This window comes from Bradyrhizobium sp. NBAIM18 (assembly GCF_020193825.1).
Classification (GTDB): domain Bacteria; phylum Pseudomonadota; class Alphaproteobacteria; order Rhizobiales; family Xanthobacteraceae; genus Bradyrhizobium; species Bradyrhizobium yuanmingense.
In genome coordinates this window covers 1-197,562 of the sequence record NZ_JADYVO010000013.1, presented here as the reverse complement: position 1 = coordinate 197,562, position 197,562 = coordinate 1, and the positions used below count along the sequence as shown (strand labels likewise).

Here is a 197,562-nt window from a genome sequence, read left to right as displayed (position 1 = left end):
GGCGGCAACACCCCCGTGATCCCGCCCCCCGGCAGCCCCGGCGGCGACCCCAATGTGAGGCCGAAATAAGGGCTTGTTCCGACCCAACCTCCGTCATGCCCGGGTTCGTCCCGGGCATCCACGTTCTTGGGCGAACGAAGAAGGGCGTGGATGGCCGGGACAAGCCCGGCCATGACGAACTCATTGAAAAGAGGCCGCATTCACAAGGCGCCTTGTCCCGCCGCAGCCTTGGCGAACGCGGAAAAAGGCGGACCACTTTGCTTGACTTACCCCCGCCCCCTTCCTTATATGCCGCGCGTTCGCGAGATCGGCCCAAAGTCGCCGCCGCGATCCCTGTGGCGGGGTAGCTCAGCTGGTTAGAGCACGGGAATCATAATCCTGGGGTCGGGGGTTCGAGTCCCTCCCCCGCTACCACCTTTCCCCACACTCCTTTGACTTGATTTGGATAGGCCTTTTCGCCGAGCAGGGCGTTTAGCCGGCCTGCTATCTCGACGGCTAAACCACCTGGGCGTTCCGGTTCGCGGAACACGGTGACCGTCTCGACCAAGTCTCTAATGGCTTCTGCGGCCTCTCCGTCGCCCGCACTGACACCTTTACCCAGTGCTTCTTCAAGCCGACCGAGTTGCTCCTCATATCGTTTGAGGATGGCCGGATGCAGCGCAATTTCGATCGGAGCGGGTGGTTCGCTTTGCAACTCCTCAGATATCCGCTTTCGTTCGGCATCTAAGGCAGTCGATCGCGGCCCGAGCACGGACGGATCGCCATGTCCCTTCGCGATCGCATCCACCAGTCGTTCGATTTCTCGACTCAACTGCTCTAGCTGCTGCTCAAGGCGGTGCCGCTTTGCCTGTGATGTAGCTAGGAGGCGCTTCCGCTCCTCCAGATACGTTCGTACGTATTCCGAAAAAACCTTCGGTGCACGCAGCTCGGCCCTGAGCCCGCTGAGGACTGCACTTTCGACCGCATCTAAATAAAAGGTCTTGGCATCAGAACATGTGCCGCTCTCTTTCGCCGCAGAGCAGCGAATACGAATGCGGCCTGACTTGTCGCGTCCATTAGTTGCCATACCCGAACCGCATGAGCCGCACCGGAGCAGTCCGGATAGCATCCGACGAGGCCGACGTTGGTGGCTGGGGTGGATGTGACCGCGCTCTTCCTTGCGTTGCTGAGCAGCCGTGAATAGCTCTGGATTGACAATTGCAAGATGCGGCACTTCAGCCACCTGCCAGTCACTCTTCGGATTTGGTCGTGACAGGCGTTTTCCCGAGTCGGGGTCCTTCACCATCCTGACTTTGTTCCAGACAAGGCGCCCCACATAAAGTTCGTTTAGCAGAATGCCGGCGCCCCTCTCATGATTGCCATTGATTGTTGACGCATTCCAGCCTCGCCCCCGCGGAGGTGATACCCCCTCGTTATTGAGATCATGCGCGATTTCCCGAGGCGTACGACCACCCACGTATTCCTGAAAGATGCGCCGGATCACTTGTGCCTCGGCCTCGACAACCACTCGTTCACCACTTCTTCCAGGTACCGGTGCGTATCCGTACGTCAGGCCCCCGCCAGCCAAACCTTGCTTAACCCGCCCCGCTTGGCCGCGACGCACTTTGTGCGCATTGTCCTCGCGATAAAGTTGTCCGACCAAGCCGCGAAGGCCCACCAGCACGGTGTTAGCGACGCCCTCGTGGACCGCCCGGATCTCGATCCCGAGAAATGACAGCCGCTTATGAATGCCAGCCAGATCTTCCATGTCGCGAGAGAGGCGATCGAGCGCTTCGACGATCACCACGTCAAAGGATCTCTCCCGCGCTTGGTCCAACATCTGTAGAAGGCCTTCGCGGCCCATGACAGACCCGCCCGAACGAGCCCGATCTTCATGGGTACTGACAACAATTAATCCTTCGCGCTCGGCATAGCTCTGACAAAGTGAAAGCTGATCCTCAATCGATCGCTCGTTCTGAAGATCGGTTGAAAATCGAGCATAGATCGTCGCTCTTTTCCCCGCTTCGCTCGATGAGCTGTCTTTCATGATCTTCCCTCGCGGCCACACGGGCAAGTACTCGCGCGAGGCGTAAGATCGCCTTGTCTGGTTTCGCCTGCAAGGAAAATTTGAGATCGGCTTCCCGCACGATCGAACCTCTAGGCAATCGCGCAGCTCAACGAGGTGCACGCACCTACGCTGGCGTCAGTCGACAAGACGACGTCGGGGGAACTGATCATCTCGAGCATCCTGCTCGGATGATGACTAAGTGCAACGGCCGCTATGAACTCGTCGTGCAATCGGATGCCTAGGCGAAGAAAAAGACAGGAGCGAACGGCTTTGCGTGAATGGAATTGATACTGCTGGGAAGCGCACAACCTCTCCATCTAGCGAATACCGAAGTGGAAACTCCGGGCCTCGCCAAAGGACTCTATTCCAGCTGTCGAATTCGCCACCAGTTCGGCCTGATTGGAGCCCTTAGCTAGACCGTGAGCGAGAAGGCGGTGGATGGTTCAATCGTCCTTAGGCAGGTCTACCCAGCGAGCGGAAATGGCCTTCGCCGTTCTCGCAACCATCAGACAGACTGCTATGGCTCGACTATGGCCTGGATATTGCGTCTTTGACGAAATCGATGCCCTTCGCTGGCGCACGACCCTCGTGCGCATGTTGCTGCGACTCCTGATGGCTAACGTCGTGTGACGGGGAGCCTACCCATCAAATCTGGCAGGTGCCATGTGGAACCGGTTTCGAAGATCCATTTAGAAAGACTCTTATATGGCATTGGCGCAACCGCAATAAGCATATGGCCAGGTACGATCGTCTGCCGAATTTTGTCTCAGATGAAGGACGCGCATACGTAGCGAATTCTGCGAAATGCCTTCAGGTTCTGACATTTCAATATTCCCGTGAGATGGCCGGTGTTTTCACGCGCGCTCCAATGATGCGGGAGTCGGGAATCAGATGCGTGGCTACGGTGCACTAGCCAGAAGCTCATAATTGCCCCCCTCGCGATAAGCGGCTTCAGGATCGGGCGCGGGGCAGGAGTGCTCGGCATAACGCTTCAGTTTCTCCCTTGTAAGACAGCTCAACCTACCAAATCTGGCAGGTGCCTTGCGGGACGTCTCGACGATAAAAGGCAGGGCGGCCCCGGGGCAGCCGCCCCAAGGGTGCGAGGCGGCAGCGTTGCAGTACCGCGACGCTGGCGAGCGAAGTTAGTGGCGCACGTGATAGGGACAGCGCTTTCCAAGGGCCTCTCCGACGAGCGCCGAGTCACACGTCATTTAACTCCGCTGGCAGCGCGGCGTTGGTAGTTTCAGAGCTTTGAACCGCGCGGAGGCCCGGCCCGCGCTGCCTCCCCTCTAATTCTAGACCTTCTGGGCCTCGGAATACTTCGACACACTAACGGGTGAGCCATGCCCGATCCTGCTCGTCGATTGCTGTCAGCCAGAACCTTGAGATGCTTTCGCGATCTGCTGCATAAGCGGACGGACACGTTCCTTGGCAAGCGTCAGCATGAGTCGAGGCGGCTGCCCATGCCGAGCGCCGCTGAGATCGCTTTTGTCAACATGGACGGTTCTCTGATCTCGATCAGCGACGTCTTTTGCGCCCTCTTACATCCGATAGGTCATAGCTTCCTTGACCTCGCTTAAGCTGCAGAGGAGGCCGAATGCTGGTGCCGCCAAACGCCGCCATTGCGGTTCGGCAGGCGACGGATCTTTGCCGCGCGTACGAGATATCGCAGATGAGTCGAGATTTTTGGCGAGAGCGAAGAGGCAAACGCGCAAATCAGATAGTCTACCTGAGCATTGCGCAGTACAAGGTCCTTTCCGATCGTCCTCGCCGAACAGATCATGGCAGGCCGCTCGACGAGGGCGGCAGCACTTCTCTTCCGCGCGTATTTTCGCAGCCGATCCCGCACATTCGCACTTTCCAATGTTGCGAGTTGTTCCGCCGTGTCTCGGCGAAGAAAAATGGTGGCATGCCGTTGACGAACCGGCAGACGCGAATTTCAAAGCTATGCTGAGCACAGACAACATCAACGCTGATCGCCTCGCAGCCTCACAGGTTGAGGCCGCGCGAATTCTCGGGATCCATCGAAGGATCCTGCGGGAATTCGGAGCCACGCGCTGTACGCAAAGAGGCGCGACTGCATTGCGGCACGCATAGCCGTCATGGCGTTGCTCGTGTGGCTTCATTTTTGGGAACGGGAACCCGTTTGGTCGCTCGCGAGAGAAGGAATTGACCGATGCTTAGTGAAAGAAAAGCATGCAGACGCTTGCGCCTCTCTATAAAAATCAAAGGCTCTGCCTGACATCGAGCTGTTCGCCGCGAACTTCATCGCGCAACTGCGCTCCATAAATAGCAGGAAGCCTGCCGAAGACGCTAGCCCGAGGGACAAACGCCTCGAAACCAACGCTCGCCGCCGCGAGCCGTGGTGGCCACACCTTGGTCTCTCGCAAAGCAAGGGGCGCGTAGGGGCGCTGGGCAACGAGAAGCTCGCCAGAATGGCGAACAGCGCCGGGAGCTATATCGGCCCGACAAAGGCCACGATGTAGTGAGGGAGCTCCAGTGCTTGTACGCAGAGACGCTCTGGATAACGCGTTACGGAGCGGCCGATACCGCCGAACCCGGCGCGAAGCGTGCTGCTTTCATGCAAGGTGGTTCAACGTGGTGTGCTTGCCCATTTGCGCCGCCGTGCTGTGCATGACTACCAATGCTGGTAGGTCACCCGAGGCCGCTCTCTCGCTAAAGTCATTGTACCCTGAGGCGGCGGGCCTCACGGGAAAGCCGGGTGGGTTAGCCTTGTGATCCCCGAGGCTGACTAGCGTTCCGGCGAAGCGGATGCGGCAGATAGCGCATTTATCCACCTCCCCGGTGGACATCGGCGCCGAGTCGCATCCGCGCTGCATTCTCTCGAACTCGCTAATTGCGTCTAGTTTTCGCGCCTCACTGGGAGATAGGCTGATCGAGCTCATTAAGCATTTTGACGAATCGGAACCCAATCGTCCTCCCTACGCGAACCCAGCGTGGAGCACGAGCCGGTAAGCGGCGCGACGTATTCAAATTCGAGAGCAACTGATGCGCAATCCGAATGGCCAATCCTGCATGGTCGAAGAGCCCACGAGCCAGGGGGCGTGAGGTCATACGGCCGATCAGTCATCAAACGTGCAGTGGATTGGCTGAGTGTCAATCCGGCGCGTAGTCCCAATGCGGGTGCCGCTGATCGCAAGCGCGCCGAATGACTGTTATCTGAGGCGTAAACGGCGATATCGCTGCCAACGGCAAGCGGCCCGCCCACATGGGTCGCCTTTCGTTCTGTAAATTGTGCAGGTCTGTCAGCTTTCGGTAAGCCAGCCCCGATAAAGAATCGTTGGGTTTAACGGGGGTGTGGCAGGGACAGCGCATGAGCTGAAGGACCACCATGTGCCGAGTCACGCTTCCGTTAAGCTCATTGCATTGCGGATGCGGCAGGATAGTGCCTCATGATGCCCCCAGGCGCCGAGCCGCGCCCGCAATGCTTCCAACTCGCGGGTTAGTTCTCCTTCTGCCGATTTTGCTCGTTCTGCAAGCAATCAGCTTCTTGCGCCGCTTGAAGCTCAGTTTGGAGCAGTTAGCTGGGTGGCAGCGAAAGCGCTGCCCCTATGTGTGCGTGGGGGAAAAGCGCTGATTCAAGTTCTGCTAAGTTCAACTGGCAGTGCGGGCGGGGTAGGGACAGCGTCTGCTCCAGCGCAACCAAGCGGCGCCGAGTCGCGCCCGCACTGCTTCCGATCAATCTTCGCCAACACTCAGGAAGGGAAAGGAGATTGCCTGGCTGAATCCGGTCCGCTGTTGTCTTGATGCAATTGTGTCCGCCATGTGTGGCGACGACGATGCCGACAGCGTCGTCGATTCTTCAACGCGGTGCTCCCTGTCGCGGCTTTCAAGGTCTAGGATAATCTTCTCAATGGACTGATTCTATCGCGCTTCGTCTGGACTTGCTCTGCCAACATTCCTTGCGCCTCTCATGTGCGTTGGCCTGTCATTGTGTTTTATGCACTGTTTTCTAGGAACGCCCACGTGTCTGGTCATGCTGGTGTCTCCAATTGCTTCAAGCAAAGACCCAGCTTAGAGAGTCGCCGATGAGATGGGACCGACCTATTTTGATAGGTGCCCTTCGTTACTTCTCGAAGATATGACTAGGTCGCCCTTGGGAATTTGAGCCTCATGGGAGCAAAGGTGGCCAGCCCCAGTCTTTGTGACCGGGTTGGCCACCAGCGCTTGCGACACCATGCCCATAGGGCAGCTACAGGGCAAAAATGCACATGTTCGAGCGGCATATCACGTCCCTGCGGTCGCAAGCGCTTGCGGTGCTTGTAGCCAATCAGGTCCGTGCCGCCGATCAGTCTCTGGGACTATCCGATCGCAAGCTCGCCACATTGAACATGGATGAAGTTCAGGCAATGCTAGCCATACTCGATTGCATAAAACCCGACCTGCGGCCGAAGGAAGCACGGCAGATCGCTGCGCGCATACGCGCGCTTTTAGAGGGGACGCATGGGTGTCAGCCGGTTCGGGTAGCATGTCTGTGAGACCACTAGTGTGAGCTTTCGGTAAGCTGTCCAGCCTCTCGTGAACGAGGAAGCTGAAGTTGGCGAAGCTTTAGCCCGCTCGTGGAGGATCGATAGGCACCCATAAGGACGCGGCTCTGACGCCGAAGGATCGGGAAGCCATGGTGACGAGCGTGATCATAGTGGCCTCACAAAGGCCAACCCGCGCTGCAATTCAATATTTCGGCCAAAACCGTCGCCAAGTGGGTCAAGCGTTCCGCAAGGACAGGCGTCGATGGAGCGTGATCGCTCTACAAGGCTCTTTCAACGCCAAGCCAAACTCTGCCTGCCACATGCGCCGAACTCGGAGTGCCACGGCCGCGCCACGCCGATTGCGCAGCTTGACCCGGCCGAGCCGGTGCGGCGCTATGAACGTGAACGTCCCGGTGAGCTGACACATCGCTATCGACAAAGCTGGGCAAGTCCAACCGTGTAGACGATCGATCGATGGTGGCCGGACTCGAAAGAGCAGCCTGCGGGTACGCGGCGAAGAACCTGGCCGGGATTATGTCGACGTCTGAATCGAGGATGCCTCCCGAAATACCTTCAGCAAAGAGATGAAGAGCGAGCGGCAGGGCTGCGCCGCGGCCCTCCTCAAGGCGGGGACGCCACAAGCGTCGGCATCAAGGTCAGCAGGTCATGACCGACAACGGACCCTGCTACGAACCTCTGCTTCCCGCAAAGCATGCGAACGCCTCGGCCTCGAGCAAATCGGCACCGAGCTCTATATTTTTCGGAAGAAATGCAAGCGGGGCGCAGGGGCTATTTCGCGATCGAGATCTGGTGCTGCGCTGGCTTGGAAACACGATCTTTGTCACGCCGCAGTATTGCGTCACCTCGGCGGACCTCAAGGAATTCTACACTGTACATCGTCGATCCAGCCGATGAGCTGCTCTAGAGCAGACCGAATCGGTCGCCGACGGCGGCAGCCGGTCGGCGAATCGGCGGAAGCCGATCCTCGCCCGCGTAACCAACAGACAACCCAAGAAAGTCTCCCGGCGATGATGGCGCAACCAAAAGGATTTTCATCCATCCGAGGGCCATTTTTGAGCCGTCGATTTCTTTTTCTCTTCCGCAAGTTGACAATTTTCTTCCGCGCTCCGTAGGAAGTACCGTGTCTGCGGAAGGCTGAACGTTCTTCAAATGAGAACAGTATACGCTGCGAAGCGTGTGACGGAGGCAATCTTCATTACCTCGGTTCCATCACCCCTCGATCCACCCCTATCTCGCAGCGGCCCTTCCGCCAATGTAGTTCGTGAACATCCCCGGAACAAGAACTCCGGGATGCGGATGTCGACCTATGTCATTCTCAGCGCAGGCGCTCGCGTTGCTGTGCTCTCAACGCCGCTGTTGCGCGGATCTGCCAATCCCGTGACCAACTCATTGTTTGCTGTTTGTCCTTCTTGGATGAGCACAAAGAAGAGGTTCACCTGCGTTTCGCAGCAACCAGTGATCGCCCGACATATTCGATCATTTCGAACGCTGTGGATAGCTATGACTTCGAAATCGTCGGCGAGTTAAGCGAAGTTCAAGCTTTGCCACATTCGCACCGCAAAATCGAACTGAGGTCCAAATGAGCCACGTTTCGGAGCAGCCGATCGATCGCATCACAATTCCCATGCTGCAGCGGTGGAAGCAGGATGGTCGGCGTCTCGTCATGACGACTGCCTACGACGCGGTTGCGGCGCGTATCGCGGATCCGTCCGTCGACATCATTCTCGTCGGCGACAGTGTGGGTAACGTTTGCCTTGGATTCGAAAATACGCTTCCAGTGAGCGTTGCGATGATGAACCATCATCTGGAAGCCGTGGTACGCAGCAAGCCTCGTGCTTTACTCGTCGCCGATATGCCATTTCTTAGCTTCCACGTCAGCGTCGAGGAAACCATACGCAATGCCGGCGGATTCCTGCAGCGAGGCGCAGCTGCGGTGAAACTCGAAGGCGGTGGCAAGAGAATCGAGATGGTACAGGCCCTCGTCGATTGCGAGATTCCTGTGATGGGTCATCTCGGTCTTATGCCCCAGAGCGTCAACGTCATGGGGGGCTTCAAAGTGCAGGGTCGGAAAGCGGATGAAGCGTTGCGTTTGCTCGATGACGCTCACCGTCTGCAGGAGGCCGGCTGTTTCGCTTTGGTATTGGAGGGCATTCCGGCCGAGCTTGCTGCTCGAGCAACCAAGTCCTTGACAATACCGACGATCGGGATCGGCGCCGGCCCGGACTGTTCAGGCCAGGTGCTCGTGTTTCACGACGTGCTGGGCCTCACTGGAGGTCATCGCCCCAAATTCGTTCGCGCCTATGCAGAAGGCTTTCAGCAGTTGCATGATGCGCTTTCGCGCTGGGCCGCGGATGTCCGCGGTGGTGCATTCCCGGGACCGCAAGAGTCCTATAGGCTTCCCGAAGGCGTCGAAGAAGCAATTACCAACTGGGCGCCGTCCAACCCAACTTGATATAGAGCTCTACATGCAAACAATCACGAGGGTCGCTGAACTTCGCCGTACTCTCGCAAAATCCCGCGGTGCCGATCAACGGGTCGGATTGGTGCCGACAATGGGCTATCTCCACGATGGCCACATGGCGCTGATCGCGGCGAGCCAGGCGCAATGCGACGTCACCGTCGTCAGCATCTTCGTCAACCCCACTCAGTTCGGACCAAACGAGGATCTCAGTAGCTATCCGCGCGACTTTTTACGTGATGAGGGACTGTGCCGTGATGGCGGTGTTGCGATCCTCTTCGCGCCGGAGACACAGGAGGTCTATACGAGCCATTTCGAAACCTTCGTTGAACCGGGCGACCTCGCCAAACCTCTGTGCGGAGTCTTCAGGCCTGGGCATTTTCGCGGTGTCGCGACCGTCGTATGCAAGTTGTTCAACATGGTGCAGCCCGATGTCGCGTTTTTTGGGCAGAAGGATTTTCAGCAATGCGCAGTCGTGCGTCGCATGGTAATTGATCTCAATCTCCCGATCGAGATGGTCACTGTACCAACCGTTCGCGAACAGGATGGGCTCGCAATGAGCAGTCGCAACCGCTACCTGAGCAAAGAAGAGCGTCAGCGGGCCCTTGCGATCAATCGTGGACTATCCGCAGCGCTCGACGAATTTCGCTCGGGAGAGCGCAACGTAGAAAAGCTGATTGCGGTCGCCAGGCGGCATTTAAAGGCAGTTGACAGACTGCAGTATCTTGAACTTGTCGACAGTGACACGCTCAAAACCGCCGATAGTCCACTGCGGCGCCCCGCGGCGCTTTGTGCGGCAGCCTACGTTGGCTCAACGCGGCTGATCGACAACGTCCTACTGGGGTTGCGAACTCGGTAGCGCAATGCGTCGCTAAGCCGTGCGCAGCATATTGAGCAGCAAGAAATGCTCAAAGCACCTCCGAAGGGCGCGCCAAGCTGGTGGCGAAGGGCCGACTCCAAGGCGACCTTGTTCAGCGACTTAGCGAAGCGATAAGTCGCGGGTGCGTACGGAATATTGTGGGACCTAAAAGTTTGTGTCCGGCAACATCACGAGATTTGCTCTACGGCGATCATCGATCAATTCGACAAACCTTGGTATAGTGCTTTACAGCCCAGGCTATATCACCCATTTACCTTTGTAGAGTTGAGCACCCGTCACGTCGTCTGTACTTTCGACGTCGAACCTCGATCATTTGGTTTGCGGGTCAGTGCGAAGCCTGAGCTGCTGCCTTGCTATAATTCGTTGAGTTCCAATCAGGTGTTGCGACGAACATCTAGAGTTCGGACCTTCGGCCGATTGCACTTAAGAAGACAGAGGCTTTATAGCAGGTGCCCATCATCGAGACGGGGATCAGCCATCAGAGCAGCGGAACAACATTCACTCGAGTGACGAACATGGAAGAGAAGGATAGGGCGTCCGCATCCGCGAGCACGTGAGCTCTTAGAGTAGCCGATGGCGCGTCCCTCATACCGGAGGCTCTAGCACAGCCGCAGCATCGGTGATCATTGCCGCTTTATAAGTTGCGGCGAATTTGCATCCCACTCTTGAAAACATAGGTCGATATGGCATTTACCGAGCTTTTCATCAAACGTCCGGTATTGTCTATCGTCGTCAGTTCTTTGATTTTGCTGATCGGCTTGCGCGCGGCCACCGTACTGCCGATCCGGCAATATCCCAAGCTGTCTAATACGGTTGTCAATATCACGACTTCCTATCCTGGCGCTTCCGCCGACATGATCCAGGGGTTCATCACCTCTCCCCTGGAGCAGGCAGTCGCGTCCGCCGAGGGCGTTGACTACATTAGTTCCTCGTCTGTGCTTGGTACTTCGACCATCAAAGTCTACATCAAGCTCAATTTCGATCCCAACGAAGCGCTCACGGAGGTGCTCTCCAAGGTCAACTCAGTCAAATACCTGATCCCGAAGGAATCAAACGATCCAGTCGTCACGAAGTCGACGGGTCAGAAGACTGCTGTCATGTACATCGCCTTCTCCAGCGAGGAACTGGCGGCAAGTGCGATCTCCGACTATCTCTCACGCGTCGTGCAACCGGTTATCTCGACGGTCGACGGCGTTGCAGCGGCAGACATTCTGGGCGGCCAGAGTTTTGCGATGCGGCTATGGCTCGATACTGCGAAAATGGCTGGGCACGGCGTGTCGCCGGCTGAGGTTTCGGCTGCAATCGCCGCCAACAACTTCCAGGCCGCGGCGGGCCAGACCAAGGGCTATTTCACTATCTCCGATGTCACGGCAAATACGGATCTGCGGAGTGTCGAAGATTTCAAGCGCATGATCGTGAAGGCCAATGACGGTGGCTTTGTGCGCATGGAGGACATTGCGGTAGTGGAGCTTGCCGCGCAGACTACTGACATTAGTGTCGCGATGAACGGCGAGCACGCGGTCTTTGTCGGCGTGCAGGCGAGCCCGCAAGGCAATCCTCTAAACATAGCGCGAGGCGTTCGAGGGCTGTTTCCAGAAATCGAGCGTAACCTGCCGCCTTCACTGAGGATGAAAGTAGCCTACGACTCCACCAAATTTATTCAATCATCGATCGATGAAGTTGAGAAGACGCTCATTGAGGCCGTCGTGGTCGTTGTGGTCGTGATCTTCCTATTCCTGGCCTCGCTGCGCTCGGTCATCATTCCTGTCGTCACTATTCCGTTGTCGCTCGTTGGTGTCTGCAGCATGATGCTGGTGCTGGGGTTTTCATTCAATCTCTTGACCCTCCTTGCAATGGTTCTGGCTATCGGTCTCGTGGTCGACGACGCGATAGTGGTGGTGGAGAACATTCACCGCCATTTAGAAGAAGGTGCGACGCCCCTAAAGGCTGCCACAGCGGGCGCGCGCGAGATCGTCGGCCCCGTTGTCTCCATGACGATTACTTTGGCTGCGGTATATGCCCCAATCGGATTTCTGGGCGGGCTCACCGGTGCGCTGTTCCGCGAGTTCGCGTTTACGCTAGCGGGAGCGGTGATCGTTTCGGGCGTGATCGCTTTGACGCTATCGCCGATGATGTGCTCGCTCCTCCTGAAGAGCGCCGAGGGGGGACGGTTTGCAAGATTTGTGAACCGTGGGTTCGGCGCCATGACACAGTGGTACGGCCGCAAGCTCGATCGCTCGCTTGACTATCGACCGGTTACGGGGCTGTTTGCGGTAACCATGCTGGGCCTCGTCGGCTTTCTCTATATGCACACTTCCAAAGAACTCGCCCCCGAGGAGGATCAAGGGATCGTATTCGCTTTAATGAAGGCGCCGAAATACGCAAATATCGACTACCTCGACTATTACGGCAACAAGCTCGAAAACGCGTTACAGAAATTTCCAGAGACTGACTTGAGCTTCGTGCTCAACGGCGTTAGCGGCCAGCAGAGTGGCCTGGCGGGCATGTTGCTCAAGCCGTGGGACGACCGCACGCGATCATCGATTGTACTAAAGTCCCTTGTCCAGGCCGAGCTGTCAAAAATCGAAGGCATCAACGCGTTTGCCTTTAGCTTGCCTCCGCTTCCGGGCGGTTCGGACGGGCTACCAGTGCAGATGGTGATCAATTCGACCCTTGGCTTCCAATCCATCTACGAGCAGATGTCAAAGCTGAAGGATGCCGCGCGAAAGAGCGGGCTGTTCATGGTGAGCGACTCCGACCTCGAGTTCAACCAGCCGGTGGTACGAATCAAGGTTGATCGATCCAAGGCTAACGAGCTTGGCATCACCATGCAGACTATCGGCAATGCGCTTGCCACCTTACTTGGGGGAAACTACGTCAACCGCTTCAATTTGCAGGGCCGCTCTTACCAGGTGATCCCGCAGGTTCCCCGAGGGGAACGCCTGGTGCCGCAAGCAATCGGGAGTTATTACGTAAAGACCGCGACAGGCTCAATGCTTCCGTTGTCTACCGTAGTCTCCATCGAGACCGCCACCGATCCGAACGCGCTCACCCACTACAACCAGCTCAACTGCGCGACTTTTCAGGCAGTGCCGATGCCCGGCGTCACGATCGAACAGGCTGTGGATTTCCTGGAAGCCGAGGCGAAGAAACTGCCCGCAGGCTTCAGCCACGACTTCCTGGCCGACGCGCGCCAGTATGTGCAAGAGGGTAATCAACTGGCCAGTACATTTGCATTTGCACTCATCATCATATTCTTGGTGCTTTCGGCGCAGTTCGAAAGTCTGCGCGATCCGCTCATCATCATGATCAGCGTGCCGATGGCAATGGTCGGCGCGTTGATTCCGCCATTCTTTGGCTGGGTGACCATGAACATCTACACCCAGGTTGGACTGTTGACACTTGTCGGGTTGATTTCTAAGCACGGCATCCTAATGGTTGAGTTCGCCAATGAGCTGCAGCTCAAGGAGAGAGTTGACCGTCGCTCGGCTATAGAGATGGCGGCGCGGGTCCGATTGCGCCCAATATTGATGACCACGGCGGCGATGGTCACGGGCTTCATACCCTTGTTGACTGCAACGGGAGCTGGCGCGGCGAGCCGCTTCTCGATCGGGCTCGTCCTCGCCGCCGGCATGTCTGTTGGCACTCTGATCACGCTATTCGTGCTTCCTGCGCTCTATGTCGCGATCGCGTCCGATCACCGTGACGACGCGAGCGCCGACTGCGCGAACCTCGCCAAGCTCGACCTCACCGGCGCTGCTCACGCCGAGATGGCCAGGCAATGACCCATCAAATCAATCTGGGTTTGCTCCGTGTGGCGCGCGAAGGAGCCTAGGACCGTTTTACGTTTCCTGGGACATCGAGATCTTCGGGAGCAGGGCGCCTCATCTGCTCGGCGAAGAACACTTCGGTGGTCCGCTGCTGGCTGCTCAGGCGTAACGGCGCCGGTTATTCACGGCTTCGGAACCAAGCTCGACCTCGCGGAGGGGGCAAAAGACAATGGGTGCTCTCTTGATAAAAAGGTGGACCTACCAATCATCGCGAATGGCTCGGCCTGCCATTCGGATCGTTGGTGGGGTTGCTCTGATCCGTGATGCAGGCTTCCTTTTCGTGAACAAGCCGATCACACTTGTGCCGTTGATCGCTCTCAGCGCGAAACGCGCGGTATGCCAGCTGAATGCCCTCCTTGAGCGAGGTGGTGGCGCGCCAGCCGAGCCCGGACAGCCGACTGACATCGAGCAGCTTGCGCGGCGTTCCGTCTGGGCGCGACGTGTCGAAGCTGATCTCACCGCGAAAGCCGACGGCGGCCGCAACCATGAGTGATAACTCGGCGATGCTGATGTCCTCGCCGGTGCCGATATTGACCGGTTCTGGCGAGGAATAGGTCTTCATCAAATGGATGCAGGCGTCAGCGAGATCGTCGACGTAGAGAAATTCGCGGCGCGGCTTGCCGGTACCCCACACCACGACGTTGCTGCCGCCCGCAATCTTGGCCTCGTGGAAGCGGCGGATCAGCGCGGCCATGACGTGGCTGTATTCCGGGTGATAATTGTCGCCGGGGCCGTATAGATTGGTCGGCATCACGCTGATGAAATCGGCGCCGTACTGGCTGCGATAGGCCTCGGCCAACTTGATGCCCGCGATCTTGGCGATGGCATAGGGCTCGTTGGTCGGCTCCAGCGGGCCGGTCAGCATCGAATCCTCTCGCAGCGGCTGCGGCGCCAGGCGTGGATAGATGCAGGAGGAGCCGAAGAACATCAGCTTCTCGCATCTGTTGGCATGGGCCGCCTGGATCACGTTGCTCGATATTGCGAGGTTGTCGTGGAGAAACTCGGCGCGCAGCGTGTTGTTTGCGACGATGCCGCCGACCTTGGCAGCGGCGAGGAACACGGCCTGCGGCCTCTTCGCTGCAAACCAGGCAGTCACCGCGGCCTGGTCACGCAGGTCAACCTCGCTTCGCGACACCGTCAAGAGATCGACCTGCTCGCGTGCGAGCCGGCGCATCAGCGCCGAGCCGACCATGCCGCGATGGCCGCCGACGAAAACCGTCTTGCCTTTCAGCTCAAAAGCCGCGCTTGCCATTTGCTGCGTCCTGTCTGGCTTGGACGAGATCGCTGGCGACCATTTCCTTCACCATTTGCGAGAACGACGTTTTCGGCGTCCAGCCGAGTTTCGCGCGCGCCTTGCTGGCGTCCCCGATCAGGAGATCGACCTCGGTCGGACGGAAATAGGTCGGATCGACCTGTACCAGGGTCTTGCCAGAAGCCTTATCGACGCCGATCTCCTCGGCGCCCTTGCCCCGCCATTCGATTCTGCGCCCGACCTCGGCAAACGCTAGCTCGACGAACTCGCGGACGGACCGCGTCTGGCCGGTCGCAAGCACGAAGTCTCCGGGTTCGTCGACCTGCAGGACCCTGTGCATGCCTTCGACGTAGTCGCCGGCATGGCCCCAGTCGCGCTTGGCGTCGAGATTTCCCAGATAGAGCTTGTTCTCGAGGCCGACCTCGATGCCGGCGACGGCGCGGGTGATCTTGCGGGTCACGAAAGTCTCGCCGCGGATCGGACTCTCGTGGTTGAACAGGATGCCGTTGCTCGCGAACATACCGTACGCCTCACGGTAGTTCACCGTGATCCAGTAGCCATAGAGCTTGGCGACGCCATAGGGCGAACGCGGGTAAAATGGCGTGGTTTCCTTCTGCGGCACCTCTTGCACGAGGCCGTAAAGCTCGGAGGTCGAGGCTTGGTAGAAGCGCGTCTCCTTTTCCATGCCGAGGATGCGGATAGCTTCCAACAGGCGCAGCACACCGATCGCGTCGGCATTGGCGGTGTATTCCGGGCTCTCGAAACTGACCTGGACGTGGCTCTGTGCGGCCAGGTTATAGATCTCGGTCGGCCGAATTTGCTGCACGAGCCGGATCAGGTTGGACGAATCCGTCATGTCCCCATAGTGCATTAGGAATGGCACATCTCCGGCGTGCCGGTCCTTGTAGAGATGATCGACGCGCGCTGTGTTGAAGGAGGACGACCGGCGCTTGATCCCATGCACGGTGTAGCCAAGACCGAGCAAATGCTGGGCGAGATATGCGCCATCCTGCCCGGTGACGCCGGTGATCAGCGCAACGCGCCGTTTAGAATTGTGAGCCACCATGATCTCGCTTAGTTGCGACGGAAAGAGTTCGCTCTGAGAACATTGCGAAGCCGCTTCCCGAAAGTTCGAGATGCGCACGCGCGCTCCACCGTCAACTCAAGGAGCGCGATCGTTAGCCCCTGTCATACACATCGCGTAGGAATACACACCATATACATTGATTTATAAGTGGACTGTTTTATGCCAACACATCGATCTTCAGAGATGAAAGTCAGGCGACGTCGCAACGGCGATGATCCGAGGCAGGTGAGATGAATTGTAAGCGCCGGTACGCCCGCCCGGGCGCGCTTGCCGCCTGCCTATGTCGCCAAGGAGACAGATGCCGTCCATCTGTGAGCCTCATCGATCCTGACGAGCATGTATGGATCCGCGCGCTCTCATCGGGGCGCAGAGGAGCGGGGGGGGTGCGGCTTCCGAATAGAAGAACCCGTCTTATCGTCGGTATAAAATTATAATCCACGCCGTTCCCTAATAGCTGGTTTGCAGTAGGCGATGCACAGCCGATGCAAGACAAAGGGACTGGCAAACGTTGGTATAGACCGTCGAACGTTTCGATATCGAAAGTTTACGTTAGTACAATGGAGCTTCGACGCCGATCTTTTAATCTTGACCGAACGTAAGTTGCCTCAGTCCGAGTATGACAAGTCTCTTAAAGCCCGCGCCGGAAATTTGTTCCCGGGAGAACTGGACAATTCAAGCTAGAGCTGCTGCGCAGGTATATCACCAGCAGACCATGTAGAGGATGTGGGCAGCGTTCTTTTTTCTGCCTGAAATGGAGAGAAGCCGAGACGAAACGTGACCCCTATCTAGGAGTCGATCCTGAGCATCGACGCAGTTGTTGCCGCATCAACTTCATCCGGTAGGCCAGTATCGCTGCTCATTTCTTTTTGGAGACTTAGAAGTGAGAGTCGTGAGGTGGCTCATCAGTAAGGGTGAGGCTGTTTGTGCCAAGCTGGACGTCGCCGTGCAGGCGCTACTGCACGTTTGGCTCTCGTCCAGGCGGTCACGGCGTTGGCGATCCCGTCGCAGCGTCATTCGACTAGCTAGCTAAAGGGTGGAATGAAGCCGACGAACAATGATGGCTGAAAGAGATCTAAATCACGCGGGCGAATGGGGATGCGATAAAGACGGCCGCGGAAGATTCCGAACTTGAAGCCCGTTGTTATCGGGCAAGCGAGTTCTATCACGGGGCTCCTATAGCGCGGACGCCGGACTCCTCGAACTTGGGCTGCATGGATAATATGTGTGGAATTATTGGCATTTTGGGACGTGGTCCGGTCGTTGGGCAGTTGGTCGCGTCGCTCAGGCGACTGGAATATCGAGGCTACGACTCAGCGGGTCTCGCGACTCTCGAAGGTCTCCGTATCGAGCGCCGCCGCGCTCAAGGTAAGCTGAGAAACCTTGAGGAGCAGTTGAGCTACAGTCCCCCTGCAGGTCAAAGCGGCATCGGTCACACCCGCTGGGCGACTCATGGAAAGCCGACCGAGAGCAATGCTCATCCGCATGCGACGGATAATGTCGCGGTCGTGCATAACGGGATCATTGAGAATTTCCGCGAGCTGCGAGCGGAGCTGGAACGAAATGGAGCCGAGTTTTACTCAGAGACGGACACCGAGGTTGTGGTGCATCTCGTCGAATTCTACCTCAAAAATGGCTACTCACCGCAGGATGCGGTGCAGGCGTCGTTGCCGCGCTTGCGCGGTGCCTTCGCGTTGGCATTCCTTTTCAAGGGGCACGACGACCTTTTGATCGGTGCGTGCAAAGGGTCGCCCCTTGCGATCGGACATGGTAACGGTGAAGTGTACTTAGGATCTGATGCGCTCGCGCTCGCGCCTTTGACCGATACCATTACTTATCTTGAGGACGGTGACTGGGCCGTGCTTACACGCGCGACGTGCGTGATCTATGGTACAGACGGCTCTGTCGTCCCACGAGAAACATCAAAGTCTGATGTATCGTCTCTCCTTGCGGACAAGGCGAATTATCGCCACTTCATGGCTAAGGAAATCCACGAGCAGCCGACAGTTGTCGGCAAGACATTGGCGCATTATCTCGATGTGGCGGCCAAACGGGTAGCGCTGCCGGTCGCGTTGCCGTTCGACTTCAATTCCATTGAGCGCATTTCAATTACTGCGTGCGGCACGGCAAGCTACGCTGGCCACATCGCGAAATACTGGTTCGAGCGGCTGGCGCGTTTGTCTGTCGAGATAGATGTAGCCTCTGAGTTCCGCTACCGGGAGGCGCCTCTGCGCCGGGGCGATCTCGCGATCGTCATCTCGCAATCGGGCGAGACGGCCGACACACTAGCTGCGTTGCGATACGCCAAGGGCCAGGGCCTGCACACGATATCTGTCGTTAATGTCCCGACGTCGACGATTGCGCGCGAGAGCGAATCCGTTCTGCCGACGCTGGCGGGGGCAGAAATCGGCGTCGCTTCCACCAAGGCATTCCTCTGCCAGCTGATGGTACTGGCGGTGCTTGCCATCGCAGCAGGGAGAGAGCGAGGCAAGCTGTCTGAAATCGATGAATCGAAGCTCGTGCAAGAGCTCATCGAGATGCCCCGGTTGATTGCTGCGGCCTTGTTGGTCGAGCCGCAGATTGAGAAGCTCGCGCGCTATATCGCCGCCGCTAGGGCCGCACTCTACCTCGGTCGTGGCACATCGGCGCCTCTGGCGTTGGAGGGCGCGCTCAAGCTGAAGGAAATTTCCTATATCCACTCAGAAGGTTATGCCGCCGGCGAGCTCAAGCACGGGCCGATCGCACTCGTCGATGAGGCTATGCCTGTGGTGGTGATCGCACCTTACGACGGCGTTTTCGAGAAGACCATTTCGAACATGCAAGAAGTGGCGGCTCGGGGCGGCAAGATCATCCTGATCACCGATGCGAAGGGCGCTTCGGAAGCGACGGTGGACACGCTCGTGACCATCGTTCTGCCGACAATGGTCGCAAGCTTTACGCCGATGGTCTATGCCATTCCGGTCCAGCTCTTGGCTTACCATACCGGCGTCGTAAGCGGCGCGGACGTCGATCAGCCGCGTAATCTCGCAAAATCGGTCACTGTGGAATGAGGCTGCAGTGTTGGTATCGAGATGGATCTCGACGAGTTCCCAATCCGAAGTCGCTGGTAGCCGCCGTGCGGTCGTGCAACCTCAACCGATACTACCGTCAGCCCGCCTTGGTGTACTAGGATTGGTCACCCTAGCGGCGGCGCGGGATGCCTCTGGGCTTGCAATGTGCTGGCGAAGCCGTTCAGGAGGCGTTGCAATCCGCCACAGGATGCCAAGAGTTCCAGGCTTGTTGGCCTAATGACGCTCCAAGCCGTATGCTGGGATTGAACGGTCGCGATGCAGTCGTCATGAAGCACGCGCTCTACAATGCCGTTCTGCATAGTATCGCGATCTATGGGAAGGATCTGATTGGCGTCCGCAGGTGAATGGTCAATCGACCGTTCCCAACGGAGGCGGATCCTCGCACTGCTCGCTTCTCATCCGACCTAGTGAATGGCAATGGGCGAGCGCGCCGCCGTTCCATTAGAAGCAGGTCCTGTGTCCGCTAACGTGAGGGCGGCCAGCAGCATCACGTCAGGTTTTGGTAAGCCCGAGTCCCTATCTGCGCCGCATGGCCTAGCAAGCCTGAACTAGACGTGGAAACTGCATGTCTGACCGGAGTACCAATTGCCATGTATAATCGGATCAATGGCTCGTCCTATTTCACATCCTCTCCCCTTGACGAGGCTGATGAGCAAAACGACGCAGACACTTTCGCGGATGCGTTTCGGCAACTGCGCTTAGCCCCGCCAAACTCCAGCGGCACTTCGTCTTCGGCAGCACGGCCCTATTGGCTTGATTCAAGCCCGCCTGTCGTAGAGATCGATAAGAGGTCGTTCAGAAAAGCAGCAGAGGGCTATCACAGCGACGAAATCAGGAAAATCGCCGATAACCCACAAGAATATTCGGACTTCGTCTCTCAGAAAGCGGCGCGAACTGCAGAGGTTGCTGAGGAGTATGGAACAACTCAAGATTCTGTAAATGCGCGATACTTCAGCTATCAATTAGGAAACAAGAGTGTCGGTCTTCTTCGAATGGAAGGGGGCGACAGCATGACGAATTTCGACGTGGAAAAGTGGCAGGAGCTGTTTCCCGGGCGACCTGGGACGACCGGAACTGTAGATCTCCAGGTCGTTCATCCGCTTGTCGAGAACGCCGGCGATATTCTGCTCGAGCATCAACTTGGAATGGCCGGTGAACGGCCACTGCTGAATTTGCGTCCGGCTAATCCGGAGGCAAGAGCCCGTGCTGCAAAGATGGGGTTCGTTGAGGTTGACGCCGATAACATGGTTCTCGACCCAGTGAAGTCAGACAAGTGGGTGAGGAATGGCGACGGCAAGTGGCAGCGAGAAGGCACCGCTTCGCGGTATCTTCGCAAAGCTGACGACAGCCAAGACCGTAAAGTCGAGATGCCAGCGAGTGCTTCAACATACGATTATGAGGATGATTTCATGTGACCATGGAATTACCGGCATTTGGCCTCGTGGAAGAAATCGATCTAGCCTGCTCCGCACTTCTCTGCGGCGGCGTCGGCGTTTAGCTCAGAGTTCCTCGTTTGACTCAGAATGCTCTCTCCTCAGTTCTCCTTTGGCTTAGCAGTTGCTGATTGTCGCGCCTGGGAAGTAGGGCTTCTTGTACAAGCCTATTGCTGAGAATGCTCGCCTGCGGCGACGACCTGTTGTGACCCCGGGGCCGGCCGAGGGGCCGGCACGTGTGGCGCCAGCACGTTGGACGGCTGGGACCACAACTCTTCCGCAGATGAAGCTTGCGAAGAAATAATGGCGTGGGCGCCTGACGATAGTCAGTCGCAACAATGTACAGCGAATGGCCGCCCAACGGACAAGCCGGGCCCCGCAAGCGTCAACGGACGTAACGATGCGGTGAGCACGAGCATAGTGCAGAACGCTCTCACCAGAAGAGGGATACCCAATACATGGGCCGCTGCTGAGCGAAGCTCCATTGTCATCGTCACCGCCGTGGGGCTGCACAGCCAATCTCGTGCTTGCCGGGCCATCTCGGCACTCTGCAATGGAATATATAGCCTCGCTCCAGATGGAGCTAAGAAGTGCTTTAGCGCAACGACGGCTCTGGGTCAGCGTTACGATGAGCGTTGGCGTGGAATCAGTCGAGTTGGCGTGCCAGCGTCTCTCGCAGGATAGTCTGTTCTGCAGCCTCCCATATCCGTAAAGCGTGGACGGGCAAGAAATTGCTGGCCGCTAGCATATTTACAGTAAGCCCGGGTTCGGACTGCGAAGACGTTGCAAGGTGGCGTGATTGTCGCCCACGAGCGTTTAGATCGGACATGAACTCAAGCTGCAGGTTGGAATCAGATATCGCCCCGGGCGCCAGGTGCCTTCAGTGCGCTGTCGAGGCACTTAAGTAACTCTTGTCCGCCAAATGGTTTGGCGAGGAAGCCAATTGCTCCCGCGTCCAGGGCTGACGTGCGCACACGCTCGCTGGGAAAAGCGGTAATGAAAATGAAAGGTGCTTCGTAACCACGCGTCCGCATCTGTTCCAGCAGCTCCAGCCCGCTCATCGTCGACATCTGCACATCGGTAATGACACAGGATATCTCGTTCAATTGCGGCGACTGCAGGAGCGCCTCGGCCGAAGCAAATATCTGCACGAGGTAGCCACGCGATTTTAAGAGGTTCCCTGTCGCCGCACGGACTGAGGCGTCGTCGTCAACGACGGAAATCAAAGGCGTGGACAAGATGAGCCCTCCTGACGCGGGAATAGCGGCTGCCAAAGCACTAGCCACCTTCGGCCAAAGATGGGCTGGAGAGATGAAGCTGTAAAATCATACTTGCGTTTGTTCAGGACGATTTGCACGAAGCCCCAGCGTCTCGCTCATTCTGATCAGCTCGGCGAGCGACCGGGCACGCATCTTTTTCATTACGTGACCCCGGTAGATCTTGACGGTAATCTCGGCGAGCCCAAGTTCGGCGGCTACCTGCTTGTTCATCAGGCCGGCCGTGACCAGTTTCATCACCCCCTGCTCTCGCGGGCTTAAGGTCTCAAATAAAGACTGCAGGTTCGCGACGGTTCGCTGAGCTTCCCGTCTTTTGCGATCGCGTTCGGTCGCCGCAACCACAGCATCAAGCAGTTCCTGATCGCGGAAGGGCTTGCTGAGAAAATCGACCGCACCTCCCTTCATGGCCCTGACGGTCATGGGAATGTCGCCATGACCGGTGATGAAAATGATCGGGATGTGTATGTTCAACCTGGCCAGCTCGGTCTGGTATTCGAGGCCGCTCAGGCCTGGCAGCCGGACATCAAGAACTAGACAGCTTGTGACGTCCGGAATTGTGCTCTGCAGCATTTCCCGGGCCGATCCGAACGCAACGACCTCCAATCCTACCTGTTTAAAAAGGTTAGTAAGCGAGCGGCGCACGGAGATGTCATCCTCAACGACAAAGACGATCGCCTTCGTCGAGGCCTCCGCACTGCTACCCTCACCTGGCGAGTCAAATGGTCCTGTCACTGGATGGCCTCCTTATGCACGGGCAGTACAAACTGGAAGGTCGCGCCCGGTTCATCTTTCTGAAGAAACGATAGCCGCCCTCCGTGAGCTTCCACGATAGAACGGCAGATCGAAAGTCCCATTCCAAGGCCACTCGACTTGGTGGTGAAGAAGGGATCCAAGACGTGGTCAGCGTCCTTCTCAGCGATCCCGACGCCGCAATCGGCCACGGCAAGCTGCACGCGCCCCAGATCGTCCTTGGATGATTGAATCAGAAGTTCGCGCGGCCGGTCTGTAATTGCGTCCATCGCCTCGATTCCGTTCATTACCAGATTGATGATCACCTGTTGTAGCTGAATTCGATCACCGAGGATCCTAGGCAGCACGGCCGTCAACTCGGTTCGCAACGTCACCCGGTGGCTCACCAGCTCTCGTGTTACCAGCGCAATGACGTCCCTGACGACATCATTAATGTCTAGCGGCACCATCTCAATCTCGCCTTTCTTCGCGAGTGCGCGAACACTACGGATCACCTCGCTTGCCCGGATCGCGTCTTCGATGATCCATTCCACTGAAGAGCGCGCTTCGGCAAGATCAGGAGCTTCGCGAGCCATCCATCCGAGGCACGCATCGGCGTTCGTGAGAATAGCGGCGAGTGGCTGGTTTATCTCGTGGGCGATGGAGGTTGTCAGTTCTCCTAACGTCGTTACACGCGTCACATGGGCAAGCTCCGCCTGTGCCTTTCGCAGGTCTTGTTCGGCCTGATCGGCGCGAATAATGGCTGTAATGTCAGTGCTGACGCCACGGTAGCCCAGAAAATTGCCGTTTCCGTCGAAGAAAGGTTTGCCACTCGTGCGGACGTAGATCGGAGATCCCATCCTATTCACTGTGCGGTAGACGAGATCCCGAAACGGCTGATGCGCCTGCAACGTCGCCCGATGCTGCCGCCACTTTTCGGGCTCGTCTTCGACGTCGCACGCGATCTCCCAGCGAAGCAGGTCTATCAATCCTGTGGCCAAAATTCCTGCAGTGCTGGTGTGCTCGGATAAGCGAGTGACCCGATGATCTGGACCGGTCTCCCAGAGCCAGTCGGAAGCTGTCTCGGCGTAGTCGCGAAAGCGCTGTTCGCTTTCGCGCAGCGCGACAAGTGTGTTTTCCAGGCGTTCCCTAGCTGCGTGTTGATCGGTGACATCCATATGTGTTCCAATCAGCTCGCTGATCTTACCATCGCTAGCGACGACAACATGCGCAACGGAGTGTATGCGCCTTATCCCGCCATCTGGCAGAAGAACACGGAAGTCATATTCGAACCGCTCCTGCTCCTTTTCTCTCGCCTGGCGCTGCACCTCCTGTAACCGCGGCAAGTCTTCCGGATGGATGCGCGAGCGAATGGTCTCTATCGATACCGGCTCTTGTGGGTTAAAGCCAAACAGTCGATCAACTTCCGCGGAGCGATACACGAAATCTAGACCATGGACGTCCCAGGACCAGCTGCCTGTGTGGGTGAGATGCTGGGCCTCGGCCAGATAGGCCTCGCTGCGACGCAACTGCTGTTCTGCTCTCCTCGCTGCCGTAATATCGGTAGCTGCCCCGACAAACTCGATTTCACCAGAAGCGGTTCTCGTGAGTCGTGCCTTCGCATGGATGTGCTTCACAGAGCCGTCTGGTAGCAGCAATCGATACTCGTGCTCGAAATCGCTCAAATCCCGCATCGCTCCATCGATAACCTGTTTAACCGAAGCCCGATCATCTGGGTGAGTGCGATCAACGACAAGCTGCGGCGAGGGAGTCGTTTGAGGATCTAATTGGAAAATCCGAAATGTCTCCTTTGACCAGAACGCCTCGCCGGTGGTGGCGTTCCAGCTGAAGCTGCCTGTATGACTCAACTCCTGCGCTTGAGCCAAATGCGCTTCGCTCCGCTGCAGGGCAAGTTCCGTCTGCTTTCGCTCCGTGACATCTTCGCAGGCGATAAGGACAATGGGCCGGTCGTCGGCCCAAAGCATGGCCTTGGCGTTTTCACGTACCCACAATACGGAGCCGTCCTTCCTGACTTTCTGGACGTCCCACGTGCGCGATTGTCCAATATCCTCAAGGCACGCCCGAATGCATTTGTGAACGAATGCGCGATCCTCCTCAAGAAATATGCAGAGCACGGAGTGGCCGATCAGTTCTGCAGGAGCATAGCCGAGTTGGGTCGCGCCGAATGTATTGACGTTAAGGACAGTGCCGGCTTCATCGACCATGAAGTACATGGCCGGATTGTGCTCGAAGATTGCTCGCCACCGTTTTTCACGATCCTCCAAATCCGCCGCACTCCGCTGAAGCTTGACCGCAGCCACACGCGCAGCCTCTCTTTCCTGGCGGAGCTTTCCGATCAAGTACGTTCCTACGATCGAGACAATAAAGAATGCGACAACCACTGGAGGATCGCGGGGGTCATCGATTTGTAGGCTGAACGCGGGCGGCGCAAAGTAGTATGCGAGAGCAGCGATTGCCATGATGCAAAGCGCGGATGACGCGATGAAGCTGCCCATCAACGAGAATAGCAAGACTACTAACAAATAGGCGAACGCCGTCGCGGCGAAATGGGCATTAAGGTATACGCAACTCAATGTAACAGCGGCTAGCGTTATACCGCCGAAGGTCAACTGAGGGGCTGAACGTTTAAGACTGCTGATCTGGATAGACATTTTGAGACCGTCCGGCCTGTTCTCCGGCGGGAGAGCTATAGCATTCTAGGCAAAAATGGGGCAATCCTCGACGCTTGGATCGAGCGTGTCCGAGATTGATCACCTGCGGCCGAACTCAGCACGTGCGGGGAAAAAACGCATCATAAACGTACGTATAGTTGTCCTAAACTTTTCGATGAGGGGTCGCTGACCGTGCGGCAGTCGAAGCTGAAACGTCTGCTTTGCTCCCCTTGACGATGGCCTTACGGCAGTCGCTCGAGCCTGACGAGCAGAAATAAGCGGGCGAACCACTCATCTCGCCGGCACAGTCGGTCCTGCGGAGGAAAGCGCAACCGTCATGTGTTGAGACAGGAAGGCCAAGTTGCGCGAGTGCTACTTGGCGATTAGGCCATCAGCCTAGCTGCGGAGGTCGTCTCCAATTGGCTTCGGTGGGATCGAGCGCCGACATGATACCGAGCCGACGGTGCCGTGGGCGACTCGCCGCATTCAGGTGGACGGTAGCCTTGACCGGCAAAGAGGCGCCCTGAAGAAGCCCGCACTTCTTTGATCGCGTGCTTTTCAGGGGGAGCTGCCTGGCCGCGACGCGGGAGCAAGAGCTGTGCACTGGAGAGCGCACGAGAAAGTGCCGGCTTGCCTTAACTTGGCCTGGCCGATTCGAAGTACAAGAAGTGTGAATCTTGCATTCAATTCGGGTTCGGCTGGTGGCGGTTAAGATCCGGGGACCTACTTCATTGTGCTTGTAGGGTCGATAGTGGTCGAAACTGCGGGCTGGTTGAGCCGAGCCTGCAGCGTTCCGTGCTCTAGCTCGTCTTCCCACCAGGATACGAACACGGCCGCGATGCCATTGCCGATGATGTTGGTCAGGGCACGCACCTCGCTCATGAACTTGTCGATCGAAAACACGATTGCCATGCCCGGCACAAGCGCTGGGTTTACCACCGACAATGTCGCAGCGAGGGTGATGAAGCCAGCGCCGGTGACGCCGCTTGCTCCCTTCGACGTTAGCATTGCCACAAGCAAGATCGTCAGCTGCTGGTTAAAGGAGAGATCGACGCCGAGTGCCTGGGCAATGAACAATGTTGCAAGTGTCATATAGATGTTGGTGCCGTCGAGGTTGAAGGAATAGCCAGTTGGCACCACCAGTCCGACGACCGTCTTGGAGCAGCCCAGCCGCTCGAGCTTCTCCATCAATTGCGGCAGTGCGCTTTCGGAGGACGAAGTACCGAGCACGATCAGAATCTCGCCTTTGATATAGAGGAGGAACTTGAAAATTGAAAAGCCGACGAGGCGCGCGATCAGGCCGAGCACCACCACAACAAACAGCGCGGCAGTTGCGTAAAACAGCGCGATCAGGCCGATCAAATTACCGAGTGCTGCCGGCCCAAACTTGCCGACCGTGAACGCCATGGCGCCGAAGGCGCCGACCGGGGCGGCTTTCATTACAATAGCGATTACGCCGAACACTGCGTGCGCGACGTCGTCAATCATGCCGCGCAGCCGCTCCCCACGCTTTCCCAGAGCCATCAAAGAAAAGCCGAAAAGGATCGCGAACAGGAGAACCTGCAGAACATCCCCGCGAGCGAAGGCGCCGACCACGCTATCGGGAATGATGTTGAGAAAAAAGTCGACGGTCTTCGAAGCTTCCGCCTGCTTGACGTAATTGGCGACCGCCGCAGCATCCGGCTTGACCGCAAGGCCATGGCCGATTTGGACGAGATTGCCCATAACAAGGCCCAACAGCAAGGCAAAGCTGGAGACGATCTCGAAATAGAACAGCGCCTTGAGGCCGACGGATCCAACTTTCTTCGCATCCTGAATATGCGCAATACCAGATGTGACGGTGCAGAAAATAATCGGCGCGATCACCATCTTGATGAGCTTGATGAACCCGTCACCGAGAGCCTTAATCCAGTCGTTGGTGGCTAGAGATGGCCAGAGGCAGCCGACCACGGCGCCCATAAAGATCGCGATCAGCACCTGAACGTAGAGTATCTTATACCAAGCTTGCGACGCGCGTACAGGCGCCGCAGTTGCCATGGTGGTCATGACGCTTCCTTCCCGAATATACTCGAATGTGAGCCGCCGCGCTTCAGAGGCGGCAGCGTCATACGAGACTCATCATTTTAGCCGTGTCCGATTGAAGACGGTTCCGGGAGCCGGCGCGTCCTTCCAAAGGCAGGCGTGTAGTTACGTTGTCCATTCTCGTTAAGCAAGATATGCACCAGATGCCTAAACTGCGGCCGATTGATTAGTCGTGGACAAGTCGTCTGCCTGGGCGCATTGGCTGAGTCGAGCGCGGACCGCATTCGCAAGGTCGAACAAAATAATTGCAGCGTAGCGCACATTGGCGGAGTTACGTCTCGACTGGGAGCCTTAGCGTGATCGATATGCACACAGTGCTGAGATCGATGCAACAACACGTGGCATCGGTAAAATCGATAGTTTGGATTGCACGCATTTGCCGGATGGAAGCGCGGCTTGGAAAACAAGATTGTTCGTAAAAGCCATTTGTCTCCAGGCCTGTGCTGACGATCCGCATTGGCCAGGGCGGTCACGAGGCCGGCTTCGCTCGCGGCCCCTCGCGCCTTTTGCGCCGTCGCAGAAGCAGCTTACAACGAGTTCTCGGCTATCCGTTCGTGTTGCTGCCAAACGGCCGGCTTCCTGCGGTCCGCTCCACTACTGGCGCGGCGAGCCGTCGACCAACCACACAGGCATCTCTTCGGCTGACAATTTCTAACGCTTCGTTGCAGGGCCGTCTCGCTGTCTGCTCGGAAACAAAGGTGCCGGAAACCTAACAGAGTGTTAGGTCCACTCCAAAGTGACGTCGCCGTCCACGCGAATTTCTCTCGCTGAGCATAGAGCTGCCACTGTTCGCACCCGGCACAGGAATTGCTGATGACAAATGAGAAGTTGCCGCCGTCGCATGAACCGAAGCGGAGCTGCCACAGGAGTTGTCGATGAGGCTTGCGATGCCGCTCTTGCTCGCACAAACGAAGCGCGTGAATTTGGCGGCCGCCACGAGCTGCCGCGCGACCAACTGGCGATTCGCGCCACCGCGCTGCGTGAGCCGCACGTGCAGGCCATCACTGTCAGGATACGTCGGCCCGCGCTCCCTGGCGGGCTGACGCAGATGGATGTGGTTTGGGCAGAGATTTCGCAATCCCTTGCGCTCACGATTGAGCTCGCCAGCTTGACGACCGTGATCCTTCTCTTGATTGGTGTGCCCCTGGCTTGATGGCTAGCGCGCTCAAAGACCTTTGCGGGCGAGGCGGTGGCCACGTTGATCGCCCTGCCGCTGGTGCTGCCGCCAACGGCTCTCGGCTTTTGCGTCCTCGTTTTGCTCGGCCCCCACGGACCGGGTGGCGTTCTCGCCTCTTTCTGGGGGGAGCGCACGCTGGCCTTTACTTTCGCCGGAATCGTGGTCGGATCGGTCCTCTCGGCGCTGCCGTTGGTCGTGCAGCCGATCCGTAACGCCTTTGTTGCGATAGGCGATTTCCCCTTGGAGACGACCGGGCGCGTTTCGCCGTTGTATGCCTTCATCGCCATCACCGCGCCACTGGCGCGATTGGAATTTGTTAAAGCCGCCGTGGTTGGCTTTTCTCATACGATCGGCACATTCGGCGTCGTGATGATGATCGGCGGCAATATTCCTGGGCGCACCAAGGTGTTGTCGGCCTACGTCGTAGACTACGTCCAAGCGTCGCGCTGGCGTGAGGCAAGTGTGGTTGCTGGTGGTATGGTGATGTTCGCCTTTGCGACAATCTTCACTTTGGCGCTCATCGACAGACACTGTGCCAGGAGGGGCACCTAATCGTCTTAGGACTGCCGCCCGACATCCGATAATGCGGGCGGCAGTCTTGCAAACTGGGCCCATCCATCCTTCCGAGGGTACAATGAACAAGCTTGCTATCGCCACGGCAGCCGCTGGATTCGCTCTCAATTCGGTGCACTCCGCGCCTCTGCCCGAAGCGGCGGCCGATGAGGTCGGCGTTTCTCAGCAGCGCCTTGGGGGAGCGCGCATTGCGGTGCCCGTCAACTGCACCAATTCTATTCGACAATCGGGCTGACGAGTGTCGCGATTGTAGGTTAGTCTCCGTGCAGTGGTGAACCTTCATGCTGAGTTGTTCAAGTGCTCACATCTCCGCAACTGAACCATTAGCATGACAGATCCATGGCAAAGCTACTGGCAGGTGGCCAGGTTCACAATTTCGCAAATCTCAGCGGTCGCTTGATGTCTTAAGGGTTTCGCTTCGCTGGCCTGGTTCTTGCTAAACCGCCAGCAATTCGTAACGGCCACGACTACTCACTTGGAAGGTTTCATGGCTGATGCAACGGAAACGTTCTACAGCGTGATCAGACGTCAGGGTATCACGCGCCGTAGTTTCCACAAATTCTGTAGTGTGACGGCCGCGAGCTTGGGACTTGGTTCGCTCACCGCAAGCAGTATTGCCCAGGCCCTGGAAACCAAGCCGCGTGTGCCCGTCATCTGGTTGCACGGGCTCGAGTGTACCTGTTGCTCGGAAAGCTTTATCCGCTCGGGCCATCCCTTGATCAAAGACGCGCTGCTGTCGATGATTTCGCTCGACTACGACGATACGATCATGGCGGCGGCTGGACACCAGGCTGAGGCCATCCTGGAAGAAACTCGTGCCAAGTACAAAGGCAGGTATGTGCTCGCAGTCGAAGGCAATCCACCGTTGAAGGAGGGTGGCATGTTCTGCATTGACGGCGGCAAACCGTTCGTTGAAAAGCTCAGGTCGATGGCGGAAGAGGCCATGGCGGTTATCGCTTGGGGCACGTGTGCGTCCTGGGGATGCGTGCAAGCGGCCAAGCCCAATCCGACTGGCGCGGCGCCAATCGATAAGGTGCTCACCAACAAGCCCATCATCAAGGTGCCCGGGTGCCCTCCTATCGCAGAGATCATGAGTGGTCTCGTGACTTTCATCATCACATTCGGAAAGCTTCCGGAGCTCGATCGCCAAGGACGTCCGAGTATGTTTTATTCCGAGCGCATTCACGACAAGTGCTATCGGCGTTCCCATTTCGACGCTGGCCAATTCGTCGAAGCGTGGGACGATACGTACGCCCGCAAGGGCTATTGCCTGTACAAGATGGGCTGCAAGGGGCCAACCACCTACAATGCCTGTTCGGCCGTTCGGTGGAACGGCGGCGTTTCATTTCCCATTCAATCCGGCCACGGCTGCCTCGGCTGTTCCGAGGACGGCTTCTGGGACAAAGGGTCATTTTACGACCGACTTACAACCATCAAGCAGTTCGGCATTGAGGAGAACGCCGACAAGATCGGCATGGCCGCTGCCGGCGTGGTCGGGCTAACCGTCGCTGCCCATGCGGCGGTCACCGCCGTGAATCGGTGGACTCACAACCCGGATCGCGCGGCCGATAAAGGCAAACCGAGTTGAGGAGACACGACGGTGGCCGTCCAGACGCCGAATGGGTTCAGTCTCGATCCTTCCGGCAGGCGAATCGTCATCGATCCGCTGACGCGGATCGAAGGCCACCTGCGCGTCGAAGCCAATCTCGATTCCGACAATGTAATCCGCAATGCGGTCTCAAGCGGGACGATGTGGCGTGGCATCGAAGTCATCCTGCGCGGGCGCGATCCGCGCGACGCCTGGGCGTTCACCGAGCGGATCTGCGGGGTCTGCACCGGCACCCATGCGCTCGCCTCCGTGCGCGCGGTTGAAAATGCACTAGGAATTACGATTCCGGAGAATGCCAATTCGATCCGTAACATCATGCAGTTGTGCTTGCTCGTGCATGATCACCTCGTACATTTCTATCACTTGCATGCGTTGGATTGGGTCGACGTGGTTTCCGCGCTCAACGCCGATCCCAAGTCGACCTCCGCACTGGCGCAGTCTATCTCGCCCTGGCCGCTGTCATCCCCCGGCTATTTCAGAGATTTTCAGATCCGGCTCAACAAATTCTTCGGGTCAGGGCAACTCGGTCCGTTCAAGAATGGCTATTGGGGGCATCCAGCCTACAAGCTACCACCGGAAGCAAACCTGATGGCGGTAGCTCATTATATGGAAGCGCTCGACTTCCAGAAGGAGATCGTCAAGATCCAAGCTATCTATGGTGGCAAGAACCCGCATCCGAACTGGCTGGTCGGCGGCGTACCCTGCGCGATCAACATCGACGGAATCGGTGCGGTGGGCGCGATCAATATGGAACGACTGAATATCGTGTCCTCGATCGTCGCCCGCTCGATCGAGTTTGTCGAGCAGGTCTATCTACCCGACATTGCTGCAATCTGCTCGTTCTATAAGGACTGGCTCCACGGCGGTGGTCTTTCGAGCAAAAGCGTGATGTCCTATGGCGACATCCCCGAAAACGCCAATGACTGTTCTGCGAAAAGTCTCAAGCTGCCGCGCGGGGTCATTCTTAATGGCAATCTCAAGGAGATACTGCCGATCGACCATGGCGATCCCGAGCAGATCCAGGAATTCGTCGCGCATTCATGGTATAAATACCCCAGCGATTGCGGTGGGCTGCATCCCTGGGACGGCATCACCGAGCCGAGCTTTGAACTTGGGCCAGAATTCAAGGGCAGCAAGACAGATATCAAGGAACTCGACGAAGGCAGCAAGTATTCCTGGATCAAAGCGCCGCGCTGGCGCGGCCACGCCGTCGAGGTCGGGCCGTTGGCGCGATACATCATTGGTTATGCACAAGGCAAAGCCGAGTTCAAGGATCCCGCCGAGAGACTGCTCAAGGGGCTCAATCTCCCTCTGACTGCGCTGTTCTCGACGCTTGGCCGTACAGCGGCGCGGGCGCTCGAATGCCAGTGGGCGGCGCATCAGATGCGTTATTTTCAGGATAAGCTCGTAGTCCAGCTCAGGGCAGGCAATACGGCAACTGCCGACGTTAGCAGGTGGGACCCGGAAAGCTGGCGTAAGGAGGCCAAGGGTTACGGGTTCACTGAGGCGCCTCGCGGTGCACTCGGCCACTGGATCAAGATCAAGGACGCTAAGATCGACAATTATCAATGTGTCGTTCCGACGACGTGGAACGGATCTCCTCGGGATTCCAAAGGCAATATTGGCGCTTTTGAAGCTTCGCTGATCGGTACCCCGATGGCCGATCCGCAGCGACCCCTGGAGATCTTGCGCACCATCCATTCCTTTGACCCGTGCTTGGCTTGCTCGACCCACGTGATGAGTCCTGAGGGCCAAGAAATGGCTTCAGTCAAAGTGCGTTAGGTCCATGCTGAATAGGGCTCGGAAGCTCCTCGCCGCCGACGATGCTGCACCGACTGATCGTAGCATTGGCGGTGGCGTCGCCTACGTTTATGCGCCGGTGCGACTGTGGCATTGGGCTAACGCGGCGGCCATTCTGGTACTAAGTTTAACCGGCTACCTTATTGGGACCGGCACACCAGCGATGAAGGGAGAGGCAAGCGGCAATTTCCTGTTCGGCTATATCCGCTTTGCCCATTTCTCGGCGGGATATGTGGCCAGCGTTGGCTTTCTTCTGCGCATCTACTGGGCCTTGATGGGAAATGCGCATGCCGTCCAGATCTTTTGCGTGCCGCTCTGGCGCGGGTGCTTCTGGCGGGAGGTGTATCAGGAGATACTCTGGTATGCGTTCCTTACAGGGGATCCTGACAGGCGCCCCGGGCACGATCGCCTTGCTCAGCTCGCAATGTTCTTCATGTTTACACAGACGATCACGTTCATGGTCGTCACTGGGTTTGCACTTTATGGGCAAGGTGCCGGTACTGACAGCTGGCAGTACAAGGTGTTCGGCTGGGTGTTTTCAATCTGGCCGAACAGTCAGGACGTCCACACCTTGCATCATCTCGGCCTGTGGGTCATCGTGATGTTCGCGCTGGTCCACATCTACGCGGTGATCCGGGAATACATCATATCGCGGCGCAGCTTCTTTTCCAAAAGATCGGCTGAGCGCGGGTTTGGCGATTGACCGGGAAGCGAATGCTCAACCCGAAAGACAAAAAACGGATCCTCGTGCTCGGCATCGGCAATATCCTGTGGGCCGATGAGGGCTTCGGCGTGCGAGTGGTCGAAGAGTTTCATAGCCGCTACGCCGTCGATAATAATGTCACCGTCCTCGATGGCGGTACCCAGGGACTCTACCTCGTCAGTTTTCTTGAACAGGCCGATTGCCTGGTCGTGTTCGATGCCATCGACTATGGATTGCCGCCCGGGCAGTTGGAGCTGGTACGAGATGGCGAAGTGCCAAAGTTTACTGGTGCCAAGAAAGTGAGCCTGCATCAGACCGGTTTTCAGGAGGTCTTGAGCGCGGCCGATTTTCTTGGCCGCCGCCCGCGAGAGCTCGCTCTCATCGGCTGTCAGCCATTGGACCTGGAGACTTGGGGCGGTCCTCTGACCGCGCCGGTGCGCTTTCAGATTGCGCCTGCGATTGAACTGGCTTGTAAGCTCCTAGCGCAGTGGGGCTCGCCGGCAAAACCGCGGGGAGCGCCGCTGCCTGCATCAGAACGGCTGTTGGCGAACAGCATCGACGATGCGAATTATGAGATGAGGGCGCAGCCCGTCTAGCGGCCTGCGACTGACAATGTGCCTTGGCCTGCCAATGACGATTGCCGAGACCGACGGTATCACGGCGCTGTGCGAGTATGGCAATGAACAGCGGCGCGTCTCGGTCATGCTGCTCGCCGATGTACCGGTCGGCGCCAAGGTGCTCGTTCATATCGACAGCGCGGTGCGGGTTTTGGACGACAATGAAGCAAGACTGATCTCGGAAGCACTTGTCGGGCTTGAGGCCAGCCTCAACGGCCAGGACATCGATCGATTCTTTGCGGACTTGATCGGTCACGAGCCACAATTGCCGGAGCACTTACGCTAGCCCTTCCGCTCGCTTGCGCCGACTGAAGGGATCTCACAGTTCGAATTCCAATCGCACGTAACGTTTGCCTGGAAAATATCAGGCGCTTCGCCGTTGGTCCGAGTGCGAGGCGCGGCCAGAGCATGATTGGCATGCGCCTTGCTAACCGCCTGCTAGCAGAAACGAACAACATGAGAAAGGCGTCTGATGAAATTGCAGCCGGCGCAGCATGGTTCGGCGCGACCCCCTCCGTCCGACGTGGAGGGCGTCAGCGTCGATGCGCGCCTAGCCGCGCACGCTCAAGTGGGGGTGACTGTGATGCCGCTGTCGGCGGCCGAGCTCCGGATCATCCAGCTCGCATTCTTCCTTCTTGAAGTTGTCAAGAGGTTTCGGCAAGGCACGCAAGGCGCAGTGGTTTTCCGCATCGTTAATGGCACACGAGTCGGCAGGCTCGGTCGACGTAGACCGTCGACGCCGAACCCATGCTCTAGGCACGATGAACTCTGCCTGATCGGCAAGAGATCGGGCCGTTTGCTTGCGATCAACCGCATCTCCGTACCGATCATTAGGGCACACGCCGCCAGCACTTGCGTCGGCAAGTGCATTGCCCCTCGATGCGGACAACGGAACCTCGTATCATGAAACCAGCGATCTCCGTTGTATCCGGCGGCGCCGACCGGGCCACGAGCGACCTTGCCACTGGCTCTGCAAGTCTCGATGTATTCCATACCGGCCCCATGAGTGCGCTCGCCGGCGGCGCCTGGCGCGATGCGGACGAGCGTGGAAGTAACTATCCGAACGCCACCTTGCTGTTAGCAAACGCCGCTGCTGCCGTTCGCGGTCAGAGAAGCGGTGCTCGGACACAACTGTACGGACTCGCAAATCTTAGCGATGGCGAACGCAAGTTGATCGACGAATTGCTCGGAGAAGGTGAGGTGGCCGGCGTCGTTGCGCTGCCAGATGGCTCTTTGGCGCAAATCCGGGAGTCTGTGCTTGCGGGAATCTGGCGCTTGCGCATCGGCACCGAGCCCGCGCATGAATATGTTGAGGTCGGGTCGATTCCGCAGATTGTTCGGCGTGCCGCAACTGACCTGACGTCCGCCGATCTTGTGATCGGCATGCCGCCGAATGGCGCGATGAACGTTCAACCGGTGCTGGCCGAAATACGCGAGCGGGCGAGGGTCTGGCGATTAGGCATGCACGCCCATGTCATCAATCTGACGTCACTGCCAATGAGCATTATGGATTTGGCATTCCTACAGCAAAGCTTGGGCAATGGACCGGTCCAACTCATGTTGCACGGCTACGGCACCTGCCGAGTGCAGGCGACCGGGACCAGGAATGTCTGGTCCGTGCAGTTCTTCAATTCTACGGACGACATCATCCTTGATACGCTGGAGATCGGCGGCGTGCCGATTGTTGCGTTGGCTGCCGATGAGGATTTCCAGGACTCAGCCGAGCGCATGCAGGAAATTATCGAGGCGTACTTCACATGAAGACGTCGGGCATTCGGCATCGGGTGGGATCCCGCAGACGGCGCATGCGCATGGACTATAGCTTGCGCGGGATGATGGCGGAGTGTTGCGCATGAGCCTTGTTGCCCGCAACAAAATCGATGTCCACATATTGCTAGCTGCCGACGTAGTCGCCTCGGTCGAGATCCTGCCGCGAGTCCGGCCACCGCTGGCGCGGGTGTTCGCCGGAAAGGAGCCCTCGACAGTGCTGACCGTGCTGCCGCGGCTTTTCGCGTTGTGTGTCGCTGCGCAGAAAACTGCATTATTGTCCGCCCTCGAGACGGCGCGCGACGAAGTGATCACCCGCGCAACAAGGCAGCAGCGGATTGCACTTATCGTTACTGAGCGCATCGCGGATTTGGCACGGAGCCTTTTTGTCGGACATCTTACGTTAGATGTCGCCAGTGCGGCAGCAATCCGCTCCCTGATGTCGGAACTGTCAGCGTTTGTCCGCTCCGCACAGCCAGCCTGGAGCTCCGCTCAACGCGAAGCAACCGCGCGGATTGTCGCTGCGCTGGCCGCGCTCGGTCTACATGAGGGGGAGGCGCTGAGGTCTGGTAGCCCGCTGGCGCTTCGCGTTGCGGCGCTTAATGACGTCGACGTGAAGTCAATCCCGGCGGGGCACCCATTCCTGTCTGTTGCTGACGACCTCAACATCACGAAACGGTTGCTCGGGGATGACTCGACGTTCTGCTATTGTCCCGATGTTGACGGACATGTGCCCGAGACGGGTCCATGGGCGCGCCAGGTCAGCCGGGATCGGCTCCCGCTGGGACCCTTCGGTGCGGCCGAGCGGCTGATGGCCAGAATTAATGAAATCCTCCGGCTATGTGCCTGGCTCAAGGCCGGCGCTCAGATTGGTGCCGCGGAGCATGGGATCATCGAAAGATATAAGCTAGGGCCGCGCCGTGCAGCGGCCGCGGTCGAATGCGCTAGGGGCCGTCTCTACCACGCGGTTGAACTCGATGCTCAGGGCCGAATATCCCGCTTCGAATTCCTTGCGCCGACGGAGTGGAATTTCCACCGGCGCGGACCGCTTGTACGGAACCTGCAAGGCGCGGTGCTGACGGCTCGAAGACGCGAAGATGCAGTTCATGCGGTGATTGCATCGCTCGATCCGTGCGTCGCGTTCACCCTCAACCTTAGCGAAGTTCGCGATGCATGAAATGGCGATTTGTCTTGGCATCATTCAGATCGTCGAGGAGAAGGTACACGAGCGATCCTCTTCGCGGGTGCGGAGCATCTGTCTGGAGATGGGAGCGCTGAGTCATGCGGCGCCTGAAGCGATCAGGTTCTGCTTTGCTGCCGCTGCAAGGCGGACCATTGCCGAGGGCGCGGCTCTTAACATCGTCGAACTGCCAGGCGTTGCCTGGTGCATGAGCTGTTCGAAGAGCGTCGAAATTACTCGGCGCGGTGAGTGCTGCCCTTGCTGCGGCAGCTATCACCTGCAGGTGACCGCGGGCGAACAGATGCGCGTGAAAGAGCTGGAGATCGATTGATGTGTACTCTTTGCGGCTGCCACCAAGGGACGCCGTCCACAAAACGCGCCGAGCCGAATGATGCGGAGATGCATGAGCGATCCCTTCAGGACGATCGAGATTGCCATTCTACCCTTCCACCGGGCGAGCGACGGCCGCCGCCGTCAAACCACCCTGGTGATAGCTATAATCGCTCTCCTCGCTCAGCCAATCACCAGCCGCATAACGCGCAGGCGCGTCCGAGCGGCGTCGATCCGCCTGATTTGAGGGGCTGTGGCAAGAGCACAAAGCGGCTCGTTGAGATTGAGCGCGATATTCTGGACAAGAATAATGGAATTGCGGCGAACAATCGCGCGCTCTTCGTAGCCGATGACCTGCTTGTATTTAATCTATTGTCCAGCCCCGGTGCTGGCAAAACGACACTGCTCGTCCGCGCGGTGTCCGAGCTCAAGCGCAGCCGGTGGGTCGGGGTCATCGAAGGGGACCAGCAGACCTCGAACGATGCCAAACGTATTCAGGCCGCCGGCGTCCCAGCCGTTCAAATCAATACCGGCAAGAATTGTCATCTCGACGCTGCAATGATCGGCGAGGCTTATCGCTGCCTGCCGCTGCTCTCGGGCGGTATTCTCTTCATCGAGAACGTGGGTAATCTGATCTGTCCCGCTGCCTTCGATCTTGGCGAAACCTGCAAAATCGTAGTGTTCTCGATTACTGAAGGTGAAGACAAGCCGCTCAAATATCCTGATGTGTTTGCCGCTTCGTCGCTCATGGTGATTAACAAGATTGATCTAGCGTCGCTGCTCGAATTCGATGTGGACAAGGCCATCGAATACGCCAGACGGGTCAACCCAAAGATCGACGTGATTGTAGTTTCGGCTCGGACTGGCGAAGGCTTTGCCGCGCTCTACGCCTGGATCGATAGACAGGCGGGCCGTCAGAGGCACGCGTTCGAGGACAAAGGGCAATGAGCGCCGCAGCCACCTGCGACGGAACACGGCTGCGCGTGGTCGTGAGTGGGGCAGTGCAGGGGGTCGGCTTTCGTCCTTACGTCTATGGACTTGCCGTTCGGTACGGATTGGCGGGGTTTGTCATCAATGGCCCTGAGGGGGTTATCATCGAGGTTGAGGGCCACCGCGCCTCGGAGTTTGTCGCCACGTTGCCGCTCGAGGCGCCTCCATTGGCACGCATAGTCGACATCTGCGTTCGCGAGACTACGGCGCTCGCAGCGAAGGGCTTTTCGATCGGTACGAGCGAAGCCGGCAAATTGTCAACGCAGATCGTCGCTGACGCCGCGGTCTGCCAGCAATGCCTCAAAGAGCTATTCGATCCAGAAAATCGGCATTACCTCTACCCCTTCATCAGTTGCTGCCATTGCGGCCCACGCTACACCATCGCCGAACGGCTTCCGTACGATCGCCGCAACACTGTGATGAGGGCTTTTAGTTTGTGCGCCGCGTGCGCGGCTGACTATGCCGATCCGGCAAGCCGCAGGTTTCACGCGGAGGCGATCGCGTGCCCAGCATGCGGTCCTCGGCTCAGCCATGGGATCAGCGATATTGTCGCGGCAATCGCGCGGGGGCAGATCGTGGCGATAAAGGGGCTGGGCGGATACCAGCTTCTTTGCGATGCGCGTAATCAGGATGCCGTGCAGCGTTTGCGCAGGAGAAAGCACCGCCTTCAGAAGCCGTTCGCGGTTTTGGTCGACTCCGTCGAGCGCGTCAGCGAGATCGCGGAGGCGAACGCGCCCGAGCTAGCGCTGCTAAAATCCGTAGCACGTCCCATCGTCCTCCTGCCATCGCGCAACAATCTGGCGCCCGCCATAGCACCTGGTTTATCGCGAGTTGGTATCATGCTGCCCGTAGTGCCGCTGCATCACCTCATCTTCCATGCGCTTCGCTCGCCAGGTGCACGTGCGGGGTCTAGCCCGGTCATGGTGGCCACCAGTGCCAATCTTTGCGGCGAACCGCTCCTGATTGACAACGCGCAGGCGCTGCGGCGGCTCAAGGGAATCGCCGATCTTGTCGTGACCCATGATCGCGATATCTTGACGCGTGCTGATGATTCCGTGGTTTCGGTGGTGGCTGGCCGGCCGCAATTCGTTCGTCGTGCCCGTGGCTATGTTCCCGAGCCGATCCGGCTTGCGAGATCCGTCCCGCCCGTGCTCGCCGTCGGCGGCGAACTGAAATCGACCGTCACCATCACCCGGGACAACCAAGCGTTCGTCTCTCAGCATATTGGCGATCTAAATTCGGCCGAAGGCATCCGTGCGTTCGAGAAGACGATCCGACACCTCACATCGAGCCTTGACGTGGAACCTGTCGCTTTCGCCCATGATCTGCATCCCCATATGGCTTCTACCCGCTTTGCGCAAGCAAATGCTCGCGCGCTGATCGCGGTCCAGCATCACCACGCACACGCTGCCGCAGTGATCGCCGAGCATGGGCATGTGGGACCAGCGCTTGCCCTGGTGCTCGATGGCCATGGCTTCGGCTCCGACGGCGGTAACTGGGGTGGCGAACTATTGTTGTGCGAAGGGACGTGGTCCCGTCGCATCGGGCACTTAGCGCCTCTGCAGATGCCTGGTGGAGATCGTGCAGCCCGCGAGCCGTGGCGTATGGCGAGCTCAGTCTTACACGGGCTCGGCAGGGGCAACGAAATCGGGCAGCGTTTTGCGGCACAACGGCAAGCCGCGTATGTGTCGGACTTGCTCGATCAGCCGGGCGGGATCACCACGACCAGTGCGGGACGGTTGTTCGACGCGGCAGCGGCGCTGCTCGGGATTGGGCATTTGCAGAGCTATGAGGGCGAAGCAGCGATGAAGCTCGAAGCGCTGGTGCGGCGGGCAGCGATTCTCGAAGCCGGCTGGACGATCGATGGCGGCGTGCTGTCGCTTCATCCGCTATTTTCGCGGTTGATTGCTGATGACATTGACGCCGCAGGCGGAGCCGGGCTGTTTCATGGCACTTTCGTCGCCGCCTGCGTCGACTGGGTCACGTGCGCCGCGCGGACAACCGGCGTCAACACCGTCGTTCTGAGCGGGGGCTGCTTCCTGAACGCGGTGCTCGCGGACGAGATCCCGCGCGGTTGCAGCGCTGCCGGTCTTACACCGTTGGTGCCGCGGCGGCTGCCGCCCAGTGATGGCGGTTTGAGCCTTGGCCAAGCCTGGATTGCCGCTCTACAGATTGCTCAACAGTCGTCCGCCGGGAGAGGATCTGCCTGACATGTGTCTTTCGGTTCCGGCGAGGATCGCGAAAATTCTACCCAACGACGTGGCTCTCGTGTCGATCGACGGCATCAGCCTGGAGATATCGATTGCCCTCGTCGACGAGCTCGATGTCGGCGATTACGTCCTCGTCCATGTCGGCTACGCGCTCGCCAAGATCGATCCGACAGAAGCCAAACGCACGCTGGAGCTCCTGCAGGAGCTAGGCAGCGCCGCGCAGGAACGCCGGTCATGAAATATTCTGATGAATTTCGCGACAGGATCATCGCGCAGGGACTTGCGCGTGCGATTGACGCTGAGGTGAGTTCGCAAAGAGCCTATCGGTTCATGGAATTTTGCGGCGGACACACTCATGCGATCTCCCGCTATGGCCTCGAGGATCTGCTGCCCGCGAACGTCCGGATGATCCACGGGCCCGGTTGTCCCGTCTGCGTTCTGCCCGCAAGCCGAATCGACATGGCGATCCGGCTCGTCGACCGACCAGAGGTCACTCTCTGCGTCTACGGCGACTTGATGCGCGCGCCCGGGTCGCAAGGACAGTCCCTGTTGCGAGCCAAAGCGCTGGGCGCTGACATTCGGATGGTTTACTCGACGCTCGACGCTATCCGGCTCGCCGAACAGATGCCGGGCCGCGAGGTGGTCTTCTTTGCCATCGGATTTGAGACCACGACACCCCCAACGGCGAACATGATCCGGATTGCCGAGAGCAAGCGGATGGAGGGCCTGAGCGTGTTCTGCAATCACGTGCTTACACCCTCTGCGATGCACAGCATTCTCGAGAACCCGAAGATCCGCAACACCGGTGGCGTCCCAATTGACGGCTTCATCGGGCCTGCACATGTCAGCACCATTATCGGTACGCAGCCTTACGAGCCGCTGGCAGAACAGTTCGAGAAGCCGATCGTGGTTGCGGGATTTGAGCCCCTCGACGTGCTGCAAGCTATATTGATGCTGGTGCGGCAAGTGAATCAACACCGCTATGAGGTAGAAAACCAATACAGCCGTGCAGTGACACGCGAAGGCAATCGGCGCGCCAAGGGCGAGGTGTCGCAGGTATTCGAACTGCGTGATCAGTTTGAATGGCGGGGGCTTGGACTCGTACCCAACAGCGGACTGAAGCTGAAGCGGTCTTATGCAAAATTCGACGCCGAGACACGTTTTGCGACCCGCGACATGCCTGTCGCAGACAATCCGGCGTGCGAGTGCTGTGCGATCCTGCGTGGCGCCAAACGGCCGGTCGATTGCAAGTTGTTTGGAAACATCTGCACGCCGGAAACGCCGATAGGAGCCTGCATGGTGTCATCAGAAGGGGCTTGTGCGGCGTATTGGACCTATGGCCGAGTTCGCGATGAACAGGTGAGGCAGAGGTCATGAGCGTGAAATCCTATCCACGCAAGCTCGACGTAAAGAACGGGCGCGTTGAACTTTCCCACGGATCCGGGGGCCGTGCCATGGCACAGCTGATCTCCGACCTTTTTCACCAAGCCTTCGGTAATGAATGGCTCGCCCGCTGCAATGATCAGTCGGCGTTTGACGTTTCGGCAGGCAGGATGGTGATGACGACCGACGGCTATGTGGTTTCACCACTGTTCTTTCCCGGCGGCAATATCGGGTCATTGGCTGTGCACGGCACGATTAATGATGTCGCGATGTCTGGTGCGCGTCCCCTCTATCTGTCAGCCAGCTTTATCATCGAGGAGGGTTTCCGGTTTTCGGATCTGAAGACGATCGCGGATTCGATGGGCGCGGCAGCACGCGGGGCCGGCGTTTACATCATTGCCGGGGACACCAAGGTCGTCGAGCGCGGCAAGGCAGACGGTCTGTTCATCTCTGTGGCCGGGATCGGGCTTGTGGCCGATGGGCTGGATCTGTCCGCCGACAAGGTAAGGGTCGGGGATCGTGTGCTGGTGTCCGGAAGCCTCGGCGACCATGGGGTGGCGATCATGTCAAAACGTCAGAACGTCGCTTTTCAAACCGAAATCGTCTCGGACTCAGCAGCGTTGCATCATCTCGTAGCGGTCATGATTGCCGCCGGCGGTGGCGGCATCCGGGTGATGCGCGACCCCACGCGCGGCGGGCTCGCTGCGACTCTCAACGAGATTGCGCATCAATCCGACCTCGGGTTCCATTTGCAGGAATCAACCATTCCGGTGAAGCCTGCGGTTGCGGCTGCCTGCGAACTTCTTGGACTAGAGCCGATCCATGTCGCCAACGAGGGCAAGCTCGTTGCGATCGTCGCGCCTGATGCGGCCGATGCCGTACTTGCTGCCATGAAGGCGCACCCGCTCGGGTCCGATGCAGCTGATATTGGCGAGGCGGTGGCTGACGATCACAAATTTGTGCAGATAACCACCTGTTTCGGCGGCCGACGCCTCGTCGACTGGCTGTGGGGCGAACAATTGCCTAGGATCTGTTGAACAGGGTGCGCACTCTGCGGCTGACGGCGTTTCAGAAACGTCCACTGATACAGCTCCTTCACGCCTTCGACGTCCACGACCTCGGCGGTGGCCCGCAAGACGTGGCAGCGAAGGTGCTCGCCTCCGACCACGCCCACCGTCCTTCGGTCGAGTGGAAGGACTCGCATGCCCGTCGCAAGGCTAACCGGCTCATTCATGATTCCACCGCCCTGGTCGAGCGCGGTTATCTGAAACTTCTACGCGGCGTGTGAACGGCCCCAATCCCCAAAGCCATCGTCCCGGTAAATTAACCCGCGCCCGCTGGTAGCGACTGGCTTCCCATGGTTGCGACCCTGTTCCTCGAGAAGGCGCTCGATCGGCGCAACGCTGATCGTGCACGGCCGCAACTCGCACGAGCAGCAACCGAATCCGCCTAACTGCCGCCGACTCCCATACAGCCAGCCTCAGCAGCGGAAGAGGCCGACCGGAAGGTCGTCGCCCACAGAACGAGCGTAACTCTCGAGAGCGAGCCTGTGGCTGCCAACTGGCTGCCACAGGGATGAACCACGACTTCACGGGAGGTCCGGCGAGAAGTTCGCAAGTTGGATTCAGGCTACAGCTCTTCTAGTATTGCCGTATACAGTAGTCTCGAACTGAAGATAGCTTCCGACCGAAGGTTGGGTCGGCAAAGGGCAAGATCTGTGTTGCCCGGTAGCCGCCAATCCCATTTCAGCGGTCGATCCAATAGCAAAGGTTGGCGCGACCGGCCTAGGTGAGCGCACCAGCGAGGCGCCCCGTAACGGCATCCTGCTCATTGACCATAAACGTGAGAGCCCAACCCTTCGGCATTCCCGGGAAGAACTCGGCATAATTCGACAGATTTGGGATGACGCTTGGCAGGCCTTGATCTTCATGCTGGCAGGCAAGCCGTTTCTGGCCGCCATCTCGACTGTCTCCTTCTTGAGGACGCGCCGCACGAGCCCTGTCCGTCGTTCAACCACATACGGATGAACTTGGCACAATCCAGGGCCGTCTGCGTGTGTCAATCGGCAAAGGATGTCTATGATCGGTGATTTTCCATATCGCAGCGGCTTTGAGGACTGTTCAGGCTAGGGTGGTGGGTTTACCTAAGGCTGCGTGGCAGGCGACTTTCAGGGAGGGGGAACGTCGACGTTGAGGCAGGCTCTGCTGTTTGACCCCAAAGGAGATCCGATCCGGCAAGACCACAAAGTCTTGTCAACGACTGGGACGAGATCCGCGACTGGTCGAACCAGGTCTATATGCCACACCGCGTATCCCCCACGGGCAAGCTGGCCCGCCCCGGATTCCACTATGCACTCGGCGCAGATCGGGCGGATTACTGTCACCCGCTTTACCTACGGCATTCCCGTCAATATCAAGGAGTCGCAGGACGCGGGCCATGCGGTTGTCCTGACAACGATCGGTGACAACGCAACGCACTTCGTCGATGCGACCCGAGCTGAGGCAATCGCCATCGGCGAGAGCTCCGCCGTCGATTGCAGCCGAACAGACTACAATGTCGACTTCGATCCTGATCATCTCCAGCTCAATCTGACCATCCCGCACAGCGTGCTCGAGCGGGTTTGTCGCGACTGGTTCGGCTTCGTGCCGGACAATGTGCTCTGCCAATACAAGACCCGGATCGGAGGCAACAATTCGAGCTGGTTGGCTTTGATGGAATACATCGTGCGCTGCATCACCGATGCGCCCAGCTGTCTTTGCACGTGACCGCGTCGGGCGACACCTCGAGCAGACGATCTGTATCCACTTGTTGAACGAATGGGCCAGCCGCGCCGATCTGGACCGAGAGAACCCCCGCAAGCGGCTTGCCCCTCGCGCGGTCAGGCTTGCTGAACAATATATGGCCATCATGCGCCGAGTGCATTTCTTCGGGAGTAGCGACATGCAAGGCGTCAGGCGCGATCTGTGCGGTTCGGCTCCGGGACAGAGCGTGTCGAGTGTGGCCTATGCCTGGGCTACATAAACCTAGGCGAGTTCGCGCGCGCTTACCGCGCACGATTTGGCGAGCGACCACCGGAAACGCTCTGGCGCCGTTGACTCCCCAGACCATCGTCGGCTCCGCACCCGCTTGCTGTTTGAGTTTAGCGCCACGTCTCGGCGTTTGCTGGGCCACGGACAGCGGGTCGGCTGGCTCAGCCCGGCAAATTGCGCCGCCTGCCCAATTATGATGATGCATCGATCCCGGGCGCTCCCGAACTTGAGGCCAGATCACGTCGAAGAACGCGAGGAAGAACTAGGATCTGTACCTAATTAGCGAACCCTGATTGGTTCGCACCGAGTTGATTCGGCGCAGTGGACTTCGATGCGCAAAGGGCTGTTCTGGCTCAACGACAAGCAGTGGCCTCAGATAAAGCCGCATCTGCCCACGAACCAGCCTGGCCCGGCGCGCGATGACGATTGACGCATCATCAGCGGCATCATTCACATGCTTCAGTGCGGCGCACGCTGGCGCGATTGCCCGCCAGACTATGTTCCGTACACGACGATCTGCAATCGTTTTAATCGCTGGGCCAAGCGCGGACATTGGCAGGCGATCTTTAAAGCACTCGTCCGCTGCGGCAACAGCGCCCTTCCGTATCCGGGCGGGGCTTCGTTCATTTCGTTTGATCCTTGTGAGGCTGGCGTGACGTTTTGCGGAATAGCCGCGGCATGAGGTCTTCGATCCTGCTATGGGGATGCCGTTCAAGTACTTTGAAGGTCTGCTGCGAGATAGACAGTAGCTTTCTGCGTCCGAAAGCCGATATGAGAAGTAGGAGAGTATATCTTTGGAGGAAGGCGCGGAGCTCGCGCCGGGACTGCCGTTTTTGAGACGATACCGACAAAGTTGGTGGGATTGTCGTGCTTGAAACCAAGTTCAGGTGCTTCTCGGCCTCGGGCGGCTGGAGATTCCATCTGCTTTGATTGGCCTGCCTCTTGCAAAGTTCAGGCAAGTCGCAGACGCGATCTCTCATGTGACTCTTTGAGACCAAATCCAGCGCTTCGTAGCTTCCGTCCAGTTCGCAAGAGCTTGGCCGGCCGACCCAGTCCAGGACATGCCCCTAAATAAGTCGCTCCTCCTCGCGCATCACTCTCCATGACATGTTATCCTCGGCGTTTCCCCATACCTTAGTGGCCAGCGTGTCGGCAGGTGATCCTTTTCTTTGGCTTGAGAGGAGGAAGGCGCCGCGCGCATTGAGGTGGGCTCGCAAAGAGACCCGTAAGACACTAGTGACCCTACAATCGGATTGGCGCTATAGGCGCTTCCACCAGGGCGCGCTCACCATCAGGAAGGGCCGAGACGACATCCCGAAGGTTTCCTTGGGATGGCGCGGCCTAGACAATTTCACCCGAGACGAGAAGCACGTGCGCGGCATCTGGCGTCGTACCACGCTTGATAGCTATCGCACCAAAGAGCCGCAATGGGAAACTATTTTGGACGTGGACGCGTTAGCTGCGAAGGAGAAGAAGAATTGGGTTTTTAACGGAGACACCAGATGCCTACAGCCGGAAGAGCGGCTGTGCTTGGTCAAACTTTTCGATGGCGGAAGGGAAGCTGCATTTGTACGCGAGTTTGACCAAGATATGAAGGCCTTCGTCAAAACCGGCTTCAATCTCCCTGAGGGAAAGCAGGATGTCGACTGGGTAGACCGCGACACTATTCTGGTTGCGCGAGATTGGGGCAAAGGGACCATGACACGTGCCGGTCATCCCTTCGTCTTGAAGGAGGTCAAGCGCTCTCAGCCGCTCGCGCAAGCACGCGAGGTCTTTCGCGGCGAACGGACCGATTATAGGGTTGAGCCATTCGTGCTGCGAGACAATGAGGGCGCGGTCCATGCGACCGGCGCCATACGAGTCACGAGCCGCGATGAGCGGGAGTATATACTCCTGGGACCCAAGGGACCAATCAAGCTCCGTCTGCCCAAGCGCGCGGAGATCGGCGGCATCACCGGTGGCCGCCTGCTCATTAAACTTGATAAAGGCCTTGATGAAGATTGGGCGCCGTTCGGTGGCGCCGGCTTCAGGGGCGGCTCGATGATCTCGTATGATTTGGCGGAATGGAAGCGGGATCCGCTGCATGCCAGGCCCTCGCTTGTCTTTCAGCCCGGGCCTCGACAGGAACTCAGCGGCTTCCTCATCAGCAAGAGCTTGTTGATACTCACAGTCCTTGACAATCTTCAGGGCAAGGCATTCACCTACAGGTACGACCGCGGCACTTGGCGGGTCACGTCCATTCCACTTCCAGAAAATGCGAATGTCAGCCTGTTAACCGCTTCCGATGCTTCCGATCGAGTAGTGTTCACCGTCTCCAACTACCTCAAGCCGACGTCACTCTGGTACTTTGACGCCGAGACCGAACACCTTGAGTCCTTGAAGGTCGCGCGTGAAAGCTTCAACGCGTCTCAACATGTCGTTCAGCAACTCGAGGCGACCTCGCGCGACGGAACGCGTATTCCTTACTTTTTGGTGCGGCCCCGTAACGCCCGTCTCGACGGTTCAATTCCTACTCTTCTCTATGGCTATGGCGGCTTTGGGCATCCCCTCCTGCCGTCCTATGATGGGGTCATGGGACGACTCTGGCTCGAACAGGGCAACGCATATGTCGTCGCGAACCTGCGCGGCGGCGGCGGGCTAGGGCCGCACTGGCACGAGGCTGCCCAGGGAGCGTCGAAGCAGCGCACATGGGAGGACTTCATCGCAGTTGCGGAGGACCTGATCAGGCGGAAGGTCACAAGTCCGCGGCGGCTGGGAGTGGTCGGCGCCAGCCAAGGAGGCCTGCTGGTGGGAACCGCGCTGACCCGGCGCCCCGATCTCTTCAATGCAGCGATCGCGCGGGTACCGTTGTTCGACATGCTTCGGTTCACCAAGCTGACATTGGGCGCGCTCTGGAGGGGTGAATATGGCGATCCCGCCATTCCCGACCAACGCGAATGGATCCAGCGTTACTCGCCTTATCAGAAGCTGGTGCCAGGCAGAACCTATCCGGCTCCGTTCATTCTCAGCGCGACTAACGACGACATCGTACATCCAGCACACGGCCGCAAGGCAGCCGCCAGGCTGCGTGCGCTTGGCCAGCCGTATTTCTACTATGAGGATTTCAACGGCGGACATGGGCCCGCCACTCCTATCGAAAGTGCTCGCCAGGATGCGCTCATCTACATCTATGCACATCGGCGGCTTGTCGATGGTGGGTGAAGTGGAGCACGATCTGCTCGTCAGTTGTTACTTTCACCAACGCTGACTAACGTCAGCTCGTGCAGCCCTCGGCAGCTTTGAGAACTTCTCAGTGGAGGCAAAGTGGCAGTCGGCTGGAGACCCTTTCGATATTCAGGCAGCGCGCAAGGGAAGTCGCTAATTAGGCTCAGACCCCGCATGCCGACCAGCGCCTTGAAAAGCGGTGCCGGGTAATGAGCCATCGTTCGGCCGGCGCCTCCTAGGGTCTGTACCTAATTAGCGAACTCTGATTCCTTCGCACCGAGTTGATTCGGCGGGCGGCTTCGATGCGCAAAGGGCTGTTCTGGCTCAACCACAAGCAGTGGGCTCAGATAAAGCCGCATCTGCCCACGAACCAGACTGGCCCGGCGCGCGATGACGATCGGCGCATCATCAGCGTACCATTCACATGCTTCAGTGCGGCGCACGCTGGCGCGATTGCCCGCGCGACTATGGTCCGTACACGACGATCTACAATCGTTTCAATCGCCGGCCCAACCGCGGACATTGACAGGCGATCTTTGAAGCACTCGCCCGCTGCGGCAAGGACGGCGTGACTTTGTCCATCGACTCCATCACGATCAAAGCGCATCGCTCGGCGAGCGGCGGAAAAGGGCGAGCATGAACAGGCGATCGGCCGCTCGCGCGGTGGGCGGACCACCAAAATCCACGCGCTGAGCGACCCTGATTGCAGGCCTTGCGCATTTGATCTCACTCCATGGCAAGCCGCAGATCTTACTGCAGGTCGGCCCTCTTGGAACTCGCGCCGCCGATGTCTACCCTCTTTGGCGACAAAGGCTACGACGGCGTCGGCTTTCGTGCCGAAATCGTCAATCGCGGCGCAAAGCCCGTCACTCCAAACAAATCCGACGGGTAACCCTCCACACCTTCAGTAAGCGTGCCTACAAAAGGCGCAACGTTCTCGAGCGCTGTTTCAGCCGTCTAAGGATTTCAGGCGTGTCGCAACCCGATGACAAACTCGCCAGGAATTTCTTGGCTACCATCCACCTCGCCGCCATCACTGCCTATTGGATTACTTCAGCCTGAACCCTAACAGTCGAGTTATAGCCAGTGTTTTGACAAGCCTGGCCCATGGCATGAGTTGACGCATGAAAACTCGTGCGATTGTGGCCTCGAATGTGCGTCGGATCCGCTGAGATCAAGGTGTTTCACAAAGCTAAATTACCCACGAGGCCGGGATTGACCGCTCCTACATGAGTGGCCTTGAGCCGCCATGGGAAGACCCAGACAATTGATTTTCTCGACCGTATCGCCGAAAAAGCTGGACGTCGATTTTTTTGATGTTTGTGCAGCCGCCCAAACGCTGCGAGCTCTCCCGGTGGACTGGGGCATTCTGTTGGCACTGGAAAGTGCGACCGGCGCGGCCTAACGCGGTAACTTAACGTCCCCATGTTTGACGGAAGCTATCCGCTCATTCAGGTCTGCTAGCCCGCCGGCCTTGGGTTTATTGCAGTCGACCGGCGAGCCGCGGTTCGGAAGGATGACGATCTTTCATGTAGATTCTGGTCTACACGACCGGGCGGCTCTCCACTTAGCCGAAGATAACATCATGGGACGGACCCGCATCGGCTTGCTGTTCCAAGTTCGTCTTGCTGCGCGGGCTGCGATGTACTGCCGTACGCGAACTTCGTCGTCGCGCGCGTGTTATGAAGGTGCAGCATCTCACAAATCCGTCACCGATGTTTGCGTTGGATGCAGCCGCAATCAGTCCCGCAATTTCTCGACTGCCATGTTCGCAGGTCTAGCTTTGGGAAAGCTGACCGGGCGCCGAGCCAAGCCGCATTGCTCTCCTATCCAGGACAGCCTGCCGGTCCTCGCTTCAGGCGTTGAGGCCTTGCGTATTGTGGTTTGACGTCCAGCTCGGCACTTGACCGGGATGTAGTCATGGCACTGCGGAACGGCCGACGAGAACGGTGAGCAGACCGTCGCCCCACAGCCGCTGCGCAGCTCTCTTAGCATCCTCCAACGTCACCCCGTCGACGATGGCGTCGTGCTTTTCGAGATAGTCGATCGGCAGCTTGTCAAGCTGGTGCTGCAACAGCGTTCGCGCAAGCTTCGATGATGTGTTGAGAGCCAGTATCTGCGAGCCCTTCAGATAAGACTTTGCATCGTCGAGTTCCTGCTGGGTTGGCCCTTCCTCGGCAATGTGGCGGGCCTGCGTCTCGATCTTTTCGACCGTTCCGTCGGCACGGTCGGCGCGCGTGCCGCTACCGCCGACGAAAACGGCCGAATGATTCATCCAAACCAGGTGCTGACCGACGTAATAGGCCAACCCGCGCTTATCCCGGACTTCGCGGAACAGCCGCGAGGTCGGACCGGCACCGCCAAGGATGTGGTTGACGACACGGGCCGCCATGAAATCGGGTTCGCTGCGGCGGACGCCCGGACCGCCGAAAGCCACGACCGTCTGCGGTACGTCGAGCGGAATGAAGACCCGCTGCGGCGGCTTTGCTGCGACCACGTCAGGAACCGGCGTTGAATCCGAGCTGGCCGGCAGGCCGCCAAAACTGATGTCGAGCAGTTTGGAAAGGGCATCTGGATCGACGTCGCCAACCACCGCTATGTTGAGCGTGTCTTTGGCGATCACGCCTCGGAGGTAGCCCTTGAGATCCGCTACCTCTATCTTCGGCACGCTCTCGAGGGTACCTCTGGCCTGCCGAGCATAAGGATGATCCCTGAAGGCGACTTCGAAGAATTTGCGATTTGCGAGCGACGCCGGATTGGTCGAGTGATGTCGAAGGTTCGCAAGCACTCCGGCACGAATCCGTTCGACATCGGCTGGGTCGAAACGTGGTGAGGTTAGCGCCATCCGTAAGAGGTCAAAGGCTTCCTCCTTGGTGTCCTTGAGCATGTGCAAGCTACCGCGGAAGTAGTCGCGATGCGATGCAAAGCTCAACTTAATGGCGCGGCCATCGAGCCGCTCGTGAAAGGTCTTGGAGTCAAGATCGCCGGAGCCTTCGTCGAGCAGGCTAGCCACCATGTGCCCAACACCGGCCTTTTCGGCGGGATCCTGCGTCGCGCCGCCGCCGAAGGCATATTCCACCGTGATCAGCGGGACAGTTGCATCCTGCACCAACCATGCCTTTATACCGCAAGGCGAGACCAGCCGTTTGATCTTGGCCGCGGAAAGCGTGCTGCTGGCGGCAAACAAGCTTGGCCAGGCGAGCGTCGCGATTGACAGCGATGCTCCGGCGAGGAGAACCCCCCGTCGTGTGTAACAATAGGTCATGATCGCTTCTCCGCGTCTTTTTGGGATCGCTCTTTAGTGAGATAGCCTGTTACTGAGCGCTTCTTGTCGAGCCATTTGCGCGCGGCCTCGAGCACCTGTGCGTCACTAACAGCGCGGATGCCGTCCGGCCAGCCTCGGATCTCGTCGATGCTCTGTCCCGTCGTGAGCCGGCTGCCGTACCAGAGCGCAAGCTGTTCCTGGTCGTCGTGAGCATAGATTGCTTGCGCGATCAGCCGCGTCTTGACCCGCTCGATATCTTCGGCGCTCGCCGGATTATGCGCAATGCCGGCAATCACCTCGTCAATAGCGAATTCGAGCTGCCCGAAGTCGATGCCGGGTTTTGGTATGGCTGAAATCTCGAGTAGCCAATGATCGAGCTGGGCGGCCTCGTAGCCCGCCGAGGCGCTACTTGCGAGCTGCTTGTCAATTACCAGCGCGCGATAGAGATACGAATTGATGCCACCGCCCATCAATTCCGCGAGCACGTCAAGCACTGCGCTTTCGCCCGCACCCGCGGTGCGCGCCGACGGCACGAGATAGTAGCGGTACAGCGCTGGCTGCTCAACGCGGGCATCGGCCAGCGTCACGTTGCGCGGCGCGGCCGGCGTCGGCTCCTGAGGTCGCAAGCGTTCTGCGGGGATCGATGGTTGCGGGGGGATGCGGCCAAAACTCGTCTCCACCAGCGGGCGGATCTCGCCCGCCTCTACGTCACCGGCGATGATCAGGATAGCGTTGTTTGGTGCATAGAACCGCTTATAGAAGCCGAGCGCGTCCTCACGACCAAGCTTTTCGATCTCCTGCCGCCAGCCGATAATGGGGCGACCGTATGGGTGGTTAAGGTAAAGCGCCGCCATCATCTGCTCGACGAGCCGCGCACCCGGATCGTTGGCGGCCCCATTTAGTTCCTCGAGCACGACGTCGCGCTCGGACGACACCTGTTCATCTTCGAGGATGAGACCGGTCATGCGGTCGGCCTCAAATTCCAGCATCTTTCCGAGCTGCCCGCGCGGAACATGCTGGAAATAGCTGGTATAGTCGGTCCAGGTGAAGGCATTTTGGTAGCCGCCGACGCGCAGCACGGCCTGGTCAAATTCACCGGGCGGATGTTTGGATGTGCCCTTGAACATCAGATGTTCGAGGAAATGCGCCAGCCCCGATTTTCCAGGTGGCTCGTCGGCCGAGCCGACTTTATACCAGATCATCTGAGTTACGACGGGCGTCCGATGATCCGGAATCACCACAACCTCGAGCCCATTCTGAAGCGCAAAGCTGGCTGGTCGATCCCACCTCGCCTGAGCAAGAACGCCGCCCTCGTGTGAACCGTATCGGTTAGGAGTAGTGCTATCCCTCGTTCCGTCTTCGACCAGCGTAGTCCGCGTCATCGGGAAGGCACCTGCGGCGGTCTCTTTTGTGTTGGCGGTGACCGAACTCCGATCGCTCATGGTAACGCCTTTCGTTCCATATATATGCACCGACTGTGGCGGAGCAGAACAAGACTTGGCGGCCGCACACCGTCCGAAATGCAATGAAGCAAAGGCGGGGCCATTTGCCATGGGATGCGCCAGGGCGCGCGCCACCTGGATATAAAGCAGAACCAACGCTTATCCTGTCCAAAGGGCCGCTGTCGCCGTGTCGTGAACACGACATGGCGCAAGCAGCCCTACAATTTGCCGAGATTGTAGAGCGACAACTTGCTCACATAGATTGGGCTGAGAGTTGATACGACAGCTAAACTTGTTGCAGCTTGCTATTAGACGTTTCGCTGCTGTGTCTTTTCCATATTCTGTAGTTACTACTCTGACGGTTGGTTCGCACGGAAACGGTAGAGCCAACGAGCGTCAGCTCCTTCAGGAACGTCCGCTTCTCCCGCTTGGTCGGCTCGGATCAATCACCCATTCCAGTGCGCTTATGTGGATCTGCTGCCGTGAGTTAGTGCTGCCGAGCATCGAACGCCACGGAGAGATCGAGCTCCAACTGATCCTACTCCTTGCGCCCGAGCATCTCGTCTGCTCCGCCGATCGCGACTCGCCGACAAGAACGGAGGCCTCCTTGCGTGCAAGGTCTGGTGTCCAAGGGCATCGTGAGGACCGATGGTGACGAAGCGGTGCCGACCGAACGCTGGGTACTTGAGAACGTATGTCGCTTTGTCGCGTTGACGTTTACGACGGGAAACGGCACGCCTTGATCATCCGTATGTAGCGATACCGGATACCGTTGATGACGAAGACCAAAGAGATGTCTAATGCCTGGACGTATACGCGTCGTACGATGCTGTTGGGCAGTAGCTTCTTGGGTAGCGCGTTGTTCGGGGGCGTTACGGTGCCTACACCCAATCGGCCGCAGCGCAAGGTTGCTATGGTGTTGAAGGCGGCCGACTCTCCCTTCGTCGTTGGGTGCACACAAGACGGCATTACCTCGTTGCGTTATCGTAACGATGCGTATGACACGGATTATGTTCTGCCTGGAGCCGTGCTGGGGACGGCTCACGCTAGAGTTCGGCGTGCCGGATCCGAGTGGCATACGCTTCGAACCGGCGTTGATGCAACGAAGCCGATGCATAGCGCGGCCCTCGAACTAGCAGCCCGCGATGCTGGTGTCCTTCTCACGACCCGCCTCGCAGTCGACGAGGCTGGATTGACGTGGGAGATCATGCTGCGGAACGACGGCATGGCGAGCGTGGAGGTTGGCGACCTCTATTTACCCATGCCGATGAACACCGAATTTCCGGCAGGCAACCGGTATCGATGGCTGTTTTGAAGCACAGCTTCGTCTCCGGGCATGGATCGCACATCCTCTGGATTCGCGGCAACAGCACCGGTCCGTTCCTCATGCTCTTACCGGAAGCGGACACGTCACTGGAATATTGGGATGTCCACAAGGATTCGGCCGAAGCCAGTGGGACGTGGTGCGCCTACATCTTGGGCGGGGCGGCCGCCGGCGAGGCAGTGGCGGGCGGGACTCGCTGGCGACAGCCGACCCATTCCCTGTCCCTGTCGCCGGCCGAGCAACGGCGTTACCGTCTCCGCTTCCAGTGGGTTGCCGATTACGAGGCGGCGCGCAGGGCTATCGCGCACGCCGGTCTGGTGGACGTGGAAGTAATGCCGGGCATGACGGTTCCCAACGACCTGCATGTCGACATTGCGCTCGCGTCCTCCATTCCGGTGGAGCGAATTGAGGCGGAATTTACCGGCGACACGGTGGTGCAACGGTTGCCGGATCGGGCTGGCAGGCGACTGTGGCGGGTTCGCTTTTCGCGATTGGGCGAGAACCGGCTGACTCTGCACCAGCCGGGTGCGCGCCAGACCTTTCTTGAATTCTTCGCTACCGAGCCCGTCGAGACGATGATGAAGAAGCGCGCAACCTTCATCGTGAAGCGGCAGCATCGTGACCCGTCCAAATGGTACGACGGTTTGTTTGGCGAGTGGAATATGGAGACGCAGGTCCTGCTTGGCCCGGACAATTACGACCGGATCAAGGGCTGGCGCATCTACGAGGTGACGTGCGACGATCCCGGGCTGAGCAAGCCCGCTTACCTCGCGACCAAGAATGCCGAGCATCCTGATGTGGCGGAAGTGGCGGCGCTGGATCGGTATATAGATACGTTCGTCTGGGGCGGGCTGCAACGTACCACACAGGAGGCATACGCCTACGGCCTCTACGGTATACCCGATTGGAAGCAGAACAGGGAAAGCAGCGATCCCGGCCCAAAGGGCCGCCTGCATATCTGGCGGCCTTATGACTATCCGCACATCTTCGCGATGTATTTGGCCATGCACCGTATCGCGCGTGACCATCCCGCGATACCCACCCACCAGAGCGCACGAGATTATTTGGTACGCGCCTACGGTACGGCGCTGGCCATGTTCACGGTGCCGATGCGCGTGGTGATGTGGTCTGCCTACCGCACCGGCATCTGCAACGAATGTGTGATCCCCGAACTGGTTTCGGCGCTCACGACGGCGGGCTTGACGCGCGAGGCGGCGACGTTGGAGGCGCACTGGGCGCGTAAGGTGCGCGCCTTTGTCGATCCGAAGGCGGACCTGTTCAAGTCTGAATATCCGTTCGATTCCACAGCCTTCGAATCAACTCAGGCACTGGCGCGCTCGGCCCTTGACGACCCTGTCGCCATGGGGGTTTCGAAGGCGGCAGCGCGTGCCTTCGCGGAGCGTCAGATCGCTGCAAATCTGTTCTGCCGTGGCTGGCTGGAACCTGCTTATTACTACCTGGGCAGCGATTATCGCCGCACTGCGGGTGACGCCTATACGCTGACTTACATGGCGCAGATGGGTGGCTGGGCGCTGCTTGATCATGCGCTGAACGATGCGGACGACCCGCATCCGCTCCTTCGTCTCGGCTATGCGTCACAACTCAGCGCGTGGGCTTTGCTGAACAGCGGCCCTGCGTCGGCCGGTCATGGCTATTGGTATCCGGGCGAGGAGAATGACGGCGCGGCCGGTGGCGGCTTCGAGCCCGCGCCGAGCGGGACCACATGGCTCGGTCAGCCGCATCACCGTGGAACGTGGTATTACTCGTGCGAGATCGACCTGGGATTTTGTGGGGCGGTCCGCGCTGCTGCGACAATCGTTGCCGACGATCCCATCTTTGGGCAGGTTTGTCATGGTGGCATCATGGAGACGTTCGCTCACACCCTGCGTATCTGGCCACGTGATGGCGTGCGTCGACGGCTCAACGTGCGGCTCCAGTCTCTCCGATTGGACTTGGTGCTGCTCGACGCCCGATTCCGGGCGGATCGACCGATCATTCTGAATTTGGGGGAGGGGTGGATCAGCCTTACGCCTGAGCCCTTTGCCCCATCTGCATCGGGAGTGACGTTCGAATTGCGGTACGATGACGGGAGAAAGCGCAAGGAAGTCGTCGACATCACGGACAGCCAGATCGTCATCCGCTTGCCTGCGGCGCGCTTACCGCGGGTTCAACGCTAGGTTACCGATTATCGGGTGCGATCGGCACTTATGGCCTGCTGTTCCACGAGGCTTCCGAGGCGATGACGATCATCCCCGCAAATCCCGAGCATCTGGCGCACGTATCCGCATCGCCGCGGTGCTGCATACCTCGGAGCGCCACCGATACGACGTTGACCGGCCGTCTTTGCAGCAAAGTCTCAACCAGAGCGGGACTTTCAAGCCTCGTTTAGCAAGCTTGATGATTGAGGTCGCACAAACGATCGAGAGCGTTTGTAGTTGCCGATTTCCACGCTTTGATATCGCCCGAGCCTTTCTTTCCCGCCGCTTGACTGCGACTTCGGCGTCAGCCCCCGTCCAGGCCGGAGGATGACGATGGTCCCGATCCATCGGCGCCGCCCCCCGCGGCGCCAGTTGCGGCGGCCGCGGTTTCTGTGTCATCCGCTCGCCGCACGCGCGGCGCGAACTTCCATGTCGCCGGCGACGGCGCCCTGGCAAAGGGCTGGAAGGATCGCGCGCGCGACAATATCTCCGCGATCCGGCTTGTCGCCGTGATGGTCCATTTCCTGGTAGCCAAATTTACCATCAATGGTCATTGGCCATCAACTCCAGAACCGCTTCGCTTGATAGGCAATCCTGCGTAACTGGCAAATTGCCATCTTTGCTGCTTGAGAACTTCGCTGGGTGGTCAGCTTTTCTGCGACGCCGAGACCGCAATTCGGAACGATTTGTCGCTATCGCGCAGTGTCGACGGGTTAAGCTCAGGGAGCAAGGTCACACGGTCCGCTCGGCATCTGTGGGTTTGAAATCCTGCGAAGCCTGTCAAATATCGCTGAATTCCTGCACCATTTTATCGGCTGCGTCGCGATATCACTGCTCGCTTCCGATAAGAAGGGCGCGTCAGGCAGGGAGTTTTCAATGAAGGTCGGAGTCCCAAAGGAAATCAAGGCGCACGAATATCGCGTGGGCCTTACTCCTGGAGCTGCCCGCGAATACGTGGCAGCAGGCCACAGCGTGATGATCGAGACCAATGCGGGCGCTGGCATTGGTGCAACCGATGACGATTATCGCAATGCTGGCGCAACGATTTTACCTTCTGCCGTTGAGGTATTCGCCTTGAGCGAGATGATCGTAAAGGTCAAGGAGCCTCAGCCGTCCGAATGGTCTCAGCTGCGTGAGAATCACATCCTCTTCACTTATCTGCATCTGGCTCCCGACCTGGACCAGGCTACCGGCCTCCTGGAATCAGGATGCACCGCGATCGCCTATGAGACGGTAACTGATGCGCATGGTGGTCTACCACTGCTGGCGCCGATGAGCGAGGTCGCGGGTAGGCTTGCGATCGAAGCGGCGGGTAGCGCCCTAAAGCGGAGTACAGGCGGACGAGGACTGCTGATCGGTGGGGTGCCCGGTGTTCAGCCTGCCCGAATCGTGGTGATCGGAGGTGGCGTCGTCGGTACGCACGCGGCACGCATGGCGGTCGGTCTGGGCGCAGAAGTGACCATCATCGATCGTTCGATAATCCGGCTCCGCGAGCTGGATGAGCTATTCGAAGGACGCGTTCGCACCAGATTTTCAACCATCGAGTCCGTAGAGGAAGAGGTTTTTGCGGCGGATGTGGTGATTGGTGCCGTGCTCGTTCCAGGTGCGAGCGCGCCGAAGCTGGTCCGCCGGAGCATGCTGAGCTCGATGCGCAAGAGAGCGGTACTCGTGGACGTCGCTATCGATCAGGGCGGCTGCTTTGAGACATCACACCCAACCACTCACGCTGATCCAACTTACGAAGCAGATGGCATCATTCATTATTGTGTGGCCAATATGCCCGGCGCCGTTCCGCTGACCTCGAGTCAAGCACTGAATAACGCAACTCTGCCGTTTGGTTTGGCTCTGGCCAACAAGGGGTTTTCCGCCGTACTGGAAAATCCACATTTGCGCGCAGGCCTCAACGTCCATCGAGGCCGGCTAACTTACAAAGCGGTGGCCGAAAGCCTCGGGCTGCCCTTCTCACCGATCGAACAGGCGGCGGCGTGATCCCAAAGGCCCTCATGGCCGTTTCCTCCGTGACTAAGCCACCCTTTGGGGTGGCTTTTTTTCGGCTACATCAATCGGCTGACCGCTGCCGGCATCTACTTTGACCGCGAAGCGTAGCGGAGGATCACCAGACGAACACCTGGCTTCAGTCGCCTGCACGAGGGGGAGCAGGTGTACTTTTGCCCCATACAGCGCATGTGCCGGTTTCGCCGGCAATACGGGGCAACTGAAAATGCGTCCCGCGGGCCCCGAGAGGGACGCGCATCACGGGTGTGACTGTATCTGGAGCGGCCGCCGCGACCTTCTGACTGGCTGCGGCGAGGCGGACCGGTGAGGACCTGCCGGTTGCTGCCCGTGATGCTGTCGCGTAAGCCGCGGCTGTCCCGGTGAGTGGAATCAACAAGATGCGCTCTGGGTTAGACCCGCGGGGAACTCTGTGATGCCGCGCGACGCATCGATCTTAGCCGTGGCACGGCGGCGTTGGGGAGGATCTCAGATCGTCCCCTTAAGTCTGGCAACGGTCGTTCACCTGATCGCTAACTGCTGTGAATCGACCATGCGCAAATCAAAGCATCGAGATCAAGCCGCCACGGCCCTTGTAGGATTTGCGACAGCGTGTCGACGCGGCGATTTGCGTTATTGAAAATACTCTAGACGAATCAAGCTCAAACTGTCTGGCACAAGACTTGATAGCAAGACACTGTCCCGCACCTTTTGCTTATGGAATCGCAGTGATGGCTTACAAGATAATCGCGTCCCAGTGCACCGTCTGCGGTGCGTGTGAGTTCGAGTGTCCCAATGCCGCGATCAGCCTGAAGAACGACATATATGTGATCAATCCGTCCCAGTGTACCCAATGTGAAGGGCATTTTGACGCGCCACAATGCGCCGTCGTTTGCCCGGTGCCCGATACATGCGTGCCGGCAAAGGTCGCGTAGCCGACGAGAGGAGCTCCCGTACGAAACATAATGAAAACGCTATCGACACCGCCGCCTTTCCTATCCGTCTCCTGTTTTCTCACATGCTAGCCGCGAGTCCGTGGTGACTTGCGCGAGTCGCTCGCAGAGCTTGCGGCGTAATGAGCGTGCCGTCCCGAGACCCCGGCAAAGGGACAGGAGTGGGCTTTAGTGCTTCTAAATTTTTCTAGCAAAAGTTCTTCACGACTAAATACAGCCGTCACCGCATTGCTAGAATGCGCCAGCTTTTCACTCCGACTGAAGCCGGGGGCGCGATGCCCGAGGCTGAGATGATGCACGGGAGAGCGACATGGATGGTCGCGGCGATACCAACGTCACCAAGGCCGCTTCGGCGATCGAAGCTGACGATGCGGTCGACCAGCGCCTGGGTGAAACCGTGCGGCTGCTGCGGCAGCGCGCCGGCCTTTCGATCCAGGACGTCGCCAACAAGACCGGCCTGTCCACCGGCATGATCAGCCAGCTCGAACGCGCACGCGCGATGCCCTCGATCCGCACGCTGCGCCTGCTCGGCATCGCGCTCGACGTCCCCATCTCCTATTTTTTCGAGAGCAGCGATCCCGCCGACGGGCAGCGCTACATCGTGCGCAAGTCCAACCGGCGGCTGCTGCGACTCACCGCCAGCGGCGTCGTCAAGGAAGCGCTGACCCCGGAAGGCAAAGGCCAGCTCGAGCTCTACGAGCTCACGCTCAATCCCGGCGCCTCCTCCGGCACCGACTTCCTGCAGCACACCGGCGAGAAGGCGGGCTACATCCTCTCGGGCAGCCTGCGGCTTTGGCTCGACAACGAGGCCCATGTGCTGGAAGCCGGCGACAGCTTTCGTTTTCCGAGCATCGTGCCGCACATGTTCGACAACCCGACCCAGCAGGTGGCGCGCGTGATCTGGGTGACGACCCTGCGCCAGACCGATTCTCCGGCGTTTGAGGCGTCCTAGCATTCCAGTATCCGGTCGAGTTTCCGGCGTGACTACAATGAACTTCCTGCGGGCCGCACTGAACGCCCAGCGCAAGGCGCGCGGCGAGCAGGAATTCTCCACCCGCGAATTTTTGAAAAGAGACGGTTGGCTTAACATTGCCCAGGACATGCTCAAGCGCGGCTTCAATGTCGGCTTCTTCGGTGGCGAGAGGAAGCGCAACCAAGTTTTGGAGATGGCGCTGTTCCAGCCGAGCCTCTGCGTCCTCGACGAGATCGATGCTAGCCTCGACATCGACGCGCTGCGTATCGTCGCCAACGCAATCAACCGCTTGCGTTCGCCGGGTCGACGGCTCGCAAGGAATGCGTCCATCTGAACGCCGACTTCTGCGACATCGATTGCGAATTCTAAGTCATGACGAGTCACAAACTGTATGGCCCGACTGGGGTCGGGGTACTTTACGGCAAGTCTGAGCACTGGCCTCGATGTCGCCCTCCAATGGCGACGGGGAGATGATTCGCGAGTTCGCGTTCCAGTGTCATTTACGGCGATCCGCCACACCGGTTCAAAGCGGGTACGCCGCCGATCGTCGAAGCCCATCGGTTTCGGCGCCGCTGTCGATTACATCAATTCAATAGGCAAGTTGCAGATCCACACGCCCGAGAAGATACTGCTCGCTTACCCGGAGGAGGGGCTCAGGCCATCAACTTCGTGCGCATGATCGGGACGCCGGCCGAGAAGGGCCGATCATTTCGTTGGAAGTGAAGGGAACACATGCGCATGATATTGCCACCATCCTTGACCGCGCCGGTGTAGCCGTGCGGGCGAGGGCGCACTGTGCGATGCCGCTGCTCAAGTGTTTCGGCCTGCTGGCGACGTGCCGTGTGTCCCTTGGACTACAATACATGCGAAGAGCTCGATGTGCTGTGCGTGCCCTTATCAGGCCGTGGCAGCTGCTCGCGTGACCTGGCGAGCGTTCACGTGGCGAGGCAGCTCGCGTTGAGCTCTGCAGCATGGATCGTGCACGTCATCATCATCGCAGCAGGTGAGCATCTGTAGGTTTCAGTAAGTATAGAAGCATTGGCAAGCCTGTGTCGGCCAGCCGGCCTTGCGGCCGACTTCCGCCTTCAATCGCAGAGCGCTGCAGTCGCGGATAAGATCCAGAACTGGGTAGGGAATTTCAGGCAGAGCCCGCCTTGTTCCATTTCGAACGGGGCCACACCAAGAGTTCTCTGCGAAAGCGTGATGTCGGATTCGCAACAACGCCCGTGTCACCGCACGAGGCTCGCTAAGTAGTTTTGATTGTTGCAGTTTTGGTGCTCGCGAGACACTGGCATGCTGGTTGCAAAAGTCTTGGATCAAGAAGCCGCCCTCGCAACAGCTAACCTTTGAAGGACATCAGATGAGTCTCGCCACGACCCAGAGCACCGCAGAAATCAGGGCTCGCAACAAAGAGCTGATCGAGGAGGTGCTGAAGGTCTATCCGGAGAAAACCGCGAAACGGCGTGCCAAGCACCTCAATGTTCACCAGGCCGGAAAGTCAGACTGCGGCGTGAAGTCCAACATCAAATCCATACCTGGCGTGATGACGATCAGAGGCTGCGCCTATGCAGGGTCAAAGGGGGTGGTCTGGGGACCAATCAAGGACATGGTTCATATCAGCCATGGCCCGGTCGGCTGCGGTCAGTATTCGTGGGGCTCGCGCCGCAACTATTACGTTGGCACCACGGGTATCGATAGCTTTGTGACCCTGCAGTTCACCTCCGACTTCCAGGAGAAGGACATCGTATTCGGCGGCGACAAAAAACTGGTCAAAATTCTTGATGAAATCCAAGAGCTGTTTCCACTTAACAACGGCATCACGATCCAATCGGAATGCCCGATCGGATTGATCGGTGACGATATCGAAGCCGTGTCACGAGCGAAATCCAAGGAATATGGCGGCAAGACCATCGTGCCGGTCCGTTGTGAGGGCTTCCGGGGCGTGTCGCAGTCACTGGGCCATCACATTGCGAACGATGCGGTGCGCGATTGGATTTTCGGCCATCTCGAGGGCGATGGCAAACCCAAGTTCGAGCCGACGCCGTACGATGTTGCGATTATCGGAGACTACAATATCGGCGGCGACGCCTGGTCATCACGAATTCTGCTGGAGGAGATGGGCCTGCGGGTAATCGCGCAGTGGTCCGGCGACGGCTCACTGGCTGAGCTCGAAGCAACGCCGAAGGCAAAGCTTAACATTCTGCATTGCTACCGTTCGATGAACTACATCTCACGCCACATGGAAGAGAAGTTCGGTATCCCGTGGTGCGAGTACAATTTCTTCGGACCATCAAAGATCGCAGAGTCATTGCGCAAGATTGCGGGTTATTTCGACGACAAGATCAAGGAAGGCGCCGAGCGGGTAATCCAGAAGTATCAGCCGCTCGTGAATGCGGTGATCGCTAAATATCGGCCTCGCTTGGAGGGCAAGACGGTGATGCTGTACGTCGGCGGGCTCCGTCCGCGTCATGTTATTGGCGCATATGAGGACCTGGGGATGGAAGTCATTGGCACCGGATACGAGTTCGGTCACAACGATGACTATCAGCGCACAGCTCAGCACTACGTGAAGGACAGCACGCTTATCTACGATGACGTCAATGGCTATGAGTTCGAGCACTTCGTTGAAAAGCTCCAGCCTGACCTTGTAGGGTCGGGTATCAAGGAAAAGTACGTTTTTCAAAAGATGGGTGTGCCGTTCCGGCAGATGCACTCTTGGGACTATTCGGGTCCATATCACGGCTATGACGGATTCGCGATCTTTGCGCGCGACATGGACATGGCTGTCAACTCGCCGATTTGGAAGAAAACGAAGGCCCCCTGGAAGGAAGCTTCGAGGGCCAAGCTCCAGGCTGCGGAATAAAGCAACTCATCTCGCTTGGGAAAGCCGGGCGATACCAATCTCGACGATAGTGAAGGATTTCACCAATGGCGCAGAGTGCCGAGCACGTGATCGATCATGTCGAACTGTTCCGCGGTCCAGAATACCAGCAGATGCTGGCCAAGAAGAAGATATTCGAGAACCCTCGCCATCCCGCCGAGGTCGAACGTATCAAGGAATGGACGAAAACCGCCGAATATCGCGAGAAAAACTTCGCGCGAGAGGCGCTAGCGGTAAATCCGGCCAAGGCGTGCCAGCCGCTTGGCGCCGTATTCGCATCTGTTGGCTTTGAGCGCACGTTGCCCTTCGTCCACGGCTCGCAAGGCTGTGTGGCCTATTACCGCAGTCATTTGTCGCGGCACTTCAAGGAGCCTAGCTCCTGTGTCTCTTCGTCAATGACGGAAGACGCTGCCGTATTCGGCGGTCTGAACAACATGATCGACGGGCTCGCGAACAGCTACAACATGTATAAGCCCAAGATGATTGCGGTTTCCACAACCTGCATGGCCGAGGTGATCGGCGATGACCTCAACGCCTTCATCAAGACTTCGAAAGAAAAAGGCTCGGTTCCGGCGAACTTCGACGTGCCGTTCGCCCACACGCCGGCGTTCGTCGGCAGCCACGTCACCGGCTATGACAATGCGCTCAAGGGCATTCTGGAGCATTTTTGGGACGGCAAGGCCGGAACAGCGCCGAAGCTTGAGCGCAAACCGAATGGGGCGATCAACATCATTGGCGGGTTCGATGGCTATACCGTTGGGAACCTTCGCGAGATCAAGCGCATCTTGGAATTGATGGGCATCCGGCATACGGTTCTCGCCGACAATTCGGAAGTCTTTGATACTCCGACCGACGGCGAATTCCGGATGTATGACGGTGGTACGACGCTGGAGGATGCGGCGAACGCGATTCATGCCAAGGCGACTATCTCCATGCAACAGTGGTGCACGGAAAAGACGCTGCCATTCGTGGCGGAGCATGGCCAGGACGTCGTATCCTTCAACTACCCGGTGGGCTTATCTGCAACGGATGACTTCATCGTCGCGCTGTCACGCCTCAGCGGCAAGGAGATTCCCGAGCAACTTGCGCGAGAACGTGGCCGCCTGGTGGACGCCATCGCCGACTCCAGCGCGCATGTTCATGGCAAGAAGTTCGCGATCTATGGCGATCCGGATCTTTGCTATGGGTTGGCTGCGTTTCTGCTCGAACTCGGCGCCGAACCGACCCATGTGCTGTCTACCAACGGCAACAAGGCATGGCAGGAAAAAATGCAGGCGCTGCTTGCAAGCTCGCCATTTGGACAGGGCTGCCAAGCCTATCCCGGCCGAGACCTCTGGCACATGCGCTCACTTCTGTTTACCGAGCCCGTCGATTTTCTGATTGGCAACACCTACGGGAAGTACCTGGAGCGTGATACCGGAACGCCACTGATCCGCATCGGCTTTCCGATTTTTGATCGGCATCATCATCACCGCTCCCCCCTATGGGGCTATCAGGGCGGCGTGAATGTGCTGGTGAAGATCCTGGACAAGATCTTCGACGAGATCGACAAAAACACCAACGTTCTTGGCAAAACGGACTACAGCTTCGACATCATTCGCTGATGAGCGACTGCGCGTGCCATCGCCCAAGCAATGGACGATGGCACGAGCACATGGTCGTTGACTTTGCAATTTGTTCGCCCTGAGAGGAAACAGGATGAGTTCACTAGCGGCCACGGTCCAGAATATCTTCGACGAGCCGGGCTGCGCCAAGAATGGCAGTAAGTCGGAGGCTGAACGCAGGAACGGCTGCACCAAACAGCTGCAGCCGGGTAGTGCTGCCGGGGGCTGTGCTTTCGATGGCGCCAAGGTTGCGCTGCAGCCGTTCACCGACGTGGCTCACTTGGTACATGGTCCGATCGCGTGCGAGGGCAATTCCTGGGACAATCGGGGTGCGGTGTCGTCCGGCTCGGATCTGTGGCGCACCGCATTCACAACCGATTTGAGCGAAACCGATATTGTATTCGGAGGCGAGAAGCGGCTTTGCAAGGCGATCAAGGAGATCATCGACAAGTACGATCCGTGCGCCATCTTCGTTTATCAAACCTGCATCCCGGCGATGATCGGCGACGACATCAACGCAGTCTGCAAGGCGGCATCTCGAAGATTTCTAAAGCCGGTGATCCCGATCAATTCTCCGGGCTTCGTCGGTTCGAAGAACCTCGGCAACAAGCTGGCCGGCGAGGCCTTGCTTGACTATGTGATCGGTACACGAGAACCGGACTACACCACCCCGTACGACATCAATCTGATCGGAGAATACAATCTTTCGGGCGAGCTCTGGCAAGTGAAGCCATTACTAGATGAGCTTGGAGTGCGAATTCTCTGCTGCATCTCAGGCGACGGCAAATATCGCGAAGTCGCTTCATCTCATCGCGCACGGGCGTCGATGTTGGTGTGCTCAAAGTCCATGATCAACGTCGCACGCAAGATGGAGCAACGCTACGGGATTCCATTCTTCGAGGGTTCTTTCTACGGTATTCAAGATTCGAGCGAATCGCTACGGCAGATTGCCCGCTTATTGGTTGAACGCGGCGCCCCGACAGATCTGCTCGGGCGCACCGACGCGTTGATCGCGCGCGAGGAAGCGTGGGCCTGGGGTGCGATCGAGCCGTATAAGCCACGGTTCGAAGGCAAAAAGGCCTTGTTAATGACCGGCGGCGTCAAGTCATGGTCGGTCGTTGCGGCACTCCAGGAAGCCGGGCTTGAGGTAGTCGGCACCAGCGTAAAAAAATCGACCAAGGAAGATAAGGAGCGCATTAAGGAGCTCATGGGGCATGATGCCCACATGATCGAGAATATGACGCCGCGCGAAATGTACGAGATGCTGAAGGGCGCAAAGGCGGACATCATGCTATCAGGCGGAAAGTCGCAGTTCGTCGCGCTGAAAGCGGCGGTGCCTTGGCTCGATATCAACCAGGAGCGTTGCCACGCCTATATGGGCTATGTCGGAATGGTCAAGCTGGTGGAGGAGATCGATAAGTCGCTCTCCAGTCCGATGTGGAAGCAGCTACGTCGACCTGCGCCATGGGAGGCGTTGGCCAAGGCGATGGAGCAGATGCAATCGCCCGCGACCGCGCTCGCCGACCCGGCGCTCGCCGAAAAGTCGCGCCGCGCCAGGAAGATCTGCATGTGCAACAGGGTCGATCTGGGCACGATCGAGGACGCAATCTACGCGCATCGCCTGAGGAGCGTCGAAGCGGTCAGGGAGCATACCAATGCGGTCGGTGGCTGCTGTCAAAGACGTATCGAGGAGATCTTGGTGTCCGAGCCATCTGCCATGCGGCAGGCCGCAGAGTAGGGAGGCGTCATGGCCATCGTCACGACGCCAACAAAAGCCTGCGCTGTCAACCCGCTGAAGATGAGCCAGCCGATCGGCGGCGCATTCGCCTTCATGGGGCTGGGCGGGGCAGTGCCGCTTCTGCACGGCTCCCAGGGGTGCACATCCTTCGGGCTCACGCTCTTTGTCCGGCATTTCAAAGAGGCTGTACCGCTGCAGACCACCGCGATGAGTGAGGTCACGACTGTACTGGGTGGTTATGAGAATCTCGAGCAGGCGATACTGAACATCTACAAGCGAGCTAAGCCAAAGGTCATCGGAATCTGCTCGACTGGTGTCACCGAGACCAACGGCGACGATGTGGATGCCTACCTCAAGCTGATCCGGAGCAAGCATCCGCAACTCGCAAAGTTGCCGCTCGTTTACGTCTCGACACCTGATTTCAAGGGTGCGTTCCAGGACGGCTGGGAGAAGGCTGTCGCGCGCATTGTGGAGGTGCTGGTGGATGGGCCAAATGCCAGTCGCCTGAGGGATCCATCGAGGGTGAATGTTCTGCCGGGATGTCACCTCACGCCCGGCGATCTTGATGAACTCCGTGTCATACTGGAGGATTTCGGGTTGTCTCCGTCCTTCCTCCCTGACCTGGCGGGATCGCTCGATGGGCATATCCCGGATGAGTTTACGCCAACGACCATCGGCGGCATCGGCGTCGGCCAAATTGCGGATATGGGTCGCGCCGGGTGGACGATTGCAATCGGTGCGCAGATGCGGCGAGCTGCAGAGGTCATGCAGGCAAAGACCGGCGTGCCTTTTCGTGTCTTCGAGCGGCTGTGTGGCCTTTGTCCGAATGATGAGTTCATGACGTTTTTGAGTGAGATCAGCGGCCGCCCGATACCCTTGAAATATCGACGCCAGCGCGGTCAGCTCACAGATGCCATGCTGGATGCGCACTTCCATATTGGCGGTCGCAAGCTCGCAATCGGTGCTGAGCCAGACCTTCTGTTTGATTTGTCCGGCATGCTGAACGATATGGGCACGCAGGTGGCCGTTGCCGTGACGACTACTCAGTCGGAGGTGATCGAACGGATCAAGACCAAGGAGGTAATCATTGGCGATCTCGAAGATCTGGAAGGCCTTGCCAAAAAGAACAACTGCGATCTGCTGATCACGCATTCGCATGGAAGGCAAGCGGCGGCGCGGCTGAAGGTGCCGTTCTATCGCGCAGGTTTTCCGATATTCGATCGACTTGGCGCGGGACACCAGCTATCGGTAGGCTACCGTGGTACGCGGAATGTGATCTTCGAAATCGCGAATCTCGTGATCGCGCATCGCGACGAGAACGATCAGCCTACGCCCGATAAGTGGCGGACTGGGCGCGTACTGCCACGATGCGCGGGCCATCGCAGCTCCACCGTCGCGGCTGAGAGGTCGGTTGCATGAAAGTTGCGTTTGCCACTCAGGACCTGAGACGCGTCGATGCTCATTTTGGTTGGGCAAAGAATATCGCAATCTACGATGTCGCTCCTGGCGGGCACGTGTTTGTTAAAGCGATCGAGTTTGATGGCGATCTTAAGGAAGACGGCAGCGATGATAAGTTGGCGCCAAAGATCGAGGCTATCAAGGATTGCGCAATCCTTTACGTCGCTGCCATTGGTGGTGCAGCGGCTGCGCGAGTGGTGGCCAACAAAATCCATCCTATCAAGGTGAGCAAACCAGAAAACATTCTAGTGCTCCTAGAAAAACTCGAGCGGGTGCTGAAGGGCACACCACCTCCCTGGCTGCGCAAGGTCATGGCAAAGGACCAGGGGAGAACGTTCGAGTTTGATGAATGAGGTGATATGACCGCAAAAATAGAGCAGCAGGCCAGCCCGGTCGACGCGCCATTCCTCATCGATTTGGTCAAGATTTGGCGTGCTCAGGATACCAACGGAGCCTGGGAAGGGAAGAGCGATCGTGATCTGCTCGAACCCTATATCCTGAACATGGAGAAGCGGCGCGCATTGCCGATTATCGGTGATCCCGATGCCAAGACACTGTGGCGGCTTGAGCTGTTCTTCAATGCAGTTGCGCTGTCAGTAGAGAGGGAGACCGGCGTTATGATTCAGCCGATTCTGAAGCTGCATCATGAAGGCTTCGGGCGCATAGTGCTCATCGCAGGGCGGTTGGTCGCCGTAAACAAGCAGCTGCGCGACGTGCATCGCTTCGGATTCGACAGTTTCGTCAAGCTGGCTCAGGAGGGGGATAAGTATGTCAGGGATGGAGTTGACCTGATTCGGAAATTCCCTGACGTGGCGAACTATTGAGGATGCACACTCATGAGCGATCGTGAAACACTGAAGGCCGAACTAAGGAAGGTGTCCGCCAAGGCGATTCAGGCCAAGATGGATCTGCACGACCTTTCGGAAGAACTGCCCATCAACTGGACCTCGATCATGGTGGTCGCGCAGAAGGCGTACGATGCTTATGCCGAACTTGAGCGCAAGAGCCTCGCCTTAAAGGCGCTGGAGAATACCTAGAGGGAGCAATGCATGTCGTTTCAAACACGAGACGGACGCGACTGGACGCCACAATACTTGATCACGATCGATGCAAAGAAATGCATCGGCTGTGGCCGCTGTTTCAAGGTGTGCGGTCGAGATGTCATGACCTTGAAAGGAATCAACGAGGAAGGCGAACTTATCGACCTCGACAATGACGAGGACGATGAGATCGAGAAGAAGATCATGGTCCTGAACGATCAGGGTGCCTGCATCGGCTGCGGTGCGTGCGCCAGGGTTTGCCCGGCCGACTGCCAGACCCACGTTTCAGCTGCAGCCGAAGCTGCATGAGCGAAGGCAGCTCTCCGGGGCCTTTAGGAGCAGCAGCTTTAAGAGCAGCAGGCCCGGCTCGGATTGAAGGAGAGCATTTTCAGGAACAGCTGGGCCGCAACGATATCACGTCGTGGTAGGTCTTCAGGTTACTCATCCGCGCGAGAACGCGGGCGATATCTTCCTGGAACATCAAATGCGAGAGGAGGGCGATCATCCGTTGGTCTTGTCACGTCCTGCAAGGAGAGGCATGGAGCCCGTCTAGCGGAACTGGGTGTTGTTCACGTGGGCCGCAACCACTGAGTGCTTGATCCTAACCAGCACCCCGAAGTGTGGACGAGGAACGAGAACGACGTGTGGAAGCGGGTCGACAGGCCTACGAGTTCTTTTAATCGCAGGCACGGTGTCAACCCCGATAGTAAACGTGATCCACTGCCGGGTTCATAGTTCTTTCCGCGGTCGTCTCCACAAGTAGCAGGGACGACTTCAAGATTGCCAACACCTTCGTCCCGGCGGGGACGCTTGTTCAGCCGAAGGCGCATCTGGTGTGGTTTAAGACTGCCTCATCCGGCGCGCATCTCTGGCCGGAACTCAGTGCCATCGGCGGTCAGGAAGAGACGCCAAAGGGTCTTTGGCTAGGCGCGCAGGATGCCCAACTGCCGCTGACCGAGCGTCGCGAGCAGTTTGCGGCGTTGCATTCGCAGGTTGTGTGGCTCGATCCGCCTGCTCGAAACAAGCTCGTGGACCTGCGGCGCGCCGGCCGTTCTCGCTGTACAGCGGCGGATGTCGATCCAGTCCCAATCGACCTTGCCGGCGAGCTGAACCGCGCGTGCTTCATATTGACGATCTGGTCCAGCCTGGCCCGGAACAGATTGCCCGATCCCCGTCGTCCTGTGCTTCTTCGGCCGTATCGCCACATCCGATGCGACGGAATTATGGCTGTCGATTCGACGGATTCCTGAAGATGAAATTCCAAGACTCCGATGCCCGGTGCACCAAGACCGAGCCTTCGCAGATCAGTCCACAACGATGAGATGCGGTTCTAGCTCATTTGCTTAGCCGCTCTTCACTGACGAGGAGTTAGCTTCCTCTCACAAGAGCCGGCGACAGATGCTCAACCTCGGCGCGTCAGCTCGTGGTCAGCTAGACATCTTACCATCCTCGGTAGAGCTCGAGCAACGCGAGCTCTGGACCCCCAAACCGTACCGACAGGAGAGCGATCCGATGTATGGCCGAATTGTTGGCTCATCTAGCCAATCCACAAGCGCTACCCAGGCTGATGAAGCAAGGCATTCAGATGACGAGGGCTTTGCGGAAAGGCTTGCAGGCATGGCGCCCGATGCTGGCCCAAGTTCGTCTCAGGCAGCGACACGGCCGTACTCTGTAACTTCCCAACCTCCGATCAAAGAGATCGACAGTGATGAGTTCGGGGAAGAAGTGAAGGCCTTCTATGGCGACGACATCAAGTACATTGCCGAGCGTCCACTGGAGTACTCGGATTTCATATCCACAAAAGCTGAGCGCGCGGCAAACATTGCTAGAACCTATGGTCACACCGACGAAGACACCGACCAGGCGCGATATTACGCCTATCGCTTGGGTGACAAAACTGTCGGGCTTCTGAGGACAGAAGGCGGACTTCGGGTAGGAGGAAGGCGATTCAGCGCCCAGTTTCCCGGTCGCAACGCGGTCACATCCCAAGTAGATCTTCGGGTTACTCATCCGCTCGTCGAGAACGCTGGCGATATTCTACTTGAACATCAGCTTCGGCAAGACGGCGAACAAGCATTGATAATGTCAAAACCTGCGTTCCCAGGCATCGAGTCCCGTCTGGCTCAGATGGGCTTTGTTCCTGTGAGTGATAAGAATCACTGGGTACTTGATCCTCACCAGCATCCCGACAAGTGGACGCATAACGACGAAGGTAAATGGCAACGTGTAGGCAAACCTGAAGGATATCTTGCCGCCGAGAGTAGTGGTGCTCAGGCGAATATCGAGCGAGCTTCGAGTGAAGGAAGTGATGAGACAGAGTCGTCAGGCGATGACACGTCTTGGTACTTCGAGCGCCTCAATCTAGGCCCGGGGTCGGCTGCCGAATAGTCGCTGTGGACGAGGTCGGGCCTGAAAGCGGTGGCTACTCGAGCTCATTGAGTATGTTGCTGCAGGAATGGCTCGCCACTTCAACACGCGCTTGCGTCAGGCGGCGGGATCGCGCCCAGAGTGCTGCCCGATCAGCGCTGGGCCGCTCGCCGCCAACGCGGCTTAGCCCTCAGCTGCCGCTGGCGCTGCGCAGCCCGGTGCTCCCCCACCGCGGTTGGCTAGGGCGGCGGTCTACCGACCAATCCTGCTTGAGTGGGGCATCTTGATACAGTCGGCGACATCGTCAATGCACCAAAGCAGAGCCCGTAAGAGCGGCGGCGGGCGCTCAAAGAGAACCATGAAGTGATCATGAATCCGATCGAGGATAAGCAACCTGGAAATGATATGGTCTCTCTGCGGGACGGTCAAACTTGGCCACGAGCCTGGTCAAGGACCGCGAAACCCTGCTGGCCTTCTACGACTTCCCTGCCGAGCATTGCGACCAACTGCGAACGACGGATGAGATAGACTAGCGTTTTTCTTCATGGTGAGACGACGATTGCGGCGATCATTCGTCTGCCCGTCCGCATCTGGCGCGGTGTTGTTCGCAAAGACGTCGATTGCCGCTGCGGGCGGACGTCCGATTCGGCGCCAAATAGACTTGGCGCGAATCCCTCTGTTGGCGGCTTGCACCGAGAGCGGTACCTTGTCCACGATATTGACGGTGTTGTGCACCTAGCATCGCGGGTGTCGGGTGCCGGGAAGCCTTCCAGAAGCCGAGCGCGCCGTCGCCGACGGCAATCTCCGGGCCGATCTGCAACCCGCGCTTTGCTTGATGTCAATCAGGAGCTCGCGCCTGATGGAACAGTATTGGTAGTGTCATTCATGGCGTATCGCTCTCCTGGAGAGGTTTTGGCGGCCTTCGACACCCGCCTCGATACGCCGCCTATCTCAGGCCGTCATCACTCACATTTCCGCATAGTCTAGCGAAGCTCGAAGGTTCGGTCATCTCGGGCCAGGCCAATAAGTAAGCCACCTTCTTCGATCGGGAGTCGATAGCCGGGTTCGGCGAGGTAGTTTCTTCGCGATGATATAGGCTGGTGCCGGCGCCTGGGACACGCCGTCCTCGTTCTTGAACGCATACGTGGTCTTCGTTAGGAAGCCGTTTTCAGCGATGATGGTCGCTGAGGGCAACAATGATGGTGGTGCGCCAAAGAGTGCTCAGCCAGGTGAGGATGCGGCGGAAGTTGTGGCCGACGGCGGAGAGGGTGATTGTCGGCGCCGACGGCGCGGCCTTTGAGGTAACAGCGGCCGAGGTGACCATCGGCCTTCAGTTGTCCTATGACGGGTTCGATGGCGGAGGGGCGGCGCAGCTCGCGCTTGATGATGCCGAAGACCCCGTGCTTTTGGCCGGAGATGAAGGCGCGGCGCGGGTGCACCGAAATATCAGGTGCACTGGCGCCCCTCCATCGCCGAGGCACTTCGCGTCCGAGGCGTGGAAAGAATGCAGCTGCAGCCGCGCTGGCGCTGCCGCTGCGCGCGAATTTGCGTGGCCCTTCCAAGCAGAAGGGTGAACGCGTTCTCGAGCGCAGACTGACCTTCGATCTTGCGGCGGATCTCGCGGATGATCCGGCCCAGCCGGCTGCGCAGGATGCGCAACTGGCGGTGATGCCGCTTGAATTGCTTGCAAGGGCGTAGCCGGAAGCCATCATTGCCGCGGTGTTGGTAATACCAAGATAGGACTGCCGGAGCTTGACCCCGGGCTTGCTCGCCAGGCGGCTGATCCCCTTGATCCCCGGGGGCAGCAGCTTGGTCGGTGGGGAAGGTGATGGCCTTCGCTGCACAGTAGTGTCGACCGTGACCCGCCTGAGGTCCTGATTCGATAACGTGCCGTCCTCGTGCGCCACCCGCAGGCTGTTGGCCTGCAACACCTCCAGCTTGTCGGCCGCTTGCGCCAGTGGCTCAGGTCCCCAGCGCTCGTGCGGGGAGGCGTGCTGAAAGAACTCTTCGCCGGTGAAGTACTGGAAACACGTTCTTCGGCCGCATCGCCACCTTCGTGCGACGACGAAATTATGGCTGGCGGCGATTCGACGGAACTGAAAATGAAATTCCAAGGCTCCGATGCCCGGTGCACTAAAACCCCGCAGTTGCAAACCAGTCCACAACGACAAAGTGCGATTCTAACTCGTTCGCTCAGCCGTTCTTCACCGGCGACGAAGTATCTTTCGAAAGCTGAAGGCGGTGGTATCGATACTGAGGGAAGGTTCGAGTCGGATTCCTCAGACGATGAGCCTTCACTTTACTTGGAGCACGCTCTTAGTAGGGAGCTCTTCGTGGAGTAAAGTGGCTGCAACAGCAGCTGCGGGCCGGAAATGACGGACATTTCGCCGTTCCACGCGCGGGCGCAAGGGCTAGCCTAAAAGGGGGCGCACGTTCGCCTCGGGCGCCCCTCGCGGGCGGGGAGCGAGCGTTCACTTTCTGGGAAGGCACTTGCGATGCCGCGATGGATACGGTCGCAGGGCATCGGAACCGGGCCTTCCGCAGCGTGACGATTAGCGAGCAGCAACCAGCCATCGAGTTTAGCAGTCCGGCAAATGGTCCAGAAAGGTTGGAGCGCGAAAGCTGTAGCTGCGCAGCCCGGCATGGAAAGGGCAGCAAGGCTCAATGCTCCTGCGAATTGTTCTGAATTGTGCGTCAACGCCAATGAGGCGGCGAAGCTTGCGGTTGGATTGCCGGAAACACGTTCCGACACTTGTACAGTTCTTGCAGGCTCGATTGCACGCGACTAATGAAGAACGTTTTGCAATAAACGAGCGATGAATGCAGCCAGACGCGATCTATGCGATTTGCGGCTTTAACGACATTCCGAGCCGCCAGGCCATGGGCTTCCATCTTATGGTCGTCGATGATGATGGCAATCACCGACCGTGGTCCATCATTGTGGTGCGCTGGGGCAAAAAGGTACTCGGCTATGTCAATAAATGCCCTCACAACAGCGTCAATTTGGACTGGGAGCGGAACCAATTCCTGGACCCATACGGTGTCCGACTGATGTGCGGCAAGCACGGTTCGACCTTCGAACTCGGCACCGGCCGGTGTGTCGAAGGTCCATGTCAGGGTAGAACGCTCACGCCGATCGCGTTGGCAGTTCTGGATGGTGATATCTGTGTCCTCGGCGTGCGTCTTGTCGAAGACGATGCATCGCCCAACAACTGAAGACCGCCTCAGACCGGGCGGTTCTCGTTGCGGTTTTTCACCGGCTCCATCCTCTTTAGCCCGTCGTCGTAAGAGATCTCCTCATAGGACAGATCGAGATCCTTTGCGGCATCGAGGAGGTAATCAAGCTTACCGCGCGGATCGAGCTTCTTGATGTCGTCCTTGTTCAGCCCGACCAGGTCCATCATCTCCTTCCAAACGGTGGATTCATCGCAGGGTAAGACGTGGAAGTTAGTATCGCCGAACTTCACTCTGTACTTCGCCAGCAAATCGATGTTGTTGCAAAACATGAAGTAGCTTCCGGTTGGGCTCAAGGCGCCGTCAAGGACGGTCGCGACGTCAGCAAGATACGCGAAGGAGTGTAGGTATCCGGCCAGCACCGGAATAGTGCGTTCTCCGTCCTGCGCGATGGTCAGAACCTGCTCGATCGAATAGTCCGGCGGTCGCTTCTCGTCCGCGACCTGAGCCTGGAACTTCAGTGCGACGTCGCCACGAAAGCCGAACCGGCCCGGCTTGGTAGTCGCACCTTTGAGTACGGCGTTGAGCAGGCGGCCCTCCTTCTCAAATCTGCCGAGTGCGGTGTTCTCGATTGCAGTCATTAAATTAGTCCTCGATCTAAGCTCTTCACCGACCCGTTGGTCGGTGCCAGATGCGATGCAAATTGCCTGCCGCCGCAGCGTAGCGGCCCGGCCTAAGAAGAGAGCGCGTGATTGGCTGGCACCGCCTCAAGTAGCTTGTAAGAAACCCGACACCTGTTCCAAAGCCAACGTACGAGGCGCGCATCATTAAGCGTCTGCGCGCTGGCACGTGACTTGCTCTTGGCTATGTTCAAGCTGATGAGGGAAAGACGTGATCAACCTGACCGATAGCGCAGTGAATGCAATCAAGAGTGCGATGTCATCGTCCACGCGCCCGTCCGGCGGTCTGCGCGTCATCATTGAAGCAGGCGGCTGCAATGGATTCAAATACAAGATGGGTCTGGCCGAGGAACCGAAGCCTGACGACACCGTGATCGAATGCGATGGGCTGAAGGTGTTCGTCGATAGCAAGAGCTGCGAGCATCTATTCGGTACGACCATCGATTTCGTCGTGGCGCTGGAGGGCTCTGGATTTACTTTTCACAACCCGAACGCCACCGCGAACTGCTCCTGCGGGAAATCGTTCTGCTGATGAAAAACATTGTCCAGGTGATGAGGAGAAAACATCGAATGCGCCGGTCGAGCCAAAAGAACTGAGGCAATCGTCGTCCATTCCGACAGCGTCGCATTCGCGGCGCGCTCGAAGATATCATGCCTCATTCTGCAACTCCACAGTGGCGACTGGCAGCTGATCGGCATCGATGGCAGCATGTTCATGGCTCGGCTGGCCGGTCCCTGTACGTCGTGTAAGCTTTCGGGGGCGAGCGTGGGAGGTGCGCAGGCGCGGCTGGTGGATAAAATCCGCGGATTTAGTCGGCTAATCCTCGTTGCTGGTACAGGTGGGGCGGTGAATTGAGCAAAGATCGAGTGCCGATTTACCTCGATAACAATGCAACGACGCGGACCGATCCGTCCGTCGTGCAAGCGATGTTGCCGTTCTTCACTGAGAACTTCGGCAATGCCTCTTCGACGCATGCCTTCGGCAACGACGTCGCAGTTGCTGTGAGGCAGGCCCGGCGAAGCCTGAGGGACCTGTTAGGTAACGCGCACGATCATGAAATCGTCTTCACCTCAGGAGGGACCGAAGCCAATAATGCCGCGATCCTCTCTGCGCTGGCGACGCAGGAAGAGCGAGACGAGATTGTCACCACTTCGGTTGAGCACTCCGCTGTACTTGCGCAAACTCAGCAATTGGTGACATGGGGAATCAAGACGCACATAGTACCCGTAGATGATTGCGGGCGGCTCGATATCGAGGCGTTTCGCTGCGCGCTTGGGCCACGCACAGCGATTGCCTCGGTTATGTGGGCCAATAACGAGACCGGAACGATGTTTCCTGTGGAGTTTCTGGCCGGATTGACCCGTGAGGCGGGCGCGCTGTTTCACACAGATGCGGTCCAGGCCATTGGTAAGGTGCGCTTGAACCTAAAGGACAGCGCGATCGACATGCTGTCGCTATCCGCGCACAAACTGCACGGCCCCAAGGGGGTCGGCGCACTATATTTGCGCAAAGGAACTAAATTCCGGCCGCTAATCTGCGGCGGATCACAGGAACGAGGGCGCCGCGGCGGGACCGAGAATGTTCCCGGGATCGTTGGCCTGGGAAAAGCTGCCGACCTTGCGGCGGAGCGGCTTGAACCTGATCGAGTTCGCATTGGCGCTTTGCGCGACCGCCTTGAACACGGAATCTTGCGCAATGGGGAGTGCGTTGTGCTCGGCGATATCAGCAACCGGTTGATGAACACCGCCAATATAGCCTTCGACCATCTCGAAGGCGAAGCCATCGCCCACCATCTCGATCGGGCAGGCATAGCCGTGTCGCTCGGATCAGCATGCGCCGCCGGCTCAATGCAGTCATCGCATGTTCTGACCGCCATGCGGGTGCCGAGATGGCGGATGCGCGGCGCCGTGCGCTTTTCTCTGTCGCGTGAGACCTCCTTCGCGGAGGTCGATGAGGTCGTGTGCGCTGTGTCCGACATTGTGGCTCGCATGCGCGCCATCGCCCGCGTCACAGTTAAGGAGTAGACCTCGTGAAAATCATGATCCGCCGGTCTCCGGAGGGCCTGTCCATCTACGTGCCAAAAAAGGATCTCGAAGAGCCAATCGTGGAATCCGAGTACGAGACGCTATGGGGCGGCTGGATCAAAGTGGCTAATGGTTGGGTGCTCGATTTGCCCGAGATGGCAAGCGACACCCGGTTGCCGATCACAATCAATGCGAAAAAACGGGACGAGACCGGGCACGATCCGTGAAGACACTCCCGCAGATCGACTTTGTCGTTGCTGCGGCTGCGTGGGGCGCTCTCGTTGGTTTGAGGGCCCCGAGCATCGTTCCATATCGTCCTGGCCACGCTGAATGGCGCAGATCCGTTCTGCCGACCACGCCAGACGCATTGGCCGGCTTCTTCGCCAGTAAGTTTGCGCCGCCGCAGCGAGTTACGGGCAATGCGGTCAGCGGCGACCCAGCATATCGAAATTAGCAAACATAGGGCTGTCGCAACGGAATTGATGACGCGGACAATCGCTCGCTCAGTTGAGCCGAGGCGGTTACACTCCATCTTGCGCCCCGTCGCTGGGCGTCCAGCAGGATCCGTGGTAGCCACTACTGGCCTTGTCGAGCCCGGATCCCCCAGCGTGTATCGGGCTTGCGAGAACCGCAACGCGGCAAACGCATTGGATGGAGCCGGGTTCGGGTGAGCTTAGCGCGAGAATGAATGCGCAAGGCATGGAGCTCTGGGTGAGGATGGCGACGTATCTGTCGCTTTGCCAACAAGCTCATCATTGCTGTTGTTGCATGCGCCAGTGCTAACGTTGCGCTGACTCGATGGCCTGCGGCTGCGATTGCATCATTCTGGCCATGGCATGCAAGTTGCTACCCGGCTTCTTGAGGCTCGCTCAAGGATGGTCCTGGGAGGGCGACGATGTCTCCAGGGGAAAAAGCGAATGAACGCGGTCGTCGGACGCGGAACATATGTCAAAGCTGCAGTAAATCACGGCAAGATGATGCAGCCCACCACCGATCAGAAGGGCTGCTGCGCTTCGGCGAAGACCGGGCAGCCGAACTGCGGCTCGAAGGCCGGCCAAGGCGATCTGCCGACCGAAATCTGGGAAAAGGTCAAAAACCATCCCTGCTATAGCGAAGACGCGCACCATCATTACGCTCGCATGCATGTCGCGGTCGCGCCTGCCTGCAACATCCAGTGCAATTACTGCAACCGAAAATACGACTGCGCCAATGAATCGCGTCCGGGCGTGGTGAGCGAGAAGCTGACCCCTGAGCAGGCGGTGAGAAAAGTGCTCGCGGTCGCGACCGCCATTCCGCAGATGACAGTGCTTGGCATCGCTGGACCGGGCGATGCTCTGGCCAATCCAGCAAAGACGTTCGAAACATTCGAGCTGGTCACCAAGGCGGCTCCCGACATCAAGCTGTGTCTGTCCACCAACGGACTCGCACTGCCGGACTATGTTGATACCATCGTCAGGTCCAAGGTTGACCACGTCACCATCACCATCAACATGGTTGATCCCGAAATCGGAGCCAAGATTTATCCGTGGATCTTCTTCAACCACAAGCGATACACGGGAATCGAGGCGGCAAAGATACTCACTGATCGCCAGCTGAAAGGCCTCGAGATGCTTAGCGAACGGGGTATCCTGTGCAAGATAAACTCGGTGATGATCCCCAACATCAATGATGACCACCTGGTCGAGGTCAACAAGGCGGTCACATCGCGCGGTGCCTTCCTTCACAATATCATGCCGCTGATCTCCGCACCCGAGCATGGCACAGCATTTGGCCTCAGCGGTCAGCGCGGCCCGACGGCGCAAGAACTGAAAGCGCTGCAAGATGCTTGCGAAGGACAGATAAACATGATGCGGCATTGTCGCCAGTGCCGCGCCGATGCGGTTGGTCTACTCGGGGACGACCGCAGCCCAGAGTTCACCACTGATCAGGTGATGAAAATGGACGTCCAATATGACTTAGAGATGCGCAAGGCATATCAGCAAAGGGCAGAGAATGAGCGCGTCTCCAAAGCCGAGGCCTGCCAAGAGGAGCTTGAGAAGCTTTCCGGAGAGATGAGCGCGATCACTCTTCTGGTGGCGGTGGCAACCAAGGGCTCGGGGTTGATCGACGAGCACTTTGGGCATGCAAAAGAATTCCAAGTGTACGAGCTTTCTACATCCGGCGCCAAACTCGTTGGCCTACGCCGTGTGGAGGTTTACTGCCAGGGCGGTTATGGCGAGGAAGATAGACTTTCCACCATCGTGCGCGGAATCCGTGACTGCCATGCGGTGTTCGTGGCCAAGATTGGCGGCTGCCCGAAAAGCAATTTGATCAAGGCGGGCATCGAGCCGGTCGATCAATTCGCCCATGAATTCATTGAGAAGTCGGCAATCGCTTGGTTCAGATCTTATCTTGACAAGGTGAAGCGCGGGGAGATCCAGCATGTGGAGCGCGGCGACGCTGCGATTCCGCTGGGAGCTCGGATCTCTGCGGCGTAAGGGGGAATATGTGCCGTTCAAAATCATCGCCTCGCAGTGTACGGGCTGCTCAGCCTGCGAACCCTTATGTCCGAACGTTGCTATATCGGAGAAGGAGGGGCACTTTGTCATTGAAGCGACGAAATGTACCGAATGCGTTGGCCATTATGACGAGCCGCAATGTGTAGCCGCCTGTCCGGTCGACAATACCTGCGTGGTTGACAGGTCCTTGCCTCGCTATCAAGCGCCGGGCTAATGCGTGAGGTCTCATGAGCGGCATGCCAAGACCTGGTGCTGAATCCGTCCCAAGCGTCGCCCTTGGGGCTGGCGACGTCGCAGGCGCCGGCCTTCGCGCCCTTGCGGACGGCGACTGCTCTGTATTGTCCTGCGGTCGTGCTGTTGCGTCGGCAGCACGGCCTGGCGGCATCTCGGCTGTCCGGGCGCGCTTCGTGGTACGAGAGCGGCTTCCGAGGCAACCCTCCCATCGTCGATGTGATTGACGATACGGCGCGTGAGCACGAAATGATGCAGAGTGTTGCCCGCGTGAGCTAGGCGGCTTCTCTGCCTCTGCAGAGGAGCGGCGCATAGGAGGGGTATATGAACAGCATTCTTCGTGACAGCGACATCGTCGAGCTCAGCGACCCACCCGTCTTCAGCTTTGGCCAAAAGCTCCGTGCCAATCGCACCATCCGAAACGATGGCACCTATCCCGGCAAGGAAATTGGTGACGTCTTAGTCAAGAAGGGGGAGGTGGGTTACGTCGTCTCGATCGGCACTTTCTTGCAGCAATTCTACATCTACGGTGTGGAATTTCTGGACAGCGGCCACCGCGTTGGCATGAAACGCAAGGAGCTAGAGCCGGTGGAGACCTGTCAGGAGATTGATGATCTGCCATTACCGGAGGAGACATGACTCAGCAAGGCGTTCCGAAATATCGACGCGGCCAGCGAGTCAAAGCCGCAGTCGACCTCACCAACGACAGCTCATTTCCGAACGCGGAGCCCGAGGGAGTTTTGCTCGCCGCCGGAGCGACCGGAGAAATCATCAAAGTCGCTATCCACACCGAAGCGAACGTGCCGGTCTATATTGTCGATTTTGGTGAGGCGCTGCTCATCGGCTGTCTTGAAGAGGAAATAACAGTGCTTTGAAGGAGGCTTTCGCCATGAATGCTGCGCTGATGAGGAAAGCAAAGACGGAGCTGCTGCCTCACCCAAACGAGCTCGACCGCAAACGAATTGAGCGCGGCTTGAGCGCGCGCAAGCGCTATCTTTACGTCTCGCCGAAAGTGGGGCCGGTGAGGGGCGGCTACCTCGTCGAGAGCCCTTGTTGCTCGCGCAACATCGACACGGATGGCGCTCTCATCGATGTCGCCCTAATTCTTTATGATACCGTGAGCGGGATCTGGAAGCTTTTTCGGAAGAATCATGCCCAAGGAATCTGGGAATTTTACAGCCTTTACCTCCGCTTGCCTTCTGCAATCGACGAATTGAACGCGGATCCTGAGCGTCTGTTCTGGCCATAAGGGACCAGCCTTTTAGTCGAAGAGAAGCCACGATGGCGCTCACAGCGAAAGAATTGATCGAAATCGAACGAACGCTTGCTGCAGATCGCGCCGACATGGGCCCGTTTGTTGGGCCGCGGCGCCGTTTTCCGCAGCTTTCTTGGGGCGGCTGTGATGCGTCAGAGTTATCGGATCAGCCGTTCCGACAATTTTCTCGTCTCGACCTTCTCGATCGACCCGACATCGCTGCGTGCAGATTACGGCCGACCCAATGCGACCGACTAGCGTCCTGTTGGCCAAAAGGAGCGGTGTGCGGCGAGCACTGAATTAGCAGAGTTTCAGCTGGATGGCGCGCACAACTATCATCGCGAGAGATGAGCAAGCGGACCAAGGATACGTGCTTTGTGCATCGTGATCCACAAAAATGCAGGAGCGCGCTGGATGCCACCGGCGACATGTATTCGTCCAGGAAAGGGGGAAGAGAAATGTTCCAGGCGACCGCGGAGAAGGCCTGCTCAATCATAAAAAGTCTCGGCGTCCAAGGCTCGGCTTGAGGCCGGCGCCGAGTGCCCGAAGCCAAGCACGTTATAATCGAGATCGTCGGTCACTTTGGGCCGTGATCGCCAAAATGGGGATCGTATGAACTCGCAAGAAATCGTCATCCACGTCCGCTTCGCCCCGAACGGGAGGGTGATACAAATCAGCGAGCGTCCGGCCAAGCTCACGCCAGACCAATGGTTTGATGTCCTCAATACCCGTGCCAGCTCGGCTTATCGGCCGCTCACTCGGGGCCGCGGGATTTTTCGGCTGAGCCGGACTGCGGTCGATGTCTTCAAGCAGGAAACCGCGAGGCCGAGATGAGCGAACAGAAACCGGCGAGATTTGATGAGCGAATAGGTCCGAGGGTTTTGCGGTCGGTCCGGCCGATGCCATTGAGCTGAACGAGGCCATGGCTCTTAGCCTGTCGGGGACCGCTGATAGAAGCGAGAAGCGAACGACATTGCCCCTACTTGGGCAATCGTTGCGAGGCGCGCCGTCCAAAGCAAAGAATCGTTGCAGCAGCGAACGTTGCGCATCTGGTGTGCAACTTACCTTAAAGAATTTGGATCGTGAATACGCGATGAGTGGATAAACAGATCGAGATGACAGGAGAAGAGGTTGGAATTGATCAGGAGGCGGCTTCGGACGCGTAGGTATTTATCGCTCATCTTTAGCGACGACAACCACTATGGCGCCCGCTCATTGCGCCTTGTTCCGCAAGCGCGGGTGGGAATCATGGGACGTTCAATAGTCGGAGACTGTTGGGCATGATGTGCTCGCACCTCATCCCTTCAGCATTTATCAGAGGATAGGCGCATGAACTCAGAAAAAGAAATGGAGTTCCCTCAGGTTTATCGGCATCATGTCTTTGCCTGCAACACGCAGCGTCCGCCAGGCCATGCCCACGGCAGTTGCGGCGCCTCAGGCGCGCAAGCCCTGTGGGATCGAATGGGCAAGGCGATCGAAGCGCAAGGCCTCAACGATATTGGTTTCACGATGGCGGGCTGCCTTGGATTTTGTAACTCTGGTCCCTTGCTGGTCGTCTATCCCGGTGGAATCTGGTACCGCGTGACCACGCTTGAGGACGTTGACGAGATCGTCAAATCCCACCTCAAGCAGGGCAAACGTGTCGACCGCCTTGTGATGGTGCTCAAGCGAAGTTAGAGGCGTCGTCGCGACCACTTGACCGGACCAGCAAGCATGGACGGCGTGCTCGTCCATGAGCTGCCCGGCCGCTCGGAGCTCGGATCGTCTGAGGTTGACCGTCCAACTCGAGCGCCGGGTCGCTAACAGTAGGTCATTGGCATGGGGCGTGGCGCACCGCCTGTTGTGAGGCCAAATAGGCAAAGTGGCTCCTCTGCAACGCGCGGCGAAGCAGTAATAGGATTATAACGCGCCGATCTGTTCGTGTATCGTCACTTACGTGCCGCGCGATCCGTGGCTCACAGCGATAGCAATGCTACGAATGAATTTCTGCCTCTGGCCAGCTGACGCGTCGATGACGCGTCAGCCGGCTCCCCACTTCAGACGGCGAGGGCAGGAGATGCGCTTGATGCGCTCGCAGCGTCCGAGTTGATCAAACGGAGTCTCCTTTATGACCCTGTTCTGGCCTCAGAACCTGTAAGCGACGCCCCCGCTGACGAGCCATGGATCGATATTGGCGCGCCCGGTGACAGCAATCGCATTGTTTACGGTCGCGGAGTACTCCGGCCGCAGCCACAGCTTCTTCACGTCAAAATTGAGGCCCCAGTGACGGTCAAGCATGTAATCGAAGCCGAATTGGACCGCCGCGCCGAATTGGTTTCTGATGTGTAGATCCGTGACGGCAAGGCCGCCAAGCGACGCATTGGCTGCCGATTGGTTGAAGAATGCAGTGTAGTTGATGCCAGCGCCGATATAGGGCTTGAACTGGCCGAAATCGGTGAAGTGATATTGCAGGGTTAATGTTGGCGGCAACAGCCAGGCGGTGCCGATATCGAGCCCAGTGAGGACGCCATTGCCGCTGATGTGATGGCGAGTCGCTCCGAGAATGAGTTCAGCGGCTACGTTCCTTGTGAAGAAGTAGGTGATATCGAGCTCTGGTATGGCTCGATCGCTGAGCGAAAGCCCTGAACTTGGTGAAGACAGCGATGGCGTCCCGGCAACGTTGACCGAGCTACCTGCGGTATCCGGCAAAACGCCGAGCACGCGCAGGCGGATCATCCAGGGGCTGTCGGGCTCTATTGGAGGCGCTTTATAGTAGACATAGTAGACCGGCGCCGGGCCCAGATCCGCACCTCGTACCGAATTGCTGGCCAACGAGCTCGCAAGCGCGAGGACCGATGCCCTCGCCAGAACTGTTAGTACTCTCATCGAAGTCTCCATTCCAAAACTCGCGCGAGCAGCCGCGCGAGATCTCTGTCACACATGAGGAACGGAGTAGTATTTGATACCAATCAAAATCGAAGCGACCGTTAGCACAATTGTCCCGCTAAGTTGCATTAGGATCACGGCTGCGAAACGTGTTCTGCTTTGATCGTTATTCAATCCAGTAGTCAGTCTAAACGAATCCTTTGAAGAATCTGCCTCTCGGGGTGGCGCTCCGATTTAACGCGGGCCGCCGAGGTCGCGCGTGATAAAGGTAGCAAATGCGGCTACGTCTCTCACATGTTGCAAAGCGGCAAGCGCGGCATTCCAGTGGAATATCGGCGATGCCAACCTACGAGCAACCGCTCGCGCGGGCCCTTTCAGGGAAGCGCTCCGCGGTTACTTGGCGTAAAGCAAGCCGGAAGTGGAAACGTCATTCTTTGCCTCGCCTGATGGCTGGCACTCGGCGTCTTCACGTCTTCGGGCAACGCGTGCGGTGTGCTTCGTGCAAGCAGACCTCGAGATCATCTTGCGTCTTGCCGCCAAGCAGCGACAGCACTGGCGCACGATCGAGTCCGGCACTTCGTGCCCCGTCTACGTCGATCAGCGGTCGTCGTATTAGGAGCGGATCCCCTACCATCAATGCGAGTGCGCTTGCCGCGTCGATAAAATCGGGATTGACTTCGCCTGACTTGATACGAGGCGCGGCTCGGTTGAACTAGGAGTTAACGGGCATATTGCGGAAGAAGCTGCCCAATTCGTCCGCGTGCCATGGCTGCTTCAAGATGTCTTGCACGACCACGTCATGGCCGGCGGACTTGAGCGCTTTAATCTGACGCGCGTTACTGGCGCAGCCGGGCTTCTGATAAACGATGATTGTCGCCACGGCATACCTATGTAGGGATGCTGAGCTGAATCTGTGGCAAGCCGCTGCCGCTGTCGCGAGCCCATTCGAAGTTCTTGCCCGTCAACTCCGATATCTGCGCATCGAGCGCCGTACCGCATTTGCAACACTCGCCGCTGGTCCGCCATGTTCCGAGCCCGTCCGGCATATTCACTCTCCCGAAATCGCTCGGGTTGTGAGAGGAACAGCAAGTTCCGTTCGACAACTGGAGAGATCGGAATAGATCCCGTGATTCCGGCTTTTGGCGTTGATGTTTGTGCTTGTTTGTTTGTTCTCCGACAGCCGCGCAGATCGCGTCACATCCAAGACAACCAATGATCACGCGCCGGCTGGTTGGCTTTTGTAAGCGTAATCAGAAGCTTAATGTGTGGATTCAAGCGCTGGCACGGCTGTTGCTAATGAGCTGCAGCAACACTGAGTGAGGGCTGAGTGCAGGCCGACGCCCACGGCGAGCGATGCGCTCCTTCCCTTGAACCCGTGTGCCCCGCTTCTGTGAGAGAACCAAGCTCGCACAAGAAGTGCGCAACGTTTTTGGCAAATCGGTTGATGGAGAGCAACATGTCTTCACTAAGACAAATCGCGTTCTACGGCAAAGGCGGCATCGGCAAATCCACCACTTCGCAGAACACGCTGGCGGCGCTAGCCGAGATGGGTCAGAAAATCCTGATTGTAGGGTGCGATCCGAAGGCGGACTCGACTCGCCTGATTCTGCACGCCAAGGCGCAAGACACGATTTTGAGCCTTGCCGCGAGCGCCGGCAGCGTGGAGGACCTAGAACTCGAGGACGTAATGAAGGTCGGCTACAGGGAGATTCGTTGCGTGGAGTCCGGTGGTCCTGAGCCAGGTGTCGGCTGTGCCGGCCGCGGTGTCATCACCTCGATCAATTTTCTGGAAGAGAACGGCGCCTACGAGAACATCGACTATGTTTCGTACGACGTGCTTGGCGACGTTGTTTGCGGCGGCTTTGCGATGCCAATCCGCGAGAACAAGGCGCAGGAAATCTATATCGTGATGTCCGGTGAGATGATGGCGATGTATGCCGCGAACAACATTTCCAAGGGCATCCTGAAATACGCGAACTCTGGCGGCGTGCGGCTGGGCGGTCTGATCTGCAACGAGCGGCAGACCGACAAGGAGCTGGAACTGGCGGAAGCGTTGGCAAAGAAGCTGGGTACTCAGCTGATCTACTTCGTGCCCCGCGACAACGTGGTGCAGCATGCAGAACTGCGCAGGATGACGGTTCTCGAATATGCACCCGATTCCAAGCAGGCTGATCACTATCGCAATCTTGCAACCAAGGTTCACAATAATGGCGGCAAAGGCATCATCCCCACCCCGATCTCCATGGACGAGCTCGAGGACATGCTGATGGAGCATGGCATTATGAAGCCCGTGGACGAATCCATCATCGGCAAGACCGCCGCCGAACTCGCGGCCTCGTAAAGGCGCGCGACGGATGCCGGTCTCCCTCACCGCCCATCCCGGGAGGCCGGCATTCTGACGAGCGACCCTGATCAAAACCAGGATGCGGCACGCAAACCTGACCATTGTGGAGACCCGCAAAATTTGTCCGAAGCGCACTTCCTTCCGTTGCTGGCTGCTTGTGCCGTTGATGTCAACACCCAGATGCACAGGGGAATTGCAACCTACCGCATGCTCACCGGTGTGCCGCCTGCAGATGCCGACATTACCATTGACAGCAATCTCGATCGCCATGTCCTGGCGTCTATCCTGGCGGCTGCCACAATGGATGGTGGCTCCCTTCCCGAGAAGGCTGGCCTGTCCGGCCTTGAACTGGTGGCCTTGCTGGAGCAGTACTTTCCCACGCTTGAGATCAAGCTCGCGAAGCAGCTTTCGGCTTGCAAGTGCGAAGAGGACGACGAGATCGCAATGCTGCGCGATCTCTTGCTCAAGCAACGATCGACGGAAGGGGATATCGGCCGCTGGCTGGCTGCGATGATCGCGCGCCGCGCGATAGAGCCGGACCATCTGTGGGAAGCTCTCGGCTTGCGCAATCGTGGCGAACTCTCTCGGTTGCTGAGCCGTCATTTCGCGCCGCTCGCCGCGCGCAATTTCAACAATATGCGCTGGAAGCGCTTCTTCTACCGCATGCTTTGTGAGAATGAAGGCCTCGTGATGTGCACAACACCCGTGTGCAATCAATGTCATGACTTCAACATCTGCTTCGGTGAAGAAAGCGGTGAGAGCCGGATGGCCGAGCGCCGGCGCGATCTTCTGTTGCAGGCGGCTCGGCCGGTGGTTGCCGGCGACTGGCCGCCTGAACTGCAACAAAGGTCCGCTATCGCCCAGTCATCCGAGAAAGCCTCGCCGGGTTTGGTAAGCCGCGCGGGACGTTGAGGGCGCGGCTGACGCCGTTTCCATGCGAGCGAGTGACCATGTGTTCAAGGCCGCGGCGGCCCCCAAGTGCTCCGCGACAATTCTCACATCCTGGCGAGCCGCAATTGCTAACGTTCGAACTCGGCGTAGCAACAGGCAAGGCGTCCGCTTGATGACCTGTCGCATTTGCGACAATTCATTTGCTCAAGAAGGTCGAGGACGGAAGCGGTAGAGTCGTCAATGGATTGGCCCGGGACGGCAGGCTGGCATGCTGGTTGCTGAAGCGTAGGTAGGTCAAACAATGAGGAGCTCTCGCGTGATCGCCGCCAGCACCGCCGCCAAATCGTCTCGGTATGACCAGGTGCGCGCCAAGCCCACCGTGCTCAACGACACGACATTGCGCGACGGCGAGCAGGCACCTGGCGTTGCGTTTACCACAGACGAAAAGCTGGCGATCGCGCAGGCGCTAGCGCGGGTCGGAGTCACGGAGATCGAGGCGGGAACGCCGGCGATGGGCAACGAGGAGATCGCCGCCATCCGCGCCATTGTCGAAGCAGATCTTCCGCTGACCACCATAGGCTGGTGCCGGATGCGGGAATCTGATGTCGACGCGGCGATCGAAGCAAAGGTGTCCATGATCAATATGTCCGTCCCGACCTCCGATGTCCAGATCGCGGCCAAGCTAGGTGGTCATCGCGACCTGGCGCTAGAACGGGTGAAGCGAGTGGTAGGCTATGCCCGTGAGCGCGGACTTGAGGTCGCCGTCGGTGGTGAGGACTCCTCCCGCGCCGACATTGATTTTCTCATTAGACTGATGGCGACTGCAAAAGCCGCGGGCGCGCGTCGCTTTCGTATTGCAGATACGCTCAGTGTGCTCGATCCCGACGCAACCTACGCGCTGGTCGGAAATTTGCGTGCGACTACCGATCTCGAACTCGAATTTCACGGTCACGATGATCTAGGACTCGCAACCGCGAACACGCTCTCCGCCATCAGGGCTGGCGCGAGCCACGCCTCAGTGACCGTCATCGGGCTGGGCGAGCGGGCCGGAAATGCACCGCTCGAGGAAATCGCGGTCGCACTCAAGCAGCTCTACGGGCGCGAGACTGGCATCATACTCCCGGAGCTCGAGAACGTCGCCACGGTGGTAGCAGCCGCGGCCGCACGTGCGATTCCTATGAACAAGGCGATCGTCGGACAGCATGTATTTACGCACGAATCCGGCATTCATGTCGCTGGCCGTTTGAAGGATCAACGCACCTATCAATCGCTCGATCCCGTTTTGCTTGGCCGCTGCAACCGCTTTGTGTTCGGCAAGCATTCCGGACTTGCGGCGATCACCGCGATACTCGATGAACTGCAGCTCGTCGCCAGCGACGATCAAGCCAGGCAGATCCTGTCGCAAGTCCGCAAATATGCCATCGAGCACAAGCTGCCGGTCGAGCGCGAAACCGTGGCGGCGATCTGGCGCGACGTGTGCGGATGCTTGGCACCCCACCCCGCGTGAAAAGCCGTGTCCAGCAACGTTTGCGTCGACCCTTGGCAAACCGACGCGCCGCAAGGACAGTGTGCGATGTCGCTGATGGCACGAGCGGCGTCCAGCTCTCGCACGTCAGATCCCCTGGCGCGATCTCACGTCCAGATCTTACTTCCCGTTCCGCCATACATGCTGTGATCTCCTACCCAATGACGAGCTGTCCCCGGACTGCCAATCGGCATCTTCTCGCCCGGCTGATTTCCGGCCCGACGACCGTCCTGACGAGCGCCAAGCTAGATCGTGATTTGGCCATTGATCCCGGATCTTCATCGCAACTGGCTTCGTCACCGGCGGACCTGCCGATCTGGGCAGCGAAGTTGGGAGCACCGCTTTCCGGAGTCAGGCTGTGGCGATGCGCACCAGCTGTGCGAGGCAGGACGGCAGCAGTCAACACGCGCCCCCCATCTCATTGACCGTCCAGAGCTAATCCGAAGGAGAATTTTCGATGATCAGCTCATCCACGCCAGCCGGTATCCTGGATCGGCTCAGCAAGGCCTCGTCGGCAGAGGATTTTTTCTCGCTGCTTGGCGTCGATTACGACCCCAAAATCGTAAATGTCGCGCGCCTTCACATCTTAAAGCGCATGGGACAATATTTTGCCGAAGAGCAATTTACTGGCGCCGAAGAGCCGGAAATCAGAGCGAGGTGCAAGGCGATGCTGGAGCAAGCCTATGCAGATTTCGTGGCATCGTCACCGATCGATCAGCGAGTGTTCAAGGTTTTGAAGGATGCCGTCGCGGACCGTAAGAAGGCCGCGGCCTTTGTCCCGTTGAGCGAGTTGAAGTGATCTAGCGTTTCACTGTAAGCGAATTACGACCGGCCGGCGCCGAGGCAATCCGATATTGGGGCCTTCTCTTTGTGCTCAAGTATCTGCAGCCATCACCGGAGCGGCGGCTGTCGTATTCCCGACCCATGTCTGGACTGGTCGTGTCGACGGTATCAGCGGTTGTTTGAATTGTGTCGCAGGCCATTACTTCCGACTGGCTTTAAATGGTCTTTGCAACTGGTACGACACTTGCTGTTGTCCTGTCAGCGGTGCCGACAGATAGCAGTCGACCGCGATGAGTTTGAAGGAGGACCTATGATGCTGTTTTTACTACCTGCTGAGACCTGCGCTAGCATTTCGAGGCCCATAATCGCGTTAGCTCCCCTCGAAACCGGTTTTGACGCGATCAAAGCTCCGTAACGTCCGTGAGATGCTGGTCAATGGATAAGTCTTCGATTCGCGTTACTCCTGCACCCCGTATGCACAACATCATCTGCATCAAATCGGTCCCCGATCCCGCTCAGATTTGTGCCCATCTCATGGCGGATGGGAACGGTGCCACGAAGAGCGCCAGGTTCGGCCCATACGGAGTGCTTTCGTTTGACGGTCGGGATGGATTGCGTAGAAGTGTTGCCAGGATCGCCCTCGTTTGCACCGCCAATGTGGAGTCGTTGGGCCGAGCTCGGTCGCAGGTACTGCGCAGCGTACGAACTCGCCCACTCAGGCACCGAAGCGATCGGTTAGAATCACCACAGCGCCCTGGCGAGCCGCGGTGGCGCTCGTCGAACCCGACGGGTAACGGTCGAGTTTGGAAGACCTCTGCAAATCCGGTCGGACGGGTGCGTCTATTGCGACGACCTGTGTTGTTGTGTGGCCGGTCCGAACACGCAGGCGGGGCAGAGCAGCCAGCCACTTGCTAACCGAAAGTGATCTTCAGTTGACGAAGCGAAAAAGCAACCCGTGGCGCCGGCGCCCCTATCGTTGAGGAGGAATTTGAAACTATGAGCAACGTCAGCAGAACGGCCATGCCAGCGGCTGCCGGCCGCGCAGCAGCCAAAAAAGAGCTGCCGGAGCGCTTTAAGTCGTACAAGCACGTCTGGGTCTTCGTCGAGCTTGAGCGTGGTCAGGTGCATCCCGTTTCCTGGGAGCTTATGGGTGCAGGGCGCGGCCTTGCCGACAGGCTAAAAGTGAATCTTGCCGCTGTGGTTATCGGTCCGGAGGGGCAGCACACACGTAACGCCGCGCTTGAAGCCTTTTGCTATGGCGCCGATCTGGCATATCTCGTGAGCGACAATGTTTTGTCGGATTACCGTAACGAATCCTATACCAAGGCCCTAACCGAACTCGTCAACACCTACAAGCCCGAGATCCTGCTGTTGGGTGCGACGACGCTCGGTCGCGATCTCGCAGGTTCTGTGGCGACGACCCTATCGACGGGGCTCACTGCCGACTGCACCGCGCTGGACGTGGACGCCGATGGTTCGCTTGCGGCGACGCGTCCGACCTTTGGCGGCTCGCTGCTCTGCACGATCTACACGCTAAATTATCGTCCGCAGATGGCCACCGTCCGCCCGCGGGTCATGCCGATGCCTGAGCGTGTCGACCGCGATGCCGCTCGTATCGTCGTTCATCCGCTCGGCCTTTTCGAAGACGATATCGTCACAAAAGTATTGTCATTTCTGCCCGACCGCGATGCACAAACGTCCAATCTGGCCTATGCCGATGTCGTGGTTGCGGGCGGCCTAGGACTAGGATCGCCTGAGAACTTTCGGTTGGTGCGCGAGCTCGCATCCCTGCTTGGGGCTGAATATGGCTGCTCGCGTCCTCTCGTGCAAAAAGGGTGGGTTACGTCTGACCGGCAGATCGGCCAGACAGGCAAAACCATCCGGCCGAAGCTCTATATTGCCGCGGGGATTTCCGGAGCGATCCAGCACCGGGTTGGCGTCGAGGGCGCGGATCTGATCGTCGCCGTCAATACTGACAAGAACGCTCCGATCTTCGACTTCGCCCATCTCGCGATCGTCAGTGATGCCACTCAATTGCTACCGACGCTGACGGCTGCATTCCGCGCGCGGCTTTTGCCAGAATCGCGCGCCCGGATCGCGGTCTAGAGGAGATGAGGATGATTGAAGAGAAATTCGATGCGATCGTGGTCGGAGCCGGTATGGCCGGAAACGCGGCGGCATTGACGATGGCCAAACGCGGCATGAAGGTGCTGCAGCTCGAGCGGGGCGAATATCCCGGATCGAAGAATGTGCAGGGCGCCATCCTATATGCCGATATGATGGAAAAGCTGATCCCCGAGTTTCGAGAGGAGGCGCCGCTCGAACGCCACCTGATCGAACAGCGGTTCTGGATGATGGACGATCGCTCCCATGTCGGCATGCACTACCGTTCGGAGGACTTCAACGAGGAGCGGCCGAACCGCTATACGATCATACGCGCTCAGTTTGACAAATGGTTTTCTTCCAAGGTGCGTGAAGCTGGTGCGATCGTGCTGTGCGAGACCACCGTCACCGAGCTCGTACGGGACGATCGTGAAAGGATCGTCGGTGTTCGTACAGATCGCAGAGACGGCGAAATACATGCCGACGTCGTCGTCCTGGCCGAAGGGGTCAATGGCCTGCTCGGCACACGTGCAGGCCTACGCGCGCGCCCGACAGCCGACAACGTTGCGCTCGCGGTTAAGGAGATGCATTTCCTGCCTCGCGAGACTATCGAGGCGCGCTTCAATCTCAGGGGCGATGAAGGCGTCGTGATCGAGGCGGCCGGCACCATTTCTCGTGGCATGACCGGGATGGGTTTCATCTACGCCAATAAAGAGTGCATTTCGCTTGGCATCGGTTGTCTTGTCGCCGACTTCCAGCGCACGGGCCGAACGCCGTACGGACTGCTCGATCAATTCAAGAGGCATCCCTCTGTGGCGCCCCTGTTAGCAGGGTCCGAAGTCAAGGAATATTCGGCGCATCTCATTCCCGAAGGCGGTTACAAGTCGATCCCGCAGCTTTTTGGGGAAGGCTGGGTCGTAGTGGGCGATGCGGCCCAACTCAACAATGCCATTCATCGTGAGGGCTCCAATCTCGCGATGACCTCCGGCCGTATCGCCGCGGAAGCGATAGGTCTGGTTAAATCACGCGGCGAACCGATGAGTGCAACAAATCTGTCAATTTACAAGAAGATGCTGGACGATTCGTTCGTCATCAAAGATCTGAAGAAGTACAAGGATTTGCCGCCCCTAATGCATACTCACTCCCAGAACTTCTTTCTCACCTATCCGCAGCTCATCTCCAAGGCGATGCAGAACTTTGTGCGCGTCGATGGTACGCCCAAGGCTGAAAAGGAGAAAGCTAGCCTGAAATCCTTTGTCAAGGCGCGGTCATGGTCAGGTCTGTTCGGCGATGCTTGTCGTCTTGCGCGGGCCTGGCGCTGACCGCAACAGTGTGAAGTCCAACAATGGAAGGCCAAAGCATGAGTTCCGAACCCGCGGTGCGCGTCGAAGACAAGCTGTATTACAACCGCTATCTTGTCGACGTCGGAAACCCTCACGTCAAGGTCCGTGCGCACACAACGCCATCGCCGCAGCTACTTTCACTTTTGAAAGTCTGCCCCGCGCGGTGCTATGAGCTCAACGACGGCGGCCAGGTCGAGGTAGCGGTTGACGGCTGCATCGAGTGCGGTACCTGTCGCGTTATCGCTGAGCCGACCGGCGACATCCAATGGAGCCATCCGCGCGGCGGGTATGGTGTGCTGTTCAAGTTTGGGTGATGGTGAACGAAAGGCCGTCGGGGCGACCGAGGCGAGGCGTGGGAACTCATCCTATCCGTGGCGCATTGCGTGTCATCTGCGGGACGGCGGGAATTCGACCACGACGCTCTTCATGAGGACGCCGCGCAACATGACTTGCCGACGTGACCCGCCGTGCAGCTCGTGCGGGAGCCGCAAAGGCCTCGTTGCGGTGCCACTGCGTGGCGCCCCAACTGCGTCGATCGAATGGCAGAGTAGAGATCAGCCTCTCGCCTGAGCGGGGGCGGACCCAGCGGCCTCGATAGCGACCGCCACTGACTGCGTGATCGCAGCAAAACGCACGGCGGTGTGTATCGCTCTGGAATCAACGCCCGCGGCCCTCAGTGTCTTCTCATGGGCATCAATGCAGACACCGCAACCATTTATGACGGAGACAGCAAGCGACCACAGCTCGAAATCTGTCTTGTCCACCCCGTGATTGCCGATCACGTCCATACGTAGCCGTGGCGGCATCGTCTTGTATTCCGGGTCGGAAACGAGGTGAGCGAAGCGGTAGTAGACGTTGTTCATTGCCTCCACAGTGGCGGCGGCTTTCGCTGCGGCGATCTCTACAGAGGTCATCACGGCGGACGCCGCGCATTCCAGCGCGGCCACCAGGGCTGCATTGCGGGTGGCAGCCGCACTCGCCAGCAGCAGCCCGTATTTTCTCTGCAGCGAAAACGTCTCATCGGTCACCACGGAGATCAAGTTAAGCCGGACATCCTTCGCGAAATCGGGAATCCTTATTTGTTCGATCCACGACATGCTGCCTCAAGCAACTTTCAAGGTTTCGCCGCCGATTTCGCGGTTGCAGGGACAGAGCTCGCCGGTTTGCAGCGCGTCCAGAACGCGGAGCGTGTCCTTAGGACTGCGCCCCACACTGAGATTGGTCGCGTAAACGTGCTGGATCGTGTTTTGGGGGTCAACAATGAAGGTGCAACGATAGGCGACCCCTTCGGGTGAACGCACGCCAAGACCATCGACGAGCGTTCCCTTTGTATCGGCAAACTGCCAGATTGGGAGATTGTGCAGGTCGACATGCGAACGCCGCCATGCAAGCTTGCAGAACTCGTTGTCAGTCGAACCACCCAGTACAACCGCATCCCGTTCAGCGAATTCTTTGGAAAGCCGGGCAAATTCCGCGATCTCTGTCGGGCAGACGAATGTAAAGTCCTTGGGGTAAAAGAAGATAATCTTCCATTTTTCCGGAAAGCTCGTTTCGGTCAGCGTCTCAAATGCACTCTGCCCTTCTTCTTCCTGCGCATGAAAACCGGGCTTCACGCCTGTGATGTCGAATGGCGGCAACTGACTTCCAATTCCGAGCATGCTGTCCTCACAAACTTGCTTTTGTAGATCGTGACCTCACTGGTGGAGCAAACTATATGCCACCCGTTCTTAGGTCTGGAATGGGCGCAACAAGACCAGCCCAGCGGCTTGGGTCCGGGCATGTTCGCGCGCTTGGTGCCTCAATCAGCACTAAGCTGACGGTCATCTGGAGCACCAATGCTCTTACAAGGCGTTGGGGCCAACCTGCAAAACACCGCCATACCCCAGCAGAGGAATGGCTACGATTGCGGTGCCTTTGAGCTCGACGGAACGCGCGCATTGGTCAGGCGGGTGGCGGGAAGACGACAGACCTGAACCGTAGCAGTCTCGTCATCGACCGGCACGGCACCGCAAAGCCGGCTACGGGCTTGATGTCGGCTTGCGCTGTTTAGCGGGCGCAGCTGGTCGAACTGCGACGTCTCGCCATTGAAGGTCCACAATCGGCACGTTCGTAAGACATCAAGGTGGCGCAGGAGCGGACGCTAGAGCTAAGGCGGCTTCCGGAGATGGCGAAGATTCTGGTGGACGATTGCGGAGCCGACGTGCTCGGCAGCCCCACTGTCGCGTTCAGGTCGTCCGGTATCGTTGTAACCAAACACCGCAGCTCGGGTTGGGCCCGGCTGCGCGCCACGATCAAGGCAGCAGCCTGCCAAGTCCGCGGTGAGGCTCGCCCGTCGGCATTTCCCGCACGCTTCGCAATAAGGTCGATCTCCTCGCGATCAGCAAATTCGCCAAAAGAACGAGAAACAGCTGGCCGGGCCGACGGCTGCGGCCTCGGCAAGCCCATTTATACCAAGACTAAAGGGCACCTGCTGCCGAGTGGTTGCGAAATCGAGATCTTTTCTTCCCTCGCAACATCGATTGCTAGTATAATGTGCGTGCCCATTTGCTGGCCTCGAGTGTCGCTGCACCTGTCGCCGATGCGTACGCATTGGTGCCCGACATCCTGAGCCACATCGGCCAGTAGCCTATTCGTCTTTTGGAAGGTAGAGAACTGCCCGGAACACTATTCGGATCGATCTCATGTAGATTATCGATCACGGCTGGGATCTTGTTGGTGTTTTTCTCGCATCGGGCATAGCTGTCGAAGGTGCTCCTGCGAATGTGGTAGGCGTTGCAAGCAACCGCTCGGCAGCCCGAGCGGAACGGCGCGCGCGACCTCCGCGAATACTTGCCCTCCATTGCTAAGCCGTAGCGCATCAAAGGAGCGGCGTGTGACGCGCGCCAAAAGCGGCACGCCAGATCGGCCGGCTTCAAGGGTCAGAACCAAGGTGACCTCAGCCTCGCCGTGCGGCAGAGAGGCTTTTATGCGTGCTGGAAAAACATTGAGGATAGAGCTTGCGCGCCGAGGTTCGCGCGCAATGCTGACGTCGTCGGCAGCGATGCGCAGCCGCAGCGGCGCGCCCGGTGTAAGCGGCACTCCAGGTATCAGAAAGCGCACAGCTTTGAGGCGGAGCATGATCAGCCCATAGCGCCCATCATACCCGCCGACCGTAGTATCAAGACAGACTGCCGCTTCGCCCCGCCTGGCAAGCGCCGCATCGCTCTGAATGACATTGAGCGGACCGGCCGTAGTCACGGCGCCATCCTTCATCATGACGAGATAATCGGCAAAACGCTCGATATCAGCGATGTCATGGCCGAAGTAAATCATCGGCAATCGAAGCGTTTGCCGCATGCGCTCGAGAAAGGGCAGGATCTCGCATTTGGCGGAGCGGTCGAGCCCAATGAGTGGATCGTCCAGCAAGAGTAGCCGAGGCTGGCCCAACAGCGCACGGCCAAGGGCGAGTCGCTGTCGCTCCGCTCCGGAAAGATCTGATGGCAAACGCTCGAGCAGTGGCGCCAAGGCGAGCAATTCGACCACACCATCAAAATCGATCAGTGTCTGTTCCGATTTGGACGCGTTGTATAAAAGGGTGTGTCGTACCGACAAATGAGAAGAGAGAATCGGTAGGCGAAATACATATGCGACGTGACGAAGATGAGTCGGTCGAAACGTAGTCTCATCCTGCCAAATCTCCCCATCAATCGCACAGAATCCATTCGGCAGGCGCTGGACGCCAGCGATGCAGCGCGCGAGTGTAGTTTTGCCGCACCCAGGCGGACCAAGAATCGCTGTGACGCCTTTGGCTGGTACGCTGAATTGCGTATCTAGCAAAATGCTTCCGAGAGAACCGTTGAAGGCAACTTCGATATAGCCCTTTTTGGCTTCTCTGATGAACCTTAGCATGTGCTGTATCTTCTCAGCTAAGTCAGGAGGCCAATGGCTGCAGTGGAGCTGATCCCCATGCTTCCGACGATCCACTCGACCCCGCGGCAGCACGGGCTTTTCTGCTCGCGTGAGGGCCTAGGGCAGGGGGCGGACTGCAGATTGGTATCAAGACCGGAGTCTTGTTGAGCAGCTTCGCGCCGCTAGGATTGTGGCAATCGGGCGTTGCTCGCTGCACTTGGCATTGAGAGATAAGCGCCCTTCCAGCAGCGCAAGGTTGTCAGTCTGCTTGGCGGGCCGAGCGCATGTTCGAATAGCGCCGCTTGAGAGGCTTGGCGGTAAAGCTGTCCGATCACTGGCTCGGGGCCAGAACTCGGCATTACGGATCCCACAGCTTCGCGAGCCGATTCGAAGTTTGCGTCCGTCGCCACAATGGTGGCCTTTGCACTCTCAGGTGCGAGTAGCATCAGCGCTAGATCGATCATGATGAATCGAATTAACTTCATTGGAATCCTGGCTCCGCCGCGACCGCTTCCTTCGCGGCAGCTTGATCCTTACCCAGCAATCGGCGTGCCGTTTTAAGGAATACCTGGCCGGCTAGTGGCAAGGGAGGCTTTGCATCGGTCTCCACCCTGCGTCCTGAATCGCCGCATCGTAGGACCTTGGACGTTCGCGTCGCCAACCGCACATGCAGGAGCTATGACATGGCACCTGAGGGTGAAACCATGCCTCTCGCATTGGAGATGGTGCTTCGGCGAATGTGCGGCCGTAAAACGCGTCAGTGATACACAAGTCGCTGCCTCCGGCTGGCGCACCTTCCGATCTGCGCGAAGGAGAAGGTTGGCAGCCTCTCTTCGAAAAACGCGCTGATATGAGATGATATGCGCTGTCCGCGCGCTCAAAGTGCTTGAACCGCCCGTAACGTCAGGATGTAGGCATTGCGAAGCAAAACGCCATATTGGGAGCCAACATCGGCACACAAGAGCTAAACGGCCGATCTCTGTTTGATCCCGGTCCTCGCAATGCGTGTTGCGCCTAGCGGTACGATGATTCCGAGCGCCGGTATCATTGCGGCGCCCGGAACAACAAGCAGTGGCTACCGAGGCGCTGGAATCCGGTAAACAGATCCGCCTCGCGGGGCAAAGAAAAACAGTGAAGTATATGCGGCTTAAGAGAGGTTTGGTGAATCAAGAGCGACGAATGGGCTGGACTTGCAATGCGCATCGCTATGCAGCCGTCCTCGCTGCGATCGCGATCGCAGCGACGTGGTGCACAGGATACGCTCGCGCGCGAGATCGTCGGGCCGAGGAAGTCTTGGTGTCGTGCAAACCAGACGTGATCCGCTTCTGTGACCGCTTTACAGGCCGTAACGATGCCGATGTGGCCATGTTTTGTCTTACGGAAAACTTCAAGAACTTACGCCGCGAATGCCGACGCATGATGCCTACCGCCACTGCCGACAGAAACGACCGGTCGAGACAATCTCTCAACAGGCGTCCGGTAGGCCTTCATCGAGAGTGAGGCACGGCAGTTGCGAACTCGAACGGTAGTGAGGTGTTCAGACTAGCGGGGCCTCGGGGTTTGGCCAGCTTGGTGGCTGCAAGTTGATCGGACTGAAGCATCAGCCTGCCGCGCGCAGCTCAACTATCTGAGGACTGATCCGTGGATCGACTGGCAGCAGTTGCGCTTTAATCAGAGCTGCAGCCATTCGGCGACTTCGAGGCTTACATGACGTTGCTATGGGTTCGCTGTAACGGTCCCGAAGGAAAAGTGCGTCAGGTGAGGAGGGAATGGCCAGACATGCGCAGAAAATCCGTACTCCTCACCGATATACCGTTGTGGTCGGCGACCAGGTGTTTTTGGGCAGGTGGCTAAGCGGTAGTGACAGGCAAAAGATTCGCCGGAATATTAGCGTTGGACGTTTGCTTCATTGCCGTTTCCCTTAGAGTCTCAGCTTGGGACGACCTTGGGTTGTACTGCCGGGCTCGAGTAATAGAGTGAGCTAGGAAAACCTCTTTTGTTAGCCACTGATCGACTTCCCGAGGCAACCGCTTGATGCCATTGCGGCGTTCTCGATGCGCGCTTCAGGGGAGTCGCTTCGCCCGATCGTGGTGCTCTTGACCGAATACACTTTAGAGCTCAGGGCTAATGGGAACGCCGTCGACAGAAGTCTCTCAAAGGCAGAAAGCTGTTCATGCAGACGCTTCTCAACGGCCTCCCGCTGCGCGCCAGGCAGTTCAGTGCCAAGTAATCGACGGCAACGCCAGATTTCGTTTCGCAACCATCTGATCTCATTTAATGTATCATCAATCGAAGTCATCACAGATATTCGTTCCTGGAGTATCAAGCATGACGATCGTCTGAGCGGCCGTTGCTTGGCTCCGCATTTCTGCCGAATAGTTCAGCCGAGGACTTACGACTTTCCGCCCGTTTGTCCCCGGAGGCGGCGAGCAAGATGTGTGCAACTCTTACCAATCAATATCACCCGACACCGCACGTGTGACAACAAATCGCGGCAGAGTTTCGCGGTTTAACGGCGTCCCGATCGTCTGTCCTGCACAATTTCAGCGCTCCACAAGATCGGTTGGCCGACGGGCAGTTAAGTAGATCCGGCCTGCTATAGGCATTCACAATCACTTATTCGATAACTAATCTATGGGCGAGGTGGACCTTACCAACAACATGGGAAAGCCATGAGAACGATTGTGAGGAAGGCAAACCAGCCTGACTGCGATCCACGGCACGCGCCAGCCAATCAAAGAAGCGGACGCGGTTGCGATCGTGGTAATACAACGCGAAATGTCGATGGACGCAGTGTCGAGCCAATTGAGCATTCCACAGACGGTCATTGACATCGACATCCGCTGTGCACGCCTCAGAAGAGCGAGTGAATAGCTCGAATCCCGCGCTGCACCAGGTTGTAGCGTTGTTGATGCGTAAAAGATAAAGGCCCGCTTGGCAGGCGTTGACGTCCCATCGCAAGTGGACATCACGACGACGACCTGTTGATTTCCAGTTTTCCCGCCTGCGGGGGCGATGGCCAGGAAAGCCATTTCGATGTCGGCACGGGCCGCCTGACCGGCCATCATCAAGTACGATGCGGGCAATAGAATGTGTCTACCCAGCCTAGCCGCGCCTTTTCCAAGGAAAACGCTGGGTGAACGCCAGCGCGCGAGCGGCACGAGCGCTGCGGTGAAAGCTTGGAAGTCTTATGTCCTTTCGAACCAGCCTCACGAGGGCGCTAGGCGAAAGCGATCGCGCCAGCAACGTCGTTGAGTTCTCAACAGCGGTGGTCACGCGCGATAAGCAACTGCGCAATGTGGTCGCCAAAACGCCCGCGAGATCAAAGGCGCGGTCGTGCATCAGGTGCTCGGCAAATTCGACCTAAAGCTATGAGGGCCTCCCGAAGGAAGACCTCGTCGATCGGCCTAGCCCCTCACAAAAAGGCTGTGACCGCTTCTTTCGAGGACGGGCTGTCTGGATCAGCCATTGGCGAATGAGCTGCCGTCAACTGCCCTTCGCGCTGTCTGTGCGGAGGATCGTAAGGATGGAGATCCAAGCGAACAGTCGTATACCGCAATTCATGCGTTCGCGTTGCGGACGTCATTGAAGTCAGCGGTCAACCACCACTCATAGGCCGGACGAATAGATGGTGATCAGAGCGAACTTTCAAGTGGCCCTTGTGCAACGTAGGCTATCGACATCCGTTCCCCGCCGACGATCGGACCTTCGCTGCGTCACACTCGAATCCAGATCGCGAAACAGGCTGTAATTCCGTCGGATCCATTGATGCAGCTCGGTGGACCAGTCCTTCTCGTTGCGCAGATATCCAGTGAAGGAAAAGCTAAGCCGGTCTATATATCGTTTGAGGAACAGCGGAAGTGCGGGAATCCGAATCACCCGCTCGTGATCCATCGCTTCCGGTAATTCGCCGCGCAGCACGAATTCATTGTGGACGGTGACCAGCGACGCCGGCGGAATTCGCCGCCGCAGCATTTCATAACCGCGAAAGGAGATGCGGTCTGCGCCCGCGACGAAGAGGATGATAGGGGCGACATAGCAGCGCGCCGTCTCCTTCATGAAGCCTATCTCCTCGCACATCTTGAAGAATTCGTCGAAGGCGTGAAAGCCGAGGTCAATTACCTTGGGTACCCGATCGTGGATGATCAGAGGGTCCATCAGCTGCATCTTGCCGTAAGTGTCGATCACATCCGCGGTCTCCGTGATGTTGGGGAGGTAGTCGAGCAATGACGGCTCTTTCAAGTTCACATCGAACGATAGCGTTGCGCCGTTTTTCAGCAGCAAGAACTCGCTCATAGCCCGAGCGATGAGGGTTTTACCGACCTGCGGGCTAGGAGAGCAGATGATGTAGATGGGGGTCGCTAACATAGCCAGCAGATCAATTTCGTTCCGTACGTAGGCCCGACCGGAGCTCGCCGGATATGACGCTACTTTTCGCCGGCCCGGGTAGCGGACTTGGCCCCCGCCAATTCCGTCAAGTTGATGCGATCGAATTCGCTCCAGACATTTGCCAGCCAGTGCCGGACATAGCCGCGCAGCACGAAGGAGTTGTGCGCGGGTTCATCGTTCCGTCCCTTGTTTGCCACGAAGTCTATGAATGGGACGGATGCGACTTCCACCTGCTCATAGGCCATCTCGTTGAGCTTCGGTATGGTCAGCTCAGTCGCATGCTTGATGCGGTGAAAATAGGAATTATAAGTCGCTTGATCCCACTGGAAGAATTGAGTGTCGTTGATGAAGTTCTTGACGAGGTAGTACTTTGCGCCGCTCATGAAAGTCGCGGTTTCCGCGATCTCGTCTAGCGAAGCGATGGATGATCCCAGGATGTGGAACACGGCAAATGTGATCTGGCCAGACCGTGCCGAGTCCAGAAAGCCGATGTCGCGCAAGGAAGCTAACGCAGAAGACAGTAGTCCTGCTCGAGCATCGATGACAGTGACGGATAGCCCTGAGTTCAAGGTATCGAAGATCTTCATCTGGTCCGCCGTCGTGGTCATGTCGACGATCTCAGTGATCTCGGGATAAAAGCGCTTCAGCGTTCCGCGGGGCGACTCTGTGTCGAATGCGCGTGTTTGCACGTTGTTGACGCTGAAGTAGTCCAGTAGCGTTCGTGATACGGTCGTCTTGCCGACTCCTCCCTTGTCCGCGCCGACCACAATTACAACTGGCTTCACCATAGAAACATCTCCTGAGACACTCGCTATTGCCGCGCGCAAAGTGCGCAATCGGCGCGTCTCTGCTTTGGGCGCGATCATGGCAGAAAGAAGGGGCAATGAACCTTCGATGCTGGAGCTCTGCAACTGATAAACGTTTTCAACATTAAGCGAGTGACGTGGTCCGATGATGCAGGCCTGAGAATGGAAGTAATCACTTGTATTGGTGATCTACGTGAGGTTTGTGGGCAGCTGGAACCGCGGGCCAAGAATCAACTGTCCGCCTGTGGTGATCGTTGTGATGCCATAGGTTATCTATGGATGCCGTCGCTGCCGCTATCTACTTTTCATGAAGCGACGGAAACTAACGTAGCGTCAGATTGCGAAGCTTGATGAAAGCGCAAGTCAAGGCGATGCGACGCGGTGCGGCTATGGCTTGCCAGACCACAAAGCCCTGCTGGATTAGATGGTCGTCTCTTCGGCCGAGAGCGTAGCGGCTGGTTAATTCCTGAAAGATGACCCTGAACGACCGAGCTCTCACTCTCACTCTGGTGATGAATGTCGGGATACGCGAAGGCTGAAGCGCGTTGGTGACGCAATAGCAACCATGCATCGCTCTGCGGCGAGATTATCGGGCAACGGAGAACAAGATCGAAGCCGGAGCGGGGCGCCGGCGGACGGCGCAGCATCGGTGGGGAAGCGATATCGGACGTCCGAAAGAAGCGCGCGTCTGGTGGCCGGCACGGCGATCTTTGTCTTGGACACAGAGATCGCCGAGCGACGTCCTATGGATCGAGAAGGACTTAGTGGAATGAACGATAGCCATGGCGGGTGCGTACTCTCGTTGGCCGTTTACTTGAAGCGGCAGACAGTGTACGCACCGGTTTTAAAGCGCCCACTTTGGCTAACCTAAAGATTCAACCCGGATTGTCGCCTTGTTTAAACTCGTTTGCGCAAAAAGCGGCTTCGAGCGGCCGCATGGTAGCTGCCTAACGACGGAATATCTCGACGAGCTAAAGGCGGGTGCTAGATGCACTCTGCGCGCAAGAGCGATGCGCTTGCTAAGCGGCCGGCGCTGCTAGAAAGTTTAATTGCGCGGCGTTGTCGGCCCGGCGTCTAGCTGATCGGCGCCTGGCGGGGGTGTGGTCCCCGATGGCATGGTGGTGCGCTGCGCGGCGTCCTTCGAGGAGCGGCCGACGATAACGGTGAGCAGACCCTCGCCCCACAGCCGCTGCGCTGCTCTCTTGGCGTCTTCCAGCGTCACCGCATCGACCACGGCATGCTGCTTTTCGAAATAGTCGATGGGCAGCTTGTCAAGCTGATTCTGCAGTAGCGTTCGCGCAAGCTTTGATGATGTGTTGAGAGCCACCTGTTGCGAGCCCTTCAGGTAGGACTTTGCGTCATCGAGTTCCTGCTGAGTAGGTCCTTTCTCGGCGATATGGCGGACCTGCTTCTCGATTTCTTCGACCGTTTCGCCGGCACGATTGGCGCAGGTCCCGCTGCTGCCGAGAAACATGGCTGAATGGTCCAACCAGACAAGGTGCTCACGGACGAAATAGGCCAGTCCGCGCTTCTCGCGGACTTCGCGGAACAGGCGGGACGTAAGGCCGGCGTCGCCGAGGATGTGGTTGACGATATAGGCGGCCATGAAATCCGGCTCGCTCCGACGGACGGCTGGACCCCCAAAAGTCACAACTGTCTGCGGCACATCGCACCGAATGAAGACCCGTTGCGGCGGCTTTGCTGCGATGACTTCGGCAACCGGCATCGCTTCTGCGTTGCTCGGCAGGCTGCCAAAGGTCTTGTCGAGCAGCTTGCAGACGACCGCTGGATCGACGTCGCCGACAACAGCGATTTTGAGCGTGTCTTTTGCGATCACGCGTCGGACATAACCCTTGAGATCCGCGACCTCGATCTTCGGCACGCTTTCCAGCGAGCCTTCGGCTGGGCGAGCATAAGGATGATCCCCAAACGCGACTTCGAGGAACTTGCGATGAGCCAGAGACGAAGGATCGGTCGAGGCGTGCCGAAGGCGCGCAAGTACACTAGCACGGGTCCGTTCGACGTCGGCCGAGTCGAAACGCGGCGAGGTTAGCGCCGTTCGTAAAAGCTCGAAGGCCTCGTCCGCGTTGTCGTGGAGTGTGCGCAAGGCACCGCGGAAGTGATCAGGGGTCACATGAAAACCCAACTCAATGGCACGACGGTCTAGCCGCTGATGAAAGGTCTTGAAGTCAAAGTCGCCGGAACCTTCCTTGAGCAGGCCAGACACCATGTGACCGACGCCAGGTTTTTGAGCGGGGTCCTGAGTCGCGCCGCCGGTGAAGGCATATTCCATCGTGATCAATGGGACGGTAGAATCTTGCACGAACCAGGCTTCTATACCGCAAGACGAAATTAGGCGCTTGAACCTGGGTCGGCCAAGTGACCCCGCGGCGGCAACCGAATTTGGCGAAGCGAGCATAGCGAGGGAGAGCGACGCTCCGCCGAGAAGGATCGGATAAATCACTAGGGCTTCTCCCAGTGTTGTGGAGTAGACTCTTTGATGAGATAGCCGGTCACCGCTCGTTTCTTGTCGAGCCATTTCCGCACGGCCTCGTGCACCTGCTGTGCACCGACAGCGCGGATGTCGTCCGGCCAGCGTTCAATATCCTCGATGCACAGTCCCGTCGTCAGGCCGCGGCCATACCGGTGCGCGAGCATTTCCTGACTGTCCTGGGCGTAGGTGACTTGCGCAATCAGCCGCGTCTTCGCCCGCTGCAGATCTTCGGTGCTCACGGGATTACGGGCAATGTCGGCGATTACCTCGTCGATGGAGTGCTCGATCAGGCTGAGGTGGACGCCAGGTTTTGGTATGGCGGAAATCTCGAATCGCGAGGGGTCGAGTGCGGCAGATTGGTAGCTCGCTTTGGCAGTGACCGCGAGCTGCTTTTCGACGACAAACGAGAGATGGAGATATGAGTTGACACCGCCGCCCATCAACTGCTCGAGCACCTCAAGCGCCGGACCCTCCCCCGCGGCCGCGGTGCGAGCCGGCGGTACGAGATAATAGCGGTGCAGGGCTGGCTGCTCGACGCGGGAATCGGCCAACGTCACTCTGCGCTGCGCGGCCGGCGTCGGCTCCTGCGGCCGCAGGCGTTGCAGGGGAATCGAGGGTTGCGCGGGGATGCCGCCAAAAGTCTCCTTCACCAGCGAGGGCATTTCCTTGGTGGTTACGTCGCCAGCGACAATCAGGATCGCGTTGTTGGGTGCATAGAAGCGCTTGTAGAAGGTAAGCGCGTCCTCGCGGGTAAGCTTTTCGATTTCCTGGCGCCATCCAATAATGGGGTGGCCGTAGGGGTGGTTGAGGTAAAGCGCCGCCATCATCTGCTCAGCAAGTCGGGCACCTGGTTGGTTGGCGATGCGCATATTGAATTCCTCCAGCACGACGTCGCGCTCGGACAGCACATCCTCGTCGTTGAGAATGAGACCAGTCATGCGGTCGGCTTCAAATTCCATCATCTTGCCGAGGTGCTCGCGAGGCACGTGCTGGAAGTAGCTGGTGAAGTCGAATCCGGTAAAGGCGTTCTGATAGCCGCCGGCGCGCAGCACGGCCTTGCGGAACTCATCCGCCGGATGTTTGGATGTGCCCTTGAACATCAGGTGTTCGAGGAAATGCGCGAGCCCCGATTTGCCAGGCGGTTCGTCCGCGGAACCGACCTTATACCAAATCATCTGAGTCACGACGGGTGTGCGATGATCCGGGATCACGACGACCTGCAGGCCGTTCTGGAGCGTGAAGCTTGCTGGTCGATCTGATTTGACCGTGCCGGCAGAGACGCTAGCCTCGTCAGGAAGGTATAAGCCGGTGCCATTCTCAGTTATGCGCTCGACCGCCGGGGCGGTGCGCGTCGTCGACTCCGAGGCTTCAGCGGCGGTGCCTGCCGCCTTGCCGGTGACCGAAAGCCGGTTCTTCATGGCATCGCCTTTCGTTCCATAGTGGTCATTATGGTAGAAAATCCGACATGGCGGGGAGCCGCGCCTCGTCTTGGCAAACAGTGGAGCAAAAACCGGACCAATCGCCGGACTCGCGTACGCAACGGCACAGAACAACGTTGCGCACAACGCGTCAGGAGAACTTCGCGTCCAATGGAGACTTCAGGTCAATCGAGCGCGATATGACGTCGGCACAACACCCGGCAGGCTCGCCATCACACATCTCGCTCTAGAAGATGAGTAGCTTGACAATATTTATCATGGCCGCGAGCTGGGAGTCGGCGAGCAGCTCCTTGGAGTACACTGCGCCGAAGTAGTCCAGGACGAAGGTGCCAGAATAGCGTAGATTATCGGTCGAGCGGATTAGGTTATCCAGTGCGAGCCTGACCTCACCAAAGTCGATCTGGCCAATCGCTCTTCATGTGGTGCGTGTACGCTCTACATAAAGTCATAGTCATCATCATACGGATCGTTCGCGGGCTTTGCCACACTTTCGGTACACTTGGCATTGCTGCTATTGTCTTCAGTCGCGGCAAGATACAAAGGCGGTTTACCCGCTCGCTGCCATTTGCCTTCTTTGTTCTTCCATTTGTCCTCGTGCTTGGTGGGATCGAGCACCATCATCGAGTCACTTACCTCAAGAAAGCCCAACGCTGCTGCGCGGGCTTTCGCTTCCGGATTGGAAGAGTGGGAGAGAACGAGCGGTTCGTTACCGTCGATCTGGAGCTGATGTTCAAGCAAGATATCGCCCGCGTTATCGACGAGCGGATGGGTAACCCGGAAAGCTGTCGTTGAGGTGATTTGATCTCGCCCAGGAAATTGTTTGCGCCAATCATTGTTGCCCTTGAACAGCTCGCTCATGCGACCTCCGGGTTCCGTTCTGAGAAGCCCGACGCTCTTATTCCCGAGCTGATAGCTGAAAAATCGCGCTTTCTCCGAAATAGACTTGATGCCGAAGCGAAACGCAGTGTCCGCTGTGCGTTGAGCCTTTTGGGACACCCAGCGAGAGTATCGCTGCGGATTAGCAGCAATATCCTCTATGTCTGCTCCATAAAAGTCCACCAGCTTCCTCTCGAATGAAGATCTTGAGATTTCAACGACCGGCGGCTCTTCAACCATCGCGTATGGCGGAACTGCCGGCGAACTTGCATCAGGAGAGGAGATCGATGGCGCCAAATTCAGAGTAGAGAATACATCCGAGAACCTTTGGCGATCCCTGTAGGAGGAAGAGTCATCGGTCGCGCTCGTTCTCATTTCATCGGGCTCGGAAGCACGTTCGCTACTAGATAGATTGACGGTGTGCTGAAACATAACACTTTCCATTTGTATCGACGGGGGCTGCGCCGGTTGAGGTTCCGCGTCATAGTAAGCCGAGCTGTCGGCAAGCTGAGCATCACTTCGCTATTCCGCCCCGCTCTTTATCGCCACGCTATCTTGAACGAGCCAATGCGTTCCGGCCGCCCGCCTGCGGTGCTGGGCTGGCATCGCCGGCCTCCGTCTTGCGTTCAAGGGCGAGGGACAGTCCGAAATTGTTGCGCAGCATCGGGTTTGCGGGTTCCGCTGCGAGAGCTTGGCGGTATAGTTCTTGGGCCTCCTGATGGCGGCCCTCGTGATCGAGAACAACCGCTTTGGCATTCAATGCGCGCAGGTCGCCAGGGGCTGCCAGTAATACGCCGTCGAGCACCTCGAGCGCATCATTCGGACGGTTGGCTGCCAGCAGGGCTCGCGCAAGAGGAATCGCCGCATCGATGTTGTTCGGCTGTTGCTTCAATGCATCGCGCAGAGCCCCTTCATCAGGATCTCGGCCCAGCGCGTGCGAAATGCGCTCGCGCACCGCAGGGTCGATCTCTTCGCTGTGTGCGAGGTCAGATGTGGACGTCTGCTGCGGTGAAAGGCTATGTTTATCCCCGGCAGCGCAGCCAGCGAGCAGCACACTAGCCAGCATCGCAAGCAGAGCCGGCCGCGGCCCTGGACTGGCGCAGCACAAATACCGGCGGCGCCTGATTCTATTTGATCTCATAGGTTACTCACGAGGAAGCGCTGCCCATTCTTAGTTTGCAGCTGTGAGAAGCGAGGAAGGCGCCTTTGGAAGCTTGACGGATCCAATCGGTTGAACCGTGAAGTCGGAGGCGAGATCTTGATACGATAGAACAGGCAGGTCGATCCCGTTGCGCGTGAGAAAACCGCGTACGAAACGCCGGATATCCATCGACCCAAGGACGACAGGCTGGCTCTTACTTTGCGCGATGGTCGCATGGATCTGACGAAATTGTGCAAGCAGCTTTTCGCTCTGCCATTCATCCAAGACGAGGTATGGGCCGACGGCAGTTTCCCGTACTGCGCCGCGGATGATTTCCTCGCTCTCACGCTCGATGATAAAGGCGACCACGACGCGATGGGCGTTCGCATACCGAAAGCAGATTTGCCGCTTTAAGGTAGCACGAACGTATTCGGTGAGCAGGACGGCGTTTTGCTCGCGCTCGCTCCATTCTGCCAATGCCTCCAGGAGCAAGCGGGTATTGCGGATTGGAATGCCTTCATCGAGCAATCGGCGCAGGACCTCGGCGATCCGAGGGACGGTGGCCGTACGCAGCACCTCCTTCACCAGGTCAGGATATTCCTGCTCCATCCGGGCGAGCAATTGGCGGGTTTCCTGGATACCCACCAGGCGCTGTGCATAGCGTGTCAATGTGGAATGGAGACGTAAGGCAAGAACTTCGCTCAGCCGATGATATCCGATTCCGGCGGCCTTGAGGGCCGCTGCATGCCGTTCCTCGATCCAGACCCGATTCGTTTCCGGGTCTTGCTGAAAGGGGATGCCGCTCAACTCGATGTTGGCCACATCGTCGTTGAGCACCAGGTGCCCGGGATTGATCACATCGCGCTCAACTGGCACACTATCGACATCCACTCTGAATTGCGACGAGGACAAGCTCTCGCCGATCTGGGCCGGGATGCGCGGAATGGTGATGCCAAGGTCCGCCGAGACGAGCCTTGAAACACGCGAAATGCTCTCTTCCAGCTCGTCTTTGTCGATCGAATCCGTCAGGTTCGGTGCAAGGAACAACGCGATCGGAAGTGCTTCCGTATGTACGGGCTGCTTCTGGGCCGCTGCGGGAGCCGGCGCCGAAGCAGCGACGCTAGCTCCTATTTTAGCGGCAGGCTTGTCGCCTTTGGTGCCGACCTTGACGAAGCTTGCCGCAGCGAACAGGACGGCCAGCACGAAAAACGGGGGCAAAGGAAAGCCGGGAACGAGCCCCATGAATACCAAGACGCAGGCGGCTAGCCTAAGCGCCTGCGTACTTGCGGTAAGTTGGTGAACGATATCGGCGCCGAGTTTGAGCTTGGAGGGCCCGTTGACGCGCGTGACAATGGTCGCAGCGGTAATTGACAGCAGCAACGCCGGAATCTGCGAAATGAGCGCATCACCGATCGTCAAAAGCGTATATTGATGCAGCGCCTCATCGAGCGACATACCTTTTGAGAGCAGACCGATGCTGATTCCGCCCAGCATATTGATGCAGATCACGATTAGCCCGGCGATCGCGTCTCCCTTAACGAACTTCATGGCACCATCCATCGCGCCATGAAGTTGACTCTCTTGCTCCAAGGCGGCACGTCGGCGACGTGCTTCGTGCTGATCGATGTGGCTGTTGCGCAGTTCCGCATCGATCGCCATCTGTTTGCCTGGTAGCGCGTCAAGGGTGAAGCGCGCAGACACCTCTGCGACGCGTTCGGCACCCTTGGCAAGAACCATGAATTGCACCATGGTCACGATCAAGAATATGACGATTCCGACCGCGATATTCCCTGAAATGACGAAGTCGCCGAATGTGTGAATGATGCTGCCGGCGTCGCCCTCGGCAAGGATCAGCCGCGTTGTTGCTATCGTTAGCGCCAGTCGGAATACGGTGGAGATCAGGATGACGCCCGGTAAGGACGAAAAATCAAGCGGTGTGGTGAGATAGAGGGCAACCATCAGCAGCAATATGGCAAACCCAAGATTGAAGCCGATCAGCATGTCGATCACGATGATTGGGATTGGCATGATCATCATGCCGATCGCCAGAAGCAGCATCAAGGCAACCATGAAATCCGGGTGGGCCGGAGCGCGCACGATGAAGTCACGCAAGACGTTGGCCATGATAGATCCCTATTGCTTTTTGATGAGGGCCCTGCCCGCGCGCAGTGACACATAGCGCTGGAAGACCTCGCGAGCCTCGGGCATGCGGCCAGCGTGACGCAGGGCGTGGCTGCGCAACAGGGTCATCGGTATGCGGGAAGAGGGTTGCGTATCGAGTGCGTCCAGCCGGTCCAACACGTGGAGTGCTTCGTCGCCAAGGCCCTCGGAGATTAGCGTGTAAGCTAGGATGCGGAGTAAACCGACGTCGTTGGAATGCTCGCGAGCTGCAATTCGCAACAGAGCCAGACTCTGTGCGCTCTGCCCGCACGCGAGATGTACATACGAGAGCGCACAAAGCAGGTCGCGCTCCGGCCCGGAGATCGACAGAATAGCGCCGGATTTGGAGACTTCTGGCTCCAGGGGAGCGGGCACATGCTGCAATCCATCAGGATCGACCATGGCTAGCCCTTGATTAAGCTGTTTTGATTTTGCCGGAGCATTAATAGCCGCTGTAGTTCCTGCTGCAGGATTGCCAAACATTCTCGCGCCGTTTTGTCATTCGGCGTCGCCTCCAACGTTCGCGTCAAGCGCTCCAGAAGAACACCATGCTTGTCGGCGCGCAGTACGTCCGGATGACGGAGGCGTGGAACGACGAAGGAGAGTAGTCCGCGGGACAGATTGGGACCATAGAGCGAAGCCAATACCGCGCGCGGATCTAGCTCATTTGCTCCTGCTTCGCTTTCGAATAGAGTGACGCGCTGGATGGCGCCGACGGAGTTGACCTCGAGCGCCGCTTCGCTCGCACCATCAATTGGCAGATCATGCGAAACCGCATCCCGCCACGACGCGCGCTTCGTGCCGCTATCCGCATGGACGCCTCCGACTTCGAGTTTATCACCTCGCGAGGGAGGCGAGCCGATGAGCGGTGCGTGCTGGCCCGCATCTAATCCCTGCGATGAGGTGCCGGGCCCTACAGAGTGCTGGGGCAGCCTAGCCATCGCCTTCTCCTTCTTTCTTGCAGGGTAGAGACCTTAGTATGGCAAAGCGGCAGATCGGCCGTTGCGACTGAGCAGAACACGTCCATCCTCAATTCGATCAACGGTCCATCCATTACTTAAGAGCGCGCCGACGAAATACTTCTGTCCGGCAATAAGCAGATAAGGTTCGCTTCCGCGCCAGACGGCTTGGACAGCAATCGAAGACGGCATCTTCTCCTCTTTCACCGTGACAGCATTCACAAGGGTCGTGGTACCGTTGGTTTGACGATCGAACCATTGCTGGATTTCTTTCCATTTTGCGACGAGGTTCGGCGCAATTGTGCCTTCCGCGGTCACAACGCCGGGGCCGCGCCCGATCTTAACGTCAAGAAGGCCCGCTCGTTCGATTTCTTGCCGCAGCGATAGGGCCATTTCATCAGCAGCTCTCGGATCGAAATGATCGACGGTTGGCTTAGTGGCAATCTCGACGGCGCGCGACGACTGGGTACTTGGCACCACCGCTCTATCGCCGGGGGAGAGGATAATTGAGACGGTGCCGATCACGACAGAGCTGAGCAGAACCAGGCTGAGTGCGATGATCGAGCTGCGAGAGCGCTTGCTCGAAGCAAGTGGCTGGACATCCTCTGTCGACCAGCGGATGGACATCGCGCCAGCATGAATGACCGCGGGTAGGGGCACTCTGACGCTCTCACCTGAAGTGATGCTCGCGAGGCCGTCTATGCTGATACTGGCGGCGAGCGCCTCGACCTCGATCGAATCGCGCTGCGCGATGATCCGAAGGTGATGCGGTTCAAGCCCTTGTTCAACGAAGATCATGTCGGCATCGAGGCCGCTGCCAACAATGCTTTCGCCGCCCGCTGCCTTTCCCTTGAGCCCGGTATAGAGCCCCGAAAGCACCTCGAACTCGAGCGAAACAGAGTCGTTCACGATAACCTCCTGAATAACGAGAGAAGCCGTACGGCAGTGCCGTACGGCTCATCCAGATTTCGTCATTCACAGCGCGGCGACGGTAGCAACGCGGTGAGCCACCCGTCTTGCAGAACTACTGAACGCGCTCGTCGGCGACCTTCTTCTCGGACGAGAGTTCGGTCGTGATTCGACGCATTGCCACGGCCTGGGCCTGAACTTTCTGGCTAACACGCTCGAATTCAGCCATCTGGTTCTGGAAGCCCGTATCGCCCGTCGGCTGGGCACCAGCAGCGCCGCCATTTCCGCCAACATTGTCAACTGCCATGTCTACTTACCTTTCTGTTAGGATAACCTTGGTTCTGACTTGTTACGAGTTGTGGGCCGGCGAGATGATCGCAGGAATCGAAAGGAACATGGGCGTACCGCCGAGCGTGCTGAGCCCAAGGTTCAGCTCCGGGCTCTTGCTGAGAGTATCTGACTTGGGTTGTACCTCGCTCTTGTCGCCGGCGTCTTTGTCGTCTGCGGCCTTATAGTAGTTACCCTCGTCGGGCACCAAGGTGTGGACCACCTTGTCAAAGACCTTGTCCACGGTCCCGCCCAGTGCCGAACCAATGGCCGCTCCGGCAGGGCCGCCAAGGTATCCGCCGGCAGCGCTTCCGATCATTTCTCCGATCATCGCATTCTCCTATCCTCGTCTTGTTGCGCTCAATAGACGACTGCTCGCCTAGATTTCAGCGGCCTCATGCTAGGGGCGCTAGCTTTCGAAAAGCTGACGAGTCTCATGTTGAGGCGAGTGGGTTGATCTTTTGCGGCAGCCTTGCATCTGCTCGCAATCACCGGCTCGCCCGGGCGTTCCCAGCCCCGCCTATAATCGGCTTGGGTCAAGGCCGGGTTGGATGGTGCTTAGCTGCGCGTTCAGGAATGAGTTTACCTTGCGGACCCTGCACAGGCGCGTGGCCTGCCGGATAGAGCGCGGAAGCGGGATAAGGTCATAGAGTTGTGCGGGTCTCAGTCCGCGCTTGACTCGCTTGGCTAACATGGGCGGCTTGCGAAAAGTCAGGTTCCGCGAAGATCCTAATGCCGGAGAGCCTGGTGCGCGCGCGTGCTCAACCGATGGATCGCTCCTCGCAGATGATGTGCACGACCGGCGGGAGCGCTGATTGCTCGGTGAGGATGGATGACTCGTTGATAACCGCAGACGTGGCGTATCGCGAAGACATAGGGGCACATCTGGTACCAGACGATTCTTGCGGACAGGAGCGTTGAAGCTTGCGATACAGCTTAGCGAAGGATGCGTCTCGCACATGCGATCGATGTCAAAGTGCGTGCGGCTTCGCTCGCTCATCGTCGTCAGCTTTTCGACAGGTATTCGGGCTACAGTCTTTGTGAGTTAAATGCGCGTGATGTGATCGTGCGGTTACCGTGGTGCGGCGAGAGGAAGATCTCATTAGGGCTGGTGGTTCTGGCAAGAGAAGCAGTCGTTCGTTCGGATGAGCTAATGGTGCGTTCTCATGCAAATCGAAGCTGCGTACCTTGGTTGACTATGCGTAGCGCTCGCAGTTTTACAGATTTCGTCTATGCAACAGGAGTAAACTAAATGCCGTATCTTCCCGTGGCCGGTCTTCCGGTGGTGGGCGCGCCCGACTCGATGAATGGAGTGGTGCCAGAAGGCGCGGTTGTCACTCCCGCCTTCAACGCCTTGTTGGGACAGTATGCTCCGGCGAGCTACCAGTACCTACCGGTAGCCTCACCAGCCCTCGTCAGTTCGGTCGCCGTTCCCGTCGTCGTGACGCCAGCCGTCGTTACGACCCAAGCGTACATGATGGCGCCTCCTCCTCCCACCATGCTGATGAGCCAGCTGAATCAAAATTCTGAGCCTGCTGTGGATCCGGTGTGGACGCATGAGGTCAAGGATGGCAAGGCCACGATCAACCTTGGGGACAAGTACACGATTACGGCCGATGAAAAGGATGGCACCTGGACAGTTCGCAACAACCAGACTGGTCATGTCACGGTAATTCATGGTGATCCCCACGTTGATGCCGACGGAGACGGCAAAGATGACTTCGATTTCAAAAAAGATATGACGTTTCAGCTCGACGACGGCACGAAAATTACTGTCAATAACGTCGACTACGGTAATGGTGAGGCCATCTCTTCAAAGCTTACCATTACGAACGGCCATAACGCGATGGTTGTCGAGGGGCTCGGCGACGACAAGGATGGCAAAAACAATCTAAGGGTGACGCAGTCCAATGCTGGTATGACGCTTGACGAGCTGACGTCCGATGGTGCCCAAACGATCCATGAGAGTGGCCAAGGCTGGGTCGATGGGGCCGGACGCGCGGTGAATCAGGCGAGCATCGATGCAGGCGAACAAGGGCGCGGGCCTGGTAACTACCAGTATGCAACCGCAGCGCCTGCCTCTACCGCCCCCGTCTTCTTCGTTCCTCCGCCGCCGCCGCCTCTTGCGATGGTGCCTGTTGCGGTCGCCCAGGCACCGACGCAGTCGTCTCAGCCGGCGCCAGTCTGGTCGCATGAGGTCAGGGGCAGCAGGGCCGAGATCAAGCTTGGTGATAAGTATTCGATGCTGGTGGACGAACGTGACGGAACGGTGCTCATTCGCAACAATCAAACGGGCAAGATCACAGCGATCCACGGCGACCCCCACGTCGATGCCGACGGTGACGGCAAGATCGATTTTGACTTCAAAAAGAACATGACCTTCCAGCTCGACGACGGCACGAAAATTACCATCGACACCGTTGATATCGGCAACGGCAAAACGATGGCCTCGAAGCTGACCATTACCAACGGCGACAATGCCATGGTCGTCGAAGGGCTTGGAGACCGCTTCGACGGTAAGAACAACCTTAAGGTGACGCAGTCAAATGCGGGCCGTACGCTTGATCAGCTGACTTCGGATGGAGCCCAGACGATTTATGAACAACCAGGCTCGGGCTGGGTCGATCGGTCTGGACGCCAGGTTAACCAGGCGATCATCGACAGCAATGAGAATCCAGGCACACCGTCGGACGCTTGAGTTGGCCGCAAGCCTGGCGAAGCGTTCTCAGCTTGTCGGGTAAGTCACTGAAGCGGGCGTTAGCGCCCGCTTTTCGTGTTCGGCGAGGCAGATGAAGATAGTAGGTGCGGCGGCGTATCGATCTGGATCGCCGCTCTCATCTCGCGATCGGGGCTGTCTAAGCTTGGGCGCCAATCGTACCGACAGACCAGCCATGACCTCACTGATCAGGTACCCGCAACATTTTTCGATGCTGGTCTCAGCGGTCCAGGAGCTGTGCTGGTATGCGCGCAGCGAGCGCCAAAGCTGCCGACTTTATGATCTCAGAGGGTCTCTCTGACGCCCAGTTTCGCGGGCGGCTGCAGAACCGATCCAGGACAGCCAACTGACGGAATTGATCATCAATGGGGAAGCGGTTGGTTCCGCTTGAAACCTGCTGACTGAAAAGCACTCGATGAATCCGCATCGAAGAGTGTGGCGTATGCCCGCCTAAGCTAGACGCTGCGGCGTCTTCCGAGAGTTCCCAGTGCGATCGGATTGCGACCGGCCGCACCGCCAACCTGGAGGATCACCTAAGACGCGTCTAGCGGCTGATTTGCCAAGTCGGCTGCTTCGCCCGGTCGTTCTCGGTTCGGCTTGCCTTCCGAAGAGTCTTCCCTGTGCGCGTCTGATAATCCGGGCCTTCACCCATCATCTAGCTCGCTCATAGCGTCATCCATATCTGACTGGGAATCGCTTATGACCTGGGTGGCGACGGCAACCAGAGCCTTTTCGAAGGCTCGCTGCAACAATGCTGCGGGCGAGTTGTCGCCGCCGTTCGCGGCGTTGTCGGTGTTTGTGCCAGCTTCTGGCGCCGTTGCTGCGATATCGGCTGTGCCTGTGTCCATGTCATAAAACCCAGATAGCGGCGGCGCCGCGAGATGACCTATTCCCGCCGTTCTAGCAGGGACAGCTTGCAAGAAGCTGACGAAGAGTGAGGCTGGATTAATGCTGTGATTCCTGCGCTCAGTGATCTCGGGTGGCTCCGCGCCTTTGGAGTTTGATGCGCAAAGGACGGTGCCGGTTCGAATCATTCGGCCGCTGTTGTCTCCAGGAACATCGGCGCGCATCGGTCCGGCTCCAGGCGCGACTGAGGGCCAGTGGATCGGATGGGCATCTGCGCTCGGCTGCCGTAGAGAGCTGGCCTCTGTCTCACGATACGAGCTAAAAAGCTATCGACGGAGGTGCGCCTTGCCCGCTTCTGAAACAGGCCATCGCGTGCAAGTGGCTGCTTTGGCCCGGCTGCAAAAAGGAGATGAGAGACCTTGGGGTGCCGAACAGAGTTTTCGCGGATCAATCCGTCGATCTCTGATGATCATGCTTTGGATGATCCGCGGGCATACGTCACTGAGAGCTGTTATCAGCAGGCCGTTACCGCCGGATGCTAGAGTCCTCGGCTTGCGAATGATCAATCGTTCGCCAAGGAACGGCGGACAAGTGGCAGAGCAAGCACTTCGATGTTGAAGGGGCTCAGGGGGGCGGTCATACCCTGACTCTCCTGATCCGGAACGCCCTTACCCTCGTCTCGACGGCATGATCGTCTCGCGGTGCTCTTAAATCGCACCGTACTCGCGGGTCCGGCGCGCCAGACCTGATTTCGCAGCTAAATTGCGATGTTCTTCTCCGCGGGCCATTGTGTTCTCAGCGGACCATTGAGAACTGTTTCACGCATTCGGCTCGCGCGGTCTTTGATTTGGCCGCTACCCCTCGCGAGCTGGTCTGGCACTTAGGAGTGGCCGGAAAAGAGAAGGGTGGCCGCGAATACCCGCCGGCAAGCTCGCCTCTCACCAGGTGTCCTGCGATCTCTGAGTCTTTGTCGGCCCCGCGGAGATCGCCCTTCCGTTGCACGGCTGCAGCCGTTAGGGGATGGGCGGGCCTTCCGCATCTAGAGGTTGGTCTTGCCCTCCCTCTTCAGGCCAAAGGGTCGGATCTAGCGAAGGTGTGAGACGAATGAAGTCCTCCTCTCTCCATTCGGCCGTATGAGGCACGCCGAGAATGGCGAAAACTGTTGTCGGGTTGTCTTTGCTTGGCTTCACTCCGCTGCGCTCCAGCATGTCCATCTGAGCGCCGGTGGCTGTTTGAGGCGTAAACACCCAATAGTCCTTGGCGAGATGTCCGTCCCACATACGGAACTCGGAAAGTTCTGGCGGAGCTGCGGAAGACCCAGGTTGGGCTGGTCCCGCCTGCAATGGCCGGGCATGGGAGGGGCCGGCGTGCGACGGCTCACCCTGAAAAGGGGCGGTGTGCGATGGTCCTGCATGCGATGGGCCCGCTTGTGGCTCACTGTGCCGTGGCTCGGCATCAGACGGGTCGACATCCAGATTCTGCCATATCAGATCTTGATCGAAGCCGGGATGTTCCTCGATCGCCTGAGCGATGGTCTGCGGCGAGAGATGCTGCCCGCCGTTTTCCGGCTCAGGCGCGGCGACAGCCGCAGGCGCGGCATTTAGATTATCCTGCCAACCCGAGTCTGGCGAATGGGGATGCGCTAAATCTTCGTAAGGCGGATACAGGTGTCCGGTATCAAAGTATGGAGAGTAGGGATGGCCCGCGTCCAGATAGGCTGAATAAGCCTCGCCCTGCAGCAGTGGATGGACGACGCCCTGCGCCAAAGCGGGAGCCTGTGCGTCGCTGAGCTGCCGGTCGAATTCGGTTGCATCTGAAGCCGTCCGTGCTGCGTCGGGCTCCGGGCTCGTATTCGCCGGGGCGACTGCATTGAAATCCACCCTGTTCCTCCTTCCAACTGATGACGCGCATCGAGTTACGCGAAGCCTCGGCTAGCTCGGAAGCACACGTGCGGAGGCCCACATTGATTTTTAATACTCGCGCCGCCTGCAAAGACAGCACTACCTAATTTCCCTTGAGCGCCTGGTCTCTGATCCCTCTATCAGGGTTGCCCCAAGCAAGGCAGCCGTCCAGACCTCGCAGGCTCATGCTGGGGACCGTAGCTTTCGAAAAGCTGACGATCGGATGAATATAGGCGTACGCCGGACGGACCGACTTTGCTCGGCGCGGTTTTGCATCTTCGACCTCACTTCTGGCCTGGACCGGTTTCGCGCAAAGTGCCCTCATGGTGCGGCGTTTCGGGAGAACCTTCCGGCCGCCCGTCTCGCAAGACCGTGCTCGAGGAACCGCGAAACAACATCAAAACCGACTCGCGTTGTGGCCTCTCGGCTGCGACGGGGCCGCGCCGGGCCTGCGCTTCCGCCACAAGGCCTTTAAGGGTCTGGTCCACTAGCGCAACAAATCGGGGTGGGCCAGAAGCAAGGATGAGGCCCTCTCCCGGAGCCGGTTTCACGATATAGCGCTCATCCGAGATGTTGAGCGCGTGGAGGGCGGAGGTGAACGCATCGAAGCTGATCGGGTTCAATACGATGAGCCGGCTTTGCGCCTCGTGGGCGGCGGAGATGTAAAGGACGAGCCCGTCGTAATACCACTGAAGATTGTACAGGGCAGTCAAACGATCAAGGAATTCTCGTGGCGGCAGGTCCGGCATTCGTCCGCGAATCCGGCCCTTGACCTCGGCGCTGACATTGACCCTGATATTGAGATTGTTGCCGAACTCCTGCAGCGCCGCAGGAAGATCCTGATCGAGAACAGTGTAGCTATAAGGGGCGGACGGCAGCGAAAGGGATGCAGCAGACGAGCGCATTATCCCGATACAGACAAAAACGCCGGCACAAAGAATTCTTTTTAGATTATGTACGATCGTGGATCGCGCGAGCATTCCCGGACGCCTTCCGCTCATCATCAAGTTGGAGTTTGGTCCTAGCTCTGAAAGCGAAAAGTGATCTTTAGATGACGTAGTCAGACCGATCTCCGTCAGGTTTTCGTCAGCTCGCCAGCCTATGAACTTGATCGGTTCATCGGTTAACGCCTAGGTCTCACCACACGAGCACAATGACTCATTCCATGTTGTTAGGCGCAGCGCCGATCTCTCCCAGTTCTGCCGACTGTCTTTCCAGTGCCTGCTCGCCCGCAGCTGCTGGCGAGCAGGCGGGCTTTGAGCAGTCCCTAGCGCAAGTATCTGCAAATCAGGGATCTGCTCTCCCGCCTGCGGATCGGCCCGTAGCGGCTTCGCCGATATTGGAGGTCCAGCGCACGAATGTGCTGGCAAGTCCGCCGGGTGACCGAATCCTCCAAACCCTTTCCAGTATGTACCAGGGCCGCGCCGTTCCTCCGGCGGTTGCGTCGGCTGCCGTGACTAATGTGCAGCCTGGACCGGCTACGCAGCCGCTTTTGCAGACGGATAACGTCGGTGCACATGTGGATGTTAAACCGGTTGGAGCCGATTTTGAGTCGATGATGACGAATCTGCGAGACGTATACAGGGACGTTATTCAGGTTTCCCTCGTCTCTAAGGGCACCAGCGCTGTCAGCTCGTCGCTAAACAAGCTGCTATCGGCCGGCTGAGTAAGCTGATGACTGGCGATATGAAGAGGGCTAGCTGTGGCGGCCGTCAATCGTGGCGGCGGCTTCGCATGTGTCTCGCGATGCCCCTTCTCCTCTCGCTGATCGGCTGTAAGGCTGATCTCTACACCAAAATTCAGGAGCGCGAGGCTAATGAGATGCTCGCGCTTCTCCTTAGCAAGGGCGTTGATGCTGTCCGTGTTGTCGCCAAGGACGGGACCAGTACAATCCAGGTCGAGGAAAAGCAGCTCGCTTATTCGATTGACCTGCTAAATGTCGAGGGGTTGCCGCGCCAATCCTTCAAGAATCTCGGCGAGGTGTTCAAGGGATCGGGCCTCGTTGCCTCGCCGATCGAGGAGCGGGCACGTTACGTTTATGCTCTAAGCGAAGAATTGTCGCGCACGATCAGCGATATAGATGGCGTCCTTTCAGCACGCGTCCACGTCGTTCTGCCGAAGAACGACTTGTTGCGACAAGATGCGACCCCGTCCTCCGCCTCGGTCTTCATTCGCCATGGCTCCAGCGCGAAGCTCTCGGCACTGTTGCCGCAGATCAAGATGCTCGTCGCAAACAGCATTGAAGGCCTGTCCTATGACAAGGTCGCGGTCGTCTTCGTGCCGGTCGAGCGCGCTCCAATCGAGCAGTCCGCCGCGCCGGTAGTTCCTGCGGCTCAGTCAGCAAGAGCGGGCTCAGCCCCGTTACTTGCGCTTGCTGTGGGAGGCGCCGGAGCGCTATTCGGCATCGTATCTTGCGTATTGCTGGGCCCGCGCATGCGTCAGTTTGGACGATCATCGCGCAACCTGAGCGTGTTTGGTAGGGGCTCGCGTGTGTCTGCTGAGCAGGAGTCGGACAAAAAGTTGATTGCTGATGCGACATAGTCTGGACGCTCATGTCGGCATCAATGTCATCCACAAAACCCAATCGTTCGTTCACGCTCCCAGCCGATCGGCTGCGCGAGCTCGCTGCCTCGGTCGATCCCGGTCGTTTTGCTGGGCTTCTTGACCCGCTGCTTTCGCCTTCCACGTTGGCTCGGCTACAGCAGAGTTCCAGGCTGCAGCCAAGGCTCGCCGAACTGCTGCTGGGTGGCAAGGTCGAGGTGAGCTGCGCCGACTGGAACGAAGATGCTCTCCTGGGGCATGAGCCGCGGCGGGCTGCGCTGCTCGCGGGCAGCATCTGGCATGCACGCTCTATCCTCAAGCTGGTTTCCAGGCACGATCTGCCGATATTGGTGGAGTTGATCGGTGCAGAATCGCATGCTTTCGCAGTCCGGCATTTATCCAGTGCCGTCGCAACGACCCCGATCGTCGATCCAGAGCAATTGTCGCGACAGATCGAATATGACGGGCACGCTTGTCTCGGCGCCTGGCTCGAAGAGACTTCATCGGTTGGTCGTATCCGCGTGCTTCTACGCTTGCCTGTTGGGACGGCCGCCGAGAGTCCGACTGCTGAACACCGTAGCGCAGCAGGCCCGCTGCTTTCCCTCGTCGTGGCGCATTTGCGTGCAGAGGCTGCCGGAGCATGATGGCCGATGATCCCGCATCACCCGCGGCCCCGCAGATTCGGCCACTTGGACCGCTGATCCCAGCTGCGCAGCTTGAGATCTGGCACGATGCCGTACGGGCGCGAGCCGCTGCCGAGCGGCATCTGCAGCGGGTGCGCGGGTGGGCACGCCAGGCTTATGAGCGGGAAAGGGCGCGGGGCCGCGCCGAGGGTGCAAAGGCTGGCGCAGAGGAAATGGCGCGGCTGATTGCGCAGGCGACTTGTGAACTGGCCCAGCGCAAGGCAGCTCTGGAGCGGGAATTGCCGCAACTGGTCTTCGAGATCGTTCGCGATCTGCTTGGCGCGTTTGACCCGGGTGAGCTGCTGGTCCACGGCGTTCGTCATGCCATCGAGCAAAGATATAAGAACACGGAGGTTTGCCTCCACGTCTCCCCACTGAAGGCCGACCTGCTAGCCAGTGAGTTCAAGGACTATGACGGACTTGAGGGCCGGCCGAAGGTCAGGATTGAGGCGGATCCGGCCTTGAGTGCGGACCAATGTGTCTTGTGGAGCGAGTTTGGCAATGTCGATCTTGGACTTGCCGCGCAGCTGCGCGCGCTGCGTCTCGGGTTTGGCTTGTCAGAGGAAGCTGAATCGTGACCGGGCAACGAGCGACCCATGATGCCGAGGCCGCAGAAGGAAGTGTAGAGGCCGCACTCTCGTCCTTGAGATCTTCCGCCAGGCACATCGATACACGCGCCGTCCGCGGCCGGATCACGCGGGCGGTGGGCACGCTGCTGCACGCCGTCTTGCCGGAGGCCCGGGTCGGAGAGCTATGCCTATTGCAGGATCCTCGTAGCGGATGGTCGCTCGAGGCGGAGGTGATCGGCCTGTTGCCGGACGGGGTGTTACTCACGCCCATCGGGGACATGGTGGGGCTGTCCAATCGTGCGGAGGTGGTGACGACCGGGCGAATGCAGGAAGTGGCTGTCGGCCCCGGTTTGCTCGGCCGCGTCATCGACAGTTTTGGCCGACCGCTCGACGGCAAGGGCCCGATAAAAGCCGGCGAAGCCAGACCGCTGCGCGGCAGGGCGCCCAATCCGATGAAACGGCGCGGAATTGAACAGCCGTTCCCGCTAGGCGTTCGTGTCCTGGATGGCCTTCTGACATGTGGAGAAGGTCAGCGGATCGGAATCTATGGTGATGCGGGTTGCGGCAAGTCGACGCTGATGTCGCAAATTGTAAGAGGCGCGGCGGCCGACGTCACCATCGTTGCGCTGATCGGTGAGCGCGGTCGAGAGGTGCGTGAATTCATCGAACGTCATCTTGGCGAAGCCCTTCACCGTTCCGTCGTTGTGGTGGAGACCTCCGACCGTTCGGCGATGGAGCGGGCCCAATGCGCCCACATGGCGACAGCACTGGCGGAATATTTTCGTGATCAGGGCCTTCGCGTCGTTTTGATGATGGATTCTTTGACGCGCTTTAGCCGCGCCATGCGTGAAATCGGCCTCGCCGCAGGAGAGCCGCCGACCCGGCGCGGATTTCCGCCCTCCGTTTTTGCGCTGTTGCCGGGCTTGTTGGAGCGCGCCGGCATGGGCGAGCATGGCTCCATTACGGCCTTCTATACGGTGCTTGTCGAGGGTGATGGCACGGGCGATCCAATAGCGGAAGAATCACGCGGCATCCTTGATGGCCACATTATTCTGTCCCGCGCGCTGGCCTCTCGAGAGCATTTTCCGGCTATCGATGTGCTGTCTAGCCGCAGCCGTGTCATGGATGCGATCGTGTCGGTGCCGCATCGCAAGGCGGCATCCTTCTTCCGTGATCTGCTCTCACGCTACGCTGAGGCCGAGTTTTTGATCAAGGTCGGTGAATACAAGCAAGGTTCTGATCCGTTGACCGATCGAGCAATCGCCTCGATCGAGCAGCTGCGGGCCTTTTTGCGCCAGGGGCAGGGTGAGGCGTGCAGCTTTGAGGAGACGGTCGCATGGATATCGCGTCTGACGGCCTAAGTCCCGTTCACGCCTCAAAGCTGCGGCTGGTAAAGGACATGCGGGAACGAAGCGCCCTTCGTGAATTGTCCAACATGGAAGCCAAGCGCCACCTCGCGATTCAAGCTGTCCAACAAGCGTGCGAGCATCTTGCACATGCCGAAGAGCGCCGCGCAAAGGTCGAGGCGGAGCTCTATCGGGAGATGCTAGCGGCCGATGCGATATCTGTATGCGAACTGCAGCGACGCTATCATCTCATCATCGGGCGACTCACAGACGAGATCACAGCGGCGCAGTGCGTTCTTGACAAGGCCCGTGCTGCCCAAGAGCAAGCTGAGGCTGCGGCTCTTGAGGCCCGAGCCGTTTGGACCAAGCGTTCAGCGGCGAGCCAGAAATGGCGTGAGATCGATTACGACGTTCGGCGCATCACGAATGCACATTTCGAGGCTGCCGCCGAAATCGAAGCCGATGATGAAGTCTTGCTCCGCTACCGGCGAGGCCGATCAGGGCAGACGGGAGGTGAGCCAACATGATTGCAGATCCTCTCCCGCGCGAGCTAGGGGCCTGCGACGCGGAAGCCGCATCCGCGCCATATCGGCCGGCTGAACGCGCAGCCTTCACGCCGACGCTGATCCTCTCGCACGCCGTGACCTCGTGGCTTAACGAGATCGCAGCGTTGCGTGCGCCTCTGCAAACCCTCCTCGGCGAGAAGCCGCTATCTGTGCGCGTGAGCCGAACCGTCTGGCAGGCGGAGCCGGCTGCGACGTCGATGCTTGATTGCGTCTTCGAAGTAAATGGTGAAACCCTGATCCTGTCCTTGCCAGTTGCGCTTGCGGAAGCGCTGATTGGGACCGTGCAGGATGGCCTTACCTTACCTTCTGAGCCGACGCGTTCGCTGGTCCTGGAACTTGCGCTGGAACCCTTGCTTGCTCCGCTGGAAAGAATGACGCAGCGCAATCTGCAGCTTGTTCGCACCGAGGAAGCGCCGAATACGAGGCCTTATCTTGAATTTGACGTCGCCTTTGGTGAGCTCGCCAGCAAGGCGCGGCTGCTTCTATTCTCACCGCTTGACGGTCCCGTTCCGCCGGCCTTCACCGCCCTCGGCGAGCTGCTCGGCCGATTACCGCGACAGACGGCCAAGCTGCCTTCCGAACTCCCGGTCATCGTTGCAGGCCAAGTCGGTTCGCTTCGCGTCGCGATGGGCGTTCTTCGCCGAGCAGAGCAAGGCGACGCGCTGCTCCCGGACGTAATTCCACTCGCGCGAGGACAGATTATTCTCGCTGCAGACCGATTGTGGGCCCCTGCAGAGATTGGCGGCGACAGGCTGGTGCTGCGAGGACCATTCCGCTTGCGATCCCACCCCCTAACAAGTGAAGATATGATGCCCCAAAACCAGGTGCAACAGCAGCCTCCGTCAGAGGCGGATATCGACAGCATCGAGATCACACTCATATTCGAATGTGGCCGCTGGCCGATGCCCTTGGGGACCTTGCGAACCCTCAACGAAGGCCACGTGTTCGAACTTGGCCGGCCTCTGGATGGGCCGGTTGATATCCTTGCCAACGGCCAACGTATCGGCCGGGGCGACATCGTGCGGATCGGGGACGAGCTGGCCGTCAGGCTGCGCGGCAGGTTGGCGCTTAATGACTGAGGTTCAACCCAGCATCCTTGCGCTTCTTGCGATTACCGTCGGCCTTGGCCTGCTGGCCTTTGCTGTCGTGACAACGACCGCCTTTATCAAGGTCTCGGTTGTTCTCTTCCTCGTGCGCAATGCGCTGGGGACTCAATCGATACCGCCGAACATCGTCCTCTACGGAGCGGCACTGATCCTGACCGTCTTCATCAGCGCTCCGGTCTTCGAGCAGACCTATAACCGCCTTACCGATCCGCAACTTCGCTACCAAAGTTTCGATGACTGGGTGACTGCCGCCAAGGAGGGACAGGAGCCGCTCCGAGCTCATCTGAAGAAATTCACGAATGAAGAGCAACGCCGCTTCTTCCTGTCCTCAACGGAACACGTCTGGTCTGAGGACATGCGCGGCAGCGTCACGGCAGATGATTTTGCGATTCTCGTGCCGTCGTTTTTAATCTCCGAACTCAAGCGTGGATTCGAAATCGGTTTTCTTCTCTATCTTCCCTTCATCACGATCGATCTCATTGTAACGACGATTTTGATGGCCATGGGTATGTCGATGGTATCCCCCACGGTGATATCTGTCCCCTTCAAGCTCTTTTTGTTCGTCACGATCGACGGCTGGTCACGTCTCATGCACGGGCTGGTATTAAGCTACACGACCCCAGGAGGTTGACCATGAACGAAGCCAGTATCCTTACGCACCTGAGTCAATCGCTCGTGCTCTTCATGATCTGGGTTCTGCCGCCGCTGCTCGCAGCTCTCATCTCTGGACTGATCATTGGCCTCATCCAGGCGGCAACTCAGCTCCAGGATCAAACCTTGCCACTGACAGTCAAGCTTCTGGTTGTCGTCGCCGTGCTCGCCGGGTTTTCTCCCGTGCTCAGTGCTCCACTGATCGACCAGGCCGAGCACATCTTCAGCGAGTTTCCAGCACTCACCGCAAGATATTAGCAGAGCTTGGATGGCTGGCCTGTCACCCGCGGAGGCGCAAGCTCTCGTTCAGGGCACGATCGAGCTCGTCGCCGCAACCGGCCTGAGTGCGGCCCGCGCCCTCGGCATCATGCTGGTGCTTCCGGTCTTCACCCGGCCGCGCATCAGCGGTCTGGTTCGGGGAAGCCTTACGATTGCGATCGGCCTACCGTGCCTCGCTCAGATTAAGCTAGGTCTGCAGACCCTGGACCCGAACACGCGCCTAGTCAGCGTTACCATGCTTGGCCTGAAGGAGGTGTTCGTCGGTCTTATGCTCGGCATCCTGCTTAGTATTCCACTATGGAGCATACAGGCAGTCGGCGACATCATCGATACCCAACGAGGAATTTCGAGCCAAGTTGCGGGGGAGGATCCCGCGACGCACAGCCAAGCGTCCGGGACCGGGCTTTTTCTCGGCGTTACGGCAGTTACGATCTTCGTACTCGTCGGCGGGCTGCAGACCATGGTGAGCGGCCTTTATGGCAGCTACCTAGTGTGGCCTGTCTATCAGTTTCTGCCTGCCGTGACAGCGCAGGGTGCAATGGAATGTCTGGCCCTTCTCGATCGCATCATGATGACGACCTTGTTAGTTGCCGGGCCGGTGCTGGCCCTGCTGCTGCTGGTCGATGTCTCAGTCATGATACTCGGCCGTTTTGCATCTCAGCTCAAGCTGAACGATCTCTCCCCAATGATCAAGAATCTTGCATTCGGGGTCATCATGGTTAGCTACGCCGTCTATCTGCTTGAATACGCCGGAGCTGAAATCCTGACCTCGAACAACATGCTTGAGTATCTGAAGAAGCTGTTGAAATGAGCTCTACAAGTGAGGAGAAAAAGCTTCCTCCGACGCCCAAGAAGCTGCGTGATGCCCGCAAGAAGGGGCAGAGCGCCCGCAGCTCGGATCTGGTGAGCGGCGTCAGCGCCTGTGCCGGTTTCGGCTGCCTGTGGTGGCGAGCGGGTGCGATCAAGGACAAGTGGCAAGAGACGGTCCAACTGGTCGATAAATTGCAGGAGCAGCCGTTCACAAACGCAGTGCCACAAGCGCTCAGCGGCTTGCTAGAACTTTCGATTGCCACCGTCGCTCCGTTGCTCGCTGCTGCCGTCACAGCAGCTCTTCTCGCCAATGTCCTGGCCAATGGCGGCTTTATGTTTGCTTCGGAGCCGCTCAAGCCGAAGCTCGAGAAACTGGATCCAATCAAAGGCTTGAAACGCATCGCCTCGAAACGTTCGGCCATCGAGCTTGGCAAGACACTGGCTAAAGTGGTTTTGCTTAGTGCGACTTTCTTTCTCACGGTGACCGCCAGCTGGAAAGCGCTGGTGTACCTGCCAGTCTGCGGGATGAGCTGTTTTGGCTTCGTTTTCACCGAGGTTAAATTGCTGACTGGGATTGCCGCTGGAGCTTTTCTGGTCGGCGGATTGGCTGACCTCCTAATCCAGCGCTGGCTATTTATGCAGGACATGCGCATGACTGAAACCGAGGCCAAGCGGGAGAACAAGGAACAGCAGGGCAATCCGCAGGTGAAGCGTGAGCACCGGCGTCTGCGACAAGAGTCGGCCAACGAGGCTCCGCTCGGCATCAGTCGGGCCACGTTGATATTGCGGGGATCGGCAACGTTGATTGGGCTGCGCTATGTTCGCGGCGAGACCGGCGTGCCGGTCTTGGTCTGCCGTGGCGAGGGCGAAGCTGCTTCACAGCTGCTTGGTGAGGCGCGCGCGCTGCGCCTCAACATTGTGGATGACGATGTCCTGACGCGTCAGCTGCTCGGCCAAGCAAAGCTCGGCAACCCGGTTCCCTCGCAATATTTCGAGTCGGTCGCAAAAGCACTCTATGCGGCGGGGCTAGTCTAGATCATCCTGTCCTGACGCTGCGATCTGCAGAGTGCGCCCAACGGACGCTGGGATCTTGCGCGACGGGCCGACAGGCTCGCCCAGATAGCCTCTGGGCCACGGCTCGCCGACCGGATCACTGGATCAGCTGCGGCGCCAAGCGCAACAACTTGTTCGCCGATTTCGAGTTGCTTTCCGCGCCTGCACCCTCGAGGACGTCGACTTGTACGGCAGCTAGAGGGGCTGCCACTCGGATGACTCGGTACTGCTGATCATCAACTAGGACGGCTCCCATCTGGAGCACGCTCTCAGCGGGCCTGTGGTGCCGACGAGCCGCTCGTTCAGCCAAATTATGGCCGATGGAACAGAAGAACGCCGCCTCCCGCTAGGCTTTCGGCCGTGTAGCGCTGACCGTGGATCAAAAACATGGTCATTGGGACGTCGCGGCTCGGCAGAAGGCCAAGGATCTGCAATATGTCGATCACGGCAGGCGAAGCCTCTTGGGGGCCGTGCGTCCAGTCGTCGCCCAACAACTCTCCCAGTTCAGGCACTTGGGGGAAGGGTTGATGGCCTGAAGCCGGTGCGGCAGACGGCAGGGAAAGGCTTTGTGCCAGTGCCGAGGGAGGGTCCTCACGCCATTCGAAAGGTGCCGGCGAATCAAAGCCGGCGGGAAGACCGCCGTAAATATCCGAGGAAGTCCTCGGTGCCGAAGGCGTAGCTTCACCCGGCGAAGCGGGCCGAGGGTGATGAATGAGCTGAACATCCTTGGGGCCTTCCGGTCCCAAGATAGCGGTGTAGCGTTCGCCGCCGATTTCGTAGTTCATGATTGGATGTTTCGCAACAGGCAAGAAGTCCCAATCCCCCAAGGTGGACAGCATCATGTCGGGGGCCAGCTGGGTGCGATGGGAAAAATTCTCGGGAACGGCGAAGGAAACATCAAACGTATCGCCGACAGCGGGCGACCGCAGATGGACGAGCCGAACATCATTGAGCCCTCCCGGTCCCAAGACGGCGATATAGCGTTCACCGCGAATGTCGTAGGTCTTTATCCGCTGTGCTGCATCCGGCAGGAGGCCCCAGCGGCGAAGCGTGTGCATCATATTGGGCGCGGCCTGGGTGCCGTGCGAGAAATCCTCGGGAACGCTCAAAGACGCATCAAAGGCGTCGCCGGCTGCCGCGAACGTCTGCTCAAGCGTGGTCTGGGCCGCAGCGCCTTGGTCCATCATCCGTCTAGGGTGATCTTCAGAGGCGGAATTCGGCTGCCGCGAGCTCGGCTGCCAAGTCGCGGCATCGAAAAGTGCTTCCTGAGCGATACCTTGCACCGGCGAGGGGATGGTTGGAGTCATCGTTGGCCAAGGCCCCGGTGCATCGAAGGCCGGGGCCGGCAAGAGGTTCTCGCGATCCGCGGCATCGAAAAGCTCTTCCTGAGCGACACTTTGAACCGGCGAGGGGATGGTTAGACTCATCGTTGGCCAAGGCACCGGCTTGAAGGGTGGGACCAACAAGAGGTTCTCGCGATCCGCGGCATCGAAAAGCTCTTCCTGAGAGACACTTTGCACGGGCGAGGGGATTGTTAGATTCATCATTGGCCAAGGCGCCGGTGCATCGAAGGCCGGGGTGGGCAAGAGGTTCTCGCGATCCGCGGCATCGAAGAGCTCTTCCTGAGCGATACCTTGCACCGGGGAGGGGATGGTTGGACTCATCGTTGGCCAAGGCACCGGTGCATCGAAGGTCGACGCTGGCACGAGGTTCTCGCGATCCGCTGCATCGAAAAGCTCGTCCTGGGCGACACTTTGTATAGGAGAATGGGCCGCTAAACCCAATGCATGCCTGACCTGCGGAACATCGAACCCGGGCGGCAATGAGCCGCCCCCATCCGCGACGCTCCCCATCGCGTGCCCATCGGCCGGGGGCATGGGCGAGGGCGCGGACGGCTGAATGACCTGACGCGAGCTGCCTCCTTCCCCGCCTAAATTGTTCTGCAGGGTAGTCGCGCGATAATCCCGAAGGCCGTTCAAGGCGGCGACGAGCGTCTTGTCCTTTGGAAACAACTTATCTGCGTGGCCAAGCAGTCTATCATCACTGAGCTCGGCCATGGACAAGGGTCGGAGCGCTACCGCCAACTTCCGCAGATGGCTCGCATAGCTCTCGGCCGTTCTCTTGCCGATCCGTCGACCAAAACCCGCGTTGGCGGCCTTCCTGATGAGCCTCTCATCTTCCCTGGAAGGACGATAATGTGTTGAGATGGGGCCAGCGTCGGCGTCAGGATCGCGGTACTGACTGACCATTGACAATGCTGGGGCGATGACCTTATCGCCTGGCAGCAGCTTCTTAGCGTAACCGGCCAACGTATCGTCATCCAGCCCAGAGATTGATTTGCCAGACTTCTTCAGTGCGTCGGCCAATTTGCGAAGCCGACGATCATAAATTTCGACGGTGGTTTTACTCGGCGGTGGCCCTCGATCGAGAGCAGCGGCCGATGCCGCCTGGATGAGGCGATCGTCTTCGTCAGTGACATCATACAATGCCGCGTGAGGATATACGGGGCCCGCCTCTCGCGCGCCTGCCAGGTGCTGCTCAAACGCAACATGCGGCTGTTGCGGCTGTTCCACGCTGCCATCTGACGCAGTGGACTCTCTATCGGCTGGGTTGATCGTGTTGAATCGGTCCATGGTCAGTCCGCTGGCATCGCTTTTTCGTTATTTCGCTACTCACGTTAGCTTTCCAAAATCTGACGGGGCCCGGCGGAAAGGTAGAATGACATGTGAATGATGGCCGGCGTGCGCTGTAGCATCGCTCGAGCAGGCAAAAGAAAGCGCCGGATGAAAAACAGCGTCTTCAACTGAAGTGTTGAGCTGAAATGGTGGTGTGATGCGCCACAGCGTTCGCGATCGTCTTGATCTTCAGATCTCGGTCCCTTCACGGCGCTATGATCGTGAGGACCGGGCCATCCGGGGGCTTTCGATTACTCGGAGGTCGGGCGTGAGGCGGCGACGGGGCGCTCGCTCCTTGAACCAACGAGATATCGGTATGGGCGGCACCAGAATTGAGCGCACTCTTGCGCGTTCCTGACCAGCATTCCCAGGAACGCGCGCCTGAAGCCGCGTGCATTCAGGCACCCAGGACAAACCATGTTATTGTTCGCTTAATCCGATGTGCCTCCTACATAGCGTCCAGCGCGGGGCAACTGTGGTACTCGCGCAAGAGGGCATTGCATTGATCGGATAGGACGACGATGATGCAGACCTGCTGCCGAGCGCGTTACTGAACTGGAGCCACAAATGGGTGCTCCATAGCCATAACGGCGCGGAGCCAAACGACCGACGTGGTCGCCACGCCTAAGTCACCCTCTTGGAGACGCCCCATAGATCGTAGGCTCGGTCTTCCGCCCTCGATCTCGCTTAGGCACGTCCGGTCACGGTTTAACTGTCGAAGCGCTCAGGGTGGTGATGGCGGCCTTGTTGAGCACGCGCACGCCACGTGGAATTTCTGGACGAAATCCATTGGTGCGGGTGAACAAGATCCGCCATCCGTTCTCGCTGAAAGCTGTGCAGCACGTTGCGCTTGATCGTCACCGCTCCCGAAACATAGCGCGGGTTTGTGTGTCACGATCGAGCCGCCTCTCCTTGCTAGCCACATGGCAGCAGCGATTGTGATTTCCGGACATTCGCCAAAAATCGCTATCGGGGCGGCTGCACATTCGGTTCTGTCGTTCCCGCCGCGTTCGGGGCTGCCGTACCTGCCCCATCTTCTCTGTTGCTCTTGTTACGCGGGGCGAAGGTACCGTAGTTGGCCAGAGGAATGGCGGCGCGATCGCCATTACTTGTGATGACAGACCGATTATCCAGCAAGTCGAGCGGATCGTTTACCATAACTGCCAGATTGTTTTTGGTCGAGCAACCAAGCGTGGGTTCGAACGAATTGTCGTTCACGGCTGGTCCGACGATCAAAAGCGACGGACAGATCGGAGGATGGGCATCAAAGGTGATCGCCTCGATCCTCACGCCGAAATGGGGCGGTAAATCGACGGGGGAAGCGGACAGGCGGATGTTATAAGGTGAAACGCCCATGGCGCGGGCCTCGTGCGCCACTTGGGCAAGGAGCCTGGGTGAGCCGGTGGCATCCACATGGAGCGCATCCCGCCGGCCGCCACTGGCGTTCGCGATAAAGCTCCGCAGTTGACGCTTTTCGGAGCCACGCAGGCTCCGCAGGAACAAGATACGTTTCTTCTGCTCGACCTGTATTGCTTGTTCAGCCGGCCCGAGATGGATCGAGGCACTATTTGCACAGCCACCCAATGTTGCTCCTATAGCGATCAAGTGACACAAATGTCGCAAGGTCATATGACGATCCTCATTCGATGATAAAGCCGGCACTGCCGGTCAATCCTGGTGCGCTGGTGCGAGGAGCATCGCGGTCTCGCGGAGGCCGGGCCACCGTGTTCGTCAAAATGCGCCCCGCGTCTGAGGGCGGTGAGATGCGATCGCTCGGCGCACTCATCTTGTTCGGGTTCGATGCCGGCCGCACGATGTACGGCGTGACAATAATGACCAGCTCGGTTTCACGTTTTTGAAACGATGAAGAGCGAAACAGCGCACCGAGGATCGGCACATCGCCGAGCCAGGGAAACTCGCCGATATCAGTGTTGAAGTTGCGCCTGATGAGGCCGCCGATTGCAAAGCTCTGACCGCTGGCAAGCTCCACAACGGTGCTCGCGCGCCGCGTCGAGAGTGCAGGGACCGCCATGCCATTGATTTTGACTTCGCCTTGGCTCGACAGTTCACTGACTTCGGGCTTCACACGTATATTGATCTGATTGTTGCTAAGCACAGTTGGGACGAATTCCAGGCTGACGCCGAACTGCCGGAATTGGACGGAAACCTGTCGATTGTCCTGCATGACCGGAATGGGAAATTCCCCGCCGGCGAGAAAGCTTGCGGCTTCGCCGGACATCGCCGTCAGATTCGGCTCAGCCAGGATAGAGGCGAGGTGCTCGCTCGCGAGAGCGTCGAGAACAGCGCTGAGATTGGTATTGCCGGCGCTAAACCCGATTCCGATCGTGCCGCCGCCGCCGGCCGCGCCGGACCCGCCCCCTTTTCCCGTAATAAGGAAAGCGCCGTTTGGGCCGGAGGCGGTGAAGTTGATATTGAGATCCTTGACGGCGCTGCGGGAGACTTCTGCCACCCGTACGCTGAGATTCACCTGCAACGAGCCAGCCACCTGGATCTTGTTGGCAACCAGCGCGCCCGCCCCAAGAAACTGCTCAGTGACCTTCCTGGCGTTCTCGACGACATCGGCAGTGGGCGCGGTCCCGCTAAGAATCGCGCCCCGGGGAGTATAGCTGACCTGTATCGGATAGTCGCCGACCTCAGCCCTTAGCGCGGCCCGCAGATCCTCGATCGGTTGGGTAACGACAATACGCAGCTCAGCCAGAGCCTCTCCCTTGTCGTTCAGGGCGAACAGGCTGGTCCGTCCCGCCTTTTTGCCAAAGACGAAGATCGTGGTGTTTGAGGGCGCCTGATAGTCCGCAATCGCCGGGTCGGCGACAAAAATGCTCGCAGCCGGTCCGGTCAGATGAACTGTCTTGCCCTGTGAGGAAGTAAGGCTGAGCGTGCCGGTGGTGCTGCCAGACGCCGCGCGTGGCTGTTCTGCTGTGCCATCTCGCTTTGTCTGAGCTGTGGCAGCAAACGGAAATAACAGAGCGACTGCGCACAGGGTGTACCAGAGGCGGCGAAAAGTGGCACAGTGCGAGCGGCCTGCCACCATGGACGGCTCGTCAGCGCCGGCGGCATTGTTAACGATGTTCAAGGGAGTGTCGCTTTCAAGTTCGATCGGCTAGGCAGCCGAGGCTGCGCCAATGAGTTCAAGGGTGTAACCGACACCGCGCGCGGTCTTGATCCTGAGCGTTGCACCCGCCTGGCTCAAATGCGTGCGCAAGCGATAGATCCCGACTTCCAGCGCATTGGTCGAGACCTCGTCGTCAAATGTATACAAGCTATCTTCGAGCGATGCGCGCGGCACGGTACGCCCCGCGCGATTGAGCAGATGTTCAAGAATGCACACTTCACGGCGCGCAATTCTGAGGAGTCGACCACCAACCGAGACTTGTCGCGCGATCGGATCGAAATGCAGATTCCCGAATGTCACGACCGGCGCCGTCATTTGCGTTGACCGTCGCAGAATCGCTCGCATGCGAGCAATGAGTTCGTCGGTAGCCACGGGCTTAGGCAGAAAATCATCCGCGCCCGCATTAAAAATCGCAATCCGCCGGCCGAGATCATTGAGACTGCTCATCATCATGGTGGGCATTGACCGTCCCTCGCGCCGCAACTGCTTCAGCCAGTCCAATCCGTCTCCATCGGGCAAAGTCGATTCGAGCAGGACCATGTGGTAGTTCGCGCAATCGAGCGCGGCCGCCGCCTCATCCAGCGTGCGTGTTACGTCAACGGCGAAGCCGCAACCTAACAGCACTTCCTTCACGTGGCGGGCAAAGTCCGCATGGTGATCAACCAGGAGAATTCGCATTTCATTGCCTCTCGTCCATCCACGAAGATCTGAGCGCGTCACGATTGAGCATGGGGCTCGATGGAACTGAGAGGAGGCTGGACTGGCGTGAGTTTGGACAGCCCGAAACGAAAGGGCGGAGCATGTTGACTGGCGATCAATATCTGCGGGTCGATTGTTGGCGGATGGACCACGGACCGCTGCGGCCTGCTTACGGCGTGGGCGCCGCTCAACATGCCCCTCATGCCAGATCTGATTTTGTTTAAGAGGGTGACAGCCGCGGCAGCCCGCTGACGCGTCCGTGGGCCGATCACGGCCGTTCTTGCACGCACTGACCCGGCCCCCGCAGTACGAATAGCGCCGAGCCGCGCAAGCGAAACCCAAGCGCGGGAGACGATCGGATTTGTGGCTGAACAGATGAGCGAAACCGACATGGAAACTCCCCAATTCGTCTTGGTCTGCGGCCAGTCTTGCTGGGCTGTCGAGCCTGTCGTGTCGTGAAGTCACGACAGTGCAAGTCTTTCCGGTATTCAAGGACACATCACGCGAGGCATCTGGCCACTGGCTTCACAGGCCGAGATGCACGCCGAAACGATCAATGCCCATCGCGGCCGGAAGAGCACCCTCTCGCTCGCAATTGTTCGCACGCAAGGTGTCAACCCTGCTGAAGTTCTGACGCGCCCGAGGTCCCTGCACATGTCGTAGCCCAGCGAAAGCTGCGAGCGATTGCAGGACCGAGCTCCACAGTTTTGCGATCGCGCATAGATCCCAGTGCCTACACCAGAACCACTTCGCCTCACGGAGTGCACAGCGCCATGATCGGATCTCGATTTCGGAGTTGGAGTGTGCCCCGCAAGGCCGAGATAGCGGCCGCCAGCGTTCTTCTCGGACGGCGCATCTTGATTCGCTTGGGATAGGATCGGCGCTGCGTCCTTCGATCTCCACATAGGCGGTGTGGGACGCTGGCCCTGGAGAGGAGCTATTCAGCAGCATGATTGGGCGGCGCAGCGGAGCATTGTTCTTTTGAGACGTTCGCAATTCTTGCTACCTGTCAGGAAGAGTTCACGCGAGCGGGGTCGGTGTCGCGACTGTCAGAAATCCTACAATCTGACGCTAGGTGAGGTTCAAGTGCTTTTGACCGCTGGTCCGTAGCGGTGCTCTCGAACTCGCAAGGAGTCTTTAGCCACGACGACACGTCCTAACCAAACTATCGAGTTGCGCGTAGCGCGCGTCCCTCTCCTTAATGTCGTGAGCATTTCGTCGGTCCAATCAAAGCGTAGCTTGAGCCAAAGGCGATGGCAGTGTGTGAAGGCGGTCGTCTTTGCTGGCCCTTTAAGTGTGACGTCGCTGTCGAGCGGTCGACCTTGTGCGTGCGAATTCAGCAGGGAGACAGTGGCGCCCCGTGATGCTTCTATGCGAGGCGCAGGAGCTAACCTATGGGATGCAGGCGCCGGAGCTCGCAAGCTGATTTGATCGGCAAGGGACTGGAAGAATTGCGAAACGACATTCTTGAATGCTGCCTCCATACATCACGATCGACTATGGAGCTTTTAGGCAAGATCGGCAAAATCGATTCTTTTGATGGAACGCATCCAGGTAGCGAATAGACAGTTGTGCGACGGCACGGCTTGCCGCGTGAGCGAGACTCTATTGAGTTGGTCTTTGATGCGATCGCGTTCGAGCTCTTGCGATTGATCGCACCATCAATGGCAGGTCGAGCTGCGGAAACGATCGATGCGCGGCTTTAGTGGCTCACCTCATCTGAACTTTCTTCCAAATGTGTCGGCGGCGGCTGGGTCGATGCGAGGAGGCCGCAGCACCCGAACGAGGCCGGGCAAGAACAAACAATGGCACGAGTGCGTCCTCCGCCACACTATCGGGTACCTCTTTGGGATGTGGGCGCCCCTCCGTCCCTCGCGCGGGTCAAGGGATAGGTATCAGAGCCTGTGGCCAAGCCATTATCGTTGTTCCTGAAGCGGGCTCGCTGGGACGACCCTTCCTTCCGGTGGTCATCTAGTCAGCATTAAGGGACCTACGAGCATGGCGCAGTCGCCAGTTGACTGATCGTTACTCTCCAGTCTTCCGCTTGAAGGGATTGTCTTTACTGGCGACTCGATAGCTTTCCAAATTGCCGCCCAGGAACAAGCGCTCTGTCTCACTAGTTGGCGTTCTGCCAAGCGAACACATCAAATCCACATCCGCATCGATGTTGTCGCTATCCTCCACATTCATTGCAAGGCCAATACTGCTCAGTACGTCGTCGGGCGTCCAGACCGCAGACTTCGGCACGACGTAGGTATGCAGCTTGTCGGCATTGTTTGCAATCGCTCTCGCCCAGTGGTCTCGGGAGACGCTGAGTTTCGAAGGGTCTTCGACCAACGACACGAATGGAGAAGCGGTCTTACCGCGCATATGCCATCCAGCCTGGCGTGCCAGGTCCAGGGGATATCGCTCCAGAGGATCTCCAATGGAAGAATGATCTCGCGCCGTGTTACGGACGTGTGATATTGCAGATGTGGTGTCTTCCGTGCGCGGTTTGCAATCGCTGTCCTGGTTCTGGAAACGATGCAGCTTGAGATATGTCGATGCCGCTATATTGTCGAAAATGCGATCCCGGTCGACACCGTTGTCCCTCGCTGGCGCCCATCGCGCTGATTGCTTTTCGGCGAGGGCGATCTCGTTCTTGAGCTCTTGAAGCGTGGCGCCCATTAGCGTTGCCGCAAGCTGGGCGCGCGCGCTGACAAATGATGGGGCTGGATAGCGACTGCTTTCCGAGGCCGCCGCGCCTGGCGCAGACGAGGAGCTGGCGGCGGCGGAATTTGCCGCTATGGGGACTGAAGCCGAGGTTGGGTAGACCGAATCGACGTCGTCTGGATTCAAGTCATTCAGCTGCTGCTCGAAGCTTGCTTGATCGTCTGAATTGGGCGCCGGTGCGCCGATCTGGGTGTTAAGCTCGTCCTGTGGCCCGTGGACCCGGCGCGGCTCCTCTAGCGGGTTGTAAACCTCAAAGGGAGTGTCTGCGGCATTTGCTGGATCAACATTCATCTCTCTCTCCCTTCGAAGTGCAGGCGGTCGGCGTAGATTGTTGCAGGTGCAGCTTTCGAGAAGCTGACGGACCAGGAAGGAGGTGATTTAGCTTTGGAATGAGTCGAATAGATTCAGTCAGCGAGGCGAATGGTCAGATGGACGGAAGCCGCGCGAAGCGAGGGATCATAGTACGGTGCTGCCTTGTGCCTTCCGGCATTGCTGTTCGATCAGGCCGAGATCGGGTCCCCTGAGTGAGCTTTTTCGGACCCCGCGTCGGGTTCGCTCCACCACCTCATTGCGGACGCTTCATCTGGGGAGACGGCCCTTGCACAGCAAGACGGACGAACTGGCGCTTGCGGCTGGTCGAATTTCTTTCGGAGATCGTCTCCTTATGCAGATGTGAGAACTGCATTATCTCGCCCGTGCGGACTGCGACGGAGAAGCGCAACCGGCTTCCGTTTTGTTGTTTCCAAGCGGAGGGCGACCCTGTGCAGATCGTTGTAGTCGACGCGCGCGAAGCTAAGCCACTTCAGCAAACCTGACCTACGAGGTTGTGATGTCGGAATAGCTATCACAGCGACTTGCGCCTCGTTGCGACAGGCTGCTTTTGTACAGACGCGAGCGCGCGTTGTGTCTGGAATCAGACAAACAGCTTGCGAGCACGACGTCTTTAAATGCGCAATCTGCGGTACTTATCGAGGGAGAAGAGCATATGAAGTTTACTGGCCGAGCACTAATGATCCTGTTGTCCTTGCTTTTGGCCGCGAGCGTGAGCGCGCCGGCGAGCGCCGATGAGCCCTCGCCGAAATACACCGAGGTGCTCAGTGCCCTCCAGGCGGGGAAGAATGTAAAGCTGATACTGGACATGAGCCGCTGTACCACCGCGGAGGGTGGCAAGCCTGCGTCGGCGACGCAGGCCGGTCTGGTCATCAATGCCTTCAGGGTGACCGTCCAGAACGGCATCAGCTTCGCCAATGCTCATCAAACCGTTGACAGCTCCGGACACGCGGTGACCGAGTACATCCGCCACAGCCTTAGCCGCGAAGGCAAGCTGACGGTGCGAGCCTCGAAACTTGTTGTCGGGACCACCGAACTGGTGAACCAGGGCGAATTCATCTGCGAACTGCCGGATGGCGCAAAGTTCATCTGGTAACGAAGAGCACAGAGCAGAGGGCCCTTCAAAGACTTGATCCTTTAATCGTGCGGGCACCTTCGCACGGATGCGGAGCCTTTCGATCGTCAGGAACGATCAGAGTGTTTCTGACGGTCGTTTCGACGGACGAGGATCAAGTTGCACGGACTTGATGCTCAGGTAACTCATGATGGCCGCCGATCTCCATTCAAATCTCAGGGATTGGAAGATCGGCGGTTCAGGCAGTCGTCGTGTGGGGTGGAGCCAAGGCTCTCAGTTGAGCGCTTCAGATGAGCTCGCCAAGGACGTCCTCACGCTGTCTACGATCATCGTAAGAATTATTTCCAAGTCGATGCAGCCGCGGGCTCGCGATGATGACACGCGAGCCTGGACCCCGAGGATGCGCTCGTATCTTTCATCCGCCTCTTTTGGGATCCTTTTACCTGAAATCTCAGTGCTGCCGAATGCAGCCACAAGGTGATTGAGCCATCCGCTTAAGATCATCTGGGCTCGCCGCTATGGGTTTGCTCACCGCTCGTAAACTGCGTTCGGGCGCAGATCTAAGCTCTCTGAGCAAACGATCTGTGGTTTCGGCAGCTTGAGCAGTTGCCCGCGGTGCCGACAAGCACCTCTTTCAGCCAGATTGCACCCAACGGAAGAGGGGAGCGCGGCCATCGGTTGGGCTGATCGCGTTGTATCGATCCATGCTGTGGTCGGCGGGCATGGCTACCGCGTTCTATTGCTACTCATCTTAGCTTCGCAAAACCTGACCTGGCCAGGCGGAAAGCTAGAATGAGCAATGATCGGCAAGGGCCGTTACAACCAGAGGATAAGTGCGGCGAACTTTTAGAGACGATACAGGTTCGGGCTGAAACTCTCATGTTTCCAAGCGCGGTACGCGGCCAGTCCGCGGCGCAGTTGGACCGGAGTATCATTCGTAGCGTGAAACGCTACCTTTGAGTTTTCCGAGCGTCGGAAAATGCAAATCACCCTTTCCGACGCCTGTACCACTCAGTCGTTTGTTCCTGACTTTTTGTATGGATTAGATGCGCTAGCGGTTCGATAGTCATCTAGGTTCCCGCCCAGAAATAGTACCTCACGCTCCTCAGTTGGGGTATCACTCACCCATGCCAGAGCGGGTTCATCATTCTCAGTCCCGTCCTCGAGAATACTGACGATGTCTTCCGCCGTCCAAGTTGTGACCCTCGGCACCGTGTAGGTGTGCAACTCATTCGCGTTTTCCGCAATTGCTTTGGCGCCATACTCGTTGTCATCGTCCGGCGAAAGGAGCAGTTGTGAGGCCTCCTCGGACAACGACACAAAAGGCGAAGAACTGGTATCTCCCCTCATGTGCTCTGCCGCTGCGCGACCCAGATCAAGTCGTTGGCCTCCCCAGATATTCCAGGGGGCGGCCTCGTAACGCAAAGCGGCCATGGAACGCAAATGGGCCATCGCGCTTTGGCGGTCCAACGCATGTGGCTTGCAATGGCTGGCGTGGTTTTGAAAGCGCTCCAGCTCCACGTATGACGATCCCACCACGTCGTCGTAAACGCGGCCACTATCGACGCGGTCGACTGATCCACTCGCTCGTGACCGTCTTGCTGATCTTTGCGCAGCGAGTTCGATTTCTCTTCTGAGTTCCGCAATGTTAGCGCACGCCAGCGTTGCGGCAAGTTGAGCGCGTGTTCTGACAAAGGATGCAGCCGTGCACCTTTCATTCTCCGGGATAGCTCGCGCTTTCTTGTTACCGTCCGTTACCGTCCGGCTCGATCCAGCCCCGGGTGAAGCCAATGCTGCGAGGATTGGCTGAGACTCTCTAAGCCGCTGCTCAAAGTCTGCTTGCGCTGTCTCTTCTTGTTGCGGCTCGAGGTAATTCATCCGAGCCTCGGATCGGTTGACGTCCTCAAATGGGTCCATGTCGGTCTCCCTTTGGTAGCCTTGTCACTATCATTCGTACGAAGTTGATCCGATAAGGATCAGAACCGAGACGCCCGCAATGTCGATAAAAGCGCACCGGCTCCGGTTCTCGAACCGATCGGTGTGTTGAGGGCGTACGGGTCGGACTGACTGCCGATCCAAGTCATTCTTCTGTTCCAGAGTTTGGGCCATCAAGTCGGCCTGCTGTCCGGATAAAGATGCTGCCATGCTAGAAGGCTTAGCTGTCGAACAGCTGACCAGACTCATTGCTTGAAGAAAACGCGGGGTCCTTTCCGACTACCCCCGCGAGCTGTTGTTCATTGCGGAGCAGAGTTTGTGAGATACGGCCATCGTCACTATCCGCTCCACGGCAGGGCCGTGTGAAGGTCCGGGGAGAAGCAGCGCGGCGGAAGCGCTGCTATCGGTGAGCTTGAGCGGCGTGGAGAAGTATGCCTGGGCCAGCTTGCATCGGCTCCGAGTGGATCTCCTTGAAATGCTCGTCAAGATGCTAGCTGGATCCGAACAGCTGAGTCTGGCCGCAGCCGTCAGGCTTGTGTCCGGGCCGGGGTGGCGTGAAGCTCATTGTCCTCTGTTAGGACTGCTGATGCGAGGCGTCGCGTGGGTGCGCCGGGCGCTGGTCGCAAAAAAAAAGAGCCGGGCGTGCGACTCCGATCCAGGCATCCGCAACACACGGGTAGTGGCCAAACTCAACATTAGAAGGCTGTACGGCCGCGAAACGTTGAACTGCCAACCAGACTTGGCTGGGCCACAAACGATTCGGGCGCATAGAACCCGCGGCGGCAAAGAATGGCGCACGGGCGCCTCAGTTCGGAAAAGAAAAACGGGGCGTTGACGTTTGCAGCCGATGCGCCACACAATGCACGACAACGTTGGTCGCGCCTTACGAACATATCGCCGCACAAGCCTTTGGTGTGACCTGTAGGCGCAGGGCAATTTCCGCGCTCCGTCGTATCGGCCCCTCCTTCCCATCTCCGAGCCCCGGCGCGTTTCCGGTCAAAGTAGCGATAGATCCCAGGCACCGACGCATGAAAATTGATAGCATCAGTCTTCCTGGGTCGATCCAAAACGACCAGCCGGGATGGCCGAAGGAAGCAGCTCTTGGCGCTCGCGGGCTGCACTCCTGTTGCTAACGGCAGGACGGTGATGACTTAGGTCGGAACGCCGGGGCTGCGGTCGTCCACCATGCTGGCGCGGAGCGTGTCGTCCCTGATCTTTCTCGCCGGAGATGGCCGCAGACCTCGAGGCTAGCACGGATCGAACTGGCATTGATGAAGCTGATCGCGCGCGAGTCATCACGACAGGCGCGCCCCACCTCACCTACCGGTAAGAGACGCACTGCGATACCCCAACTGAGTGATTTCGTGAACGTTGATGCTCCCGATGTTTGACGCTCCACGGCAGCCTGTCGTCAAAAGTGACTGAGTCCGGTGCACATAGCGAGCGCGCTCACGAAGGGGGCCTCGAGGACGGGCATTCTTGCAAAGTCGCGGTCGGTCATCATACCGATAGAAAAAGCGAGAACATGCGGCGCCTGCAAGACAATCAAGCGAAGATCCGCAGGATCTTCGAATGCAGCGGGCGCCACGGTGGTGCAGAACAAAGCTCAGCACCCAAGCATTGCCTTACCGAGGCATCTATAATCTAGAATGTTTCATCGCAATATTAGATGGTTGCTTGGCGGGGCCTTATTGATCGGATGTCGCTTTGCAACGGGGCAGCATGCGATCAACAATGTCTCGCCAAATCTGTCGTGTGTTCTCGAGCGCATCAATTCGTGTCCTTCGCTTTGAGCCGGGCGCTGCCAATTAAAGTCGCTGCAATCACGTAGCGCATGTTCGGGAAGCGTGATCAGAGACCATTTGGGCTAAGCGATGGACAGATAGACGTCGCAATAGAAGGGGATGCCAACAGACGATAGTAGATTGAAATACTCAACTATTGCGTTTGCGTGGTCTCGACCTCTAAAGATCCTCTAGTCGATCCTTGCTCGCCCGATCGCGAGTCCAAAACGTCCGATCGCGAATGGGCATCAGAACACCTTACTGAGGAGCAGCTGGCTTGCTGATGAATTCTGGAGCTCCGATGTGAGTGTACTCGTGTGGGATCATCTAGCCGCTGGAAACTGGCTGTCAGGACGGCGTCAATCGGCAACTACCGTGGTCGAAGCTCTTTTGAGCTGCGCCCGCGCGCAGAACATCACAGCACGTAGCCGAATCTTCTTCGGTGAGAGTCCTCTAGCATCAGCCGACGGTTTGTATCCATGCCTCAAATCTGTTGCCCGGCGCACATCCAGCGTGAGCTTGCGCGAAAGGGCGGGGCGGTCGCCGAGATTGACTTGTCCTCAAGGGCCCACCAAGTGGCTCCGAGGCCGCATTCGGGGCTGTGATGTCTTCGGTTAACTCCATGCTTCATCTTGGCCTAAATCTTCATGGCGCTGGTGGCCATTCCGCCGCGTGGCGCTGGCCGGGCACAAATCCAAGCGCCTTTTTCGATATCGAGCACTACGTCCGGGCTGCGAAGGTTGCGGAGCGTGGTCTGCTGGATGCTGTATTCCTCGCCGATACTCCTGCGATAAGTTTCGACATTACGCACCAGCCACCGCTGAATGGGCTCGAACCCACCCTAGTTCTTGCGGTGATTGCACGCGAAACGCAGCGGATTGGCCTGATCGCGACAGCGTCGACGACCTACAATGAACCATACAATCTCGCTCGGCGTTTCCAATCGCTCGATGTCATCAGCCGTGGCCGCGTTGCCTGGAACGCAGTCACGACGTCGAGCCCGGCGACGGTAGCGAACTTTGGCGGTCGAGAAGTCGGGCGAGCGGATCGCTACAGACGGGCCGAGGACTTCGTTGAAACGGTCCGTGCTCTCTGGCTGAGCTGGAGCGGCGAGGTGGTCATCGCCGATCAGGCTGCGGGAGTTTACGCAGATCAGAGTCAATTCCGCCTGCTCGATCCCGATACCAATAGTTTCGGCATCCGAGGCCCACTGACGCATCCCGCTTCGCCCCAAGGTCACCCAGTCATCGTTCAGGCGGGCGGTTCGGAGCCCGGACTACGGCTTGGTGCCCGCAGTGCAGATGTCGTGTTTGCGGCCGCCGGGGACTTGACGACGGCTCTGCGGGAGGCAGAGCGCCTGCGTGCGCTCTCTCGGCAATTCGGCCGCCCTGCGGCTCCGCTCATCCTGCCGGGCCTTGTCACCTGTATCGGGGGCACCGAGGAAGAAGCGGCTCGTCGCAAAGAAAAGCTTGATGGGCTGCTCGATCTGGAGCGCGCCATTGGCGCCCTTGCAAGAAGCATGGGTGTGGCGGTCGAGAAGCTCAGCCTCGAAAGGCCAATCCCGGAGGAGATTCTGCCTGATGCAGATCATGTTCCGTTTTCTGTCGGTCACCATCGCACGATTGAAGCTCTGGCGCGTCAAGGTCGGACGGTTCGCGAGATCATCAGCAGCGTTCAAGCTTTTGGCCACCGCTTGCTTGTGGGTACACCCGAGCAGATCGCGGATTCGATTGAGGCATGGTTCCGCGCCGGCGCGGTCGATGGTTTCAACATTATTCCGGATGTTCTCACCGATGGCACTTCAGCGTTTGTCGACAATGTGGTTCCCATCCTGCGGAAGCGCGGGCTGTTTCGCAAAGAATATCTGGGACAGACATTGCGAGAGCATTTCGGCATTTCTACTCCGTTCGAGCCTGCACGAGCCACAGCTAGCTCACCGCTCTGACGCTTCCTCAACACCAAATCTCTGGAGCTCGGATATGCATTTATCGAATGGGCGGTCAGCGAGGCGCTTCACTGGCAAGTTCAACCCTCGAGCAAGAACACTGGCGGCTACCCTTGTCATGCTCTTGGGCCTGTCCCAATTGGCGCCCAGCGTTCATGCGCAGGAAGGCTTAGCCGGCAGCGTAAAGCGAGGAGGCGTTATTCGCTATGGGCATTTTCAAGAGCCTGCCTGCCTGTTCGGAGGATGGGTCCAACAATGGTATCTGCAACGCCAGTACAGCGATAATCTGGTTGCGCGCAACGAGGACGGCAAGATTTCGCCATGGCTGGCCGAGTCTTGGACCATCTCCGACGACAAAAAGGTGTACACATTCGAGATAAAACCGAATGTAAAGTTTACCGACGGGACTGCCCTCGATGCGCAGGCCATCGCTGACAATATCAATGGTTGGCTCAGCAATGACCCCGATCTTCGCAATCCGACTGCCGCTCCTTATCTCGGCGATAGCTTCGAATCGGCAAGAGCAATTGCTCCTCTGAGGTTGCAGGTAAAATTGAAGGTGCCGTTCCAGCCCTTGCTGAACGTCTTCGCCCAATCCTCACAAGGCATTCTCTCGCCATCGGCACTCAAACGTGGACTTGCGGTCAATTGCGAGAATCCCGTCGGTTCAGGTCCATTCATTGTCGACAAGTGGCACCATGGGCGAGAAGTCATCTTCCGCCGCAATCCCGACTACAATTCGGCGCCGGCCACCGCCAGACATCAGGGGCCGGCTTACGTTGACGGGATCAGTTGGAAGTTTCTGCCCGATCAGACTGTCCGATACGGCTCGCTGATCGCGGGGGAGACCGATGCCATATACGATATTCCGGCTGTCGCATGGAAGGACGCCAACTTCCGCTTTCCAGTATTGCGGCACCTGACGGGGGGCACCCCCCTGCGCCTCGCATTGTATACGGCCCGGCCCCCATTTGACGACGTGCTCGTCCGCAAGGCCTTTGCCTATTCTACTGACCGAAAGGCCGCGGTCGACACATCCTTCCTCGGCTCTTTACCGTTCGAAGGCAACGGTGCGCTAAGTCAGAGCTCGCCGGAATACCTGCCTGAACTCGGGCAGTCCTATGGGTACGATATTCGCAAGGCCAATCAGCTGCTTGATCAGGCGGGTTGGACTGAGCGCAATCCTACGGGCGTTCGTGTCAAGAACGGTCGTCCGCTCATCGTGCGCATTTCCTATTCGTACGCTTTTCTGAAGCCCGATGGCGAGCAAGCCTTGCAAGTTGTCCAGCAGCAGGCGAGGGCGGCCGGTTTTGACGTACGTCTTCAACCCACCAATCCGGCTGACTTCTTCGCCGGGAAAAACCTCGGCCCCGATGATTATGAGGTCGTTCTCCTCTATTGGGTTGCCCCCGGCGCTGAGATATTCCGGATCTCGTGGAAGCCCGATCAGAATGGCGAGCCCAATCGCTTCAATCCCTCACGCTACCAGGATCTGATGCTTTGGGACATCATTCAAAAGGCGGAACAGAATTTCAATGGAGCTGAACGTACCGCCCTTTATCAGCAGGCGGAACGGAAGATCGTGGATGAGGCACCCGTTATTGGCCTTACTGTGCTGGACGTAACTTTGGCGACCAAGCCGACCCTGAAAGACGTCTGGCTGGACCGTGGGTCAGTTGGCGAACCTGTCTTCTATGATGCCCATTTTAACGACAAGAAATGATGCCATGAAGATAGCAACCCATCATCCCATTGTTTGGTTCACGCGCCGGATATTGTCCGGCGTAGTGGTGGTGTGGGCTGCCGCAACGTTTGCGTTCTTAATTCAGTGTGTGCTGCCTGGCGATCGCGCCCAGATCATCATTAATGTGACAAGTGGCAACGTCGGGCCGGCGTCCGCGGCAGAACTCGCGGCGATCAATGCGAAATACGGCTTTGATCAACCGCTCATGGTTCAATACGGAAAATACATGCTGGGAATCCTGCATGGAGATCTTGGTGAATCCTACCAGCAGCATCGGCCTGTCGTAGGGATCATCGCGGAGCAGATTGGGCCTACGATTATTCTGGCGATCGCCGCGTTGCTGTTCGCATGGATTATCGCCATCCTGACAACCTTGTTCATCGCCGGCAGAGACAACATATGGTCGAAGCTGCTCAATGACACGCAAGTCTTTTTGGCAACAGTGCCGCCTTACTGGCTGGCCACAATTTTGCTGGTTGTTTTTGCGGTAAAGCTGGGCATTCTTCCGGTTATCGGTGGAAATTCTCCGGTCGGGCTCATTCTGCCGACACTTGCGTTGGCTCTTGAACTGTCGGGCTTTTTCGGACAAGTCGTTCAGAACGAGTTCACGCGCGTGCTCGAGCAGCCCTTCGTCACGTGCGCACGGGCCCGAGGTATGAGTGATTTTGGCGTCAGGCTTCGCCATGTCCTCCGCCACGCCGCATTGCCCGGGATTACCTTGTCAGGCTGGGCGCTCGGCAAACTTCTTTCGGGCGCGATCTTGATCGAGGTGGTTTTCGCCCGTCAAGGCCTAGGTGGAGTCCTCGTCGCTGCAACGTCCTCGAGAGACGTTCCGATTGTCTCGGGAGCTGTTTTGATCTCTGCGGGCGTATTCGTTCTTGCCAATTTGATCGTCGATCTGACTTACCGGCTGGTTGATCCGAGGATCAAGTTGACATGAGCATGTTCGCCGAAGTCACCATATCTCGTTCGCTCAAAGAAGTCCTGGCAATCACGCGCCATGTTCCCTTCCGGGTTACCGTCTCTCTTATCATAATTGGCCTCTTTGCCTTCGCGGCTATGGCCCCAAAGGTACTGCAGACGCACGATCCGCTCGCTATTGATTTGAGATCGTCATTGCAGTCTCCGTCGATCATTCATTGGTTGGGAACTGATCAATTGGGGCGAGATCTTTACTCTCGAATAGTCGAGGGAACGGGCCAATCCCTCGCCATCGGACTTGGTGCAACGGCGCTGAGCATGTCCATTGCGATCGTTTTCGGCATCGCCGCAGCGCTTTCTGGTGGCGTAGTCGACAGCATCCTTAGCCGGATTGTCGACGTGCTCTTCGCGATTCCCACGCTCTTGCTCGCCCTTGTGTTCGTGACCGTTTTTGGCCCGTCGGTATTGACTGAGGTCATAGCTGTCGGAATCGGCACAGCGCCAGGCTATGCGCGAATGATCAGGGGCCAGATGCTTGCCATCAAAGGGACAGGGTATGTGGAGGCCGCCAAGGTGCTGGGTCATCCATTTCCCGGTATTGTCTGGAGGCATATTCTTCCGAACGCCATGAGCCCGCTGACGGCAATGATGACGATCGGCGTAGGCCAGGCGATTATATGGGCCTCGGGTCTTGCTTTTCTAGGCCTGGGCGTCGCTCCCCCGGCCCCTGAATGGGGCGCGCTGCTCAATGCCGGGCGCAACTATGTGATCTACGCCTGGTGGCTGGAGATCATACCCGGTTTGGCGGTGACGGCGTTTGCTCTCAGCGTCACCATCGTCGGGCGCCATCTACAGGACCGTCTGGAAGGAAGAACGTGAATGTCCCAGGGCGGCCCCCAGCCTCTCTTGCAGGAGGCAGACCTCCTCACAGCCGATTCGCTGCGTGTTTCTTTCGGGCGCGGCATCGCCCAGAAAGCGGCTGTGCGCAGTATATCCTTCTCCCTGCGGCCGGGACAATGTCTTGCAATTGTCGGTGAATCCGGCTCGGGCAAGAGCGTAAGTGCGCGGGCTCTCATAGGCCTCGCTGGTCGCCACGCCAATGTTCATGCACGCCAGCTTAGCTTCGAGGGGACGGACCTGATCGGCCTTAACGATCGTGCCTGGCGGCGCATCCGCGGCAACAAGATTGGCTTTGTATTACAGGATGCACTCGTCTCGCTTGATCCGCTTCGCCCGATCGGCAAAGAGGTTGGTGAAGGCTTACTCCTCCACGGTGCGGTATCATCCCGCGAGGAGCTCGCGCAGCGGGTCATTGCTCTCCTTAAACTCGTCGGTGTCCCTGAGCCGGAGACGAAGGCCGAGCAGCTGCCCCATCAATTATCCGGCGGTCAGCGTCAACGAGCTCTCATCGCGGCGGCACTTGCACTCGATCCACGCATCCTTATCGCTGACGAGCCGACTACCGCTCTCGACGTGACGGCGCAAGCTCATGTGCTGGCACTCCTCCAGGAAACCAAAGCCAGGGGCAAGGCGCTGATCCTGATCAGTCACGATCTGGCAGTGGTCTCCCGCGTGGCCGACGAAATCCTCGTCATGCGAGGAGGCGAGGTCGTCGAACGCGGCCCCGCCGTCCAGATATTCAAAGATCCGCGACACCCCTATACTCGTCAGCTGCTGGACGCTGTGCCATCAGGCCGGCCGCGCGGCTCACGTCTCTCACCATCGACTATTCTGAGTTTGCCCGGCCGGCAAACACAGCCGCCCGTGCAATCGTTGCCGCAAGCTCGTTCCATCCTGCTCGAAGCGACAGGTCTGGTGAAGCGCTTTGAGGGCCCGGATGGCACTTCACGGGCGGCTGTGGACGGCGTGTCCTTCGAACTGCGATCCGGAGAGACTTTGGGCATCGTCGGTGAGTCCGGATCAGGAAAATCGACGATGGCGCGCATGGTCATGGCGCTCGACAAGCCTGACGATGGAGTCGTTCAGTTTGCAGGCCGGCCTTGGACCACGCTCGCGGAACGCGAACGGCGGGCTCGGCGGCGGGCGATATCGATCATCTACCAAGATCCTCTTGGCTCGTTTGATCCACGATGGACGGTCGGACGCATCATATCCGATAGTCTTTCGGGCGACGTCGAGAAACGGCAGCGGCAGGAGCGCGTTATTGAGCTGCTCGATATGGTCGGACTATCCGAGGCCTTGCTGGACCGACGGCCGCTCGATCTCTCGGGCGGCCAGCGCCAGCGCGTTGCGATAGCCCGCGCGATTGCACCAAATCCTGCCGTTATCGTCTGCGATGAACCCGTTTCGGCGCTCGATGTCTCAATCCAGGCGCAGGTCTTGGACCTGCTCGGCGATCTGAAGGACCGCCTCGGCGTAAGTTATCTCTTCATCTCGCATGATCTCAGTGTTGTTCGTCATATCAGCGACCGCGTCATAGTTATGCGCCGGGGGAGAATCGTCGATAGCGGCACCACTGAAGAGATTTTTCGTAATCCACAGTCTGATTATACCAGGAGCCTTATCGCGGCCATGCCGCGCCTTGTGCGTGTTCAACGGAGTGGTCATTCAGCTACGATCCTCGAAGAAGGCATCGCGTGAATGCCTTCGAATTCGATTTCCATTCTCAAAAATCGTCTGTCGCCGATGGCGGGGCAGCCGCGCTGGCCCGCGATTTGGTCGCGATTGCGCCCTCGCTCATCGCTCGGAAAGGACAATCTGTGGATCACGGGTTAAAACAGGGGACCGGCCGGCGCGCGAAGCAGGCCTGGCCGAGTTCGAACACAGGCTAACCGCGAGACCGGCGATCTGCACGTGTGGAATTGCAAGCCATCAATTGCCTGCCCGCAAGGAGTGCGGCTCTTGCTCTCCTGCAAACGAGCTCGGAATCTTCGCTTTAACGATAGCCTAGCCATGGTGCGGCTCCCGACAAAGCCTTGTTTGTCAGATTCGAAACATTCGGCGCCAATTTCGAATTCATGACGCCGTATTCAGCTCGCTAATTTCGACTGACGCGGCTGGCACGCTCGTTGCTACCGATGAGTTAAGCCGAGCTGAGTGCAGCCCTCGATGAACGATCACTTTTCCACCGGCAAGCCGCGGGTCCATTCTGAAAAAGAAGACCTAGAATTTTGCGCATTCGGTTTGATGGAGAGTGATGTGGAGTTTCCCAGAGCTGACGAAACAAATCGCTTTGTCAGATATATCGGCACTGTCAACGGACAGATCGTTCTCGAGGTTGGCGGGCTTGGTGAACAATCGCACCGAGTAGCAGTGGGGACGCATGACTAGGATTCGGCTGAAGTGTTTAAGCGTCCGCTGCGAAGAACACCGACGCAACAGGAGCCTCATCGACGCATCGTGTCGCCAATTCGCAGACGAGCTAATCACAAAGCGCATAGCGTGGGCGCAGGCCCAGCACAAAGAGGTCAATAACAGGCCTTCCGAAATCCGGGCAATACGGAACCCCCGACATGTCGCATAGGATCGTCGCTGATAGCGAATGCACCGTGAATGAAGGGGCGGGGCATTGCTCAGATCCGAAGAACGAGCTTTCATCAGACGGCGAGTTCGTTCGGTACTGGAGCCGAGCTGCCGATCGGCTGCGCGCAGTGGCTGCTGTCGGCAGGCGGACCGAGGAGGCGATCAAAAGGACCGGGATTGGTTTGCAGCTATCCTCCGAGAACTTTAGCGGTCACGACCTCTCAGATTTCCCGATGCGACGCTGTACCCTTAATCGTGCGCAGCTTTACGGAGCAAAGTTGGATCGTGCAGATCTTTCTGAGGCGAACCTTATCTGTCCGGGGCTAGAGCGGGCAAGTTTCCTCGGGGCCAAGCTTGATTTTGCCTATATGCACGCCATGGCAGCGCAGGTCTGCAACTTCGATGACGCCAGTCTGCGCAATGTAATTGATGCAACCGGCAGCCTGTTTCATGGTTGCAGTATGAAAAGAACACGCTTTGACAACGCGATGCTCAGCGGGCTCCTCCTTTATCAGTGCGACGCGAGTAATGCTGTATTCGATGGCGCGGAACTGCAGGGGTCAACTATCAATGAATGCTTCCTTCCTTCCGCTTCCTTCCGCTTTGCTAAGCTGAGCCAAGTCACGATCACGAAGACGCATCTGGCGGATTGCTCGTTCTTCCAGTCAAAGGGAGACTGTTTATCGATCGTGCGTCCCACCTCCATCGATGGTCTTGTCTTGGAAGGTGCTCATCTTCCGTATCTGAGACTCTCAAAGGTGAGCGGGCGGATTCGGGCGAGAGCCCTGAGCGCCCCATTCGCTGATCTTCACCTGTCAAATCTCGCGAGCGCTGAGCTGGAACAGGCAGACCTCACCGAGGCGCGGCTTCTGTCCGTAGGCCTGTCCGACGCGAACCTCGTCGGTGCTGTGCTCAACAGTGCATCTATTCATTCCTGTCAGCTGGACGGAGCGGACCTATCTCAGGCATCAGGTGAGAGCATTTCGATAACAGAGAGCACAATGCGAGCCGCCAAACTTACCGGTCTTCGCGGCCGCTGCGCCTTTGTGCGCGACTGCGATCTCGAACATGCGGACCTATCACAGGCTTACCTCTACAGGTCGATGATCACCGGTGATCCGCCGCAATCAATGGCATTGGGCCACGCAAATCTCGAAGGCTCCAATCTCGTTCAGGCATATCTCGCCGCGGGTATGACCGATAGCAACCTGGAGGCAACGCGAGCCGCATACGTTCGCATGAACCAATCGTCCCTGCGCGATGCGAACCTGAGTGGGATATCGCCATTCCAGGCCAGCTTCGTGAAGGTCGACTTTTCAGGCGCTAAGATAACCACTTTCGAGCCGCCGTTTTTTGCCGACCGTTGTCGGGGACTGCAGGTCGCTCTGGAGGGGGATCAGCTGAGCGAGTCATCGAACTATCTGGCTGAACTCTCATCGTTGATGCGACGTGGTCGAGAAGGGTCAACCTGACTCCTTTGAAAACCGCAAGAGCAGAGGGAGCTACAGTGCCCATGAGCTTAGATCAGTTTGATGCGGTCATTCGACTGTAAGCGGGCGTTGAAGCTCTTTGGAGCTCGTCTGCGTGCGCGGCCCACACAGGATGCCCAGGCCGCGCATCTTCCGAGATCCAAGCGCTCCACTCTTTTTGCGTTCAAGGAAACTGGAGTAAGAACATGCATCTGGCAGGTCTTTCCGCAGGCAAGGCGTTCATCCGGGAGGTCGCAAGAACAGGTCAGACCATTGGCACGGTACACACTCTGGGCGCCCTGCATCTTGGACATGCAGAACTGATCAGAAGAGCGGCCTTGGAGAATGACGTCGCGATTGTCACAGTGTACCCGAACAAGATCCAGCTTAGACCAGGCGGGAGCTACGATTTCAATTTGGACGATGATATTGGACTTGCCCTACGTTCGGGAGCGACTGCCGTGATTTCCTCGAGCGACACCGAAATGTTTCCGCTTGGCTATCGAACGTTCGTATCGCAAGGTGACTATCATTTGCGTTTAGATGGGCCTGAGGCGTGCTTGAAGGAAGCTGTAACCGGTGCGGTCCGCTGGATCTGCTATGCGCGGCCAACTCGCAGCTACTTCGGCCTGAAAGATATCGGTCAGGCGATCCTGGTGAAGCGCGCCGTTGCAGACCTCCTTCTGGATTGCGAGATAAGGTTTGTGCCGACCGTGAGATACAAGAATGGAGTGCCGATTTCGTCGCGCTTAAGGCGATTTAGCCGGTCTGAGCTTGATGAGCTGTCGTGCCTCTTCACGGCACTCAACCATTTAAGGGAAGAGATCGTCCGAGGAGCGTCGAGCGTCAAGGACCTTGTAGCGTCGGCTGCATCTCACATAAAGTTCCGACGGTTTAAATTCGATTATCTTCGGATTGTCGGCGCTGACAGCTTCGAAGATCTAGAGCAGGTCAAGCTCCCTTTCATCATTATTGGCGCGGCAACGGCTCACGGCCTGAGGGTTTTCGATAGTATCTATGTTCCAGATCAGGATACCCTCCTAAATGGTGCTCCGGATCTCTGGATCGATCTGCCTAAGAACTCATAGCTAGACCAATATTCACAGCATGGCCTTCACGGAACTAGTACACTGGCCTGGCATGGAAACAGCATGCAAAAAGAAATCTGAGCTGATCGGTTGGCGCGCTAACATTTCCCCGACATTCACTGGGTGCGAAGTCTAACCAGCAGGCATCCCAGACTACCACCCGCTCGGGGCCCAGCGCACTACAGCTGACACGGTCGTTACCAAACATATTTGCTCTACTCGACATTTCTGCGAGGGTGACATGTTTGATGTCTATTCGTAATAACAAGCGGGACTTCCTCGTCATAAGCAACGCTTCTGAGATGCCCGCACTTTACTCTTCCAATAAATGGCGCAAGAGCAGAACTAGAGTTCTCAAAGTCAGCGACGAGATAAAGTCGGCCGTTCAGCGACAAGGGTATTACGTTCGTAGCTTTCGAGTTGGCAAAAGGGAAATGATCTAGGGCTTGAGCCAATAACGCAATGTCGGCTGACGAGGGCCAAGCGGAAGACATCTGCTCGGGTTGAGGTTGCCGGTTTCAGCCCAAAGCGGACACGTCGGAAGGAAGGCGCATCTGTCGGCAACGCCTAAGCATAAACTCGGCTCCGAAGCGGTGCTGACTGGATGGTCAATACCTTGCGCCTAGAGACGAAGTGTTACTATGGAGATCGGCACTATGAGTCCCATGACTGCTATTTCCTGGAGGTGCAGCCTACAAACATCATCGCGGGTCCGTGACTTATTTCAGCGTCTGAGAGACTCTTTGTGCTTCCGCCAGATCAAGCACGGGAGCGCAGCTATGCCGATCTCGCGCCTGATTTCCGGCATCAATTTCGCTCGTGACCAACAACACCTTTTCGAGTCTGGCTTGAACTGCGCTCTTAGGAAGCTTGGCTTGGTCGTGTCGATCATGGCGATCCAAACTGCGACTGATCGCAAAAGAGTGATTGAGGTTCATAGTCCTGGAGTGACTGACGCTGTTGCTGTGGGCGAGATGGCGGTTCGCGAGATCAGTCTGTCCAAAGAAGGAAGCATGCTAGCCGGGCGGTGTCGGTATGTCTTTTCGGCGTTGATCGGCAAGATGAAGAGGATGTCCACTCATCCGTCTCGCTGTCTAGGCTCTGACCGGGCTTACGCTAGTCCCGCTCGTGCTCGTCAACTCAATCTCCGCGAGGCGATCGGCTTGCTCTTTGGTCAAATTGACCGCCCAATTAATCCCAACCAGAGCCGGCCCCTTCCGTTGTCGATCCCATCCAGCCCTTAGCCCCCTGAGGACCCAATAATCGGCGCGGTGAGAACGTCTTGTCGCGCACCGTCATGTTAGATCCGCACTTTTATCATCTGATCATCACCTGATCGTTACCCGAGTTCGCTCAAGACAACGCGCCTCCGTAACTCGTGCGCGGCAGCTTTCAAATCGCAGACTCCGATCAGACCGAGCTGCCTCAAGCTCAGGAGAGCAAGCAGGTCACACAGCTCGACACAAAGCCCAGCTCCCAATATGGCTATGGCGCGTTGCTCCTCCGCATCGAGATCAACCCGTGAATTGCTTTCCAGATGCGTTCCGGTTTCTCAAAAGCCAAACCCATGCCTGATGTGCCGGAGCATAGCGATCGCCGCGTCGGTGTACCGACCGTGCGTGAGGTATTGATCCAGTTGCGCTGTGAAAATCAGCGCCGCAACTGCCACCGTGAAGCCCTTGAACATTGGGCCTCTCCTGAAAGAGACCGCCAACCGGGCGTGTCGGAAAATCAGACGTTCTCAGATTGGCTGCCGCCTATGGCGACCTAATATGGAAATGCTGACAGTGAGTGGTAACTACTCTCTTAACGGGCGCGGTGGACGGGTACCCCGAAGCCGCTAGACCCGGTACCGGATGACCCACTCGTCGAACCGGCGGGCTGAAAAGAAGATAGGCTGCATGATCCTTGGCGCCACGAAGCGGACCAAGCGGAGACCGCGTTCCGTATACGCGATCGGGCCATACGCGGAGACGCTGCGTGAGTGAAAGAGGCCGCCAATCGAGATGGCCTCTTGTCGCATGAGAAAATTGCGCTGCTCAGAACGACAAGAGCGCTATCGCTGCGAGCACCGTGTTGAGAGCGCCAACGGCGATGATGGCCGCCGTAACGATCCGGTCATGGCTCATCACTTCCTCCACTACTAAAGAGAGGATATCTTAACACAGCTATCTAGGCGGGAAAAGCTCTCGACTTGATCATGCGGCGGGAGATCTCAGCGAATCGGCGCATTTGAGCGCCGGTCTCACTCTGACGTGCTGTTCGCACATTTGCCTCGGGCGGGCTGCCCCAGGTTTTGCTGCTCGACCTGACGCGAAGGCGTTCGGCTTCGGCGACTAGTCGGGACGGCGCTCCGTCATGCGCGGTCGCTCCGATTTGCCCCGCCTCCCACGTTTCTCGACCGAAACGGTTCCTGCAGCGTTTCGGTGCAAGGCTTCAGCCTCCATTTTACAGTGTCCGAGCCTTCCAGGCCGGACACCGCATCAGGTTTGAAGCCTCTCCGGCGCTCACCTTGCAGACCTGCGGACCTTACCTGCACCTGCTCGCGTCCGCATTTCAGAGCCTCCTCGCTCCCCCTCTTTCTCAGGTTACCCCACAGGACACCCCAATCCGGGAACTACTATCCCAAGCGATGGAAAGATTGCCGCCTTCAGCTTCGCCGCTTTGGGGTGCCTCGGCCAAGATCACCAGATGGGCGGCAGACTGCCGAGCCGCCTCAATTGGTCTCCCTGGACCGAAACGACAGTGAGAGGCAAAATGGCTGGCTACCTTGGGAGTGTGTATTCGATTGGATGTTGTCCTTTCGCACAGCCCTCGTCCAACTCGTGGTGACAGCTCTCAGTGATTGAGTAGATCGGGTCGGAAAGTCAATGCGATCCTTACTGCCCGACGTGGTAGGGCTAGGCCAGCCGCGCTTTGAGATAGTCTGGTCGGGCGGCCCGTCGCAGTCAAACGTTCACGGCAGCTCGAAACGGTGAATCGTGACCTTAGATCTGTAGCCTCTCGGGAGCAAAATCTGCGGAGACGATCATGAGCAGGCGATCAGAAGATCATAAAGCAGATGACATTATTCCGCTGAGCGAGCTGGATGTAAGCGAAGGCAGGCGCTTTCAAGACGACAGCATATGGGGTTTCTTTGACCGGCTGCGAAGAGAAGATCCCGTTCACTACTGCAAAGACAGCCCTCATGGTCCATATTGGTCTGTGACGAAGTATCGGGACATCGTAGCGGTAGACACAAACCACAAAGCATTCTCATCAAAGCAAGGTGTCACTATTGTTGACGTGCCTGATAAGCACTGGACCCAGAGTTTCATCAAGATGGGGCCTCCCAAGCACGCCGAGCAGCGCAATACCGTGAGCCCGATCGTCGGACCGGAAAGCCTGACGAAGCTCGAAACCTTGATCCGCTCTCGGGTCAGGGCGATTCTCGATGGCTTGCCGCGCAATGAAGCCTTCAATTGGGTAGACATGGTCTCGATAGAGTTGACGACGCAAATGCTCGCCACGCTCTTCGACTTTCCATTTGAGGATCGGCGACTACTGACCTATTGGTCAGACGTAGCTGTTACAACTCCGAAAGCAGGCCATGCGATCGACAGCTGGGACAAGCGAAGCACAATCTTGTCAGAATGTCTGGACTATTTCACAAAGCTTTGGAATGAGCGCATTAATGCGGAGCCGCGCCTCGACCTGATTTCCTTGATGGCGCATTCGCCCGCCACACGCCATATGAAGCCGAGTGAGTTTCTCGGGAATCTGATTCTGCTGATCGTGGGGGGAAATGATACGACGCGCAACTCGATTACCGGCGGCCTCCTGTTCATGAGCCAGTACCCCTCCGAACTGCGAAAACTAGCCGACAATCCCAAGCTGGTCTCGAGCGCCGTGTCCGAGATTATCCGATACCAGACACCGATCGCGCATATGCGCCGCACTGCCGCGGTCGACAGCATCGTAGGCGGGAAACAGATCCGGAAAGGCGACAAGGTCGTCATGTGGTACATCTCCGGCAACAGAGACGAAGAGATCATTGAGAACGCCAACAGTTTCGTGATCGACCGGAAGAATGTGCGGCAGCACCTCTCGTTCGGATTCGGAATCCATCGCTGTCTTGGTCGACATCTTGCCGAACTGCAGTTGAGAGTCCTTTGGGAAGAGATCTTGGATGCGAGACTGGAGATCGAGGTCGTCGGCGAACCCGAGCGAATTGCATCTAACTTCGTGCACGGCTATTCGGCTCTCCCCGTGCGGATTGAAGCGTAGGCCTGGTCGCGCCGGTCCCCGGCCGCCGGTGCGCGGTCAGGGTGGATTGATCTGAACTATCTTGTTCAATCTGCGCAGATGGCTCGATCGACGCGAAGCATTTGTAGTGGGCAACTACTGATCGACCGGGCAGACGTTTGAAGTCCCCGTGAGAAGCGACATGTCAGGCGCGCGTCTCGACTTGCAAACGCCTGAGATGCCGAAAGGGCCTCAACGGCAACTCCGATGCCGCCTGTTCGGGTTGCCTTGTATAGCCGGAACGTGGAGCCCGATGAATTGATGCTGAAGATTGTAGCGGGTTGCAGCGATTTTCCTTGGAGAAGCGATTTGGATATTCCCCGAGTTGATTACCTCAAGCTCCCTGGGGAAGACCGGCAGTAATTTGGCAATGCCTGTGGCCGATGTTTCTCCTGATATCCTTCGGTGGCATCTACCTCATTTTCAGATAAGCGCTTCGCCACATGCATATGAAGAATATCTGGATCATTGCCGCGAAATAGTGGGAGCTATTCTGGTAGTGGAGCCGATACTCACCTTTCTGCTCTTTAGAGACGTGCGGACACCCAATTCGCTGGTCGGGGTGACGCTCGGTGTGCTCGGTACGCTTGCTGCCACATTTCTATGAGTGTGATTTAACCGGCCTGGGCGGCGGCCCGGCTTTTGCGAGATATAGTTTGAGGGAGTTGCGCAACCTCGATTCTGCTCAGTTCCAACGGGCAAAATGTCGTTGCTGATGGCCTCCGACGTCTCGGCACACCCGTCGATGGCTGGTGACTTGGTAAACTCTTCGGTCGAAGTCTGTTTAGTGGATAGCGGGACGCGTGCGTTGCGAGCGAAGGTCTGCCGATCGACATACACTGGCCAGTTCTGCTTGGCCAAAAATCGCCGTTCAAGAGGCGAGCGCGTTCCTGGCTGCTCTCTAGCGTTTGACTTGGCCCAGCTCGCGTGCATAGAGCCAAGGCGTTCGGGTAGGGACTATTCCGTGGGTAGGGCAGGTCGGACGCCGGTCACGTCTCAGCTGATCACACCGGCACTGATGCGGCTAGTTCAGCAACACGACCAAGCTGCGTGGAACTCAAGGCGAGGTCTTATTTCTTGTGCATCCCGATGAATGGCTCTTGGTCAGCTAGTCGTCAGCTAGGCGGCCTATCCAGACAGGCTGCGCACTCTCGACTATTCGGAGATGAAGTATGAAAGGTATTGGCCGAGCTGATTCATCACAGGGTGAGGCGGCGGGAGCCGACAGCGCCGGGGAATTGAGCCGTTCGAGCCTGGAGCCTGGTCTCTTCCCTGGGGAACGCGGTCAATCCTTCGATGCCGTCCTGGAGCGGATGCGCTCCGGGCCTCAAGACAGAACTGCGGCTTCAGATATGGCGGCGCCAACGCGCAACGAGATCAAGGCCGCAAAGCGAAATTTGGACAGCCTGCTTGAGAAGTTTGAAACTTGCCGTCGAGCGGCCATGCAACGCTGCAACTCGGAAAAGGCGCAAGAGCTGATCGATCGAGTGGTCGAAGCAGGCTCAACAGTTCTGGAGTATTACGCGAATCTGCCTTCCAATTTGGCGCGTCGTATCCTGCCCGACGATCAGGCTCGCCGGCTCCGCGACAACACGCTGGATGCGGGCAAACAATGTAACGAAGTAACCACCGAGATTCTGTACCCACTTGAGAACAGGAGAAAGAAAGCAAAAGCCCTGCTCGACGAGGTCAAAGACACCGCTCCGCCCGACCAGCTGAGCCGCGTCGTTGCGGGCGTCGCGAACCAGTATGCTGCCTGCATGGACTTGTGGGGAAAGAAGGCGTTGCGCTTCGAGCGGATGCAGTCAGTCTGTGCGGCTACTGCCCACTTGCCAAGCAGCACGCCCGAGATGCGCAAGACCGAAGAGGGCCAACTCAGGCTCAATACGGGCTGGGTGCTCAATACCAGGTGCATGTATCTGCAATCGCGCATCGCTCTCGCGCAGCTCTTGATTGAGTCGCGAGCGAGCACGTTAGCACCGGACGTGCGAGCCGCCCTCATGGACGAGAGCGGGCGGGTGCGTCTGCTCGGGACCTTTGTTGAAGATGTTTTTCCGGCATTTATTTCGACGGGCGAGGCCGTTCGCGGAGGAACGGTGCTCGACGCCGAGCACCGCGCCGTTCTGGAAGGAGTGATGGAACGGCTTTCGGAATTTGCATCCAAACTGAGGGGCATGCTTGAGCCCCTGAGGGAGGCTGGAACGGAAGCTGACCTTCCTTTGCAGTTGCTTGGCGAGATCGTGGACGGAGCGTGGGTGACGGCGAACGAGGTCATGCGGCTGCTGGCATTGCAGCCAAAGACGGAAGTGACGATTGAACCGCCGGCTTGGGCTGCGCTTCCTGAAAACACTGCCCTGGTGGGTGAAGGCACTCCAGCGCGCAGAAAGGGCAAAGCAAAGCGCGGAGCAGCCGCGGGCGAGGGGAGTTCGACGGCCAACCCGCCCGCGCCGCAACTGGGAAGGTCCGATGCCGCCGCGGCCGCGACGGGCAAGGTCATCGTGCTCTCGGATCTCGGTACAAAGAAACTCGCCACGCCGGAGGAGGCAGCTGCGTCATCCTCTGCGACCGATCACCTCCAGATGTGGCAGGCTCCGCCCTCCAGGAAGGCACTGCCGGGATTACTTGAGCGATTGGACGAGCTGCTGCAGTTCGATCTGCGGGCTCAGCAAAGCGCCGTCTCGCAAGCGCGCCAGATGAAGCCCGACGACGCCGAACATGTCCTGAATCGCGTGATCAAGCGCTTGCAGACGCAGTCCTCCGAGATTGAGGCCTGTGTAGCCGCGCTGGAGGAGCCTCGCCGACGGGGCCTGCTCACCGCTGCGCAGGTGCCCGAAGTGCACGAAAAGATAGTCCGGCTTCAAAGGATGGGGTCCGAGGTTCAGGGGCAGGCAAAGTCATTGAGCGCGCGAAAGGCAGCAATCACGAGCGATTGCATGAAGACCTATGCGTTTCCATCGCAGAAATACCTTGCACAGTTACGGGCAGCGGGGGAACTGGCGTCAGTGGATCCACCTCGCGCCTTGAAGGGAGAGCCAGGGACGCTGTTCGAAATCAAGCTACAGCCCATGGCGCTGAGCAATGGCGCGACGCCAAGGCCGATGTGGGTACACATCCATACCAAGCGGCCGGTACATGCCTGGCAATTGGCAACGCTGGGCGATCGCGAATTCGCCGCTTGCCACGTGAAGTCTGACGAACAGCGCGGCTACAATCAGCACTGGCAGAACGCTCGAGCCGCCGAGGGGCACGAGAACGTCGTGATCCACCGAGGCAAGCTCACTCCCGCGTTCTGTAGGTCCTTGTTGAGCACCGCCGCTGGCCAGCCATGGCAGCCCCTTCCCGACCCGGAGCACGCTTCGGCTCAGATGGCTCGACTGGGGATCTAGTGAGCTGGTTGTCTTGCGCCGGTGAGCCGTTGACCGGCTCGGCGGATTGCCTGAGCTGCGCCGAGCCTCGTCGAACTCCAGCTTACACAAGGATGGAGCCGGGGAGAGAACACTTCTTACGGGAGGGGTATCGGCTGGCGATCCGGAGGATTGTCGGTCGTCGTACAAGCAAGCTGCCATTCCCTGCCCTGGCGAACATCGGCGCTCGGGCGAGAAGCTGGGCCGCTGACTATTGCAGGCGGGAGATATACCAGATGCTGGCGGCGATAAGCCCGGTCACAGTGCTTTCACCTGCCTGCCCGCGGCGAACTGGCGCGCAAACTCTTCGGGCGAGCTTCAACGGATCGCGGATGGTCCGTACGGGAGCTGAGCGTCCCGGCCGCTTTGACGAATCAAACCGGGCGCTGCACAACAACGCCGTCTGTTTGCTAGTCTAGCATCAGGCTACGACGGCCCCAGCATCACGCCTCCTTGGCCCCCAAAAGATGCTGGGGCTTGTCGTTCTTCGTTGAGCGTCTCAATCCGAGTAAGTCGGAGCTTCTTCGTTTCAACTGCAATGGCGCCGGGCGCCGCGGAGACGATTTCAATACACCGGCGTATGGTCAGTCATTTCCCTGCTTTTTTCAGTCGCCGCCACGAGCGAGCAACGGTGGCATCGCCGGAAGAGCATGCTCCGCCGCAAGATCAGCTTGGTGGACTGTTCATTGAGTCATGGCGCGAGCTCACGACAGCAATCCGTATGACTAGTTTGATCGATCTTCTACAGCTCGATTCCGTGCCGCCCTAAGCACCCGGTGCATCACTTCGCTTTTGATCTCGCAGGCGATCTCGTTGACGTTGAGGTCCGAGCGACCGCTGGGCCTCGGCATCGACCGTCAGACCCGCTTCGGCCCCGTTGGTTCAGCCGAATTTGAAACTCCTCGCCCATCGCATCGATGAGCCGATCGTCCATTGCTGCGTACTTATCCATTCGGTCGATAGATCTGATCAAGAAAATCAATTTTACCGCTTGCAGCGTCGTCAGATAGACCGTCGAGAGCGGCTGGGGCTAACCTAGGGAAGCGATGTCTCGAATGAAAAAGTCTGTGTTAGTGACCGCGAGCGCCCTCGCGCTTGCAACGGCGGTGGTGCCTCCTTTTGCTGCAAACGTTGCCGCGCAGCCGGTTGCGGCGAGTGCGCCGGTAGCCGATACATCATATCCTGAGTGCGTGGATGACCCGTTGAATGGCATCTGCGATCTGTTTTTTTGCTTGACGGATCCCTCGTGCGTCCGGCACTGACAACGGGAAACATATCAAGCAGAGAATGAGGGTCGACCCTCGTGCGGCCGCTGCTCCGACAGCGGCCGCATCCTTATGCCGTATGGTTGCGCTGGCAGATGGCGCAAGCCGCACGTTCTTGTTCTCTAAAGGATGATCATAGTGACGGCTCACTTACACCCCGTCGGTGACGTCCGCCAATCGCGCAACTGCCGCATCGGCGAAGATTGGGTAAACGGGAACAAGTCATTTCAGACGGAGACGCTGCGCACCGACAGGAGCTCCTGCTCGATGTAAAGCTGCTCCAATTTTTCAGGATAGATTGCTTTTACGTGCTGGCCCCATAGCCGTCCTCCGGCTCGATGTTTCGCATTTCGGACATCATAGATGTCATCCTCACCTGTTCGGGTGTGACTAAAGCAGCGGTCGTGGCGTTACTGCCGTTCGTCTATGGTCGGGCACATAATTGAGTGGCGCCGTCTCCGGCATCATAAGCATGGCACAAAGCGCGGCCGCGCCCGCGAAAAGCATGTACCAGGCGGGCACGAGTGCACTCCCGGTAAGGTGGATGAGCCAGGTGACGATCGGTTGAGCTGTGCCTCCAAAAATCGCTATCGCAAAAGCGTAGATCGTCGCGAACGCGCGACCACGAATGTACTTGGGCAAACCTTCGGCCATGCTCACGTAGAAGGCGCTATACGGAATCGTTCCGATCAGGGTGAGGACGCCGAGACCTCCGAGAAGTGCCAAGGCACTGCGGCTCTCTGCAATCCAAAAGAATACCGGATAGGTCATCAGTAATGCAGTGACCTGCGGCCATATCATGATACGCCGACGGCCTACGCGGTCGGCGAGCAGGCCGCCCAGCAGTGCTGCAGAAATTCCGACCGTGTTGCTGATGAGCGTACTAGCAAACGCGAGAGGCGTGGAAACGCGGAGGGTGTTCAACGCGTAGGTCGTCATGTATCCCGTAACATAAGTCGTGATCGTGCAGCTGGCCAAGATGACAAATCCCAAGCTCATGATGCGGCGATCGGTAGGCCGTCGCCCCTCAGGCGGGGTGACAGGAACCGGCGCCTCGGGGCGGTGCAGCGTTTCGGGCAGGACGCTCCGCAACCAAAGTCCAAACGGCAACGTAGCCGCGCCGAGCAACAGCGCGACCCGCCATCCGTAGGCATTGAGCGCTTCGCTTGTCATGGTGAGCGAGAGTATTTCTCCAACCAACGCTCCGGCCGTCGCAGCTACCTGTTGGCTCGCGGGCTGAAAGGAGACCGCAAGACCGCGGGCTTTGGTGGGGGCCGCTTCCACCAAGTAGGCTGTCGTTGGACCGACTTCACCTCCGAGAGCAAAGCCCTGCAGCAAGCGTGCGAAAATGGCTAGCAACGGAGCGGCAAGTCCTATTGTCTCGTACGATGGCGTGATAGCCAATAACAGGACCGCGGCGCTCATCATGGCAAAGCTGGCAATCATCGCGGGTCGGCGGCCGGCCCGATCCGAATACGAGCCGAGCACGATGGCTCCGATCGGCCTGGTCACAAAACCTGCGCCGAAGGTTCCGAGTGACAGCATGAGGCTGACAAACTGGTCAGTTGCCGGGAAGAACGCCTGACCGATCTGTATTGCGAAAAAGCTATAGGTCCCGAAGTCGTAGAATTCGATAATGTTGCCGATGGTCGCGCCCAACACCGCGCGGCGTGTCAAGCGTTCGTCTGCCGGACCGAGGACCGGCTCCAGCCTCTCTGGAGTAAATTGCCTCGCCATCCTCGACCTGATCTGGAGCGCGATCCATGGCCCGAACATTTCGACCAGACAGGTCGCGCAAAGTTGCATTCCACTTGCGCGAGCTCGTCCTCACGGCCATCGCCTGTTCACATGTAGGCTGAAGCGTGTCACGACGAACCTCACGGTAACCTCTGCAATAAAAATGCCCGCCTTTCGCGGCCCATTTTACCCTTGATCTGATGACTGGCCTTGCCGGCAAGACAAATATGAGAACCTGCTATAGTTGTCGGGCACCCAGACATTGCGCTGCTTTGGCGAGTTTGAGACAAATTGGCGGGCGCCGAACACGATCGGCGATGTCTCGCGCCCTTTCAGCCTCGGCCAGGTTGCGTCCGCTCCGTGAGGCGTCAGCGGGCCACGCCTTTCGTCGCCAAGCCGATTGCCGCCGCTCAGCGCGCCTGCGGCGGTCTCTCGCGCCGGGCAAGATCCACCAGTCATCGGTGCTCCACCTTTGTGTCGCGGCCGGGCGCCCGTCTAGCGGGCGAACCGGCTGCTCACGGGTCGCTCGCGTCTGGCGACCGCCAAGACCCGGGTCGTCCGTCATAAGGTGCGTTCGGCGCTGCCCGCCCGCGCATGTTGGCTATCTCCTGCGCGAGGGCCTCACCCGGGACTGGGAGAAGGCCCGGCTATTTGGCCCAACGGCGACGAGGCCGATCTCAAGTCGTTCGGTGAGCGCTGCCAAAGGTTCAAGGGCGTACATCTTGGTCAACCACTTAGAGAGCTGTTAAGGCAAACCAGCGACGCATACCCAGGAGTTACCGTTCGTGCGCCCGCAACGGGCGAGCACGAATGTGCCCTACGGTTCTTCGCCAACGGACGCTTGGAGGAAGCGGACATTTCAGCGGCGACCTCGCCACCGCGCGCACGAAATTACGACGATTTTCCTTATTCAGGACACCAGTGAATTCTCTTTCCAACGCCCTGACACGAGTGCCATCTGCATGACCCAGAGCGTCCATAGCAGCCGGGACAAAGTTGGCGGTTTCTATTGCCTCACCTGGGGATGTAACGTTCCGCTTGCCCGATGTAGCTCCGGCTGTCAGTCCGAGGTTGTATCATGGCGCGCAGGGTTCGAGGCACTGGGGACTTCGCGGAGTACCCGCTACACGCAGCGGCAGTCCCCGGATCACCGGCACCGAGCACCCTTAGCCGTGCGCGGGATGATCGTCTCGGCTGCTTTTGCGTCTCAGCGATTTCGTTCTCTCAGGTAAACACTTCTCTCCGCGCTTGCCGGACTCTCACGTAGGTCTCGCTTTCGTCTGTTCTCGCGCTGGCGCGGCTATCGCGGTCATTCTGGTTAGCGGCCCCGAGCATAGGCTCGAAGCGTCCGCCAGAACGACGGGTCGCGGGCAGAGGTCGAAATGCACATGTTCGGTGCAAGACTGGGTCTGGCCGCGGTCCGCATCACCTGGACCTCCTAACCAGCTTTACGCCCAGGTGAACGCAATGCACGACGCAGACCCACGCGCCGACTGCGAGGCCAGGCGGAATGAGACTTGGCTCGGAGATGATCGCATCAGACGTGGCAAATGCGGCTGCGGGTTTGTCTCCTTCTTCGACCTTGTCAGCTTCTCGAAAGCCAGCCTCTTTAACATTCGACCTTGGCCCCTCGATGACGAAGCCAGCCATCTCTGAATTCGTGACGAACTCAGCTCATTCCCTGGGGGAGATCTTCAAGAGGCCGTTGTTCTCACAACAGAAAGGAGAGCTTTATGGATCCGAACCCGATCGACAATGCCCGTTCCCCGGAATCGCCAACAGCGCACGTCTGGACACAGGAAGATCATGATTTGTTCAGTCAGATCATGAATGAAGCTGGTCCGTCATCACCTGCCGCACCTGAGGAAGCGGTAGATGTCACATTCGCCGCTCCACAGAGATTTTTACACGGTTCGCAAATCGCCCCTGACGCGATGGTTGAGAGGCTGTTCCACCACGGTCTCTTGCCGGACTCGGACCAGCCGACGATGACCTATGAAATCCAAGGTCACCGCTACACGGCCGGTTTGGATGAGTCCAATCGCGTTCGTCTTGTTCATAACCCTGCGGAGGACCAAGTGGTTGGGGTCGGCCGGGCGGGGGTACCGGACTTCGGAGCCTTCTTCGCGGAGAAATGGCACTACGGAATGCCGCTCGCACAGCAATGGGCCACACCTGCCCTAATGGAGAAGCTGCGCCACGACGGTTTTATGCCGACCGCAGATAACTCCACCACGATCCTACTTAACGGACGGGCCTACAAAGCCGAATTAGCCGAAGGAGGGTTCGTTAGGCTTACACGGGAGACAACCCCGCTGTGAACCGATCGCGCGTGGCTGGAGGCCTGCGATCACTTCGGTTGTCCTTAGCTGGAGAGACATTCGTCCAATAGTGGATTATTCGCGCAGCCAGTGGGCTCCACGTTGTTGACGACGTCGCCCCGATTGTTTTGCCAGGCTACGCCTGCCTTGAGATAGGCAAGCGTTTGCCCGAGCGGACCGAAGGCGTAGCCGATGCGGCCGGTCCCGGTCGCAAAGAGGTTGGGACCTGCGTTGCAGTTTGCGCTTACAATCGAGTGGGAGGCGGCTAGGCAGGTGTTTGAGCCGTTGGCGGCAGCTGCGCTGGCATCCAGTTCGAGGCCGAACACCCAACTGTTGTTCTGCCAATTGTAGCCGATCTGGCCACCTGCGACGAACGATGGACTATCGAGGCTGCCGCCATAGATCGACGGGCCAAAGGGATTGCTAAAGGAGGTTCGGCCGTACCCGCCGCCGGCGTGACCGCCAATGTAGCCTCCAGACCAGTTCCACACCGCCGGTGGCAGTACTTGTCGCTCGAGGTTCGCCATAGCTCTACCCGTTGTGACGAGCGTCATCGTCGTAGCACCCAAAAAGAGAAACCTTGATCGCATAATGATTGCCCTGCACTTTCCCGAGACGCGGTCCCGCTCGCTAAGTATCGCCGCACGGCAAATCGTCGTAGCGACCAGACACGTAATCACGCGCCGGGGCCGCTCCGAAGATCACCGCACTACGATTGGTGATGATGTCCTGAACGAAGCAAGCCACGTGCCGGACTAATTCGTATATTTTTCAGGAGTTTCCTAAGAGTGTGCCGCGTCAACTCTCTTACGTTGGTTTGAAGGCGGACAATTGAGCGTCGGTAGCACTGCATTCCGCGGCGAGGGTGGAAGTCGCGCGCATGTGCGACTTTCATGTTTTTTCGATTGCAATGTGCGCGGACCCGTTCCGCTCTGACTGAACAGCGCCATTCAAAGTGCAGTGTTCTTTTCCAGCGCGAGCTACCGTGATGGCCAGCGGCCGGTCGTTACAAGTTTAGTTCGTGTTAGTTTTTGGGAGCGTGAGTGCGCGAGAAAGCGAGCTCGTGTCCGGACCACTTTAGCGCGCCCGTTGTCTTGCGGCTTTCGTCGCCTTCGCGGCGTCCTCGAACGCTTAGGGATAGTTGACCGGCGCGATATCCCTTCGCGCAAGGTTTGCGAGGTCCACATGCTCAAGGCAATTCATGCCCAGCAGAGTTGTGAATGGCCGAACGGAAGGCGCAAGCGATCGTCGAAGATTTACGTACTGCGACGATGAGCAAGGTGGCCGCTGCGCAACATGTCGTCGCCCTTACTAAGAACCGACTGTCGGCTTTGAGACGGACGTCCAAAGGTCCACACTTAAATGGGTTGGAAACGCCTGGAGAACCTCCCTTTTCAAGCGGCACGCTGCTTGCTCCATCAAAAAAGCCAGCGGACGAAATTCCCGTGTGCCTGCGCTTTGGAGCCGAGCATGCATCTTCCGAATGCTTCCACTCACCTAGCAAGACGTCCAAGTCCGGCTGGCCAACTTCAGGACAATTCCCATGAAAAATTCGCTTTTTCTCGCAGCGTCGCTATCCATGAGCTGTTTGATGGCCGCGGGACTGTCCCCGGGGCTAGCGCCTGCGAGCGGGGCTGAGGATCCTTTTCTTTGGCTTGAGGAAATCGAAGGGCCGCGCGCATTGGCTTGGGCTCACACCGAGAACGACAAGACACTCAGTGCGCTCCAATCTGATCCACGTTACCAGCGCTTCTACGGGGAAGCGCTCCACGTTCTTCAGGCCAAGGACCGGATTCCGTACGTCTCATTGGGACGGCGCGGTCTCGAAAATTTCTGGCAGGACGAGAACCAGGTGCGCGGCGTCTTGCGGCGTACGACGCTTGAAAGCTATCGCACCCAGAGCCCTCGATGGGAGACCATCCTCGACGTGGATGCTCTCGCTGACGCGGACAAGAAGAACTGGGTTCTTAAAGGGGTGAGCTGCCTCCCGCCCGAGGAGCGCCTATGCTTGCTCAACCTGTCCGAGGGCGGCAAGGACGCTGTGTTCGTCCGGGAGTTCGACGCAGTCGCCAAAACCTTCGTCACGAACGGCTTCGCACTTCCCGAGGGAAAACAGCAGGTCACTTGGGTAAATAGCGACACGGTCCTGATTGCACGAGATTGGGGCGAAGGGACCATGACGCAAGCCGGTTACCCTTTCGTTGTGAAGGAGCTCAAGCGCGGTCAGTCGCTCGCGGCAGCGCGCGAGGTCTTCCGTGGTGAGCCGACCGATGTCGAGGCCAAACCATTCGTGCTGCGCGACAGTGAAGGCACGATCCATGCGACCGGCGCCGTCCGCAGGATCGGTTTCTTCGAGCATGAGTATGTTCTCTTTGGGTCCAAGCCGATTAAGCTCAATCTGCCAAAGAAGGCGACCATTGGGGGCATCGCGAGTGGTCGCCTCCTGGTGACGCTAAACGAAGACTGGATGCCGCCGTCCGGAGATACCCCCTTCTCAGCCGGCTCGATCATCTCGTATGACCTGGCCGAATGGAGGCAGGATCCGCTGCGCGCAATGCCCACCCTCGTTTTCAAGCCTGGACCTCGACAAGCGATCAGCGGATTCACCGCCACAAGAAACTTGTTAATCCTAACGATTCTCGACAATGTTCAGAGTAGGGCGTTCGTCTACAAGTACCATCAGGGCGCCTGGCAGGCCACGCCGATCCCGGTTCCCGAGCATGCGAATGTCGGTCTGGCTGCCGCATCGCATGAAACGGACGAGGCGATGTTCACCGTCTCCAGCTTTCTTAGCCCGACGATGCTCTGGTACTTCGACGCCGCAACCGGACGCCTTGAGGCCCTGAAGACGACCCCTCCTAGGTTCGACGCCTCGAGACTTGTCGTCGAACAGTTCGAGGCAATCTCGCGCGATGGCACCCGCATTCCTTACTTTCTGGTACGACCGAAGAGCGCAAGGTTTGACGGATCAACTCCAACGCTTCTCTCTGGCTATGGTGGGTTTCAGATTCCACTCATCCCCTATTACGCGGGTCCTACCGGACGACTCTGGCTCGAGCAGGGGAACGCGTATGTTGTGGCGAACCTGCGCGGCGGCGGTGAGTTCGGGCCCCAATGGCACCAGACTGCTCAAGGAGCAACGAAGCAGCGGACATGGGATGATTTTATCGCCGTCGCGGAGGACTTGATCCGGCGCAAAATCACTTCTCCCCGCCGGCTGGGCGTGGTCGGCGGTAGCCAAGGAGGCCTCCTGGTAGGCACCGCAATCACTCAACGACCCGACCTCTTCAATGCGGCCATCTTACAGGTTCCGCTGTTCGACATGGTTCGGTTCACCAAGCTGGGCGCCGGAGCCTCCTGGATCAGCGAGTATGGCGATCCCAGCATTCCCGAACAGCGCAAGTGGCTCGACGCCTACTCGCCCTATCAGAGGTTGGTGCCAGGCAAGACCTACCCGGCCCCCTTCATTCTCACGTCCACCAAGGACGACCGCGTGCATCCAGCGCATGGCCGCAAGGCAGCGGCGAGGCTCGCTGCGTTGGGCCAACCGTACCTCTACTATGAGAATACCGACGGGGGGCATAGCGCCGCGGCCAACCTAATTGAACAGGCACGCCAGATCGCTTTAGAATATACTTATGCATCTCGGCGGCTTGTCGATGAGTGAGGTCGAGGACTAAGATCTACTGCAATGATGACGCTTGGCGGACGACGTTATCGGCAGCGGCGTCCGCAAGCCCGTCTTTGCTCATTCTCGGCGGGCGATGGTATCTTCCTGCGGATGAATCCGAGCGATCAGCTACGCCCTCAGTCTCGCCTATCAGTCCGGGTAGGCCACTCAGGGCCGATTTCTCGTTAATACCCAAGAGGCATTCCGGGTGAACAGCCCTCACGGCAAAGCCGGTGCGTTAGCCTCTCGATCTCCTGGCTAACTTCATTGGCAGTGCGGACGCGGATAGGGAAAGCGCCTTTCTCATCAAGTCGCCTCGATGGCGCCAAGTCGCATCCGCGCTGCGTTCCATCTATTGCTGACCGGCCTATATTGCTCAGTCGTGCGATGCGTATTTCTCTCGCATCCCAGAGCCCACAATTTAAGTGTGCAATCATCATCTGGCCCGCTTTTCGTCATCCGCAGGATTCCCTGGTTGAAGGCTCGGAATTCCACAAATGCACTCCGACAATCGACGCGATAGGCGGAGTGCGACGAACATGGCAGTACAATATGCACGGCAGAGGGATGGGCGGGGCGCAAAGCACCGAATTCGCAATTTGACGACACAGGAGACCTGCACTCTAACGGGGCGGAGTATCTAAGATGGTGTGGTCCGCAACCGACAATGTCTCACTGATCAGCAGCCTGAACCGTCCGGGTAATCCTGAAGTCGTGACGACCGACAGCACAGAGAGCATGTCTGAGTGGTTGCAGGAATTTCCGTGGCGGATTGAGCGGGTGTTGATAGCCCACACATTATTGACCGACTGCGCACCCTGTCAGGTTGCGGTAAGCTATCACAGATACAGAGTGCCTGAGGTTAACGGGATGTGACAGGGACAGCGCTATCGCTCCAGATCGATCGGCGCCGAGTCACTTTTCCGCTAGTCTCAACGGCAGTGCGGATGTGGTAGGGACTAGTTGGCCTGGTTTCAGCCCCCGGGTCGGTTGGCACCGAGCCGCGCCCGCACTGTTTTACATCTTGCCCCGACCAATCCCACTACTATCTTGACAAGCTTCGCAGGTACTCTGGCGAATGTCGGTACACCACCTGAAAAGGTGAGGGCCACGTACTTCCATTTCTGCCGCAGCGCGTGCAATGAGTGGCGTTGGACACTACATGCCGCCACGAGAGCCGCCTGAACCGCGAGTTCGGCCGCTAGCGCTTCGGCGTTGAAGGCTATGCCATGGAAGAGTTGGTCGCGGAGCTTGGCGCGGCCTTCCTGTCCGCCGATCTCGGCCTAACACCGGAGGTGAGGAGGATCACGCCTCCTATATCGCCTCTTGAATCAAGGTGCTGAAGAACGGACGCGCGATCTTCACGACCTCGTCCAATGCCCAACGGACGGCGGAATTCCTGCATGGTTTTCGGGCCAAAAATTCCGTCGCGGCCTGAGCCGCGGCGGCAATCATCGATCTGGACCGCGTCATTTTAGCTCCAAATAGCTTGGGTCTCCAATGGACTCTGGACGAAGTCGTTGACTGGGCGTCATCCCACTTACAGCGGGGCGGAATTTTCGCACGGGTTTCACATAGATAGTTCGCTGCGGCTGCAAGCATCTTGATTGAGGATGCATGGGTTTGAAGCGCGAGGCCCCGGTCTCAATCGCGGCGACCGTACCGACCGTGCGAGGTCAACGGCCCTGCTCACGCCTTTCATACCATGATGTCCGTAGATGCTGCGCGACGCTCGTCCCCCCGACCATGAGTTGCGAGTCCGGCTTGTGTGCGAAAGGCTCGAGGGAGGCCGAGCCCGATGACTTCAAGTCCATTCCAACCGACATAGACCGCAACCACGTGCAGCAATCACGAACTGCCGGACGGCAACACAAGCGAGACTGTGAAAGCAATTAGTAAGCCGCCATTGAGGGCGAGATACGGTTCGTCCACTCATGAGGATCAGCGGACAAGACTTGCGATGCGAGTAACGCTGCTCGTCGATGACCCAGATCCTACAAAATAGCCGGGGTCAGATTAAGGGCCGTCCGCAATGGTCGAAATCCATGCGTTTGGAAGCGTGCCGTATGCCGAAGGGCAGCCGCGCCTTGCATCCCACGAGCAATTTGGGATCCGAGGCGCGCCTTTTGCTTGGGTGCAGCCACGCATCGAACGGCGAGGGGGCAGCATGGCTCGCAACGTCATCGTCTTCTCAGACCCGCAAAAGCGGTGAAGAAGCCCCGCATGTCGATCGGCGCGGCTTTTGACCCCCAACCGGCGCCCAATATTGACCCCGTCTGGCATGCAGTAAGCGCCTGGATCCATTTCGAATTGGGGCGTTGAGCCGGGGTCAATGTTGGAAGCCGAAAGGGGTCAATATTCGGAGCCGCGACACATGTTACAAAGGGGATCGATTTTTGCGCGGCGTCGAAGAGCGGAGATCAAGACCATCTTCGCAGTGGGATCTCCCTCCAAAGCACAGCACAGGATGGCCGAGATCACGGCATCCGTAACCGGATTCTTCAACCCGTGGCGTTGTAATCCCTTGATGGCAATGCCAACGGCCGTCGCCGGATCGCCGCCAACTGCGCCGAGCCAATCGCAATCAGCAACCCGTTCGTGACGCAAGAGAAATTCCCGGATCGTCCGTATGTCCTTCCGCGAGAAGTCGTGAGGGCTCCGCGCGCGCCACCAACGGGTGGGAGGCAGCGAAGTACGGCGGATCGCGTCCGGATAAGTGACGTTTGACGCATTTTGGACGTTTCGCCAGGCCGAGCGCATGCATTCCCCCAAAGCAAGGTGGTTGATATCGAACGAAAAGCTAGGAATTAGATAATTCCGAAAATCGTCGCGAGGCCTCGTGAGGCGTCGCTTGGTCGCGCCAAGGACTCTTCTACTAGTCGTCCAGATGAGCTAGGGACGAACTGTTCCGTTTTGCCAGACCAATGACCTGGCAAGGATTAGGCTGTAGGATTCGATCGCTGTTTTAAGTAACGGTCGGCCCCACCCGACCCGAGGATCTACTTAACGACCTCTTAATAACAGCAAATGCGAGGCGAGACTCCAACTACGGTCGGAACTTATGGTTAACCCGAACCAGGCTCCTCACATCACGCCTGCTCAAGTGAGAGCCGCTCGCGCTTGGCTGAGTTGGAATCAGGAGCATCTGGCGAAACTGGCTGGGGTTTCAAAAGAGACGCTCAACCGCTTCGAGCAAGGCCATTCGGTACCGTACTCTTCGACCATGGAGCGCTTGCGCCAGACGTTGGAAGACGCGGGAATTCGGTTTCTGTTTCGGGAGCAGATAGCCAGTGGCATCGAGACAGCTCCTCACCAGACTTAACCCCGCCACGTTGCGCATCGAGTCCGCCGGCAAGGACCTTGTCGACTTGGGGAGTCCGTCGCCTGATGATCATGTGAAGATCACCCGTCCCTCGGTGGCCCGGGTTTTCTGAGCGGCACAACTAGACGTCGGCGAATCGAGGAAGCGGCGCCAAACTTCCGTTCCGATTTTAGGTAGTATCCGAATTCCCGCGATCTTGTCGACGCTTAGTGCGGTGCGGACAGAAATGACGTTTTCGCGCAAGCGACACAGAACACCGGTGCGAGGGATGGAAACCGGATCCCGCTTAGCGATCTGAGGGGGCCCGGTTCGCGACAGCTGGTCCGGCAGAGCCAGGCGCGCCAAAAGGCTACCTTGCTGTATTTGTTGTTTTTATTCACACTCGCCCTCATAGGTTGCGGGAATAATCCTTCGCGTCTGCCCGCGGATGTGCCTAATCGGGGACGGTCCATGACCGGGGAAGAAGCCTACGAAGCGCGCTCTCGAATATTTGGCGGTTTACCGCCGGATATCTTCCGCATTTTTTCTGGGGAGGCGCGTTGGTTCTACGCCGACCTTCTTGAGCACATCGACCGCGATGTCTTTGGAGATATTCCGGGCGTCGTTTCGCGACAAGAAATGACCCAGGCGATTCGGGAATTTGTCGATCGTCAGGGGCGCGATGTCCAACTTGACGAAGAGGCTCCGTATGCGCCGGCAGCGGACACCGCAGATACCAAGGCCATCGTCGCGTATCGCCGGCTTCTCGACACGGGGTGGCTAACCGAATTTCGGGACCGCTACCGCCGCGTTGTCGATATGAATGCCAACGGACGCCTTATTCTGACAACCCTACTCGAAATCAAAGCAGGACGAACGCGTTCCTATGGCGGTGAAGTCTTGCAAGTGCTGTTACAGCTCGAAGGAGCCGATAAAGATCCCGAGAACAGGTCGGAGGCCGTCCGTAACGCGGAGCGGTCAGCCAAGTCCTTTATGCATCACTTGCGCTCGATCTCGAGTGCGATACGGCAAATTGAAGAAGAGCTGATCGGCCAGACCGATATGCGGACCCTGTTCAGGAAGTTCTTTGACGATTTCGTCGAGCATTTCCTGATCTCAGATTTCAAGCGGCTGAAGAGCACAACCAATCCGTTCCGGTTCAGACGCAAGATCATCGACACAGCGGAGGGCATCCTCGCCAACGAGATAAGGATGACTGTCCTCGCCGAAGCCTACGTCAAGGAGGGGCGCGGCGAGAGTGTTGAAGACGCGTATGCGCTGGTTACTCAGGAATTGCGCAACGTGATCTCGGTATTTGATCGGATCGGGGACTATCTCGAAATTATCGAGGCCACGAACCAGCGGCTTGAACGACGAATTTCCAATACTTTGCGATTCATGGATCGCATCGCGGAGACGAAGACCGAACGTGTGATCGAGGCACTAGCCAGGCTCGGCGATCTGGCTGGTCCCCCCTCGCTCGAGCTATCCATCCCGCACAACCTTCTTCCGGAACAAGCGGTGATCGGCAGGGAAGACCTCTATCAGCACAAACGTGGGCGCGAAGTCGTTAAGCCCCCAAAAATTCGGCGCGAAGCACCAGATCCGGCATTTCTCGCTTATCGTGCAGCGCTTGATGCCTACCGGGGCCGTACAGCAATCACAGCCGCCAAGATGGCGACCTATCTCGAAGCGGCGTTCGGCGAACGACAAGAGCTGCAAGCGGCCGACATGCCTCTCTTGTCGCTCGATGATTTCTTCATTTTCGAGCGGCTCCGAACCTTGCAGCAGATCGGCGACGGCGCCCTGGCGCGGCGCTACGCGATCGAAATCAAGCCCACACAATTCGAGAATGAATGGATCTCCTGTCCCGATTTCGTCGTTCGTCGCGTGGGAAAGGTAGCGTCGCATGCTGGAACTTGACGAACTTCGCGACCTTCTCGAAGGCCGGCGGGGCAATCCGCCTGTCGAGAAAGGCGATATTGAGACCGCGATTCAGGCGCTCCTTGCCCATCAAATCGTTTATCCGGATACAAGCCTGCTTCGACGAGAAATCTACGACCTCATTCGCCGTCACAGCACATTTTTCGAGCGGTACTTCGGTGCGATGGGGGTCGGCATTGTCATCGAGCCGCCGACCGGAATGATCGCGCTGGTCCGGGGCCAGAACCGGTACGGCTGGCAATTCTCGCGACTCAAGAAAGACGAGACGCTTGTCCTGCTTGCGTTGCGCGTCACCTATGACGAAGGCTTGCGCGCGGGTCTTATGGACGAAGTCGGTCGGGTTGAGACCAACACCGACGAAATATTCGACCGCATCCGGACGCTTGCAAAGGCCGATCCGCCCATTGAGTCCCGGCTAGAGGAAATCCTGAAGTCGTTGCGGCGGCGAGGAGCTGTTCTGCTCCATGATGCAGACCGTGTCGAGCGGCTTACCCCGGTTACGGTTCTTCCCGGCATAGTCATTCTCGTCGATGATGTCTTCACTGCCTCGATTATAAAGTGGCTCGAGCTGGGGGCGCCTGAGGAGTTCCTTGCCTGGAGTGCGCGTGAGCGTGACTCAGCGGTTGTGTCGGACAAGGCTGGATCATCATCGGAACGGCAACGCCTCGACCCAGACGAGAAATCTTCTGATGTATGAGCTCACGCGCCTCTCGTTCCACAAGTGGTACGTTTTCGAGGTTCTCGACCTCGATGTGGCCGGTATGATCGCCGTGATTGGACCGACCGGAGCGGGCAAGAGTGCCATCCTCGACGGCGTTCAAGTGGTCATTACGGGCAACAACGGAAATTTCATCGACCTCAATCCTTCTGCCGGCGAGAAGAGCGACCGCACGGTCCTGAGCTATTGCCTAGGCCAAGTGAGTGATTTTGATCGAGGCGAACCCAAGCGTGAGCGGTGTGAGACGATTCTTGCTCTTACGTTTCGCGATACGGCGACTAATGAGCCGTTGACCATCGGCCTACTTCTACATGCAGATCATAGCGAGCGAACGGAGTCCACTCGGGCGCTGTTTATCGCGCGGGGCTACGCGTTCTCGTTCGAGGATTTTATCGAGCGCGACGAAGACGGCGACGAATTCGTCGTGTCCCATGACGAAATCATCGAGCGGCTGAAGAAAAGGCACGGCAAAGCGCTTACGCTGCACGCCCGATCGACGCAATTCGTCGCGGAGTACCTGGCGGCGATGCGACCGCGTTCCTCGCCGGATGCGCGCCTGTTTCTGCGGAGCTTCAACAACGCCGTCCTGGCCAGAGAAATCCGCGATCCCACGGACTTTGTGAGGCGCTTCGTGCTAGAAGCGGACCCCCTCAATGTCGAGCGCATTCGCTCGTCCATTGAGACATGGCGATCGATGGAAAAGCGCGCTGAAGAACTTGAAGCGGAAATCAGGGATGTGCGCCTCGTTCGAAGTCGCTTCGCGACATGGGCGAGGCAGACGCTTCAATCTCAAACGGAGGACTACATTGCCAGCGCCTCGGAGCGCATGCGGCTGGAGTTTGAGATTAGGGAACTGGAGAAGGAAAAGGAGCGCGCCGACCACGAGAATGCATCGCTTAATCGCTTGATCGCCAACCACACCGGGGTCGTCTCGGAGAATCGCGACCAAGTCATCCGCAAGCGGACCATGCTCGCAGACGGTGAGGGCGCGTCAAAGATTCGAGCTATCGAGGTCGAGGAACGGGTTGCCAACGAAGATAAGACCCGCGCCATTTTGTCATTCGACAGTGCGATGAATGAGTTTCGGCACATCTCCCAATTTTCCGCGATACGTCAATTCGTGCCGATTGTGCATCATGGTGCCATACAAGCGGCGGCCGAGCTTGTCCGCGCCGCCAGTGAACAGACCACGGAGCGGCTCGTCGCCGAAAGCGAATCCCTAGCGGACTTGGCGCGGCGCGCGTTGGCGATCCTTGTGGTCCGCTCATCGCTCGCACAGCAACGCGATATCCGAATCGCGGAAATCGCGGAGGACCGCCAGCAGTTAAATAATCTGGAGCAGTCGCTTCGCGGCACCAAAGACGGGCGTGCAAGCGTGCTTTCGCCCCATGTGCGGCAATTCATGGACGCTTTGGCCTTGAACGGCATTCAAAGCTGGGCTCTTCCAAATGTTGTGGAGATCGCCGACGAATCGTGGGCTCTCGCCTTGGAAATGCTTCTTGGACCGAACCGCGAGGCGCTGATCGTGCCGGAGTCGCAGCTGGAAAGGGCGTTTGACTATCTGTGGCGGCACCGTTCAAGCTTGCATGGTTGCCGGATCGTCAATACGCGCAAGACGCGGCGCGGCTCAAACCGTACTCTTCCGCAACGATCGATTGCGAACGTGTTGCGGACCGACAACATCGACGCGCGTGCTTTTGTCGATACCCAGGTCGGACGCTACGTACGCGCCGATACCGAACAGGAACTGCAGGAGTCCGATCACGCCGTTATGCGCAACGGCAAGACGACGGCCGCGCTTTCACTTCGTGTGTTTAGCGATCTCAGTCCTATTCTGGGAAAGACGGCGCAAACTGCGGCGTTGGCCTCCACGCAGGCGAAATGTGCCCTCCTTCGCACCCAGATGAGTGAGAAGGAAAGGGAACTGAAGATGCTCGACAGCGCAGTCACGTACCTGGCTGGACTCGAACGCAAGGAAGACATTGTATCGCAATTGCGAGAAGCGGCGGAAAACGTCAAGCGAGCCGAAGCGCGGCAAATAGCGCTTCAGAAAGATCGGGAACAGGTCGAGGATCCCAAGAGCCAAGCCCTTCGGCTCGAGATTGAGCGCATCGAAAAGGAGACTGCCGCTTACGAGAAAGAACTAACGGAGTTGCGTGAAAAAGAACGGACAAGCAGTACGCGGTCAATTCGAGCCGGAGAGCGCATCACGGAGCGGCAGGAAGCCGTGACGAAGATGTTGATGGCGGCTGAAGCAATCGAGCGAGAACAAGCCACCGATCGCACGACGCAATTGATCGCCTTCGCGGAGGCAGGCGCCTTTACGATCGACGAGGCTCGAACGACACTGGGTGTGCAGGTATTCCAGAAGCGCGGCGAGGAACTGCGATTTCTCGCGGAGCGCCGCGATCAAGCAAGGCAGGCCGCCGGCGAATATGCGCGGCTTGCGCGCGACAACGGTACGCGTGCCCTGCGCGAATTTAGTGAGTACGTCCGGAAGTATATTCAAGGCCCAAGTCCTCTCCCGGAGGATGCTGGCCATGCCGAGCATTGCTTCTGGTGCGCCGCGCGAGAGAGTCGGCTCGAAGAACATGAACTCCGGCCTCACCGCGAGAAAGTCATTCAAGCCCGTCATGAATTTGAGGCGGCGCTCAAGGAAGACCTGCTCGCCAAAATGTCCGACCGCTTTGAGAAGATAAAGACGCAGCTCGATATTTTGAACAAGCGGCTTGCCGCATATTCGTTCGTAGGCCAGAAGTACTCTTTCAAAAGGTATATATCTGCGGACTTTAAGCCGCTCTACGATCTCGTGAAACGTATTATCGGAAGCCAGGATGCATCATTTGCGGCACTAGCGGATAAGGCAAGCACGGCGGACGACGAGATGAAGCGCGCGATGGCGCAGGTCGAGGAGATCGTTACTCGCGATCAGGATACCCGACGCCTGGAAGACTACCGGAACTACTTCGAGTTCGAGCTGTTTCTGGAAAATCAGGCAGGTGAACAGCAAGCATTCTCGAAGCTGGTTGGGCTTTTGTCGGGAGGGCAGCGGCAGGCGCCTTATTATGTTGCCATTGCCGCCAGCATGGTGTCCGTTTACTTCCCCAAGGGCGGACGTGAGGGCAGTACCGAAGGCATGGGTTTGGTTGCCTTTGACGAAGCGTTTAACAAGTTGGATATCGGCAATACGCAGAATCTCATCACGCTCTACCGTGATCTCGGACTTCAACTGGTCATCGCTGCACCCGAGATTCACCGTGCGACGTTCCTTGAATCGGTGGACTGTATTATCTCGGTGACGCGCATGAGCGGCACGGATCGTGTTGCCGTCGATGCCGAACGGATTGGCCCGAGAGCTCAGGCCGAGATGCAGGCAGCCAATCCGGAGCATCGCGGCGTGGAATGGTTCAGGGCGGAGAGCGAGCAAGCGACGCAAAAGGCGGCGGAATAACGTGAGCGCAGGCAAGGCACGCGACATTCTGGGCATTCTTCTCGACCGCTTGGAACGGGTGCCAGAACGGACGCGCCAACCGGCTGAACGTGCGCCTGCCGACTTCCCTTCCGCAGCTGAACGTGCGGCATTCGACCGGCTTCTTGCGGATGCAGAACGCCAAGGTGCCATCAGCGTGGTTAAAGGCCGTGGTGAGGCGCGGCACCTGACCGAACGTATCCAATTGAGAGATGCCGCCCGTCTTTACGAGTTCCTTGGAAGGATTCCGGCACTCGAGCGTGCAAGAGTAGCGGCATCCCAGCTGCAGGCGTCTGTAGAACCAAGACACACCGACGCAGTGGAGGCGCGAGACAATATTATCGCTGGATGGCTGCGGGGAGAGCGGCCGTTCTCGATTAGCCTGGAGCAGACGGATCAGGCAGTAGAATTTATCACGGCTCTGGATGCCGTTCTAGCGCGTGATCCGATGGACCGGCGCGATCTTCGAACGTATTCCGGACAAACCACAGGCAATACTAAGCTTCTTGAACGGTACGCATCGCGGATTGTCAATTTCCTCAAGCAGGCTGGAAAACTCGATGTCTATCTGTCTGACGACGAAGCCATGGCCAGCCTGGGCTTGGAGAAATTTTCGCAGCCCGTCTTAATTGCCGGTCCAGTTCGCCTCGCGGGCGTAGATTTTGCGCGCTTGGTTTATGTGGGGCTTCCTCCTGAACAAGCACCAATGATCGAGCCAGCGGGTGCGATCCGATCGATCATCACGATCGAGAACCTCGCGAGCTTCAATCGGCATGTGCGGGAAGCGCTTCAGGCCAACGACGTGGCCATCTATACCGGCGGTTTCCCGTCGAGGGCGGTGGCAGCAGCGCTGGTGGCGATTTCACGGTGGCCCGGAATTTCGCGTATCCATCATTGGGGAGACATCGACGAAGGCGGCCTTCGTATCGCCCTGCATCTAACGTCCCTTGTACCAGTCCCGGTCTTGCCCCATCTCATGAATCCCGCCTTGGCGCGTCTGCGCGGAACCCCCGCCAAGGCGTCGCGGAAAATCGAACTGCTACCAAGCGACCCATGGCAGCCCCTGGCGACTTTCTTGGGAGGGGATGATGCTCGATTTCTTGAACAGGAAAAGATTGATCCGGAACCCATTACTACCTTTGAAGCGGTCTCATGATTTGTCTGAGACCAACTAACAAACGAATATTGGCATCAACACAATGGCAGCTCGAAATATGGACTCAATAGCGCGAACCTCAAATGCCGAATGAGGAATTGATAAGGCGACTCGAAGGCCGGCTCCAAGATGATTTTTCTCGAGATTTGCTACGCGGAGCAATCGCCGCACTGGCCCAGAAAAACGTTGCGACAAGGGCTCAGCATTTCTCGGTAAGCATGCGCGATCTCAGCGATCACATGCTGAAGCAGATGGCTCCCGATGACGACGAGATCAAATCATGCGCGTGGTACGAACAGCACCCGAAGCTGGAAGGGCCAACTCGCCGCCAACGTGCCTACTTTGCAAGCCGCGGTGGCTTGACGGACCATTTTTTGAAGAACGAACTAAAGCTCGATCCGAAGGAGTTTCACGCCGAGATTGGCCCTGCGTTCAACGAATTGAACAAACGCACTCATCGAAGCCTGATACGGTTATTAGCGATCCAGCCGAACTCGACAATCTCGCGAATGAAACCATCGGCGCGCTCCTCGAAATCTTCGAGGTGACCGAAGACGTCCACAGTGAGGTGATAAGCCGGATCGAGGGCCACCTCTATGACGAAGCTATCGGGGCTTTCATTAGCGAAACTATCGATAGTCTTGATCTGATCGCTGGGCATTATGAGACCGGCGGCGTCCTCTACGACGAAATGCGCGTCCTAAGCATCCATGGTGATTTCATTCGCTATGAGATCACCGGCAGCGTTGATGTCACTTTGCACTACGGATCGGGGTCGGACGGAGCAACGATCGAGGAGAACTTTCCATTTGTCTGCACGACGGCGGCCACCACGGCCGAGCCGCTCAAGCTCCTCTCAGATCGAACCGAGATGAAAGTCGACACGAGTTCGTGGCACGGGGAGCCGGAGGAGGAAGATGCGCCATAACCCGCCCCGCGGTACTCAAATAGGTTCGCCGTCCGTCCGAGCTGACGGTTGCCCGGATGCAAAGGGCGCCACAAGCAACGTGGCGACTGACGATGTCGCGCATATGCCACGACATCTCGTCGTCGATCTCAATCAGCTCACCTTCGGCTGATGCAGCGAGATCCTGCCCTTGCGAGCTGGCGACTCTGGAATTGGAGTCGTACGACGGCCTGGCGGCACGTGAAAGCCGTTATGCGCGGTCGGACTCTCACGCGCCGCTGCCGCGCCTTTTTGATAAATTGAGCGAACTAGTTTGGCGCGTGAGGCTCTTTGGTGGATATCCATCCTTGTGGCGCTTCCGGCTTGTCATCAGTTTGCAATCGAGAAAGGGAACCGTCCGGCGCAAATTGCATTCTTACCGAGGCGTTTGAGAACAGAACACGGTTAACTGGAATCGAGGCCTCATGACCGAACTGGGCGACCCGTATCAGTCGGGGAGGCTCCCATAACTGCGCCGTCGTGGGCAGCGCGCCTGCAGGACTGGCCTTGCAACTCTCCCGACATACGGACAAGCTTGCCGCCCCAGGGTCACGGTACACGATGCCCTCAGCATTGTTATTCTTTAGAGGAATAGCCGCAGCACCAGCGCGTGGCGACACCACGATAGTGGATCTGTTCTTCATGAGCGCGTCTTTGAGTTGCGCGCCGGCTGTCTCAAACAGTATGGACGGATCAACATCAAGGACCAAACTCTCAGGTTTGTCACTCTTTGGGATCATCGTTGCGCTGAATTCGCGCGAGAGTGACGCATCGACTGATTTCAGCTCCGCGCTAATTGACTTGGCTACCAGATCGCTTGGTCCAGCCTTAAGTTGTCGGCGCAACTCCTTCTGCCGCTCCAGGTTAACGGCAATGCTGTCCCCGCATGCGGAATAGGCATCGGGCAGAGATGATCCTGATGACACATTCCCTGAGATACGCGAACTCTGCGGGCCACCGGCTGCGCTCTTAAATGGGCCTTCGACGGAAAAAGATGCGCTGGCGGCATTCACGGAAGAGATCATGCCGTTTGAGAGTGAAAGATCGACGGAACTCGACCAAAAGGGGCCCGCTAGCGTCGCGGCATCAATCACCCATGCATGATCGGGATCCGCTTCATTTGTAACAGCAATCTCTCGTTCCAACGAGATGTCAATCAAGAGCCGCTGTCTGGTCGCGGCCGGCTCCTTCTCGGTCGGCGCGGGCGTGGTGAGGACCGAACAATCAAGAATGCTGACTACCGTGGTTACTCCGATGACCGTTCGCGGCAGATGATAGACAACCCCTTGAGAGGCCTTGTTATCGCCTGCTGCTTGGATATTTCCATTGATAATGCGATTAGAGACGAGAGGTGATGATAACCAGCCGGTCCACCGTATCAGAAGGAAAAGCAAGGTTAGGATCACCCCCGCGCTCAGCCATTTTGCTACGAGCTTCAAGAGCCCGTACAGCCATGCTGCGATCTCACGCAACTGTGCTCGACTTATGAGGACCACGACTACCTCCGACAGGCCGTCACCGCGTTTCCAGTTTGCTTGCAAACCCAATTCAACACTGTGGAGGATTGCAGTGGCACAATGGTCGTCGAAGTATCAATCGCGCCTTCACGCTTGCATCCGTTGTCCTTGTTCGTGCGGCTGACTACAAGGCCGAACAATTCGTGCCTTTCGTTGTCGTAGCCGAAGATGCGGCCCAAGAAAGCAGGTCCACCGGAATCCCCGCCACACGGCGTCGTAGATCGACGCAATCCACCTGGAGAAACGCCGACAATGTCAATGCTAGTTGCGTCGCGTGAAGATTCTCTCCAATCTGCGATACCCCAGCCCACCCTCAGTAACCCTTCCTTGTCCTCACCAATGACAGTGGAGGCCCCGTAGCCCGCAAATGTGACCAATGCTCTCGGACGATCGTGGACTTTTGTGATGTCGGCGCCGCGCTGGACCCTGACACCCTCTTGCGGAGGAATAATCGCGAGATCGCCCTCCGTCATTGCAGCTGCTCGGTTAAGATCGACATCAACCGGTTTCAAACGGCATTTTTTCGCTGGGTGCTCCCAGTTTTCAGGATCGGCCGAGTTTCGACGAAGACAGTCCACCTGATTGGCCGGGATCTGAAAGACCCCGCCGCTGCGAAGTTCATCTCCAATGCAATGCTTAGCCGTGAGCACCCAGCCACCCCGAAGCAAAACCCCCGAGCACAAACTGTCGCCCTTGGGTCGACCCGTGTCCATTATCACGACGTCTGCGAACCCTTCCCGGCAGTATGGCACGCTTGAACGACCTTCGTTTTCCTTCACTGACGCCAAGTAAAGCTTCAGAAACGCATCATCTGACGGAATGCTAACGGCTCCATCAGGAAACTTGCACATATCAGTCTCACTCGGCTGCGGCAGAGCCGGAAGAGTTATCCCTGCTTGAACTGCCGTTCGATCTCCATCGTCCTGCTTCGCATCAGAATTGGTCGGGACGATGCTTGCGGCAATGACGACTGCCTCGCCACTGTTGTTGGCCGGCGTTGGTACGGTTGCCGTGCCGCCCACGTCGCGGCCGGGCGCTTCCTGTCTGGTCCAAGCACCGCCCTGAAGATATTCGCGGACCTTCGGGGTTATGGCGTCTTGCGGGATAATCAACGTGCTGGAAGGATCGTCCTGGCGCCCATCGACGCTCGGGCGGCCGGCCACTGATGGTGGTGGGCGGTCTGGCGGCATGCTGATCGAAGACCCAGGCTTGGTGGAGGAATCAGGATCACCACCGGCTGCACTAGGCGCGCTGCTAGGCAATCCGCTGCTAGCTGACCCTCCGCCAGACGACCCGCGACCGGGTGCCCCTCCGCCAAGCGATCCGCCACCGGATGTCCCCCCACCGGATGACCCGCCGCCAAATGACCCGCCGCCGGACGACCCGCCACCAGTCCCGAATTGCGCCAAAATAGCTACTGAGGACAACGGCTTCGCAATCGAGTACGAGATTGCGCCCTGAAGACTCCAATCAATGTCCACCACATCAACGTCCGTTCGTGACCCGCCCACCGGCCGTAGAGTTCCGAAGACGGTGTCGAACTCTCCGCGCTCCAATTCCACTAAAAGCTTGCTTTCATCGCCACGGGATCGTGAGTCGAGTCGAGCGGCGGCTGTCGCCCAGATCTCAACGGCTGCCGCAGCAAAACGCGGATCATCGGTCCGCGGCGATATATGAACCATCCCACTCCTGGAAAGCTTATTGCCGATTGCGCCCCATCTGCCCATAAAGTTTTGCCAAACAACAAGAAGAGCTTTTTCAGCGGACAGATTTTCCGCGGCCGAATACGCCTGCTTTATGTCACATCCGGCATCTTTGATCGTCACGATGATCTTTTCACCGGCAACGCCTGCCCGCTGGTTGATCTGCCTAACAGCATTTTCAACGGCGCTCTTGAGCACCTTGGATTCCAATCCACCAGATTGGTCATTGCAGAATCCGCTGTATGATCCGATCACCCCGATGACGGCTTCGGCCAACGCAGGAGATGAAAACGACATCGCTATCAAAATGGCCAAGGAAGCTGATTGAGTTCGCATTGCCCACTCCCACTTCCAATTGATTTTGACATTAACTGTACGACGACAACCCATACGCGCAATGGCGTAATAAAACGCAGAGTGTGATCCAGTTCATATGTTCACCCTCAATGAGCCTCCACCATTGAACCGCTTCACTAGAGGGAGTTTCTGGGCTCGGGTCGTCCGATCCTCATCGAAGGTGGCCATCACTCTCCAGCGCGGATTAGATACTTATCGCGGCGCGTTTCGCGATCGCGGCTGTTGTGTGGATCGTGACTAAGCAGCCTTGGACCGGCCCAACCCGGATCGCGCAGACGGGGATAGATCGCAGTTGGGGGAGGTATATTTTGATAGTTATCAATATGCCCGGAGGCGGTGTTCGCGACATCGAGGCGGCAGAACTGCTTTGGTTGCGCAAGGCGTTTGACGGCGAATGGAAGGGCGCGACGATGCTGCAGCTCGCTGCCGACCGCCTCTATTCGAACGAATCGATCGGTGATTTGTGCGACAAGTTCGGAAATGCCGGAGAACCCCTGGTCGAACTTTCGGCGCCGGTGGGCCGGATGAAGCTGTTCGTGAGCGCACACCGCGTCCGACAGGTGATCGAGGGCAACCCAGTCATCTATGATGAGAAGGCGAAGTCGATTCTGCTATTCGCGAGCAAAATGCGTCTGGCGGTGCGCGAGACGCCCGAAGACGTGCGCAGCAGATTGACCAAAGCTGGGGCGCCGGTCGCTTGAGTCCGCCGTCGCGCTATCGAAAATGAAGCGCATCGTATGGAGGCTGTCCGAGCGATTGGCCTGCGCGAGCGGGCTTGAGCGTATCACGCGGCAATCGTCCACATCGGCGGAATAGGCCTCCATACTGAAGGACGCGCACTTCGCCGAAAACGTGCGACACGGCGCCGCTTGCTTCGGGACGTCTCTTCTACTATTGATTGCGAGTCATTTAAATCCAACCCTACTTACCCATGGGAGTTTCCCGATGGGATATTTAGGTCTTTTGATCACTCATTTGAGACTGACTGAGGTAGTCGATCGTTCTTCGGGCACGAAAGCCCTGATTCCACCATCGGCCCATTCATCGCGCCATCATGCCGGCTCCTTACGGTACGCCGTACGCATCGGTCTTCTAGGATTCGAACTTGGGGGGGCATCATGACAAGGATCACCAGGCTGATCTTGATTGCGCTTGCTCTTGGCAGCGCGGTCACAAGCGAGGCCAATGCGTTGAAGCTTGCGTCGTGGAACATGGAGCACCTTGCCGACAGCGATGGTGAGGGTTGTCGCCCACGTCAAGCGGCCGACTATCTGGCGCTCAGACGGCATGCCGATCGCTTGGCCGCGGATGTTATCGCCATACAGGAAGTAGAAAACGAACAGGCTCTGGCGCGAGTGTTCGATCCCGAAATCTGGTCTTTCGAGGTTGCGCGAAATCCAGATCAGGAGGCGCCGCGCCCCTGCGCCGGAACGGCCGACAAGACGATCATCACGCAACGTGCAGGTTTCGTCATTAAGAAGCATGTCAAGTATTCGCGCAACCCCGACTTGACGGCTCTCGACGTGGGCGACGCCAACCGACATCGGTACGGGGTCGATATCACTCTGGAGGCCGGCGCCCCGCTGCGCCTCCTGTCGGTACATCTGAAGTCCGGCTGCCCTGCCGGTGCGCCTGGAGCCGGCGACGATTGCCAAGCGCTATTCGAGCAGCAGAAGATCCTAAAGAAATGGATTCAGGCGCGCGCAAAGGACGCGATGCCATTCGCGCTGCTCGGTGATTTCAATCGGCGACTGCAGGCCGAGGAGCAGTTCTGGAGCGGGATAGATGCGCCGGGCGATCCGTTCATGGACCTCTCGCTCACCGTAAAGCGCGACACGGCGGCCCGTTGCCAACCGTCATTCAATCAGTTCATTGACTACATCATTCTGAATCCCGGCAGCCTGCCGCTTCTAAAACCTGACAGCTTTCAAGAGCTCGTCTATGAGGCCGGCTCTCCGCCGGCATCCGACCACTGTCCGATCGCCGTCGAACTCAACGTGCAAGACGTCGGCGATCTGGCCCCTCAAAAAGGCCAGATGAGCACCGGTCTCAAGTGGTATCGGCGATCGGCCGAGTTTCCTCTCATTGCGCGGTTCATCTACGACCAAGCCAAGCGGCGCGTTGACGCCATTCGAGCGAGGGGGGACGATGCATCCGACTGGGTGGTCTCGCTCGACGCTGACGAGACGATTTTCGACAACTCGCTGGGACAGTTCGAGAATGAGTATCTCGGACTCGGTTATGTGCCGGAGCGTTGGGCTTCGTGGGAAGCGCGCGGGGCGGCTAGAGAAGTGCCGGGAGCGATCGAATTTATCAACCACGTATTATCAAGCGGCGGAAAGATCGCAGTGATCACCAATCGCGACGCCGACCTCGAGGAGGCCGCCCGGGGCAATCTCGTACGACTTGGCATGAGAGACGATCGTAGACGGGTGTGCATCCTCGGTCGACGCGCGATCGACACGCAGGCCGGTAATCCCGACGAATGGCAACGATTCGGCTACAGGAACGACAAGGATCGCAGGCGCCGGTTGATTGGCGAAGGTCATGCCGTGGGGTGTTGGTCCAAGGATGCGGACGGTTCGGCGCGTGCTTCCTGGAGCAGACCTCATCGATTCGTCCTCTGGATCGGAGACAACGTGCTCGATCTCCCGAAAATGACGCAGGTCGGTGCGCGCGCGAATGGGACGCCCGACTTCGTCTTCGGCCAGGACTACTTCCTAATTCCCAACCCACTCTACGGTTCGTGGCAAGGCAACGCTCCATAATCGCGCGGGGAGTTCAATCGTATGACCAAGGTGATCGTGCGCAGCTATCTGTCGCCTACCCTCGTGTTGCTTGCGATGGATTGGCCGGATGGGGCCGACCGGAAGGATTTTCTGGGCTTCGCCATCCGGCGCACGCCGCCATTTCGGTCCGGCGACGCGCCCGTCACGATCGACGGCAAGAAATGGAATTGGCTTCCTAATCGCCTTGGTTTCGAAGGTCCGGCGCCTGAGGGACACGACCTGCCGACCGATCGGGCGCCCATCCAGAAGTTCATGTGGTGGGACGCCAGAATCGATGAGGATCAACCCGGATCCAAGTTTACCTATGTGATCGCCCCGGTGGTTGGCAAGCCGAATCAGTTCGGTCTGGTCGACGCGGACAGCGCGAGCATCGATGTGCAGTTGCCGTTGCACGTCGTCGATGGAATTGGCACCTACTTCAACAGGGCGGTCGTCAGTTCGCAGGCCTTCGCCAAGAGAGTCGATCAACTGCGCAAGGCGAGCGGCGGGAAACTGACCGACGAGGACATTGTGGCGCTTCGCACCTGGCTCTCCAACGGTCTTGGCGAGGCCGTCGGCGCCTTCCTGTCTGAAGCCAATGCGATCGAAGGTGCCGTGTACCATTTCAGCGACGACATCTGGGTGACGCCAGCGGTGGATGGCCGCGTGCAGAAGACCACGCTGGTCATCGATTGGAAGTCGGTGAAAGACGAAGAGACCGGCGAGAAGGTTTTCCCCAATCAGCCCATAAAGGATTGGTTGAAACCCAATAAGAAGGTCAAGTTGTACGACCGGACGCGCGGCAAGATCATGCACAACAAGATCCTCATCGCGCACGATGCCGACGGTCCGGCCACCCTGCTGTGCGGATCGGCCAACTTCACGACCGGCGGACTTACGAGCCAGGCTAACGTGGTCCATACCTTCGCGTCCCGAGCGCTCTCCACTCATTATCAAGAACGAGTGGACCGCTTGAAGGATAATCCAACCATGAGCAGTATCGGCGCCGGTGCCGACTGGACTCCCATGGAGACTGTGGGATCGGCGGGTATTCGAGCTTTCTTCTCGCCAGAGAAGGACCCCGCGCGCGTTTCGATGGACGCGATCGTGCGAGCCATCCACTCGTCGCGTTCGTCCGTGCTGTTCTGCCTCTTCACGCCGACGGATGACCTCTTGCGGGACGCCTGCTTCGCCGCGGGCGACAACGGCAAGATGATGTTTGGGCTGGTCAACAATATTTCCGAACCCAAAGACGACGCGGACGACAGCCGGGCGGACGTGCGAGCCAATGTCGAACTCTATCATCGCTCCCGTGACCAGAAGGACGTCTTCGACAAGTCGTGGTACGGCGAACCTCCGGAAGGCTTCTGGGTCGAGAAGGAGTTGTTCCCCGGCGAAAGATACCCGGGCTACCCGCCCGTTCTGATCCATCACAAATTCATCGTCATCGACGGAGAGACGTCTGCGCCGGTCGTCTTCAGCGGCTCGGCGAATATGTCGGGTTCCTCTCTCTACAACAACGACGAGAACATTCTTGAGATTCGAGGCAGCCAATCGATAGCGAGAACGTATATGGCCGAATTCTTACGGCTGTACGAGCATTACAGGGCGCGAGCTATCTGGGAGCGGATGCACGCGGAAGGCCGCATCAGCACGTACAAGCTTCAACCGGATGCTCAATGGGCAAAGGACGATTACATTCCGGGGACCGCGAAATACCGTAGCCGCCGCGCAATGACGCGCGAGCCGTAGGCGAAAACGGCATTGCGCGAACCTCCCTTGCTGTCTCGCCGCCCCTGAGTCGCTGCGGTAAGGAGATGGGTGGGGTATTATCCACAACTAAAGATTAGACGGGCCCCGTGCATTACGGCTTGCGCTCTCGCCTTGGTTGCGATTGAGTCCCAGCTTGAGTTGGGGGAGACGCGCGGCAGATGAAAGGTTGGCTAGCTGCCCTGTTTGTAATCGTTGCGATGATCATCGGAGCGCAGTTTATATCAATATTTGTCGTCCAGCCGATCGGAGCGCTTCCCGAAGGCCGAACCGTCATTTTACTTCGCAAACCTTGGACGGGCCAAAGGGGGCTCGCCTTTATCGATAGCCCGGATGCATTCTGCGAGCGGAATAGTGGAGGCGTCACACTCCTCTGCCGAGGCGTCACGGCAGGCGCTATAGCGAAGAATGCGACCATTCTCGCTCGGCTTCCCTATTCTGCAACTCTCTATGGAATCAGCACGGGCGGCAAAAAGTATGATCGATGAACGTCTGCAACCCACCGCGCGGAGCTTTCGACGCGTCCTTCATCCGCTCTAGGCATCCCAAAATGAAGATCGCAATCTTATCCGCCGCCGACGTTGCTGGTTGGTACACAGCAACGTTGATGGAGCGCGGGCACGAGGTGACCATTGGTCCGTTGGGTCACGTGCCCACGGCAGTGACGAGCATGATTGAGGACGGTATTGAAGGCGTCCTCATCTTGACTGACAACGATGATAATTTCGACGAGATTGCTGCGCGCTTCACTAGGGCAACAGGTCGCCCGGTATGGCGCAATCTGAACGAGATTCCCAGGAAGGGCGCCTGACCTATGAGGCTCTCCCTCCAAATCGCGCTCTTGGCCGTCGCGGTGGCGCTGAGCCAGCCTTGTAGAGCTGCTCCGGACTTCCAGAGCGGAAATTTCATGCTCCCCCATTGCCAACATTACGTCACCGACAACTACCGATATGAGGTGTGGGATGGTGATTGCGGAGGTACGGTCGATACTCTTCTGTTCCTGCGAGAATCGCTGCCGGACGGCTTCAAGGTCTGCCACCCGAAGGGCGTAACAAGCGCCCAGGCTGTGAGGGTTGTGGTCAATTACTTGCAATCCCATCCACAAGACCTGCATCAACCGTTCCGTATCCTGGCGATGACCGCGCTCAGCCAAGCATGGCCCTGCAAACAGCAGTGAACGAGGTGAAGCATGCCGCACCGTTATTCTTGGACCGCTACGCGGTTACTAAAATCCCAGCAATGAAGCGCCCGATTGATAGTCTGCGCGACTCCGCGATGTCCATGGAGATAGGACCGTCCGGAGGGCGCATCACGGAAATGGTTAAAATTGGCGAGCGTCTTCATACCGTGAAGACGGACTCAATTTACCGGATCATGTTGGCTGACGAAATTGATCCTGGTCGTACTAATATCAACGTGCCGAACTCACAACAGAAGGTGTTGGACTATGGCTCAGATTCGCCCTTCGTGGCAAAAACGCTGCTGACTGCCAAGCAGCTATTTAAGAAGGGCTTCTTAGGTTCCGACTTCGAGTCTGCCCAGGCAATCGAATTAAGCTTTGAATGCCTGAAGAATTTGGCTGCGATGTCCGACACCGCATCGGCGTTCAGCAGGCAGGACGAAGAGGAAGAGAGGCAACTTGCGCAGCTATAAATCAAGGACCGTTCTCTGGCGCTCCCCTCGGCGCCTCACCTAGAGTCGCGATGTAAAGAGTTCATTCAGCGCGCCGATCACGCGCTCCAAGCGCTATTTGCGATTGCAACCATGTTCTATGGAAGCAAGTTTAAGGGATGGTTTGAAGGCCTCGCGGAAGAAGTCTCCCGAAAACACAAGGGCGACGTCCACTACATCGGGCTGATGTCAGACGTGGCAACCTTCTGTAAATCAATCAGGACCACTCGCAATTGTGTCGAGCACAGAAAACCGAACGAGCGAATAGAGGTTTGTGATTTCTCTCTAACATCAGATAACGCGGTCGTTCCTCCGACAATAGCCGTGTACCATCCTAAGTTTACCCAACCAAGAATCCCGATTTCCGCATATACAACTCAGGTCACCGAGCATATTGCCGATACGTTCGAAACCCTAATTGCATTCATGTGCTCTAGAAATATTGATGCGTCGGCCAAGATACCTGTCCAAGTGGTGGAGCTGCCGGAAAGCCAACGCAGCAACAAACTTGTAAAATACTCATATGGAATGGTCGGTGGGAGTCAGATTATCCCCCTGTCGTAGCGTGCTTACCGACTAGACAGTCGTCGAGCAAACACATCCAATCAACGTGTGAGCAACCTTGTCAGTTCACCTTTTTAATATTTCCCCGGATGTTGCGCTGGCGGACGCTGAGGCGCTGGCGTCGATCAACCATGAAATCGTAGGGCTTGCGGCACAACGCCGATCGAAGATTGAAGTGGCTGGCCACTTGGCTCGGTCGAAGATCGCGTGGAAAATCGAGACATTTGCCGAAGCTGTGCTCTATAGGATCGTTGCACTTGCCGAGGGGACGGCGCTTTCCTGGAATGAGGCGGTGCCGCTGCCGGCCTTTCTCTGCACACGAGCGCTCGTCGAGACCGTGGCTTTGCTCGTCGACTTTCAAATGCGCGTTTCAACGTTGCTCGACGCCAGCGATCTCAAAGGTCTGGACGAACTGACGATGAACAGGATCTTTTCAAGCCGCGACGAGGAATGGCTGAAGCAGTCCCCTGAGTTCAAAACTGTGAATGTGCTCACACACATCGAAAAGCTGGACAAGCTTTTGCCAGGCGCTTTGAACCACTACAATAGGCTATCCGAGCGATGCCATCCAAATTCCCTCGGTCATCATCAGATGTTTACGACGACCGATTACAGCAACGGTACCGTGACATATGACAACCGGAAAGCTATGCGCGATGTGCCGGCCATTATCGCGGGCTTGACGCTTTTGGCCGTCGCTGATCATTCTCTTAGAGAACTGAGCACTCTCTTTGAGCCGGTGTCAGAGCTTCATCACCGTATGAGCCCTTCACCACGCGTATGAGACGTGCGATCGATCCGCATTGAAGAAGAAAATGGAGGAGCCTATGAGCGAATTATACAACGGAATGCTCGAAAATACCCCATCGGACCCACGCATGGCAGAACACTATGCCGAGTTGCTAGCACTATTGAAGGAACAGCGTGAGATCAGCGAAAAAGGCATTCGCCAACCACCAGAGGATTTCTGGAAGTGGGACCAGCGGGTGCAGTCGTTACTCAGCGGGCGCGAACTCGCGTTCCTTCTGGAGCCTCACATCACGAATGCCGATCCGAAAGATCCAGACATCGCGCGTGTAAATCGCTTGAATCACTTGATCAAGATTCTTGTTTATCGGCAAGGCATCCAAACCACGAACGGTTTCAACGGCTAAGCCTCCTCAAGCCGCGACCCGCCTCGCCCGCCACACGGACCAATCAAGCGGTGCCGGCTCAATCCTCTTGCCGGGTTGATCTTCAGGCCATACGTGGACCACGCGTTGCACCACGCCGCTCGCAGTGATGGTTGTCAATACAGCATGGCCGCCGACAACGTGGCGTCCATCGAAGCTTTTGCGGCGCTGAATCTGTCGATCGGCGCGGCTTTTGACCCCCAACCGGCGCCCAATATTGACCCCGTCTGGCATGCAGTAAGCGCCTGGATCCATTTCGAATTGGGGCGTTGAGCCGGGTCAATGTTGGAAGCCGAAAGGGGTCAATATTCGGAGCCGCGACACACCCCGCAAGGTATCGAGCGGCGAGAAGGAAATGCTCATGCCGATTGATCCGCACGCACATGAGCGCGCGCGGCTCATGGCCCGCGAGGAGCCGCCACTCGGTGTCAACGAGACACCGAACAGGCGAGGAACTTGCGCACCGGAGCGGGGATTGCTGGGGCATGCCAGGTTGTCTGCTTTATGTCTTTGAAAATGTTAATACTTCCAGACCAACAATGTCAACGATCGATGACATTCGGGGATGTCGGCTGAGGGCGACATTTGCGATTGTCAGCGAACGACGACATATGCTATTGTAAGCGAGCGCTGACATTGGGGATTGCCATGCTTATCCGTACACCTGCCGACCTCGGCGCCGTCCTTCGCGACAGACGCAAACGCCTCAAGCTAGACCAGGCGACACTGGCCAAGCGGATCGGCGTCAGCCGTCAATGGGTGATTGAGGTCGAGCATGGTCATCCCCGCGCAGAGCTGGCTCTTGTCCTCCGTGCTCTCGACGTTCTCGGCATCCCGGTGGACGCCAACAGTGGAGGGCCCACCAGCCGCGGGTCTACCTCCGCAGTTGATATCAACGCCATCGTCACCAAAGCCAAGAAAGGCAAGACATAATGGCCGAGCTCATTGCACTCTTGGATGGCACCGAAGTCGGTCGCGTCCGCAGTGAGGCGCGCGGCCGGCTAACCTTCGTCTATGACAATGCATGGCGCAACGCGGAGGGGGCCTATCCCCTGTCGCTTTCGATGCCGCTTGCCGCCGAGGAGCACGGTCCAGCCACTATTCAGTCCTTCTTGTGGGGGCTGCTGCCTGACAACGAGCAGGTGCTCGAGCGCTGGGCCAAGAAATTTCAGGTATCGGCGCGCAACGTGTTTGCCCTCATCTCTAACGTCGGTGAGGATTGCGCCGGGGCCATCCAGTTCGTCACGCCTGATCGATTGGGGGCTCTGAAAACAGGCAAAGATGACAAGATCGAATGGCTGGATAAGTCGGAAATAGCAAATCGGCTTCGAGTATTGCGCGAGGATCACGCTGCCTGGCGTCTGCCCAGCGACACGGGTCAATTCAGTCTTGCAGGCGCCCAGCCGAAAACTGCGCTTGTCTTCAAAGACAACAAATGGGGCATTCCGTCCGGGCGCATACCAACCACCCACATTTTGAAACCACCGACGGGCCATTTCGATGGTCACGCCGAGAATGAGCATATCTGCCTGCAGCTCGCACGCGAACTCGGGCTGCCAGCCGCTGAAACCAAGGTGATGCGCTTCGAACAGGAAATAGCGATCGTGGTTGAACGCTACGATCGGCAGGTCAGCGGGAACGCCATTATCCGCGTTCATCAGGAAGATATCTGTCAGGCCAAGGGCATCCCGCCGACCAAGAAATACCAGAACGAGGGCGGACCAACGCCTGCCGATGTGGTCGAGCTCTTGCGGACCTACTCGACGGACCGCGAGGCTGACCTTGAGACGTTCGTCAGCGCTTTGATCTTCAACTGGCTCATTGGGGGCTCTGATGCTCACGCCAAGAACTATTCATTGCTTCTGGCCAGCGGCGCTCTCGTGCGTCTCGCTCCCCTTTACGACATCGCCAGCATTCTTCCTTACGACGACGTCGATCAGCGCAAGATCAAACTCGCCATGAAAGTCGGGGGTGAATACAAGCTCGATCAAATTGGCTTGCGTCAGTGGCAAAAATTTGCACGCGAGACGCGTGTTGATGCGGACGTACTCATCGCTACGCTGAACTCCATGGCCGGGCAGATCCCTGACCTGGTGGCGGACATTCGCACGCGAGCGCAAAAGGAGGGATTGGAGAACGCTGTCATCGAGCGATTGGCAACGGCTTTGAGTACGCGAGCCAAGGATTGCGAACACGTTCTGAAGGGGATCTAGGATACGGATCATCCATCAATTGGAGGGAGCCGAACGCAAAGCTGCCGGTCTAGAATCATGATCTCGCGTTGAGTATTGCCGACGGGGGCTGGTGCGCTTGGGTAATTCGCTAGGGGGGACGCGTGTGGTATGTTTCAGCAGAGTTTTCCCATCTGACGCGGGGTCGCAGGTCCAGCTACCAGCGCCGACACTTCTGAAGAGAGCGAGCTTACGCGGACACACGAAATCGCTGTCCTGCTTTGTTGCCCGCCGGCAAGGTCGCCTTGGTGCGCTCTAACCGACCTGCCCATCACTCGTCCGAAGCTCGAAGAAATCTTCGAGCTGTATAAGGGGGCTTCGTTCCCACGCACTGGAGGCAGAGTATACGGTCCCGATTTGCCGCATCTTTGCAAGCTACTCAAAGCTCATCGCCGCCAACCGAGAGCTTGGCTGCAAGCTCGTGAGCAGCCGGGTTCGCCGGCCGTGCAGTCCGCTCGGCAGTCCGGCTCGGCGCGGGAGCTTCCCCCGACGCCTGGCTACCCCGAGCGCGGGAGCTTGGGCTACTTGGCCAGCAGATGCAAGAACCAGCATCGCCATCAACTGCCGGGCTCCTGTCACGCACCTGCGGCGCTTGAGCCTTTTGTTGATCTGAATACGCCCGCGCCGTCTGAAATGCGCGACGATGCTCATTTTGGCCGGCGCATCCTGCCAGAGCTCGCTCAGACACCTACGCTGCTCTTGAGTCTTTGGTTGACCTGAATGCGCTAACGCGGTCGGAGTTGCGCGACGATGCTGACTTGCGCCAGCGCACTCTGCCAGAGTCGCTAAGACATCTACGCTGAATCATTTGTTGATCCCGCCCTCGGCGTCCTCCGGCTGCTGCGATCTTTACGTCGCTCAGCAGGCGATCGCTCGTCACCGCGCTTACCTTCAAAACCGGCCGACCGCTCATGGGCAAAAAGCTTCAATCTGCCGTGCCGTTCAAGTGCCGGGAGCAAGAACGGCTCGCGACGAGCCGCTTACTGCAGAGCCGGTCAGAGGCGTCCCATACCACAATCAGTGCAGCGCGAATGGAAACCCCATAGGTCCGGCTCGGGCGCCGCGGCACGGCGGATCCCGATGCCCCGTCCACTGACAGTGGGCGGATCGCGTGCTTACGATGTCATCCCGTGACGGCGCAAAGCTCGTCCAGGAGTCGTCCCTTCTCACGCCGACCGCCCGCCCGATGACGCACGGCCAGGGCTGATGTGATCTCGCGCTTTTCGCGCATGCTGATCGTCCCTGCCGTAGCCGCCACCGAACTGATTCGGCAGCTCCGCCCCAGGCACGACTGGGAAGTTGTCCGGTAACATTTTTACGAGGCAATGCGCCCCTCGGCGACACGAGGATTACCGTCTCCTTGGATAGCAGATGAGAGAGCGAATGAACGAGGAACGAATCGCGGAAGGCTCGTCGTGGAGTTGCGAGACCGATCTGGATCAACTGCGGCTTGGCACCCATGCGTGCACCTGCGGCGCGGTATGCCGTTTTGCAACCAGAGCAATGACGAGTCGTCGGCTCACATGCCGCCGGAAGGGTTCATCGGCGGCGAGGACGGCGGGTCCTTAAACCCATGAAGCCCCGCGACGATTGAGAGCCGCGGGGCAGTTTCGTTTTGCAGATGTGGCGATGCATTGCTTCACGAGCGACGGCCTCGTCAGCTTCTGGAAAGCCTATCCATAATAAGGTCAGCTCAATTGATTTCTTGGACGTGAGGCTAGCGTGGACCCGTACAATTTCGATCCATCCAATCCAACAGCTTGGTCCCACGTGCAGCACGCCGTCTTGGAAGAGGACCAGGGGGGCCATGCCGGGCAAGAGGGCTTTGAGCAGCACTTGGCCGAGGCGCGCCCGCCCGATCCGGGTCCTGTCTCCAGTGGCGCCCGCAGCAGCCGCAACCACCATCCCCATCTCTCTGCAGACCATCGGGACATTATCGACAAGGCGATTGCCCAGTATGCGGCTCAGAAAAACCCACAACGGACGACGGTTAAGCGCTATACTCAGGCGCTTCGCCGACTTGGAAATGATCTTGGCGCTCATCGCAAAACGATTGATCTGGGGGACCACGAGTCCCTGGTCCGTTACGTCAAGACTTACTTCCCGAACGACGAAGACATGAAGAAAGGGTTGGGTGTCCTTCGTGCGTATCATGATCCGAGCTATGTAACTTCTGGCGGGCGGCCGCGCACGATCCCTTCAGCGGAAGACGCGCCCCTCTCAGAGCGGCTTAATGCCAGTGGCATGACGTCGGGCAGTGCTGCTCGTCATGATCGTAGTCTTCGCAGATTTTCTAACGCGCTTAATCTTGCGGGCTACTCGATATCCGGCTTAGACCACGCTGCGCGCATTGAATTCGCTCAGAAGTTGTTCCCGAACGACGAGCTTCTATTGTTCGCATTAGGCAAGGTTCGCGATGCCGAGAACGTTTCCGGCCCGCGTGCATCTCGGAAGCCCCGCGGTCATGCTGTCCCGTCGCCCATATTGCATCTTTATCCCGATGACGCCCGCATCATTGATGGCCTGGAAAAGGCAGAGCTGAGCATGCTCAAACCCGAGGAGAAGAGCCGGAAAAAAGTTGTTCAAAATCTGGCCCGCAACCAACGAAGATTGGGTGCTTGGCTCCAAAGGGAGGGGCGGGGGAGCATAGTGAGCCGACTCACCGGCACCAGTGAGCAGCAAAAGTCGTTGAACGACGATCACACCGACTTTAAAAAATCCAGTCGAAATGCGGACATGGGCTTCGATCGGCTTAGGAACTACCTATTGCTCGTCGAGGCGAACGCTGCGCTGGGCGTCTGCCCTGAACAGGCGGGTGGGGAGCCGCGGCGTGGCGAGTCGAACTCAACGTGGTCGCCGCACCTGCCGTACGATTTTGAGTGGCCGACGCCGGAAGCGGTAACAGATGGGTCATCCGCGATCTACCGAGGCCTCGACTCCTTCGTTGATCTGCCGTACACACCGCAGGAGGTGCGGGACGATGCTCAGTCGGCGCCGGTGAGTGGGGCTGCCGCCAAACCGCCGCTCTTCACCGGACCGCCGGACGCGCCAGCTGAGTCGTCAGACATCTACCGCGGTCTCAACTCTTTCGTTGATCTGCCGTACACGCCGCAGCAGATGCGGGACGATGCTCAGTCGGCGCCGGTGAGTGGGGCTGCCGCCAAACCGTCGCTCTTCACCGGACCGCCGGACGCGCCAGCTCAGTCGTCAGACATCTACCGCGGTCTCAACTCTTTCGTTGATCTGCCGTACACGCCGCAGCAGATGCGGGACGATGCTCAGTCGGCGCCGGTGAG

146 protein-coding genes, 1 tRNA gene and 10 pseudogenes are annotated in these 197,562 nt (G+C 58.2%); 110 read left to right on the top strand and 47 right to left on the bottom strand.

What is annotated here, in order from left to right:
• Positions 1 to 337: 337 nt before the first annotated feature.
• Positions 338 to 414: transfer RNA gene (locus I6F17_RS25815), tRNA-Met, on the top strand.
• Here the strand turns inward: I6F17_RS25815 and I6F17_RS25810 are convergent.
• Positions 371 to 2,026 carry a recombinase family protein gene (locus tag I6F17_RS25810; protein ID WP_225124714.1) on the bottom strand — a complete coding sequence of 552 codons (1,656 nt, stop codon included), beginning with the start codon at positions 2,024 to 2,026 and terminating at the stop codon, positions 371 to 373. The genes I6F17_RS25815 and I6F17_RS25810 overlap by 44 nt on opposite strands.
• A 1,618-nt stretch (positions 2,027 to 3,644) precedes the next feature.
• Here I6F17_RS25810 and I6F17_RS25805 point away from each other — a divergent pair.
• The 4 genes from I6F17_RS25805 (at position 3,645) to I6F17_RS25790 (ending at position 13,681) form a co-directional block, all read left to right on the top strand.
• Positions 3,645 to 4,001: a hypothetical protein gene (locus I6F17_RS25805; protein WP_225124692.1), complete on the top strand. Its 357-nt coding sequence runs from the start codon at positions 3,645 to 3,647 to the stop codon at positions 3,999 to 4,001.
• Positions 4,002 to 8,137: 4,136 nt separating this feature from the next.
• Positions 8,138 to 9,010 carry a 3-methyl-2-oxobutanoate hydroxymethyltransferase gene (gene panB, locus I6F17_RS25800; RefSeq protein WP_225124690.1) on the top strand — a complete coding sequence of 291 codons (873 nt, stop codon included), beginning with the start codon at positions 8,138 to 8,140 and terminating at the stop codon, positions 9,008 to 9,010.
• Between the two features lie 13 nt (positions 9,011 to 9,023).
• Positions 9,024 to 9,875, top strand: a complete 852-nt coding sequence (gene panC / locus I6F17_RS25795; protein WP_225124685.1) for a pantoate--beta-alanine ligase — start codon at positions 9,024 to 9,026, stop codon at positions 9,873 to 9,875.
• A 704-nt stretch (positions 9,876 to 10,579) separates the two neighbouring features.
• Positions 10,580 to 13,681 (top strand): efflux RND transporter permease subunit, encoded by a 3,102-nt coding sequence (locus tag I6F17_RS25790; RefSeq protein WP_225124684.1) that lies wholly within the window; start codon positions 10,580 to 10,582, stop codon positions 13,679 to 13,681.
• A 250-nt stretch (positions 13,682 to 13,931) separates the two neighbouring features.
• Here I6F17_RS25790 and I6F17_RS25785 read toward each other — a convergent pair whose 3' ends face one another.
• Together I6F17_RS25785 and gmd are read right to left on the bottom strand one after the other, a co-directional pair.
• On the bottom strand, positions 13,932 to 14,978 hold the full coding sequence (locus I6F17_RS25785) for a GDP-L-fucose synthase (RefSeq protein ID WP_050991968.1): 1,047 nt from the start codon (positions 14,976 to 14,978) through the stop codon (positions 13,932 to 13,934).
• Entirely contained in the window at positions 14,959 to 16,044 is a 1,086-nt protein-coding gene (gene gmd, locus I6F17_RS25780) for a GDP-mannose 4,6-dehydratase (protein ID WP_035999104.1), read from the bottom strand. Before gmd ends, I6F17_RS25785 begins: the two co-directional genes overlap by 20 nt.
• A gap of 1,241 nt (positions 16,045 to 17,285) precedes the next feature.
• Between gmd and glmS the strand changes: the two genes are divergently transcribed.
• Together glmS and I6F17_RS25770 are read left to right on the top strand one after the other, a co-directional pair.
• Positions 17,286 to 19,112 carry a glutamine--fructose-6-phosphate transaminase (isomerizing) gene (glmS, locus tag I6F17_RS25775; RefSeq protein WP_035999107.1) on the top strand — a complete coding sequence of 609 codons (1,827 nt, stop codon included), beginning with the start codon at positions 17,286 to 17,288 and terminating at the stop codon, positions 19,110 to 19,112.
• A gap of 611 nt (positions 19,113 to 19,723) precedes the next feature.
• The gene (locus I6F17_RS25770) at positions 19,724 to 20,548 is read left to right on the top strand and encodes an Effector protein NopP (protein ID WP_225124683.1); all 825 of its coding nucleotides are present in this window, start codon (positions 19,724 to 19,726) and stop codon (positions 20,546 to 20,548) included.
• An 869-nt stretch (positions 20,549 to 21,417) separates the two neighbouring features.
• On the opposite strand, the gene I6F17_RS25765 is transcribed toward I6F17_RS25770, so the two are convergent.
• The 4 genes from I6F17_RS25765 to dctA all read right to left on the bottom strand — a co-directional run bounded on the left by I6F17_RS25765 (position 21,418) and on the right by dctA (position 27,290).
• Positions 21,418 to 21,804: a response regulator gene (locus I6F17_RS25765; RefSeq protein ID WP_035999163.1), complete on the bottom strand. Its 387-nt coding sequence runs from the start codon at positions 21,802 to 21,804 to the stop codon at positions 21,418 to 21,420.
• A gap of 87 nt (positions 21,805 to 21,891) precedes the next feature.
• Complete coding sequence (locus tag I6F17_RS25760) at positions 21,892 to 22,575, bottom strand: response regulator transcription factor (protein WP_225124682.1); 684 nt, start codon at positions 22,573 to 22,575, stop codon at positions 21,892 to 21,894.
• Positions 22,572 to 25,244: a PAS domain S-box protein gene (locus I6F17_RS25755; RefSeq protein ID WP_225124681.1), complete on the bottom strand. Its 2,673-nt coding sequence runs from the start codon at positions 25,242 to 25,244 to the stop codon at positions 22,572 to 22,574. The genes I6F17_RS25760 and I6F17_RS25755 overlap by 4 nt, the downstream gene beginning before the upstream one ends.
• A gap of 723 nt (positions 25,245 to 25,967) precedes the next feature.
• Positions 25,968 to 27,290 carry a C4-dicarboxylate transporter DctA gene (gene dctA / locus I6F17_RS25750; protein ID WP_225124680.1) on the bottom strand — a complete coding sequence of 441 codons (1,323 nt, stop codon included), beginning with the start codon at positions 27,288 to 27,290 and terminating at the stop codon, positions 25,968 to 25,970.
• A gap of 1,084 nt (positions 27,291 to 28,374) precedes the next feature.
• On the opposite strand from dctA, the pseudogene I6F17_RS25745 reads away from it, so the two are divergent.
• The 21 genes and pseudogenes from I6F17_RS25745 (at position 28,375) to I6F17_RS25640 (ending at position 49,303) form a co-directional block, all read left to right on the top strand.
• Positions 28,375 to 29,055, top strand: a pseudogene (locus I6F17_RS25745) (molybdenum ABC transporter permease).
• Between the two features lie 82 nt (positions 29,056 to 29,137).
• On the top strand, positions 29,138 to 29,311 hold the full coding sequence (locus tag I6F17_RS25740; protein ID WP_225124679.1) for a hypothetical protein: 174 nt from the start codon (positions 29,138 to 29,140) through the stop codon (positions 29,309 to 29,311).
• 252 nt (positions 29,312 to 29,563) lie between these two features.
• The gene (locus I6F17_RS25735) at positions 29,564 to 30,664 is read left to right on the top strand and encodes a hydrogenase small subunit (protein WP_035999169.1); all 1,101 of its coding nucleotides are present in this window, start codon (positions 29,564 to 29,566) and stop codon (positions 30,662 to 30,664) included.
• Positions 30,665 to 30,676: 12 nt separating this feature from the next.
• On the top strand, positions 30,677 to 32,467 hold the full coding sequence (locus I6F17_RS25730) for a nickel-dependent hydrogenase large subunit (RefSeq protein WP_225124678.1): 1,791 nt from the start codon (positions 30,677 to 30,679) through the stop codon (positions 32,465 to 32,467).
• 4 nt (positions 32,468 to 32,471) lie between these two features.
• Positions 32,472 to 33,188: a Ni/Fe-hydrogenase, b-type cytochrome subunit gene (gene cybH, locus I6F17_RS25725; protein WP_035999123.1), complete on the top strand. Its 717-nt coding sequence runs from the start codon at positions 32,472 to 32,474 to the stop codon at positions 33,186 to 33,188.
• An 11-nt stretch (positions 33,189 to 33,199) separates the two neighbouring features.
• Positions 33,200 to 33,784 carry a HyaD/HybD family hydrogenase maturation endopeptidase gene (locus tag I6F17_RS25720; RefSeq protein WP_225124677.1) on the top strand — a complete coding sequence of 195 codons (585 nt, stop codon included), beginning with the start codon at positions 33,200 to 33,202 and terminating at the stop codon, positions 33,782 to 33,784.
• A 16-nt stretch (positions 33,785 to 33,800) separates the two neighbouring features.
• Complete coding sequence (locus tag I6F17_RS25715) at positions 33,801 to 34,091, top strand: HypC/HybG/HupF family hydrogenase formation chaperone (protein ID WP_035999129.1); 291 nt, start codon at positions 33,801 to 33,803, stop codon at positions 34,089 to 34,091.
• A 617-nt stretch (positions 34,092 to 34,708) separates the two neighbouring features.
• Positions 34,709 to 35,566: a hydrogenase expression/formation protein gene (locus I6F17_RS25710; protein WP_225124676.1), complete on the top strand. Its 858-nt coding sequence runs from the start codon at positions 34,709 to 34,711 to the stop codon at positions 35,564 to 35,566.
• 91 nt (positions 35,567 to 35,657) lie between these two features.
• Positions 35,658 to 36,749, top strand: a complete 1,092-nt coding sequence (locus I6F17_RS25705; protein ID WP_225124675.1) for a hypothetical protein — start codon at positions 35,658 to 35,660, stop codon at positions 36,747 to 36,749.
• A complete protein-coding gene (gene hypA / locus I6F17_RS25700) occupies positions 36,742 to 37,083 on the top strand; it encodes a hydrogenase maturation nickel metallochaperone HypA (RefSeq protein ID WP_225124674.1) in 342 nt (113 codons plus the stop codon). The genes I6F17_RS25705 and hypA overlap by 8 nt, the downstream gene beginning before the upstream one ends.
• A gap of 68 nt (positions 37,084 to 37,151) precedes the next feature.
• Positions 37,152 to 38,030 (top strand): hydrogenase nickel incorporation protein HypB, encoded by an 879-nt coding sequence (hypB, locus tag I6F17_RS25695; protein ID WP_225124673.1) that lies wholly within the window; start codon positions 37,152 to 37,154, stop codon positions 38,028 to 38,030.
• Positions 38,027 to 40,282: a carbamoyltransferase HypF gene (gene hypF / locus I6F17_RS25690; protein WP_225124672.1), complete on the top strand. Its 2,256-nt coding sequence runs from the start codon at positions 38,027 to 38,029 to the stop codon at positions 40,280 to 40,282. The genes hypB and hypF overlap by 4 nt, the downstream gene beginning before the upstream one ends.
• 1 nt (position 40,283) lies before the next feature.
• The gene (locus tag I6F17_RS25685; RefSeq protein WP_225124671.1) at positions 40,284 to 40,520 is read left to right on the top strand and encodes a HypC/HybG/HupF family hydrogenase formation chaperone; all 237 of its coding nucleotides are present in this window, start codon (positions 40,284 to 40,286) and stop codon (positions 40,518 to 40,520) included.
• Complete coding sequence (gene hypD / locus I6F17_RS25680; protein ID WP_225124670.1) at positions 40,517 to 41,659, top strand: hydrogenase formation protein HypD; 1,143 nt, start codon at positions 40,517 to 40,519, stop codon at positions 41,657 to 41,659. The genes I6F17_RS25685 and hypD overlap by 4 nt, the downstream gene beginning before the upstream one ends.
• Positions 41,656 to 42,702: a hydrogenase expression/formation protein HypE gene (hypE, locus tag I6F17_RS25675; protein WP_225124669.1), complete on the top strand. Its 1,047-nt coding sequence runs from the start codon at positions 41,656 to 41,658 to the stop codon at positions 42,700 to 42,702. The genes hypD and hypE overlap by 4 nt, the downstream gene beginning before the upstream one ends.
• A gap of 5 nt (positions 42,703 to 42,707) precedes the next feature.
• Positions 42,708 to 42,953 carry a DUF2285 domain-containing protein gene (locus tag I6F17_RS25670; protein WP_225124710.1) on the top strand — a complete coding sequence of 82 codons (246 nt, stop codon included), beginning with the start codon at positions 42,708 to 42,710 and terminating at the stop codon, positions 42,951 to 42,953.
• Positions 42,954 to 44,013: 1,060 nt separating this feature from the next.
• The gene (locus I6F17_RS25660; protein ID WP_249782648.1) at positions 44,014 to 44,430 is read left to right on the top strand and encodes a hypothetical protein; all 417 of its coding nucleotides are present in this window, start codon (positions 44,014 to 44,016) and stop codon (positions 44,428 to 44,430) included.
• 595 nt (positions 44,431 to 45,025) lie between these two features.
• Positions 45,026 to 45,283 (top strand): annotated as a pseudogene (locus tag I6F17_RS25655) (transposase); the annotation flags it as partial.
• Positions 45,284 to 45,801: 518 nt separating this feature from the next.
• A complete protein-coding gene (locus I6F17_RS25650; RefSeq protein ID WP_225124667.1) occupies positions 45,802 to 47,895 on the top strand; it encodes a prolyl oligopeptidase family serine peptidase in 2,094 nt (697 codons plus the stop codon).
• Positions 47,896 to 48,200: 305 nt separating this feature from the next.
• Positions 48,201 to 48,960 (top strand): annotated as a pseudogene (locus I6F17_RS25645) (IS5 family transposase).
• A 187-nt stretch (positions 48,961 to 49,147) separates the two neighbouring features.
• Positions 49,148 to 49,303: a hypothetical protein gene (locus I6F17_RS25640; RefSeq protein WP_157784109.1), complete on the top strand. Its 156-nt coding sequence runs from the start codon at positions 49,148 to 49,150 to the stop codon at positions 49,301 to 49,303.
• A gap of 513 nt (positions 49,304 to 49,816) precedes the next feature.
• On the opposite strand, the gene I6F17_RS25635 is transcribed toward I6F17_RS25640, so the two are convergent.
• Entirely contained in the window at positions 49,817 to 51,163 is a 1,347-nt protein-coding gene (locus I6F17_RS25635) for a pitrilysin family protein (protein WP_225124666.1), read from the bottom strand.
• Entirely contained in the window at positions 51,160 to 52,761 is a 1,602-nt protein-coding gene (locus I6F17_RS25630; RefSeq protein WP_249782647.1) for a pitrilysin family protein, read from the bottom strand. The genes I6F17_RS25635 and I6F17_RS25630 overlap by 4 nt, the downstream gene beginning before the upstream one ends.
• A gap of 619 nt (positions 52,762 to 53,380) precedes the next feature.
• On the opposite strand from I6F17_RS25630, the gene I6F17_RS25625 reads away from it, so the two are divergent.
• Both I6F17_RS25625 and I6F17_RS25620 read left to right on the top strand, forming a co-directional pair.
• Positions 53,381 to 53,920: a hypothetical protein gene (locus I6F17_RS25625; RefSeq protein ID WP_225124665.1), complete on the top strand. Its 540-nt coding sequence runs from the start codon at positions 53,381 to 53,383 to the stop codon at positions 53,918 to 53,920.
• Positions 53,908 to 56,106: a DUF5695 domain-containing protein gene (locus I6F17_RS25620; RefSeq protein ID WP_225124664.1), complete on the top strand. Its 2,199-nt coding sequence runs from the start codon at positions 53,908 to 53,910 to the stop codon at positions 56,104 to 56,106. Before I6F17_RS25625 ends, I6F17_RS25620 begins: the two co-directional genes overlap by 13 nt.
• A gap of 416 nt (positions 56,107 to 56,522) precedes the next feature.
• On the opposite strand, the gene I6F17_RS25615 is transcribed toward I6F17_RS25620, so the two are convergent.
• Positions 56,523 to 56,681, bottom strand: a complete 159-nt coding sequence (locus tag I6F17_RS25615; RefSeq protein ID WP_157784106.1) for a hypothetical protein — start codon at positions 56,679 to 56,681, stop codon at positions 56,523 to 56,525.
• 322 nt (positions 56,682 to 57,003) lie between these two features.
• On the opposite strand from I6F17_RS25615, the gene ald reads away from it, so the two are divergent.
• The 13 genes and pseudogenes from ald to fdxB all read left to right on the top strand — a co-directional run bounded on the left by ald (position 57,004) and on the right by fdxB (position 69,075).
• Positions 57,004 to 58,116 carry an alanine dehydrogenase gene (gene ald / locus I6F17_RS25610; protein ID WP_225124663.1) on the top strand — a complete coding sequence of 371 codons (1,113 nt, stop codon included), beginning with the start codon at positions 57,004 to 57,006 and terminating at the stop codon, positions 58,114 to 58,116.
• A 734-nt stretch (positions 58,117 to 58,850) separates the two neighbouring features.
• Positions 58,851 to 59,054, top strand: coding sequence for a 4Fe-4S binding protein (locus tag I6F17_RS25605; RefSeq protein ID WP_225124662.1), 204 nt, complete (start codon positions 58,851 to 58,853; stop codon positions 59,052 to 59,054).
• A 328-nt stretch (positions 59,055 to 59,382) separates the two neighbouring features.
• Positions 59,383 to 60,024: a cupin domain-containing protein gene (locus I6F17_RS25600; protein WP_225124661.1), complete on the top strand. Its 642-nt coding sequence runs from the start codon at positions 59,383 to 59,385 to the stop codon at positions 60,022 to 60,024.
• Positions 60,021 to 60,352: pseudogene (gene sufC / locus I6F17_RS25595) on the top strand (Fe-S cluster assembly ATPase SufC); the annotation flags it as partial. The gene I6F17_RS25600 and the pseudogene sufC, both read left to right, overlap by 4 nt.
• A 17-nt stretch (positions 60,353 to 60,369) precedes the next feature.
• Positions 60,370 to 60,968, top strand: a pseudogene (locus I6F17_RS25590) (aminotransferase class V-fold PLP-dependent enzyme); the annotation flags it as partial.
• A gap of 437 nt (positions 60,969 to 61,405) precedes the next feature.
• A complete protein-coding gene (gene nifD / locus I6F17_RS25585; RefSeq protein ID WP_036014927.1) occupies positions 61,406 to 62,908 on the top strand; it encodes a nitrogenase molybdenum-iron protein alpha chain in 1,503 nt (500 codons plus the stop codon).
• 65 nt (positions 62,909 to 62,973) lie between these two features.
• Entirely contained in the window at positions 62,974 to 64,530 is a 1,557-nt protein-coding gene (gene nifK, locus I6F17_RS25580) for a nitrogenase molybdenum-iron protein subunit beta (RefSeq protein WP_225124660.1), read from the top strand.
• 94 nt (positions 64,531 to 64,624) lie between these two features.
• Positions 64,625 to 66,268 carry a nitrogenase iron-molybdenum cofactor biosynthesis protein NifE gene (gene nifE / locus I6F17_RS25575; RefSeq protein WP_225124659.1) on the top strand — a complete coding sequence of 548 codons (1,644 nt, stop codon included), beginning with the start codon at positions 64,625 to 64,627 and terminating at the stop codon, positions 66,266 to 66,268.
• A gap of 9 nt (positions 66,269 to 66,277) precedes the next feature.
• Positions 66,278 to 67,687, top strand: a complete 1,410-nt coding sequence (gene nifN, locus I6F17_RS25570) for a nitrogenase iron-molybdenum cofactor biosynthesis protein NifN (RefSeq protein WP_225124658.1) — start codon at positions 66,278 to 66,280, stop codon at positions 67,685 to 67,687.
• Positions 67,684 to 68,079, top strand: a complete 396-nt coding sequence (gene nifX, locus I6F17_RS25565) for a nitrogen fixation protein NifX (protein ID WP_036014919.1) — start codon at positions 67,684 to 67,686, stop codon at positions 68,077 to 68,079. Before nifN ends, nifX begins: the two co-directional genes overlap by 4 nt.
• 6 nt (positions 68,080 to 68,085) lie before the next feature.
• Positions 68,086 to 68,550, top strand: a complete 465-nt coding sequence (locus I6F17_RS25560; RefSeq protein WP_225124657.1) for a NifX-associated nitrogen fixation protein — start codon at positions 68,086 to 68,088, stop codon at positions 68,548 to 68,550.
• A 12-nt stretch (positions 68,551 to 68,562) separates the two neighbouring features.
• On the top strand, positions 68,563 to 68,763 hold the full coding sequence (locus tag I6F17_RS25555; RefSeq protein ID WP_036014914.1) for a CCE_0567 family metalloprotein: 201 nt from the start codon (positions 68,563 to 68,565) through the stop codon (positions 68,761 to 68,763).
• Between the two features lie 12 nt (positions 68,764 to 68,775).
• Positions 68,776 to 69,075 (top strand): ferredoxin III, nif-specific, encoded by a 300-nt coding sequence (fdxB, locus tag I6F17_RS25550; protein WP_036014911.1) that lies wholly within the window; start codon positions 68,776 to 68,778, stop codon positions 69,073 to 69,075.
• Between the two features lie 735 nt (positions 69,076 to 69,810).
• On the opposite strand, the pseudogene I6F17_RS25545 reads toward fdxB, so the two are convergent.
• A pseudogene (locus I6F17_RS25545) lies at positions 69,811 to 69,965 on the bottom strand (IS5/IS1182 family transposase); the annotation flags it as partial.
• A 199-nt stretch (positions 69,966 to 70,164) separates the two neighbouring features.
• Between I6F17_RS25545 and I6F17_RS25540 the strand changes: the two are divergent.
• Positions 70,165 to 71,154: a host specificity protein gene (locus I6F17_RS25540; RefSeq protein ID WP_225124656.1), complete on the top strand. Its 990-nt coding sequence runs from the start codon at positions 70,165 to 70,167 to the stop codon at positions 71,152 to 71,154.
• A 1,204-nt stretch (positions 71,155 to 72,358) separates the two neighbouring features.
• Here the strand turns inward: I6F17_RS25540 and I6F17_RS25535 are convergent.
• Positions 72,359 to 73,160 (bottom strand): annotated as a pseudogene (locus tag I6F17_RS25535) (IS5/IS1182 family transposase); the annotation flags it as partial.
• Between the two features lie 793 nt (positions 73,161 to 73,953).
• Between I6F17_RS25535 and I6F17_RS25530 the strand changes: the two are divergent.
• A complete protein-coding gene (locus tag I6F17_RS25530; RefSeq protein WP_225124655.1) occupies positions 73,954 to 74,349 on the top strand; it encodes a Rieske 2Fe-2S domain-containing protein in 396 nt (131 codons plus the stop codon).
• Positions 74,350 to 74,357: 8 nt separating this feature from the next.
• Here I6F17_RS25530 and I6F17_RS25525 read toward each other — a convergent pair whose 3' ends face one another.
• A complete protein-coding gene (locus I6F17_RS25525; RefSeq protein WP_225124654.1) occupies positions 74,358 to 74,948 on the bottom strand; it encodes a hypothetical protein in 591 nt (196 codons plus the stop codon).
• Positions 74,949 to 75,198: 250 nt separating this feature from the next.
• Here I6F17_RS25525 and I6F17_RS25520 point away from each other — a divergent pair, with 250 nt between their 5' ends.
• The 10 genes from I6F17_RS25520 (at position 75,199) to I6F17_RS25470 (ending at position 82,673) form a co-directional block, all read left to right on the top strand.
• The gene (locus tag I6F17_RS25520) at positions 75,199 to 75,519 is read left to right on the top strand and encodes an iron-sulfur cluster assembly accessory protein (RefSeq protein ID WP_225124653.1); all 321 of its coding nucleotides are present in this window, start codon (positions 75,199 to 75,201) and stop codon (positions 75,517 to 75,519) included.
• A gap of 320 nt (positions 75,520 to 75,839) precedes the next feature.
• Positions 75,840 to 77,012, top strand: coding sequence for a cysteine desulfurase NifS (gene nifS / locus I6F17_RS25515; RefSeq protein ID WP_225124652.1), 1,173 nt, complete (start codon positions 75,840 to 75,842; stop codon positions 77,010 to 77,012).
• A gap of 5 nt (positions 77,013 to 77,017) precedes the next feature.
• A complete protein-coding gene (nifT, locus tag I6F17_RS25510; protein WP_036014895.1) occupies positions 77,018 to 77,239 on the top strand; it encodes a putative nitrogen fixation protein NifT in 222 nt (73 codons plus the stop codon).
• A gap of 690 nt (positions 77,240 to 77,929) precedes the next feature.
• Positions 77,930 to 79,489: a nitrogenase cofactor biosynthesis protein NifB gene (nifB, locus tag I6F17_RS25505; RefSeq protein ID WP_225124651.1), complete on the top strand. Its 1,560-nt coding sequence runs from the start codon at positions 77,930 to 77,932 to the stop codon at positions 79,487 to 79,489.
• 10 nt (positions 79,490 to 79,499) lie between these two features.
• Positions 79,500 to 79,724, top strand: coding sequence for a 4Fe-4S binding protein (locus tag I6F17_RS25500; RefSeq protein ID WP_225124650.1), 225 nt, complete (start codon positions 79,500 to 79,502; stop codon positions 79,722 to 79,724).
• Between the two features lie 341 nt (positions 79,725 to 80,065).
• The gene (locus I6F17_RS25495) at positions 80,066 to 80,380 is read left to right on the top strand and encodes a nitrogen fixation protein NifZ (protein WP_036014887.1); all 315 of its coding nucleotides are present in this window, start codon (positions 80,066 to 80,068) and stop codon (positions 80,378 to 80,380) included.
• Positions 80,377 to 80,616 (top strand): nitrogen fixation protein NifZ, encoded by a 240-nt coding sequence (locus I6F17_RS25490; protein ID WP_036014885.1) that lies wholly within the window; start codon positions 80,377 to 80,379, stop codon positions 80,614 to 80,616. The genes I6F17_RS25495 and I6F17_RS25490 overlap by 4 nt, the downstream gene beginning before the upstream one ends.
• Positions 80,617 to 80,630: 14 nt before the next feature.
• Positions 80,631 to 80,990 (top strand): DUF3024 domain-containing protein, encoded by a 360-nt coding sequence (locus I6F17_RS25485; RefSeq protein ID WP_050991954.1) that lies wholly within the window; start codon positions 80,631 to 80,633, stop codon positions 80,988 to 80,990.
• Between the two features lie 75 nt (positions 80,991 to 81,065).
• Positions 81,066 to 81,254 carry a hypothetical protein gene (locus I6F17_RS25480; protein WP_225124649.1) on the top strand — a complete coding sequence of 63 codons (189 nt, stop codon included), beginning with the start codon at positions 81,066 to 81,068 and terminating at the stop codon, positions 81,252 to 81,254.
• A gap of 1,071 nt (positions 81,255 to 82,325) precedes the next feature.
• The gene (locus tag I6F17_RS25470; RefSeq protein WP_225124648.1) at positions 82,326 to 82,673 is read left to right on the top strand and encodes a (2Fe-2S) ferredoxin domain-containing protein; all 348 of its coding nucleotides are present in this window, start codon (positions 82,326 to 82,328) and stop codon (positions 82,671 to 82,673) included.
• A gap of 447 nt (positions 82,674 to 83,120) precedes the next feature.
• Here the strand turns inward: I6F17_RS25470 and I6F17_RS25465 are convergent, their stop codons facing one another.
• Together I6F17_RS25465 and I6F17_RS37965 are read right to left on the bottom strand one after the other, a co-directional pair.
• Complete coding sequence (locus tag I6F17_RS25465; RefSeq protein ID WP_081493866.1) at positions 83,121 to 83,873, bottom strand: OmpW family outer membrane protein; 753 nt, start codon at positions 83,871 to 83,873, stop codon at positions 83,121 to 83,123.
• A gap of 700 nt (positions 83,874 to 84,573) precedes the next feature.
• Complete coding sequence (locus I6F17_RS37965; protein ID WP_338129091.1) at positions 84,574 to 84,741, bottom strand: hypothetical protein; 168 nt, start codon at positions 84,739 to 84,741, stop codon at positions 84,574 to 84,576.
• A 576-nt stretch (positions 84,742 to 85,317) separates the two neighbouring features.
• Here I6F17_RS37965 and nifH point away from each other — a divergent pair.
• From nifH to I6F17_RS25425, 7 genes are all read left to right on the top strand, one after another.
• Complete coding sequence (gene nifH / locus I6F17_RS25455) at positions 85,318 to 86,202, top strand: nitrogenase iron protein (protein WP_036014954.1); 885 nt, start codon at positions 85,318 to 85,320, stop codon at positions 86,200 to 86,202.
• Positions 86,203 to 86,325: 123 nt separating this feature from the next.
• Positions 86,326 to 87,117, top strand: a complete 792-nt coding sequence (locus tag I6F17_RS25450) for a nitrogen fixation protein NifQ (RefSeq protein WP_225124647.1) — start codon at positions 86,326 to 86,328, stop codon at positions 87,115 to 87,117.
• Between the two features lie 298 nt (positions 87,118 to 87,415).
• On the top strand, positions 87,416 to 88,603 hold the full coding sequence (gene nifV, locus I6F17_RS25445; protein ID WP_225124706.1) for a homocitrate synthase: 1,188 nt from the start codon (positions 87,416 to 87,418) through the stop codon (positions 88,601 to 88,603).
• Positions 88,604 to 89,078: 475 nt separating this feature from the next.
• Positions 89,079 to 89,420: a nitrogenase stabilizing/protective protein NifW gene (gene nifW, locus I6F17_RS25440; RefSeq protein WP_036014872.1), complete on the top strand. Its 342-nt coding sequence runs from the start codon at positions 89,079 to 89,081 to the stop codon at positions 89,418 to 89,420.
• Between the two features lie 980 nt (positions 89,421 to 90,400).
• Complete coding sequence (locus tag I6F17_RS25435) at positions 90,401 to 91,510, top strand: electron transfer flavoprotein subunit alpha/FixB family protein (RefSeq protein WP_036014870.1); 1,110 nt, start codon at positions 90,401 to 90,403, stop codon at positions 91,508 to 91,510.
• Positions 91,511 to 91,521: 11 nt separating this feature from the next.
• Positions 91,522 to 92,829 carry an FAD-dependent oxidoreductase gene (locus I6F17_RS25430; RefSeq protein WP_225124646.1) on the top strand — a complete coding sequence of 436 codons (1,308 nt, stop codon included), beginning with the start codon at positions 91,522 to 91,524 and terminating at the stop codon, positions 92,827 to 92,829.
• Positions 92,830 to 92,867: 38 nt separating this feature from the next.
• Complete coding sequence (locus I6F17_RS25425; protein ID WP_036014950.1) at positions 92,868 to 93,164, top strand: ferredoxin family protein; 297 nt, start codon at positions 92,868 to 92,870, stop codon at positions 93,162 to 93,164.
• 240 nt (positions 93,165 to 93,404) lie between these two features.
• Here the strand turns inward: I6F17_RS25425 and I6F17_RS25420 are convergent, their stop codons facing one another.
• The 17 genes from I6F17_RS25420 to I6F17_RS25340 form a co-directional block, all read right to left on the bottom strand.
• The gene (locus tag I6F17_RS25420; protein ID WP_036014866.1) at positions 93,405 to 93,947 is read right to left on the bottom strand and encodes a carboxymuconolactone decarboxylase family protein; all 543 of its coding nucleotides are present in this window, start codon (positions 93,945 to 93,947) and stop codon (positions 93,405 to 93,407) included.
• A 6-nt stretch (positions 93,948 to 93,953) separates the two neighbouring features.
• Positions 93,954 to 94,508, bottom strand: coding sequence for a peroxiredoxin (locus tag I6F17_RS25415; protein WP_036014864.1), 555 nt, complete (start codon positions 94,506 to 94,508; stop codon positions 93,954 to 93,956).
• A gap of 1,030 nt (positions 94,509 to 95,538) precedes the next feature.
• Complete coding sequence (gene modC / locus I6F17_RS25410; RefSeq protein WP_225124645.1) at positions 95,539 to 96,738, bottom strand: molybdenum ABC transporter ATP-binding protein; 1,200 nt, start codon at positions 96,736 to 96,738, stop codon at positions 95,539 to 95,541.
• 1,999 nt (positions 96,739 to 98,737) lie between these two features.
• Positions 98,738 to 99,037, bottom strand: a complete 300-nt coding sequence (locus I6F17_RS25405) for a hypothetical protein (protein ID WP_225124644.1) — start codon at positions 99,035 to 99,037, stop codon at positions 98,738 to 98,740.
• A gap of 328 nt (positions 99,038 to 99,365) precedes the next feature.
• Entirely contained in the window at positions 99,366 to 99,806 is a 441-nt protein-coding gene (locus tag I6F17_RS25400) for a hypothetical protein (protein ID WP_225124643.1), read from the bottom strand.
• Between the two features lie 580 nt (positions 99,807 to 100,386).
• Positions 100,387 to 101,106: a hypothetical protein gene (locus I6F17_RS25395; protein ID WP_036014859.1), complete on the bottom strand. Its 720-nt coding sequence runs from the start codon at positions 101,104 to 101,106 to the stop codon at positions 100,387 to 100,389.
• Between the two features lie 59 nt (positions 101,107 to 101,165).
• Positions 101,166 to 101,915: a hypothetical protein gene (locus I6F17_RS25390; RefSeq protein WP_036014946.1), complete on the bottom strand. Its 750-nt coding sequence runs from the start codon at positions 101,913 to 101,915 to the stop codon at positions 101,166 to 101,168.
• Between the two features lie 1,063 nt (positions 101,916 to 102,978).
• Positions 102,979 to 104,352, bottom strand: a complete 1,374-nt coding sequence (locus tag I6F17_RS25385) for a pitrilysin family protein (protein WP_225124696.1) — start codon at positions 104,350 to 104,352, stop codon at positions 102,979 to 102,981.
• 44 nt (positions 104,353 to 104,396) lie between these two features.
• Positions 104,397 to 105,845, bottom strand: a complete 1,449-nt coding sequence (locus I6F17_RS25380; RefSeq protein ID WP_225124642.1) for a pitrilysin family protein — start codon at positions 105,843 to 105,845, stop codon at positions 104,397 to 104,399.
• A 456-nt stretch (positions 105,846 to 106,301) separates the two neighbouring features.
• Positions 106,302 to 107,174: an Effector protein NopP gene (locus I6F17_RS25375; protein ID WP_225124641.1), complete on the bottom strand. Its 873-nt coding sequence runs from the start codon at positions 107,172 to 107,174 to the stop codon at positions 106,302 to 106,304.
• 118 nt (positions 107,175 to 107,292) lie between these two features.
• Positions 107,293 to 107,796: a tetratricopeptide repeat protein gene (locus tag I6F17_RS25370; RefSeq protein WP_225124640.1), complete on the bottom strand. Its 504-nt coding sequence runs from the start codon at positions 107,794 to 107,796 to the stop codon at positions 107,293 to 107,295.
• A gap of 117 nt (positions 107,797 to 107,913) precedes the next feature.
• A complete protein-coding gene (gene sctV / locus I6F17_RS25365; protein WP_225124639.1) occupies positions 107,914 to 110,007 on the bottom strand; it encodes a type III secretion system export apparatus subunit SctV in 2,094 nt (697 codons plus the stop codon).
• A 9-nt stretch (positions 110,008 to 110,016) separates the two neighbouring features.
• The gene (locus I6F17_RS25360) at positions 110,017 to 110,445 is read right to left on the bottom strand and encodes a hypothetical protein (protein ID WP_225124638.1); all 429 of its coding nucleotides are present in this window, start codon (positions 110,443 to 110,445) and stop codon (positions 110,017 to 110,019) included.
• Between the two features lie 2 nt (positions 110,446 to 110,447).
• Positions 110,448 to 110,984: a hypothetical protein gene (locus I6F17_RS25355; protein ID WP_225124637.1), complete on the bottom strand. Its 537-nt coding sequence runs from the start codon at positions 110,982 to 110,984 to the stop codon at positions 110,448 to 110,450.
• Positions 110,985 to 111,017: 33 nt separating this feature from the next.
• The gene (locus I6F17_RS25350) at positions 111,018 to 111,911 is read right to left on the bottom strand and encodes an FHA domain-containing protein (RefSeq protein ID WP_225124636.1); all 894 of its coding nucleotides are present in this window, start codon (positions 111,909 to 111,911) and stop codon (positions 111,018 to 111,020) included.
• 115 nt (positions 111,912 to 112,026) lie between these two features.
• Entirely contained in the window at positions 112,027 to 112,218 is a 192-nt protein-coding gene (locus tag I6F17_RS25345) for a hypothetical protein (protein WP_036014847.1), read from the bottom strand.
• A 42-nt stretch (positions 112,219 to 112,260) separates the two neighbouring features.
• The gene (locus I6F17_RS25340; protein ID WP_225124635.1) at positions 112,261 to 112,569 is read right to left on the bottom strand and encodes a hypothetical protein; all 309 of its coding nucleotides are present in this window, start codon (positions 112,567 to 112,569) and stop codon (positions 112,261 to 112,263) included.
• A gap of 921 nt (positions 112,570 to 113,490) precedes the next feature.
• Between I6F17_RS25340 and I6F17_RS25335 the strand changes: the two genes are divergently transcribed.
• The gene (locus tag I6F17_RS25335) at positions 113,491 to 114,936 is read left to right on the top strand and encodes a DUF1521 domain-containing protein (protein WP_225124634.1); all 1,446 of its coding nucleotides are present in this window, start codon (positions 113,491 to 113,493) and stop codon (positions 114,934 to 114,936) included.
• A 662-nt stretch (positions 114,937 to 115,598) separates the two neighbouring features.
• Here the strand turns inward: I6F17_RS25335 and I6F17_RS25330 are convergent.
• The 3 genes from I6F17_RS25330 to I6F17_RS25320 form a co-directional block, all read right to left on the bottom strand.
• Positions 115,599 to 116,024, bottom strand: a complete 426-nt coding sequence (locus I6F17_RS25330; RefSeq protein WP_225114932.1) for a hypothetical protein — start codon at positions 116,022 to 116,024, stop codon at positions 115,599 to 115,601.
• Between the two features lie 789 nt (positions 116,025 to 116,813).
• On the bottom strand, positions 116,814 to 117,680 hold the full coding sequence (locus I6F17_RS25325; RefSeq protein ID WP_225124633.1) for a hypothetical protein: 867 nt from the start codon (positions 117,678 to 117,680) through the stop codon (positions 116,814 to 116,816).
• 305 nt (positions 117,681 to 117,985) lie between these two features.
• Complete coding sequence (locus tag I6F17_RS25320; protein WP_225124632.1) at positions 117,986 to 118,681, bottom strand: nodulation protein NolW; 696 nt, start codon at positions 118,679 to 118,681, stop codon at positions 117,986 to 117,988.
• Positions 118,682 to 118,854: 173 nt separating this feature from the next.
• Here I6F17_RS25320 and I6F17_RS25315 point away from each other — a divergent pair, with 173 nt between their 5' ends.
• Genes I6F17_RS25315 through I6F17_RS25265 form a run of 11 tightly spaced genes read left to right on the top strand, consistent with a single transcriptional unit; the run spans position 118,855 to position 127,287 of the window.
• A complete protein-coding gene (locus I6F17_RS25315; protein WP_085969252.1) occupies positions 118,855 to 119,367 on the top strand; it encodes a nodulation protein NolB in 513 nt (170 codons plus the stop codon).
• Between the two features lie 8 nt (positions 119,368 to 119,375).
• A complete protein-coding gene (gene sctJ, locus I6F17_RS25310; RefSeq protein ID WP_275970535.1) occupies positions 119,376 to 120,242 on the top strand; it encodes a type III secretion inner membrane ring lipoprotein SctJ in 867 nt (288 codons plus the stop codon).
• 11 nt (positions 120,243 to 120,253) lie between these two features.
• Positions 120,254 to 120,886 (top strand): hypothetical protein, encoded by a 633-nt coding sequence (locus tag I6F17_RS25305; protein ID WP_036014837.1) that lies wholly within the window; start codon positions 120,254 to 120,256, stop codon positions 120,884 to 120,886.
• Positions 120,883 to 121,503 carry a type III secretion system stator protein SctL gene (gene sctL / locus I6F17_RS25300; RefSeq protein WP_036014835.1) on the top strand — a complete coding sequence of 207 codons (621 nt, stop codon included), beginning with the start codon at positions 120,883 to 120,885 and terminating at the stop codon, positions 121,501 to 121,503. The genes I6F17_RS25305 and sctL overlap by 4 nt, the downstream gene beginning before the upstream one ends.
• The gene (gene sctN, locus I6F17_RS25295; RefSeq protein ID WP_036014832.1) at positions 121,500 to 122,855 is read left to right on the top strand and encodes a type III secretion system ATPase SctN; all 1,356 of its coding nucleotides are present in this window, start codon (positions 121,500 to 121,502) and stop codon (positions 122,853 to 122,855) included. The genes sctL and sctN overlap by 4 nt, the downstream gene beginning before the upstream one ends.
• Positions 122,831 to 123,367, top strand: coding sequence for a hypothetical protein (locus tag I6F17_RS25290; RefSeq protein ID WP_036014830.1), 537 nt, complete (start codon positions 122,831 to 122,833; stop codon positions 123,365 to 123,367). Before sctN ends, I6F17_RS25290 begins: the two co-directional genes overlap by 25 nt.
• The gene (gene sctQ / locus I6F17_RS25285) at positions 123,364 to 124,485 is read left to right on the top strand and encodes a type III secretion system cytoplasmic ring protein SctQ (RefSeq protein WP_036014828.1); all 1,122 of its coding nucleotides are present in this window, start codon (positions 123,364 to 123,366) and stop codon (positions 124,483 to 124,485) included. Before I6F17_RS25290 ends, sctQ begins: the two co-directional genes overlap by 4 nt.
• Positions 124,478 to 125,143: a type III secretion system export apparatus subunit SctR gene (gene sctR / locus I6F17_RS25280; protein ID WP_036014825.1), complete on the top strand. Its 666-nt coding sequence runs from the start codon at positions 124,478 to 124,480 to the stop codon at positions 125,141 to 125,143. The genes sctQ and sctR overlap by 8 nt, the downstream gene beginning before the upstream one ends.
• A gap of 2 nt (positions 125,144 to 125,145) precedes the next feature.
• The gene (locus I6F17_RS25275; RefSeq protein WP_036014823.1) at positions 125,146 to 125,421 is read left to right on the top strand and encodes a flagellar biosynthetic protein FliQ; all 276 of its coding nucleotides are present in this window, start codon (positions 125,146 to 125,148) and stop codon (positions 125,419 to 125,421) included.
• Between the two features lie 10 nt (positions 125,422 to 125,431).
• Positions 125,432 to 126,253 carry a type III secretion system export apparatus subunit SctT gene (gene sctT / locus I6F17_RS25270; RefSeq protein WP_036014821.1) on the top strand — a complete coding sequence of 274 codons (822 nt, stop codon included), beginning with the start codon at positions 125,432 to 125,434 and terminating at the stop codon, positions 126,251 to 126,253.
• A complete protein-coding gene (locus I6F17_RS25265) occupies positions 126,250 to 127,287 on the top strand; it encodes an EscU/YscU/HrcU family type III secretion system export apparatus switch protein (protein WP_036014818.1) in 1,038 nt (345 codons plus the stop codon). The genes sctT and I6F17_RS25265 overlap by 4 nt, the downstream gene beginning before the upstream one ends.
• A gap of 329 nt (positions 127,288 to 127,616) precedes the next feature.
• Here the strand turns inward: I6F17_RS25265 and I6F17_RS25260 are convergent, their stop codons facing one another.
• The 5 genes from I6F17_RS25260 to I6F17_RS25240 form a co-directional block, all read right to left on the bottom strand.
• Positions 127,617 to 129,938 (bottom strand): hypothetical protein, encoded by a 2,322-nt coding sequence (locus I6F17_RS25260; protein ID WP_225124631.1) that lies wholly within the window; start codon positions 129,936 to 129,938, stop codon positions 127,617 to 127,619.
• 1,008 nt (positions 129,939 to 130,946) lie between these two features.
• Positions 130,947 to 131,609: a CpaD family pilus assembly lipoprotein gene (locus I6F17_RS25255; protein ID WP_225124630.1), complete on the bottom strand. Its 663-nt coding sequence runs from the start codon at positions 131,607 to 131,609 to the stop codon at positions 130,947 to 130,949.
• 10 nt (positions 131,610 to 131,619) lie between these two features.
• Positions 131,620 to 133,074 carry a type II and III secretion system protein family protein gene (locus tag I6F17_RS25250; RefSeq protein WP_036014812.1) on the bottom strand — a complete coding sequence of 485 codons (1,455 nt, stop codon included), beginning with the start codon at positions 133,072 to 133,074 and terminating at the stop codon, positions 131,620 to 131,622.
• Between the two features lie 27 nt (positions 133,075 to 133,101).
• The gene (locus I6F17_RS25245) at positions 133,102 to 133,791 is read right to left on the bottom strand and encodes a response regulator transcription factor (protein ID WP_036014804.1); all 690 of its coding nucleotides are present in this window, start codon (positions 133,789 to 133,791) and stop codon (positions 133,102 to 133,104) included.
• A 2,046-nt stretch (positions 133,792 to 135,837) separates the two neighbouring features.
• Positions 135,838 to 136,815, bottom strand: a complete 978-nt coding sequence (locus I6F17_RS25240; RefSeq protein ID WP_225124629.1) for a hypothetical protein — start codon at positions 136,813 to 136,815, stop codon at positions 135,838 to 135,840.
• A gap of 694 nt (positions 136,816 to 137,509) precedes the next feature.
• On the opposite strand from I6F17_RS25240, the gene I6F17_RS25235 reads away from it, so the two are divergent.
• Entirely contained in the window at positions 137,510 to 137,950 is a 441-nt protein-coding gene (locus I6F17_RS25235; RefSeq protein ID WP_036043237.1) for a VirK family protein, read from the top strand.
• Positions 137,951 to 138,940: 990 nt separating this feature from the next.
• Here I6F17_RS25235 and I6F17_RS25230 read toward each other — a convergent pair.
• Positions 138,941 to 139,846 (bottom strand): hypothetical protein, encoded by a 906-nt coding sequence (locus tag I6F17_RS25230; RefSeq protein WP_225124628.1) that lies wholly within the window; start codon positions 139,844 to 139,846, stop codon positions 138,941 to 138,943.
• A 2,406-nt stretch (positions 139,847 to 142,252) separates the two neighbouring features.
• Here I6F17_RS25230 and I6F17_RS25225 point away from each other — a divergent pair.
• The 9 genes and pseudogenes from I6F17_RS25225 (at position 142,253) to I6F17_RS25185 (ending at position 152,741) form a co-directional block, all read left to right on the top strand.
• Positions 142,253 to 143,593: an NtaA/DmoA family FMN-dependent monooxygenase gene (locus tag I6F17_RS25225; RefSeq protein ID WP_036043231.1), complete on the top strand. Its 1,341-nt coding sequence runs from the start codon at positions 142,253 to 142,255 to the stop codon at positions 143,591 to 143,593.
• Positions 143,594 to 143,711: 118 nt separating this feature from the next.
• Positions 143,712 to 145,316 carry an ABC transporter substrate-binding protein gene (locus I6F17_RS25220; RefSeq protein ID WP_225124627.1) on the top strand — a complete coding sequence of 535 codons (1,605 nt, stop codon included), beginning with the start codon at positions 143,712 to 143,714 and terminating at the stop codon, positions 145,314 to 145,316.
• 4 nt (positions 145,317 to 145,320) lie between these two features.
• Positions 145,321 to 146,277, top strand: a complete 957-nt coding sequence (locus tag I6F17_RS25215) for an ABC transporter permease (protein WP_162131267.1) — start codon at positions 145,321 to 145,323, stop codon at positions 146,275 to 146,277.
• Positions 146,274 to 147,137 (top strand): ABC transporter permease, encoded by an 864-nt coding sequence (locus tag I6F17_RS25210; protein ID WP_036043227.1) that lies wholly within the window; start codon positions 146,274 to 146,276, stop codon positions 147,135 to 147,137. The genes I6F17_RS25215 and I6F17_RS25210 overlap by 4 nt, the downstream gene beginning before the upstream one ends.
• A gap of 27 nt (positions 147,138 to 147,164) precedes the next feature.
• On the top strand, positions 147,165 to 148,859 hold the full coding sequence (locus I6F17_RS25205) for an ABC transporter ATP-binding protein (RefSeq protein WP_244431448.1): 1,695 nt from the start codon (positions 147,165 to 147,167) through the stop codon (positions 148,857 to 148,859).
• A 468-nt stretch (positions 148,860 to 149,327) separates the two neighbouring features.
• Positions 149,328 to 149,549: a hypothetical protein gene (locus I6F17_RS25200; protein ID WP_157785211.1), complete on the top strand. Its 222-nt coding sequence runs from the start codon at positions 149,328 to 149,330 to the stop codon at positions 149,547 to 149,549.
• A gap of 182 nt (positions 149,550 to 149,731) precedes the next feature.
• Positions 149,732 to 151,213, top strand: a complete 1,482-nt coding sequence (locus I6F17_RS25195) for a pentapeptide repeat-containing protein (RefSeq protein ID WP_225124626.1) — start codon at positions 149,732 to 149,734, stop codon at positions 151,211 to 151,213.
• A gap of 203 nt (positions 151,214 to 151,416) precedes the next feature.
• The gene (locus tag I6F17_RS25190; protein WP_225124625.1) at positions 151,417 to 152,298 is read left to right on the top strand and encodes a pantoate--beta-alanine ligase; all 882 of its coding nucleotides are present in this window, start codon (positions 151,417 to 151,419) and stop codon (positions 152,296 to 152,298) included.
• Between the two features lie 241 nt (positions 152,299 to 152,539).
• Positions 152,540 to 152,741 (top strand): annotated as a pseudogene (locus I6F17_RS25185) (hypothetical protein).
• Positions 152,742 to 153,850: 1,109 nt separating this feature from the next.
• Here the strand turns inward: I6F17_RS25185 and I6F17_RS37795 are convergent.
• The gene (locus I6F17_RS37795; RefSeq protein WP_275970522.1) at positions 153,851 to 153,985 is read right to left on the bottom strand and encodes a hypothetical protein; all 135 of its coding nucleotides are present in this window, start codon (positions 153,983 to 153,985) and stop codon (positions 153,851 to 153,853) included.
• A 1,343-nt stretch (positions 153,986 to 155,328) separates the two neighbouring features.
• Here I6F17_RS37795 and I6F17_RS25180 point away from each other — a divergent pair.
• Positions 155,329 to 156,564, top strand: coding sequence for a cytochrome P450 (locus I6F17_RS25180; protein ID WP_225124624.1), 1,236 nt, complete (start codon positions 155,329 to 155,331; stop codon positions 156,562 to 156,564).
• 1,190 nt (positions 156,565 to 157,754) lie between these two features.
• Positions 157,755 to 159,968 (top strand): hypothetical protein, encoded by a 2,214-nt coding sequence (locus tag I6F17_RS25175; RefSeq protein ID WP_225124623.1) that lies wholly within the window; start codon positions 157,755 to 157,757, stop codon positions 159,966 to 159,968.
• A gap of 1,673 nt (positions 159,969 to 161,641) precedes the next feature.
• Here the strand turns inward: I6F17_RS25175 and I6F17_RS25170 are convergent.
• Positions 161,642 to 162,988 (bottom strand): MFS transporter, encoded by a 1,347-nt coding sequence (locus I6F17_RS25170; RefSeq protein ID WP_225124622.1) that lies wholly within the window; start codon positions 162,986 to 162,988, stop codon positions 161,642 to 161,644.
• A gap of 1,733 nt (positions 162,989 to 164,721) precedes the next feature.
• Here I6F17_RS25170 and I6F17_RS25165 point away from each other — a divergent pair.
• Positions 164,722 to 165,309 carry a hypothetical protein gene (locus I6F17_RS25165; protein ID WP_036043214.1) on the top strand — a complete coding sequence of 196 codons (588 nt, stop codon included), beginning with the start codon at positions 164,722 to 164,724 and terminating at the stop codon, positions 165,307 to 165,309.
• Positions 165,310 to 165,353: 44 nt separating this feature from the next.
• On the opposite strand, the gene I6F17_RS25160 is transcribed toward I6F17_RS25165, so the two are convergent.
• Complete coding sequence (locus I6F17_RS25160; RefSeq protein WP_225124621.1) at positions 165,354 to 165,836, bottom strand: outer membrane beta-barrel protein; 483 nt, start codon at positions 165,834 to 165,836, stop codon at positions 165,354 to 165,356.
• 693 nt (positions 165,837 to 166,529) lie between these two features.
• On the opposite strand from I6F17_RS25160, the gene I6F17_RS25155 reads away from it, so the two are divergent.
• The 3 genes and pseudogenes from I6F17_RS25155 to I6F17_RS25145 all read left to right on the top strand — a co-directional run.
• Positions 166,530 to 166,856: a hypothetical protein gene (locus I6F17_RS25155; RefSeq protein ID WP_157784101.1), complete on the top strand. Its 327-nt coding sequence runs from the start codon at positions 166,530 to 166,532 to the stop codon at positions 166,854 to 166,856.
• Positions 166,853 to 168,976: a prolyl oligopeptidase family serine peptidase gene (locus I6F17_RS25150; RefSeq protein WP_225124620.1), complete on the top strand. Its 2,124-nt coding sequence runs from the start codon at positions 166,853 to 166,855 to the stop codon at positions 168,974 to 168,976. The genes I6F17_RS25155 and I6F17_RS25150 overlap by 4 nt, the downstream gene beginning before the upstream one ends.
• A gap of 1,169 nt (positions 168,977 to 170,145) precedes the next feature.
• Positions 170,146 to 170,417 (top strand): annotated as a pseudogene (locus tag I6F17_RS25145) (zincin-like metallopeptidase domain-containing protein); the annotation flags it as partial.
• A 914-nt stretch (positions 170,418 to 171,331) separates the two neighbouring features.
• On the opposite strand, the gene I6F17_RS25140 reads toward I6F17_RS25145, so the two are convergent.
• Positions 171,332 to 171,586 (bottom strand): hypothetical protein, encoded by a 255-nt coding sequence (locus tag I6F17_RS25140; protein WP_157784131.1) that lies wholly within the window; start codon positions 171,584 to 171,586, stop codon positions 171,332 to 171,334.
• 454 nt (positions 171,587 to 172,040) lie between these two features.
• Here I6F17_RS25140 and I6F17_RS25135 point away from each other — a divergent pair, with 454 nt between their 5' ends.
• The 7 genes from I6F17_RS25135 (at position 172,041) to I6F17_RS25105 (ending at position 180,495) form a co-directional block, all read left to right on the top strand.
• Positions 172,041 to 172,301 carry a helix-turn-helix transcriptional regulator gene (locus I6F17_RS25135; RefSeq protein ID WP_036016164.1) on the top strand — a complete coding sequence of 87 codons (261 nt, stop codon included), beginning with the start codon at positions 172,041 to 172,043 and terminating at the stop codon, positions 172,299 to 172,301.
• 450 nt (positions 172,302 to 172,751) lie between these two features.
• Positions 172,752 to 174,203: a Wadjet anti-phage system protein JetA family protein gene (locus I6F17_RS25130; protein ID WP_225124619.1), complete on the top strand. Its 1,452-nt coding sequence runs from the start codon at positions 172,752 to 172,754 to the stop codon at positions 174,201 to 174,203.
• Positions 174,190 to 174,921 (top strand): DUF4194 domain-containing protein, encoded by a 732-nt coding sequence (locus tag I6F17_RS25125; protein WP_225124618.1) that lies wholly within the window; start codon positions 174,190 to 174,192, stop codon positions 174,919 to 174,921. The genes I6F17_RS25130 and I6F17_RS25125 overlap by 14 nt, the downstream gene beginning before the upstream one ends.
• Positions 174,914 to 178,393: an SbcC/MukB-like Walker B domain-containing protein gene (locus I6F17_RS25120; protein WP_036016170.1), complete on the top strand. Its 3,480-nt coding sequence runs from the start codon at positions 174,914 to 174,916 to the stop codon at positions 178,391 to 178,393. Before I6F17_RS25125 ends, I6F17_RS25120 begins: the two co-directional genes overlap by 8 nt.
• Position 178,394: 1 nt before the next feature.
• On the top strand, positions 178,395 to 179,567 hold the full coding sequence (locus I6F17_RS37960) for a Wadjet anti-phage system protein JetD domain-containing protein (RefSeq protein WP_225124617.1): 1,173 nt from the start codon (positions 178,395 to 178,397) through the stop codon (positions 179,565 to 179,567).
• 83 nt (positions 179,568 to 179,650) lie between these two features.
• Positions 179,651 to 180,115, top strand: a complete 465-nt coding sequence (locus I6F17_RS25110) for a hypothetical protein (RefSeq protein ID WP_225124616.1) — start codon at positions 179,651 to 179,653, stop codon at positions 180,113 to 180,115.
• Positions 180,112 to 180,495 (top strand): hypothetical protein, encoded by a 384-nt coding sequence (locus I6F17_RS25105; RefSeq protein WP_225124615.1) that lies wholly within the window; start codon positions 180,112 to 180,114, stop codon positions 180,493 to 180,495. The genes I6F17_RS25110 and I6F17_RS25105 overlap by 4 nt, the downstream gene beginning before the upstream one ends.
• Positions 180,496 to 180,782: 287 nt before the next feature.
• On the opposite strand, the gene I6F17_RS25100 is transcribed toward I6F17_RS25105, so the two are convergent.
• Entirely contained in the window at positions 180,783 to 181,985 is a 1,203-nt protein-coding gene (locus tag I6F17_RS25100) for a hypothetical protein (protein ID WP_225124614.1), read from the bottom strand.
• A 26-nt stretch (positions 181,986 to 182,011) separates the two neighbouring features.
• Positions 182,012 to 184,069 (bottom strand): trypsin-like serine protease, encoded by a 2,058-nt coding sequence (locus tag I6F17_RS25095; protein WP_225124613.1) that lies wholly within the window; start codon positions 184,067 to 184,069, stop codon positions 182,012 to 182,014.
• A 329-nt stretch (positions 184,070 to 184,398) separates the two neighbouring features.
• Between I6F17_RS25095 and I6F17_RS25090 the strand changes: the two genes are divergently transcribed.
• From I6F17_RS25090 to I6F17_RS25030, 13 genes and pseudogenes are all read left to right on the top strand, one after another.
• Positions 184,399 to 184,791: a hypothetical protein gene (locus I6F17_RS25090; RefSeq protein ID WP_225124612.1), complete on the top strand. Its 393-nt coding sequence runs from the start codon at positions 184,399 to 184,401 to the stop codon at positions 184,789 to 184,791.
• A 417-nt stretch (positions 184,792 to 185,208) separates the two neighbouring features.
• Positions 185,209 to 186,858 carry an HAD family acid phosphatase gene (locus tag I6F17_RS25085; protein WP_225124611.1) on the top strand — a complete coding sequence of 550 codons (1,650 nt, stop codon included), beginning with the start codon at positions 185,209 to 185,211 and terminating at the stop codon, positions 186,856 to 186,858.
• Between the two features lie 21 nt (positions 186,859 to 186,879).
• The gene (locus I6F17_RS25080) at positions 186,880 to 188,610 is read left to right on the top strand and encodes a phospholipase D-like domain-containing protein (protein ID WP_225124610.1); all 1,731 of its coding nucleotides are present in this window, start codon (positions 186,880 to 186,882) and stop codon (positions 188,608 to 188,610) included.
• 568 nt (positions 188,611 to 189,178) lie between these two features.
• Complete coding sequence (locus tag I6F17_RS25075) at positions 189,179 to 189,439, top strand: hypothetical protein (RefSeq protein WP_225124609.1); 261 nt, start codon at positions 189,179 to 189,181, stop codon at positions 189,437 to 189,439.
• Positions 189,440 to 189,442: 3 nt separating this feature from the next.
• Positions 189,443 to 189,805: a Rap1a/Tai family immunity protein gene (locus I6F17_RS25070; protein ID WP_036016184.1), complete on the top strand. Its 363-nt coding sequence runs from the start codon at positions 189,443 to 189,445 to the stop codon at positions 189,803 to 189,805.
• The gene (locus tag I6F17_RS25065; protein WP_225124608.1) at positions 189,784 to 190,281 is read left to right on the top strand and encodes a hypothetical protein; all 498 of its coding nucleotides are present in this window, start codon (positions 189,784 to 189,786) and stop codon (positions 190,279 to 190,281) included. The genes I6F17_RS25070 and I6F17_RS25065 overlap by 22 nt, the downstream gene beginning before the upstream one ends.
• Before the next feature lie 111 nt (positions 190,282 to 190,392).
• A complete protein-coding gene (locus I6F17_RS25060) occupies positions 190,393 to 190,863 on the top strand; it encodes a hypothetical protein (protein ID WP_225124607.1) in 471 nt (156 codons plus the stop codon).
• A gap of 58 nt (positions 190,864 to 190,921) precedes the next feature.
• On the top strand, positions 190,922 to 191,647 hold the full coding sequence (locus I6F17_RS25055) for a hypothetical protein (protein ID WP_225124606.1): 726 nt from the start codon (positions 190,922 to 190,924) through the stop codon (positions 191,645 to 191,647).
• A gap of 43 nt (positions 191,648 to 191,690) precedes the next feature.
• Positions 191,691 to 192,017, top strand: a complete 327-nt coding sequence (locus tag I6F17_RS25050) for a hypothetical protein (protein ID WP_225124605.1) — start codon at positions 191,691 to 191,693, stop codon at positions 192,015 to 192,017.
• 144 nt (positions 192,018 to 192,161) lie between these two features.
• Positions 192,162 to 192,308, top strand: coding sequence for a hypothetical protein (locus I6F17_RS25045; protein WP_225124604.1), 147 nt, complete (start codon positions 192,162 to 192,164; stop codon positions 192,306 to 192,308).
• A 375-nt stretch (positions 192,309 to 192,683) separates the two neighbouring features.
• On the top strand, positions 192,684 to 192,968 hold the full coding sequence (locus tag I6F17_RS25040; protein ID WP_036016208.1) for a helix-turn-helix domain-containing protein: 285 nt from the start codon (positions 192,684 to 192,686) through the stop codon (positions 192,966 to 192,968).
• Positions 192,968 to 194,248 (top strand): type II toxin-antitoxin system HipA family toxin, encoded by a 1,281-nt coding sequence (locus I6F17_RS25035; protein WP_225124603.1) that lies wholly within the window; start codon positions 192,968 to 192,970, stop codon positions 194,246 to 194,248. Before I6F17_RS25040 ends, I6F17_RS25035 begins: the two co-directional genes overlap by 1 nt.
• A 1,740-nt stretch (positions 194,249 to 195,988) precedes the next feature.
• Positions 195,989 to 197,562: pseudogene (locus tag I6F17_RS25030) on the top strand (hypothetical protein); the annotation flags it as partial.

Coding starts and splice junctions, on each gene's coding strand:
- I6F17_RS25705 (WP_225124675.1), top strand. CDS start 35,658: ATGAGCCTTGTTGCCCGCAACAAAATCGATGTCCACATATTGCTAGCT.
- I6F17_RS25395 (WP_036014859.1), bottom strand. CDS start 101,106: ATGTTAGCGACCCCCATCTACATCATCTGCTCTCCTAGCCCGCAGGTC.
- I6F17_RS25435 (WP_036014870.1), top strand. CDS start 90,401: ATGAGCAACGTCAGCAGAACGGCCATGCCAGCGGCTGCCGGCCGCGCA.
- I6F17_RS25190 (WP_225124625.1), top strand. CDS start 151,417: ATGCATCTGGCAGGTCTTTCCGCAGGCAAGGCGTTCATCCGGGAGGTC.
- nifD (WP_036014927.1), top strand. CDS start 61,406: ATGAGTCTCGCCACGACCCAGAGCACCGCAGAAATCAGGGCTCGCAAC.
- I6F17_RS25620 (WP_225124664.1), top strand. CDS start 53,908: ATGGCTGTTTTGAAGCACAGCTTCGTCTCCGGGCATGGATCGCACATC.
- nifX (WP_036014919.1), top strand. CDS start 67,684: ATGAAAGTTGCGTTTGCCACTCAGGACCTGAGACGCGTCGATGCTCAT.
- I6F17_RS25155 (WP_157784101.1), top strand. CDS start 166,530: ATGGCCGAACGGAAGGCGCAAGCGATCGTCGAAGATTTACGTACTGCG.
- hypE (WP_225124669.1), top strand. CDS start 41,656: ATGAGCGTGAAATCCTATCCACGCAAGCTCGACGTAAAGAACGGGCGC.
- I6F17_RS25605 (WP_225124662.1), top strand. CDS start 58,851: ATGGCTTACAAGATAATCGCGTCCCAGTGCACCGTCTGCGGTGCGTGT.
- sctQ (WP_036014828.1), top strand. CDS start 123,364: ATGATTGCAGATCCTCTCCCGCGCGAGCTAGGGGCCTGCGACGCGGAA.
- I6F17_RS25235 (WP_036043237.1), top strand. CDS start 137,510: ATGAAGTTTACTGGCCGAGCACTAATGATCCTGTTGTCCTTGCTTTTG.
- I6F17_RS25120 (WP_036016170.1), top strand. CDS start 174,914: ATGTATGAGCTCACGCGCCTCTCGTTCCACAAGTGGTACGTTTTCGAG.
- I6F17_RS25220 (WP_225124627.1), top strand. CDS start 143,712: ATGCTCTTGGGCCTGTCCCAATTGGCGCCCAGCGTTCATGCGCAGGAA.
- I6F17_RS25040 (WP_036016208.1), top strand. CDS start 192,684: ATGCTTATCCGTACACCTGCCGACCTCGGCGCCGTCCTTCGCGACAGA.
- panB (WP_225124690.1), top strand. CDS start 8,138: ATGAGCCACGTTTCGGAGCAGCCGATCGATCGCATCACAATTCCCATG.
- I6F17_RS25390 (WP_036014946.1), bottom strand. CDS start 101,915: ATGGTGAAGCCAGTTGTAATTGTGGTCGGCGCGGACAAGGGAGGAGTC.
- I6F17_RS25640 (WP_157784109.1), top strand. CDS start 49,148: ATGGGAAGACCCAGACAATTGATTTTCTCGACCGTATCGCCGAAAAAG.
- modC (WP_225124645.1), bottom strand. CDS start 96,738: ATGCTAAGGTTCATCAGAGAAGCCAAAAAGGGCTATATCGAAGTTGCC.
- I6F17_RS25810 (WP_225124714.1), bottom strand. CDS start 2,026: ATGAAAGACAGCTCATCGAGCGAAGCGGGGAAAAGAGCGACGATCTAT.
- I6F17_RS25125 (WP_225124618.1), top strand. CDS start 174,190: ATGCTGGAACTTGACGAACTTCGCGACCTTCTCGAAGGCCGGCGGGGC.
- ald (WP_225124663.1), top strand. CDS start 57,004: ATGAAGGTCGGAGTCCCAAAGGAAATCAAGGCGCACGAATATCGCGTG.
- I6F17_RS25175 (WP_225124623.1), top strand. CDS start 157,755: ATGAAAGGTATTGGCCGAGCTGATTCATCACAGGGTGAGGCGGCGGGA.
- I6F17_RS25290 (WP_036014830.1), top strand. CDS start 122,831: ATGGATATCGCGTCTGACGGCCTAAGTCCCGTTCACGCCTCAAAGCTG.
- I6F17_RS25210 (WP_036043227.1), top strand. CDS start 146,274: ATGAGCATGTTCGCCGAAGTCACCATATCTCGTTCGCTCAAAGAAGTC.
- gmd (WP_035999104.1), bottom strand. CDS start 16,044: ATGGTGGCTCACAATTCTAAACGGCGCGTTGCGCTGATCACCGGCGTC.
- panC (WP_225124685.1), top strand. CDS start 9,024: ATGCAAACAATCACGAGGGTCGCTGAACTTCGCCGTACTCTCGCAAAA.
- I6F17_RS25790 (WP_225124684.1), top strand. CDS start 10,580: ATGGCATTTACCGAGCTTTTCATCAAACGTCCGGTATTGTCTATCGTC.
- I6F17_RS25650 (WP_225124667.1), top strand. CDS start 45,802: ATGTTATCCTCGGCGTTTCCCCATACCTTAGTGGCCAGCGTGTCGGCA.
- I6F17_RS25045 (WP_225124604.1), top strand. CDS start 192,162: ATGGCCGCCGACAACGTGGCGTCCATCGAAGCTTTTGCGGCGCTGAAT.
- I6F17_RS25200 (WP_157785211.1), top strand. CDS start 149,328: ATGAACGATCACTTTTCCACCGGCAAGCCGCGGGTCCATTCTGAAAAA.
- hypF (WP_225124672.1), top strand. CDS start 38,027: ATGAGCGCCGCAGCCACCTGCGACGGAACACGGCTGCGCGTGGTCGTG.
- I6F17_RS25425 (WP_036014950.1), top strand. CDS start 92,868: ATGAGTTCCGAACCCGCGGTGCGCGTCGAAGACAAGCTGTATTACAAC.
- I6F17_RS25275 (WP_036014823.1), top strand. CDS start 125,146: ATGAACGAAGCCAGTATCCTTACGCACCTGAGTCAATCGCTCGTGCTC.
- I6F17_RS25305 (WP_036014837.1), top strand. CDS start 120,254: ATGTCGGCATCAATGTCATCCACAAAACCCAATCGTTCGTTCACGCTC.
- I6F17_RS25065 (WP_225124608.1), top strand. CDS start 189,784: ATGGCCCTGCAAACAGCAGTGAACGAGGTGAAGCATGCCGCACCGTTA.
- I6F17_RS25260 (WP_225124631.1), bottom strand. CDS start 129,938: ATGGACCGATTCAACACGATCAACCCAGCCGATAGAGAGTCCACTGCG.
- I6F17_RS25240 (WP_225124629.1), bottom strand. CDS start 136,815: ATGAATGTTGATCCAGCAAATGCCGCAGACACTCCCTTTGAGGTTTAC.
- hypA (WP_225124674.1), top strand. CDS start 36,742: ATGCATGAAATGGCGATTTGTCTTGGCATCATTCAGATCGTCGAGGAG.
- I6F17_RS25070 (WP_036016184.1), top strand. CDS start 189,443: ATGAGGCTCTCCCTCCAAATCGCGCTCTTGGCCGTCGCGGTGGCGCTG.
- sctL (WP_036014835.1), top strand. CDS start 120,883: ATGATGGCCGATGATCCCGCATCACCCGCGGCCCCGCAGATTCGGCCA.
- sctV (WP_225124639.1), bottom strand. CDS start 110,007: ATGGCCAACGTCTTGCGTGACTTCATCGTGCGCGCTCCGGCCCACCCG.
- I6F17_RS25340 (WP_225124635.1), bottom strand. CDS start 112,569: ATGATCGGAGAAATGATCGGAAGCGCTGCCGGCGGATACCTTGGCGGC.
- I6F17_RS25355 (WP_225124637.1), bottom strand. CDS start 110,984: ATGGCTAGGCTGCCCCAGCACTCTGTAGGGCCCGGCACCTCATCGCAG.
- I6F17_RS25465 (WP_081493866.1), bottom strand. CDS start 83,873: ATGGAGACTTCGATGAGAGTACTAACAGTTCTGGCGAGGGCATCGGTC.
- I6F17_RS25320 (WP_225124632.1), bottom strand. CDS start 118,681: ATGCTCGCGCGATCCACGATCGTACATAATCTAAAAAGAATTCTTTGT.
- I6F17_RS25660 (WP_249782648.1), top strand. CDS start 44,014: ATGCACTCGGCGCAGATCGGGCGGATTACTGTCACCCGCTTTACCTAC.
- I6F17_RS25315 (WP_085969252.1), top strand. CDS start 118,855: ATGACTCATTCCATGTTGTTAGGCGCAGCGCCGATCTCTCCCAGTTCT.
- nifW (WP_036014872.1), top strand. CDS start 89,079: ATGATCAGCTCATCCACGCCAGCCGGTATCCTGGATCGGCTCAGCAAG.
- I6F17_RS25150 (WP_225124620.1), top strand. CDS start 166,853: ATGAAAAATTCGCTTTTTCTCGCAGCGTCGCTATCCATGAGCTGTTTG.
- I6F17_RS25035 (WP_225124603.1), top strand. CDS start 192,968: ATGGCCGAGCTCATTGCACTCTTGGATGGCACCGAAGTCGGTCGCGTC.
- I6F17_RS25385 (WP_225124696.1), bottom strand. CDS start 104,352: ATGCTCGCTTCGCCAAATTCGGTTGCCGCCGCGGGGTCACTTGGCCGA.
- I6F17_RS25420 (WP_036014866.1), bottom strand. CDS start 93,947: ATGTCGTGGATCGAACAAATAAGGATTCCCGATTTCGCGAAGGATGTC.
- I6F17_RS25600 (WP_225124661.1), top strand. CDS start 59,383: ATGGATGGTCGCGGCGATACCAACGTCACCAAGGCCGCTTCGGCGATC.
- I6F17_RS25770 (WP_225124683.1), top strand. CDS start 19,724: ATGTATAATCGGATCAATGGCTCGTCCTATTTCACATCCTCTCCCCTT.
- I6F17_RS25625 (WP_225124665.1), top strand. CDS start 53,381: ATGACGAAGACCAAAGAGATGTCTAATGCCTGGACGTATACGCGTCGT.
- I6F17_RS25130 (WP_225124619.1), top strand. CDS start 172,752: ATGACCGGGGAAGAAGCCTACGAAGCGCGCTCTCGAATATTTGGCGGT.
- I6F17_RS25245 (WP_036014804.1), bottom strand. CDS start 133,791: ATGCGAATTCTCCTGGTTGATCACCATGCGGACTTTGCCCGCCACGTG.
- I6F17_RS25095 (WP_225124613.1), bottom strand. CDS start 184,069: ATGCGAACTCAATCAGCTTCCTTGGCCATTTTGATAGCGATGTCGTTT.
- nifK (WP_225124660.1), top strand. CDS start 62,974: ATGGCGCAGAGTGCCGAGCACGTGATCGATCATGTCGAACTGTTCCGC.
- I6F17_RS25400 (WP_225124643.1), bottom strand. CDS start 99,806: ATGATGGCCGGTCAGGCGGCCCGTGCCGACATCGAAATGGCTTTCCTG.
- I6F17_RS25050 (WP_225124605.1), top strand. CDS start 191,691: ATGAGCGAATTATACAACGGAATGCTCGAAAATACCCCATCGGACCCA.
- I6F17_RS25430 (WP_225124646.1), top strand. CDS start 91,522: ATGATTGAAGAGAAATTCGATGCGATCGTGGTCGGAGCCGGTATGGCC.
- I6F17_RS25080 (WP_225124610.1), top strand. CDS start 186,880: ATGACCAAGGTGATCGTGCGCAGCTATCTGTCGCCTACCCTCGTGTTG.
- I6F17_RS25195 (WP_225124626.1), top strand. CDS start 149,732: ATGTCGCATAGGATCGTCGCTGATAGCGAATGCACCGTGAATGAAGGG.
- I6F17_RS25180 (WP_225124624.1), top strand. CDS start 155,329: ATGAGCAGGCGATCAGAAGATCATAAAGCAGATGACATTATTCCGCTG.
- I6F17_RS25255 (WP_225124630.1), bottom strand. CDS start 131,609: ATGACCTTGCGACATTTGTGTCACTTGATCGCTATAGGAGCAACATTG.
- I6F17_RS25525 (WP_225124654.1), bottom strand. CDS start 74,948: ATGACTGCAATCGAGAACACCGCACTCGGCAGATTTGAGAAGGAGGGC.
- I6F17_RS25555 (WP_036014914.1), top strand. CDS start 68,563: ATGAGCGATCGTGAAACACTGAAGGCCGAACTAAGGAAGGTGTCCGCC.
- dctA (WP_225124680.1), bottom strand. CDS start 27,290: ATGACCACCATGGCAACTGCGGCGCCTGTACGCGCGTCGCAAGCTTGG.
- I6F17_RS25215 (WP_162131267.1), top strand. CDS start 145,321: ATGAAGATAGCAACCCATCATCCCATTGTTTGGTTCACGCGCCGGATA.
- I6F17_RS25375 (WP_225124641.1), bottom strand. CDS start 107,174: ATGTTTCAGCACACCGTCAATCTATCTAGTAGCGAACGTGCTTCCGAG.
- nifN (WP_225124658.1), top strand. CDS start 66,278: ATGGCCATCGTCACGACGCCAACAAAAGCCTGCGCTGTCAACCCGCTG.
- I6F17_RS25755 (WP_225124681.1), bottom strand. CDS start 25,244: ATGTCTATCCAGATCAGCAGTCTTAAACGTTCAGCCCCTCAGTTGACC.
- I6F17_RS25785 (WP_050991968.1), bottom strand. CDS start 14,978: ATGGCAAGCGCGGCTTTTGAGCTGAAAGGCAAGACGGTTTTCGTCGGC.
- I6F17_RS25075 (WP_225124609.1), top strand. CDS start 189,179: ATGAAGATCGCAATCTTATCCGCCGCCGACGTTGCTGGTTGGTACACA.
- I6F17_RS25685 (WP_225124671.1), top strand. CDS start 40,284: ATGTGTCTTTCGGTTCCGGCGAGGATCGCGAAAATTCTACCCAACGAC.
- cybH (WP_035999123.1), top strand. CDS start 32,472: ATGCTGAATAGGGCTCGGAAGCTCCTCGCCGCCGACGATGCTGCACCG.
- nifE (WP_225124659.1), top strand. CDS start 64,625: ATGAGTTCACTAGCGGCCACGGTCCAGAATATCTTCGACGAGCCGGGC.
- I6F17_RS25165 (WP_036043214.1), top strand. CDS start 164,722: ATGGATCCGAACCCGATCGACAATGCCCGTTCCCCGGAATCGCCAACA.
- I6F17_RS25540 (WP_225124656.1), top strand. CDS start 70,165: ATGCTCAACCTCGGCGCGTCAGCTCGTGGTCAGCTAGACATCTTACCA.
- sctR (WP_036014825.1), top strand. CDS start 124,478: ATGACTGAGGTTCAACCCAGCATCCTTGCGCTTCTTGCGATTACCGTC.
- hypB (WP_225124673.1), top strand. CDS start 37,152: ATGCATGAGCGATCCCTTCAGGACGATCGAGATTGCCATTCTACCCTT.
- I6F17_RS25060 (WP_225124607.1), top strand. CDS start 190,393: ATGTTCTATGGAAGCAAGTTTAAGGGATGGTTTGAAGGCCTCGCGGAA.
- I6F17_RS25230 (WP_225124628.1), bottom strand. CDS start 139,846: ATGGACCCATTTGAGGACGTCAACCGATCCGAGGCTCGGATGAATTAC.
- I6F17_RS25495 (WP_036014887.1), top strand. CDS start 80,066: ATGAACAGCATTCTTCGTGACAGCGACATCGTCGAGCTCAGCGACCCA.
- I6F17_RS25085 (WP_225124611.1), top strand. CDS start 185,209: ATGACAAGGATCACCAGGCTGATCTTGATTGCGCTTGCTCTTGGCAGC.
- sctJ (WP_275970535.1), top strand. CDS start 119,376: ATGACTGGCGATATGAAGAGGGCTAGCTGTGGCGGCCGTCAATCGTGG.
- I6F17_RS25415 (WP_036014864.1), bottom strand. CDS start 94,508: ATGCTCGGAATTGGAAGTCAGTTGCCGCCATTCGACATCACAGGCGTG.
- I6F17_RS25530 (WP_225124655.1), top strand. CDS start 73,954: ATGCAGCCAGACGCGATCTATGCGATTTGCGGCTTTAACGACATTCCG.
- I6F17_RS37795 (WP_275970522.1), bottom strand. CDS start 153,985: ATGTTCAAGGGCTTCACGGTGGCAGTTGCGGCGCTGATTTTCACAGCG.
- I6F17_RS25720 (WP_225124677.1), top strand. CDS start 33,200: ATGCTCAACCCGAAAGACAAAAAACGGATCCTCGTGCTCGGCATCGGC.
- I6F17_RS25735 (WP_035999169.1), top strand. CDS start 29,564: ATGGCTGATGCAACGGAAACGTTCTACAGCGTGATCAGACGTCAGGGT.
- I6F17_RS25405 (WP_225124644.1), bottom strand. CDS start 99,037: ATGACTTCGATTGATGATACATTAAATGAGATCAGATGGTTGCGAAAC.
- I6F17_RS25345 (WP_036014847.1), bottom strand. CDS start 112,218: ATGGCAGTTGACAATGTTGGCGGAAATGGCGGCGCTGCTGGTGCCCAG.
- I6F17_RS25360 (WP_225124638.1), bottom strand. CDS start 110,445: ATGGTCGATCCTGATGGATTGCAGCATGTGCCCGCTCCCCTGGAGCCA.
- nifH (WP_036014954.1), top strand. CDS start 85,318: ATGTCTTCACTAAGACAAATCGCGTTCTACGGCAAAGGCGGCATCGGC.
- hypD (WP_225124670.1), top strand. CDS start 40,517: ATGAAATATTCTGATGAATTTCGCGACAGGATCATCGCGCAGGGACTT.
- I6F17_RS25160 (WP_225124621.1), bottom strand. CDS start 165,836: ATGGCGAACCTCGAGCGACAAGTACTGCCACCGGCGGTGTGGAACTGG.
- I6F17_RS25715 (WP_035999129.1), top strand. CDS start 33,801: ATGTGCCTTGGCCTGCCAATGACGATTGCCGAGACCGACGGTATCACG.
- I6F17_RS25335 (WP_225124634.1), top strand. CDS start 113,491: ATGCCGTATCTTCCCGTGGCCGGTCTTCCGGTGGTGGGCGCGCCCGAC.
- I6F17_RS25330 (WP_225114932.1), bottom strand. CDS start 116,024: ATGCGCGCCGATGTTCCTGGAGACAACAGCGGCCGAATGATTCGAACC.
- I6F17_RS25380 (WP_225124642.1), bottom strand. CDS start 105,845: ATGAAGAACCGGCTTTCGGTCACCGGCAAGGCGGCAGGCACCGCCGCT.
- I6F17_RS25490 (WP_036014885.1), top strand. CDS start 80,377: ATGACTCAGCAAGGCGTTCCGAAATATCGACGCGGCCAGCGAGTCAAA.
- sctT (WP_036014821.1), top strand. CDS start 125,432: ATGGCTGGCCTGTCACCCGCGGAGGCGCAAGCTCTCGTTCAGGGCACG.
- fdxB (WP_036014911.1), top strand. CDS start 68,776: ATGTCGTTTCAAACACGAGACGGACGCGACTGGACGCCACAATACTTG.
- I6F17_RS25265 (WP_036014818.1), top strand. CDS start 126,250: ATGAGCTCTACAAGTGAGGAGAAAAAGCTTCCTCCGACGCCCAAGAAG.
- I6F17_RS25615 (WP_157784106.1), bottom strand. CDS start 56,681: ATGACCATTGATGGTAAATTTGGCTACCAGGAAATGGACCATCACGGC.
- nifB (WP_225124651.1), top strand. CDS start 77,930: ATGAACGCGGTCGTCGGACGCGGAACATATGTCAAAGCTGCAGTAAAT.
- I6F17_RS25110 (WP_225124616.1), top strand. CDS start 179,651: ATGCCGAATGAGGAATTGATAAGGCGACTCGAAGGCCGGCTCCAAGAT.
- I6F17_RS25485 (WP_050991954.1), top strand. CDS start 80,631: ATGAATGCTGCGCTGATGAGGAAAGCAAAGACGGAGCTGCTGCCTCAC.
- I6F17_RS25710 (WP_225124676.1), top strand. CDS start 34,709: ATGAAACCAGCGATCTCCGTTGTATCCGGCGGCGCCGACCGGGCCACG.
- I6F17_RS25740 (WP_225124679.1), top strand. CDS start 29,138: ATGAACAAGCTTGCTATCGCCACGGCAGCCGCTGGATTCGCTCTCAAT.
- I6F17_RS25470 (WP_225124648.1), top strand. CDS start 82,326: ATGAACTCAGAAAAAGAAATGGAGTTCCCTCAGGTTTATCGGCATCAT.
- I6F17_RS25225 (WP_036043231.1), top strand. CDS start 142,253: ATGTCTTCGGTTAACTCCATGCTTCATCTTGGCCTAAATCTTCATGGC.
- glmS (WP_035999107.1), top strand. CDS start 17,286: ATGTGTGGAATTATTGGCATTTTGGGACGTGGTCCGGTCGTTGGGCAG.
- I6F17_RS25635 (WP_225124666.1), bottom strand. CDS start 51,163: ATGACCTATTGTTACACACGACGGGGGGTTCTCCTCGCCGGAGCATCG.
- I6F17_RS25170 (WP_225124622.1), bottom strand. CDS start 162,988: ATGGCGAGGCAATTTACTCCAGAGAGGCTGGAGCCGGTCCTCGGTCCG.
- I6F17_RS25560 (WP_225124657.1), top strand. CDS start 68,086: ATGACCGCAAAAATAGAGCAGCAGGCCAGCCCGGTCGACGCGCCATTC.
- I6F17_RS25805 (WP_225124692.1), top strand. CDS start 3,645: ATGCTGGTGCCGCCAAACGCCGCCATTGCGGTTCGGCAGGCGACGGAT.
- I6F17_RS25135 (WP_036016164.1), top strand. CDS start 172,041: ATGGTTAACCCGAACCAGGCTCCTCACATCACGCCTGCTCAAGTGAGA.